Origin of the sequence: Haloplanus sp. GCM10025708, assembly GCF_042663985.1 — an archaeon.
GTDB classification, from domain to species: domain Archaea; phylum Halobacteriota; class Halobacteria; order Halobacteriales; family Haloferacaceae; genus Salinirarus; species Salinirarus marinus.
The window spans coordinates 1-223,747 of sequence record NZ_JBHSZA010000003.1 but is presented as its reverse complement, the minus strand read 5'-3'; the positions used below and the strand labels follow the sequence as shown (position 1 = coordinate 223,747).

Sequence of the window (223,747 nt, the reverse complement as noted above, 5' to 3'; positions counted from 1 at the left end):
AGCACGAGGTCGGTCGCCGTCGCGCCCTCGGGGAGTTCGCCGGTGAGTTTGACCCCGACGACCTCGGGGAGGTTCATCGTGATTGGCTGGCCGAGCATCGCGGCCTCGGCTTCGATGCCGCCGACGCCCCAGCCGACGACACCGATACCGCCAATCATCGGCGTGTGGCTGTCGGTTCCCACGAGCGTGTCCGGCAGTAGCCAGTTCTCGCCGTTCTGTTCGCGTTCGTGGACGACCCGTCCGAGGTGCTCCAGGTTCACCTGGTGGACGATACCCGTTCCGGGCGGCACGACGCTGAAGTCGTCGAAGGCCTGCTGCGCCCACTTCAGCGCCCGATACCGTTCGCTGTTGCGCTCGTATTCGAGTTCGACGTTCTTCTCGTAGGCGTCCTCGTTCCCGAAGTAGTCCACCTGGACGCTGTGGTCGATGACCAGGTCGATGGGGACTTCGGGTTCAACGAGACTCGGGTTTTGTCCCTTGCGTTCGACGGCCGACCGGAGTGCGGCGAGGTCCACGACGGCGGGGACGCCGGTGAGGTCCTGAAGGATGACCCGTGACGGCTGGAACGGAATGTCGGCGTTTGGCACGTCCGGTTGCCAGCCAGCGATGTCCCGGATGTCGTCCTCAGTGATGTCCTCCCCGTCTGCATTTCGGAGGACGGATTCGAGGAGGACACGGATGCTGACCGGGAGGTCGTCGAGGTCACAGAGGCCCTGCTCTTCGAGGACTGTGAGATCGGCCATCTTGTAGGTCGTTCCGCCGGCTTCGAACTCGCGGATCGCCCCGAATGGGTTCATTACTGGCAATTTCGGCGGATGGAGTATTATACCTGTGCCAGATATCCGAGAATGAGAATCGGGCGTGTCGATTTCGGTACTCAGTCCCGCCGGAGCTTTTCACGACGCTCCTCGAACTCTTCCTCAGTTATGTTCCCTCTTGCGTATTCGACGCGAAGTTCCTCAAGCGCTTGGTCAGACCCGACACCCTGATTTTTGGCCATCAGGCGATAGATGAGAATAGTTCCACCGGTGAGCACGAGGAGCCACACAACCATCATGATGAGACCCCAGATTGGAGCCATCCCATATCCACCGAAGTCGCCCATCATTCCCCCATAACCCATCATCCCGCCGAAACCCATCCCCATCGTAAGCAGCGGGAGCAGTACGATTGCACCGAGGATCAGGAGCAAGATCATCGTCGTATCGAACTGAGTTGATGACGACATTCGGAATCAAGCCTCTATACTCCGAACTTCTCCTGATCTGGACTTAACGATACGGGCCAGGGATGCTTTCCGAAATTCAGTAGATGATTCGGCGACGAAGTTTCATCTCTTCGGGGGTACAACTGCGAAGATATGCTTCGAAAGTTACTCACGTCGGTTTGTACCGTTGAGGTCCTCGCACCGGAAGCCCTCATTAACGCGGCAGAGCGAATCGCACTGGACAACCCCGATGACTGCGACCTCAAGTTCTGGGTCGCTCCCGGTGCCAGACTCGAGGGGCTACTCTTTCTTGGGCTGATGTGGCGAAGCGACGCGTCGTATTCATCGTTCAAGAAATTCCTGGGGATCATCGGCCTCCTCGCACTCCTCTACCCACGCACCTACGTGGACTACGGAACCAAATTCGCGTACACAGACGCCTCGACATGTGAATGGAAGCCATGGGTGTATATCGGGACGCGCTTGATCGGTCTGCTTTACGTGCTTATCGCTATCGGCGAACTTCGAGGCCAGTGATGGCAAAACAATTTCTAGGACTACCACTTACCGTTTGAGAGACCGGGATTCAATACCATTCGGGAGAAACTGGTCAGTATGACTCCCTCCCCGGCCGGCGGTAACGGGAACGATTTCGATTTAAAGAGGGCCGTGAACGAAGAGTTGGAAGCACGTGACGGTGTCAAAGACTACGAAATAACCGAATCAACTCCCGAACACGTTCTCGTCAAGGTCGCCGAAACAATGGAGGATGGTGGTTCACGAGGGGGTCTCTATCGGATTCAATATGAACCGGAGACCTGATGGAACAGACGACATTCACTGGAGGTATCTCGGCCCAGTCGTAGATGAGGAGTCGGAGTGAATCACGTTCAAGCCGCCCGCTTTTTTTATATCGCGTCTGATTGTATTCGGTATGGGCGATGAATCTCCGGATCGTGTAACCCAAGAGACGGAGAGTGAGGCTACTCAGGAGGGATCCGGCGAGGTCGAGACTGAACTCTCGCGGGACATGAGTCTTTTCGACATCACGTTCATCGGCGTCGGTGCGATGATCGGCGCCGGTGTCTTCGCGCTCACGGGCTTCGCTGCGGGGCTCGCTGGACCCGCGCTTATTCTTGCGTTCGCTCTCAATGGCTTCGTTGCGCTGTTCACAGCTGTCTCCTATGCCGAGCTCGGAGCGGCGTTCCCGGAGGCAGGTGGGGGGTATCTCTGGGTGAAAGAAGCGCTCGTCGATCCGAACGGCTTCTACGCGGGCTGGATGTCCTGGTTCGCCCACGCGGTCGCCTGTTCGCTGTACGCGGTGACGTTCGGCGTCTTCCTCTCCGAATTTCTGATCTACGGCGGTGTTCTCGCTGAAGGATTCCAGCTCTTGGGGTTCATCGGCCGTGGACTTCTGGATAAAATCCTGGCAGTCCTCATGGTTTCTCTGTTCGCGTACATCAACTATCGCGGAGCTGAGGAGACGGGCAAGGCGGGCGTTATCGTGACGTTCATCAAGGTCGCTATCCTCGGCGTCTTCGTCGCATTCGGCATTCTGGCGACGATTCAGACCCCGAACTGGCCCTCGAAATTCATCAATAGTCCCCGGTTTGCGCCCAACGGCATCGTCGGCATTCTCGGCGCGATGGGCTTCACGTACATCGCCTTCGAGGGCTACGAGATCATTGTCCAGTCCGGCGAGGAGGTCGTCGATCCGGGCAAGAATATCCCGAAAGCCGTCTTCTACTCGTTAGCTATCGTCGTGCCGATATATGTGCTCGTTGCGTTCGCCTCTCTTGGGGGCATCGAGACGATTCCCGAATTGGCCGAACAGGCGGGTGTCCCCGCTGGTGCGCCCACGTGGCAGTTGCTCGGGAACCTCGGTGAACTCGGCATTATCGAGGCGGCCGGCCAGTTTGTCCCGTACGGCATCCCGTTACTTTTGGTCGCTGGACTGACGGCGACGATGAGTGCGCTGAACGCGACCGTCTACTCCTCGTCACGCGTCTCGTTTGCAATGGGGCGTGACAGAGCCCTCCCTGGACTCTTCAGCAAGGTCCACCCCGAGAAGCGCACGCCCCACTTGGCGATTTTCCTCTCGGCGGTGCTCATCGCGCTGATGGCGGTCGCACTGCCTATCGAATCGGTTGCCGCGTCAGCGGACATCATGTTCATCCTCCTGTTCGTGCAGGTCAACTGGACGGTTATCAAGATGCGCAAGACCCACCCCGACCTGCCACGCACGTACGAAGTCCCCTATATGCCGTGGCCCCCGCTCATCGGGATCGTCCTCCAGTTCATGCTCACGCCGTTTCTCCTCTCGGCGCTGGGCATGGAGATCGGGTTGGGACACGACTCCCATGGGTTCATCGCGCTTGTGACAACTGCAATCTGGATGGGGCTGGGACTCCTCCTCTACTACGGATACTCGCAGCGGAAGGAGGAGGAAAAGATCGAAGAGGAAACGCCGACCGTCGCAGCCGAGAAAGCGCCCGCCGAAGAACGGCGGGAACACGAACAACGGATTCTCGTCCCGGTGGCAAATCCGAATACTGTCGAGCAGTTGATGCGGACGGCTCTCGACCTTGCCGAAGAGCGAGACGCCGAAATAGAAGTGGTGAGCGTCGCCACGGTTCCACAACAGACGCCGGTTTCGGAGGGGCGTAGGTTCGTCGATGAGGAACGGGCTGTCATCGACCAAGCACTCGAATTTGCGGGCAAAGAGCACCCGGACGTACCGGTGAGTGGCAAAATCCGCATCGGACACGACGTGTCCCAGGCGATCCTGAATACGATCGAACAGGACGACATAGACCTCGTGCTGATGGGCTGGCGGACTCGTCCCCGCCGTCGTGATTTCATCCTGGGTAGTAACGTTGACGAGGTAGTGACCAAAGCCCGCTGTGACGTACTGGTCGAACGTGTTGGTCCCGCTGCCGACAGCGAGTCCGTCGGGAGCGTGGACTCGATTCTCCTGCCGACTGCTGGCGGTCCGCACGCCGAATTCGCAACGGAGATTGCCCGTGCCATTGCCCGGCCCAACGATGCTCTCATCAAGGTGATGTACGTCCGTTCCGACGAATCGGACCGTGATGACGACGCGCAATCGATTCTTGATTCGACCGCTGCTGAACTAGAAGATCTCGAGACGATGACGGAAATCACAGATGACACGGATATCGCTGATGCTATCGTCGAGGAATCGGCCGACCACGATCTCACTGTCATCGGAGCGTCTCGTGAAGGGCTCCTCCAGCAGGTCGTGTTCGGGGCCATTCCCGAAGAGGTCGGCCAGCGAGCTCAGAGTACCGTCATCATGGCGAAGCGGGATCTCGGGGTTACGTCACGTGTAACTCGGTGGTTCAAAAGTCGACGCTCGTAGTCCGGCCGAACTCCTCTATTTAGAGGGCATATCAAATCGCACTACCAATTTGCTGAATATGTGTGTTGTGTCTTGCACGCATCACATCGATCTACCGCTATGTTGAGGGTGTCACAGAACATTCCACACACCTGCTATGTGGACCCTAAATTAACTCAAGCCAGTTCGTCCGTGACACACTTCCGAAGTGTTCCCATAGTGCTTGATTCTCACGAACGAGGGAAACCTCCTGTTCAGGAGTGTCATCTTTGAGGAACGCAATCTGCTGACTGTCTTCGTCGGAGTGTCAATCCTTCTGGATAGTTCGAGACGGATCGGCCAGGTACACTCGCATACGGGAATACAATGCCTGTCGCATTCATTCCTCGATATTTCCGAGGCATGAGAACCTCGGTTGGAGGAGGGATTCGAGGAGTTCTCAACTGGTGGGATTGACGGCTCGGTTTATCCAACTTCTCGATCTATATTCCTTCATGGGAGAACTCGAAACCGAAGAGCAGAAAACCCGAGCCGAAGTTGCCTCGTATCTCCGCCAATTAGCCGATCAGCTCGACGGAGGCGACGCTGTAACGCTCGAACTCGGAAACCAGCGAGTGAATCTTGATCCTGTCGATCCGATCACGTTCAAACTCGAAGGCGAGTCGGATTGGACCGAGGGCGATACGGAGGCCAAACAGAGCATCGAATTCGAGTTGGTGTGGTGGCGGGAAGCACAGACTGCCGAAGAAGGAGCCCTGAACATCGAACAGACGGAACCGTGAGCAGTTTTCAGTAATGTTTCTCGAACGATTTGATATTGCTTTATCGGAACCGTGCTCGAATATCACAAGAGGACAATCCTGAATGTACGACACCATCCTTGTTCCAACCGACGGTAGTGAAGGGGCCGAAGCCGCGGCGCGACACGGGCTGAATCTCGCGGCGGCGTTCGACAGTCAGATTCATTTCCTGAGTGTCGTCGACGAACGGTCGTACAGCAGCGCTCTGGCGGACCTTGACCCGACGGTTGGAGAGCAACGAGAGGTGTTCGAACAACAGGCCACCGGGGCCGTCGAGCGTCTCGAAGAACTTGCCACTGACCCGTCTCTCACGTGCCACACGGCGGTCGAACACGGGATCGCCCACGAGGCAATTCGTTCCTATGCCGCAGAACACGATATCGATCTCATTTCGATGGGAACCCACGGACGAACCGGTCTCGACCGATTGCTACTCGGGAGCGTGACAGAACGCGTCGTTCGGACGAGTGACGTGCCCGTTCTCACGGCCCGACTTGAGCCAGACGACAGCTTGAGCTACGATCAAATCCTGATCCCGACGGACGGCAGTGAGTCTGCGACCGCAGCGATTGACCACGGGATCGCTATCGCCGATCGATTCGATGCGACTGTCCACGCGCTCTCGGTCGTTGACGTCAGTGCCGTGGCAGGCGCCTACGATGTCGGACCCGGTCCAGATCTGTTCGATAGTCTAGAGGAGGGCTGCGAGCGGGCCGTCGCGGCAGTCGAAGACGAATGTGAGAACCGCGACGTTAATATCGTGACAGAAGTAACACGGGGAACTCCGTATCGTGGGATCCAAGAGTATGTCGACGACGAGAATATCGATCTCGTCACGATGGGGACGCATGGCCGGACCGGTCTCGAACGCTATCTCATCGGTAGCGTGACCGAACGAACCGTCCGAACGAGTGACGTTCCCGTACTCACCGTGAAGTAGAGAGCTTCCTATTTGGGGGAGTTGGAGTGACCGTTCATCTGATCAACTCTTTTCAGTTATCGAGAATCAGTTGAATGCTTTCCCCTCCTCGGCTCGCACTTCCGATATGGAGCTGGATGTTTCGCTTGACTATTATGACAAGATCCTGGCTGCTATTGCAGTGAGCCTCAGTGGGGGTGCTCTGGCTGGCACGATTACTAACCTTCGTCTGCGCGTCGGACTGCTCGCGGGGGCCCTCGTCGCGACGACGTTTGTCTACCATGCCATGTTCCGGAATCCACCCCGTCCGACCCCATCTCCACAAGCCAAAGCCGCAGCCATCGTCTGGCACGCCTTTATTGGGATCCTACTAGTCTCAGCATTCCTTTGAAAAGTAGATTTGTAGCCCGATTTCTGTTCAGAGGCTGATTTAGTATTCGGGACGTTGCGCCTGGATGACCGACGCCAGCTGCTGGTTTTCGTCGGCGAGGAGTTCGGTCAGGTCGTCGGCGGTGATGATTCCCACGAGTTCGTCGTTCTCGTCGCAGACGGGTAGGCGGCGCACGCCGTTCTCGCTCATCACCTGGGCGGCCTCGTAGAACCCTGCGTCGGGACCGACTGCACACAGGTCCCTCGACATAACGTCGTCGGCAGTCTGGTCGGCCGGAACGGTCTCTTCGGCGAGCACACGCGTCGTCAGATCCCGATCCGTGACGATCCCGGTCGGGCTATTGTCGTTCGTGACAACGACGCTCCCCACGTTTTCGTCTCGCATTTGTTGGGCGAGTTCGGGGACCAATGTTTCGGGACTGGCACTAACGATGTCTTTTCGGGCAAGGTCTTCGATTGGCATTGCTGTTGTCTCCGTCTAATTCATCGACGAGCGGTCACATATACCGAGAGGAACATTCCCATAGGTCTGGAATCTCCCGACCACTCATCGTGAGCCGTTAATCAGGTACATCAGTGGACTCTGGCGATTAAGCGAATAACGATACCAGAATGGCCTAAGGGGCTGAATCACCACGTGTTCTCGAGCTCGGCAGGAGCGTCTCGATGTCCTCTTGGGTGTTGAACACGTGGATGGACGCTCTAATTGCGTCTGGATCAGGAAGCGATCTGATAACGATGTTGGCCTCTTTGAGAAGGTCGACAGTCGTCGACGGATCGTCGACATCAATAGTGACGAGGCCGGATTCCGGGCTCGTCGGGCTCAAAAGCCGGTCATCCGGGACACCGTTGACGAGACGAGTTGTCAGTTGCTGGATTCGGGATTCGACTGTTCCGAGACCAATTTCATCGAGCGTTTCGATAGCTGTTTGTAATGCGACGTAGGGAGCTGGATTCGTCGTACCGATTTCGAATCGTCGTGCGCCGGGTTCGAATTCGTAGGTTTCGTCAGTCGGCGTTACGACGCCTCGGTACCCGATGGTTCGCGGATTGAGTGTGTCGATCACGTCATCGGACACGTACAGAAAACCAGCACCCCAGGTCCCGAGAAGCCATTTATGACCCGCGGCTGCGACGATGTCTGCGCCCCACTCGTGCACATCGACCGACGTCTGTCCCACGCTCTGGACCGCGTCAACCAACACGAGCGCACCGGCATCGTGTGCGATGTCGACCAACGTCTCGATCGGCAATCGAGTCCCGTAGTTCCACGTGAGCGAACTGACGCAGACGAGTTTCGCATCCTCGACTGCCGCCCGATAGGCGTCGATATCCAGCCGTCCCGCGTCGCTCCCGACAACCCGAACGTCGATCCCACGAGTGCGCTCGAGTCGTTGCCAGGGGAGGATTCCGGCGGGGTGCTCGAGGTCTGTCCGGACGACTACATCGTCCGTCGTCCACTCAAGCGCGCAGGCAACACGGTTGATCCCGTCCGTCGTACTTTGTGTCAGCGCGATTTCGCTGGGTTCGGCACCGAGAAATTCAGCGACGGTTGCTCGGACATCGTCGTAGGCATCGAATGCTGCCGTGTACATGCCTTCGGCGGTCGGCGCTTCGAATTCGTGGTGTTCGAGGAACGTCTCGGCGGCCGTGACGACTCGGCGCGGACTCGGACCACTCGCTCCGGTATTGAGATAGACAGCATCTTCGAGGGCGGGAATGTCGGCACGGAGATCGAGTGGTGTCACGCTGCATCCTCCAATGAGCCTGCGAGAACCTTCGCTGCGGTCGTGATTGGATCCCAGACGGGACTGAATGGGGGCGCATACGCTAAATCGAGATTCTCAACCTCTGTCACGGTCAGACCGGCATGGAGTGCGGTTGCGACCATGTCGATCCGCTTCACGCCTTCGCGTCCGACCACGCTTGCTCCGAGTACACGCTCCGACTCGCGGTCGGCAACGAGTGTGACCGTCAGCTCTTCCGCACCGGGATAGTAATGGGCACGCGACGGCGCCGTAATCTCGACGGAAACCGGATCGAATCCTGCGTCACGAGCACGCGCCTCGTCGATAATGCCCGTACGTGCTGTCCCGAGGTCGAACGCTTTCACGATCGCCGTGCCGGCGATTTCACCGACTTCCGTCGGCGTTCCCGTGACCGTCTGGCCGATCGCACGTCCTGAGCGGTTCGCAGTCAGTGCTAACGGGACATGGTCGGCTTCGCCGGTGACGACGTTCGTCGCCTCGGCACAATCCCCCGCTGCGAAGACGGTCTCGTAGTTCGTCCGACCGTACGCGTCAGTGGCGATAGCACCGGTCTCGCCGATTTCGATGCCAGCGTCTTCGGCGAGTTCGACGTTCGGTTCGACGCCGACACCGACGATGACGATATCTGCCGGTACCGTCCCCGGATCGAGTTCGACCGAGTCGACGGACTCCTCACCTCCGAATCCTTCCACCGGCGTGTCCAGGTGGAGTTCGATGTCTTGTTCCCGAAGATGGTCTTCGACCACTGTAGCGACTGACTCGCCGAATGGTTGGAGAACGTGCGGAAGCATCTCGAATAGGTTGACGTCCAGTCCGCGGCCGGCGAGTGCTTCGGCCATTTCGATTCCCACGTAGCCGCCGCCGACGATGGCTGCCGTCTCGGGGTCGGTCTCTGTTACGTACGTGTGAATCGCATCGGCCTCGTCCATGTCGTGGATGGTAAAGACGCCTTCGAGATCCATGCCGGCGAACGGCGGTTCGATCGCCCGAGCCCCTGTTGCGACGAGTAGCTGGTCGTACGGCTGCTCGAATCGGCCGTTATCTGTCGAAACCGTCACCGTCTTCCCCGGGCATCGATACCGACGACTTCGTGATTCGTCCGCAGATCGATGTCCCGCTCTGTTCGGAATGCGTCGGGAGTGACCTGGACGAGGTCGTCTAGCGAGTCGACGTCGCCTTTCACGTAATAGGGCATCCCACACGCGGCGTACGACACCCAGTCTCCCTTCTCGAAGGCAATAATTTCGAGATCAGGATTCTCGCGTCTGGCTTTGCTTGCGGCACTCATCCCGGCAGCGTCCCCGCCGATTACGACGAACGTTCCCGTCATAACTCGGATTACGTGACCGATCCGCTAAGAGGCGGGATATTATTCTCAGCAACGTGGAATTGCCAAGACCACAGAAACCAGCGGCAACAAAAATAGTACTATGGTAGCGGACTGCAAGACTGCTATTTGAGAGGATCTCGAGGCGAAAGACGACTACTTCGCTCTGTTGAAATCCTCTTCTTCAGATATACTCTCCCAAAACAGGTGTTCGCTAAAGACTGTGAACTGTTCGGTGAGGTAACTATGATTTAGACTAGTATCTGTGCTGGTATTCAAGATAGAAAGCGAGTATCTCGCACAGAATTATCTCTAAATTCGATCAGGTCAGATCGGTCAACACAGTCGTCAGTATCGTCTACAATCGGTTCACCGTCGCTTTCCTACTGATTCATCAAGAAACAGACCGTATCGTCGTGTATGAAGACAATTCACCGGTTCGGGTTGGCGGTTGGCTTCGTGGTATTATCGGGCCTCGTGAGCCTGCTCGCTGCTCCGTCGCTCCCTGCCGACCTCGTCACGCATTGGAACGCTTCCGGAGAACCGGATGGCACTATGTCTAAGCTACTCGCACTCTGGCTGTTCCCTGCTCTGACGGCAGGGCTGTTCGTTCTGTTCGCCGCGATTCCTCGGATCGGTCCACTCCGTGAGAACATCGCGGAGTTCCGGGCCTACTACGACTGGTTCGTCGTCATCTTCATGGGATATCTGTTCCTCGTCCACGCCGGGATCGTCGCGTTCAACCTCGGCTACGAGTTCGACTTCACGGCCCTCATCTTGGTCGGCGCAGCTGGCCTGTTCTACTACGTCGGTATCCTCCTCCCGCACGCTGAGCCGAACTGGTTCGCCGGTATCCGGACACCGTGGACGCTTAGCAGCGACGAGGTCTGGGATCGGACCCATTCCCTCGGCAGTCGCCTGTTCAAACTCACTGCCGTCCTCACACTGGTCGGGCTCTTCTTCGGCGACATAGCGATTTATTTTCTTCTCGTCCCGCTGCTCCTGACGGCCGGAGTTACTGCTGTGTACTCGTACTACCTGTACGAGCAAATCGAACGGGAATCGAATTCGGCCTCGGGGTCGGATCTGTAAGTCACTGGCCCGGAATTCCGGTTACGTCTCCCGACTGCGGTTTTTGACCTCGTTCAACGCAATCAGTAAATACAGCACGCCGAACCCGCGGATTACTGGAACGAGTCGGTCCTTCCATTCGACTGTCTCTGGGTTTTCGTACGCGATGTTCATACTGAACCGGAGTGCCTGCTTCGGAACGAAGAGTGCAATAGCACCGGCCAGTCCAAGAACGTACATCGACACACGATACACCGCTCCTCCCAGTACACTCACGACCACGAACATTACGCCTTCCGCTCTAATGGCTGGCGTAAAGGAGGGACGGGGGCTTACCTCATCAGACGTTTTAAGGGCGAGTTCCTCGAAGGCTTCCCGGACTCGTGCTGGAACTAGGGCCATAACGAGTCCCACTATGACGAACCCAAATCTGGCCATAACCGACAGTACGTCGGGGGAGACAATAACGGTATGTCTCCGTTGAGTCCACGTTCTTCGTCCCGTGATTGGCAGCAGCCCCGGCCCAGTAGTCAGATCTCATCTGTCTCGTGACGGTTCCTTCTATGTACGTCGACTGTAACCTCCGATACAACAAAAAGGAGTGGGTACAAGGGATGGGGTTATGGGAGCAATCGAACTTGACGGGTTGACCAAGGATTATGGAGACGTTCTCGCTAACGACGATGTCTCGTTTTCCGTCGAAACTGGCGAGATCTTCGGATATCTTGGCCCGAACGGTGCAGGGAAGACGACGACAATTCGGATGCTCCTCGGGTTCATTAATCCGACCGCAGGGACGGCACGGGTACTCGGTAATGATATTCGGGACCGTAAGGCCCTCATCGAAGCGAAACACCGGATCGGTCACCTCTCGGACGATCAGGCATTCGACGAACAAGCGACAGGTACTGAAATTCTCGACCTCCACGCCGCCGTGAAAGGCGACGAGCGACGGGCGGAACTTCTGGATCTGTTTGACCCGCCACTCGACCGGCAGGTTCGGGACTATTCCAGTGGGAACGTGCAGAAGTTGGGGTTGGTGACCACGTTCATGCACGATCCAGACCTCGTCATCCTTGACGAGCCGACAGGCGGACTCGACCCACTTGTGAAACATCGGTTCGCCGAGTTTCTTCGGGCAGAGCGTGAACGAGGTGTTACCGTGTTCTTCTCTTCGCACATCTTGAGCGAGGTCCGGCGGCTCTGTGACCGCGTTGGTATCATCCGCGACGGCCGGCTCGTCACTGTGGATCCGATTGAAACGCTCCTGAGCCGGAGCGGAAAAGTTGTCCGCATCAACAGTGCCGGCCCGATCCCCACTGAGTTCGTCGATATCGACGGCGTACATGACCTCGAAACGAGCGTTCCGGACGGTCACGTAGCCGATCCTGACACCGAATTCACTGAGTGTACGTTCACCTTCACCGGGGATATCAACGCGTTACTTGCCAGACTCCCTGACCACGAGATGGTGGATGTGTCGATCGAAGAAGCTCCGCTTGAAGATGTTTTCTTGCGGTTCTACGGGGGTGACGAGGATGCTTGAGTTTGCTCGGTACGACGCCGCCAAGCGAATCAAGGGGAGCGTGTACCTCGCTGTCGGGATGTCGTTGCTGGCTACCTTCGCCGTGTGGGCGTACCCCTCCTACAGTGAAGCGATGGACATGGAGCAGCTCCGCGAAGCGTTCCCTGAACCGATGATCCAAGCGTTCAATATCCAGACGATGGCTTCCCTCGAAGGATTTCTGGCGGTTGAGCTGTATATGTTCGGCTGGGTCATTCTTTTGGGGTTGTACATCGCGTACAGTGCGGCGAGCATCATTGCCGACGACATCGACCGCGGACGGATGGACACCTTACTGTCGATGCCGGTTTCTCGGCCGCGACTCGCGCTCGAACGATTCGCCGCCCTCGGCGTACCAATATTGGCGGTGAACGTCGTCACGCCAGTCGTGGTGCTAGTCAGCGCTGACCTCATCGGCGAGTCACTGGCCGTCGTTGATGTCGTCGCTCTCCATCTCTTGTCGATTCCGTACTTGTTTGCCTGTGGGGGGATCGGATTGGTTGCGTCGGTTCTTTTCGACCGTGCGAGTATCGCTCAACGCGTCGCGCTCGGCGTGACGTTCGGAATTTACCTCGTTGAATCGTTGTTAACGGGGACAGACTACGAGGGACTGGGAGCGATTGCACCAATGCGATACTTCAATCCGAACGAGGTTCTGATTAATGGGACGTACGATCTCGTTGGCGCAGCTATTCTTATTGGGATGATGTCGATCCTCATTATCGTTAGCCAGCTGTGGTTTGTCCAGAGAGATCTCTGACCAACGAGAGAGGAAGCCTGAGGTCAAATGTGACCTCCGATACAACAAAATCCAATGGATGCAAGGAATGGGGTTATGGGAGTACTCGACCTTGACGGGTTGACCAAGGATTATGGAGACGTGCTCGCTAACGATGATGTCACGCTCACGGTCGAAGCCTGACGGATCGACTCCAATGACGCCATTTGTCGGCAGTGGCGTCGATGAGAGTGTCAATTAACCACGCCACACAGCCATATCTAGCCGGTTGAATGCCTTATAGAACGTTGACGGCGCAAGAAGTTCAGCTAATCCAAGAGATTGGCGGATGCGTGGCATATCGATCAGTTCGTCACGTAGTCCACGGTAGGTTATGTTCTTCCGAACTTTGAGAGAGCAGAATACCGTGCTGCGGGAGTTTATACCGATGTTTGGAGAATTTCGAGGAGTATCGAGAGACTGCTCAGCGTGTCTGATGGGTCGCCTTCTCAGTAAAAACCGATAATCTGTGACTTCAGAGGGGCCTTCATCTCGTGGATTTACAGGACGTCACTGTCACCCTCTGACGGTTTCAACACAGCCGACTACTTCGGAACGAACCTCTCTTCTCCGATCCCGCCGGAGGACCGGGAGTCGTTCGATGGTCTGGAGTATTATCCGCTACGAAAGGAGTATCAATTCGAGCTGCCGCTACACGAGCACGAGGACAATGCAACGGTACCAGTCGGAACGAGTACCGGAGGAAAGCAGGACTATCTTCGATTGGGAAAGTTTCGATTCGAGATCGACGGAGAGACTGTTACGCTCCAAGCGTACAAGAGTGATCCAGAAGACGATCGATTGTGGGTGCCATTTCGGGATGTAACTAGTGGTGAGGAAACCTACGGTACAGGCCGGAATCTCGATCTCGAAGCAGACACCCATCAGACAGACGACGACATATGGATTCTCGATTTCACCGAGGCGTACAATCCCACCTGTACGTATTCAGACCATTACGAATGCCCGCTTCCGCCGACGGAGAATTGGCTTGGTGTAGCCATCAAAGCAGGCGAAAAAGCCCACAAGTAGCCCTCTGCCGTCAGGATCGTCCTTCGAGTGCCTTCTAGATCGCTACAGGATCCGTCTGATACTTGTCTGAGTCTGAGATCGGGAATGAACGAACTCAGTCCCCTGCAGCGGTGGCTACGGATCCGTGTTCGATTTGTGTCCCGAGGAGATCGAGGAACTGGGCGAGCCACTCCGGATGATCCGGCCAGGCCTGTGCCGTCACGAGATTGCCGTCGGTCGTGACCTCATCGACCCACGTACATCCGGCGGCTTCGACCTCGGGCCGGACGGCCGGGTAGGACGTCATCTCGTATCCGTCGAGAACGCCCGCAGCGGCGAGGATTTGCGGCCCGTGACAGAGGGTTGCGACCGGCTTCTCGGCGTCGAAGAAGTGCCGAACAGCGTCAAGCACGGTATCGTAGCCCCGGAGATACTCAGGTGCGCGTCCGCCGGGGACGACCAAGGCGTCGAAGTCCGTCGGATCAACACCGTCGAATCCGTGGGTCAATTCGAAGTCGTGGCCACGCTCTTCGAGGTAGGTCTGATCCCCGCGGAAGTCGTGAATCGCGGTTTTGACTGTCTCGCCACCCTCCTTCTCGGGACAGACGGCATGAACGTCGTGGCCGACGGCCTGGAGCGCCTGGAACGGCACCATAATTTCGTAGTCCTCGCCGAAGTCGCCGACGATCATCAAGATTTGCTTGCTGGACATGTTCACTTGCGATTGGGGCGTATTGGCATTACCTCACAGGGCGATTCCCGGGAACTGGAAACACCGGGTAGGCCTGGTCTCGTCGATCGCTGTTTCACAACATAGCGGTGGACTTTATTGACGCACTCCGGGTGAGCTAGTCCGACATCACATGTACGGAACAATTCTCGTCCCTGTCGACGGGAGCGATCCCTCGCGGACGGCCCTCGATCACGCAGTTGGCCTCGCAGACGAGGTGAACGCGACAGTCCACGTCTTTACTGTCGTGGAACCGTCGCGGAGTTCACTCACATTTGGCACGACGAGGTTGAAGATGTCAATCGAGCGATCACCGATCTCGTCGATACGATTGTGGACAGCAACAGTTGGATCGACGTCTCGATTCAGAGTGACGTGAGACGGGGACAACCGGCCTACGAGGTGATTTTGGACTACGCCAACGAGATCGATGCCGATCTCATCGTCCTGAGTCGACGGGGCGCATCGTTACTTCCAGATGTCGTGTTCGGAAGCACAGCTGATCGAGTGACACGATTCACCGATATTCCCGTCACTCTCGTCCCTGATTCCCAAACGGATTGATCAGAGCACAAATATCTCATTAACTAATCCGAATATAAGATCGATTCATCAGGAAGAGCCGTCCTTGCGCCTCAATCCAAAACAGATGAAAACGACATCGTCGTTCCAGTTTTTACTCGAAATCGATGAGCGGTTTGATGATGTTGTCTTCTTTCGACTCCATCAACTGGAAGGCGTCATCAATATCTTCAAACGTGAATTCATGAGTCGTCATGTGAGTTGGGTCAACGCGGTCCCGTTCGAGCAAGCGGAGTAACCGTTGCAGGCGGAGGCGACCACCGGGGCAGAGGCCGGTAGCGATATCCTTCTCGGCCATACCGACGCCCCAGTCTTCACGTGGGATATTGACGTGTTCGCCCTCGCCGTGGTAGCCCACGTTCGAGATCGTTCCTCCTGCCTTGGTGACCTTGATACACTGTTCGAATGTCCCGCTCGTCCCAAGTGCTTCGATAGCAGCGTCAACGCCTTCGCCGTCGGTGAGGTCCATGATCTGTTCGACGGGGTCTCCCTCTGCGAAGTCGACGATATCGTCGGCACCGTACGTCCGGGCGAGTTCTTGTCTGTTTTGAACCGTCTCCACGGCGATAATACGTCCGGCTCCCTGGAGGGCCGCTCCTTTCGTGGCCATCAGGCCGACTGGTCCCTGTGCGAACACTGCGACGGTTCCACCGAGTGGAATATCGGCATGTTCTGCGCCCATGAACCCCGTACTCATCATGTCGGTAACGTAGACCGCTTCCTCGTCGGTCACGTTCTCGGGGATTCGGGCCATGTTCGCGTCGGCCTCGTTCACGTGGGCGTATTCGGCGAAGGTCCCATCCTTCACGTTGGCGTACTTCCACCCGCCGAGGGCCTGTTTCGACTGCGAGGGATGACCATCTTGGGCAGCAAGCGAACCCCAATCTGGGGTGATCGCGCCGACGGCGACTCGGTCGCCCGTCTCAAACTCCTCCACGTCGTCTCCGACTGCGTCCACGACCCCGACCACTTCGTGCCCGAGCGTCAGATTCTCCCGCTCGCCGATGGCACCGTGAAGCGTATGCACGTCTGACGTGCACACGAGTCCTTTTGTCGGGCGAATGACGGCGTCCATTGGACCGGCTTCCGGTACGTCTTTATCCGCGAATCCGGTTTCACCGACCTCTTTCATGACAAATGCGTCCATTGTGAAGTGCCTCCCGTCTACCAACGGTGGGAGCTGGTATAGTGTAGAAGGTCAGTTCCCACGATACAGTAATACATGCAGATTCGCAATCCCGTCCACATAGAGCTGAGTCCGAAGCCTGTTCGTCTGAGAAACCGCCGAATCAAAGTGTCATGATAGCCGACGTCGAACGAGATAGACGAGGAGAAACCCGGCTGCGACGGCAAGGACAGGAAGCTCGTACGGACGATCGTGGAACGTCAGAATCGCTGCTGCCACGACGAGCGCTCCGGCAAGCACCGCGTATCCAAGATCATGATCACCCAGCCTGTGTCCATCAACGGGTTCCGTACGGACGACCAGTTCGCCCCGTTCGAGCCGGTACAAGGTTCGATCGAATCGGGCCGGGATTCGTGCCAGAGCGGGAAGCGATCGGCGAATGTCCGTCCACGTCTCTTCGATAATTGCATCGAGTTCGCTTTCGATGAGTCCCTGCTCGACGAGGAAGGAACGCACGACCGCGAGGAAGTCGAACTCGGGATCAAGCTGTCGACAGACGCCTTCACCGACGGTCCCGACCCGAATGAGTAGCATCACGTCCGGCGGAATGCGAAACGGAAAATCTCGGAGCATCGTTGTTAACTCCGTGATGATCATCCGCCAGGTGATCTCCGATCGGCCTTCGAGATTCTCGATGACGAGTTCGAGAACCCGGCTGACCTCGGCACGATTGACGTGTGGCTCGAGGACGTCGAGTGCGATGAGCGCGTCGACCAGGTCGTCGACATCGCGACGGACGAGCGCCCGATAGAGCCCGATGATGTCCTCCTGAACGGTGGCTGGAAGGCGTTCGCTCATCCCAAAGTCGAAGAGTAGCAGACAGCCGTCGTCTGTGACAGCGAGGTTACCCGGATGGGGATCAGCGTGGAACACCCCGTCGACGAGGCCCATCTCCAGATACACCTCAATGATCCGTGTCGCCATCTCGTGTGGCGTCACGTCGACATCGTCGAACGCGTCGTCGTCGGTTATTTTCCGGCCGGTCAGGTACTCCATCGCCAGTACCCGCTCTGATGACAGGTGTTCATAGACGTCAGGGATGACGACTCGATCGTCGTCGACGAAGTTCTCTCTGATGTCAGCCATGATCGCCCCTTCTCGGTCGAAATCCAGCTCGTTCAAGATGATGTCCTCGAAGTCGTCGGCGGCGTTTTCGATCGAATATTGCTGACGTTCACTCGCGAAGAGGCTCACCAGCGGAACCAGTCCGCGGACGACCCGAAGATCACGCTCGATCACGGGTTTCAGGCCAGGACGTCGCACTTTCAGTGCGATTCGCTCATCCCGATAGTCGGCAGTGTACACGTACGCAAGGGATCCACCCGCGATCGGTTCGAGCGTCGACCGATCGAGTTCGTCGCCAAGTTCTTCGTCAACGACCTGCTTCGGATCTCCCCCGCATCTTCGGGAACTTCATCTTGGAGGGTTCCGAAAACGTCGGCATAGACCGGTGGGACGATATCGGGGCGTGTCGAGAGAACCTGCCCGACTTTGATGAATGCCGGGCCGAGTTCGAGCATCGTATCGCAGATCTGCTCGGCTCGTTGGCGATGTTTCTCGTCAGCGACTTGCCTTCGTGATCCGAACAGAATGAACCGCCGCCTATCACGGATAAACGCCAGCGCGAAGGGCAGAAATCGGGAGAGTACGACCAGATACCGTCGGAACAATCCATTCATTTTATGGGGGTAAGTAATGATCAGGTGTAGTCAACTGGCAACACAAACCTCGTTTTCGAACGAACGGCATATATAAGTGAAGGAGTAGTTGTGTCGCCTCGTATAACCATCCACCTCTTTGGACCAGCCAAGCACTTACGGCTGTTCTTGGACTGTGAAAATAACCAAGAGAGATTGAATAGCTGGAGAAACTATTGATACATCAATCCCGCTGGGACGGACCCAGGATTACTCATCCGGTTCGAATTTTCGGGATTGACCCTCGATCACCGTTGCGGCGTCAGCAGCATTTTCCCGGCCGTGGCAACGACGTCGTCAAGCGTGGCGATCCCGACAAGCGTTCCCTCATCGTCGACGACTGGAATCCGCCGAACCCGACCTTCGGCCATCGTCGCGGGGAGGTCGACTGCCGTGGCGTCTTCGTGGGTTGTCACCGGATCCGGCGTCATGACGTCTTCGGCAGTCAGTTCGGACAGGTCGTCATATCGAGCCACCGCAAGGGCGATGTCGCGGTCGGTGACGATGCCGACCAGCTTGTCATCCTCGGCGATCACGAGGTCGCCGAGTTCTTCGTCTAGCATCGTCTGGGCGAGTTGACTGACGCGTCCGTGTTGGCCGTGATGACGTCTACCGCGAGATTCTTGACTGGCATGATCCACATAGAAGTATGTTGGTCGTTTACAAATAGCCGACCTGCTTCTACCAGCAGATGAGAATCTTGAGGCTCTTCATCTGGCTTCGCAGAGGGAGTGTCCTCGATAAATGTGAGTTTAGCGCATGTCTTCGAGGCTGATGAACGAGCCTTCTTTCGCGGTGATCCAGGTGGTCAGGCGTTCGAAACAAGTTGCGTCCGGGGGAAAGATCGTACATTGGGCGGGGCTGTTCTGAGAGACGATGATTTCGGCAGCTAACATCGGGGTCGAATCTTCGGGCATCGCTTTGATTGGGAGTTGGTCGTTATCGTCGTCCGTCGCGCGTTCGTTCATCGTGTTGAACCTCCGTGGGGAAGCCTCTGTGAAGGACTACGACCGATAATCGAAAAACTACCCTCTATACTTCCCATCCTCCGAGAAATTCTTATGGTCGACACTCTGCCATGAGGGGGTCCGTGGTGCGTCACATGTCTTCTTGAGAGTTCATTACTTCATCGGCGGACAGATAGCACCAACACCTGACAGAAACGGCGTGGGAGAGATAGAGGGTATATCCAGCATGACATCCGCGTTCCCATCGGCTAACCGGTGGTGGATCTGCTTCGACTTGGGATTCGGCCTGGGAGTTGACGAGAGAGCATCTCGAACGGAGAAGTCTCCGCTCCTGTTCGAGGAATAGCACTCCAAATATGTGAGAACCGGGCATGGGCTATATTGCCATAGCAATCGTAACTCGCGCTAGGGCAGTCTCGTGGAGGAACTACCGAATGACTCAAACTTTGCGGACGTTGCTCCCGTGGAGGGATCAAAAGGAGGTCTACTGGGAATGCCGCAGGTGTGGCAACACCGTCGACGGAACCACGGATGAGTGTCCGGCGTGTGGATCCGCACAAATCGCCCGGTACGAGATGGCTTGACAGCGAATCGTTCGATTCGATGGACGCGGAACCGGGGATGTCAAACCATGACCCGCCCGACCCTCTCCAAGCCGACATCGTGCTGCGTACCACTACAGTAGTGGTACGCGTCCTTCATCTTGTACTGTTTTAAATATATGAGTGGATTTGCTAGTCCCGGGACGGGATGATGTACTCTCCCCCAGTTCACAGTTGGAGCTACACTCTGTACCGTCCCAAGCGTGGACTGTTGAGTGGATCTGTATCCTGCGCTTCTTCTGTGTGTTCCCGACAAGATACGCTAGCCAGAGTAGAGTTAGGAGGGTACTCAAGGGGCTTGTTTTTAGCCACGGATGAGAGAGACTCCATGAGAACCCCTCTGAAATCCCTGGAGCGTGAGGTACATCATGGAGTCTCCCTCTATCACACAACAGTTCTCAGGGATGTTTATTTCGTATGCTTTGGGCAGATGAGCATCTGTGCTACCTGTTCGGAACTCTGACAGCGCTGTAGTGCAGACCAGTGTATGAACTCAAGGACGATCAGCGACGAGGGGTACGTAGACGGTATCAGAGATTGGGAACTCGGATGGCCAATTAATTAGTAGTATGGCAACATCTACATATGTCGAATCAGAGTCCCGGGCAAGTAGATGCGAGGGCACTGGGTAAAGCGATGGGATTGCTTTGGACCGGTGCTGTCGTCGTCCTGGGGGTGACGGCGCGATGGGGATGGGGCGACGAGTGGCGGGATCTGCTAGCGGACGTGTATCTGGGCTACGACTCGACGATCAAGGGGCTGGTAGTTGGTTCCCTCTGGGCGTTCGCAGATGCCTTTGTCGGCGCATATACGCTTGCGTGGCTGTATAATCGAATCCGTGCGGCAGAGAATTAACCAAACCAGCAATCATGGATGTGAACTCGCTCAAATCCTTGGTGACGCGTACTCGCGACGGAAAACTCGGTCTGGTAGAAGTCGTTGCCATGGGCGTCGGCGGGATGGTTTCGGGCGGCATCTACGCCGTCCTCGGTGTCGCGATGCAGCAGGCCGGCAACGCCGTCCCGCTGTCGTATCTCATCGCTGGTGTTATCACGTTGCTCACCGCGTACTCGTATCTCAAACTGACGTTTTACTTCGGCGAACACGCCGGGGCGTTCACGTTCGTCGAACACCTCGTTGACCACCCGAGCATTGCAGCATATACTGGGTGGGTGTTAGTCGTCGGCTACATCGGCGTCATGGCGATGTACGCCTTCGCGTTCGGCGCGTACACCCTCACCGCCGCACGGGCCATCGTCGGGATCGAACTTCCACAGATCCTTCGTCCCGTTATCTCGGTCGTGATTGTCGCGCTCCTCGTGGGGTTGAACCTCTCGGGCGTCCGCGAAACCGGCCTGTTCGAGGATATTGCCGTCTACATCAAGATCGCGATTCTGCTCTCACTCGCCGGGCTCGGAATCGCTTTCTTTCAGGGCGACCCCACCGCGGTCGATTTTTTCAACCAGGGACATATCAGCCCGATCACCGGGTTTGCGATCATCTTCGTCTCTTATGAGGGGTTTCAGCTACTAATCTACGACTATGAAGAAATCGCAGACGTCGAACGAACCCTTCCGATCGGGATGTACCTCGCCATCGTGATCGCGATTTTGATTTACGTCTCGGTGTCGTTCATGGCGACCCTCCAACTGACGCCAGAACAGCTTATTGCACACGAGGAGACGGCGCTTGCAGCAGCCGTCTCGAACATTCCGATCCTGGGTGCTGCTGGGTTCGTGCTCGTGATCCTCTCTGCGATGAAAAGCACTTCGTCGGGGATCAACGCGACGCTCTTCGGTGCCTCACGACTCGCCCACAAGATTGCAACCGAAGGCGCTATCCCGCGACTTTTCTCGTTTCGGAACCGAGAGGGCATTCCTCTCTACTCGCTCCTACTCATGGGCGGTCTGACCGCCACCTTCGCCGCGCTCGGGACGCTCAAGCAGATCACCGAATTCGGGTCAGTCGCGTTTCTAATTGCGGATGCTGTGACCAATTTCGTGAACCTCCGACTCGCGGACGAAACGGGGTCGAACCGTTTGTTCCCTGCACTCGGTCTTATCGGAACGGCCGTGGCGATTCCGATCGTTCTCTATCACCTCTATCGTACCGATATTGAGATCCTGCTGTGGATCGTCGGTATCTTTCTCACGCTCTTTCTGCTCGAATTCCTCTACTTGGAGCGCAGTCCCTTCGACCCCGATATCGACGACAAGGCATAATATCCGACACTCGGCACCCCCGTATTGAGCGACTGCGATCTGCCGTTGCTTGGACGTATGAAAAGTGTATGATGTTCTCACGGATAGTCTACGTACCCCTCGACGTCGTATGGAGACATCCGTATGTATGACAATATCCTCGTCCCGACCGATGGTAGTCCAGAGACTGAAAACGCGACCGCCCGTGCCTTCGACCACGCTCAAACCGGTGATGCGACGATCCACGTCCTTCACGCCATCGGCCCCGACCTGACCTCAATCGATCTGGATTCAACAGAGACTGAGGAATTCCGACGACAGTCCGAAAAGCGTGGACGCGAGGCGACCGTCCAGATCCAAGAACGGGCAACGGATCTCGGGCTTGATGCCGTCCGGGCCGTCCACGAGGGAATCCCGTATCGGGGGATACTCGAGTACATCGACGAAAATGATATTGATCTGGTAGTGATGGGAACGCATGGCCGGACCGTCGGCGAACTAGCGCGACTCGGCAGTACCACGGAACGGGTGATTACGTTCGCGAACGTACCGGTCATGGCAGTTCGTCTAGCAGAGGACGGGGTCGTTCCCAAATCGGGATACGGGATGTACGACCACGTTGTGATCCCCATTGACGGGAGCGGTGCCGCCGAACGTGCGGCCGACCACGCGCTGGGCATCGCCGAACGGTACGGCGCCGATATCCACGTGATCTATGTCGTCGACACGATAACCTACGGGTTCGAGGACGCTCCCCGGAGTATCGTCGGCCTCCTCAAACAGGGCGGGCAGAACGCGGTCGAGGAGATCGCGACCGATGCTCGCGTGCTGAATCTTCCGGTGACAACTGACATTCTCCGTGGTGTTCCCTACGAGGAGATCCTCGAGTACGCGTCAGGTGTTGACGCCGACGTGATTGCGATGGGGACTCGCGGTCGAACTGCGGACACAGACCGCCTTCTCGGGAGTGCGACTGCCCGCGTCGTCAGGCAAGCCGACGTCCCAGTGCTAACGACCGCGTGATTTCTATGAGCGTAGAAACTCTTTGTCAGATCTGCGAATCGGCACCTGCCGATTACCAGTGTCGGCGGTGCGGAGCGCTTGTGTGTAGTGCCCACTACGACGAAGATACCGGCTTATGTACCGACTGCGCGTCAAGTATCGACGACACATCGGCTGACGAGTGAGTAGGAAGTCGATCATACACAGACAAATAGGCGTGAAATCCACTCCGGATCTCAATTGATCTTCTTATATAAGGACGCGATGGAGAATGTGGGAGACCAAGCGGTGAGATTCTGAAAATGGGTAGTGGAGAGGTTATTCTGGAAGGTAGAAATCGGATTTCGGTTGTCTATGCGGGGACGTGTTCCTGAGCTTGGCGATCTTGGCGGGGCTCCGGTGTCGAACAATGACGACGTCGTAGGCTTCATCCGAGGCAATGGATCCTCCAACACTACTGACGGCCGTAACGATGTGTCCGGCGTTCTCGCTTCCGATGAATACCATCGAGGCGTCTTCTCTTTCAGCCATCTTCCGGACGGCCTTCGATATGGACCCCGATGGCGCGTATCGATCCACGACTGTATGTCGGAAATCCGCACTCGGACACAGGTTCGTTACCTGTTCGTGTAGTGTAGTGACGACTGCCTTCAGATCGAATTCTTCATCCGGTCGGATCCAGCCGTGTTCCCGGGCGTACGTGCTATTGTCTTTCGGGATGACACTGACGGCCAACACGCCCTCTTCGAATACGGTGCCGAATTCCGTCGCACGAACGAGCGCTGCCTCGGCCAATTCCGAGCCGTCAAATGGGACAACGAGCGTCATATGATAACTAGTCTGTCAATAGACAAGTAATACGTCATCCATTCCTACAATCCGAGAAGGTGATGTGATAATAATTCGACTAGAACGCGTAGATCACTGTTGGAGATGAGGAACTTGCTTAGCGGCTCAATCTCTCCCCGAGCGAATTAGGACATCTCTGGCTCCTCGATAACGTCATCGAATCCCTGAGCTGTCGCTGTCGTATCGAGATAGTCCGCGATGTCTGTCTCTTCGCTGTGTTCGTCGTATCGTACCGGAATTTCGATCTGCTGCTGTTCGGTGAGCGTCGACTGGCCAGTGATGGTTTCGAACAGCGTCGCGAAATGCGTGCTCCGATCAGGCTGATCTGCCATGTTCCTTAATCTCCCATCAGCGAAACGGACGATCGGGTCTGCCCAGGGCTCTTGTGCTGTGACACCCGCACTTCCGTCTCTCCCCTGCGGCCGAGTGAAATGACGACGTCGTCGACCAATCGAATATACTCACTGGCGTGTTTCCCGGACTGACGAATGCGGGTCCGTTCTTCGAGCAGACCGGCCTCGGTGAGGAGATCGAGTTTGCGATACGTCGTCGACAGCGGAAGGTGGTGAGCTTCGGAGACCTCGTTCGCCGTTAATGCCTCTTCACGTGTCGCATCGAGAATAGCACGGCAGTCAGCATCGTCAAGCACATCGAGGAGCTGTTGAATAGTACTTTCAGCAACGATGGTTTGCACGTCATTCGCGGGCTCTTCGGATGTACGGACAGTCGCAGACGCCATCGATGACTGGCTCATATAAAATTATGACAGCAGCCACACGGAGTAACGCAGAGCCACACTACCCGGGCAGGTTTATAACAAGGAGACGAACACCTTCGGATTCTTCCGGCTTGGACCAGGGGAAACCCGGCGACACCTGAGCGAACGGAACGAGGACAGGGCACACACCCTCTAGAGGAGGTCTTCCAGGATTTTCGATTCCGCCGCCGTGAGATGTTCCCTGAACGTGGAGGGATTGATATCGAGTTCCGCCGCGATTTCCGTCGCGTTGGACTGCCGTGGACGATCGAAGTATCCCTTCTCGTAGGCGGTTTCCAATATTTCGAGCTGTCGGTGAGTGAGTTTGCTTCGGTCTATGAACACACTATCTTGGGTTTGCTCTCCGGCCGGAGACTGGACAAATCGTTTGATATCTACATCGGGAAACTGGTCACGCAGTTCGCCAATTACCTCTTGTAGCTGGTCGTAATCGGCCGCGTGAAACACGATCGTCAATGTGCCATCCCGAGCAACGTACCGGGCAACGGGGCACCCGAATTGACCGAGGTATTCGCACGGACAGTCGACACCGTCATCGTGGGTAAGCCGATAGCGATCTGAGGACCCATGTGAGAAAATCGGGCTCATATCTACCTCGAATTCACCATCTGACTCCATCGAAAACTCGGTCACACTCTCCGTACAATCGGATGGGCAGACGTTCGTCGACACCGAATCAATCCTCGTCTCTGCCGCCGCCGAGAGTTCAACGATTGGACAGATACTTGGAGTGGCGAACTCCAGCTCGGCTTGAATCCCTGGCGACATGAAGGAATTCAAGATACATTACGAGGGCACTTAGTATATCGGTGCTTCCGCGGAGCTTCGGAGTCTCGTCAACGACAGCAGCCCCGTTAGAACAGCTGTCATATCGCATCAAGCATTAAGTAGTCCGGGCTGTCGTAGTGCGTAGCTGTGTGTCCCTCACGACACTGATTTCTCGTTCAAGAACCGTACGACGGATATGACGGAACCCCGGTTCCAGTACGATGCAATCGGATCAATCCGCACTCCCTTCGAATCCCCGGAAGAGATGCCGATTCAACCAATCGGTGCTGATGATGCAGTGGGGACTGTCGAGGTTGATCCGTCGTATGCGGAGGGATTAGAGGATCTGGACGGGTTTACGCACTGTATTTTGTTGTATCACTTTCATGTGACAGATGACACCGTCTCGCTACAGGTTGAGCCGTTTCTTGATGACACCAATAGAGGGCTCTTTGCGACACGGGCACCACAGCGTCCGAATCCAATTGGCCTCTCGGTTGTCGAGATCAATTCCGTCACAGATCACGAAGTGACTGTTGAGGGAATCGACGTGGTCGACGGGACACCGCTTCTGGACATCAAGCCGTTTGTCCCACAGTTCGACGTTCCAGATGCTGCTGAGACTGGGTGGCTCGATGCATCGAAATCCACAATTCAATCAAAGCGGGCCGATGACCGATTTCTCTGACAATCCCGTCTCTATATCCCGGAAACTAGTCTACCAACTGATGAGTGATTCGACAACCATTCAATTCAATCGAGTACCGGATGGTCGATTCGAGCGTGGCCGAGACAGATTAGGAGTCGGTATCGTCACGCTCGATTTCGATACGGCGACCACTCAACTCGTCCGGTTCGAGTTGGTACAGTTGGATATCTAGGTCTCGGCGAGATTCACCCCAGATCTCGAAGAGCGGGCGTTTTGCCTCGCCGTATTGCTCGATGTGGTCGACGGTCAAGGCATCCCGTGGAACTTCATTGAGTGTCCCGCTTGTGACGACGCTCCGGTAGATTGGATCGTCTTCCTCATACACCACAAGACGTGTATGTGGTGAGGATGCGAGGAACCGTCGTTTTTCGCTTTCGGGTGTCGAAACTAACCGGAGATAGAATCGTCGTTCTTCGGCGTCGTATCCATACGAGATTGGAATGGAGTACGGTTCGTCTTCCCGCGCCAGGGATAACACCCCCGTTTCGTGGCGACCGAGAATAGAATCAGTCTCCTCTCGTGAAAGTTGAGTTTCCCGATTGAGTGTCATCGTTCTTCGTATGGCTATCGACAGGAGGCGGCCTTTAATACCTGTCTCTGGTTTTGGACTCTCACGTTAGAGAGGAGGCGATAGTCAAGGTCAGACCCGATACCTCATTGAGATTCTTTGAGAAGATCGTACCGAAATGAGGTCAAGGCGAGTCGCCAGCGGGATTTTTCGTGAACGCCTTTAATGTCACAGAGGTGCCACAGATGACACATCCTCTATCGACAAGTGACTCTTTCATCGAGTCATTTACTTTCAGAGATTCGTCGCACTCTGGACAGAGGAACACGTATTCCTCGTCCTCTTCGCTACTCATCGTATTCGATGATATGTGGCCTCCTGATAAATGATGCTCTCCATTTCCGAACCTGTGAGAACCTGGTCTCTTCCGAGGTGTCAGTAGCCAGCGCGAGCTCTGGCTCCCGAGTCACTTGGCGAGCGATATCCTCAGGTGGCCGGAGTTGATTCGGTAGGGGTCTCCCCTTTATCCTCGTTCGTTTGTTCGTACCTGAGGGGATTCCGTTAACAGTTCTCGCAATTGCTCCGTCGGAGAACCACGGGAAAGCACTCACTTAACGGGAGGCTGATTACTCCTCACTACGGAGGGGTTCGATCCGCTGTTCGAGATCGTTGATCGCGTCTCGACGCTCTCACGTGCCTGATCTCTCAGTTCCTCGGCCTCGTCCACTGCCTCGTCAAAGGCGTCACGTACTCGCTGGACAGCGGTATCGACGTCGCCGGATTCGCTCATGATCCAGTCAGTTCTACTCGCGTTGACCGGTTAGACTCTACAGTTCCTAAACGGTGAGAATGATCGTTGTTTTTCATCTATCCTTGACGTCACCTCTGTAGTGGACTGATGACAACGCTACAGCTAACGAGTCCGGCGTTCGCAAACGATGATCCGATTCCAGACAAGTATGGATACACAACCGAAAACGTGAATCCGCCACTAGAAATCGACGGTGTACCCGAGGAGACCCAGTCATTAGTGCTGGTGTTGGATGACCCGGATGCTGTCGAGCCGGCTGGCAAAATCTGGGATCACTGGGTAGTCTGGAATATCGACCCGACCACGTCGACGATCACCGAAGACTGGAATGCCTCTGGAGCGGTACAAGGACGGAACGATTACGGCGAACGGGGGTACGGCGGCCCGAATCCGCCGGACCGCGAACACACGTATCGATTTCGGCTCTTCGCACTCAACCAGCGGCTCAATCTCGATGCGGATACGACGAAGGATCAACTCGAATCAGCGATGGATGGAAAGGTCATCGCCGAGACACAACTCGAAGGAACGTACGCCCCGTGACCACTGGTAGTAGCGAATAGACATCTTCTCCCGTGGTTCCGATGTCCTCCGTATATTGGAGGGCGGGCACGCCAGCGAGAACCTCTACCTGCAGGCCGAGTCGCTTGGGCTCGCGGCCGTTTCGATCGGCGCCTTCCGCGACGAGCGTGTGCGAGGCATCATGGGGGTACCGGCAAATCAGCGACCGCTGTACATCTTTCCGGTGGGTGGGCGCAAATGATCGAGAGATCGTCTTCAGTCACTGGGGGCTCGCAACGACGACCGTCGCCCACGCCGTATTGACCCTGGTGACTGGCATCGCGTCGCTCGCGGAGCGGTACGGCTATCTCCCGTGGGAACGCTGGCGGGGAATCCTCCGGGTTGCTCACACGGCCTTTGGAGTGCTACTGGTCGTATACCTCCTTGCAACGTATCTCATCGTTCCTATCTGATTGTCCGGAACCGTTCGGTGGTGTTCCATCGGCCACCGGTCGACGGACGATGATCGATTCGTCAGTGCTGTTTCCATTACTTGATCTCGACGTCGAAGGTCAACGTCTGGACCGACTGCTCCGGATCAAAGTCCACCGTCACGGTCTCGTCGTCCACAGCGACGACTTCACCCAGCAGACCAGTCTTTGCGTGAATTTCCTGCTCGAATTCGGCGGGCTATGAGTCAGTCCAGAGTGTTGTCCGATGAGGGGGTCGGCTAGTCCAAGGGTCAGGACGGTGATTCGAGGTACGCCATCGCCTCTTCGTCGGAGACCTGGTCGAAGCGCTCGTAGAACTGGCCGACCCCCATGAAGCTACTCGGCGTCTTGAGACAGATCACCTCGTCAGCCAACTCCTGTAACTCGTGAACGGTGTCGGGCGGTCCGACCGGGACCGCCAGTACTACGCGATGGGCGTCAGTCTTCCGAAGCATCTGAAGGCACGCCCTGACGGTCGAGCCTGTGGCAACGCCGTCGTCGACGACGGCGACGGTCTTCCCGGTCAGGTCGGGCTCAGATCGCCCGCCTCGGTATCGGTCGGCCTTCTGACGCGCGTTCTCGGCTTCCTTCTCGCGCTCCCGCTCGAAGTACTCTTCGTTTGAGCGCGTCCCACGAAATGCTTCTTCGTTGCGCCAGACGCTCCCGTCACTGGCGACGGCACCGATGGCCAGCTCAGGGTTGCCTGGCGCACCGATCTTCGACGCGACGACGATGTCGAGCGGGGCGTCAAGAACGTCGGCGACGGCTCGTCCGAGTGGGAGACCACCCCGAGGGATAGCAAGCACGATATCCACGTCGATTTCCCGCTCGCGGAGCGCTTCCCCGAGTTGTGTTCCCGCCTCAGTACGGTCTTTGAATCGGAGAGAGTCTGGCATGAGTCCTCGATGGAAAGAGATGCCACAGCGGCCTGTAGCATGTGACCGTTCTCACGAACTCGGAATGACCGTGTGAATGATGCCCACGGCGAGTGTCTAGGTCAGTATGTCCCAGACGACCGAGAATCTCGTCCATATCCCGGTCGACGACGTCGAACTTGAGGGAATCCTTAAAATTCCGGAAGGAGCAGGGGGCCTGGTGGTCTTCGCCCACGGGAACGGGTCAAGTCGGAAGAGCCCGCGCAACAACTTCGTTGCGGAGGTCATTCGCGACCGAGGGCTCGGAACGCTCCTGTTCGACCTGCTGACCGAGGAAGAAGACCAAATCCGTGAGAATCGCTTCGATATCCCGTTGCTGACGGACCGTCTCGTTGCCGTCACAGAATGGCTGTGGACGCGTGACGCCCCTCGTGACCTGAACGTGGGCTACTTCGGCTCCAGTACGGGTGCGGCATCTGCGCTCCGAGCAGCGGCTCGTCTGGAAGACGATATCGACGCGATAGTCTCGCGTGGGGGACGCGTCGACATGGCGTCCAAGGTCCTCGACGAGATCACGATGCCGACGCTGTTTATCGTCGGCGGCGGCGACACGCAGGTACTCGAACTCAATCGCGAGGCCTCCGACCAACTTTCCTGCGAGAAGGAACTGCACGTCGTCGAGGGAGCCGGACACCTCTTCGAGGGGAGAAGGTGAACTCGAAGAAGTCGCGGACGTAGCGGCCGACTGGTTTGCCGGGGCGCTACGGTGAGCGTACCTGTATGATATCAGTTACACTTACTGAATCAGAAAGCTCCGCGAATTCCAAGTGGCTGGGAAACTCCCTAATGGCATTATCTTTGCGCAATAATATGTGACCACGTATGGACAAGAACGTGGGCGGAATTGACCGGACTGGCCGTATCGTCATCGGTGTCGTGGTAGCGATAGCGGGTATTGCCGCTCTTACCGGCTATTGGGCCGCTGGAGCTGTAATCGGGGGAATCGCTCTCGTCATCGGAGCTATCCTTCTCGTAACCGGAACCACCCAGAAATGTCCGATCAACGAGGCCGTTGGTATCGACACCACTAAGAGAGAGAACTGACGCAACACTCAGTCAATTCGCAAGATGACGAACACAATGCTTCCCAGCGACCACACGCTGTTTACGTCACCAATCAACATGGAAGAATTTGACACCGAACAGGTACGCTCCGAAGGCTGAGGGGACACTCGAAAGAATGGATCATCAGCGCGCCATCACCACGCTCCCAACGTTCACTGCCTTGGACAGTTCCACGGTCCTCGCTGGCCACAGGCGAGGAACGAGCATCCAACTTGACGAAACATACTTTTCAGGGCAATTGCGAGCCACGGAAGCGTTCGACGACACTTCTGAGGCATCCGCAAACACGAGTCGCAAACAACGACTGCACGATCTCCGGGAATCACGAGATATTTACAGAGGTATCGAGGTCAATGTGGATTCATTCACCGAGGAAGGTCTCTGGAATGCGTCTACACAGTTTCGCCGAGAGTTACAGAGCATCCCGGAAATCAATCATCTCAAGCGCCAGTTCCCGGGACAGTGTTTCGTCGTTCCGGAATGGCTTCGAACTGAAGACCGCCTCCACTACGGGGCACGTGTCTATTTCTTCCAGGATGACGACTCCACGACTCCGAAGGACGTGATGCGGGAAAATATCGATGCGATTCTGCGTGACTCGTTCCCAAAATTCGAGCGATATCAAGGACGGTTGCATGGCTATCCGGACTGCTGTATCGACTTCTACCACGAGCGCTCGTCGAACGCTCCTTCGCCCGAATGGCGTTCGATCGAACCATTTGCTGACCGAATTAACGACGAGGCTCTCGGAAATGGTATCTCTGTATCAATCGACGATGTGCTGCCGCAGTTCTCAGGTTGGGATGATGGTTATGCGTTCTTCGCCCGGGAATTCTTTCCCGAGCCAGGATGCGAGACTGCGCTGACGAAAGGAGAAGCGATCTTCGACAGCCTATCCTCTGAGTATCCCCTCCCTCTCGTCGAAGACTACTTCCGACTCAACTTCGGCTATAACTTCCTGGTTGCTCGGGCAGTCCATACTGGTGGCACTCGCCGACCAGATCCCGGAGAACTCGGAGAGGAGCATCTCATGTTCTATCTACCGCTACGAGAATTATTGACCATCTCTCGATATTCATGATCCAGATATCAGAACATGCTTTGAGTGAGCGAAGACAGACAAATCGACAGCTGATGAGATGCTCCGTTGTTCCTCCGCTGATTCCCGACAGACGAGAAATTTGGAGGGGGTATATGTTCGGCCATGCTATTGTGATCCGAAGATGACCCGTTCACCTCTCACCGGGATGGATAGACGAACTGTTCTCAAAGCACTTGGTGCCCTTTCGACCGTCGGGATAACCGGACTGGCCGGATGTGCTGGCGATGGCAACGGAGACGGAGATGGAGACGATGCAGACACGATTCCGGGTAGTGACTATCCGGCCGTCGACGAGTGGATGACCGAGACGGATATCGGAGCTGCGGCCAATAATTACGATGGAGAGATCGTGGATCTCCGTGACGAGAGTGATGTGACGATTGATGTCGGAGCCGGGGACGACGGGTACGCGTACGGACCATCCGCGGTAGCTGTCTCGGCTGGAACCGAGGTCCTGTGGGACTGGACTGGTGAGGGCGGCCAACACAACGTCGAGGCGGAACCGGACGGCCAGATCGGCGAATCCGACTACGAGTTCAGTTCTGGCGATCCAGTCGAAGGGGCCGATAACGAGTACTCGTACACGTTCGACGAGTCCGGAATCGCCCTGTACCACTGTGAGCCACACCTGTCACTGGGCATGAAAGGATCCATCGTCGTGGACTGATACGGGTCGTTGTGACCATTTTCGGTATGGCCTGACAAACCCCCGTACCAACGGCTACAGAACAAAATCTCAACACCACGGTAATACTGAATCACGACGAGCCGTCTGAATCACCCAAACGATCGCCACGACGGACCGATCGACGGGCACGTGATTCAATCAGAGCGAGTCTACTCGTGACCGCGCGTAACCAGACAAATCACGCCGACAGCGCCTCGCCTAGTCGCGCCTCAAGGTCCCGTAGATCTTCACGCAGTTCCTCGCCCTCCTCACCACCTACCTCCTCAATTCGCTCGGCAAGGCCTTGCAATCGGGAATACTTCTCCTCCTCTTCGACCTCGGTCTTCTGGACGTAGGCCTGTTCCTCGACGTCGTATACCTCCTCTTCCTCGAGATCAGTCGCGGCCAAGACGATGTCGAGCTTGTCGGAATCAACCCCGAGCACCCACTCACGGGGAATACCATTCTCGCTCAAGACGTCGAAGATCGTCTCGTCGTCCTTTGGCCGCCGGCGCTCGCGTGTCGTCCGGCGTATAGTACCGAACCTGCCGTGTAGCTCCTGATCCGGACCGAGACGGCTCAGCAGCGACTCTCGAGCGGTCTGTCGGAGACGGTCCGCCTCGTGTTGCACGTCCGAAAGGAGGACGTACAGGTCGGTCAGCGTGCCTGTCTCGAGTGTCTCGGGATCGACGGGATCCATTGTATCGAGCAAATCTGCCAGCAGGATCGCATCGTCGTGGAGGCGCTCTGGACGAGTACGAGCGTCCGCCGGCGAGATCAGATATGGACTCCCCCGCCCATCTCCGGATCGGGGACGTAGGCGATTTCGTCGTCCTCGACGCCAAAGTCAGCCAACAGTGTCAAGATCGTCGCGTATGGTTCGACCCCGGGCGGGAGTTCAGCCACAGCGAGTCGATGCTCCGCCAGACGATCGGTGAGGACTTCGAACTGCTCCCGCCAGAGCGGACGCTTCTCGCCACTATCGTCGAAGCGGATCTGGAGCCGGTCGGTCGAAATTTCCCTGACTCGAAACGGTCGGTCCGAGAGCAGCGTCACCAGTTCGGTTCCCGGTTCCAGGGCTGTACACCGCTCTTGGATGGCGTTCCAAAGCTCTTCGTGACCGACACTCATACTGTGTGATTTATAATTGTGGGATAAAGAGCTGTTATTCCCTTTTCAAGCGGTGGGAAAGGACACGTCGATTGATGTCGGTCCCCAACCTATATCGACCGTATGAAATTCGACGAGTTCACCGGCGAAGTCCAGCACCGACTCGAGCTACCCGGTACCGGCGAGACGGTACGAGCAATCCGGGCAACACTATTGACGCTGGGCCAGCGTCTTCCCGAAGGCAACGCCGAGGATCTTGCCGCCTCGCTTCCGATGGAGATCAAGTGGTATTTGACCGGGGCCGTCCACGAACACGGCCAGCGCTTCGACTGGCAGGAGTTCGTCTCGCGTGTTAGCGAGATCGAAGAGACTGACCCGGCCGACGCAGCCTACCACGCTCGCGTCATCGTTGACCTGATCCATACGCTGGTTCCGGAGTCGGACTTCCAGCAACTGCGTGACTCCCTTCCCGAAAGCGAGGATGACGAGAACTGGCGCAACCTCTTCGAAATCGTCGATAACGGCGGATGGAGCGAAACCGAGGAGGCATAGACGGGAACGGTGCACAGCCCGAAGTGACGAGTCAAAACGAACGTGAAGATGAAGTTGGTCCATCCGAAGCGGTAGATAGACGCGTTTCTCTGGAGCCCTTGCGAATGGCTCTGATATATTATCTTTTGAGTGATATGAATAGCAACGCCCCTTACGCGCTCGCCCTCAACGAATGTTGTGAGTGGTGGGATGACAGAGTGGACTAACGTGCCTGCCTGGAAAGCAGGTGGCCGAGAGGCCTCGTGGGTTCGAATCCCACTCCCACCGTATCTGTTGTAGTACGAGTAGTGTTGGCGAATACGCTGTGATTTCCGATAGTACCCGTCGTTAGTATGTGTTCTAGAAGACTAGAAGGCGCTTATTCAGCAAATAACGTAGCAATACTTTGAAGGCGGATCGGCCGGAGGCAGCCTATCACGTGCAAGTTATCATGGAGTTCGTGAGTACGCTTGTTCCGCAGTCCGACCTACAACGTCGCCAGTTCCGGTGATGTGGGTCCGTGAGCCGGAATCGAGTGGGTGACAAACCATTTGGACGTGATTCCCGTAGTCGCGCATAGTAGAGATGTACGAAGACATACTGCTCCCGTTCGATGGAAGCGATGGGGCTGCGGAGGCACTGCATCACGCCGCCGAAATTGCACACTGGGCCGACGCTACCATCCACGTCCTCTTCGTCGCGGATACGACACGCGATAGCGTCACCGTCGTCGAAACCCAGGTCGTCGACGCACTCGTCCAGGAGGGCAAGGACATCGTCGAGGAAGCAGAGAAGACACTGCAGACGCTCGGAGCGAACTACGATTCCGACGTCGTCCAGGGGAATCCAGCGCCGACGATCGTCGAGTATGCCGAGCGTTACGATTACGACCTGATCGTGATGCCAACCCACGGCCGGAAGGGGTGTCACGATATCTTCTCGGAAGTGTCACCGAAAAGGTCGTCCGTCTGGCGTCCGTCCCCGTTCTTACGGTGCGGATGCAGCCCGACGAGCAACTGGCGTTCCCCTACGAGAACATCCTCATCCCGACCGACGGGAGTGCCGGTGCGGGCAACGCTGCCGAGCATGGTCTCTCACTTGCGGCGGCTCTCGATGCGACCGTTCACGCGCTATCCGTCGTGGATGATACGTCGCTCGGTCTGGATGTTCGCTCCACTGTATCGGGACGGGACGGAGAACAGGTGGCGACTGATGCCGTTGACGACCTCCTCTCCGAGGCAGAGACCCACGGTGTCACGAACATCGTCCGGCACATCGAACACGGGACGCCGATCGAGGGCATACTCGACACGATCGAGTCGAGTGACATCCACGCCGTGGTGATGGGGACGACGGGGCGACGCGGGACTGATCGAATTCTACTCGGGAGCGTCGCCGAAAAGACCGTTCGCTCTGCGCCCGTACCCGTTATCACGGTTGGGCACGGGGAGTAACGGTTCCGTCGGGTGTCGCGTGGCTATTACATCTCCTTGCTTATTTACTGCGAGACTCGGTAATAGGGCATAATGACTCCGCTCAAGCGTCGTCTCCGTCTTGTTGCTGGTCTCGCGCTCATTTCCAGCCAACAGGAGTTCATCGACCAAGCCGTGAGGGCGAACTCGAAGATCAACCTGATGACCGGACTATTGCCTTACCTACACTCTTTTTAAGAAATCGATATGATGTCTTGACGAAGGACGATCACTACTATCTCGAAAATGACTCGCACTCCCAGAAGATCCATGGACGGGATTTCCTGAGCGATGGTCGATCCTCTAACATCGCCCCTCAGTGAAGTCGTCTTACATCTCCTCCTCGCGGGTGGCCTCGGCGCGCTCATCGGTCTGGAACGCGAACAGAGCGAATCCGGGGGAACCTTCGCCGGGAGTCGGACGTTTCCGCTGATCGCACTCTATGGGGCGCTCGTTCAGGCGTTCTTCCCAGCTGTGCTTCCCCTCGCATTCGGGACGCTCGTCGTGCCACTCACCGTCGCGTACGTCGGAAAAATCTGGTACGAAGGCGATATCGGCCTGACGACGCTCGTGGCCGCCCTCGTTACCGTTGTCCTCGGTGCGATGACGATGCATTCCGACCGCGGCGCGATCATCGCGATCATCGTTGGAGGTGCCGTCACAGTCCTGCTCTCCGTGAAAGGACCCGTCCACGAATTCGCCGATCGGATCGAGGAGAATGAACGGCGGGCGTCCGTGAAGTTCATTCTCGTCGTCCTCGTCGTCTTGCCGACACTTCCCGACCGGTCGCTTGACGCCCTCTACGGCCTCAATCCGAGATTCATTTGGTTGATGGTCGTCTTCGTCACTGGCCTTGGATTCGTGGCATACGTCCTCGGACAAACGTTCGGTCCCGAACGCGGAATCGCCCTCACGGGGATCGTCGGAGGGTTCGTCTCGTCCACGGCAACGACCGTCTCGATGGCCGAGAAGACGACTCAGAACGCGACGCTCTATCACGTCTGTGCCTTCGCGGTCGTCATCGCCTCTATCGTGATGTTCCCCCGAGCACTCATCGAGATTGCAGTCGTCAACCCTGACTTGCTCCCGAGCGTCGCGTTCCCGTTAGGAGCGATGACTGTTGTCGGGGTGGCTGCTGCCGGGGTGTTGTACTGGCGAACCGCATCCGACGAGACAGTGGAACCGGAGGAACTCAAGAATCCGTTACGCCTGCAGCCTGCCCTCCTCTTCGGGGCAATATTCGCGGCCGTGTTGCTTGTCTCCGAGTATGCCAACGAGTGGTTCGGTGCGTCGGGGGTGTACGCGACCGCGTTCCTCTCCGGGCTCGCCGATGTCGATGCGATGACGATCACGTTGAGTCAACTCGCAGCCGAGGGGACAGTCTCGACGCAGGTCGCCACGACGGGAATCGTCATCGCGGCCATCGCAAACACCTTTGTGAAAGCCGCGTTAGCGTGGGTTCTCGGCACCACCAAGTTAGGGAAACTCGTATCTATCGTGCTTGGCGTCGTCGTCCTGAGTGGTCTCATTTTTCTTGGACTGTGAATCCTTGCTGCTGGCGAAGCCCGCCGCCTGTAATTTAGTATAGTTTATATCAATTATCTAATATTGAAGTCTGGAAAACCCTCGAATAGACGTTGGACGTGAGCACGTTCAGACCTAGCCCTTCCGGCCCGACGATGACGCCTGCAAGGAACAAAACACGACACTCGGGATCCGGAGCCGATCTGCAAGGACTTGCGCAGCGACGCCTAATCCCATGATCGTCACGACGATCTGGACGATGTCGATTGCGGCACTCATGTCGTGGAGCCACAGGGGGTGGGGAATAGCTGGTAACGAGAATACTGCGATCGCTCTATGAACTACAGAAACACCAGTCTACAAAGTGCCTTTCAAATCAAACGGTGGCGTCATCACTGAAAGAGTACGATCCTCACTCGCCTGCCGACGGAAGCCCGGAGAGTGATACGATCCTCCCACGAGCGGAAACGATCGGTCACCCTCGAGCATCCAGCCGAACCGCTTCTCCCAGAACTCCTCGCTCGGAGGTTTCTTGCTCTCACCGTACGTCTTGCGGTCACGAATCTGTCGCTCGAGCACGTCGCGTGCCTCGTTGAGTGCGTGACTCGCCCCATAACCTTCTCCGGAGGCGATGTACAGTCCTCGGTCAGTGTGTAGTCGGATGCGGGCGAGTAAGAGAGGCGTCCCCGGAGTTTCTCGTCGTGCTCGTGGAGGTGGATCTTCGCGTCCAGGATCCTCATCCCGTGGTCTCGGTCGTCGAACTTCTCGACCATTGCCACGACGTCCTCGTATTGCACGTCGCTCAGCAGGTCAGTGCCGTAGATCTGGACGGCCCGATTGCCGCCGGCCTCCCACGTCAGCGAATCGAGGACATCCGTTTTCGTGACGACCCCGTACGGCCGGCCGTTTTCAATGACGACGAGCGACGATCCGTCGATGGCGAACATCTCTTCGACAGCCGTTTCGAGTGTCGCCTCCGGATGAATGGTGTGTACCGGAGAGACCATGACGTCTCGGACCGGGAGATCGAGAATACGGGCGAGTTCCCCCTCCCGGGCACCGAAGCCACCGTGAGCCCGTCCGGTGCTGGTGGAGACGTCCCCGCCGAACGAATCCGTTCCGCCCGCATCGCCCCCTGGCTCTGCGTCGCGGAGCGAACCGTGAGAGCGGTCACGTCGTAGAGGCTCAGGATGCCGATCGCCGTCCCGTCCTCGACGACCGGGAGGTGGGTAATCCGGTTTTCCCGGAAGACGTGGAGCGCTTCACCGAAGGTCGACGCCGGATCGAGCGTGACGAGATCAGCAGTGTAGGCCTCAGCGACGGTCGCCGCGTCGAGGAACGGCTGGACCTTCTCGAGAATCGCGTCGACGGTGACGACGCCCACGAGCTCGCCCCCGTCGAAGACCGGAAGGAGCCGTGTATCGCTGTCGATCATGAGCTGGGCGACCTTGCGGACGTCCTCGTCGGGGACGAGTCGGGGAACGTGCCAGACCAGCGATCCGATCTTCTCGTTGGGCTGATGATGTGAGGTGGCGAGCTGTCTCCTGTGACGACTCCCTCGAACACGTCGCCGCGTACTACGACCCCTTTGACGGTGGGATCGTCGAATGTCCCGACGAGCTTCGAGACGGGTGTATCCGGGGGAATTCTACGTAATCTTCCGAGACGATGTCGGTAATGTCCATGGCTGGGAGTGTATGTCCGCTCTGGTTGGTCGTCGGTCAGTTCGTCCGCGAGTGCGCTGCCGATAGGTGATATTTCGGTATGAGTTCACAAGTGCTCGCTGGTCGTTCCCGATATCTGGAAAGCGACGTGCAGGGCTCGTCCCGCGACGAGCCACCCCAGAGATCATCCCTATCCCGTTCGACCCCCTCGATCGATATATTCGCCAGTGTATCGGCGTCATCCGGTTCCCTCCACGACGTGCGATCTTGCAGCGTCATGGGGACTCCTGTCCAGTTTCGTTCGAACGGTCGAGTCGCTAGCTGACTTCTTGCTTGAGTTGGTCGTCGTTGACGTTCACTTCGAAGACACACTCGGTACCGTTTTCCAATCTCGTCGTCTCTCGAATATTCGCACTCACGAGTTCGTTATCGAAGTAATACGGGATGAATCGAGTCATGACCTGCTCGTAGACCGCCGTCTCGATCGTGCGGATGGCCTTTCTGGTGGTCGTGTCGACCGCACGAAATCCATGTTCGAGGGCGTCTTCCCACTTCTCGAGGATGTCCTCGGGTCTATCTCCTCTGGCTTTCTCGATCGATTCGAGGGCCTGCTCGCTCGCCCGTTCGAGATCCTCCTGCTGCCTGTTCGGCCTGTCCGCCAGCACCGTCTTCGATGCGAGCCTGTTCGACGGTCTTCTCACTCACTTCCTCGCCGAGTTCTTCGTGAGCTTTCGGTCGCCAGTTGTCCCACTCAGCGAGTGCGTCCTCATCGACGTCGCTCTCTCGCAACGCTCGGGCGATCCGCTCACCGTGTGCGACGACGTCGTCCCACGAACCGCGAACACGAAAGCCGGAGACGCGTTCTTCCATAACAACGGTCACCTCGAACGGTGACTCACTCCGAATAGCCTTCTTGGAGGAATTCCCCTTCCGTCTCGTAGATGGAAACTAACTCCGTGATGAACTCCTCGTACGATTCGCCCTCCTCGAGATGGTCGTCCAGTCGGTCTTTGAGTTCGTCGCTGATTTCGAGCGTGTAGGTCATGATCGGGGGTGTTGCTGTTTCAACGCCTTCCCGAAAGTGGGCGACGTGGAAATACCCTCACAGCTATTCCCGCTCGATAGTAATTGTCGACCAGTACATCCAACTCCCATCATGATTATCAGGATATATCGATGGCTGCAGTGACTGTTGGGACGTTTCTCGTCTTTCTGATCATTCTCGTCGCTCTCGTTTTGTTCGTCACCGAACCCATCCCGATCGACGTCACAGCGATCGGGATCATGGTCACGCTGATGATACTCGGTCCGTGGACGGGCGTTTCGCCGCGCGAGGGGTCTCCGGCTTCTCGAACCCCGCAACGATCACGATTCTCGCGATGATGATCCTGAGCGAAGGCGTCCGTCGGACGGGTGCGATTCAGCGTCTCAAAAAGACAGTCGCCTCCTACACGGGCGAGAGCGAACACAAGCAACTCGGTGCAACGATCGGGCTCGTCGGTCCGCTCTCGGGAATCATCAACAACACCGCTGCCGTCGCCGTCTTGCTGCCGATGGTGAGCGACCTCGCTCACGAGAACGGGACGTCGCCGTCGAAACTGCTACTCCCGCTTTCCTACGCGTCGATGGCTGGAGGGATGCTCACGCTCATCGGCACGTCGACGAATCTTCTGGCCAGCGACGTGGCGAGTCGACTCGCCACCGACTATCCCTCCGTGCACGCATTCTCGATGTTCGAGTTCACCCACCTCGGTCTCGTGGTGTTTCTCGTCACCGGGGTGTACCTCCTTACGGTCGGGTACTGGCTTGCTCCGTCTCACGTGACGCCCCGCAGTAAGCTCGAAACGACCCAAAAGGAGGAGTTTCTCACCGAGGTGATCGTGGGCGACGAATCACCGTTCGTCGGCTCGACGATACGGGAAGCGCTCGAAGCGGTCGAATTCGAAGCGAACGTCACCCAGCTTATTCGTGATGGTGACTATCATCGAGAGCCGAGACTGTCAATGACGATACGGGAGGGAGATACCTTCACGATCCGGCTCACGGAAGACGCGTTACGGACGCTACATGAGGTAGAGGGGATCGAGTTCGTTCCGGAAGTCACGCCGCCAGGTGGTCTCGACGCGCTCGGCCCCGGGCAAACGCTCGTCGAAATCGTCGTTACCGCCGGGTCCGATCTCGTCGGCGAAACGGTCGAGTCGTCACGGGTTCAAGACCAGTATCAGACGGCTGTTCTGGCCATCCGCCGTGGCGGTGAGACCGCCTACGAACGCCTCACGGAGTATCGAATCCGTCCGGGCGACCTGCTCCTCATCGAGTCCGAACCGGACACCGTCGACCGTCTTGCTGACGATCCGAACGTGATCGTGGCTGGCGAACTCGCCGTCCAGCAGTTCCGGTCGTCGAAACTCCCGATCGCAGTCGGCATCGTGCTTTCGGTCGTCGGAGTAGCGGCACTCGGCATCCTGCCGGTCATGGTCGCAGCACTTGGCGGCGTCCTCATGATGATCGTGACTGGGATCGTCAAGCCAGCGGAGGCCTACGAAGCCGTCCAGTGGGACGTGATCTTCCTCCTGGCCGGCGTCATCCCGCTCGGCAGGGCGCTGTCGGAGACGGGCGGTGCCGACCTGCTCGGTACGCTCGTCGTCTCGACGGCTGACTTCCTGCCCACAATCGCCGTTCTCGGACTGTTCTATCTGCTAACCGCTACGGTGACCAACCTCATCAGCAACCAGGCCAGCGTCGTGTTGCTCATCCCCGTCGCCGTCGACGCCGCCGCCCGGTTGAACGCGAACGCATTCGCGTTCGTTCTCGCAGTCACGTTCGCGGCCAGTACCGCGTTTATGTCGCCGGTCGGGTATCAGACCAACCTCTTCGTCTATGGTCCCGGTGGATACGAGTTCAGCGACTACGCTCGCGTCGGCGGACCGCTTCAGGTGATCCTGGCCGTCGTAACGACCCTCGGGATCGCCGCATTCTGGGGGCTCTAACAAATAGTGTACGCTCTTCCGTAGGAGATTGTTGATACAGCTCGTTCGCTCACCTGATTGACTGAGTTCGGCGCGTAGAGCGGTTCCGCCTCGATTGGCCAGCTTGCAACATTCACCACGAAATCGCAAGACTGCGCTCTATCGACAATGTACTACACAAGAGCAAAAAGGCTTTGGCGCCATCTTCGTCGATCACCACGGCCGCTCAGAACACACAGAACGGATACTCGGCAGCGTCGCGAAGGAGATCGTCGAACGGGCACCCATCCCGGTGACTATCGTGCGCAGTAGAAACTCTGGAAAGCACCACTAGAGGAAGAAGACCAGTGGGAGAAAGCCGACGAATCCCACGATCGCACCTGTGGCGAGGTACGTCTTTGCGTTTTCGAGTTGTTCACCGGCTTCGAGACCCTCGGGGATGATGTCTTGGACGACGAGGTACAACATTGCCCCTGCCGCGAAGCCGTATCCGAACTCTAAAAATTGTTGAGCAAGTTGTAAGAAGTAATACGCGATCACTGCGCCGATGGGTTGGGGTAACGACGAGAGGGCTGCCGCCCCGAACATTTGCGCGTTACTGACGCTCCCTTCGTCAGCGAGTGGTACGCCGATCGCCACCCCCTCGGGAATGTTATGGATGCCGATCGTGACCGTCATCACGACCGCGAGCAACGGGATCGAGAATCCGATCACACTGATCGTCGTTGACGATTCGAGTTCCGCGAACGAGACGCCGACGGCAATCCCTTCGGGGAACGAGTGGACAGTGAGGACGAGCAACACGGAAAGAATGGTCTTGAGGTCGCTCTTCGCGATATCAGTCGCGCCGGCGTCGAAATCAAGCCAGTCGATTACGGTGTGCGTGAGGACGACGAGAAGCACTCCACTGACGAGCCCCGTGATTCCGATCCACGTGTCCCCGGAGTGACTGTACATCTTGTACCCCAGCCCGAAGATAGACGCCGATGTCATCAACCCAGCAGCAAGCCCCCAGAGTCCGACATTCCATTCGTCGCTCACGTCGCGAGCCCAGAAGAGTGGAATCGTTCCGACACCAGTAGTAAGTGCGCTCACGAGACCAGCGGTAAAGATCAGCCCATAAATCTGCCAGCTCATACGGGGATGCTACCAGCTTCGGGAGAGGTGTTTATGAATCCTCGACAATCGAGAGAACTGACTCCAGCAACGGGGATCCGACGATCCCAACTCAGCTTTGCACGTTGGGAGTGTGACATATTTATATCACAAACGGACACGAGAGACGGTCTGCTGGTGGATTCTCGAAGTTACCGGAACGGAAATCAGGCGTCGCCGGGGGTGCGTAACTGGGGATATGGCGTTGATCGTGACTCCAGGCGGAGAGTCACCAGTGATTCGATTGGCTGACTACTGGTTCAAAACCGCTTCTACCGTCTGTTTCGACCAAATAAATGTGAGATATCCAACGTGCAAAGCCGAGGATCCCAAGTGAGAGAACCTCGCCGTTGAGCATCTCGCCACCTTCTAGGCCGAGCGTATTCTTGTCAAAAGTGACCTCGTGCTCGTCCATCGGGGGAGAGGAGTTTCCCACGACGACTGCTCTACCAGACGCTGCAACATACGAACAGATGTCTCTATTCACTCGCTGCCACCCTCGGAAGTTCGATACGTTCGAACATCCTTGAGCGTCGGGATACCGCGTCGAGCACCCTTCTCGCGCGTGGAGAGTGACCCGGCGATCGTTCCACTTTCGATGGCTTCCTGCAATGATGCCCCGGCTGCGAGTTGGGCCGCCAAGAAGCCATTCAGGACGTCGCCGGCACCGGTCGTATCGATCGCTTTCACCGTCGGTGGCGTTACAGTGAACCGTCGCTCCGCTTCGACGATAACATCGTCGGCACCACGTTTGCGAATGAGGACTCCGTCGAACTCGTCAAGGGAGGAGTGGAGTGCCCGATACTCGTTTTCATTCGGGGTGAGGTAGTCGACCGCATCGCAACCAAGAAGATCTTCGATGCCATCTGCAGGCGCGGGGTCGAGGATGACGGTCGGTCGATCCCGTTCGGCAGCCAGATCCGAAAGCAGTGCCGCAACTGGCTCAATCGGGATCTCGTTTTGCAGGAGGAGACACTCGGCCGAGAGAATCGTGTCGTACTGCTCTCGGATGTAGGCACTATCGATAGCACTATTCGCCCCCGGCCGGACGATGATCCAGTTGTCGCCCTCCTGCCCGACGAACACGTAGGCCATTCCAGTTGGTTCTGACGCAGTTCCGATCTGAGTGACACCGACTCCAACTTCCGTGAGGTGACTGCGGACCCCGAATTCCCTGCCATCGGGGCCTACCTTGCCGAGCATTTCCGTCTCTGCTCCTGTCTTCGCCGCAGCTACAGCCTGGTTTGCGCCTTTCCCGCCATGACGAATACTATCGGCATCAGCTGGGAAACCCGTCGGAACCGCCTCGATCTGGACGGTCTGGCCGCGGTCCGGAAACCAGCTATATCGGTTTCTGAGATCGGTGATTTCGGCATCTGACACGTGGTGTATCTTGTCCACGTTGATGCTCCCGAGACTGACGACATCTCCCATATCGCGAATTCACTCGAGCACAGTTTCTCTCATCGGATGAGTGTCACAGGAACCGTTGCCCGCCGTGCGACCATTTCCGCGATGCTCCCGAATACGGGTCGTTCTTCCTCCGTGCGTCCGTGCGCTCCGAGGACGATGTGATCAATATCTTCCTCATCAGCGTAATCCACGATGATCCGCTTCGGGTCACCGATCTCGGACGTGGTGGAGACCTCGCGGTCGTGCTCATCAGCGAGTTCTCGAGCCTCGTCGAAGAGTTGCTCTGAGACTTCCTCAGCCCGGTCATACCACTCTTCGGATCCCATCAAGGGTTCATACGAGGTTTCGAAGTCAGGATAGGCACCGTAGCCGGGCTCGAAGAGATCAACCACGTGAAGCACGGTGATCGACGCATCCGGGAATTCTTCGAGTGCATGACGAAGTGCCCTTCGCGACAGCGGTGAGCCATCGAGCGGGACGAGAATATTATCCGTCACATCTCCACCCCCTGAACGATAACCGTCCGAACGGTTTCGAATCAATCTGGACTCGGGGTCTCTCTGTGATCAACGCCATTATCGATTTTTACTTGAAGCGAGGCAACATAGGAGTCGTCGGTGATTCCAGTCGAGTGAGAATCCACGAGTGAATTCCTGGATTACTGATACATACCCTTCATCGCCGGTTGCTGGTCCTGTTGTTGCTGATACTGCTGGAGTTGTTCCGCGATCTGTTGTTTCTGTTTCTGGATCTCCTCTGCCTGTTCGAGTAGTTCCTGCGTGTCGATGTCGAACTCGACGAGCGGTTCGAGAGCCTCTTCGATCACAGTACGGGCAGCCGCTGGATCCGGAATGTAGGGGTTCGAACGCACGATGAGCACCGCCGCCGGAACGTCGCTGTGGTAACAATCGGCCAGTAACGCACCGGTCACGCCACCGACGACGCCAGAGTCGGCCAAGGTGATTCCTGCATCGGCGAGAGCAGTCTCCAGATTATCTGTCGTGGCAACTCCGACGACCTCCCCGATCTCGTCTTCGGACTCCGCCGGAGCCCCCGCCAAGAAGATGGCCTGTTCGAATTCCTCGGCTAAGTCCTGCAGGACACACTGACTCAGAGAATCAACTGCGGCAGGTGGGACCGGGATATCGCTCTGGAGGGTCATTACAGCTGGATCCTCCCCTGCGTAGACACGTACTGCGTCACGAACCCGCCCCTCGTCGAATGCTGCAACCGATGGGAAATCGTCGGAAACGATGGTTCCGTGCTGATCCAGCTCGAGCTGCTTCGTGATTCGATCGACTGCGATCGAGGCGACCAATCCCAATCCGGGAAGCCCTTCGATGAGCGTTGGCGATTCGGCCCGTAGTTCTGTCGTCTTCTCGAAACTCGTCGATGAATCAGGAGTCATTACTCGACACCGAATCTACCATCGAATGTCACGGCTTTATCAGCACCTCTGATTCCTAATTCGTGAGACCGATGCTCCGTTTACTCACGAAGACTCATCAGAGGATTCGGCTGGCATACGAACCGTCAATACCGGAGCATCGGAGAGCCGGACGACTTTTTCGGTGACGCTGCCGAGGAGATATCGATCCAGCCCCGTACGGCCATGCGTCCCCATCACGACGAGATCGATGTCGTGTTCATCGGCGTAATCGAGAATAGCTCGGTGGGGTGCTCCCTGTGCAACGACGCCTTCGATCGTTTCCACGTCGGCTGCCTCTGCTTGCTGGATCACCTCATCGATCGCGTGCTCACCAGCCTCTTCGAGGGCATCGAGCGTTCCTGGAACTGAGGAATCGATACCGACGTTCGTATCGACGACATAGATCGTGTGGAGCGCGGCGTCGTAGGTCGTTGCGAGATCGTTCGCGTGTTCGGCGGCGGCATGTGACCCTTCACTGCCATCCGTCGGAACCAATATCTGGTCGTACACGTCGAACCTTTGGTGCCGGAGGGACAAAGAGCGACTGTCGATTACAAGAAGCCGAGAACTCCTCGGTCCGCGCTCTATGGGAGATTCAGGCTCGGACCCGTGTTCCGGTCTCGCCGGCCAGTGCATCCATCAGGTGCTCGGGCGAGGTGACCACGGCTCGCTCTCCGCCTTGTTCGATAAAGTGGAGACAGGCCTCTATCTTCGGTTGCATGCTCCCCTCGCCGAACTCACCCGCATCGAGATGCGCGCGCAACTCATCGGGTGAAGGCCGACAGAGCGGGCGCTGGTCGGGCGTATCGTAGTTCACGTACGCGAACTCGACGTCCGTCAGGATGACGAGAGTATCGGCGCCGAGTGCCGAGGCGAGCAGTTGCGAGGCCTTGTCCTTATCCACAACTGCTTCGATACCCCGGAGCCCGTCGTCACGAACGACGGGAATGCCCCCACCACCAACGGTGATCACGAGGTTCCCTCGCTCCACGAGACGAGCGATTTCCTCTCCTTCGACGAGTTCGACGGGCTCGGGAAATGGAACGACACGTCGGTACGGGCGGTCACCGGTCGCGACGCGCCGCGTCTCGAATGATTTCTCCGCTGCTTCCGCTTCCGTGTAGAACGGTCCGACGGGTTTCGTCGGATTTTGGAAGGCGGGATCGTCGGCGTCGACGACCACCTGCGTCACGACGGTGATGAAGTCGGGTGAGTCAGTAAGTTCGTTGTCGAGGGCCTGTTGGAGCAAATAGCCAATCTGGGCCTGGGTTTCGGCGACCAGCACGTCGAGGGGTAATTCAGGCGTCTCGCTGACGCGCTCCTGCTGTAAGAGGAGGTTGCCGACCTGCGGTCCATTCCCATGGGTCAACACCACGTCGTAGCCGGCCCGGATCGCATCCGCGATCTGTCGGGCTGTTCGCGCTATCACGTCAAGCTGTTCGTCGATCGTCCCAAGACCGTGCTCACCGAGTAGCGTGTTTCCGCCCAGCGCCACGACGATCGGAGCCGTTCCCGGCTCGTGAGAGGTGCCGCCCATACTAATTCCACTCTCCACACGTAGTTAGTACTATGAGTCAGACGCGAATCGTCATCATGGGTGCAGCGGGCCGCGACTTCCACGACTTCAATACCGTCTTTAGAGGCGACGAGCGCTTCGACGTCGTCGCGTTCACACACACCGGCACGCAGAACATCGGCGAGCTCGATGAACTCCCTAACCGCCGCTATCCCTCGGAGTTGGCCGGTGAGGGCTATCCAGAGGGCATCCCGATCCGCGCCGAATCGGACCTCGAGACGACCGTCGACGAGGAAGAAGTGGACACGGTCGTGTTCTCCTATTCCGACGTCTCGCACGAACACGTGATGCATCAGGCGTCGCGTGTACTCGCCGCCGGTGCCGACTTCCGGCTGATCGGCCCGGACCGGATGATGCTCCACGCGGAGGTCCCCGTCGTCGCTGTCGACGCGGTCCGAACCGGATGTGGAAAGTCACAGACTGCACGGAAATTCGCCGATCTGCTACTCGAACGTGGGAGGGACGTGGTCGTCGTCAGGGAGCCAATGCCGTACGGTGACCTCGTCGCCCAACGGGTCCAGCGGTTCGAGTCGATGGACGACCTCGACGAGAGTAACGTGACCATCGAGGAGCGAGAGGAGTACGAGAGTCACATCGAACGTGGCCACGTCGTGTACGCGGGTGTCGACTACGAGGCCATACTGGACCGTGCCCAAAACAAGGCCGGGATCATCGTCTGGGACGGCGGCAACAACGAGCTCCCATTTTACGTCCCCGACGTCCACGTCGTCGTGGCCGATCCCCACCGTGCCGGATCCGAACTGCGATACCATCCGGGTGAAACCAACCTCAGGATCGCGGATTACGTCCTCATCAACAAGGAGAACACCGCCGACGTGGCCGGGATTCGCGAGGTCGAAGCAAACGTTCGGCAAACGAATTCGGACGCGGAAATCATTCACGCGAACTCGACGATTACGGCCGATAGGAACGCCATCGCTGGAAACCGCGTGCTCGTCGTCGAAGACGGACCAACGCTCACACACGGTGACGCTTCCTCCGGCGCCGGCCTGATCGCTGCCCGGAAATACGGAGCTGGAGAAATCGTCGATCCGGTCCCCGCGGCCGTCGGCTCGCTCAAGCGCGTCTTCGAAGAATACAATCACCTCGATAGGGTGGTCCCGGCAATGGGCTATAGCGATGCACAGATCCGGGATCTCGAAGCGACGATTCAGAACGCAGCACCCGAGGTCGTGGTCTCGGGGACGCCCCACGACCTCGCGCGACTGATTGACATAGATATCCCTATAGTACGGGTTCGCTACGAACTCGAGGAGAAAGACGTCACGCTCGACACGGTACTCGATCGCCACGCTCAAACGTTGAACCTCTGAAATCTATCTAACGTCGATTCATCGGAATCTATGGATACCGCTCTCAGTCGCTTGCGTGCCCGGCTCGAAAACACCCGGGTCTTTGCCTCGTCTCGGAGCAGGCGGCGCTTCCTCGTGCATCTACTCGCGCTCGGACTCGCAGTTGTCGTCGTGACTGTTCTTATTCAACGTCACTTCGCGTTCTTAACCGATGCGCAGGCCTTGCGTGAGTACATTCGTGGGTACGGTATCTTGGCCCCCGTCGTGCTTATTGTTCTCCAAGCAGTCCAGGTCGTTGCCGCACCGATCCCGGGACAGGTCCTTGCTGTTGTCGCCGGCTATCTCTTCGGTGCATGGTGGGGAACGGTATACAACATGATCGGTATCACCATCGGAAGTACCATCGCATTCTGGATATCCCGGCGATACGGTCGTGCGTATGTGGAGAACATCGTCCATGAAGAGGTACTCACGCGATTCGATACCGTCACCGACGACTATGGCCAACCCGCGTTGTTTCTCATCTTTCTGGTTCCGGGACTCCCGGACGACGTCATCTGTTTTGCCGGCGGACTCACCGATATCCCACTGTGGCGACTCGTCGTTATCGCCGTAATCGGACGAGCACCGGCATTCTTCCTCGTCAACGTTGTCGGTGATCTGCTCGGCACTGACCATTTCTTGGCCGCTGCGGTGCTCGCCGTCATTCTTGTCGTGATTTCCGCGGTCGGATATCGATACCGTGACCTGCTTATTCGGCTTTTTGGAGGGAATTCGTAACGGGCGACCGCCGCATCAATTCCGTTGACAATTCGTCGTCGTTTTGTGGAACTTGTACCCGTTACGATAACACGTCCGCCACTCTACCGATAACATAGAGTGATTCCCTCGATCTCCTGGATAGACATTAAGATATACTCTCCGAATGGTTGGATCCCGATACCCTCTGTCCCGGCTCTTAGCTCGTGTCGAGATGGACCGTCAAAACTGGCACATCAACGGTACGGACGACCCGTTCCGTCGTACTGCCCAGAAGTGTATGCTCGAGGCCAGTCCGTCCATGCGTTCCCATCACCACAAGATCGACATCGGCTTCGTCGATGTATTCACGAATGATCTCGTGCGGAACGCCGAGCCGAATCGCCTCGGTCGCGGGAATGTCCTTCTCCTCAGCTTGGTCCAGTACCGGAGTTGTCGGCCTCTCACCAGATTGATCGAGCAACTGGATGACCTCGTCACGGTCCATCTCCGTGCTGATCGGACTCATTCGGACATCGACTACATAGAGCGCATGTAGCGTCGCGTCATATTTACTCGCGATATCAACTGCATGTTGGGCAGCCGCGTTCGCCCCCTCGCTACCATCCGTCGGCACGAGAATTGTTTCGTACATTTGTCTCGGTCTTGGCTACCGGTGGGCAATAGTCTATAAGGAATTCCCACACGGTGACAAACCAGTGACTTTGGGCTCATGTATCTCTCCACGAGTGATATGGGTCGGTCGAACGATTCCGGCAGTACACTGCTTGGTTTTTGAGCGAAAACACGCAGGTGTGATTCCCGGAGAATAGGAACTACCGATCTGACCTAACCCAACGTAGAGCGTAGTCTCTAGATATGAGCGAGGTCTTTGCTACGGATCGCACGACTCCAGAGGGGCCGGCGACGAGCGTCCGCGTCGGGGTATTGAGTTTCCATAATAGCAAAGAAACCAAAGCGATCTGCAACGCAGTTCGGGCACTCGGTCACCAACCAGTCTGGCTCCGCGAAGAAAATACCCGAACCTGGATGGAAAACGGGACGCTCCACTTCGATCCGGACGTCGATGTCGTCGCGAACCGACTCCTGACGACGAAGGCCTCGCAACCGCTCGATGATCTCGGCATCGCGACGAGCTATGCCGCCGCCCGTCCCGTTCTGAACGCGCCCGAAACCGTCATGCGGGCGATGCACAAATACGGCGCGGCGGCGACCCTGGCTGCAGCAGGCCTCCCGGTCCCGGACGCCTACATGGCCTTCGCTCATCAAACCATCAATAACGGCGACCACCCCGTCGATGGACAGACCGTTCACAAGCCCGCTATCGGGACGAACGGCGACCGGATGGAACTCGTGGACGTGAACGAGGCCGTCTCTCCGCAGATCGCCCGACGACGGGCGTTCCTCCAGCAGTTCCTCGACACCGACGCGGAACGACCGTTCGATGTCCGTGTCTACGTCGTCGACGATCACATCGTGGGCGCGATGAAACGGTACGCGCCAGCAGATGAATGGCGGACCAACGTCGCGCTCGGCGGCGACGTTGAGGGGATCTCGGACGACCTTCCCGAGGATGCCGCCCGCCTCGCGACAGAGGCGACGACCGTTCTCGATCTCGACTACGCGGGCGTCGATCTGCTGCGGCGTGACGACACGTGGTACGTCCTCGAAGTGAACGCGACAGCCGGGTTCAAGGGCTTTTTCGAAGCGACGGGTGGGAGTCCCGCACCCTACATCGCCCGGCTCGCGATCGAGCGGGTAGAGGGACGCGTCGAGTCAGAGCGGGTCGCGGAGCTCGCCACAACACTCGACGACTCCGTGCCCGACTGCAAACCCTCGATCGATTCGAAGCCAGAGAGTCCGAAGACGGTCGGCTACACCGAGCACGTGGCCGTGAGCGGGGGACGGGAGATCGAACACGCGGTCGCCAAGTCAGACACTGGCGCCCAGCGAACGAGCATCGACATCGATCTCGCCGCGGCCATTGGAGCGGGTCCGATCGTCGACACGACGCGCGTGAAATCCGGCACGCGGAACGGGAGACAGAAGCGCCCACTCGTCGACCTCGAGGTCAAACTCGGCAATCGGTGGCACTCCACGACGGCCAGTATCGAGGAGGACCTTCTCAAGAAAGCGCGAAACGCATCGAACGGCGAGAAGTTCGAGCGGCTCTGGAACGGGAATACGGTCGGCTACGACAGTCCGTCCGAGGCCGACATGGCGCTGTGCTGTTTGCTGGCGTTCTGGACCGGTGGTGACCGGACCCAAATGGAGCACCTGTTCCGCCAGTCGGGATTGATGCGGGAGAAGTGGGACGAGGTCCACTACGCTGACGGGTCGACGTACGGCGAGAAGACCATCGAGCGAGCGATTGCGACCACGTCGGAGTTCTACGACCCGGACGCCGGCGGCGATACCGAAGATTCTCACGGCCAACCTGACGGGGTCGCAACTGGCGGGACACCTGACGAGGCAGACCGGAGTCGTGCGTATCTGGCGGAGAAAAACCGCTTGTTGAGTAAGCGCGTCGACGAACTCGAGGCAACACTCGAACAGAAGACTGATCGGATCGAGACCCTCGAAACAGAGATCGAGCGCCTCACCGACGAACTCGCAGCCCGTGATCAGGAGACTGCGCAATCCCACGAGGAAGACCCCGGTACTGCGATCGAGACCGGTGATGACTCAGAGCCATCCTCTCTGTTGAGTCGATTCTTCGGTGGCCAATCTTAGTAGCGGCGCCGCTTCACCGCCATCCGAAAACCTCTCTCGAGCGTTCTGATTCTGCGAGCCGAGAAGATTAACCAACAAACTCGGTGTAACACGCTGTTTGTTGGTTAACTACGCTCAATCTCGCCGCAAAACGGTGACTACCAACGATACAGCAGTTCAGGAAACTATTCCTCGAAGTAAGAACTATATCCTTCGCTCTGCAAGCACAAGTATGTCCGAGACAGACGCCGCCGATGGGCCGCCCCCTTTGAGGATGCGTTCGCCAGCGACGACGTCGAACAGCGCATCTACGGCACCATCCTGCAGACCCGCGAGCCGACAACCGCGAGCGCGATCGCCGACAGCGCCGACTGTGACCCCAAGACCGCCCGGAAGTATCTGGGCTGGTTCGACGACCTCGGCATCGTCACCCGGCACGACGGCCATCCAGCCACCTACGAACGGAATGACGCGTATTTCGAGTGGCGGCGCATCAACCAGCTCGCAGCCGACCATTCCGTTGAGGAACTTCAGGAACGTGTTCGTGAGCTGACGACTCGAATCACCGAGTATGAAGAGGCGTACGACGCCGCGTCACCGGCCGCCGTCGACGCCGTCGCCGCCGCGGAGGGCAGCGACGAGCGAACCATCGACGACGTGTACGGTGACCTCGCCGACTGGGCGACCGCCCGCGAGGAGCGTGACCGCTACGAGCGCGCACGCCAGCAACGCACGGGTGGCGAGCGCGAACAGGCGTCCGGGTAGCCCGCTCGATGGTGCCACCGACAGGCGATGGCGGGAGCCCTGCCCCCATCGATCGTCCCATCCTCGAGTTCCTCCAGACGCGTCTCCAAGCGACGAGGCAGGTCTCCCACGCGGCCATCACGGATGCAAGCGGCCATCTCGAGCTTCAGGTCGTCTTTGCATCGTCATACTACCCAGCGTCCGTCGATGACGCAATCCTGACCGTCCGCTGGTACACGAACGAGGACTTCACAATCCACTATCGAGAGGTCCATTCGGAGCACACCTGGGAATGCCGATGGGATCGGCATCCGAACCCCCACAATACGCGCGACCACTTCCATCCCCCGCCCACCGCCCCGACGCCCGGTGACGATGACTCCTGGCCGACCGATCATCGTGATGTCCTGCGACTCGTCCTCGACGAGATCGAAGACCGGATCGCAGTACTGTGGGACGACTAGACGACTCCCCCGCAGTGGCGTTTATCGCGCCGACCAAGGGTGACGGCGCTCAGCCCGATAGGCACCACCAGGAGTGCCGTCGTGGTGTCCAGCCAGGTGTCAGCTGAGTGCAGTCACAGGTGAATCCATGTCTACGTTCAGTAACTCCGAGACAGCGAGTGCATCGCCGTCAGAAAACCACACGAGCCCTCGAGAGGCCGAGGACACAGAACCACAGACATCCTGGCCAGACGATACGAGCAGCGAGGATGGAACACCAATGCTCAGGATGGACCAATGTCCGGAGTGTGGGAACCGTCGATTCGTCTCGAAACTCCTCGTGTACGAGATCACAGGCTACGACGAGGGCGGCGAGCAAGAATTCCGCCGCCAGCATGTCCGTGCAGAGTTCGAATACACCTGCAGTGAGTGCCAGACGACACTTCGGACGCTTCCCGCAGAGCGCCGCGACTACTACGATGAAGTCGCGGTCCTCGAAACAGAACGGCGGGCAGCCCTCCGTGATCAACTCCGCCAGCTGGGGAGGCGGGTTTGGCAGCGCCTTGCAGCGCGGACGACGTGGCTGGCACTCGGACTCGTGACACTTGTGACCGGGTTCGTGATCGCACTCTAACAGACCGACAGGGACCGACAGCAAGGGGTGGCTTACAGTAGGTGTTGGAGTAGCGTCATGCTTCCTTCCAACCAGGAACGAGGCAGCTGAAGGCAGATCGCTGACGGAGGACATCGTGCCCGCACCGCAGGTGTGTCTATCGGCGCCAGGAGGCGTGAGGCGCGCTCGAAGCGCGTGCAGAAGCGTGATTCCTATGTCTGGTCAAGATATCATCGACGACACGACAGGCGACTACGACCGGCTCGAAACCGAACTCGTTGCACAGGACCGGGATGCGTCCCGGGTCGCGACGGCGGACATCGACGAGGCGACTGCCCGCCGTCTCGTTGGTGACCTCGTCGAGGACGATGTGGTGACGCCGATCCCTGACCACCGCATTCTCGTCCACGAGCCCAGTAGCAAGCCCTTCGAGTCGATCACCCAGCTCGCCGTGTTCCATCGTGGCTGGCAGGCCGCCACCGACGCCGACGCGGAGGACAACTGATGCAACAGACGCTTTCTGGGTGTGCGTTCTGCGATTCACCGCCCGGTGCAGAGATGGGCGAGGCGCATACGTGGGGGAAAGACGAACGGGTGACGCACCCGATCTGTGTCAACTGTGCCGTCCAAGAGCGGCCGGATCCTGACGAGCGCGACCACCACGCCTGCGACGGGTGCGGACTGGTCGTCGACGCCCTCGCGGCACTTACCCGGTTCCGTGTCGAACTCGGCCATCTCGAGGGGCCGCTCCAACTGTGTGCTCGCTGTAGCCCTGGTGGGCTCGCGAGGTACTGGACGCGTGACCTCGAGGAACACCTCGTGGCCGAGTGAGGCTTGGCCGCGTGAGGCTCACATCGTACACACGGAAACGGCTAAGTGCGTTGGCTCACAATGTACACATCATGAGCACCGATAAGAAGCGCGTGCAGTTTCGGGCCCCCGATCGGCTCATCGACCGGGCCGACGCACTGGCCGCAGTCCTCGGGGAAGACCGAACAGACGTCCTCGTGACCGCGCTTCGGGAGTACCTCCAAGACGCCGCTCACGACGACGCACTCACCCAGGAGATCGCTGCCGCCTATTACGACGATGAGATCACCTTCGAGCAACTCAAAGCGCTCGTCGGCGCCGAGGAGGCGGCAAACCTCCGAGTGTTGAAACAGCAGTTGGACGAGGACTTCATCGACGAGGTCGCCGACGCTTAGATGTCGCGGCTTATCGCAGACGCCTCCGCCCTCGTGAGTCTCGGGATCGTTACTGACGACGGTCCCGATCCACTCGCACTCTGTCTCTCCCGGTACGAGGTCGTCGTCCCAACGGCGGTCATCGATGAACTCCGAGAGATTGCCTCGTACGATGACGTCCATGGACACGCCGCGTCCGCCGTCCTCGACCAAACGGAGTCATTCACGACACAGTCGGTGGACCTCGATGCCGAGTTCCCCCTCGATGACGGTGAAAACGCGGCGGTCACGCTCGCGAATAATCTCAATGCTGCGCTTTTCCTCTGTGACGAGTTCAACCAACTTGGCTTGATCCACGCCTCACTCGCTGATACTCGGCTCGTCACGACACCGACGCTACTCTCAGTTCTCGTTCGAACTGAACACCTATCAGCTGCTGATGCACGGTTGCTCCTCGATGCGATCAGTGACGCCCGTAGCTGGGGCGCGAACAGTTACGTGCAGCGAGCTCGCTCGTTGCTCAAGGAGCCCTGACACCATGGAGGATCCTTCGAAGTGATTTGGAATGTCCGATAACGACGCCCTCTACGACGTTCGTGAACGAACGAAGAATCCCGAGCACGCATCAGTTGACGACATGGTCGAACTCATCCTCGAGCGCGCACAGCATCCCCGGACGGAGCACCGGGATGCACATCTCGACGAGATGATGGCGACTGTCGTCGACAGGTACGGGACCCGCCCCGTCCGAACTGTTATCCATCGCGTTCTCGTCGACCACCACCCCTTTCGGACTGCCACGCATGACCTCGAGATGCGTAACGTCGACGGTGTTCGTATCGGGACAGCAGCCGGCCAGTTCCTGACAGAATTGAACGCGCAGCCCGACGATTGAAATACAGTTTCTGAAAGCCCTCGGCCGCTCGGCATCCCGCGACCACCGCTGCGCGCCTCGTGCCTGCGGTGCTTGCGGGGTCGGGGGACGACCGAGGCGGCCTCGCCCTTCCTAAGTCCACCAGGACGGTAGCTGGATCGCCGAGTGTCGTGGCCGGCTGACAGGTGTGTCCGTTATGGCCCGCCCCGCTCGCCGCTGCCGCCCTCCGCGTCGCTCGCGACCGACCATTCCGGGCGTGCGGGCGCTCTCCGCACCGCCCGCGCCCGTTCCGGGCTAAAATGCATGTGCCCTCGGCGCCAGCGCTTCACCCGTTCGGGTCCTGCGGACCTCGGCGAAGCCGACCGCGACGGACGTGGTTGCGTCGCGGCGAACGGGGAATGCGCTGGCCGCTCGCTCCGGGCGGGTCGGCGCGCGGTGCTGGATGGGCGTCCGCCTCGGGCGCGCTCTCGCTCGCGCCCACAGGGCGCTCGCGAAGGCGCGAGCGAGAGCGCGCAGATGGTTCTGTCGGTCGTTGTCGTCGAGGAAATCCGCGATGTTGGAGCATCGCGGTGTCGGGCGCATGAGCGCCTTCAGGAACGTGTGAGTTCCAATGTCAAGTAAGAACGTCTCAAGTGAAGTAGTTTCGGTCGATGAACAGGCTTTCGAGAAACACGACGAAGCGGAGTTCGACGAGGATGGGTTCGAGGTCGTCGACGAGACCCCGGAGTTCCGGGCGACGGTCGACATGGAAGTGCAGGCGAAAGTCGATTCCAACCATCCGGACGCGCGGGTCAAGGAAGGTCCGGATCACCTGTTCGGGAAGACCCTCGAACAGGAAGAGCGCATCGAGGCCCGGGAAGCCGAGCTGGAGCACATCAGTGCCCAGGCGGAACTCAGTCAGCAGGAGGGACGCGCGAAGCGGACGCGGGAGGTCGCGGCGAAACGGAGTGCCGAGCGCCGGGCCGAATTCCAGAAGCGGGCGGCAAGCGTGAACCCAATGGCTGACCCGGAGCGAGACGATCCTCGTGCGGAACTCACGCAGGAGCAGTTGGCGGCGGTGAACAAGCAGTCGATGCGGCTGGCAGAGAAGCTGGATGGCTGGTCGCGAGCAGCGATTGGTCGGCGGCTGGGAACAGCCGTCGTCGGTGGGAAAGATCTGACGAGCGCGGTCGTCGGAGTGTTCGAGGAGTTGCAGACGGCGCCGGGGCAAGTGATTCCCATCGGGAAACTCGAGGACGTCAATCGCAAAGAGGTGAGCATCGAAGGTCGTGTGACGCAGCTGTGGGAGAGCGACTCCCCAGCAATTCAGCAAGTCGGACTCATCGAGGACGATAGTGGGAAAACGAAGCTGACGTCGTGGGTGGCAAGTGAGCAGCCCTGGATCGAAGAAGGTGAGCGTGTTCGGATTCACGGGGCGGCCAAGAACTGGTACAACGGGCGTGTCTCAGTGGCTCTGACCGGCTGGACCACGGTCCACTTCCCCGAGCGCGGTCGGTGGTGGGAAGAATAGCCAGCTGACGCAGCCTTCTTTTTTGCTGTATGCCGGACCGACCCTGACCCCGCCGCCCCACCCTCCGCTCCGTGCTCGCTTCGCTGCGCGCGCAGCCACGACCTTACTCACTGGATCAAAATTTGTCAGGTAAACCGGCAGAAAGGGTTCGCAGCCCGGACGAGTTTATCTGGCCCCCAGAGGGGTGCGGGCGCACGAGCGCTCCGGGCGAGACAGATGACGGGTGAACGTGACCTAACCTGCGATGTTTGTGGAAAGTCCTTCGAAACGACGGAAGCGCTGGGCGGCCACAACAGTAACCATAGCCGCCGGATCTCTGACACACAATTACTGGCCGAGATCAATCGTCTCGTAGACGATCTAGGCCGTTCCCCAACAACTACCGAGATGAATGAGTTGGGAGCGTATTCAGCTGGAACGTACAAAAACCGATTTGGCAGCTGGGCGAAGGCACTCCAAACGGCAGGATACGAACCGGTGAACCAGCACCGGGTATCCAAAGACGCACTCCTCGACGAAATCAGACGGCTAGCAACGGAGAACAGGACCCCGCCAACGGCGGCCGAAATGCGCTCAGAGGGCAACTTCACGGTCACAATCGCGCAGAATCGTTTTGGAAGCTGGAACGAGGCGTTAGAAGCGGCTGGGTACGATCCCAACAACCGGTATCGAATTTCGAATGAGGAATTACTCGAGGAGATTCACCGGCTTGTCGACGAATTAGGAAAGACCCCAACAGCGCAAGAGATGAAAAGCCACGGGGAGTTCTCACATCGACCCTATTTCAAGCGGTGGGACGGGTGGCAAGCTGCGATCCGAGCGGCCGGCTACGAACCGGTTGGTCGCCCGTCAGGGCCAGACAATAACAACTGGAAAGAGGAGCCAGCCTACAAGTGGCGCGAGTACGGTGACAACTGGGACGAACAGCGGCAGAAAGCACTGGAACGCGACAACTATATTTGTCAAACACCCGGATGTAAGCGGACTCAAGAGACTCACCGCGAGGAGTTCACGAGAGGGCTTCACGTACATCATATTCAGCCACTGAGTGCGTTTGACGCTGACGAGAGTGAGGTGAATTTTGATCAGGCCAACCGGCTAGACAACCTCATTACGGTGTGTGTCGAGCATCACCATCTCTGGGAACGGGCATCACCGCTTCGACTCGATACCCGATGAATCTCGCAGCCGGTGGCCATTCAAACGAGTAGCTGACTGAATGGCGATCGGACGAGCGGTAACCTGTTGATGTTCTACTGCCAGACCAGCCCAAGCCCCACCGCCCCACCCTCCGCTCCCGGCCTCCCTCCGGTCGGCCGGCAGCCACAACCGGAGTCACAGCTTTGGGAGTGGTGTACCCAGAGACAAGACCGCTGTCGCAACGCAGTCTGTTTATTTGCCCCTAGAGGGACGGAGGGCACACCAGAACGTGTCCCCGAGCACCAATGTCCGAGGAACGTACTCTCACGGCCCGAGAGCGGCTTCGAATTCACCTCCGCGAAGCCCGCCGCACGACCGAGTCGCCAATCGTGGAAGCACAGTTAGAGGCCGCGCTGGACGCCTGGAACGACCTGCCGCCGACACCCCTGCGGGAGTGTCCCGTCTGTGGGAAAGTCGGCCTTCCAGAGCGGATTCGCAATCACGAGTGTACGCAGTCGCTGCGGCAGGAGTACCGCTAACCAAGCAGTCCCAAACTCAAACACTATAAACGATGGCGCTACCAAACCAAGACAAGATGGCTGATTCAGCGGATCTTCGCGAGCATATTCCCGATTCCTGTCGTGACCTGCTCGAGCTGTCCGATCAAGAGCTCAAGTCGGAAATCCCGGCGTTGGCACGCGACAAAGGGCGGATGAGCGAGGTCGAAAAGGCGGTCAAATCGCTGCCGAGTCACCACGATCTCTATCACGGTGATGCGCGAGACCTCTCGATGATCGACGACGAGTCCGTGCATCTCGCGGTCACCTCGCCGCCGTATTTCAACCTAAAGGACTACAACATCGAGAACGGCGGTGGGTCGGAGGGGCAACTCGGAGACATCGACGATTACGAGGAGTTCAACGAACTCGTCGACGAGGTCTGGGAGCACATCTACGAGAAGCTCGTGCCCGGCGGGCGACTCTGTGTGGTCGTCGGAGACGTCCTCCGCTCCCGGAGCGACCACGGGCGGCATCGGGTCCTCCCGTTGCACGCGACGATTCAGGAACACGCCACCGACATCGGCTTCGACAACCTCGCGCCCGTCATCTGGTACAAGATCGGGAACGCGAGTCTCGAGGCTGGCGGGAACGCCCGGTTCCTCGGCAAACCCTACGAACCGGGGGCGGTCATCAAAAACGACATCGAGTACATTCTGCTGTTCCGCAAGCCCGGCGGCTACCGGAGTCCGGACATCGCCGAGCGGATCCTCTCGACCATCGAGGCCGACACCCACCAGAAGATGTTCCGGCAACTGTGGGACGACATCAAGGGTGAGCGCCAGACGGACCATCCAGCCCCGTATCCCGCTGAACTGGCCGAGCGACTGATTCGGATGTTCTCGTTCGTCGGCGATACGGTGCTCGATCCGTTCGCCGGGACCGGGAGCACCGCCGTCGCGGCGAGTCGCTGTGGCCGCAACTCGATCAACGTCGAACTCGAGTCAGAGTATGTCGACATCGCCGAAGCTCGTCTTAAAGAAGAACAAGGTACCCTAACGAACTACGAAAATCTCTCCCTTGCGGTCAATCGGTAGCTCAATCGAGGAGTCCGAGACTCTGTAAGCCCTTTCGAGTCAGCTCCTCAATTACTTCATCTCTCGGCTTCCCGTATTCCTTCATAATCCGCTCAATCTGATTTGCCTCCTCACCAGAGAAGCGCACATCTGTTTTAACAGTCGTTTCGCCCTCCTGTAGTTCTTCCGCGATATTGTCCAGCCTCTCCTCGAAGTCCGCCTCATTCTCGGCTCGGCGGGCCGCACGTTCTACTAATGCCTTCTTGATATTCTTCTCTTTAACAAACTTCACTAACTCTTCACGTTTCTCCTTGGAATTCGTATTCTCCCGGATGAGTTTCAGGCTCCCGAGTGGCACGTCCTCAGCATTCACTTCTCCGTCTTCATCTGGGTCAATAAGTGTCCCCGCCCAATCGGGATGTGCAGGTTCCATCCATCGACTGACGGTGGGTTGGCTAACATCGATTTCATCTGCGATTCTAGCTTGACTCCATCCCTCTTCCTCATACAGGCTCTTGATCGCTTTCGCGCGATCATCGATGGGAACGGATTTATCAAACGGCTCAGCGTTCTCTGTGATAGAGACAACGCGAGCTTCTGCGTCATCCATTTCCATCACTCGAGCGGGGATCTCATCACGGCCAGCAATTTGCGCAGCGAGAGTTCGCCGTTGTCCAGCAACCACGTAGAACTGGCCGTCCCGCTCTCTGACGACGATAGGCTGAATGACGCCTTTCTCTCTGACGCTATCGACGAGTGAGTTTTCGCCTTTCTGTGGATGGACGTTTGACTTCCGCTCGTTGACGGGGTCGATCTCTAAGTCATCAGGGTCAAGTTTCAGGTAGTCAATCTCCTTCATCGCCTACTGCTGGATCCATTCCTCATCCTCGACCCAGTTGAAGGTCTTAGGAGCCATATGCTCATCTGAGATCGTGTCGACCAGGCGGGTAGTTATCGCCGAATCATGAAGCATTCCGGCGTATCTGACATCCCGATTGAAGAAATTCATAAGTCGGTTTTCTACCTTTTCGGGCGTCCATTCCTCGGTCTGTCGTTCCGACCACGCCTGTAGCTCCGCATCCGTCGAGCTGGTCCAGTTCGCGAAAGATTGGACACTAGTCACATCGAGCGTCCGAGGTCGAAGGCCCAGTCCTTGTTCCCCATCAACCGTATTCGACCGAGGGTGGAAGTAGCGGTCATCATGAACTTCCTTAACGTGGTCTGCAATATCCGGATCGCCAGGATCCGCAGAAGTCATTTCTACAAAAAATGGTGGTTCAATCCAGCCGAGCGGGAAATTTGGATCCTCAATTGCGTCATCGATTTTCGAGCGCCAAAGGTCAGTAAAGTCGCCTTCCTCGTCTTCGAACCGAAGCACGAGTTTGCTAACTGGTAGGTCGTGGGCCGTCTCATTTTCATCGAGAACATCCTCTACGTCCTGCCACGGGAACTCATCGAGATAGTCGCCACGGTCAAAGTGTACGTCGATGCGTTTTCCTTCGGTATGAACAGCCTCCACGAAATCAGAGACCGGTGAATTTGCGACGAGATCGATGTCGTCTACGTCCCACTGTGGCTGTCGCATTGCTCGCACGAATTGGATGTTTTCGGGCGAAACCATCTCCAGAACAGCACGAAGACAGTACGCGGCTGAGTAAGGAACGTACTTGACACTAGCCTGTTCCCCCTGTTCTTCGATGAAACCATCTCGTACGATGGATTGGATATCAATATTGCTGGCGCTCATCTTACAGGAAGTGCGATTAGCAGCCACTTAACGGTTCAGCAGGAAGTGAAATTGAAAAAGGCCGTTACAGGTACTCTTCTTCTTCCAGGTACTGCTCAATAGCGCCCCGGACGACCCGTTCCTCGGAGGTTCCCATGTCACGAGCAGCTTCTCGAAGGGCTTCACCGTAATCGCCGGTGAATGTGACACTTACATTAACACGAATCTCACCCTGGCGTTCCTGTCGTTCTTGGGCGATCTCGTCAACTACCTGATCGAGATCCTCGCCACGACGGGCTCGCTTAGTCGCCTCCAAAACTTGCGATTGACTCAGATTGTTCTCGACAACTTTCTGGACCATTTGTTCGCCTTCTTCCCCACCACCGGTTACTCGACGAATGGCAGCTACCGATTTGTCATCAACCTCATCAAATTCGGTTTCAATCTCAGTAGAACCCTCGTTCGTTGATTCGACCTCGGTCTGAGTCTCAGTGGAATCTTCGTCCGTCTTGTCGACGTGGACGTTCGTTCCTTCCCATTCTTCCCTTGTCCGTTCTAACCAGTCGTCGATAGTCGCAGTACCAACTCCAAGATAGTCAGCGACTTCCGCAATCGTCCAGTCATTCATATCCATCAGGCGCTGGACGGCAGCGGCCCGATCGCTACGAGATACGGACTTCTTGAACGCGTCCACGTTTTCGGTTATACTCGCAGCGATTGCTTCCTGGTCATCGTAGTCCATTACAACTACGGGGATCCGGTCAATCCCTGCTGTCTGTGCGGCCAACGTTCGGCGCTGCCCCACGACCACTTTGAGTGTCCCATTATCCTCACGAACAACGGGCGGTTGAATCACTCCCTGCTCACGGATACTGTCCACTAGTGATTCATCTTCCTCTTCGGGATCGAAGTTTTCGGGACTGATGTTCTCCCGACGCTCATTAGTCGGGTCTATTTCGAGTTCATTAGGGCTGACTTCTTTAACGTCCATTTATTCTCCCCCATCAATCGGAGAGCGATATTCTGCCACGACATTTCAGCGACCGTCCAGTCCTCGTTCTCAACTGAAACCCGAACAACGTTCACGTCGTCCGTTTCGGGATCTACATCTTCAGCTCGGTCCCGGAGGTACTCGATTGCTTCATCTTCCGATTGGTGGAGCGTCTTTCCGTCGGGAAGTTGTACCATATAGAATGTGCCGTCTTGTACTTCGAGCGCCATTTAAATTGTTATGTGACGGTCGCCCTATTCAACCTTTTGTAGTCCCTGCCTGTCTCCGCTGGTCGGAGAGCTGACTTGTGATGTTTTCTGTGCCAGGGATGAACCCTATTAGAGCAGTAGAATTAATTAATACCCGCGAGACGCTCGCGGTAGATGTCGGATTCCCAAAACGGGCATCGGTTCGGTGACGAGCGAATCGTTGACTGGTTGAACCAATCTCGGGAATGGAAATACCCAAAAGACGCCCCCTATCACCCGAGGAGCGACAAGCACGGAGCTGCTCAGTGCCAGTACTTCGTTGAGGATTTGATGTATGAAAGCGATGCAATCGAAGAAGCGGCACAGGCGGGCGAGATCGTATTCGCGGAGGATTACGATGTCGGTGATCCCAGAGGGTTGGGATGGAACGTCGATCTTGTAATTGGTCCCCCTTCAGGTGATGTACAGGCACCATTAGAAGGTGGGATGACAAAGGACACCCTAGTGAGGTCTGGCTAGCGGCAGACGCGAAGAGCATTATTACGGAGCATCAGAAGGCCCGCAGGAATCGACAGCGGGACATCAACTCGTTTGCGGATATTATGCATACCCACCACGAGCAGGCGCTTACGTGTGGCATTCTCCTACTCAATATCGCAGACCAGTTTGACTCCCCTACTCGAGATCCAGATGATATCACTGACCACCCGCATATCGAGCGTATTATCGAAGAGATCGTTGATCTGTTCGATAGCATTGACCGTGCTGAGGGAGAAATGTCGGCAAACCTCGATGGGGCAGGCGTAATTGTTGTCGATCATACGAACCCAGTGGACGATATCGGCGAGACAGAGCTTGTTACTGACCCACCAGCTCCGCAAAAGGGGGACAGGGTTCACTACAGAACCTTTGTTTCGCAGATGGCGGATTGGTTCGACGACCGTTTCTTGTAGTATAGTGAATCGCCCAGCTACTGATTATTCGACTGGAAACGAGGTAGCGAGTCAAACCAGCTATAGGCGTCTGGATTCTGGCCGATCCACAGGCTAAGACCGATCAGGGCGACACCAAAAACAATTACCATTATAACTATATGTCGCTCAAAATAATCGTTCCCGACTGGTGAGTAATCAAACGGCAGCACAAGCGCAGTAAATAGCAATACAGATACGATGATCGAAAGGAAGTGAAGACTATCAACAGAGAAGGCTACTGCAGAGATAGCTGCTAAAATTGTCCAGAGGGCTAAAAGAACATAGAACGAAGTATCCACCCAATTCTGCGCCCTATCTCTCTGTTTCCTCGCGATCTCCTGATAGCTGTTAATACGAGATTCTAACTGGGAAAATTCGAAGAGTTCCTGATTGAATTGTCGAATACGGTCCCGGTAGAGTATGAAATCATTCTCGGATTCTCTGATAACCCGATCCAAGTCATCAATCTGCCCTTGAATCAGGGGGAGATAAAATGTCAGGATTAGAACCGTTACGAATATCGTGAACGGGATAACAAGACGATTTTCGCTCCACCGGAGCACCAAAAATATGTTCGCAATTATAGCACCGAGTAGAGTGAATCCTAATCCCTGAATTCTACGAGAACTTTCTGTGGCCGCATCCGACAGCCGGCTCGTGATATCAGCCATAAGAGCCTGGGTCTCGTCAAGGGCATCACTGAGACCTTCGAAATCTTCCTTTATAACTTGTCTTTCAAGCCGCTCTAATGTCTCAGTAATCTCATCCCGGTTCTCAACAATTAGTTCCAGCTTCTCTACTTCACCATCAATTTCATCTTGTCTGCCGGCAATAGTTTCAGCAAGAGCCCTCTGCCATAGCCCTCGAAAAGAAGGCTCAGTACTTTCAGGTGAGAAGTTGTCGAATAACTCTTCCAAACCAGATGCAACACTGTCAGAAAATCCCTCGTGAAGCTGGGCATCTTCCAGTCCGATTTCCAGCTCTGGATTCAGTTCAATACTAAATTTTGTGACGTCGTCTTCCCGTGATACTGATCTACAGAATAGACCAAGGTTGTAGTAAACGAGGAGATGAGAGAGTGAACCAGAGGCACAGTAGTCATATATTGTATTAACCGGCTTAGGATGGACCGGAGTCAAATGTTCATCCCAACTCACGTACTCTCTGACCTGGCTTTGCGACGCCCGATACTCAACTAAAGCCTGCTGGAGTGAATCAGCATCAAGCTGGTCTAAGGTATCAGTACCTGCTACGACAGATTGGTCAATCGTCAATTCAGATTTGTCGTCAAAAAAGAGTATGGGGAGACGGTTTGCGTCAAACATCACCTCACCGATTCGGGGAGGAAGTTCGTTTTCTACCCAGTCAAGAAAACTTCCCTCACTAAGCCAAAAGTGCGAATTCGTCTCGATGCCAGCAAAAGTCGGGGATGCATCGGATTCTATCTCATTAACTACTTGAGACTTATTGACTATAGCTGTAACAGACAGGCCAACTGTACTGTCAATATTAGCGCAAATTGTATCCAGATGTGAGCCTGCTCGTTCCCAATCACCCTCATCTCGTCGACGTTGAAAACTGGAAAGCTCAATTTCTTCGTAGTCTGCTTCTGGTTCATCCAGATCATCCAAACCTACGTTCCGAATCGTGTCTCCAGACAGCTCGAAAAATAGCCGAGGACCATCTCTCTCTTCTATTTCAAAAGATGTGAAAATGTGGCTGTTATCGGAAACTAGACCAATTATATCATCAAGAGAGGGATCAACCTCATTATAGCGTCCGCTAAGCTTTATTCTCTCCAAGACCTCATCTTTTCTTGGAAATAGATCAACTATGCTTCTCAAGGCTTGGACCTCTTCAGCGACCATAATTCAGAATAGGTCCTGAATCACAGGTAGATCGCTGATATCATCGAAAAGCGGATTTGTTGAGCCGGATGGACCGACCGGGAATTCAGGATCCGTATCTTTGAGAATCAGATAATATTCTTCACTGTCGTCCGATCTAGCTAATTGGACCCTGTCATCCGACTTTATTTTTTCAATAGATATCTTCAATCGCTCACCAGCAAATTGGATTGAAATATCCCCACTGTTGAGACTTCCATCGGTATCGAATTCATCTTCTAAATCCGTTTCGTCAAACTCACCAAATGTTGAAAACACAGCGTCATTGTCTCCTTCGGCTGCTCGCTCTTTGAATGTGCTTTCAACAAGCTCGTCAGGATACTCATTTTCCTCAAGATCAATAAACTCGTACCAGTAGTTAGCCCAATTGGAACTACCCCGTTTCTGAAACACTTGAACCTTCGAATCATCTATTTCTTCATCGATTCCATCATGTCGGGGGTAGAGGAGGCTTTTATCGGTTTGTTCTCGGATCACCTGTTCATTTTCAGTCAGGATCTCTTCAGTATCCGGGTTGATATTATATGCGTCATCTATATACGGAGTTTTAATAATTGTAATAAAGTCCTCGTCTCCCCTAGTGAATCTGCCAAATATTAACAAATCCAAGACAGCAATTTCATTAGGTACTTCACGTACCTGCTGGAGGAATAGTTCTGTGAGTTTTACCGAATTACTTTTAAAATCTCTCCCTTCCCTTAATTCTTCGAGGATATCGATTGGAGTACTATCGGAAGAATCCAGATCAACCGCCTCATATGCAGAACCTGCCCATTCATGATTACGCGCATTCGCTCTGTCTTCCCGCTCATATTTTTTGCGCCACACATCCTCGAATAGTCTGCGGCAGGTTTGATGCACTTCTGACTCTTCCTCTCCGTCCTGCAAATCATCCTCTAACAGAGTGCCTAAAACATCAAATTCCATGTCTTCACCGTTCTCAGACAGCTCACAGCCAACTAAGCAAATTGAGCGAACGGTCGTCATATAGCCTTATCCCACCCAATTAGCGCTATCAATATAAAACCGGTTATAAAATTAGGAATTAATGATAGCCCTCCATATGCGAACTCCGCCATATTGTGCTATCCTCAAGATATTCATCCGACATAGGTCTCATAAAGACACCAGCATCCCCTCGATTTTTTTACCCCTCAATGGGCGAGGGGCTCGCCGTACTGGCGAGTTCCCTGAACACGGTGAGAACCATGGCAATCAGAGACATCTACGAAACTGACTTCGACGAGGACGTCCAGACGGAGTCGAGCGCTAATCTGTGTCCCGAGTGCGACGGGCGGGTCACTACCAATGCAGTCGAAACTGTCTGCGAGGACTGCGGCCTCGTCATCGACGAGCAACGGATTGACCACGGGCCAGAGTGGCGAGGGTTCGACGACGAGCGCGAACGGACTGGCGCTCCGTTGACGGCGGCGCGGCACGATCGTGGGTTGTCGACGGAGATCGGCCGCGGGACCGATGCAAACGGGAACAGCCTCTCCGAGCAGAAGCGACGCCGGCTGTTCCGGATGCGCCGTGAACAGACGCGTGGGCGGTTTCAGTCGAAAGCCGAACGCAACCTTGCACACGGACTCAGTGAAGTTCGCCGGATCAGTAGTGCACTCGAACTGTCCGAGACGCTTCGTGACCAGGCCTGCCGGCTCTTCCGGAGCGCCCAGAACGAGGACCTCCTCCAGGGCCGCTCAATCGAGGCGATGGCCGCCGCGAGCGTCTACGGCGCGTGTCGGTGTAACGGGCGACCTCGAACGCTTGACGGCATCACCCATTCAGCGCGCGTCGAGCAATCGCGGGTGACGAACGCATACACGACGCTGAATACAGAACTCGGCCTACCAGCCCAGCCCGTGACGCCCAGTGCGTTCGTTCCGCGGTTGGCCTCGGAGCTCGACGTCTCCGATCAGATCCGGCAGCGGGCTCGGCAGTTGGCGGAAGCATCCGAATCAACCGAAGCAACCACGGGGGTTCGGCCGTCCGGGTTCGCTGCAGCCTGTCTGTACAAGGCCGGACGCGAAGACGGACGGTGGCTCACCCAGTCGGACGTCGCTGACGTTGCGAACGTCTCGGTGGTCACCGTGCGGACCCACCGCGACGCGCTGGACGAACTGGCTGTCTAACGCCCCCACTGCTGATTTTCGGTTGTATGTCTGTAGGCTGATTGATGTGAGAGCCATTGTTTAAACCCGAAGACGAAGCATGATACGGCCAGACCACTCTATGACCGACCAGTACGCCGACTACGAAGCCCTCCGACCGCTCGGCGAAGCGACTCACGCTCCCGACGACCAACTCGCCAGTAGTAGTGGCGAGCCCCGGCGGCAACGCTCTGGTGGCGTCGACGCGGGCTATCCAGACGACCCGACTGCAGATGAGACCGAGTGCGATTCCTGTGGAGCGTCGATCCCCGCTGGCCAGTCGAAGTGCCGGTTCTGTCTCACGAACCATCTCGAAACAGCCGACGATCAGGACACATCGACTGCCGAACGGACTCTCCTCCACGTCATCCAGCTGCTCGTCGAGGCGTCGACGTTCTACGGCGCCGTCGGGAAGGGATCTGCTGCGGCTACCCTCCTCGTGAAGGCAGACGATGACCCAGTAGTCGATGACTGCAAACTAATCTACGATCTCGACGAGGAACCGGCCCCACAGCTTGTCGATCAGTGGCCCTCGCTCCCCTCGGCGACACGGGTCACGTCTGAATGTGGTAATCAGCTGCTCGCGGCTGCTCGTGAGCGGACGGCGTGGATAGAGACGACGCAGTCCCGTCACGACGGCGAGCACGCGACGTTTCTCTACGACGAAACCGGGAGCGAGGTTCGCACCGAAGCTCGTCTTGCAAGCCTACGTGAGGACGCAGACGACGACCTCTGGCTGGTGCCAGCGATTGCGCTCCAGGAATCCGTTGACAAGACCGATACCGAACAGCCACGACGCGAGCGCCCAAACAGGACTCACCTCGAGTGTCGGGAATGTGATCGGGAGACTAAGCATCGATTCCGCGAACTCGAGGCTGTCCCCGATGACGAGTGGACCGGGCAGCCCATGTGGGAGTGTCAGCGGTGCGGGACACCTCGCTATGGACCCGAACCCGAAGCCGGTCAGTAGAGATGGTGTCAGTTTAACCAACAAATCCGGATATCGATTCGTTCTGTTGGTTAACTGGAGGTCAGTTCGTGATCACTCCCGAACCGCCCCGCTGACTGCCCGCCGGTGTTTTTTCGCGCCGTAAATTGGCGGAGGCGCACACATGGACCCACGAGACACCCCCGGCTATCGACTCCACCGCGCGCTCAGTAGCCTCACCAGTATCGACAGCGACCAATTGGAGCCCGCTGATCAAGAGCGAATTAGCACCGCGACGACGCTCCTCGGGCAGGTGGATGTTCTCACCCAACCGAATACGACGAGGGACGGTGACGTCAACAGAGAATCCTGACAGCTCGACGCGTCGGCAGCACAACGTCATGTGGCCGTCACAGCGTGAGCAGTTGCTCGCCCCCTGAAGGGGTGCGGGGGCGCGAGACAGCTCCCCGAGAACAATCCATGGCAACACTCCAAGCCGCAACGACATCGACCGGCGCGCTCGTATCAGATCCACAGGCAGTCCGCGAGCTCTGTGAGAACCACTGCTTCGGGACGCTCAACTGGGAGGTGGACGACGACGGCGAACTGATCATCTGGGGCTACGACAGCTTCGAAGTGTACGAGGCTCGTGAGAACGGGCTTCCTGACTACGACGGTGGCATCGTCACCCACGAGTTCCTCCGGTCGCTCGCGGAGTATCTCGAACCGAACGAAGAATTCGACATTCAGACAGCCGGATTTACCAAGTGCCGATTTCCCGTGCTGGCGAAACGGTACGTCGTCCGCGACAGCGAAGTCCTCCACGCGGACCTCAGTTCCCCCGACCCGATCGACGAGTAGCAGTAGTTGCCGATACGGTTTCTTTGTCCATGACGAGAGCTGGAACAGCCGGTCAGTACAGAATGCGTATTGGTCACCCAGAGCGGTGGGAATCCATGTTTTATATTGGGGCGAACCAAGCAGGGTGGTATGTCTTTACTGCCCTCCACCGGTGACGTGACGGGCGAGCAAGAAGGCGAGATACAGGTTCTCGGTGTTGGCGACGATGGTTCAGCGGACGTGTTTGAGGCTCTTTCATCGGATACGTCCCGGCGTATCCTGACTGCGATTTACGATGAGCCGGCTCCTCCATCAGAACTTGCTGACCGACTTGATATGTCCCTTCAGAACGTCTCCTATCATCTCGATAACCTCGAAGACGTTGGCGTGATTCAGGTAGCCGGCACACGGTATTCCGAGAAAGGAAAGGAGATGAACGTGTACGCGCCCGCCGATGACCCCGTCGTCATGTTCGTAGGCACCGAAGAACGTAAGACTGGCTTCCGTGACCTTCTCAAACGGCTTGTAGGGGCTACTGGACTTCTCTTTGTCATCTCGACTCTACTGTTTGCCTTCCAAGCGTTTGGCCAGCCCGGTGGTGCAAGTGACGACCTGACGCTTCTGGAACTACTATCATTCCCCGGATTGGAATTTCTCCTCGGCGGGTTATTCGTCCTTGGACTGGTCGTCCTTCTGTGGGTCTGGAACAGATAAGCGGAATACCCTCTCCTGTCAAAATCAATTTTGACCCAAACGCTGTTTTATGCACCACGATGGTCAATTGAGGAGCATGGCACGTACCTCAGAGCAGTCGATTTACACGAAATCTTCAATTATCGGTGGGTTAGTCGGTGGGGTGGCCCACACTGCTCTGGTTGTGTTTCTATGGGACAGTTGGTTTGATGACTTGTGGGATATGCTTATGGCTAAACCACTTAACGGAGCGTACATCCTTCTCGGGATGTTCCTCCTTGGATTCATTCCCGCTCTGTTTTACGTCGGTGAGAAGGTCATATCACCCGCTATCATCGTCGGTGTATTCCTACTCCTTTCAGGGCTCGGCTCGTGGCTGGCAGGCCCAGTTCGTCCACCGTCTGCTGTTCCGACACCATTCGCTCTGTATATTCTGTCTTGGGTCGGGGTCGTCGCTCTCGCGGGCGTGATAGGTGGATTTGAATACCGTCGTAAACAACGAGCCACAAGCTGACTAACACGTTCGATTTTGGGAAGAAACTCCTGAAGTCTCGTCCTCGGGTATGTGCGTGGCCTCCACTTACCGATTTAGCCGCCCCAATATCAGTACTCATCCCGAATAAAGAAGCCTCGCAGCAACTACTGGTAGCGTTGTTCGTCCCCCGGGAGGGGTGCGGGGCGATCCAGTCGTGGGTCGTCCTACGAGGTGATTGTTCAATGGGCCACCGCGCACTCGTTGCGTACGAACGAACTGACGGACAGTACACGCTCCACTACTCTCATTGGGGCGCAGCCAACCTGAAGCTCAAGCACCGAATCTCGGCTGAGTCGCCATTCGGTGGCGACGACCCCGACTCCAAGTGGGCGAAACAGCTGCTGGCGGAACTGGCCGACGGCCTCGAAGCAGATGCCGTCGACGGCTACCTCGCCGGCGAAGACCGCCCGTCGACGGTCGTCGAGCCGAAGCCCCGCGCCACCGGGCTTACCCTCGACGAGATCGTCGCGGACCACCTCGACTATCTCCACCACGAGGCGTTCTTCGTGGTGTCACCCACCTTCGAGGTGACCGCCTACCGGACGCTGTGGTTCGGCCTGCAGTACGACTCGGAGACAATCGACCACGGCGAGACGGTTGGGAACGGCGCGCTCGCGACCGTTCGGTGGCACGACGGCGAGCCGGTCGGCGATGGCCATCTGAAGGGGCAGTTCCGGGCACTGAAAGACGTCGTTGGCGATATGGTCGACAAGGGTGTGTTCACCCGGTCGACGGCTCGCCAGTACCTCAAGCAGAAGCTCGGCGAGTGGATCGGGAAGCGCCAAGAGTTGCGCATCCCGAGCGGTGAAGCACCGTCTCCGGACGCGACACTCAGCCGCTCGTAGGGCGATTTGCGTCGAAGCAGATGGTGGTTTTTCTGGGGCAGAAAGGACTGAGCCCCACCGTAGGCTCGTGATTTGATGCCCAAGAAACCAGACGACGATCCATTCCACGATTGCGAGTTAGATCCCGACGCAGTCCTCGGGACACGCACCTTCCACGATGTCCTGTTCACCGACGATACCGAGACGCCGGTAAACGTGCTCACCGGCGAGACGCCCGCACATTCGCAGGCGAGCGTCGAGGAAGCGAAGGCGTTCGCTGCGAGTATCGACACGGACACACCACAAATCGCGCTCCCGGCCTCTGTCGAGACGCAAGTCGAGACTCAGAGCAAGCCCTACACTGCAGCTGCGTTCTTCCACTTCAAGGCGACGGGGTCGCTCGAACGACACCGTGCCTACCACGCCGCGTACGACTCGGATGCGTTCACCGTCGACTTCGAGGCCGACTACGCGTCGGGCGATCTAACCATCACAGTCGAGCGAGCGAACGAGTCCTAAAAATCGACCGCTAGATCATGTTTTTCGAGTGCCGGCGATGGGTGCCGGCGCAGCAGGAGTGAGCGAGCAACGACTCCCGGTGCGTTGGCGCTTCGAGGTGTTCGAGATGCACATGGTGATTTACGCTCTGGTAGAAGAATCGACCCACGACGACGCACTGGCCACCGGAAAGACGGTGTTCGACCGCCTGGTCGGCGCGGACCCACATGCCGGCGCCGTCTTCGACTACCACGTGACGTTCGATGAGGAGGATACGTCCGTTGCGGGGAAGGCGCGATGGGGTGAATTGCCGACTGCAGCCCCCGTCGACTCCGATGCCGGCCAAGACCTGCTTGAGCGTGGCTGGGAGGCGACGAAAGAGGAGTTCGAGCGGAATCTCGAACGGGTGAGGGAGGCACTTGACGAATTTTCCGATGAAGAGATCATGCGCGACGAAGATCTCGCTCGGCACGCCTTCCACCAGGTCGGCGCCTACGACGGGCCAACGATCTTCCTGTACAACGAATATGCGAACGGTATCCGTCACCGTGAGCAGCTGGATCGAGTGCTGGAGGAGAGCGAGGAGCTCTGGATCGTGCCCGCCGACGTCCACTTCTAACAGATGGCTCGGATCACAAATTGGAAGCGCGAGAGCCGCACGCCCACACTCGCATACCGGAATACCGAGACCGGCGCTCGCGCTGTCCTACACCGAGCACCGGACTCGTACCGCTACAAGTGGCGTGGCACAATCCTCGTCGACGGCTACCCAGTGTGGTCGCGGGGGTACGAGACGAAAGACGCGAAATCGTTCCGTGACGAGCTCCGTGACCGGCCAGCGCCCGAACTGAGTTGTCCCGAGTGTCCGAACAGCGAGGTGGCAATCGGTGGAAAAACGGCTGACGGCGCGAAGGTTCAGCGCTGGTTCGAGTGTCGGAACTGTGGGTATGAATCCCCGTCACAGCTTGTCTATGGCGCTGAGCGCTAAGTTATCAATATACCCATAAAAGTCAGTCTCGGTCAATAAGATCTATCAAATCCTCAAATTTGGTGTTTTGAATCAATCGGCGATATTGAGTATCGTCACAGTATGAACAGAATGGACACTCATCATTATGCTGTTTGTCATATCGAGGCATACGGGTAGAGAAGTTAGTGAATGTTTCAATTTCAACAAACGAGGGAGGAAATGGATATTCTTCAATATTCGTTTTTACTAGCTCGCCGGCAAGCAAAATTCCAGCCAAGGTGGACACAAAGGGGAGAGCCGCATCTGGGCCTTCTTCCTCCTCATCCGGATCTGGAATTGAACCGTTATCCAGGGTAGCGCAGGCAGGAGTATATGAACTTTCGCCGGGAGGAAAGTGGCACAGGAGACAGGCATCCACGATCGGAATGTGCCGTGCCACGTTTACGGAGGATTCGTTTGTTGTGGTTTCGAGCATTAGCGGGGGCCGACTGTATTGTATATCCGCCCTCGCCTGATCGCTATCAACTTCTGGGAGAACGATATCCGGGACAACATCATCCTGTGCCCTGACGCGCCATACCGCTCTGGAAAGGTTCGAACGTCAACACTGTCGCATATGAAACGTTCCCCAGCGAGAGTTTTATTCCGTTCCTCAGCAGCATCTTTCACATTGAAAATCGGTGATCGATTGAGGTTCGAGTATTCAACAACATCTGGATCAGTGAGCGTGAATGTGCCCTCAATAGGGAGCATCGGGAGCATATACAAAAGTGAGGAACCGATTGACCCGACGCCAACCAGCTCAACGGTACCTAGTTCAATATTATCTGGAAAGGCAGGTGCGGTGGTATGCAATTCGCCCGGTTCCACCCGCAATGTGAGCGCATCAAATGTGAAATTCCCTGGTTGTTGTTCGGGAGGGCAGCCAATCAGAGACTTGAAGAGTTCAGCGATACCGAAGCAGGCGGCAGCAGCAGGGCCAATAGGATTTGGTGAAGTCTCATTGAAACCTCGAATTTGTTCATTTCGTGTGATGCGTGCGGCCCACCCACAGCTATCAATACGTATTATTTTTTCCGCTTGAACGGAAGGGTTCCCGATGGTCAGGGCACAAGAATAGTCGGTGTCACTATCTGCAATCTCTTCTCGATCAACCCCCGTGAACTCCCCAAAAGGATCACCCAGTTCCATCTCAGTAACTGCTCTCGTACGGAGTCTCTCAGGGAGTAACAGGTGTGAAACCTGACTTTCTAGTGGAATATCTGGATACGCGAGATCAACGTTCCGGTTGAATCGACTCGCAAGAACAGCAGAGGTAAGAGCCATTACTTGCCCAGAAAGATTCGTCGCCTTGTCTTGCTCAATCGCGAGCAAAATTGGCGCGTCTTGATAGTGGTCTGAATTCGTGACAAGATTTGTCCGGTCATCTCGCTTCTCGTAAAATCCCGTTTCTGAGATAGGAAGGGCACTCGGATCTGGAGGTTGTAAGGTCATTATCGAGTATCTATTTTAAGCGGTGCAGTCGGAGTAGTGAACGTCGAAGAGATCTCGGTGTCATTCAATTTACGGAATGTTTCTGTGCCTGCTTCATATCGATGAACACCACACTTCGTGAGTGGGAGCATACCCTCAGTGCCATAGTCCGGAACGATTACCGAATAATACCCATCATAAACAGTGAACGCCTCATCATCGTCCACTCCTGAATGGTGTGTCCCAGCACCCGGGTGACTGTGTACTGTACCAAGTACAGCAATGTCATTGTCGTGTACCGCCCGTGTTACTCTTACATTTGCTCCTGCGGAGACCTCGAAATGGCCAGGTCCAGTCTCAGCTTCAGGAACAATACACGTTGTAACGAATGTAACAGGAACGTCCTCAAGCGTGACGCCCGCCCAATACGCAACACCCTCATGGCTCTGGCCGACCGGAGCGTGGCTTCGAAGCGCTTCACAAGTGGTTTCACAGACTCTAGCTGGAACTACCACAGAAGGATACTGCTGTTCTATTCCTGCTCCCTCATCAAATTCTTGTGACTCCTCGTTTCTACGGAACTTCGCTATGAAATCTTGTATACGACGAGTTACTGGTATCATTAAGTCACCAACAGTAGTACGAGGGGATCCAAGTCATTCTGAGAGTCGCCCCTGGTAATGGTCGTTCGTAATCCGCTTATCAATAAGCATGAGAATACGCGTTAAGGTAGTATAGCTGCCGGCCTCATCTTTCCAGCGGGCAATGGAATGGCGATTCCATTCATCGTGGTGCGTATCGACATCCAGGTACATCTTCCGATTGAATCCGTGGCAAAGTGCCGGTGTTTGTTTGAGAAGGAGTGCCTGACCTGCTCCACGGTCGTCGAAGTAAGCCTTTGGAACCCCTCGCTCACCGGTATTTGGATGTATGAGTTCAACATACGGAGGAGCCTGATCATAATTACTACATTCGAATTCAATAATATATTCCTCATCATCGCTAGCCGTCATGCGAGTCGTGATAACAAGGTCATCAAGATCTGCGTCAACTTCCCAGCCTAACTGATCGGCACGATGATTGATACCCTCCAGCTCGTCCCGGATGAGCTGCTCACTCACCCGTCGCTTCATCTTCCGGCGCCTTTTCCTCGGTCCGTCCAGATCACGGTTTCGCCATCAAGGTCGTAGCTCACCAGCGTCCGGTTCGGCTTGAGTTCTTCCTGACCTTCATCGGTAATCCGAGCAAGTGTTGGATTATTCGTGTTCTGGATGCCAAACTCGTCGGCGGCTTTCTCAGCAGACTCGCTGACTTTAGTAGATTGGTCAAAGGAGAACTCGTCACTCTTTCCATTAGGAGCTTCAATCGTTATGGTGAGTTGAGGAGGCATATCTGTTACTAGCCGCGTTCGCCTTTTAAGTATTTGGTTGACATCTGAATAACAATAGGGCACTGACTGGCCGGACTAAATCAAAATACGCGGCTGAAGAATCGCTGATTTCAACCAATCATTAGCAAGAGACATTTGTATTTTTTCGGGCCGAGAGGGGTGGCCCGTTTCGATCGGGCCAAGTTCAAATATGGGTCTGGAAATTATCGACCGTCACAGTGAAGCACTGTTCGAGTTCCTCTGGTGTCCAGTCTGTGGGCACGAGGTATTCAGTCACATTCCCTTCGAAGGTGTGTTCTGCAAGAACTGCAACACACAGGTCGAACTCCAAGAATCCCGAGAGACACGCGGCTACGAGGAGGCCGTCCTCGCCTGCTTCGACACCCACTCAACGTGGAACCTCCATGTCGACGAGAAGTTCCGTCGCGACCTGCCCGATGGGTCGGCACGGGTGAAGCTCCTCGGCGCACCGGGTGCCTACAAGGTCGACTGGTGGAGTCCAGCACCCGGTGATGACTGGCAGCCGGTCGAACAAGGCGAGTTCGACGATGTCGACGAACCAGCCGATATCTCCCATCTCGCGTAGGGGAAAGCAGTTCCTGTGGCTGTTTTTCGCCCCCTGAGGGGTGCGGGGGTGCTCGAACGAGCAGCTCCCGAACAGACCGATGAGTAGACCAGCGACACACACTCGATTGAACAGACACGCCCAGCGAGCGACTGCGACATCGCCTACGTCGGGTATCGGCAGAGCGGGCAGGCTATCGTTGAGAAACGTCCCGGCCAAGAACGGCTCACACCAGAGCGGAGTCTCGCGCTGGTGAATCACAGTCCCTCGGGATTCGAATGGGGATATGGTGGTAGTGGTCCGGCGCAACTCGCGCTCGCACTCCTCCTCGACTACACGGGAGACGAGGCGTTCGCCCTCGACCACTACCAGGCGTTCAAAACCGAGGTCGTGAGCCAGCTGGACTGTGCAGGTCTGCTGGAAGCTGGCGACTCACCGGGCCCGAGATCGACGCAGTCCTTCACGAAACACCCGGCGAGCCGGCCGCACCGTCCATCTAAATACCAATCACCGAAAGTAACCCATGTCAGAACATACCCAACCATCTCGTACGGATGGCGAATCGGCTGAATCGAGCGAACAGACGACACGAACGGAGTACGTCGAACGCAGTGACGTCGGCGTCTCCCTCACCGTAAAGCTCAAGCGTGGAACCGGTACCAGAGATCAGGACGAGGTAATCGCGAAAGCGAAAGGCAAGACCCTCGAAGACGCTCGCGAGGACATGGAAACCCTCAGAGAATACATCCACGATCTCGCAGAGGACGCTCGCCAAATCCAACCCGAAGAAGACGGGTAACGACGAGGGCCGTTTTTTGTCGCCTCAGCAGTGGCGGAGGCGATTATCAGTGAGCAATCCAGACGGTCAAACAACAGACGCAAGCGAGCTTTCGCCAGAACAACGGCTCGAGCCCCGAATGCGCGACTCATCAACGCTGGTATCGTGACGATCAACGATATGGAGACGCTGCGAGCCTGCGTCGCCTACGAGAACGCGAATCAGCAACGGGTCCAAATCCTCCGCCGGCTTGAACAGCGGGCCAGCGAACTCCGCGCACAAGACGATTGACCCAACGCCCGGAGGTGTCTGTCGGAGCCTCGGTGGGTGGAGGCTCAATCCAGATGAGCGATCGACCAGAGATCGAGATTCAACGACAGACCGCATTCGGTGACGATGGCCAACTCGAAGTAACCGAAACAAGCGTCGAGACCTCCCTTGAGGACTTCGGCGCTGACGTGGATCATCGTGACCGGGATTCACGTCTTGATCAGCCCGAGGCGAGTGAGTTCGGCGTCGACGATCGACCCGAAGTTGAGCAAACATCCGAGAGAGATCAGTCAACACTCTTCGCTGATACGGACGAGGATCAACAGACCCTCACTGGCGACGATGCAGCCGCTCGCTGTCTCTTCGAAGAATAGACTTGCCTCTATCGATTGGTTATCTGATGAATTGTTATAGTCTGAACTATAATAGTCTGAATTCTAACTTTGAAGCGACGCTGAGGGGCTAATAGCCGGTGGTAGTTTTTCGACCCCCAGCAGGGGCGCGGGGAATCCGAACGCCCGCATGCAACCGATGGAGACGAATTCGACTACCGACCCACGAGCAGTCGTACAGGATGCGAGTGAGCGATGGCAGGCGAGTGCAGACTGCGTTGAGTACGTCGGAATGCGTGTCGACGGAACGCCAGTGGTCCTGAACCTCACCGCACACGAACGCCTCTCCCCAAATCGAAGTCTCGGTCTCGTGCGGCATAGCCCGGCGGAATTCGACTGGGGCTATACGGGAAGCGGACCGGCACAGCTCGCCTGTGCGCTCCTTCTCGATTACACCGACAACGAAACTGTCGCCCAGCAACACTACATCCAGTTCCACAACGACGTGGTCAGTCAGCTGGTGTGTGATGGCCCGGCCGACTGCTGGCACCTCACCGGGGAGGATATCGAGGCGGCACTCGCCGAATTCGAAGAGTACCGAGCACTCACGCCAGATGGTGGGGCGCCGTCATCGTCACTGCCGGCGAATTGGAGTGCGGTGAGCCGGACAGATCGGACAGTCTTCCAACGTCGAGATATCGACCACTACGTCGTCCTCGCCGAAGGGAGCGAAGAGTGGTTGATCATACTTTGTGCGCAGGGGGACCGGGCGTATCCCGCCCCGCTTGACCATCGAACACTTCCGGTCGAGAACGACCCTGCCTCAGCTGTTCAGGCACTCGTCGCTGAGAGTAACGACCTCGTCGAGCCAGAGGAGGCCAACTGATGGAGTACATCCGACTCTCGCGGGCCACGTACCAACTCATCGAATGCGCCATCACAGCGCTGGAATGCATCGGCCGAAAATTCGAGTGGTTGACTCTCCGATCGAGTCGACCGTAATTGTATTATGTCGGTTGCGGTGGTCGAAGAACAAGTGCACCTATTCCCGCGCAAACTGCTAAGATACCGCCAAGAAGGAACGTCGTAGACCAGCCCGTCATCGTGATCAGGACACCAGCGATCACGCCACCGAAGAGACCACCACCAACCTTCCCCAGATAAACCAGCGCGTAGTTCGTCGAAGACTGTGACTGTCCGTAGTAGTCGCCAACAATACTCGGGAACAAGGCAAACTGTGGACTCCAGAAGAACGTCGCGACGATAACTGCCGCCACGAATCCCCACTCTGACCCAAGTAAGCCAGCCCAGACGAGAATGAACATCCCGACACCACACAACATAGCAGTCACCGCAATAGTGAGCCGTCGGTCGACTCGATCGGAGAGTCCACCCACGAGAATACGGCTGAGCCCGCCTACGAGGGCAAGAACCATCGCAGACGCAGTTGCGATCGCCGCCGACAGCCCAAACTGCTGCGCCAGTGAAACGACCTTCGCTGTCAGCATCAACCCAGCAGTATTCACGAGTGTGAACATCACCAGGAGAAGCCAGAACTGCCAGGTCCGGACCATCTCTTGCCATCGATACTCACGCCGTCCTGGTGCTCCCGAGTGATCACTCGAATTCGTGCTCTCCGCAGTCTTCTTGGTCCAGTTTTCTGGCGGATCTCGAAGGATGAGTGCCCCTACAATGACGCCGACACCGATGAGGAGTCCCATGTTACGAAGAACGGTCGAATAGCCAGCGACCGTCGCATTGGCACGGACGTATGGAATGAATAGTGCACTCCCGGCCGCGAACGCCATCGTTCCGATCCCCGTCGTCAGCCCTCGCCGGTCAGGGAACCACTTGAGTGCCGTGTTGACTGCGACGGTGTAGACGATTCCGACGCCGATAGCCCCGAGTGAATAGAGCACGTACAGCTGCCAAACTTCGGTCGCGTATGCGAGGCCGACGTAGCCACCACCAGCAAGGATGCCTGCGGCAAAGCTGATCAAGCGAGGCCCATGGGTGTCCCGCCACCAGCCGATTGGAAACTGCGAAAGCGACTGAAACCCAACAAACAGTGTGAAAACCAGTCCGAGAGCCGGAAGCGGAATCGAGAGATCGGCCGCAGTGGGCCTTCGATCGATGACCAGACGTACTGATACGGACTCACGAGCGCCATCATGATCGCCGCAGCTGCCACCTGCCACCACCGTGACCTACCCAGTGTTTCTCGAGCTCGAACACTAATATCAGGGGTCGAGTTGGGGTGGGAGGACTCGCTACTCATTATCAAGTATTCCACAAACGTACGTACAACCACTAAGCCCCATTCATTTCTTTCGTGGTTTCTAAATAGACATTCTGCTGTTCATCAGCAAGTTGTCGTGCCCGAATTGAGCAGATCGACAAGGACCCCACCATTAGCGTAGTGTCATTCCAAACAGAACTTATCCCGTTTTAGAAAGGTTCAATCTTCACTTGGTCGCCAGTGACTGAATCCGAGAGCAGGTTCGACGATTAACATCCACGAAGACAAAGTGACCAAATACTGATAGTACATCAATCACTAGCAGTTTAGCACTACCTACGAGGAACTGAGATTGCAGAATTCGGGTTTTCAATAATTGACACTCAAAAAATAATTCGACAAAGACAAGGGGCCATCGGTGAGACAAAAACTGTACGAAGATGAGTTCAATACAGCCCTTACCTGTAGAGCGAAGACCACGCCGCATAGCCACTCACGTAGATGGATCTCTTCTCGAGTTTCGTAGACGACGGAACACCACTCCAGCCTAATGACTGAAGCAGAACAACTCGCAGATGAACACGGTGTTACCGGGACGCCCAAACGCGGGCTCATCATGTCCACGCTCGTCTTCTATGCGGGCCTGACCACCATCGTCTTCTACGGGGCGGCAGGGCCAGTCCTCGAAGAACATCTGGCGCTTGCCGGCGTCCTTCACGGCCTCTTGCTGAGCTCACCGCACCTCAGCAAGGCGATCCTCAGGATCCCCTTCGGTGCCTGGGTGGACGAAGTTGGCGGACGGAAACCGCTGCTCATCCTCATGGCCTCGACGATCATCGGAACAGCAGGGCTCGTTATCACGCTGTTCCTCACCTATCCGGAGAACTTCGACATGAGTCTGTACCCCATTCTGGTATTCTTCGGATTCCTTGCGGGTGCAGGAGGGGCGACGTTCTCCGCCGGAATCACACAGACCTCCTACTGGTATCCCAGCGATAAACAGGGGTTCGCGCTCGGCGCGTTCGCTGGCGTCGGCAACATCGGCCCGGGGATGGTCGTCTACGTCCTCCCCGTCCTCATTGGCATCTGGGGGCTGACAATGGCTTACTCGACCTGGCTCGTGTTCCTGCTGGTCGTCACCGCCGTCTACGCGGTGTACGCGGTCGATCCGTACTACTTCCAGCTCCGCAAGCAGGGTAAATCACCGGAGGAGTCACAAGAAATCGCTGACGAACTCGGCCAAGACATTTTCCCGTCGGGCGGGACGTGGGATTCTCTGCGGACATCCGCGAGAAACCGCCGGACATGGATCCTCGTCTTCCTCTACACGGTCTCCTTCGGCGGCGGGTTCACGTCCCTGTCAGCCTGGTTCCCCACCTACTGGGCAGAGTTCCACGAACTCACGCTCACGACAGCAGGCCTGCTGGCAGGCATCTTCATCGTCTACGGGTCACTCATTCGAGTGCCCGCCGGGAGTGTCAGTGACAGATTCGGCGGTGAATTAGTTGCCATCATTAGCTTCGGTGTGATGGCCCTCGGCGGTGCAATTATGACCTTCTTCACCGGGTTCTGGCCCGCCATCCTTGGCATGATGGTGCTCGGGACTGGAATGGGGTTCGCCAACGCGGCCGTGTTCGAACTGGTACCGAAGTTCGTCCCGGAGGCTGTCGGTGGGGCCTCCGGCTGGATCAGTGGGATCGGAGGTGGTGGAACCCTCGTTATCCTTCCGCTGATGGGCCTCTTTGTTGATATCTATGGGCACATCGGGTATGCGCGAGGGTTTGCCGTCTTCATCGTCTTAAGCGGGCTCTGTGTCATCGTCGCAGCCGCTCTCAAGTGGCTGATCTCGGAGCCTGAAGAGACCGCTGACGAGGGAGCTCTCCACTAAACCCTCATCACAACTCTACATCTACCGTGGAACGGAAACAGTGGTGACGTCAGTATCTTACTCCTCAGGGTCTCGGTGAACAGTTAACACCGGGATTTCGGAATGACGCACAACATTTTCGGTGACGCTTCCGAGGAGCGCACGTTTGACCCCAGTGCGTCCGTGCGTCCCCATGACGATGACGTCGATATCGTTGTCTTCTGCGTAGCTGAGAATATCGTCGTGGGGGTTTCCTCGACGGATCGCTGCTGTCGTCTCGATATCCCTCTCGCTGGCCTGTTCGACGACGGCTTTCGTTGCCTGTTGCCCCCGTTCTTCGAGCGCATCCAGAAGGTCATCGAGACCAGAGAATCCCTCACCCATGCCAGAGACGGACGTGGGCTGGTCAACGATATAGAGCACGTGGAGCGTTGCACCATGCGCTTCAGCAAGGTCGAGTGCCATCTCCACCGCGGGCTTCGATGGATCACTGCCGTCCGTCGGGATGAGTATTCGATCGAACATAAGCTGATTCGTACCTGTTGTCGATTGTTTTGCGATACAGATAATGGTGTTCACGTTTCTCCAAGAGGCCAACCACGGACAAGGTGATGGGGAAAATGACAGCTGGGCGGTACTGTACGGTTGGCACCACAACTGATACCTCATTCGAAGTGTTACCCAGACACATGTTCGACTCGCTCCTTCTCGCAACGGACGGGAGCGGAGATCGCCGAGCGGTGCAGAAGACGTTTGATCTTGCTGCCCATCACACTGCGACAGTTCACGTACTCTATGTGATCGATATTGTCCAAAGTGGCCCAGGGATTATTGGACGGACAAGGACCACATCCACGCGACCAAGTCTTCATGACGAAGGCCGTGAGGCCTTGGAATCTATCAGCCTCGCGGCACAGGACCGAGACCTGTCTATCGTCACGGAGATGCGAGAAGGGATGCCAGCCCAGGAAATCTGCACCTATGCGAACGAAGCAGAGATCGATTTACTCATTCTCAGCCCGCACGGACGGTCCGGATTTTCCCGACTCCTCCGGGGGAGCGTCACTGAGCAAACGCTTCGCCGGGCAGACCAGCCAGTTTTGACAATCCGAAAAGAGCCGGCATAGGGCGGAATTGAGACCCCCAGTACGGAGGCAAGTGCACTCCAGTCACACTATTTTTAACTTCCAAGCCGGAAATCCGATTTGATGACTCCAGATTCGTCCAGCTGGCGAGGACTCGTTACAGCTGGAACTACTCTTGGTTCCAAACTCAGAGCGGTCGCCGTGGAAGCCATTCATCGGTTGAGGACACATTTTGAGGAGTGGCCGGAACGATACATCGAACAGCAAGCCGCACTCTACGAGGACAATTACTAGCGATCCCACCCTGGTCCAGTGGGCTGAATTTGGCTCGTGGGGAGAGTTCTGCGCGGCTAGCTTTGATCCGATGGTGCTGAGAAACCGTCTGTAGTAACGGCTTCAGAAGTCGGGTCAGGCCCCACCTCTCGTCGAAGTGCCTGAAGACCAGCGACACAGAGGACAGCTACCCCGACGACGACGAGTGCCTGAATGGACGGGAACGCCCCAATTGCTGCGGTGAAGGCAGTAACGTAGGCCATTGGGTGTTCTATGTGGAGCGCGTAAAAGACAGCCGTGCTAGCCACAAAGGCGAGCAGGGCACTCCCAACGATTCGAAGCCCTGGCTCCGACATCGGTTCGATACTCGTCGGGGCGATCCCCTGAGCAAGTGCGGTATACGTCACCCACCCTGCGACTAGCGCGGTCAGATGGCTGACCACGACCGTCTTCGGGGAGTTATCCTCATCATGCGGAAAGAAGACGAGCAGATACGCCGCGGGTGCAAGAGCAATGAGGATACCCCAGAAGCCGGATGCGAATGCGAATCCTGCGAGTACAGCAAGGAGAACGACGCCGTGACCGCTCGCCCAGATCACTCGTTCATCCATCCTTGTTTACGAGGATGGGGTTTCGCCCTCAATGAGTGTTGCGTACTGGAATAGCACTACACGGACAATTCAGACCGATCATCGACCTATGTGATTGAAGTCTCTTTGTAACGATTTCGAGAACCGGCATTAGTGGCCACCGGAGACGAAGTGGAGACCAACGATCCCGAAGACGATCACGGAGATAAACAGGAGACGGAGACCAGCCGCCGGTTCATCGAATAAGACGATACCGAGTGTGGCGGTTCCCACGGCGCCGATCCCCGTCCAGACAGCATACGCAGTCCCGATCGGCAGATTCTGCACTGCTCTCGCGAGCAACACCATACTGATGATGAGCGCAGCGACTGTCCCCGCCGTCGGGATCGGTTCCGAGAGTCCGTCAGAATACTCCAAGCCGATTGCCCAGGCGATCTCGAACAAGCCAGCGACGAAGAGAATGAGCCACGACATTCCCCTGGATTTTGCTCCCAAATCGGACTATAGGTTACGATACCGCCTTAGATTGGCCATCTACGTATTCGAGAAATGACGACAGAGGCTGGTCGAAAACTCAATACTCGGGGGTACTGTCGGAGAAAGTCGATTAACTCCAGAAGCGTAAGGACGCACTTCTCTAGCGATTCCAGGAGGCAATGCCAAACTCCGCGTCGGTTACGTAGTCGTCTGTCCTGTTTTTCTCGCCCTCGAGAGGTGGAGGGCTACAGAGATGGAACAGTCCACGATCAGCGACGGGAGTGACGACGAATTCCCACCTGAGAAGCGTCTTGAAGCACCGAATTACCGATTGGTCAAGGCCGGTATCGCGACGATTCCCGATATGGAGACCCTGCAAGAGTGTGTTGCCTACGAGAACGCCCACCAGAATCGGACGCAGATTCTGCGCCGGCTCAAGTGGAAGGCCGAAGAGCTGCGTGAGAACGAAGAGTAAGCTCTGATCTTAACCAACACACTCCGCGTGATTTCCCTATTGTTGGTTAATCCGCTGTGCCTCGGTTTTTCGGGCCCCTGAATGGGTGCGGGGCAGCCAGCAGCGGCCTCGCGAGTCCAATCATGTCCCCCCATTTGAGTACAGACTCCAGCACGGCTAGCGACATCGCTGCCGCCAGACAAGCAGACCATATAGCGTTCCTTCATCGAGCTCCATTCGCCGCTGATGCTCTAGCTCTCGGATTTCTTCCCGGGTTTCGGGAAGACTGTAGATATCAAGCAGACCAGTACCTGAACCTCGAGATTCCTGTCGGGATGCTCGACAACGACTTCCGGAATCCAGACCTGGAGCGGTTCGTCGACCGCTTCTTCGAACACGAACCAGAGGTCGGTGTCATCGGCGACATCTACGAACCAGCTGACGTCGACGCCCACGTCGCTGCCGCTCGCGAGATCCGAGCGAGCTATCCCGAGGCCGAGCTCATCGTCGTTCCGAAGTCGCAGGCGGTGGTCGACTCGATACCCGAAACCCTTGTCCTCGGGTATTCACGGGGATACGCCGACCGCCTGGCCCACGAGTTCTCCGACCCAGCCGATTGGAGGGGGCGGCGCGTCCACATCCTCGGCGGGAGTCCGCCCAAGCAGCTCGACGCCATTCGACAGTTGACCCGACCGACACTCACGGACGAGCCACCAGCCGACATCGTCGGCGTCGACTGGAACGGGCTGCATCGCGGCGCGCAGTTCGGTGAGTTCTGGACGGCCGACGGCTGGGACGACAGCGGTCGCGACGCCGACCACGTCACCGTGCGAAAGACGGTGCGTCATAGCCTCGCTCGCGTCCGTGAGTTTTGGAGGGACCACGGAATCTGGCCCGAAACGACACCGCAAGACGAGGGGCTCGACGTCGAGTACGAGGGACCGAGTCCTGCCGATCTCGAGGACGCCGCCTGTACCGAGTGCGGGACGAACGTCTGGCGAACTCGCCGCGGCCCGTACGTCGCCGAATACGATACCGGCGCGATCTGTGGATACTGCAGCTACGAGTGCTACTTCAGCCACCGCCATCGAAATAACCTGGAGGAGATCGTCGGCGAGCAGAGCGTCTACCTCCCGCCGGCATGACTTCGCGACCTGTTTTTCGTGCCCCCGAGAGCGGGCGAGGCGTTCGCTGAATTGTAGCGAGGGCCGATTTCGGTCGGTGATATCATGGATACGACCAGACCGCATGTGGGTTTTCAATGATGTCGACAACTGGTTGGACAATATGCACAGCCAGCTCGAGGCGGGGGTCGAGGATTAGATCAACCTCGTCGACGAGGCCGCCGCGAGCGAGTAGGTCCAGGAGTGGCACGATGTCCAGAGTCCCTTTCACGATCACTCCCCCCCATGATTCACTTTTCCTGACATCTCTAGTGGCCTGAAGCGACGAAGGTCGTGGGCTACCGGACGTGGCAGAGGTCAATCAGTACGTCCGAGAAGGTGAGCAGGCGATCTAGATCCGGGCGCGGATCATCGCAAGGTAGCGTTCGGACTGTAGGGACTCTTTTTGTATCACTTCTCAGCTTTTCAGGATGTGTACTTCCCTTGTCGCGTACAACCTCCCAGATGAAACGTATCCGACAGACAAAATTGGACGCCGTACAGAGAACTTCAACAGCGTCGGTATTGTAGAAATTTGTGTGGCTGTGGATGTTAATCGTCGTCGAGATTAACATCCGCGTCGTCTTCGGCGAAGATACGCCGAGAGATGATCGTCCCGTCGGAGACGGTGTCGGGTTCCTCGCGGCGAACGAAGCGCTTCTTCAGGACGTCGTAGCCGAACAGGCTCGCGCCGACGATGATGAGGATATCGCCCGGCAGGCGCGCCCAGAACAGCCACTGCACGATGTCGCGGTTGTAGAACGCGAGTGAACGGGCGGCATCGTAGTTCTCTGTGAAGGCGGTTTCTAGCTGGAGGAAGCCGACGGGGATGTCGCCGATGAAGACCATCCACGCGAGCCCGGCGTTCAATATCCAAAACGCGCGCTTGAGGTTCGTCGGATCCCACTTTCCGGCTTTCGTAGTGAACTGAAGGGCGTAGACTGCCATGCCAAGCGCGAGGAAGCCGAATGCGCCGAACATCGCGCCGTGGGCATGGCCGACCGTGAGGAAGGTGCCGTGCTCGTAGTAGTTCACCAGCGGGAGGTTGATGAAGAACCCGAGCACGCCCCCGCCAACGAAGTTCCAGAACCCGCTGGCGATGATGAACATGAACGCCAGTCGATACGGGAAGTCCTTGCCCGCGCCCATCATCGCGCGATACTCGCCGAGCGCCTCATAGAGGATGAAGATCAGTGGGATGAACTCCAGCGTGGAGAACACGCTCCCGATGGGGATCCAGTAATCGGGCATCCCGACCCACCAGTAGTGGTGGGAGACGCCGATGACGCCTGCGCCCATCACGAACAGCGCCTCGAACATCACGGCCTTCTCCGCGCTTCGTCGCTTGAGGAGGTTCATGGAGACGAGCGAGATGCCGATGATGGCGACGACGAAGAACTCGAAGGCGCCCTCGACCCACATGTGGACGACCCACCAGCGCCAGAACTCCGTGACCGGCATCGTCGTCTTGGGCGTGTAGAGCATGCTCGCGGAGAAGAGCAACGCGATGGACCCGCCGGCATAGAGGATCATGTGGGCGAGTCCGTAGCGCTCCTCGCGGTCGAGTAAGGGTTTGAAGCCGCGGGCAACGAGGGCCGCCCAGAGGACGAACCCGGCGAGCAGGCCGGCCTGCCAGAGGCGGCCGACTTCGAGGTACTCGAGGCCCTCGTTGCCGAGGATCCACCAGAGGGCGCCGTCGATGTACCCCTGTGCGCCGAGCCAGATACCCAGTAAGCCGCCGACGACGACGACGACCAGGGCGCCCAACAGGACGTGGATGTACCGTTTCTGGTTGTTCGGCTCGTGGCCAGTGAGTAGGGGCGGGAGGAAGAGGCCGACGCCGAGCCAGAGAGTCGCGATCCAGAGCACCGCGAGGTCGATGTGCCAGGCTTTTGTGATCGCGAACGGCAGGGTCGCCATCGCATCGATACCGAGGGCTTCCGCAATGCCGTAGAACCCCTCGCGTTCGATGTAGTAGTGCGCCATCAATCCCCCGAGAAGCGTCTGGACGGCGAACAGCACGGCCGCCACGGGGACGAAGCGGATTGCCGCGAACTGACTTGGGAAGAGGTCGATATCGTTAGGATGGGGGACATCGACGCCCTCTGTGTCCGGTTCCGGGAGTTCCGCCGAATTATATAGCCAGATACCGGCACCACCCCCACCGACGAGGAGCACCATCGCGACGACGCTCCACGTCATCGAGGACACCGGCGGCGTGTTTCCGGCGCCGGGGTTGTACGGCCACTCGTTCGTCCACGAAACGTCGCTGTTCGGGCGGTCGATCGATGCAAATAGCGCGGTCCAGAGCGCGAAGTCCGCGAATCGCCGCGCGCTCTCGCGGGATTCGACAAACTGCGGCGGGACGCCGTGTTCGACGGCACCGCCGTAGTACCGCTCGACGTACGCTTGCTGGACCTGTTCGTAGGCGTATGCCTCCGCGGCGGTAAGCCGGATGGTAGTCCCTAAGTCACCTTCCTGGAGCTGGCGTGAGACGACAGAGTTCACGGCTGCTTGCTCCGGTTCAGGGAGTTCTGCGTACGGCGTATCGTAACGTTCCTGAGCGACGTACTCGCGCATATTCGACACCAACCGATCCTGTGCGTCGGCCGTGTAATCCGGACCGAAGTACGCGCCGTTTCCGAGAATCGACCCGTGGTTCATCAGGCCGTTCTGCTGGAACACGGCCTTCCCTTCGACGATCTGTTCGTTCGTCGTAATCACCTCGCCCTCGGGGCCGACGATGCGTTCCGGGCGGTCGGGCGTCTGCTGGTACGCGTAGTACGCGCCCGCCCCCATCACGATTAAGTTGAAAATGAACGCCACCACGAGCAACTTTGCCAGGGTTTTCCTGCGTACTTCCATGAGAGACACCCTCACATTCTCGCCCTATAATCGTGGTGCCATGGAGAAAGCCTACGAACGTAATCGGTGTCGCGATTACAGCGCAGCGAGGCGAAAGCCCACGCTTGAGCCCTTTCTCTTACCCACAAACCAAGCCGCTAGCATGGACCTCCCTCCGTGGAAATAAAGGACATATCTCCGGGATTCACCGGTTTCATCGGGTGTAGAACGGTGTTCCTGTGGTGAGGCCGAGGCAATTTGAACACCCCGTGGTCAGGAGGCGATCGCATTTCGTCCAATCAATATGTCTTTTTCAGTCATAGATCGCTTTCGACGGCGGCCGAAATACTACTCCGGAGCGCCCCGATCTTATGAGTAAGCGACAGCCCTTCAGGGGCAGGAGGAGGTCAATAACGAGGTTTCCGGTTTCGTAAAAAAACGTCGACCTATTGGACAAATTTATTTCAGACTTCCCTGGCACTCTAACCTACAGTCTACCGCTTTACTGGAGTGAGCGCCTACCGATTCCTCGGACGGTGCGATCGACTTCCACAAGCTGTCGAGTTGTGCGTCCTCTTTCGAGACGCCCCCGCGGTCACAACCGATCGACGCGCACTCGCGCATTATCGGATGCAAACTCGTCGTGAACCCACTTGGTTCGTACGTTCATCACGGGCCCCATCGGGTATCGGCCCCAACAGACGAGGGCCATAGCGATGGAGAACTCGTCTTTGGGAGCAACCGCCGTCCCAGTCTACGAGGATTATCTGCCCAAGACAAATTCCCTATGTTCAAAAGTACGTCAGACATCTCCGCCCGAATACGGACCGGTCATCTCGGTTCGTTTTTAGACGAGCGAACAGAGAGTTCGAGTACTAGCATGAATGATTCGAATTACCACCTCGACACTCTAGCCGCCCGGTTTGATCGAACTGATGCCAGTGTCAGCGACGCCGGTGATGTTGTTCCGCCAATTCACCTCTCGACAACTTATGAGATGCGCAGTCCCGGTGAGTCGGACCACGGGTACAAGTACACTCGGTTCGGCAATCCCACGCGTGACGTCCTTGAGGAGCGACTTGCCGACCTCAGCGGGGCTGAACGCGCCGTCGCAAGTGCCTCCGGAACCGCTGCGATGGCAGCGATCTGCCTGTCAGTCGTCGAGCCGGGCGATCACGTCGTCGCATTCGATGGCATCTACGGAGGAACCCGATTACTCTTCGACGATTTGCTCGTCGATTCGCTGGGCGCCACCGTCGAGTACGTCGACGCGACGGATATCGACGCTGTCGCCGAAGCAGTCACCAACGAGACCACGCTCGTCTGGATGGAATCGCCGACGAACCCGCTACTGCGGCTTTGTGACCTCTCGGTCGTGGCCAACGTCGCAGCAACAGTCGATGCAACCTACGTCGTCGACAACACGTTCGCGACGCCGTACTTCCAGCGCCCGCTCGAACACGGAGCCGACATCGTCGTCCACAGTACGACGAAATATCTTAACGGGCACAGCGACTCGATGGGTGGCGTCGTTCTGACCGACGACGAAGCCGTCGCGGACGGCGTAGCGCACACCCAGTCCTACGACATTGGTGGAACTCTCGCTCCCTTCGACTGCTATCTCACACTCCGTGGACTCCGAACGTTCCCCCTCCGGATGGGCCGTCACGAGACCAACGCCGGCGAACTCGCGCGGTATCTCGACGACCATCCGTCGGTAGCCCAGGTCAACTATCCCGGATTGGACCACCACCCACAACACGACCTCGCTCGTGAGCAGATGGACGGATTCGGCGGAATCGTCTCGTTCGAGCTGGACGCAACCGGTGCCGAGACCCGGGCCGTTCTCGAAGAATTCGATGTATTCACGCTGGCTGTGAGTCTCGGCGGGACCGAATCACTCGTCGACCATCCCGCCACGATGTCCGCATCTTACCTCACAGACGCCGAACGAGAGGCCGCCGGGATCTCGGATTCACTCGTCCGAATCGCCGTCGGCGTCGAACACGCGGACGATCTACTCGCCGACCTTGATCAAGCTCTCGAGAAGCTGTGAGTTAGTTCCTGAGGGTAGTAACCGTGAGTGGAAACCGGGAATTGTTCTGCCAGCAGCTGAAAACTACGCTGCTTCGACCGCCTCAATCAGTTCGCTGTAATCTGGTTCGTTCGTCGGATCATCGGCGACCCAGTCATAGGTGATCGTCCCGTCCTCGTCGATGACGAACACCGCCCGATTCGCGACCCCGTAGAGCCCGAGCGGTTCGATGTCGATCTCGAGGTCGTATGCCCGGATAGCGTCACCGGCCATGTCGCTGACGAGATCGAATTCGACCCCGTATTCCTCGCGGAACGCACCCTGAGAGAACGGGGAATCAGCGCTCACGCCGAGGACGGTTGCGCCAGCCTCCTCGAACTCGTCGATTCGCTCCTGGAGCGCGACCATCTCGTTCGTACACGGTGGTGTGAATGCCCCTGGGAAGAAGGCGAGAATGACTGGACCGTCATCGACGTGATCTTCGAAGTTGAACGGTTCGTGGTCGCTCGTGCCGAGCGTTGCAGTGAATGTCGGTGCGGTGTCTCCTTGTGAAACCATCGAGATTCGCTTCGAGCCGTCGATTGAAAAATGCCAGCCCGAATATACTCCGTACGAGTTCCTCTCAGGGAGTGCATCTGCTGCCAGCACGGTATCTGAAAAGCAGCTTCCCGGGAGGTTGCCGTTAGGCGGTCTGTCGGGCCGCAGTACGGTCTGATTCGGTTCCGCGTTCAAACGACTTGACGATTCGTTCCTCGGCGCGGTGCAGGATTTCCGAACACGTCGACTTCGCCATGTCCAGAGACGCCGCGAGTTCCTCCTGCGTACACTGTCGCGGAGAGTCGTAGTAACCACGTTTCAGGGCGGCTTCGATCAGTCGTTGCTGTTTGTCGGTCAGGATTCGGTCGAATTCGGGCTTGGCGTGGATGTGCTCGACGACGTATCCAACCTCCGACTCATCTAGCGCTGACCCAAGCGTCGATAATCTGTTTCGAGTCGTGGTCAGCTCCCATTCGACCTGGCCATTCTGGATCTCGAAGGGCATCTCCACCGGGACGCCCGCTTTGTCGAGAACGTCCAGGAGAATCGGTTTGTCCGCCTCGATCTGGAGGAGGGCTCGGTTCGGCTCTTGGTGGAACACCTCCACGGTACGAACAGGGCCAAACGATCGGATCGACTCGATGATCTTCGTTGGCTTCTCCGCCATTAGCTCGACGAATCCAACGCCGACGCTATCAGCAGACTGGGCAGATCGGACACGAAACGTCGCTACCGGATGATCTCGTGAGACAGTACCAATCCAGGTTCGCTTTGGGATCGTCAGGGTAAGTGAAGCACACACCATTTTAGGTGAACCTAAACACGACCAACTATTAAAAGCGTCTCCGAACATGTGCGGGTAATAGTGCGGCCGACGTGATTGGTACAAAGTAGCTCCCGGGGATTCCCCTGAACGAACGCTACTAACGCCAGATCACGGTGACGACCTGCCCGTCGCCTTCGATCGTCTCGTATGTGTAGCCACGGTCGTCCAGCTGTGGATAGAGGTGTTGGGGTGCGCGATCGTTCCGCTGGACGAGTACCACCTCGTCGTCAAGGTCAGCAAGCCGTTCGAGCGTGTTCTTCAGTGGTTGTGGTGGCGGTAGCTCTCTCGCATCGAGTGTTTCGATCGGTCGGTCAGTGGGTGCTCCGACTTCCTCGACGTATGAGTCAATCTCTGCCATATCTCCTAGTCGGAACGAGACGGTCAAACACATTGACCCGAATCTGTTCAAGGCGATAGATAGACGATGGAAGATTACGTCTTGGTCTTGTCCCGGGGAATCGGCCTGGTACTTATCGCATCTGCCCCCGTATATCTGAATGGAAACAATGTCTAGCACCCACGACGACCACGATCACGACCACGACGCAAAACCCGTCACTGACCGGGTCCACGACAACTCATGGTCGGCGAATCTCGAAAAACCGGAACACGCCGACGACCGCCAGCTGGTGGTCGACCAGGCTCTCTCGGCGATCGACCACACCGCTTCAGGCAACCACGTGAACCTCGTCACACACGCCAACCACGGTCATCCAGAAGACTACCTCTACGACGTTTTAGAGAGCGAGGGAGGTGACGATATTGATTGGGAATACATCGAACAGTGTGGGTGCGGGGGTCACGTCGTCAGAGTTCACGTTCCGTAGCATTCGTAAGCAGCGATTTTACCACCGGCTCAATTTCTCCGTATACCAAAGCTGAGTTACTTCCGACTTCCTCTCCGAAACTACACTCGTTTGGCTCTGTTAAATATCTCTTAATTAGACATGAACTGTGGTGAAACAACCGATAAGTGAGTTTGCGTATTTACCACTGAGAGTCCCACCATCTCAAAGGGCTGTTCCGATAGCCGTGTGAAACACAATTATATATTCAGCACGGGAACTCGTTTGACTGGAAGATGCCGGGTACGGAACGACACGTTTGCTCTACTCAGTGATGTTGGAGAAACTCTAAGAGCTGTGTGTTGACGGTGTCTGGGCAATCTTCCTGAACCCAGTGACTGGCATTCTCCAACCGATGGACCTCCACGTCGGGTATCCATTCTTCGAGGCCGGCTGCCATCGAAGGGACCACCGTAGAATCTTGTTCACCCCAGATGACCATCGTCGGTGTCTCGATCGTGGATGTCGTTCGTGGAAGCCCTGTGCCGACAAACGGAACAGATTCGACGAACAGACGCCGCGAGTACTGAGGGATGAGAGCCCTGTAGTAATTAACCGCTGCAGTAAGTGCACCTGGTTGGGAGAGTGCACGTTTGTAGCGTCGAATATCAGTTTTGGAGAACCGATCTGGATTCACCGGGTCATCTCGAAATAACTGATCGACGAATGCGTAGTTGTCACGTTTCAATACCGCCTCGGGGAGTCGCGGAAGCAGGAAGAACCCGACATACCACGAGCGTTTAAGCTGGCCCCATGTGAGCAGGTCGCGTTTGTACGGGCCTGGATGAGGGAAGTTCAAAACGACTTGGCGATCAAAAAGATCGGGCTGTCTGACGGCTGCCTCCCAAACGAAGGCACCACCCCAGTCGTGACCAACGACGGTTACCGAATCTGAATCGAAATGATTGACGAGTCCACGGAGGTCTGCCAGATGATGTTCCATACGATATGCCTCGACAGATTCGGGCCGATCCGAACGGTTGTACCCTCTGAGATCGGGTGCGACGACGTGATATCCCGCATCCGCTGGGGTTTCAACTGAAACCTCCACGCGTACCAGTACTGAGGGAACCCGTGGAGCAAAATTACTAACGGACGAGATGTCTCGTCTTCCTCGGAGTCACCAAGTTCCACGTAATGAAGATTAATCTCTCCGACATTCGCCCGCCCGTGTGAAATATCCTCATGGATGGATGACATGCGTCCAAGTGTCTTTCAAGCCATCATAATTATTTGGTCAGGACAATATCCGAACGGACAGAGTAGCTGTCAGAGTGTCTCTGCGCGAGACACCGGGACAAATTATGCTACGTTCATCCTCTGTACTTGCATGGTGTTGTTGACAGGTGCTGTATAATTCAACGGTGGATCGGTGCGTGAGTCCACTGTACTTAGCGAGTCGGGCACTATTCCTATTAGCTGATGAGGATTTCAACAAAGCCACTCAATTGAATATATTCGGAGAACTAACCAGGCCACTCGAGACCGTACGATATTCTATGCCCGGGTTCCCATCTCCGTTCGGAGGCGAGGACGACGAGCTCTTCGATCCCTACGACGAATTCGTCTCTGATAACATTCCAAGGTCAGGGCCGTTTCTCGACGGACACAATATCCTGGCTGGATCGGACCACGTCATTTTCCACAGATTGACGCGTGAACTCTTCGAGGAGCGGAAGGTATACGACATGACGTTCAACTACAACCTGGCACGGTTGAACCTCGATACGCGCCATCCCGGCGCAGGGTATCGGTATGCGGTGGAATCATCCGATGCCGATGATGCCATCGCTGCGGACGACATCGATACCGTCTTGCGAGCCGAATTCACCCCGACGACGCCATTCTGTCCGCAGACGCACACGCTGACGATCGGCTCGTTCAGAGCTTGGAACGGCCTGTCGGACCGTCACGAGTACGACCTCGTTCGTGTCCGGGCGGCCCCGATGCATCACCAGAGTGAAGCCATCAACGAACAGCTCGCAGAACTGGAAATGAAGTACCTCGATAACGGTGACGAGCACGTCGTGCCGACCGAGTCACGTGAAGTGGGGTCGAACCCAATGGAGCGCTCGATGAAAGAAGAAGGGACGAGTCGCGGTCCCCAGGCGCCATTCTGAGGTAAATTCGATTACTCGGTTGTCACTCCGGTTCCGGTTAGGTGGATATGTTCGTGTCGAGACTGACCTCTCCGCGTCACCAATGATCCAACATGGCAGTGGCGAAAACGCTCCCCAAGGGATGGAAACTTCGGAACAAACAGCAATATCACGATTCGTTCCTCGAACGCGAATACACGCGGATCGCGTATTCGGACGGCGATCGGACTGTCTACATCAACGATATCCAAGAACCCAATTCGTTCGAAGGCTGGCGATTTCTGGTTCGAGTCCAGGGTACCGACAACCAGCAACTCGGTATTGCCGAGGATCTCCCTGAAGCTGAGAAGATCGCTCGCGAGTACATGATGCGGTAAACGAATGCCACACCATTTCTCGAACACAACGGTGGCGAATACAGCGACGATAGACGACCGATAGAATCCTTCTCGCAGCAAAGCTACCGCTGGCGATAGTCCGTAGGATCGGCGATACTCAGTCGTTCCTGAATATATTCGGAGGCATTGACTCCCCCATCCATCACGAACGCATAGAGAATGAGTGTCGTTCCTGGGAACCTGGAGACGGAGAAGCAGCCTCCGATGACCGTCCCGCTCCGACACTTTGTCGTGGGTATCGGGTTCTTGCTCGTCGGAGGAATTGTTGGCGTGACGAACGCTTTTGGGATGGGGTCGGGCCTCCTCCCCTCGCTCACGTTCACCTGCTGCTGGCGGGGTGGATCTGTATCACGATCATGGGTGCGATGACCCAGTTTGTACCCGTTTGGTCCGGCGTCACGCTCCACAGTCGCCGGCTCGCGACCGTCCAACTGTGGGTCGTCGGTATCGGACTAACTGGTTTTGCAGTCGCACTGGCCGGTGGCTGGCTTCGACTCACGCCAATCTTCGGTATCCTGATGGCCATCGGTTTCTGGGTGTTCGTCTACAACATCGCCCGGACACTCGTCACCATCGAAGGTCGATATGACGAGACCGAACGACACTTCGCGTTCGCACTCGCATTCTTCGTGGCGCTCACGCTGCTCGGCGTCTCACTCGCAGTCGATTTCGTTCGACCGGTGTTCGTCCCCATTGGTCTCTCACGCGTCGATGTCGTCTCGGCCCACGCCACCCTCGCCATCTACGGCGCCGTCCTGACGACGGTCCTCGGCGCCCTCTATCAGCTGGGCACGATGTTCACTCAGACTGACCTCCACGGGATCGACACGTACCTCCAGCGCTTCGAGGAGGTCGGCTACCCGATCGGCGTGGTAACCCTGGCGATTGGTCGGCTGGTCGGTCAGGTTGCGCTCGCCCGCGTGGGCGGGCTCCTAATCCTCGGTGGTATCGGGTGTATGAGTATCATCCTTGCCCGTCGCCTCTACGAAACACAGGTCCCGTGGACGCCGATGCTCTCACGGTACACTGTTGCGGCAGTGGCGATGGCGGCGTGGGTCCTGGTGACTGTTCCCGTATGGATCGGCGACCCGGTCGCGCCGGCAACCCGATTTGGCGCGCCGGGAGCTACACACCTGCTCGGGCTCGGCGTGATTGGCTTCGTCGTCCTCGGAACGATCTACCACATCGTTCCCTTCATCGTGTGGGTACACCACTACAGCGATCTCCTCGGGTACGAGGCCGTGCCGATGATCGACGACCTCTACGACGACAGGCTGGCAGCCCTCGACCTCGGACTGTTCACGATCGGCGGCCTTGCGCTCGTTATCGCGGACTGGACGACCCTCTCGTCACTCCTCGCAGGGTTTGGCGGGCTCTTGATCGGTGCGGGCATTCTTGTGTTCGGCTGGAACATGGGTTCCGTGATTCGAACTCACAGTCCGAACGGGCTCGTGGGTGTACTCGTTCCTGGCGTGTCGCCGGGCTCGTCAACCGACACCACGTCGGAGGACCCGCGGTGAGCGGACCGGGGGAATCCATGGGATCACATTGACGTATCCAGCTGAAGCTCTTACATGATCGGACGGGATAACCGAGACAACGTTCGTCGGATTGCACCGCCCATCGTAGTCAGCATTCCGTCTCTTTCGGAGCATCGGGTTGAGCAGTCCGTTTGGCACTCATCTCACGTGGATACCAGCAAGACGTCTCGTCAGTACGTAGGCGTAGACACTCGTCCCCACGATACCGAGCGTGGCACCGGCGTCTCCTACCATCGGTGCGCGGAATAGTGGCTCTACCGCTCGCAGTACGACTCCGAACCCGAATATGCCGATCGTCGCGAGGCCGACACGCTCACTCGCACCAGTGAACTGGCCCGTTCCGATTGGGAAGAACTCGTATGCATAGCCGATGATCGTCAGCAGGAGAAAGCCGTCGAGTACGAGTGGGACGTGTGCTTCAATCAGCCAGGCGGCATCGCCATCGATTGCAACCGTCGCGGCGACGAGTACACCCCTACCCCTGCGAATGCGCCCGCCAGGACGCCGACGAGACCAATGCGTCGGCGGTCGGTCCGAAGTGCGACGACGGCCACCATCCCGAGATAGCACAGTATGCCGAACGCCAGAACGACGGCACCCACCTGGAACAGTGGCCACGACCAGAAACTACCGGCGATGAGGGCGGGGGCGACGGCACCACCACCGAGAGCACCCCACGTAAGCAGCCGTGGCGGGACAACGTGATAGAAGCCGACGAGGAGTCGCGCGCCCAGGCTCACAATCAACAGCGCTGCGAAGCCCACAGCGTAGTAGTGCACGACACTGGGAATCGTGGCACTGGGAATCACCTGTATGCCGGACATCCTCGTGAGGAGTGCGATGGTACCGACGGCTAGGTATAGAATCGCGAGAAGGACTGTCCCGGTAGCGGCACGCGTCGATCGTTGCGGGCGGTCCCTGCCGCGGATCACCACGCTCGGATCCGCCCGAAGGACAGGAACGATTGTCGCACCCAGTGCGGCCAGGAAACAAGCGACACCGATACTCCAGAGGGTGGCACCCGCTGTGACGAGTGCCCGGGAAAGCGTCGTCAGCTGTCCGGCCACGAGCACGGCAGCGCCGGCGTACGAGACGACGAGGTGGACGCCGGGGAGTCGGGGTGTCGCGAGGGTCGTTCCGACGTATGCCGGGAGCAACAGGTAGGCCATGCCGAAGGTCATCGGCAGAACAGCTCCCAACAGCCCGAACAATCCGATCACCCGGATCGGCCAATCGAGGAGATACGTCGCCTGAAGGCCGACCATCCCGAGTGCACTGGCGACGGCAAACGCGTGCGTCCAGCGACTGACGCCACCAGCTCGGTTCATGAACGTTGCCGATGAGATCGGTCACAATAAATTTCGTGTGCCGGCATGCCAGTGTTACGGCTGTGCGTCGCCCCCGTTCGAGACGAGACACTCCCGGCGAAGTCAGGAGCTATTACAATCCGTGTCCGATCCGACTCGGTACGGAACCCGAATCGGTCCATCCACGAGAGATAGCGATCAGGAATTTCGGGATTCGACACCGTCCGATAGTTTCGTCTCCGCTTCAACGAAGAGGACGTTGTTCTCCTTGTGGACGTGTTCGTGCGTATCTCGCTCGAGGGCATCGAGACGCTCGATCATGCTCTCGTAACTCGGACACGCGTCGGCCGGGACGGTGTACCCGTCCGTTAATTCCGCGATGAGATCTAGCAGTTCTGCCGTTTCCTCGTGGTCCGCCTCCATCTCCTCGATTACCTCCCGAAGTCGTCGGCGTTCCGCATCGGAGAGCGAATCCCCACGGTCGAGCTTCTCGATGATCGGGAAAACCTCCTCTTCTTCCTCCCGAATGTGTGCCTTCATCGCTGGCGCGAGGGCGAGATACGCTGCTCGGAGCGCCTCCAGTTCGGGATGGTTCTCTCCGTGGACGCGAGCGACCTTTCTGACGAGCCCCTCCAGTGCCGGCAGTTCCTCACGCAGGTACTGGTGGTGGGTTTCGACGACGTCGTCGATCAGGTCCGCGAGGTCGTCCCAGTCAATCGCTTGAGCGTCGTCTGTCTGGACGTCGGCGAGATCTTCGCGGACATCGTCCAGATTGACCCCGGCCTGATCACACGCCATCGCGAGGGAGGCATCCCCACCACAGCAGTAGTCGATACCCGCTGCCTCGAAAACACGGGTGTAGGCCGGTACCTCACGGGCGAGTTCCCCTACCGGTCGCTGGGGATCGATGGTCGCGTTGGACATCTCGGTTCTACGTGATGATCGCGTCCGTAGGTCCTTGAGGGTGAAGCCGAACATTGCCGGACTACGAGCCACCAGCGGTCCCAGGACGTCCATGAATACGGGGTCGGCGAATGGCTCCTCAAATTCGTGCGCATCCTCCTCGGTCAATCTACGCGTAATTCAAGATACTCGCGCAGGACGACGGCGTTATTGTGATCCCGGTCAGTAGCGGCGTACAGCAACGTCAGCCGATCGTCCTTGGCGACGTCGAGAACACGTTCGACGGCGTCATCCTCCTCTTCGAGTTCCGAGATGTACCGCTCTGTGAACTCCGTCCATCGGTCTGGGTCATGGTCGTACCACGTCCGGAGTCCGTCGGACGGCGCAACCTCCTTGATCCACGCATCGAGTTGTGCCTCCTCCTTCGAAACTCCCCGAGGCCAAAGCCGGTCAACGAGCACCCGCGTTGCATTGTTGTCAGGGTCGTCGTAGATCCGCTTCGTAGTGATTTTCACGGTACGCCTTCTCCGCCTAGAAACTTGATGGTCACGTCTATTTGGCCGTCTTCGGGGAGATGGCGTGATGCCACGTGAACGGATTCGGGAGAGGGACTTCATTTCCCGAGCGTCGACGAATACGTATGACGACCGAAGTCAGCTCAATGGCCACTGGACTCGCCGGGGCGAGTGTCGGTCGGCGTACGGGGCAGTATCTCCTAGCGATCGATTGGCTGTCCGAGGACGCCGACCGAGTGGCACCTGGTGAACTTGCGGCACGTCTGGGCGTCAGCGGAGCGAGCGTCACGGAAATGAGTTCGAAGCTAGAGGACGCAGGGCTGGTAACCGTGAAGAAATACACTGGCGTGAAACTGACCGATAAAGGCAGCGAGGTCGCCCGTGAACTCGCCTGGCGACTCTGCGTCGTCGAGAATTTTTCGAGGCGGAACTCTCCGCGGATCTCGACGATGAGCAGTCCTACGAGATCGGCTATACGCTTCCTCCTGAGGCTATCAAGCGATTGCGTGATCTGGTCGACCACCCTGCATCGATCGCTGCCCCCAGACGAGACAGGACTACGATGGTGTCGCATCGCGTAGCGGGTTCGTTCGAACATAGTCGGGGTCGTGTATTGGACGACCCGTCACCAATCTGGTTCCATGAGTGCCGACCTGACACAGACGCGGACGAAGTACTCGATGTCCGAGAGATAGACGGCCAGCCGTTCGATCCGATTATGACCGCCCTTGGCGAACTTCGCGAGGAGAGACGCTGTTGCTTGTCAACAGTTTCGAGCCTGAACCGCTGTATGAGGTCCTGACAGAGCGCGGTTTCGAGTACAAAACTGAGCAGCGTGGTCCGGGCCAGTGGCACGTCCGTATTGAACACGCCTGAGGGAATGATCAGACTCTTGCTGCATACGGTTCTATAGTGTCGGTCAACGGGGGGTAACAACGAGGTGGTCGTCATCGGTTCGTCCAATATCCGGGACTGACTCTCGACGTGGGTCGAAGGCCGTATACGCAAATGCCTGCCAGAGGACCCGCTCGGGATACGGACGCTCTTCGAGACTGACGCCCAGATCGGTAGCGAGAGCGGCGTGATCGAGCTCTTCATTCTGGAGGGGGACGGCGAGTGGATTCGACAGCGACGCGAGGTCGAGGTCGAACGAGGGGAACAACCGGTCGGAAGCGTTCGAAACTGGATGGTGTATCTTGCGGCGGCCAGGATAGCGAACCGACAGTTCGGGTGTGATCTCCTCGGGTTCGTCGTCGCTGATCAGCTCCACGGTTTGTGGTGACAGTTCGATCCGCTGTCGGCCACCTACTGCCACTTCAACGTCGTCACCGTCCACCGCGAGACGGATCAAGTCGGGAGTCACGTCGACGATGCGGAGATTGGGAGTTTCGTAGTCTCGAACGTGTACCATACTCGCATCGCCACCCGCTGTCCCGTCGACCACGATCGCGACGCCAGTCGCTGGTTCCGTCGTAAGGCCTCGAATTCCGACAACGGTTTCGGAACAACCGACGAGATCGTGAGTGGTCGCGTACACGAACGACCAGTCGGTAGCTGGCGGCGACGAATCACGGAGGGCAGACCGCCAATAGAAGACTCGCTCTCTCGAACCATCGGTATACGGAACGGCGTCGGGGAAGAATTCTGTATTAAGTGTCGTCGGATCCAAATCAGGGTGCTCGAGTACGAACTCGGCATAAGGAACCGTTCGAACGACCGGTTTCCGATCGTCGACATCCGGATGACGCCGCCAGCTGATCGAAGTCGTCGCCGTTCCAGCCTCTCCCTTCATATATGCGGCTTCACACTCCGTACAGGAAAACTTCGCCACGGATGTATTCGCCTGGTGGGAAAATGACGGGTTTTCAGTCATCAACTCGTGAGAATTCGGTCTTGCGGTGTTGTGCTGGGCCCGTATCGAATATATCCGGACGCAGGTTTAGTTTTGACAGGCCTAATGTCAAACACGAGGCGGCCCCACGATGTCAAACCCCACTCAATCCGCGTCTAGTCCCACCACGGAGGCACTCTTTGACCGGTACCTCCTTCCGAAGGTCGCACTCACGATCATCGTAGCTGCGTCCTTGCTCGGCAGCTGGGTCTCTACCACGTTGGCCGGCGACAGTGGCATCGTCTCTGCAGTCGCAACGTGGGCGTTTCTCGTCGCACTGGGGACGCTCGTGGGCGGACTGCTCTGGAAGCATCTGTTCGTTCGTCCGGCGGACCTCGGGACCGGTGCTCGCGATTACTGTGCAGCGATGTACGAGCGGTTCGATCGTATCGCCAGCCTTGCGGTGATCGTCACAGTTCTCGCGGGGAGCATCGTACTCTGGCGGTACGTCGGCCGATTTGGAACGACCATCGAAGTTGCTTCCCTCGCCATGCTCGGCTTGACTACTGTTGGCATCGTCGCCTGGACCATCCTCGCGGATCGGACAGTCGAATCCCAGTTCAGAAGTCGAGCGGGGCTGCTCGCACTGACGTTCGGTCTGCTCACACTGCTCACAACGGCTATTGCCGAAGTCGCGATGCGTGGTCTCGAACCGGCTGGTACCGCGGTTCGGATGCTCCATCTGCTGGCGTTTGCCGTCTGGATCGGTGGAGCCGTCTGGAATATTTTTGTGGCAGTCCCGTCGGGACAGGAGCGCCCGCGGGTCGACGTCGTCGCCGCTGCCGCCGAGCAACTGGAACGCTTCCGATGGGCTGTCCGCTTCGTCATTCCGACGATCTTCCTTACCGGAGCGTATCAGGCAGTCGATGCTATCGGCCTGAACGTCTCGGTGTACGTTACGTCGACGATCGGCCTCGCGATTCTCGCGAAGGCCGGATTCATCGGCGTACTCATCATCATTTTCAAACTGTGTCCTATGTGGCGGGCCTGTTCACCCATCGAGGGTGTTTGTGACCTCGAGGAGCTCGGAGCGTCGCGGGTGGAGACTGACAGCGAGGTGTCTACCGATGACTGAAGTCACGGATGCGACGACGGACCCGGACATCGCTCCCGACATGGTCGTAGACAATCGGGGTCGCGGTTGCGCGAGTGGTATCGTACGCGTTCAAAAAGCGCTCGAAGACCTCGACGACGGAACGGTCCTCGTCGTGAAGAGTACTGACAAACGTGCTCAAACGGAGTATCCACAGCTGGCTGAACAGACGCCCCACGAATTGATTGCAATCACGAAAGATCGAACCGGACTGCTCAGAACCGAGTACACTACGTACCTTCGCATCCACCAGACATAACCGGGCTTTCTGGCCGGTTGCACACATCGAAGCAGTCGAAATCAACGATCGCGATCAGCTGCTCGACCGTTCAGCGAGGACAATCAGTGCGACGCTCGGTTCGATTGCCCGTGGAGAGACTTCCCGGCGCCCGTCGAAACGAACGATGTCGCCCGCATTCAGGTCGTACTCCTCGTCGTCGAGGGTGAGTTCGATCGCTCCCTCGATCAGATAGAGGACAATCTCGCGGTCCGGGTGGTCGTGGGCCGCTACTGCTTCGCCCGCATCCAGCGTCAATCTGATTGTCTTCGGTTCGGCGTCGGGAAAGACGTTTGCGTGGGGCGCTCCGTCCAGATCCCCGATGGATTCGATCTCAACCATTGTCACGCACCCCTTGGGTCAAAATCTCCTCGTTTGATCCCCTCGCGAACGGGGTCGTGTTCGGCGTCCGTCGGCGGCGGAGCAGTAACCAGGAATGCTTCGAGCCGACCATCCTCGTCAGCCTTGATCCCGCGGTCGGTGTCGGCTTCGACGACGACCACGTCGCCGGGTTCGATGGCGTGTTCGTCGTCGCCGCTGCGGACGCGTCCGGTCCCCGAGTGAACGTGAATCGCGACGTCGCTCGATGGAGCATGAACGGGGATGAACTGACCGGGCTCGAAGTACCCACAGACGACCTTCATGCGCTCGCTTTTGAAGACCTCCACGGCGTTGAACTTCTGGTCGTCGTAGGCCCGTTCGGCGTCGAAGGTCGTTGCAGTCACAGCGACCACCTCGGCGGCCTCTCTGTTCGGCTCTCCGTCAAGCGAGATGAGACTGTATCGCGCATACGACTGGTGGTTGGCGTGTACGGATGAAGAGCTTTGGTCCGAATGTTTCCGACCGGCGACTCGTCGAGGCAGCGATCGACGGGATATGTTCGCCTCCATGCCCACGGAATTGGCCATCCAACGTCGATGCGTCTATGGCAAAACACTCCTTCCTGCTCCTGTCCTCACCGGAGACGCCGGGGAAATTCGCCAATCCACTTACCTACGCACGTCAGCTCCACGAGGCGGGCCACCAGGTTGCCGTGTACTTCGACGGCGCGGCGACCTACTGGTTCGACAGAATCGAGGACCACCCGGAACCAGCGGTTCGGGCCTACAAGGACGCCAAGAAACCAGGACTGATTGCTGGCGTCTGCGATCACTGTGCGACGTTCAAAGGGGTCGCTGACGCCGTCGAGGCCGAGGGCTTTGAAATCCAAGGGACCGAGCACGCCCCGGACGTTGCGGGGCTCGTCGACGACGGATACGAACTTCACATCGTTTGAGCGACGACGGTATGGTTATCGATCGATGTGCTGATGATCGAACGTCCCGACTCGCGGCGAAACGAGTCTGTAGTTCCGGGTTTGCCGCCATTCATCAAGGTACGGAACGTAGTGATCGAGGATCGCTCGAGCGATGAATTTCGTGAGACCAGCGTATATGTTCGAACCAACTATCACGAGGATTCGGTGATATCGACGACTATGTGGAAGTTTCGAGCGATTCCAGCCGAGTTGATCGCGATTCGATCCCTCTCGAAAGTGGGGTCATTCTGATGTCGGTAGATCCGGCTGACGGGCGCGAACCAGTCACCATCCGCGAGCACGACCAACCATGGGCTGCCGATCTTGAGTCGGATCGACACGCGAACGACACCCGTCTGGTCGTCGCGGAGGCTATCGACGCCATCGAAGGGACTCGTCTCGGCGTTCCCGTTGACCTCGTGACCCACGAGTGTCACGGCGATCCCATGGACTACCTTCTCGATCCTCTGCGATCAACAGTCCCCGACATCGCCGTGACCGGACATCGCCGGTGTACCTGTGGCGGCTACGTCATTACCGTCGTGCGTAGGATTTCGGAGTCCGAATAGCGGAGGGCAGATTTCACTCGGGTGCGTATCCCCACGTCTCGACGAGGCCGTGTAACTCTTCGTCGGTAGTAGTCTCGGGGTCGTATTCGATCACCAAGGCTCGATTATCCGTCTCAATGGTCACTCCATCGACCCCAGCGGTTCCTTCCAGGACGGTAATGATCGTATTCTCGCAGTTGTCGCACTCGAAGACAGTATCGGTGACCGGGACGGTAGCAATCGAGTCCATATCGTCTTGACAGTTGATGTCGGACCTTGGTAACTATTCACGCGAATGTATTCCGAGTATCATTGACCATCGAGGATATCCACCAGTTTATCGGAGAGCATTCTCACCCACTACGAGTGTATGGCCTGTCGCACGTTCAGATAGATCGGGCGGTTACTGGGTTCCGGCAGAAAACCGGTTAACTGTCTCGACCTCCCCAATACGTTCGATTGCCTCGGTCGGGATTTCAGTAACAGCCGTGATGATGAGACAGTTCTCACCTCCGTTTGGGTCTTTCTTCACGTTGATTAGTAACTCCCCGTAGTACTTCCGAATCGTGGCAACGACGTACTCGTTCCGACCCGGCCCCGTTCGAATCAGATACGAATACCGCTCCATGTCTTCTGTATCTCCCATTTCACTACAACCTAGCAATGGTTGATCGTTCCCAAATCACTGCTGCCCTGGACCATGTCGGCGCCAATAACGACTCTATTCCATAGCCGCGACCCATAGATACGTGTCATTGGATCTATAGACCGCTGACCGTCAGGAGGAGACTTTGAACCGTCTTTCCAGCAAAAAAGCCCACGACCGCACCGGCCAGAACTGAGTCGATTCCTTGGACGGCAACGACGGCGAGTGCACCTATGATTGCGAACCCGACACCGAACGTCCACCCTCGTCTCATCACGTCCATAGGTCGGATGATGTCGCCAAATCGAACCGACGCGGTGTTGTACCGATCATCAATTGGAGAGCGAATCCACTTTGGAGAACCGTATCGACTAACGGCCGTTTGGATCCGCGCTCCACAATTAGTGACACGGAATCCTCACTCCCCACTGACGTGTACTGGTGATTCTGTCGTCGATCGATCGACGGCGACTTCGTGAATCTCCACCTTATTCTTGTTCTTGAAGGCCCGTTCCGCGGATGCCTCCTGGTGTGCTGACTCGAAGGCGGTACTTTCTCGCCACGCTTCGTAGTCTTCTCTCGTCTCCCAGAACGTCATGGTGATGTGGCCCTCCGCGTCGACGGGTGCGAGGACGGTCATCCCGCGGAACCCCGGCCTGTCTTCGATGCCGTGACTCGTTCGGAGGCGCTCTTCAAACGTCTCTACCCGCTCGTCCGGAACGGTAACCCGGTTAGAAACGACTATCATTCCTGTGAGGTCGTTAGTACCGTCGTCTCCTAAATTCTCGTTCGGATATGTTCGCACCGAGGACGTTCGTTCGTGAGTTTATGGTTATAGCCGTGGTAATTTCGACAATGGCTGACACCCGCAGCAATCACGAGAACCACGGGACCGAACCGGTCACCGATCACGTCCACGGGAGCGCGTGGGCAGCAGACCTTGAGCGACCCGAACACGCGACAGACCGAGAGCTACTGGTCGAGGAGGCGATCACAGCGGTCGAGAATACCGTCGAGGGATCTCTCGTCCAGCTCGTCACTCACGAGGCACACGGACACCCATCAGAGTATCTCTACGAACCACTCGAGGAGACGTTCGGCGACGCGGTCTACTGGGTGTACGTCTGTCAGTGCAACTGTGGCGGCCACATCGTCCGCGTCGAGGTATGAGTGTGCGAACGACCAGCCGTGACTTGACGCCCGAAAGATGACGACCACCGTCAGTGACCTTCGGCTCGCTGCCGAGCGGTTGCAGAACGCCCTGGCAGACTATGAGTGGTTTCTCAATGGTTGGTGGGACGCAAGCAAGACACTCTCGAACGACGACCACGCTACACCGGCAGAACGGGACGCGGCGATGCAAGAAGTAACTCAGGAGTCAGGCGCCGAGATCGCAAACGACGTCCTTGATCGCTACCACGTAGCCAGCGACGCGGTGGCGAGGTACGTTCAGCGAGCGCGAGATCGGACGCATTCTGACTGGTCCGAAGTCGTCGCCGCAACCGAACCAGTACGGAAGGCGACACTGGCGGTTCATGCAGCCGGGTATGGAACCCACCCTGAGACGGGTGAACGCGACTACCTGCTCCCAGCCGAGCGGTGTCCCGCCCACCGGCTGTCTATGAACGCCGGTTCGTCGCCAGTCACCTTTGCAGACAGAATCGCCCAGTACCGAGCCGTCGCCAACCGGTTCGGTATCGACGCCGATGTCGTGTACCACCCTGGATCGGGTCACGATGTGAGCCCATCGGTTGCGTTTCCCGAGGCCGGGGTTACATACGTCGACGTCGACGTGGCGGCGATGGACGACCTGGCAGCAGCGGGGTATGCGGCCCGTTGGGGCGATGCTACAGATTATTCCGTGGCTGGCGGGGCCGACGTGATCATCCTTCGAAATGCAGGACTCGTCGAGGAGGCAATCGTAGAGCGGAACTTGCGAGCGGGCGGTTGGGTGCTCGCCAATGACCACCTCGAATCCGCTCACCACGTGGCAGGGATGGATCGAATTGAACTCGTGGGGGTCGTTCCGGACGATTGGCCAGGCGTCACACCACGGATCGAGACTACGGATTTAGACCCACCGTACAACGAAAGAGAAGCTAAGGTGGCCGCACAGGCCGGTTCCAACGACCGGACAGGGTCGCCGCTAGATCTCCACGTGTTTCGCGAGAGGACCCGTCGAGGACACGCCAGATCAAACAATAACGAGCCACCGTGACGAGCCGTCGGGCTACTGACCTGAACCGGAGAACGGACTGTGTGGTGGCCGCTGCGAAGTGTCAGTGGAAGTGTTCGCCCCAGTGCCTATCCACCCTGACCCTAAAGTCGATAGTATGGGTACGGAGATTGACCTGACCGGTGCGTCTCGTGACGCTATTCGAGATCGCCTTTACGAGCAGTTCGACGGTGGCGAAGCGGGGGATACGTTTCATCTGATCGCAGATCAGGTACCCGGCTTCACGTTGCTGCGGTATCAAATCGAACGTAACGTCCAACTCTCGTGGGACGTGACAAGGGGAGCAGACGAGGTTCGGGTGGCGATCGTGGTGGAGGGCGACCTCGCCGCCGACGCGCTCCCGGACTTCGACGTCCGCGTCATGCCGCCACAGCGACGCCACGAGGTGTTGCTCGAAGGCTTCGACGAACTCGTCCCCGAGGAAGGGTTCGTGCTCGTCAACGACCACGACCCGAAGCCACTGTACCACGAGCTCCAATCGACGCGCGGTGACACCTTCGAGTGGGAATATCTGGACGAAGGGGGACGTGAGTGGCGCGTCGCCATCGAGAAGACCGAGGAGTCGACTGCGCCGGACGACGACATCATCACCCGGTACGACGTTCGTCAGATCCCCAAATCCGAGCGGCACCCGTCGATTCACCACCGATACGGGATGATCCCCGAAGGTGAAGCGATGGAGATCGTTGCCCCGCACGAACCCCGGCCGCTGAAACAGGAGTTCCAGCAGCGATATGGCGACGCCTTCGAGTGGCGAATCGTTGAGCAGGAACCGGGGCGCGTCGCCGTCCGAATCACGAAGCGCGCGGACGTCGACGATGAAGACGCCGAGGCGAGCTCCTGTGCCGGTGAGGATGCCCATCACGTACACCACGCCGGCGAGGGGGTCGATGGAGACCAAGAAGCATCGTCCGGAGCTGACGAAGACCTCCCCGTCGAAGTCAGTCAGGAACTCGACGTCAGGGAGTATCCGCCAGCCCGTCGCCACGAGCTGATCTTCCAAGCGTACGACGACCTCGAACGGGGCGAAGCGTTCGTCCTCATCAACGACCACGATCCAAAGCCGCTCTACCACCAGTTCACCTCCGAGGAAGGGCCGGAATTCCACTGGCAGTACCGTCAGAAGGAACCCGGGGAGTTCCGGGTGCTCGTCGGCAAGGTCGAACCCAAAGATCAGGAGGCGTCGGATCCCGCAGAAGAGGGGACCCCATTCTGAACTGCGTCACCGGGAGCTGGGAACAGGCGGAATTGGTCGCTCGTCCGAACTCAAACTCAAGTCGATGTGGTGCCAACCCGATCGGTCGAGAACGTAGTTAGGGCGGGTCCAGACCGGGAAAGTTCCCACACGCACATTGTCAACACTGCCCAATGCTTATCGGAGTGGCGGGCGATGGTTGCGTATGGGACCGGTTGAAATTCAGCGTCTGTGTGAGCAAGAGGTCGATTTTCCGATTACACACGATGCGCTCCTCGACGAACTCGGTGAGGCAGAACTGAGGCCTCCCACTGGAGAACCCACGACGGTTGGGACTGTGCTAGATACCACCAATGAACGAAGCTACGAGTCCGTCGACGACGTGTATCAGACCATCCTCGGGAATCTAGACGAGTCGTTCGTCGGACGCAAGTTCTACGATGACCGGGGAGGTGTCTGGGATTTCGATCAACGAGACCGGACCTATTCCTTCTGATGTCTCGCCTCAGTGAGACGAGTATATTCCCGTGATACTACTTACAGTCACACCACGTATCCCGAATATGATGAGACAACCGATACTATGACAGAAAACGAACTCATTTGGCGACTCGCAGGAGGGTCTGGCGACGGCATCGACTCAACGAGCCAGAACTTCGCGAAAGTACTGATGCGGTCGGGCCTCCACGTATTCACCCATCGTCACTATCCATCACGGATACGTGGTGGCCACACGTACGCTGAGATTCGATCGAAGGCGACGCCAGTACGATCCAGAGGAGACGGATACAACTTTCTCCTGGCGCTGGGCGACTCGTTTGCACGGAGCCCGGACGAGGAGGCCTACTACGGAAACGAGGAAGTCAAGCCCCTCGTAGAAAACCTCGATGACCTCCGTGATGGCGGTATCATCGTCTACGACGAAGGGCTGATCGACATCGACGACGTCGATAGCGTGCTCGAGACGTCACTCGAAGCTCTCGCTGCAGAACACGATTGGCACGTCTATCCGCTCGATCTTCGGGACATCGCGACAGAACACGGTCGTGAGGTGATGCGAAACACGGCGGGCGTCGGTGCAACGGCGGCGCTCATATCGCTGGATCTCGATCCCATCGAAGCGTTGATGTCAGATTCGATGAGCGGCGATGCACTCGAGGCGAATCTGACGATCCTTCAAGCAGCGTACGATCAAGTGCGGGATGAACACGAAATCGACCACGACGTCGTCCTTCCGGAGGGAACGCACGAGGAGGCTCCGGTCCTCCTCTCCGGATCGCACGGCGTCGCGTACGGTGCGCTCGATGCCGGCTGCCGATTCATCTCTGGCTATCCCATGACGCCGTGGACAGAAGTGTTCACGATTCTGTCCCAGCATCTCCCCGAGTACGGTGGTGTTTCCGAACAGGTCGAAGACGAGATTGCCGCTGCCGGGATGGCGATCGGTGCGTCCCACGCAGGTGTAAAGGCGATGTCCGGCTCCTCAGGGGTGGGTTCGCACTCATGTCCGAGTTACTCGGAACGGCCGAAATGACTGAGACACCGGTCGTCTTCGTCGAGGCCATGAGGGGCGGCCCATCGACCGGAATGCCGACCAAACCAGAACAGGGCGACCTCGACCACGTTCTGTACTCCAGCCAGGGCGATTCCAACCGAATCGTCTTCGCACCGGGAACAATCGAGGAGTGTTACGAACAGACGCGTCGAGCGTTTGAACTGGCCTACGAGTACCAGCTCCCTGCGATCGTCGTCATCGACCAGAAGCTCTCGGGGAGTATCGGACAGTCCCGGACAGCGTCTTCACGGAATCAGCTCCCGACCCGGATCCAGGCACAGTTCTCACGGAGGAAGAAATCGAAGACGCCGCACACCACGCGTCCGGATCGTATCTCCGCTTCCAGTACGACGCTGACGATGGCGTCGTACCGCGAACACTTCCCGGCCAGAAAGGTGGCCGATTCCTGACGACCGGAAACGAGCACAACCCTGCGGGCCACATCAGCGAAGATCCCGAGAATCGCCGTCGACAGGTCGACCGACGGAGGGCAAAGCAGGAGGCAATTCGCGAGACACTCGACGAGACGGGGACTCACCAGACCCGATACGGGACAGAAGATGCCCGCTACGGAATCCCAGGTGGGGAAGTCAACAGAGTACTGTCTTCGAAGCGGTCGATCGACTCAACGAGACTGATGACTCCGTTTCGGCACCAGGGGTAAGCGAAATGATGCCGTTCCCGGAATCTGACGTCGCTGACTTCCTCGAGAGTGTCGAGGAAGCTGTCGTGGTCGAAATGAACTCCGGCGGTCAATTCCGGGGCTTAGTACAGCGCGAACTGGGAGCGTACGGTGATCGGCTGTATAGTCTGCTCAAGTACGACGGCAATCCCTTCGAACCTGCTGAGGTGGTCGACGGTGTCCGTGCCGTCATTACCGACGATCCGAGTGTGGCGCCACCGACGACGCGTCTCGAACCAACGAAAGCAACCAACTCGAGGTAACCACAATGAGTGCATTCAACGCAATCGGTGCAGATCAAGAGGTAGATACAGACGCGTTCACCCCCGGCGTCGAACCGCGGGCGACGTGGTGTCCTGGCTGTGGGGACTTCGCCGTCCTGAAGACACTAAAGCAAGCGATGGTGGAACGGGGCAAGAACCCCGACGAGGTGTTGCTCGTCACGGGAATCGGATGCTCGGGCAAACTCTCATCGTATTTCGAGAGCTACGGATTCCACTCGATTCACGGTCGGTCGCTCCCGGTCGCGCGGGCGGCGACGCTCGCGAACCCCGACCTGAGGTCGTCGCCGCGGGTGGCGATGGCGACGGCTACGGGATCGGTGGCAATCACTTCACGCACACAGCCCGCGAGAACCACGATATGACCTATATCGTGTTCAACAACGAGATTTTCGGATTGACCAAAGGACAGACGTCGCCGACGAGCCCGAAGGGACACAAATCCAAGACGCAACCATCCGGTTCGGCGAAGAACCCGATCCGGCCACTGGAGTGGGGCCTCAATGCAGGTGCGACGTATATTGCACGGACTGCAGCGGTTAATCCCCGGCAGGCGACGGAAATCCTCGTCGAAGCGATGGATCACGACGGCTTCGCCCACGTCGATTTCCTCACTCAGTGTCCGACGTGGAACAAGGACGCCAAGCAGTACGTGCCCTACATCGACGTTCAGGACTCCGAAGATTTCGAGTTCGACGTCCACGACCGTGACGACGCGGCGCAAATGATGCGAGAAGCCGACACGCGTCTCCACGAGGAGAAATTCTAACCGGCCGGTTCTTCGTGGAAGAGGGGCGACCGTCCTACAGCGAAGAGAAGCGTCAAACAGGCCAGATGCCCGACGAACCGATCGTCGAACAGTACTTTGACGAAAACGCCGAGTGGAAGCCGTCGTCTGACCTGCTTGATCGGCATCGGTGATCGAGCAACCCAAATTCACCACGTACCACTCGGTTTACCGGAATATTCCCCCGCAACAGTCACCAATGAATACTCGGACTGATGGTTTAAGTAATCCATGACAGGGCCTCAAAGCGGACGGAAGCAAGAATACGTCGCATTCATCGACCAGGATGAGGTCACCGACGAAGTACGAAATATCGCGGTCAAATACGATCCGCTGAATCGGTCTGGACACGAAGGGTTCCACGTCACTGAGAATGGTGAACTTCACATCGACGACGCCAACGTCCTAGCCGAGCACAAACTCATCGAAAAGAAGATCCCTAACGACGCGATCCAAATTATTCCACTTCCGGCGGAAACCGGACAGCTCGTCCACCAGTACGGTGAGAACGGATTCCGGTTGTACAATCTCCCCATCCCGGACGATGGTTCTGTAATCGGCCTTCTCGGCCGCAACGGCATCGGGAAAAGTACTGCGTTGGACATTCTGTCCGGTAACCAAGTGCCAAATTTTGGCGGGGACGATGAAGGGGCAGGCTGGAACCGGGCGATCGAATCGTTTCGGGGGACGACCCTGCAGACCCATCTCGAACGACTCCGAGACGAATCGGTCGACACCGCCTACAAGGACCAACGGGTCGACTCCCTCCACGAGACCGACGCTGAAACGGTACGCGAACTGCTCGCTTCCCGTTCTGACGATCCGGATCGATTCGTCAATGCACTCGGTCTCCGCTCGATCCTCGATCGGTCACTGTCTGATCTGTCCGGAGGTGAACGACAGCGGGTTGCTATCGGGGTGACTCTCTCGAGGGCGGCAGATCTCTATCTGTTCGACGAACCATCGTCGTTTCTGGACATCAAACAGCGGTTGTCAGTAGCACGGACGATCCGCAGTCACGTGCAGGAAACCGATGCCGCGGCTGTTGTCGTAGAACACGACCTTGCGACGCTCGACCTACTCTCTGACGCAATCCACGTCTTGTACGGTGAACCGGGGGATTCGGCGTCGTTGCCCAGCGGTCGGCAGTACGGACGGGCATCAACCAGTTCTTGGAGGGAAAACTATCGGAAGAAAACGTCCAAATTCGGCGTCATTCAATCGACTTCCCGTCGGCTGGCTCTCGCGACAGCGAAAACAACGAACCGGCCCTTGTATATCCGCAGCTTGAGAAATCGGTCGCGGACTTTTCACTCGTCGTCGAACCGGGTCAGATTCACGACGGGGAATCGGTAGGTATCGTCGGAGAGAACGCACTGGGCAAAACGACGTTCGTAAAAATGCTCGCTGGAAGTGTAACTCCCGATAGTGGCCGGGTTCCGGAAGATGTCCTCGTATCGTACAAACCCCAGTATATCTCGCCGGATAGCGACGTTACAGTCCGTGAACGCTTTGCATCAGTCACCGATATCCACGCCCAATCATTCAAAACACGAATTCAGAATCCATTCGACCTCGAATCGTTGTACGCTCGCTCACTTGACTCGCTTTCGGGCGGGGAGTTACAGCGTGTCGGGATTGCACTATGTCTCGCCCGTGATGCAGATCTCTATCTCCTGGACGAACCCTCAGCATTCCTCGACGTGAACCGTCGAGTGGTACTCGCTGATCGGATTCACCAATTCAGCAAACGAACGAATCGACCCGTGCTCGTCGTGGATCACGACCTCTTCGTCATCGATCGAGTTGCCGATCGGTTGATCGTTTTCGAGGGTGAGCCGAGTCAGAGTGGCTATGCAAATTCTCCGCAATCGATGCGGGATGGCATGAACGCGTTTCTATCTGCCCTCGGAATCACGTTTCGACGGGACGAACGAACCGGTAGGCCTCGAGTGAATAAGCCGGGCAGTCAACTCGACCGGAAACAAAAATCGAGCGGCGAATACTACTACTGGGACTGAACATCCATTCGAATGGGAGTGGAAACGACACCCTCGACAGAAAATCGTCGAAGCGTGATGCAAATGGTGTCCTTCCCTCGGAGTGAACGTAGGCTCGCACGTGGTCTGCAGGTTCAGATTATGCTTCCTTCCCCAACCGCTTGGAAATGAACGGGTGAACAAAGCTCCAATCGCGGAAACGGTTGTGATGTTTCTCGACATCTTCGTGGGAATCGCGAGGTAGTCTTATTGGGTGACGGGGTAAATTCCAGACAGAATGTACGACCGGATTCTACTCGCCACTGATGGAACCGTCTCATCGCGGAACGCCGAAAGGCACGCAATCGAACTTGCAAGGGAACACTCGGCCAACCTACACGTACTCTTCGTCGTCGATGAGAGCATCTACACGGCCTACAGCGGAGATGAGTACGTGAACGAAGCAGAAGGACCGGAACACGGACTCGAAGAACTCGGTAAAGAAACAATTGAGCAGGTCCGGTCGAGTGCGATGGATTTCGACGTGGAAACCAAGGAAGCGCTCAAACACGGCCACCCGGTTGAAACGATCCTTGATTATGGAGATCGCAACGATGTCGATATGGTTGTCCTCGGGACGAAGCATCGTCCAGCGGAATACCGGGCGCTACTTGGAAGTGTAACAGAGCGTGTTCTCAGGCTTACCAGTCGTCCGACAGTCGTTATAAAAACGGAAGTTGACGAATAAACGAGCCACTGGATAGATGGGGTAGAACCGCAGCTAGTGAGGATTTTAAGGGAATCAAGAAAGGTCAGCACTCCATCAGTCAAATAATCCAGCCCACATATGCCGTAACGGAGATACAGATGTGGATAACGTCCGAGGGAACCATCAGTGGATAGTTCATAACCAGGGTTATCCACCCAGAGACAGTAATCACCGATATGGCTTCTAACGATTCACATCCACCCCAAGATTCCGATGACTGGGCCAATCCAGATCTCTGTGCGTTCTGTGGCGAGAATTTACGGGACGGTGGCGCTGGATTCATGGAACACATCGAGACGGCGGTGTTCAGATAAGGATGAAGAGTGAGGCGGTGCGATTTTCGGCTGGTCTATGGCAGAAATCGCCCGCCTCGTCGGTGGTAGCGACTGCTTCGAGTTAGATTTTCTGGAGCGAGAGGCGACACCCGAGCCGGCGATGAAGCTCGGTATCCGACTCCATTTGGCTGGATTATCACTTTCGGATACCATTTCTATTCTCGATAGGTTGGGTGTCGATCGCTGTCGATCCACCGTTCATAACTGGGTACAGAAGGCCGATCTACAGCCGCTCGACGGTGCTGACCCGGATCACGTTGCGGTCGACGAAACCGTGATCCAGCTCAACGACGAGCAATACTGGCTGTACGCTGCCGTCGATCCCGCCACGAACCGCCTGCTCCACGTCCGCTTGTTTCCGACGAGAACACAGGCACTCACCGAGATGTTCCTCTCGGAACTCCGTGAGAAACATCTCGTCGACGACGCGATCTTCCTCGTCGATGGCGCACCGTGGCTGCAGGCCGCCTGCCACCGTCACGGCCTCCGATTCCACCATGAAACTCATGGGAATCGGAATGCTGTTGAACGTATCTTTAGAGAAGTAAAACGACGAACCAACCAGTTCTCAAACTGTTTCAGCCACGTTGAGCCGAGTACCGCCGAAAACTGGTTGCAAGCGTTCGCCTTCGCATGGAATCAGCTTATCTGAACACTACCCATCGAGACAGCCGAAACCTGTAAGGCGAGGTTCGAAGATTGGCTGGAGAACATCAGCGATGACATGGGGAGTACTTGGACCGGTTGAAACAGAATCCGCATGAGCTCGGATCGGCGGTGTTGAGTCGTAAAATGAAAATCGATTAGAAGACCACGACTCGGCTGCTCGTCTCTTCGTTGTCCCAGATGCAGTCTCCGAGCTTGGATTGGACAAGATCGTGTCCTCCCGTTGAAGAGGTACTCACGAAGGTCATCTGTCCATTCAATATCATGGGTCGGCCGGCCGGTGTGCCGTCCAGACCCATACGGTTCGAACGCCGTTACGCCGGGGATAGTATTCCAAATATGTTCTTGGAAACAGTACGCTGCAAATTCGGCTCTACAGCAGGTTGGTGAAACTCAACCTCAAGTAACCACCGTAAATCGGGCCGTACAGATGAATATAGCTACCGGCACAACAGACCATCATCTAAAAATCCGGCTCGATGGCGAGCCCGCTTTCGCTCTGCATCGGTCAATCGGTACGCTGGTAACTCATCTGCGAGTGACCCCAATTGCCTTCGGCGTTCTTGATGGCGTTCGAGGAAGTCGGCTATGTTTTCTGCTGCGATTTCCTTGAGTTCACCGCTCAACAACGATCCATCACGATACATCTGAGCGAGTCGTTCCAGCCGCTCGTCATCCGCTTCGAAGAAATACGAGAGAAACTGGAACGACGTGTCTCTCCCGGGATCTCCACCCTGTTCTCGATGTTCGTCGATGGTTGACTGACCGCCGGAATACGCGTGGGTCCGGATCTTCTCGAACACGGTCTCTCTGTCGTCGGAGAGAAGAATGCTGGGAGCGTCGTCTGAGGAGCTCATTTTGCCTGGCCCTGCGAGGCTCGGGAGGAATTTCGAGAGCAACGCGCTCGGTTTATCGACGTCATATCGCTGTTTATCCGCGATGTCCCGACAGATACGGATATGGGGGTCTTGATCGACTGCTATCGGAACGAGCGTCGGATGACGTCCCTCAACGAGTTGTGGCAAGAGGAGGTGTGTCGCCTGCACCGCGGGATAGAATGACAGGCCGATGTTCGCAGGTTCGCCGTACGTCGCCTCGACAGTCGATTGGGTCACCGCCTTTGCGAATGCAGCTGCGAGGGGATACACCACGTCTCCATCCGCTGTATCCACGATGATACGCGTCCGATCCGGATCGAAGCCTATTGCGAGCAGTTCGAGTATGTTCTCACGAGTGTGTCGCCCGATTGCTTCGAGGGACATATTTTTGAGAAAGTATTTCTCGTCGTCAGATATTGGAATGTAGACGAGAGCATTTGTCTGCTCTTGTAGGTGCTTGGCAAAGTAGAACGGAACGACGTGACCGATATGCATCGGCCCGGAAGGGCCCCGACCCGTAACAATTGAATGAGGTTTCCCTGCGTTAACAGCGGAGAGGAACCTGTCTATGTCGCGTTCTGCGTAGAATACATTTCGATGAACTAGCGGATGAACTGGGTCGGGGAAGGCTGTGATTTGGTCGTCTGAGAGCTGGTCAGCCCCGAACTGTTCGAGGAGTTTCTCGTAGTCGACTTCTCCGTCGACGCTGTAGGGCGTGACGGTGAATTCGCTTTTTGGTGACATTTGTGGGTGTGCGTTTGGAGGTCATGATGACGGCGATACAATCGAGAAAGTGAGTGAGCATCGTGGTTGGATCAATCGAGTGAGATCGACTGACCGTACTCCGCGATACTGTCCACTTCCGAACCCTAACTACCGCCAGCGCCGTTCGTCGGTTTCGCGGGAAGTGGACACTACGTATAGGAGTGGGTGCGGAGCGGGTATATGTGTTGCTGCTCCCCTCAATCTATTGAATACGAAGTACCGGCGTGCTGTACCTTCGAATTCGGATTAACCCGGCGACTTAGCAGAGATTCGACGGTCCGGTTTTCAATGCATATGCTTGGTCGATGAAGTGATTTCGTGTGATTCCTCGGAGACAGCTATTTGGATGTCCCCCCGTTACCTTTTCACATGGGCCTCCGCTACCCTCCTGAGCGAATCTCAGTACTGTGCCCACGAATATGAGCTCCCAACAAACACCCTCAGAGACAGAAGAGAAATCCAACACTGGCTCTTCACCACAACAGCAGCGTCTCGATAAGAAACACGAACGAGCAAAAGATCGGAAGGCACAAGCGGCCGCTGAAGCACAGTCTCCCGCCGATGAGGAGACAACTCTCCTGAAGGTCTTCCGGTACGACCCTGAAGTCGAAGCCAAGCAAGAACCCCGATTCGATGACTTCCATGTTCCCTACGAAAAGGGAATGACAGTCTTGGACGCGCTCATCTACGCTCGTGACCACTTCGACTCTAGTCTCACATTCCGTCACTCGTGCCGAATGGCGGTGTGCGGAAGTGACGGACTATTCATCAACGGGAGCCAACGACTCGGCTGTCAAACGCAAATCTCCGATCTCGAGGAACCAGTTCGCGTCGAGCCGCTCCCGCACGAACCAGTGATTAAGGACCTGGTGGTGGATATGGATCACTTCTTCGAACGGATGGAATCCGTTGAACCCTATTTCCAGCCCGACGAGTTGCCTGATGGAGAACTCGAAGAACAGCGCCAATCACCCGAGAACCGGGAGAAGATCAAGAAGGCCTCACGGTGTATTCAGTGTGGCTGTTGTACGTCGTCGTGTAATCCCTCACAGTTCGACGACGAGTACATCGGCCCCGCTGCCATCGTCAAGGGGTATCGGTTCTACATGGACGAACGCGAAGGGGAAGACGCGAAGGAACATCGGTTGGGGCTACTCGATAAAGAACACGGGGTCTGGCAGTGCCATACACAATTTTCGTGTACAACCGTCTGTCCAAAGGATATCCCAATCACAGAGGAGATCCAAGAGATGAAACGTGAGTCCGTCAAACAGAATCTGAAATTCTGGTGATCGAGAACATCGGGTTGCGGACCTACTACACAGCGTAGTGGTCAAATATTCCACTCACGCTACCTGAAACGACAGTCAACAACAGACTATGGAATCAACTGTTCCCCCTCCTCGTCGTAGATAGTGATTGCGTCTACCGGGCAGACACGAGCGGCCATTTTCGCGTCAAACTCCTCTCCCTCGGGAACGCCTCGTCTGTAGTGATCGGTCTCGAACTCCTCGCTTCCAACAAGCGTTGCTTTCCCCGCATCGCGATCTTCGACGAACTTCTCCCACTCGTGAACGCAGTTGAAGATTCCTGTGCAGGTATCGCGGTCGAATTCGACTTGCATTGTGTGAATATTGGTGTGTTGTGCTTTGAATCATCGGGTTCAATGGCTCATTCTGTTCCCCCGATGGATGTTGACTTTGGTCTTTTTTAGTAATTGCTTCCAGATTGCCGTAGTAGTTTGCGTTAGAATCCCCTCTCTCAGGTTGGTCACCGTCTGTTAGAGGGATCGAGCTTCGCTGTGCCTAATAACGTGAGATTTGTCCTGCTCTTTTTAAGTCTTCCTCGAATACAGTAGATTAACAGAACATCAACAGACATGGCAGACAAAAAACCAGAGATAGAGGTCACGTTCAACCCACAGGAATGGGTCGATGGACCGTACCATCTAGAGGACGGGGCAGATAAACAGCTGAATCCTGCCGAAAACCGAGACCCCGTAACCTTCGTCGTTGCATGGGAAGACGGCACTGACGAGGACGGTACCATCTTCCCGGACGAATCGTACGAAGCAAATCAGCTGCGCTCTCATCCAGCAGCTCCTGATTGGGTCCAAGATTGGGAGGGGCCGTACTATGTCCGGACGAAACTGGTTAACGACGAGTAACTGCCCCCGTCAGAGCAGGCCAAGTACCTGGAGATCTACAGGCTGAGACGAGAAATGTATCATCACTCCAAGACGGTGTGTATCTCGAATGATCGTCTCTATTGACGTCTTGGCTTTATCACCCGCAAAGTGCGTGCATATGAGTTGTTGAGAATTCGTCTCTCAGGTCTGCTGAAGTCGGTGTTCGCGTTCAATATCCCGCAATTGGGGGATCAATTCGGAATTTTCCGTGACGTGGATGATATAGCGGGGGACGTCCCTCGTTGTTCGCGCCATGAATGGTTCTCCCCAGAAACTTAAGAGCGCGTCAGTCTGCTCGTTTTCCGTCCCACGAAGAATGAACGAGACGTTATCGTCGAGGTCGCGCCAGATGGGTTCCTGTACCGTCTCGGCACCTCGACACTTCTTTACTTTGGGTTTGACCTGAGTGTTCCAGCGCTCCCGCTCACTCTCGTCGAGGACGAACTGGATCGAGGATACATTTGGATTCTCGATCGGTGGACGAAGCAACGCATCGAATAAATCTTGAGGGACAAACATGAGCAGACAAACGTTGAACCAGATCATTTCTCCACGGGCACCCTGGCCGAATTGCGTACTTCGCGACCTGAGTTCTCCAGGCCCGATGAGTTCGAGGTCGGAAGCATCCATACCGGCTCGAATTTCTTCGACAGCACGTTCGGTGTGAGCGAGGGACTCTGAGAGGTTCTCCGTTTCAGATTCACGCCGGATATGACTGATAAACAAGAACGCCATCAGAACAACCGTGATCTGAAGAAGTACGGCTTCATCCACGATATGTAGGAAATGGAGTACAAGCGCGAGAACTGCAGCAAGTATACCCGCAATAGCTTCCCATTCGACTTGCTTAAGATTCCATTTCATATCGAATTCATCCTTGAGATAGGCTTCTGAGTATAGGCTCATTACTCTGTTCAGTAAAGGAGTGGGATTCTCAGGTGACTTCTGATCAGTGACTTACGATTGAAATGGTGGGATCGTCAGTGGATTCTTCTACAGCCGAATTGACGGAGACGTAGAAATCCTGGTTCGAGTTCAGGATAATGAAAAGTGGGGGCTTCGACCGCAAGAGGCGACCAGAGTGAGCGACTAGGGTGGGGCAGTTTACGGACTCTCATCGGCCTCGCCGTCGGAGTTAGGCAGGACTCTGAAAGGGCGCATCATGTCGTGATCCTCGTGTTCCAGCATGTGGCAATGCCACATATACCAGCCGGTCTGATCGTTGAATAGCCCCTCAAATTCGCCGAAGTGAACGATCACGTGGGTCACCTCGCCCGGATTCGCCGTAACGACGTCGTTCCAGCCTGCTTCTACCGGTGCGGGGGTTCGAGCGACTCGACATCGATCGACTCCGCCTCGGGATCGTACTCACTGTACGGCTGTCGCCCAAGCACCTGGAAATGCACGAGATGCATATGCATCGGGTGGGACACGCCCGTCAGGTTGGCGAAGCTCCAGATTTCTGTGTCGTGGAGGTTGGGCTCCTCGGTGACCGGATCGTACAGTTTGTGGGGTGATGACTCCGCGTCCGAGCCCAGGAGGTGTAATGGTCGTCCATACTCATCTGAGCTCATAAGCATCGGAAGGTATCGCTCTTCATCTACCGAGTCGGCAGGGATTTCTGGCACTTCCGCCAACGTACCCGGTACCCGGCAGGATCGTCGACATCATCAGCGGCGACATCGATAAGCATCACATCGGGCAGCGGCTGTTGATCCCCGGTAGTAATGTCAGGTCCACGGTAGGGCGCGGCGGCGTCGTTGTGCATCAGAAGTGTCTGTCCCGCGTAGTCCGAGAAATCAACGACGACGTCGGCACGCTTGGCTGTGCCAATCTCTAGTCGCCCCTCGATCATGGCAGGTGAACGCAGTAGGCCACCATCAGTTCCGATAATAGTGAAGGGCGGCCCGCTCGTTCCGGTCGTTCCGGCTGACTCGTCATACTCGAGGAGTTTGAGGTTGTAATACCGACAGTTCGAACCGTTGAGAATTCGGAATCGGTACTTCCGAGGGTCGATCGAAAGTCGAGGCCAGGCTTTCCCGTTGACAACGGACGTGTCGCCGAAGAACTGCGGAACAATGCTCGGGCTGGGTTTCGGCGAGTCGGTGTCCGTGCCGTCGCCAGCAGTCGGGTAGAACAACGAACCGTCGTCGTTAAAGCTGCGGTCTTGGAGCACCAGTGGGATCTCGTACTCACCCGACGGCAGGCCAAGTGACTCCTCCCGGTCGTTTCGGAGGAGGTAGAGTCCGGCAAGACCAGCGTAGACATTCAGCCGAGTGACCCCGAGCGAGTGGTCGTGGTACCAGAGCGTAGCCGGAGGCTGATCGTTTACGTAGTAGTAGACTTTCTTCTCGAACTTCGGACCAGTTTGCTCGAAGTCATGCGTGAACCACGCTGTCGGCTTGCCGTCGCTCGAATGCTCGACGTTCCCTCCGTGAAGGTGGGGCACGACCCTCACACCAGTACTGTCGTAGGGAATCTTGCTACTGTGTATCGTCTCATCGACCGGCAGGAGATGCTCGTCTGGCAGCTTGTTCTCCCAGCGTACACGGACAGGTTCGCCCTGCTGTGCCTCAATCGTCGGCCCCGGGTACTGGGCGTCGTACCCCCAGACAGTCGTCGGTGGAAGGTCAGAGTGAATCTGCTGCTCAACTTCGCGCATTTCCATCTCATAATAAGGGCTCCCGTCCTTCTCTCCAGCTGGTTCCATGACACCTGGACGGGGGACCTCGTCGATCCACTTTTCAAGGTCAGGCGACGAAAACTCAGGAGAAAGTGACTCGGACGGAGTTTCAGTACGTCCAGTCGGGGCTGTACACCCTGCGAGACTCAGCGCGCCAGCACTGCCTGTCGCCGCTAAGAAGTCACGCCGCGATAGGTCAGTTCCAACCTCTCCAAGTTGGTCACTCATTCTCATATATAGATACTCGTGAGCAGTGACGGTCAGTTCACGGCGGAATCCCGAACGGTGGGAATCCGCCAAAGTGGTCTATCGGAGGCGTTCCAATACTGGGGCATGGAACGTCGACAAGTCTTGAAAGCAGGTGGAGTCGTCGCAACCGCAGGTCTCACGGGGCTCGCCGGCTGTAGCAGTTCGAACCCCGATGCAAGCGGTGAAACGAACACTCCATCGAACGGAGACACAACGACAGTCCTGATGGTTACAGAGGGGAGCGACTATTATTTTGACCCGATCGGGCTCTTCGTCGAATCCGGCGAAACAGTCACGTTCAAAATCGATAGCGGCAGCCACTCTGCGACAGCATACAAGAAAGGGAATGGGCAGGCGTCAGTCACGCGCATCCCGGACGGTGCGGAAGCCTTCGACAGTGGAATTCTCAGTGAACAGGGTGCGACGTTCGATCACACCTTCGAGGCAACGGGTACACACGACTACTACTGTACCCCACACAAGAGTCTCGGCATGGTCGGCCGTATCGTCGTAGGAGAGCCTGGCGGCCCCGCTGATGGGAGTATGCCGCCGGACGGAGACGTCCCTGAGAGCCAAACAATCGTCGACCAGGGAGCGGTTTCCTACAGCGACTTTTCCGGGTGATCATGCAACTTCGTGCACTGGCCAATTTTTTCTAAGAGCCGAGTCTACGATTCCGAAACCACGTCTTTTCGTTTGGTCATAGTAAAACAAATTGGCGGATTCTCACAATCCGGGATTCCGCCACGCATTCTTCGACCGTTGACCCCACCATTGCTAGAGAAGCCCATTCAGGGTTATCGAATGTAGCTATCGGCCCCCATCACCAATGACTAAAACACAGCTCGATCTCAAGGACAGCAACACGGGGACAAGTCAATCAACCACCGAGTCCCAGCCGCTCTCGTCGTGTCCAGAGTGTGACGGACAGATCGTCCACGACGATGAACACGGAGAAACCACCTGTAAAGAGTGTGGCTTGGTCCTCGACGAAGATTCCATCGACCGCGGCCCGGAGTGGCGAGCGTTCCATAATGATGAAAAGGACGAAAAAAGCCGCGTCGGGGCGCCGACCACGAGGCTCATGCACGACAAAGGGCTCAGCACGACGATCGGCTGGCAGGACAAGGACGCCTACGGGCAGTCGATATCTAACCGGAAGCGGACCCGCCTGCAGCGCCTCCGCACATGGGACGAACGGTTTCGGACGAAAGACGCTCACGAGCGGAATCTCAAGCAAGCACTCGGGGAGATCAGCCGGATGGCGTCTGCTCTCGATATTCCGGACCCGGTTCGAGAAACCGCCGGAACGATCTATCGACGGGCAGTCGAGGACGATCTCCTTCCGGGTCGATCTATCGAAGGGATGGCAACGGCCTCGCTATACGCAGCGGCTCGTCAACACGGAACACCGCGACCACTCTCGGAGTTCGCTGAGGTCAGTCGAGTGGAGAAAATCCGCATACAGCGAGCCTATCGATATGCATCCCGAGAGCTCGGGTTAGAAATCGAGCCTGCCGATCCACTAGAATATGTCCCCCAATTCGCCTCAGCATTAGACGTGAGTGATGAGGCGATACGACAGGCGCGAGACTTGCTCACGACAGCAATGGAAGTGGGCGCCCATAGCGGAAAGAGCCCTGCAGGGCTTGCGGCGGCCGCGATATATGCCGCGACGCACCTCACGAACGAACAACTGACACAGGAGACGGTCAGTGATGCCGCCCATGTGAGTATGGTCACGATTCGGAACCGCTACCAGGAACTGCTCGAGGTCTACGCCGAGGAGGGCTATGCATGATGACCGAGCAATCAAAATCGAGTCACAAAAAGAGGGTTGCCGCCGGCCGTGCAACGGCTGTGATGGGCGAGCTCGGTCGGGATACCGACCGAGAAATCCTTGCAATACTCGTCGCGGAGTCGCCCATCCATGTCATGGATATCGCCAGTACTGCAGATCGTCATCCGATTACGGTCGACCAAACGTGTGCCCGACTCCATGAGCTCGGCCAGATCCATCCAGTCGGTCGAGGACTCTACGAGATTACTGACGACGGAAAACAGCGGATTGGAGACGCCTCCGAGTCATAATCCCAAGGGATGACGGGAATCTCAGGCGGACTCCATCCCCCAATTGCTGAATCGTAATCGGATAGCATATCCCTGATACATTCCAAATACAGGTAATGGTGCGTGAGTCAGCGTCATCTGAGGACTCTCCATCGCTGCAGGCTGTCCTTGATGCGCTGGACGACGCCGATTGCCGGGCCATTCTCCGTGAAACAGCTGAACCCATGACCGCAACCGAACTCATCGATACCTGTGACATCCCCAAATCAACGGTGTACCGAAAACTGGAACTGCTCAGCAATGCCTCGCTGGTTCGCGAACAAGATACGATCAATCCCGGCGGCGGTCGAACCACGACATACGAGCGAGATTTCGATGATGTGATATTCTCCATGGACGCTGACGACGAGTTTTCGGTAACGGTCGAACGGCCGCCGCGGAACGCCGACGAAAGGCTCAAAGATATTTGGTCAAAGATGGGAGAGGAGCTATGATGTGGGTTGCACCAGCCATTGTGGTGGTGAAAACAGTGATCTTGCTGTTAGGGAGCGGGATCACGTATATCGCGTTTCGAGCCTATCGTCGAACCGGAACACCTTCGCTCCGAGTGCTCGGCATCGGATTTGGTATCATCACGCTTGGCGCGTTGCTCGCCGGTATCGCCCATCAAGTTCTCTCAGTGTCACTGGAGATGGGGATCCTGATCAATAGTATCCTCGTGGCGATCGGTCTAGCCATCATTATGTACTCGCTTTATCTCGAACGCGGATGAACCTCTATGAGAGAATTCGGATCGGTATCCTGCCGCATAGACCGATGTCGGGGGCTGCCATTAGGGTAAGTACGAAATTCGGAGCATACTCCCCGCAGGATGACGCCACGAGTAGTTTTTCGCGCCCCGGAGAGGGCGAGGGCTCCATCGAGGGTCCTCAGCCAGAGGTGAATTCCGTGAGTCAACAACAGAGCGCCGACAACGTCTCGATCGACGACATTCCAGTCGATATCGACAACACGCAATCAGCGGAGGTCGATCCGGCCGACGTCCCCGACGAAATCGAGTCTATCACCCGTGGGCTCGCCGGTGAGCAGCCGCCGACGAATCCCATAGTGGTTCTCAAAGCGGCTCGGTGGTGGTACATTCACGGCAAGGGCGGCACGGATCCCGCCTTCCAGTGGGCCATCGAGTGGGCGCGTCACCTTGCGACCGACACGCCCAGCGACGTCGAGCGGTTCGACGAGTTCCTCAAGTACCTCGTCTCGGTTGGCTTTGCGGACGAACGCCACGAGCTCCGCTGACCGACAGAGCGGTTTTTGAACGCCCCCTGAGGGGTGCGGCGCGGTCTGAACAGACGCAGTCGCCGTGAACTCGATTCGGTGATCACGATGTCTACGACCAGAGACTCGTCGGTCTCCTTCGACCAGACCGACACGCGATCCGACGAGATGAACAGTACGATCGAACAGTGGATCGACGACCTCGTCGCCGGCGTCGACGACGCGCAGGCCAGCGAAGAGTTCCAAGAGTGGCTCGATGTCCAGAGTCGTTTCCACGACTACTCCTACCGGAACACGCTCCTCATCAAGCGGCAGTGTCCCGAAGCAACCCGCGTGGCGGGCTACAATACGTGGAGGTCGGAGTTCGACCGGCACGTCCAAGAGGGCGAACAGGCGATCTGGATCTGGGCACCCATTATTACGAAGCAGTGCCCTGAGTGCGAGAATTCGCCGAGCTACCACGAGCAAAGCGACTGTGACTACGACGAGACACCGCCCGAGGAGTGGTCCAAAGGACTGGTTGGATTCAAACCAACGGCAGTCTTCGATGTGTCTCAAACCGAGGGCGAACCGCTCCCCGAGTTGGAAACCGAGGCCACTGGTAACGCCGACGACCTGGTGCCAGCGCTCCTTGATGCGGCAGCTACTCTCGATATCGACGTCCGTGTCGTCGACGCTGCTGAGTGGGAGCATGGCAACGCAAAAGGCGTCTGCAAACACCGGAACCTCCACGAATGCCAACCCGTCGTCGAAGCGAAAGATAGAGCGAATCAGGCCGACCTCGCGGTAACGCTGATTCACGAGTACGCCCACGCGCTGCTTCATTTCGATGGCGACGACGAGCCCGAGCGCGCAAAACGCGAGGTCGAAGCGGAAGCCGTTGCGTACATCGTCGGGCGGTATTTCGACCTGGATACGAGCGGTTCAGCGTTCTATCTTGCCGCGTGGCAGGACGACGATGCGGAGAGCATTCAGGAGCGTCTCGGCCGGATCAGTTCGACCGCTCAGGAGATCATCGACACAGTTGTAGAGGGCTGAAGACGCCTTCCTGAGCCGTTAACCAACATCTGGGGGGTGCTATCCCACTCTGTTGGTTAATTCGTTCGGCGTCCAACCCTGCGTGTTTCGATCGGTCCCAAGACATACCCCACCGACAGTCGATGTTATAGTTCAGAATCGAGTCGGCGCTGCTGGTCACGAAGGAACTCAACGACGGCATCGATATCCTGTTCGGGAACCGTTTGCTGTTCGAAGACTCCTTTGAATGCATCTGCGAAATCCTCCGACGTGAGGCGGTTGAGGACAGTCTCGATGCGACCAGTGAGCTTCTCGGACTCTCCGCGATGCAGATGGGTCGCGATGCGGTCGAAATCCGCGCCAGCAGCCAGCACCACCAGATCCCGAGAGTCTGCCTTGCGGCCACTGTGGAGTTTCACCGCGAACAGCAACTCCCGTTCCGGAATCCTGGCTGTTACCGGGCGCCCGGTTCGCAGTTCCTCGGTGACAGAGTGCTGGGCCAGATAGCGATACGACCATTCAGCTTCCGTCTGGCGACAGCCCAGCGCGTCCACCATCGCGTCGAACTGAACCGGATTCCCGATATCTTTCGTAAACCGGATAGTCCGGCCCTCGTAGAGTTCGTTTCGCTCGACATCGGCCGTTTTCTCGTAGCCGCGGTCGGTGAGAAGGTCCGTGTAGTCGTCGACCGCTTGGGCCGGAATGACGACGTCGACGTCCGTGGTGAAGCGCTGATTGAACGCCGCAATCGCCCACCCACCGACGAGGACGTATGGCAGGTCAGCGTCAATAACGGCCTCCAGCGTATCCAGCAGCTCGTCTTCGCGTTCACCGAGACTCATGCGTTCAAACGCGGATCCTCGTGGGACGCGTCGATATCGCGGTCGTACTCGTCGGCGATCATCTCCAACGCCGGTTCGTAGTTCACCCGGTACTCCAACATGTGCTCGATTGCCTCATCCAACGGAATAACCGGATTGCCGTCAACCCACTCGCGAGTGATCTCCCCACTCGTCGGGAACAACACGTACGAGACAGTCGCATCGTAGTCGGTCGCGTCCGGCCGCTCTTCGATCCGGCTCGGAATCCCGAACTCATCAAAGAACGCCGTCCACCGTTCGATATCCCGGTCGGCGACCTGGATGAAGATCGGATAATCGTCGTGGCCGCGAGCGATCTGATAGCCGCCGTGGGTCCAGACGTAGACGCCATCGATTTTCGTGTACGCAAAGGGCATCCCGGCGAAGTGTGGAATGACGTAGCCGTCGTCGATCGAGGGGGACAGCGCGAGAAATGGCCGCGACGAGGTCGTAGTAGCGATCCCTGACAACGTACTTCTCGATGTAGACGCCGTCTTCACGCCGGATGAAGCCTGCGTCCTCTAACCGCTCGATCCAGTCGTAGACCCACGAGTAGGAGCCGTCGATCTTCTGGGCGATTCGCCGGATCGAGTCACCCGGCCGGGCCGCGACCATGATCTTCGCCGCGGTCTCGTCGACGTACTCCATCATCGTTAGTTATCGGTATCGCATCTAGCGGTATTAGTCTTGTCCCTCGTATTTCCTATGGAGTTATCTCTATACAGATATACAATTCTTGGCTCCGGTAGTCCGATCCGGCTCAGCATTCGAGCAGAGAAGGGTTAACCAACAGAGGATACGACTGATCGCTATTTGTTGGTTAAGTCTATCAGCGCCCGCCGAGGGGCGGAGGCGCAGTCCCGTCTCCACGAACCATGACCGACCGATATCTAACGACCGTTCTCGACGATGCAGAGCGGGTCGCAGAGCACCACGAGCAGGTCGCCCAATCATCAGACAATCCGAATCACGAGTATCTTCGGTACGCCGTCCTTCGGCTACTCGAAGACGAGGCTGACGAAACATCGGTGGAGATACCGCAGATTGACGGCGTGACTGTCGGATACGGGGAGGACAAAGCGATGTACGAGAGCTGGGATGACGACGTCGAGTGGTGGGAGACGGTTCCGCCGCAGGCGGAGTGTACTCGCTTCCGGATGTTCTACCCCGACGAGTACGAGGCTGTTCCGCGAGTCATCGTCGACGTGATGGCAGCACTCGGGGCGTGGCGTGTCTGGACTGGGAGCGCTGCCGCCTGTGGCTCCTACGATCATCGCGAGCGCCGTGAGATCCACTACCTGTGGCTGGAAGGCCATCCGGTGGAGGAAGTGCTCCACGAGCGGCTCAGTGGCCCTGCGGAAGCCGTCGCTCCGGACGGGGGTCGAACGGGCGACGTTCGCGACCGACTGGTCGTCGACGAGAACACACAGTCGCAGGACGATCTCGAGCCCCGCACGGCGCGTGCCGTCGCTGAAGCGATGGACGTCTCGCTCCTCTCGAAAGGTGGCCGCTACGAAGTACAGTCCGCGTCCGGAAACCGGTACGAAGTTGACGTCGTCGACGAGTCGTGTTCCTGTCCCGACTGGCAGCAGCGCTCACCCGAAGGCGGCTGTAAGCATCTGCGTCGCGTCGATCACGAGATCAAACAGGGTCGTGTTCCACGTCCGGATGGTCGGCTCCCAACGACCTCAGGGTAAATCGCCATCTTTCTCGTCGGAATCGCTCTTATGCGACTGAGTAGTGTGGCGGCACACTGGACTTTTCACGGCCGGTCACCTACCGTGAGGTATGAGTAGCGACAGAATCGACGCCGAAAGCAAGGTGTCTGGAAACCAGGCAAACATCCCCGCCCGGATTCGGCGTGAACTTGATATCGACGATGGCGATCACCTCCGTTGGCGTCTCGAGGACGACGGGAGCATTCGGGTCCACGTCATCCAACAGCAAACCGGCACGTTCGCCGACTTCGACGGCTACGCTGGTGAGGAGGCGGCCGATGTGACGAGCGAGCACGACGCCTGGGGCGTCGACGTCGAGTAAATGCCGCGGGCACTCATCGATACGACAGTCCTCTTTGCCGCCGCATACCGGCGGGATGGATCCCACGACGTTGCGCTCCCAGTGCTCCGAGGCATCGACGATGGAGCGCTACCGGAGGCAGTCGTCCTCGACTACGTGCTCGCGGAAACGCTCAACGGCCTCACGACCCACGCCGGCCACGACGCAGCCGTCGATCTCCTCGATCGCATCGAAGAAAACGCCCGCTTCCACATCGACTCCCTCACCACCGATGCCCTCGCGACCGGGAAGGCCCTCTTTCGCCAACACGAACCCCTCTCCTTCGTCGATGCCTGCATTGTCGCGTATATGCAAACCGAAGGGCTCGGCTACCTGTATGCGTTTGACGACGATTTTGACGCCGTCGAGGATGTCTATCGGCTCGATACAGCAACGAATCCCTACGATCCGAACTGACGCTGGCAGACGACACGGCTGGTGGCGATGTTCACGCTCAGGCTAGTCGTACCTCGTAGTCAGCCGCCAGCTCCTGGAACTCGTCCCACTCCGGGAGCCGGTCGTCGTCGACCTCGCCGTGCGTCTCGAGGTAGCGGAGCAAGGCGTCGATTTCGTCTTCGAGACCATACTTCGCCGCCTGCTCTCGGAGGTCCGCCTCGTCGACGTCGACGTGGCTGAGCAGGAGGAGACAGTACGAGCGGTGGCGGCTGCCGTCGTCGATCAATAGCGTGTGACAGCAAAGTTCCGCCGGCGAGACTGCGTCGAGATCCTCGGAGTAGAAGTAGTAGCGATGGCCGGTGAGCAGGAACTGGAGGTCGAAGGCCGCGAACCGAGCGAGGCCGGTTTCGTGGAACGCCTCCGCGTCGATCTCCGTCTCGGCCTGCGCGAGGAATTCGTCGTAGTCCGCCCAGAGAATCGTGCCCTTCAGGGCGACGGCTTCGAGGTGCTGGCGATGCAGATGGTGTGCAAGTTCACGTGCGAACGCGTGGAGGCGGCCGAAGTCGGCGTTGAACTCGTAGTGGCCGTCGACGGTCCCGACGAGCCCGCGGTCACGAAACCGCTTGAGGACGCGGTTGACCGTGTTGCGGTAGTTGTCGCTCCGGTCGGCGATCTCGGAGACGGTCAGCGGCTGGTCAAGGTAGTACAGCACTTCGAGTGCCTTCCCGGTTAGCAGCTCGGGGAAGTCGATGTGGGAGTGCTGGCGAACGAGGTCCTGGTAGAGTTCGACGGCACGAGCATTCGATGGGACGACTCGTTTTCGGCGGCCGTCACGTTCCGTATAGACGAGCCCCTTCTCGACGAGGTCGCCGACGGCACGGGAGAGGTAGCTCTCGCTGTGGTCAAGCTTCGTCGCGAGCTCGGAGATCGTGTCGCCGCGGTCGACCGTGGCGAGGACCTCAAGCTCGATGCGCCGGAGCACGGCGTAACATAGTACGAAACTTATTTATAAAGAAGTTTCGAGTAGTGTTACAGACAGCCATTATGAGAACCGTCTCCATCGTATTAACCAACAAAACTATGGAGTCGCGGGTAGTGTTGGTTAACACGAGAGCAGCCGATGTCCTACGAACCCCCGACCCCACCGGCGAACCTCCCAACGGAGATCGTCAACACGCTCAACGAAGCCACATCGGCGCATCTTCGGGACGTTGCCAGCTACGCCGAGGCGTTGGCCAAATACAAGGAGCGTGAAGCTCGTCTCAAGGAGGAAGAGGCGGCCGCCGCCGACGTCGAGGAGCGCCCCGATGACCTCCCGGACGACGTGCCAGCGAAGGCGACGATCACGATCAAGGAAATCAACGACAACCGCTACTACTACTGGCAGTGGCGGGAAGGAGATTCAGTGACATCGAAGTACAAAGGACCGGTGAATCCCGACGAGTGAACTCAACTCGGGGCTCCCACCCTACGTTGCCGTCGTTTCCCCACGGTCTCCGTATCATCGATGGTATCGGCGACAAGAAAATCGTAGAACACACCCCCGTTTTCGAGTTGTAAATGGGAGAGGGCAAGGAGATACCACAGTACATCGACCGGCACGTCAAATCTCTTGACTCACCCACCCCCGTTTTCGAGTAGTAACGAGACATCCCGACGAAGGACACCCCCATTTTCGAGTAGTAAGTGTGGGGTGAATACAGGCGGGATTAGTTCTTACTCCGGAACTGCTTCAGCCGTTCGCGGACAACCGCGCTGATAGTCGCCTCTTCGTGAGCTAGATCTTCGAACCGGGAATCCTCACGGATCGTCTCCATGATCGTTTCCGGATCCTCGGAGAGGGAGAAATACATATGCACTCCTCTGCCTCGCCCCTTGCCCCGACGCTCGAAGTCCAACACACCGTACGTACTCTGTTCTGTGACGTGATTTACGAACGTCTCGCGACTGTACTGGTCTGCGTCCATCGTATCAGCAATGAATTGGTACGTCTTGAACGCAGGTCCAGCTGGGATCCACTCAGGATGTTCTCTTGCGTAGTTGGCCGTCGCCGCCACGGCGTAGATAGAGAGTTTCTTTTGAGTTGAAATGCCGCTGATATGGCGGAGCTTGCGGTTTTCGGTGTATTTCTCCTGGGCTTCACGGACATCAGTCTCGGTAACTGTGTCAGCTCCACGCCGCTCAGCTAATTCGCCAGCCCATCTGAGGAGATCAATCGCTTTCCGCGCATCCCCGTGCGTTTGGGAGCCGAACGCAGCAACAAGCGGAACAACGTCATCTGCAAGTGAGTCTGGCTTGAAGGCGTCCCGCCGGTTGCGGAGAATACTACGGAGTTGGTTCGCATCGTAATCGTCGAAGAAGATATCGTCAGGGTTGTAAGAACTCTGTGCGCGGCTGTTGAGGTCCTTCATAAAGTCGGCGTAGTTCGTGATCGTCGTGAGCGAGATGGGACCATCAAAGTCAGCGAGTTTGCGAGCCCGTGAAAGCTGGTAGATGAGAGAATTGTACTCTGCCTCCTGATACGGTCCTCGAGCATATCGATTTCATCGAGAATGAAGATGACACCGTCGTAATACTCTCGCATCAGTTCGTACAGTCGCTCCAGCTTCTGATCCGTTGAGACACCGGTTTGGGGAACACCAGGATCAACGCCAAGGTCGTCGGCAGCAGCTTTGACTAACCGATAGACAGCCCGATCTGCGGTCTTCGGCCCCTCGCAGTTGATTGAAATGACCCCGAAGGTCTTGCCTTGGGATTCACACAGTTCGACGATCTGTTTACAGACTGCATGAATGATGAGCGATTTCCCCGTTCCAGAGGGACCACTCAGAAGCATATCGGGGATCCCCTCATTCTGGAGGATCGGTTTTAGATTGTCGACGACACGGCCCAGCTGGTCGTCACGACCGACGATACGATCCTCGTCGATGATGGTATCTGACCGGACGAGGTCTTTGTTCGCGAATACCCCACCGGACGACTCGGTTTGGAGCCGATCACGAATTGAGATACCGCCACCGTCGCCGTTAGTTGCTTCTTGAGACGAATCGGCGGGATCTGATCCGTTTCCGAAGGTCGCTTGTGACGTGCCAGGAGACTCCACCTCCTCATCCATCGATTCGGGGTTTTCAGGATCAGCAGCAGAAGATTCACCACCCTCCTCACCTTCCGGATTATTCGATCCTGCTCTACGTCCCTCTCGTCCCATTATGAACCCCCTCGAACTCTGGGTATAAAAATATGGACCCTTGTGGAGTTGTAACCGGGCGAAAACAGGCTATCTAACGACTACAGACCCGTATCCTCTGGATGAGTCAGATACCGTCTTCGGAATCTATCACCCTCCGTTGTCGAGTTGTAACGGTTCGACGAAGCTCGCTATCGTCGAACTTCCTCGATGACCCGGACCCCCATTTTCGAGTTGTAAGATGTTGGGGGCGGTAACACACCTGGTTCGATGCTCCCACCCTCATGTTGTAAGGAGAAGTGAGTCGAGGTGGGTCTCGGAGCAAAATCCACATAATCCGGATTTTGTGAATGATGCTCAGGGTGATACGGTCTTTCTCACACTCCCCGTTTTCGAGTAGTAAGCGCCAGAATGATTGCGAACGAACGACGCTCGTAGAATCCGTTCACGAGTGAGAGGAATACCAGGTTTCGGATATGATTGCTGGTGAAGCCGCTTTGGTGATCTCGAATGTTTCACCCCCTCCCCCTTTTTCGAGTTGTAAACTCGTAGCCTCGGGGAGGGGGTGAACAGCAAGAGGGACTGCAAAGCAGCCGATAGTGGCGAATATGCACGATAGATAGGTTGAGTGTCTAATCTTCCAACTCACAACTAGATATGCGAAAGTTTATGTCACACCCTATCTTACCATAACCGTACTAGAGACGAATAGAATATATCGTCTAGCTGAGCTAGACGATTGATGTCTCGGGATGTAGATAACGACTCCATCTCGCTTGTGGTTCTCATCCCGCGTATTATCGCGTCTTACCACCTCTACACCAACTTTAGTTACCTCAACTCTCGCTACACTACGTCTTGGATAGCCTGTTCCCCGCGACTTACAACTCGAAAAAGGGGGAGGGGTTCGTCAGGTTCAGTCCGTGATACCGACTACATGTGTTCCACTGAGCTCACGCCGGATGTCGTTCTAGTTCCAGTCAAAGCGAGACAGTATACTCTCGACAGCTCGGACCAGCTGCGTATCGTAAGGAGATGCATCGAGGTGTCGATCTCTTTGTGAGCGAGGACAACGCGGTCCCGCGAGGATTTCTCGTCGTCGACGATCACGTACTCGATATCTTGTCCGGGATGGACGGCAAGGTCCTGAGTATTCTGTGTTTAGCTTTCTCGGTGTCAGCGGATATCCTGCTCTGCCCCGAACTTCTGGGACGTTCCGGAGGCTCTGCCCAGTTCTTGCTTTCTGTTCAGTAGGTCGTTGTCGTCTCAAGAAAACGATCCTCCCGAGACACTCGTTGAGGAGGACAAGGCTCGGGACGTGACTGTTGAGGAAACGATTAGGATGACGGCATCGCGAAGGCTGACCGCGGCTACGTTTTGATGGTTCCGGGGAGTAGCCCGGCGACGAGATTCGAACACGACGGGGACCATTACTCGAGTGAGGTACAGAAAACAGCTGAAACACGGGTGTTCGATTTTCGGTCAATCGTCTCTTGGAATCGCTTGTGGAGTATATCCCAACGCTCCTCTAACTGGTCAACCTTCAGGTGAAGCACGTTACTTCCATATTGATGGACTCTTCGAGTCGAGTAAAGCAATAGCTGATTATTTTTTCGGAGATGCGTACTCATGAACGCCCTCAAGGAGGAGGACGCGCATTCCGAAATTGGGGGAGAATGTCGTATTAAAAAAGCGAGTCGAGTTCGTCCGCATCATCTCCAAGAATCGATTCGAGATGGCGATCCGAGGACCCAGCCCTCTCCGAATTCGTGGTCTGTGCTTCACTTCCGACTGATCGCAATTCTCGAAGTCGATCAGCACCTGATATACCAGAAAACAGAACAACGACTGCGACCGTGTTCGACTCTGGAAGTGGGTAATCACCGCCACGTATCGAAAGACACCCGGTTTGCTCTTCTACCCATGTTCGCCCACGTTCGATTCCTTTACGGGTGAGACTGTCACTGGGACCGGCGACGATAACGAGGCCGCGGTCGATCGAGACGTTGGCGGGTTCGACTGGGAGGGTGAGACGGCCAAGGGTTGCACGGCGAACGAGACTTGTTATCCGATTCGTTCCCCCAGCTGAATCCGGGGAAGACCCACTCGTAAATCGGGAGAGGAGGCCTGCCGACTCAGCACCGTTCTCCTCGTCGAGTGGCTGGGAGGCATATCCGAGTGTGGAGACACCACCGCCCTTGAGAGTGTTTATGATTTCGCTTGCATCGACGACACTTTCTGGATTCGCGGTTCCCATGTCAATGTCACCCGCTCCGAAGAGGACGCCAAGGCGAGTCGCGAGCTCTCGATTGATCGCTGTGTATCCGCCCGTCAGTGACTCGTTTGCCTGTCGATGGGCGTCGTTATCGAAGACAAGGAGGTTGTCCAGTTCCCGGACAGCAGTCTGTGAGGAGCGAGCGGCATTGAGTGAATAGAGCCCGCCTTCATTGGTGCTCGGGAGAATGCCGAGCCCATAAACCGGCTCAGTATACAGCTGCTTGAGGTGCCGGCCGACGACGGGAAGGGCACCACTTCCCGTCCCTCCACCGAGGGCAGCGACGAGGAGAAACGCATCGATTTCATGGACAGGAATCGTGTCGATGACGTGCTGGATCTCGGTGATATCTTCGGTGGTGATTGTGGCACCAAGCTCATTATCGCCACCGACACCCTGCCCGCCGACCTGTGACTGCCCGATGAGTACCCGTGCGTCCGCTGGAACGTGCTCGAGTGCGTTGAGATCAGCCGTTGCTGTGTTGACCGCGAGTGCATCATGGACGATGTGGCTGTTCGTTCGCTGATCGTACTCAAGGAGGGCATCAACGATTTTCCCACCCGCTTGGCCGAGACCGACGACGCCGAGTTTCATATGGGACCACCCTACCTACCCGGTAACAGTTTGTAAAGCCAGTTTCCCGGTTTCGGGTAGTGAAGCGGTGTACATCTGGTCGGAGCGAATGCCCCGGGACGTGACCCCCGCGGCGATTCACTGGTCAGACATTCGATCATCGTCCCAGGATCTCCGAACCGTCGAAGGTAACCGGTTGATACAATTGTGGCAGTATCGATATCCGACGGGATTCCGTGCGCCACAGTTTTGGCAGACAACAACCCAGTCATCTGCTTTTGAGGTATCCTGTTGCACCTTCCGTGCTTTGACCGCGATAGCAGGATGGGAATGGCGGCGACGTCGTAGACGGGGAGTACGAAGAAATACCCGAAGACGAGCAGTACACCGATCGCAACAAGGGCGATTTTGGTTTCATCCGAGACCGTGATTGCGGACATCCATTGGCGAACAGAACGAACGAGTTCAGTCAGCATTTCGTCTAGAAGTGAAAGCTTCAATATGACATCCTGCACGGGCACTATTCGTGCAATCGTTCGCCAATGGTATCTCCGTTAAGCACGGTTTCGGATAGCGAATCCCAGAGTCCCATTAACAAGGAACGAACTCAAATCTCTGATTGGGTATCTATGATATCCGGAAACCCACGGTGAACGGAGATCACGATACCTCAAAAGCCGGTTGAAAACAGATTAGAGGTACCCTTCGATTCGTCGTGCCCACCCCTCGTCTGTAGCTCCCTTCCCCACCCCTGCCCCTTTCCACTACGGAACCCGACACTATTAGGAAAGATTGATACGACAACCGTAGCAAAAACTGAATACGAACGGTTGCGGGACGTCTTCGGACCGTGAAGCCAATCCCTCAATCGTACATACGCGGGGAAGCAACGCAGAGGTGGCATGGACTGTGAGCAAAGAATGGGAGCCAGAGAACGTGTTCGACGTCCTCGGGAGCGAGGTTGCTCGGCAAATTCTTGCGTTAGCCAGCCTCAAACCCCTGTCAGCCACCGAACTCGCCGAACACTGTGGGGTCTCGGAGCCAACGATTTATCGACGGATTCACGCGCTCCAGGAATACGATATGCTGGACGAACAGATGGAACTCGACGATGAGGGCCATCACTACAAACGATTCAGAACGAGTCTCAAGGAGGCACGGTTCCAGGTTGACGAAGGACAGTTCGATATCGATATCCAGCTCAAGAAAGACTACTCTGACAAGTTCACGGATTTCTGGAACGACCTCGAAAAGGGAGCGACAGAGGTCTCAAACGATACGAACGCAGACTCTCGTCACCGTGATAGTTCGTCGTCTGATCTCAGTGGTGGATAATCATGGCTGAGCCGCCGGAGTTCTGGAGTTTCCTCGTAGCCAATTCACTCCTGTTCATCGCCGGAGGAAGCTTGACCGTGCTCAGCTATCGAGCCTATCTTCGCATTCAACAACACAGCCTCCGCCTCGCAGCAGGAGGTTTCGCACTCATCACTCTCGGTGGCCTCCTCGACATCATCTATCAACTCGGTGTTCGGCAAGACTACAATCTTGGTGCCCGTGAATCGCTTGCGCTTCAAACGCTTGATAGCCTGGTTATTACTGCAGGACTTGTCGTTATTTTCTATGCCCTATCTCGGTACTGACTGTTTACGACGAAAGCCTGTTGGACGCTATATTCCGGACTTGGTTGATCATAATCCGTTGGATTAATCAGTTGTCGTAGGTGACGGTGAGTTCGGTGGTCGGTCTTCTTCATTTAGAGCATCCGGTTGTGGGGCTTCTCCAAACCCGCAACTAATAATGCGGATGAGGGCATCCTCAACGGATTCATCGAGTTCTGTTACGTCCTCCGTCTCAAGTTCAACGACAAACCCTGTTGTGATGTTCGGTGCCGTCGGAATGAACACTACATCACGTCCATCCGACGCACGATTTCCAGTCTTGAATCCAGTCATATACATCCCGGGCCACGTTTCAACTCGCACTGGCGTGCGTAGGTGGTCAGTGCCGTCAACAACCGTCTCGATTCCCATTTTCGAGGCGTTATAGACGATTCGCAATCCAGGGATACGATTCACGAGCGTATCCAGTGTGGCTTCAACGATTGTTCCAGTCGTCGTCCGCATTAATGAGCCGGTGACCAAGACGAGCCCAGCGAACCCGGCGAGAACGATTGCGACGCGAACGATTGGTGGCTGCACAGCATTCAATACCGGGAAACTAGCAAGCACACTGTATATCCATATGACAACATACGCTATGACGAGAAGCGGAGCAAGAACAACGAGACCACTCGCTGCATCTCCTCGCCACGTTGTGAATCGGCCAGGCATATAATTAATCCAGCCACCCCCAGCAGTCATCGCGTTTGGTAGAGATAAGAGTCATAACGTGAGACGGCAAAATATCCACATCGATTTCTTGGAGTGAATTGGCCCTGCTACCGGATCGAAAGCAGAGATGAGTCATAATTCCTCGTTCATAGTTTCATTCCCCGAAAGCTGGTACCACATAGCGACCAGCTTCTCGGAGACTTCCTACAGTTTCGTCATTTGTAACGCTCCATCTCCTTCCTTATCAGCACAACGTAAGGTCACACGTGGACGATGAACGGAAGAAAACTTGTTACTAGCCTCGTGGTCATAATGTTCTTGGTGGGCGCAACGCCAATGGGCGCCCTTGCGCAGGGAGCGTCAGATCCCCAGCCGGTACTGCTGGACCAAGACACGACCCATATTGCGGACATCACCGTTGACGGACAACAGTACAGCGTCTACGAACACAAGAACGTCTTCTCCTGGGCCAGTGGCATTGACATCTATACGAATGGTGAGCGTGTCACCTCGGAATCAACTGCTGAAGCGGTTCTTACAGCACTCGCACAACGACGGGCCGTTCAAGACCTCGGAGCGGAAGACATCAATCAACTCCGCACGACGTCACAGAACACCAGCACGGCAGCAACCAACGTCTCATCGACGGCCACTGCAATCAACGAGACGCTCGTGTACATGGAGCGGATGAAAGCGGTCCGTGAAAACGGGACGACGGTCTATAACGCGTCAGTCGAGGCAGCACCCCAGATCCCCGAATTCAACGAAACCGCACGCGAACTGCACCCGGAACTTCGCTCTTTCGAGAACGCTTCGACCGCGTACCGGTCGAATGCGACAGCTCTCATCGAACTGCTCGAACAGCGGGAGAACGGAACTGACGTCGACCCCCAACGGCTCTATGATCAGTACGCAGCGACGCTCGACGCGAAAGACGATCTCTCGGATCATCTCGGATACAGCAGTATTGCCGAGCCGCTCGGCGAGGTGGCCAGCACGAGCGAGACCATCGCGATGAACGTGTCGTCAGTTCCCGAACGCGGAAATGAGACGGCACAACACTTCTGGAGGGTCCATAACGAGTCGGCTGTCGCTGCAAACCAAACCGCAGCACTCGGCCTCGACGACTTCGAGTTCGACGACGTCCAAGACCGGGCCGAATCACTCGAAGAGGACTGGATGGAGGAGTGGAACTCGCGGCGGAGTCCCGCGTCCACAGTCTATCAGTCGATAGCTGCGATTGTGGTCGGTATTGCTGCGGTGGGTGGATACATCGCCTGGCGTCGGCGCTAATTTCGTCGCCCTCCCACTCGATCGATAGCTGTGTGAATCAGGGCGGAAGGACACAACTCACTTTGATTGAGTGAGTTCGGACTCATTGCGTCCACCATCGAAATCCCTGCCCAGAAACTCCTCGATATATACTTCCCAGGGGTCTGCACAGAGCCGTTCGAGACACGGCGGCTGGGGCGTATCGACGAGATCTCGCCGAACAATCTCTGTGTGTCGTGTTGTGATCGGAAAGGCTGTTCCACAGCGCGAACACGTGTGTTCATCTTTGGTTCCATGTTTCCACGTCCGAGTCCGTTGCAGTTAGTTGGGCGAGTTCTCTCCTTAGCGATCTGAAGCCACGAATGTTGGAATGATAAATTCCCACATTGTCCAAGAGAACGCACCAATAGTGATTAGCCAGAAGAGCAATCCGAGCAGTAAGAAAGGGAGACTCTCCTGGAGGCTCTCCGCGTACCATGACTGCGTATAGATGAGTAGAGCCGTACCACCACCAACACCACCACAGTGGACAAGCACTTTGGTCAACTGCTCGTCTACTGGGAGGGAATTCGTCTGTTCTTCAGTAGTCGCCATTTTGATTGACTGTGAGCTCTGTTGGCTTTAGATATGGAGGTCGCCTTCAGAAGGCGAAAAACAAGAGATTAGCCGTGTTCTTTATAGAGGAGAGATGGCTCCTCCTCGGACATCAGCGCGGGCTCTGTCCACGGACACTCTGGATGTTCCACTCCCAACAGAGCTTTAGAAACGAAGATGCACTGTATGCCGCCAAGAACAACCGACCCAACATCGCCCAGCAGTTCGACGGTTAGGCGTACGTCTGGTAGGTGATGAACGCAGCTATTGCGAGAGAGACGACACCAAGCCCACGGGCGACCCACGTCCACCGGGCAGAAATCGCTTCGTCAGTGCCGTAGTCCCCGCGGCGTCGACGGGTCGGGCCGACGAACACGGACATCCGGAGCATGGTTCGCGGCGCGGCGAGGAACGCGACGCCGAGCGCGGCGCCGAGGACGACCGCAAGGAGTTCGCGTATCCCGGGCATCTACGAGCGAAGCCGTTCGATGCGCTTCTCCATTGGCGGGTGCGTCGAGACGATCCGCTGGAGGAAGCCACGGTCGGGACTGGAGATACAGAGTGCGCTCACCTGCTGGTCGATGTTCGCGTCGCGGCGCCGGTCACCGCGGGCGCGGCCACGACTTCGCTGGGCATTCCGGGCTGACTCGCGGGCTTGCTGGTTACCCTGATCGATTTTCTCAAGGGCACGGGCGAGCGGGTCGCCGGAGCCGATGGCACGTCTCGCGTCGGCGTCGGCGACGTACTCGCGGTACCGAGAGATGGCGAGCACGAAGATCATCACAACGAACTGGACGATGTTGCCGACGACGATGGCGAGGAAGAAGTCTGCGAGGTCGTTGTCGCCCGTGAACAGGACAGCGAACTGCGCGACGATCGCCACGATCGAGGCGATGCCCTGTCCGAGTTGCATCGTGATGACGTCGCGGTTGTCGATGTGGGCGATTTCGTGGGCGATGACGCCCTCAGTTCGTCGCGGTCGAGCAGCTGGATGAGTTCCCGAGAGATGACGACGGTACCGTTGCCGCGACGGCCAACCGCAAACGCGTTCGGTACGCCCATGCTGGCGATCTTCAGCGACGGTTTCTTCATATTCTTGTCGCGGCAGACCTGCTCGACGAACTGGTGAATCTGCGAGTACTGGGTCTCGGAGAGGTCCTCGGCACCGACGCTTCGTAAGGCAGCCCACTTCCCGATTTTGTACTGGATGCCGATGAGGAGGAGACTGCCGACGATGGCGATCGGGAGGATTCCCTGGCCGAACACCACCATCGCGACAGCAACAGCGACGAGATAGAACGCTGCGAGGATAGCACCGACGAATGCCATCCGGATCTTGAGCCCGAAATGTCTCATACGGGTTGGTTACGAAGTCAGTCTTATAAACCCGGTTACTACATAACGATTAGATCATCTATTGCTACGTCAGTGAAGTTCCTCGGCGCACCGGGTGCCTACGAGGTCGACTGGTGGAGTCCAGCACCCAGAGAGGACTGGGAGCCGGTCGAGTGTGGCGAGTTTGACGACTTCGAGGAGCTGAAGACGTGTCACATCTGGCTTAGGGCGGCGGATTCCCTTTGCTAGATGAGAGGGCCACTTATCCGAGCAGGAAATGTAGAGCGTGGTGTATGCCCGAAGAAGTGCTGTTCAAATCCGAAAGCGCCCAGAGCCGGGACGAAATCGCGTCGTACCTCCGGAGCGTCGCCGAAAAGCTCGAACAGGGAGGTCCGATCACCCTGAAATCGGGGGCAGAGTCCGTCACGATGGATCCTCCAGCACGGCCGACATTCGAAGTGAAAGCCGAACGCGAAGGACCGACTGATGGCCCTGGAGAATTGAGCATCGAGTTCGAACTTGAATGGGACGAGAACAGTAAGGGCGGCGAGGGCAACTCTGGGAGTCTCGAGATCGAGTAGGTACGGCAAGGAGGTTCTAACGACCTTCACATCTCCGTTATATCAGTTCAGGTCGACACCTGCTGGTCGAGCGGGTCTTCGAGTTCGCCCATTACCGTTTCCAGAGCGTCGGTTGCGGTGAGGAGTCCCACGACGTCACCATCTTCGAGGACGAGCGCGAGTTCCTGGTCCTCGGCCTGGAACTGATCGAATGCATCGCTGACGTTCGTTTCCGCCGCGAGTGTCATTGGAGGGGCCGCGATCTCTTTGAAGGAGATGTCGCTGTCTACGAGATCCTCATAGTGGTCGATGATCGACGGTGCGTACACGATTCCGTGGAAGTCGGTCAGCTCCTCACCAACTGTGGAAATCGGGTGTGTGGCGTGTTTCGGATGCAATCAAAGTTCTCGTCGACTGAGCGGGTGGTTGAGAGGGAGATAATGTCGTCTGCTGGAACCATAATCTCGCTGATCGAGAGTTCGTCGATGTCGAGTGCGCCAAGGACTTCGTCGCGGCGCTCCTCCGGAAGTTCGCCCTCTTCGAGAAGCGAGTGCAGGCGATTGCGGAGCTGGGCTCGTGATTCGAGGACCTCTTCTTCGGTTTCGAGCCACGCACCGGTCATCTCGACGCCGAACAGCTTGAGCGTGGCCTTGGCGATCCAGTCGCCGAATGTAATGAGCGGAGAGATAAGCCAATTGAACCAGTACAGAGGTGTGGCCCCGTACCGACACACCATCCGGGAGCGTTCAACGCCGAGATACGTCGGTGTCTGCTCGCCGTGGGTGAGATGCAGGAGATTGATGATCGCAAAGGCGATGATCGCACCTGCACCGATGGACGCCAGTGCGGTATTGGCAAAGTACGGTTCGAAGAGCGCGGCGAGAGCCGGCTCGGCTACGATCCCGACTGCGATACTGGAGGCCGTAATACCAACCTGGCACGTGGTCAGATAGATCTCCAGATTATTCGTCATCTCCCAGGCCCGTTCGAGAGTCGGATTTCCGTCGACGAATTCCGCTTCACTAAATTGACGCGCTCGTGTCAACGCGAACTCGATCGCTACGAAAAAGCCGTTGGTCAGTATGAGGAGAACGCCAGCAACTAGGCGGAGCGTCAGCTCAAGCGGGGTCATTACCCCACGCTACTGGATCAGGTGGTATATAAGCACAGGAATCTCGGCGAAATTCGGTGATTGAAACTAATGGCACCCTCTCACGTTTGATCCATCAGAAGGGCTATACCAGCTTGTTAAACAATGAGCAACGTAGGTATATGGTAGCGTCACTCGACACAGCCCACTTCGATATTGGATTCTATGCTCTCCAGGCCACTTCCAGAAATCTCTACTCCGAGATGTCGATCACGCTCATTGGAAGTGTGGTTCTCTTCGTGCTCCTCGTCCTCTCTGCGTTCTTTTCGTCCTCGGAAATTGCGTTGTTCTCGCTTGCCAAGCACCGCATTGATGCACTGGTCGAAAAAGGCAGCCCTGGTGCCATCACGGTTGCCGATCTGAAGTCGAACCCCCACCGACTACTTGTGACAATTCTCGTGGGCAACAATCTGGTCAACATCGCGATGTCCTCGATATCGACCGCCATCGTCGGCTTCTACTTCGACCCGGGGCCTGCGGTGCTCATCTCAACGTTCGGGATTACGGCAATCGTCCTGCTTTTTGGCGAAAGCGCCCCGAAATCCTACGCTGTCGAGAACACCGAATCGTGGGCGCTCCGGATCGCACGCCCGCTCAAACTCGCCGAGTACATCTTGTTCCCACTCGTCATCGTGTTCGATTACCTCACACGGCTCGTCAATCGCGTGACGGGCGGACGAGCGGCAATCGAGGACTCGTACGTGACTCGCGATGAGATCCAGGAGATGATTCGGACGGGCGAGCGCGAGGGCGTCATCGACGAAGATGAACGAGAGATGTTTCAGCGTATCTTCCGCTTCCGAAACACGATTGCCAAGGAGGTCATGACTCCACGGTTGGACATCACTGGAATCGAGAAGACGGAGACGCTCCACGATGCGATCACCAAGTGTCTCGAAAGCGGGCACAGGCGACTCCCTGTCTACGCAGAAACGCTCGACAACATCGTCGGAACTGCAGACATACACGAACTGACCCGGGCACAGCAGCGTGGCACTCCCGGAGAGACGCTCGTTGGCGACCTCGAACTACTGGACCCGCCCCAGCATATGCCTGAGAGTAAGTCCGTCGACGAACTGCTCGAAGAGATGCAGACGTCGCGAACGCAGATGGCGGTGGTCATCGACGAGTTCGGGACGACGGAGGGACTCGTGACGGTCGAAGACCTCACGGAGGAGATTGTCGGTGAAATCCTCGAAGGCCGGGAACAAGCCCCGATTACGGAACTCGACGACACGACGGCGCTCGTGCGTGGAGACGTCGACATTGGCGAGGTCAACGAGACGCTCGAACTAGAACTGCCGGATGGGGAAGAGTTCGAGACGATCGCGGGACTCCTGTTTAATCGGGCGGGCAGGTTAGTCGAGCAGGGAGAAACGTTCGACTGTGATGAGGTTCGACTACGGGTCGAATCAGTTGACCAGACCCGCATAACGCAAGTTCGGATTCAAACGGGAGAGGTGGACACCCAATCGCGTGGCGGAACCGAATCCCGAGAAAAACTGTCCGTCGAGCGTTCGACCGGTGAGTAACCAGATGTATCCGTCACTCACCGTTGTGAACCGATTTTCCGCGAATCCGCGCCCACTCTACATCTCATTGAGTGAGGTTACAACCGTACTGCTGGAGTACGGCCACGCCGCCATTGATAGCGCGACGGGCTGGCCGGGATTGGGGATTATTTTCGTCTATTCGTTTTTGATTGCATTCGCGCTTCCCGGCCCAAGCGAGGTTGTGCTTGCGGCACCACTCGATCTCGGGCTACCCCTCTGGACTCGGTTGGGTGTCATCATGGGCGTAAGCGCGACGGGAAAGGCCGTTGGTAGTCTCGTTGCGTTTCACCTCGGTCAGGAGGTGAAACACGCGGGGCCCGTCGTTCGGTGGTTACGTCGCTCTCGGTTCGACATTCTCGAGTGGTCGGAACGGCGGACGATGACGCTCGCTCGGCAGTACGGATACGGTGGCTTAGCGCTCGCGCTGTGTGTACCCTTCTTCCCGGATACGCTGTCGATCTACGCGTTTTCGATCCTCGAAGAAGATTATGTGAAGTTCGCAATCGCGACGTTCGTCGGTAGTCTTGGCCGACTTGTCGTCACGATCGGCTTCTTTGGCGGAGTTATCACCATCATCTAAGACGGATCTTTACGCGAATCGTCACGACTGGGAGACGTGAGCGACTGACGGCTACACCAGGTGGGAGAATATGGTTCATCGGTAGCCGACGGGGTGAGAACGAGCTGGAGCCTTCCATCGAGTGACCCCCAACGAACAGGGCATACTATACAATTGCTCAGCTGTGGCTTTGGCGACGCAAAAAATCACGATCGCTGAGACGATGCCCGGTGACGACTATACAACTGAAGGCCGTGGGTTACGATTCCTAGCGACCGTAATGACAGGTACCGGTGCAGACCGCGCTGTCTTCTCCGCGACGCTGCCGAGGAGGATTCGATCCGTCCCACGTCGCCCAGTGGTCCCCATCACGACGGCGTCAATGTCATTCGAGTCGATGCATTCGAGGATTTCCTCCGCAGGATCCCCGTGTTCGATGTGCGTGACGGTGTTCCGGACACCATACGAGTCTGCTTCCGATACCAGGTCATCGACAGCGTCGGTCGCGGCCTGTTCACCGTCCGATTCAGAGGCTGCTGAGCGGACGTCTAACCCGAGTGAGGCATCGTCCACGACCGACAGTGCGTGAACGGTCGCATCAACCGCCGCCGCGAGCGAGAGCCCGTGTTCAGCGGCATGTACCGCCCCAGTGCTTCCGTCCGTTGGAATGAGGATATTCTCATACGGAAACGCCAGTCGTTCGTCGGGTTGCATCCGTGCCGTCAGGACCGGGATCGAAGACAGACGGATGACTTTCTCGGTGACACTGCCGATGATGTAGCGAGAGAGTCCCTCGCGACCGTGCGTTGGCATTACGATCAGGTCATAGTCGTATCGCTCTGCGTACTCGGCAATCGTCGGTGCTGGGTTCCCCTGGACGACGTCCGTGTCGTAGTCAACACCTCGGGCTGTTAGTGCATCCGCCGCTTCCTCGACCGTGGTTTCGCCTTGTTGTGCGAGTGCGTCGACGGTTCGTCCCTCAACGACAGTCACGGAGTCGCGCGTCGTGTCTGCGACGAAGAGGACGTGAACCGTGGCGTCTACCCAGTCTGCGATGTCAGCGGCGTGCTCAAGGATGGCTGATGCACCGTCGCTCCCATCGTACGGGAAGAGAATGTCCTCGTACATAGTCCAGTACCGAGGGCTATGATGGGACATCGCTAATGGTTTTGCATCAACTGACCCCCGAGACGTCATAGGGATCACCAGCTCCGAACGCGAGGTGATCGAGCGGATGGACGAGGACGACCAGGAGGTGGCTGTTGAGCCGGCCTCCGTCTATGTTGACGTGGGATCACATTCGATGCGGTTCCTGTACGTCCCATTGACGAGTGGCGAGGGGACGACCGTGTTCGCGACGAATCTCCGAGTTGGCCCCGACGAGGCCGAGACGTTCTGTCGGCGGTATAGTCGCCGCTGGCAGATCGAGAACGAGTACAAGTCCATCAAGGGTGATTTTTGACGAAGACGTCCTCGAAGGACTACCGCGTCCGCTTGTTCTACTTCGTGTTCGCGGTGGTGCTCTACAACATCTGGAGGCTTACCGACTTCCTGCTGAAAGCGGGCGTCGACGGCGAGGTGGACTACGCACCCGTCTTGACCGCGGGTGAGTGTGTGGAACTGATCGCGTCAGCGTTGATTCCGCCTGACTGAGGGCCTTTGATCCCGTCGGGAGTGCTTGCGCAAGAGTGGCGACGCTCTCCGAAACCACCAGATTCCCACGAAATTTTGTAAGAGTGGCAGATTCCGGAGGCGTCCGATGCTGGAATGACCCAGCTACCGCGACAGTCACGGAGGACAAGCCAAAATCTGGAAGAAAATAACGTATCCTCCGAAACTGTGGACCTTCCCACCAACGACCCGATCGTATAGTGAATGACGATTCATTTTGGCATTCAAAAGAACAGGAGAAGGTCGATTCTGAGATCCTCGTTCGAAGCCGGGGCCATCCTCATAACATTCCAGTTTCTGTGAATCAGTGATTCACTGATCGGCGTCTTCCTTGGCGAGTTCGCGAATCTTCTCCTTCGTTTCCTCCTGGTGCTCGCCAAACGCTACCTCGAAAACACCGCGGTAGAAGTGCTTGTTTTTCTCCAGCGTGATGTCCTCGCGTTTGAGCTGCTTTTTCAGGCGAGTGAACGTGATCTCGATGTCCTCGCTTTGCTCCGGTTCAACGTATATCGTGGCTGAATCCCAATCTTCGCGGATGTTCAGTGGTTCGTCATCTGTCTCTCCTGCCTCACTGGTCGACGAATCAGTATCGGTCGTGGATGCGGTTCTCTGCTGATCTGATCGATCCTCGGTTGCTGCCGCAGTTTCACGACCCTGTTCTTCCGATTCCTCCGACGTCTCTGTGGTCTCCTCGTCTGCGACCGCGTCCTCCTCATCCACCTCGTCTGAGGGATCCTCGAACCGCTCGTCCATTCCCCGGGGCATTCTTACGCCTCCACCTGCGTTTTGTCAAACGCTCGTTCCATCGTCTCCGCAACCTCCAGGAAGAGGTCTCGCTGGCCTTGTTGAAACCCTCTGGTGATGACAACTCAGCCCATTCTGCCGAGATCTATTCCCTTCTTATTGAAGACGACGCTCACTAAACCAACTGTAGAAGGTTACGGCCAGTCGGTTGGCAACTCGTCCTGATGGTCGTGCATCAATCTGAGAAGGGGCTCGATCTCCTCGAACTGTGGGCCGCGTGTGATAGTCCCGGTATCCCGATCCCAATCGACGAATCCTGCATCGGCCAGTTTTGGGAGATGGGCGTGATAGAGTTGCAGGTGTAGTGTGTCAGCGCGTCACCATCTTCCTCGTGCCCATCCGCGCTCAACTCCGATGCGATGTCGTCCTCATCCTGCGGGTTTTGCTCTGCAACAGCCATGAGAATGCGGCGGCGGTACTCGTGGCTGAGAATCTCGAACAGTTCACTCAGTGATCCGCCATTCCCCTCGATTTTTTTGCTGACATTTGCTGATCGCTCTTGTTGCGAAACGCGTCACCCAGTGATGCGTTCCGCGCAACCGATGCGCGAAGAGAAATGGATGACTGCGAACGGGTACTCCCGTTTCAAGCAGCGCCCACCGTTGGGGCTAAACGCACAGTGTGTGCTGGGCTCCGTACGGTGTCTTGGTTCCCGAGAGGGAAATGGTTGTGGGTGTTGTAGCATGATTGTCGAATTACTGCGACGTGGTTTCAGCAAAGCTACCACGTCTCTTCACCATCCGTCGGTATCGGCACTACGCCGATCCACAGTTGTTCTCGGCGACTGCGAACGCCCGCTCGATGTTATACACGACGCACTTGATGACGAGTTCGCGGAATTGCTTCCACCAGCGGCGCGACCGCACGAACGCGCCGAATTTCTGCTTAATCGCCGCGTTGACTGTCTCGTTCATGTTTCGTCGATTGTAGAGATCGCTGTCCAGCCGGGCATTCCACGCCTTGTGGAGGGGTGTGAACTCGCGGTGCTTGATGACCGGGCGAATATCGAGCTCCCGGGCGAGTTGCCGGAGCTTCTGGTCGTCGTAGCCCCTGTCACCGGTCAAGATCGAGATGTACTGTGCGTTCCGTTTCACTACCTGTGGTGCAATCTGCGTATCGTGCTTTCGCGTTGTCGTCACGTGAACATCGAGAATGGCGTTGGTCGCTGTATCGACCAACAGCGTCGTCTTCAATTGCTGTATGGTGAGGTTGGTTCGCTTCGTGTAGTGAGTTGATGCATGCGCCCGCTCGAATCCGGACGCATCAATGCCGATGACACCGTTCAGCGGCACGTCCGCAAGTGAACCGTTCAGCAGAACCCGCCAGACGGCCATCTCTAAGCGGTCGAAAGCCTTGCAAAGTGTCGAGGGCGCGGGGATCGAATCGAGATCAAGGGCGTCACGAATGCGAGGCATCTCGATGAGCTCATCAACGAGGTCGCGGTAGGTGGTCGTCTTCTTCACCTTGAGACAGAGCAGAACGACGTGCTGGCGGAGCGTGAATCGCTTCCGTGAATATCGAGTCGAAAACCGAGAAACGGTACGGCGAGCCAGCACTATAGCTCGTTCAACGAAACGGAGGAGACGTGACTTCGGAAGGGAAACCATCCTGTCTCAGACTACTCGTCCATCATGTTTGCCAGCAAGGGTTTCAACAAGGCCAAATGTATCAGTTTGAGAGCACAGTATCGTCTACTGAGTCACCGGAGCGTTCGTCGTCCCAACGACCAGCCTGATGTATCAGGTTTGCCTCCTCGAGAGCCCTGTCTGTGAGTCCGTCTCATCGGTCCCTGATGTTGATGACCGCGGCGCGCATCCTGTAGGATATGGACTGTCCTGCGTGCGGTGGCCCGGTCACGCTCGAGGTCGGGCCGGACCGACTGCCGTCGACGTCACTGTCCGACGCAGTGCTCGATGCTGCTGAAGACGAGCGTCTCGACGTCGTCCGGATATGCTGGGACTGTGGGTGGCAAGAGGAGCGTCGGCTCCGCGTGGAGGCAATCGAGACGACCGCCGGCGATGCAGACGCAATCGAGCGAGCCCGCCTTCTGGAAGAGATTACCGATGAACTCGAAGCCATCGAGTCTCTCGGGACGCTGGAGGACACGCTCGCGGAGGTTCGTAGACAGCGACGGCTGGAGCCAGCGGCGGAAGAGACGAGCGAGGACGTGACGGAGTAAGTATGATGACTGGCTCTGAGCCCCTCTATGACGTTCGTGAGCGCACCGGGAACCCCGAGCATCCACCGATCGATGACGTCGTCGACCTTGTTCTCGAGCGAGCAGAGAACCCACGTGTGGACCACCAAAACGCCCACCTGACGAAGCGATGGCGACTGTCGTCGACAGATATGGCTCGGAGACTATTCGGACCGTTATCTATCGGGTTCTCGTTGAGGAGTATCCGTTTCGAACTGCTACAGCGGACCTCGACGTCGACAACGTCGACGGCGTCCGAATCGGGACAGCAGCCACCCGGTTCCTGGCAGAGCTGCCCGCACAGAGTGACGATTGAGTTCGACATTCCCGATTCCTGACGCTCAGAGCGTGTACTGTACAGCCCCGAAACCGTTACCAGCGTCTGTCCGAAACGTACGCATCGTATGGACCCAAGCGACGAGTTGCAGCGAGTTCATTTTCACTCGCCGGCGTCGCTCGTCGAGCGCCTCGACGCTATTGCGGAGGTCTACGACACGAACCGATCTGCCCTGCTCATCGAGGCCCTCCGCAAGTATCTCGACAAGACCGCGGACAGTGAGCCGTTCCAGGAGCTCGTCGCGACGAAGTACTACGACGACCAACTCGACTTCGAGACGGTCACGCAGCTGGTCGGCGCCGAGACCGCTCAGCGGTTCCGCCTCCTCAAAGCGGATCTCGAAGACGAGCCACTCGATCTCGCTGCCCCCGACGACGTCGACGTCTACGATGGTGACGCGACGGCGGTTGATGCCGAGGTCTGCCAGCTATATGAGCGGTATCAGGCGGCCGAGAGCGACGCCGAACGTCGAAAGATTGCCCTCGAGATGGGGGCCCTCGACGGCCGGCGGCATGCGGATATCTACGCCGCACTCGAAGACGAGTAATGGGTTTCTGCCACATCAGCGACGGAGACATCTGTAACTGGCCGGCTCACCGACACCAGCGGGATCTCGACAGCTAACTCCCTTAGCCATCAGGGTCACGTCCGTCGAGTTTGCTCGTGAGATACTGCTCCCTGCTCGCGTGGCATCGGAGACAGCAAAGAAAGTCCTCGACCGCTCGACGCCCCGCGACCCACGCTGCGCGTCTCGTTGGACTCGGTGCTTGCGGGATCGGGGAACGGTCGAGACAGCCTCGCCCTTTCTGAGTCCGCCAGGCTGGCGCTCGGGATAGCGAACGACGACATCGGCTGTCCGGTGTTTCTCGAACGGCCCGCGCCGCTCGCCGCTGGCGCCCTCCGCGTCGCTCGCGACCGACCATTCCGGGCGGTCTGCCTGCAGTAGCGGGCGGACTGCCGGGCTAAAATGAATGTGCCCTCGACGCCAGCGGGAAAGCGCGGGGGTTGCGCGGCGTGGCTGCTCACCCCCACGCTTTCTCCGCTGGTCGCTCGCTCCGGGCGGGTCGGCGCGCGGCGCTGGTTGTGTCCCTCCGTGCGGGCGCGCTCTCGCTCGCGCCCGGTAGGGCGCTCGCGAAGGCGCGAGCGAGAGCGCGCAGACGGCTCTGTCGGTCGTGACGTCGAGGAAACCCCGTGCTGGAACACGGGGAGTCGGGCGCTGTGGTGAGCGCCTTCGGGAAACTGCAATGACGAGTAACAACGCGAGCGAAAAGACGGTTTCGGACGTACAGAGTACGACCACCGAGGAACGCGGTCACGAGTCGACGGTCGAACACGAACCGTCGGGGCGGTCGGCCTGTCCGGAGTGTGAGGGCCAGGTGATCACCGAAGACGAGCAGTCGTTCTGCACGGACTGCGGGCTGATTGTCGCCGACGAGTGGGTCGACCTGAGCCCGACGCTGAACGACTTGGGCTTGGTCGGAGACGCCGACCAGAGCATCGAGACGGTGGACCCGCTGCGGACGGACAAGGGCCTGCACACGAAGATCGGGCGGAGCACCGACGGTCGCGGTAATCCCCTGAGCAACGAGCAGTGGGAGAAGGTCCAGCGCCTCCGGAAGTGGCACAAGCGGATGCAGTTCGGCGAGAAGCGCAAGCGGACGAAGCGGCTCAACGAGGGGCTGCGAGACGTCGAGATGATCGGCGGCAACCTGAGCTTGCCGGACCACGTCGTCAAGATGGCAGCACAGTTCCTCCGAAGCGCCTCGGAAGCGCGGCTGCCGGGCGGGCGGATGGCCTGGGAGGCACTCGCCGGCGGCGCCGTCCTCCTGGCCGCGCGAGCCTCATCGGTCGACAGGGACGAGATCGACGTCGCGGTCGCGACGCACACCAAAGCGCCCCACGAGCGGGTGTGCGCTGCGGCGCGGAAGATCCGATGTGAATGCGGGTTCGACGCGCCGCTCATCAGGCCCAACGCCGTGATGGCGGTCGTCGACGCGCTCGATGAAGACGCCATCCCCGGGGCGCGAGCGGTGCGGACGTGGCGGCTGGCCCAACACCTGATGAAACTCGGCGATCAGGTGCCGGTCGGGCCGGGAACGCCACGGTGCACCGTCGCGGCGTCGGCGCTGTACGCGGCGGATCGGCTGCTCTCGCGCAAGCACCTCACCCAAGAGCAGGTCGCCGCGGCAGCGAGCACGATCGTGGCGACGTCCCGAAACCGGATCGCGCGGTACAGTCGGGAGCTCGTCGACGCCTACGAAGCCGAACACGGCACCGACGACCCGGGTGTCGGCCTCGAAGAGGAACGGGACACCCTGCGCTGAGCGGGGCGCTACCCCCGTTTTTAGTGGCGACCACCGCCCGTGGACGCCCCTCCACCCCACCCACCGCTCCGTGCTCGCTCCCTGCGGTCGCTGCGCGCGCAGCCACAACCTCGCTAACACCTGGATGGAGTCTCATCAACGGGGATAGGGACGGTGTGTGGTTTGTCGCATCCAAGAGGGGCGGAGTGAGAGACTAATGAACGCTGTTCCATCGTACACCGTCGATAGAGAGACCGCAGCGACGCTCCGAGAATGGTTGTTCGAGAACGCTGTCGAGAAACACGGGGAGTCCGAGATCTCCGAGCCACTCGCTGAACTGGCGGCCGCCATCGATGGCGTGCTCTACAAGCAGGCAGAGGCCGTCGAACTCGGTGTATGGGCACAGACGGATCCTCTGGGTCAGCGAGACACATCACACGTCGACGGGAGCTCAGTCGATGAGCCCCGATCAGATGACGCACGCGACCCAGCCGAGCCTGCTACTTTCGATGTGGGAATCAGCAAGCCAGATCGCATCTATGACACGCTTCCCTATTCGGCCTGGCAGCTCGATCACGAGCAATCCATGACGAACCAGGAGCGATCCCCGACAGCAGCGTCTCACGGTAGGGCGACACCGACAGCGACCTCCCACACACGACGGCAACAGCACCGTCCATCAGTCCGGTATCGCACCGCGTACGAGTGTTCCGTGTGCGGGAGCGTTCGTGAGTTAGAAACCTCGCTTCGAGTCTGTGCGTTCGTCGATGAGTGTCCCAGCTGCGGAGCAGTCGCTCGCTTTACTGCGGGTGGGATTCCCACACCGTTCAGGAAGAGCTGAAGACGCCTATTACAGTCTATTACAGTCTCTTTCAGTCAGTTCCCTTGACTGTCGGAGATAGCTACGGGAACACCTGATAGAAGCCGGTCAAGCCGGTTTGACGGATTCGATCACAGGTATCGATGAACGTCGCCCCCTGATCGTCCTCTCTGTGTTGCTCGATGAAATCCGGATAGCCGAGCAACTGGAGGTACGCATTAGCAAACTGGATGAGCGTCTTCACTGCGGCCTTCATGAAGTGGTATGGTTCGATGTAGCCCGCATCAGCCCAGCCTGCCTGATACAATCCCCACTCAGTGAGCGGATCATAGGGTAAGGGATCGTCATCTATCTCGCGGTAGTACCGCTCGAAGGCATCTCGATCTGCCTCATTGAACCGGTCAAGCGGAATGACTCCCGCTGTCCAATCCTGATCAGCATCCTCGAGGAGACTGTCCTGATATCCTCCGCGATGGACTACGAGCGGTCGGAGAACATAGACCAGATTGATGTACGCCATGTGGTCCGCGATGTGATCACGAAGATCGGTGTTTGCCTCCCGTACTTCATTCAGAAAGTCCCGTCCCCGGTTGTTCGAGAGCGAAATGAACTCTTTGCGAATGTCGTCGATAGCATACTTCTCCGCGGTCTTGAGGGCTAGTGTATCGAAAACGCCGGTGATCAGGGAGATCGCATTGTCGAAATGGTACTGGACGTTGAGCTGCGTCCGGTTATCTGGCTCCTGGAAATACTGATACCCGATCTCATCGACGGCGATAAGCAAGTTCTGAAATCGGATGCTAAATCCCCGTAGATAGTCGTCAGCCGCGTCGGCCTCCACGTGATACCGCGGAACCAACGCCCGGAAGAGATGCCAGTACCAGCCGAACATTCCGACGGTGAGGTTCGGACCAGCGTAGAACTGCTCCCGATACCGGATATAGAGCCCGAGATACTCGACTGCCTCGCCGAGGCTCATGATATTCAACTGCCCACCGGGGAAGTGCGCTTCGAACCACCGTCGGTTGGTGAGGAGGACCGTTCGGTTCGTGATGAACAGGTGTCCCTCATCACGATGGTTGAGCGCGGCGTGGACGAACACCTGCCGGACTGTCGCCAGCTCTCGTTCGGTGACGTCCTCTACTTCGGTCGCATACGCGTCGATGTCATCGGAGAAGACTCGTGCTGTAGTCCGCCGAATCGCCCGTTCCTGATATCCGAACAGATACGAGAATGACGTGGTTGTTTGCTGCCCATCATCATCGCTCCGGACAACTCGGCCCCGTTCTCTGCCGTCTCAATTGTATACGGTGGGATACACTCAAGCTCCTCATGCCGTGGCGTGTCTGGCGACCGAATGAATTCGAACTCGCGGTTCGCTGCATAGTCGAGTACCCGCTGGGCGGCATCGTTACCATCGGCGAGCTGCTCGTTCAGTGACGCGGTATCCACCAGTACGCGCAGCGGGTCCTCACCGTCACGTGAATCATGGTCTCGACGGATGATATCGCGTGGGTTCATACCTGTGTCTCGTAGTGCCGGCAAGTCAACGCTGTGGGCACGTCAACAAGCCCCTCCACCTTGTTTTTGAATACGATCGGGATTTTGTATCGAATGACTAATTCGAACTCGATCCAATGTCACATCAATAGCTGGACCAGCCAGAAGACGGGGTTGGAAGATACTGCCGACAGAATCTGCCACATCCGATTTGTTCATCCACAGTCTCCACGGTTCTTAACCAACACATATCTATTTGATGATTTTGTGTTGGTTAAGGAAGCTAAGAAGGATGAGGCAAGGCTAAAGCAGGTCTGAGACTATATTCTATGTAAGAAACGCAGGTATGGGTATCATAGAACAATCGCAAAATATACGCCAGGGTCTCTCGACTCGAGAAAGTCGACTCCTTGCACAACTCGCTGGCGCGGGGCACCAGATCATCTCCGTCGACGACATCGAGACGACCCTGGAGGTCCCCCCAAACACCGCCCGCGAGATCGCCTCCCGGCTCACCGAGAAGGGCTGGCTCGACCGGCTCTTCCCGGGCACGTATCTCATCATTCCACTCACTGCCGGCGAGGAGGCCGTGTACACCACCCACGAGTACCTCATCGCCGCCCACGTCGCCGAGCCGATGTACATCGGCTACTACAGCGCCCTCAGCCACCACGGGCTGACCGAACAGGTTCCCCGGACGGTGTACGTCGTCACGCCGACCCGAGCGCAAAGCAGGGAGATCCACGGCGTCCCGTACCGTGTCACGACAGTCACCGAGCAGAAATTCTTCGGCTTTGAGCCGACATCCATCGAGGGTACGACCGTTCAGGTCAGCGACCTGGAGAAGACACTGGTCGACTGTGCGGACCACCCCGAGTTCTGTGGTGGTCTTCGGAAACTTGCGACCGCGATGCGCACCGCCGACGAACGGGGTTGCAACTGGGACACCGTCGGCGAGTACCTCGAACGCCTCGACAACGGCGCTGCGACCAAGCGGATCGTCTATCTTGCCGACCAGCTCGGCATCGACCTCCCCGCCCGCGAGGAACTCGTTGCGTCGTTCACAAGTGGCTACTCGCTGCTGGACCCGACGCGGCCCGACACCGGATCGACCAACAGTACGTATCGCCTCCGAATCAACGTCGAGCCAGCCACGCTGGAGCCGACGGAGTCCTGACATAGGTACGAAGTCGGCGTACCTTCTCTGCAGCGTCGAGAACGGTGCTGTTCAACGACGAACTATGGGTTTGTGCCACCATCGACGGCGTCGAGATCGGGCTCGTCGAACTCGAGGGCTTCCGCGACGACATCCGGAAGCTCCGGGCGAGGGGCCGATTCGTGGCGCTCGATTTTCTCGGTCTTCCGCGTGTTTTCGTAGAGGGCACGTGCGACCGGAAGCCCACGGAGATACTTGTAGTCGTGAAGGACCTCGACCCCCGCTCGGTGAACCCGTAGAACTGTGAAGGGAGATCACGTTTCCCCTCGCTTGGTTCGTACGTGTGGCGTGCGAGGAGCCCGGCGTCGATCAACGTCTCCAACTGGTCTTTGATGGCCGCCTGGCTCTTCCCGGTCATATACTCGAGTTCGGCGAGCGACATCAGATGGGCGGGATGGCCCAGCAGCTCCTGAATGATGAGATGGCGCGTATCCTGGGACAACAGCTTGAACAGCCGCTGTTGTTCCGCGAACGGCCCCGCATCGGCCGCGCCAGTGTCGGTTTCGCTCATACGTGACGATACGAGGAGGGGCGCTATAACAGTTAGGGTCATCCAAGTTGGTTAAATCAGAAAAAATCAAAGTGATTCAGAAAGGATAAGGTGTTGTGGTTTGAATCGGCAGCTAATGACCGACCCAAGCCCGCCGCCGGACGCTGGGGAGATTATGGCCGTTGTTCACGAGGCCGTGGGGGCATCGAACTTGAGCCTGCAGAGAAACGGGAAATATGGCGGTTCACCCAGCGTGAATTGCCGTATCTTTGGAGTCAGCGGACATCGTATTTCATCCTGGGAAGCTATCGCGACCCCTATATCCGTCGGCTTCGCGCCGTCCAGAACGAACTGACAAAGCAGCTCGGTGCGTATCCGTTCATCATGGGCGATCTCCTCGAGCTTCCGACTGACCGGCTCAATACGTTCGATATCATGCTTTCGCTGCTCGCGACGTACAGCGACTACATCGTCGGTGTCTTCGAGAAGGAGAGTGGTGGGGAGGCGCCTGAATTGGGCGAGATCGATGACCCACCGTATTTCGACAAGTCGTACGTGTTCCCGCGTGATTACGCGTGGGTGACTGACGAGAACCTTGACTCGACACAGCACGTCATTCAGGCTGCTCTCGAGATAGTGTTCGCAGACGATTTGTCGGAGGAGGAAGTCCAATCAAAAGTCGAGTCGCTCATAGAGCGCGCACAGGAGAAGGGTCTTGACATCGACGAACAGGAGGTTTGGGATGTGATCGACGACCGGACAAATGAGGACGAAGAGCCGGCAACGTACAGTTGGGTTCATCTCAACAAGTTCCGCAAATTCGAACTCCACGAACGGTGCTTCCCGTGGACGACAGAGGACGAACTTCGAACTGAGGTTGACGAACTCCCATCCCCGACACCACGTCCGGAGTGGGAAGAGCGTGAGGGCCAGTGAATTATCCTGTCCTACTCGCTTGGCGGCACACTCATCATAGTGAGTCGGCTCGGTAGTTTACTCTCGGGTAAACTACTTTACTACGCCCGGTCGAATACATCGTCATGGAGGTTGGTTCGGGTGTCGGCGACGACACGACACCACGGGAAGTCATCCACTTCATTACACAGCAGACACGATTTTCGCTTATCAGCGATATTCTCGCTCACCCCCAACAGCTCCCATCAATGTATGAACTCGAGGAGCTCAACCCCAGCGTGAGTGATGCCACCGTCTACAAGTACATCCAGAAGCTGATCGACGCCGGCATCGTCACGGAGGTCGCCCTGGACGACGACCAGCGCCGGCAGGGGTATCCCTGGAAGTTCTACGGCCTCACCGAGGAGGGTCGGGAGTTCTTGGAGACGCACAATCTGCTTGCCGCGGAGGAGACACTTCAGCAGATCTACGACACCATCGCCGATAAGCCCGAGAAGATGGTCAAGTACGAGAACGCGCCCCGTCCAGATTAGGAGTGGTTGTCAGAGAATAGGGAGCGATAGTCTGCCGTTATTCCCGGAGGTTAGCCTGACTGACCGACTTCACGGACGTAGCCGCTCCGCTCAAGATCAAATTCTTCGGCTACGAGTCGAGGCTCATCGAGGACACCGCCGTGAGCGTCGCAGATGTGTAAAAGACGACCGTTGACTGTACCGACCATCCCGAACTCTGTGGTGGCATCCAAGAATTCGTACAGGCGATAGTCGTCGCGGAGGATCGAGACTATTCGTGGGCGACGGTCGTTGAGTGCCTCCAGCGACCCGACAACGGCGCTGCGACCAAACGAATCGTCACTCGCCGACCAGCTCGGCTTCGACCTCCCGGCGCGTGAGACGTTCCTCAAGTCATTCACGAGCGAGTGTCCGCTCCTCGACCCAATGCGATCCGAACAGGGAAGCTACGACAGTGAGTATCATCTCCGAATCAACGTCGACTGGGAGAGACTCGATTCGATGGAATCCCGATGCCAGGTCGGTCCGAAAGGTAGCGTGAATTAAGATGCTCCCCAAGTACAGCGAATCAGGTAGATGGGTCACGTCTATTATCACCATCCGGGCGACAATCAGTTCTCTCTTGATTTTGTCCACGAGGCTCCATCAGAGATCGTTGCCAGGATTGTCGAGTACGACGACGACGTGGCGGTGAAGGTTCGCAAGTACGATTTTGACAGCGAGTTTTTCAGTATCTATACCTCCCGCGTCGGTGGTGGGGACGTCGGCGATCTCGAATTCGATCTTGGCGAAGCACTCTCTGAGATGGGTGCTGATAACGGTACCATCGTTGCCCGGCTCCTTGAGATCTATCAAGCGCTCATAGCCCAGAATGAGGAAGAAGAAGGAGTTCCCGTTGAAGCGTACAAGAGCATCGACATCGATGCACTCCCAGATGCGCTCAACCGGGTGTCGTGGGAGGCAGCGCGACTGATGTTGCAGGCCGTCTCGCCTCAAATCTCATTCTCAAACACGCGCTTCCGAATGCGAACCATCGGACTGCTGTTGCCCTGGTTCAGTTCTACCTTCGTCGGATTGCTCCCGATTTCTCGATGCCAGAGACATCCGTGGAAATCGACTCAGAGACATACGACTGGCGGGAGTGGGTAAACGAGTATATTAACGAGTCAAAGCGTCTCTTGACGGTTCGTCGGAAGAATGTGCTACTCAAACATCTCTCTGACTTCGGAGCGACAACGCTTGAACGGAAACACGAGGTCCAGATCGACCTGACGGCATACGAGCTGGATATGTATCCCGCAGAAGCGAAAACAGTCTACGCAACAGCGCACGAGGAGCTCTGGATCGAATTCGTCGAAGAGGCGGTTGAGCGCACCGACAACCCCGAGCTAATGGAAACCCCTGGGCTATCCAAGGCGGAGTTCGCAGAGAAAATTCGGACTCTCGAGTAAGCGGCGTGCGCTAGTCTTGGAGCGTCGCGACCGTGCGGCCGGTTTCTTCGGCCTCTTCGCTCCGCGACATCCCGTATGTTGCGAGAGCTTCCTCAACCGCGTCGTCCAGACTCATTGGTCAGGCAAATCTTGGCTCTGCCGACGGATAAAGTCTCGCACGATTTGCGTTTATCATTGCATCGGCCAACTCGCCAACCGTGCAGGACCGATCCCGCAAACAGTAGATAACCCGTAGCACCGTCCACTCTCATAGATTCCCATCTCTCCGATGTATTCATAATCATATCGGGTAGAGTGGAATACAGACTCTTGGCGCACAGATCGAGTCGTCAAATAGTGAGACAGTTGTGCAACCGTATTTTGGAGAGGCAATTCGATCTGCGAGTCCGAACTACTCGGGAGGCGACGTGAACAGGCGCCGATACTCGTCAAGCCACTCGATCTCGTGGTATGCCACGTCGTTCTGAATGTCGTATTCAAGCGGGAGTGGATCCGAACGGTGGGCTGTAAACGTGAGGTTGATCTCGATACAGGGCCCGTGCTCGGAGACGCACTCGAAGCCATCGTCAACGGGGTATACAACGCTAAACCAGCGAATCTGGAACCCAAAGTGGTCACACACATCTCTGACGACTGCAGCATCGCAATAGGGCGTGTGGACCCACAGTTCCCCGCCAGCGTACGCCTGATCTTTGACACACCAGACTGCATCGAGGGAGCGGAGAAACTCCGCAGCGCGATTGTAGTGCACTTCAGTCAGGCGGTCCCACCAGTGGTACTCCTCGACATCGTCAACGAGGAGCTGGAGGCAATCACCACACACATCATATGCCCGTTCACCGAGAGAGACTTCGTGGAGTTTGTCGTACTGGGTGGTGTCACAAGCATCGCACGGCGGGGAAGCACCACTACCCTGGCATCCAGTGGATGATCGCTGTTCGGTGGGGTTGGAATACCCGCTGTTTGCACTCCCTGGCTTCTGAGATTCGTTTGAGTCGGTATTCTCGGTCATTGGTATCTAACCGAGAACCGTCAGTCACGCCGTGTGACTGGGCTCCCGGCTAGCACCGGACCGGCGATCGGCCACTCATCTATCGCCACAGAGAGCAGGTTGGTGTAAATAGTTTCTGTGGGTCCAACCGAGAACACCGGCCAGCGTCCGGCTATCGACGACAGCCAATGCTAGGACATTAAACGTCGTGTGCAACCGTATCTTGGAGTGTGACTGCCGTGTCTGTGGGTAACACACCCTAACTAATTTTAATACAATTGCCACGATATTCCAGGCTGACGTCCGATACACCCCTCAAACCGAGAGAGTTCAACACGATGATCATCACTCGCCTCACCCCGCGGCGTGCTCGTTCTCGCTTAGCCGCGGCTCCCGTGTTCGGCGAGTGTCTACAAGATCAGCGTGCGAAGTGCCCGGGCGCAAACCGCCGGATCCACGTCGACTTCGAATACGAGAGTTCGACGCAATCCGGCGACGGCCGGACACTCTCACCCGCATAACTCGGCCCCCATACGGACTACCCGTCACGGGTCGGGGAACACGGGATTGCCGCCTGCCTGTGCCCAGTACTCGCTCAGGACACAGCCTGATGCGAGTGCGGGGTGCCAGGCTCGCGGCTGCTTGGTTTCCGTTCGTTCCGATACAGGAGCGAGCGGACTCCGTCCGCGCTGAGCGTACGGAAGTCGTTAGCCAACAGCTCCGCAGCGAGAGCTGCGGCTACGTCGAGCCCCGGAGTCTCCGCTGGCGAGGGACGCCGGACTTTGAATCCGGAGGTCGCCGGTTCGATTCCGGCCGGGGCGACATGCCGACGTGGTGTAATCCGGCGAGCATACGGTCGTGTCACGGCCGTGATCCGGGTTCAAATCCCGGCGTCGGCGTGGATGCGTGGCGTGGCCACGTGGGGATACCCATCGAGGTAGGCAGCCCGTTGGTGCGATCAGCTGGATCGTTCCGACGATGCTGGGCCCAGCAGGGTCTGCAACCTACATGAGCCGGTGTGGTATTCCCGGGAACACCCGAAGTACGCCCGCGCGATGAGACGCGCAACCACGACTACTCGGTCGCGGTTGCGCAGTTGGAAAGTCGTACAGATAGATAATCAACTGCCGAACGCTCGGCAGTCCCGTGAGCCGATGGTCCAGCGGACGACGATCTGTGCCTTGGGCGCACAGGACCGAGGTTCGAATCCTCGTCGGCTCACTGTGCCGCGACTGGGTATTGGGGAACCCAGCGGCCTGCTATGCCGTGGCCGTCTGCTATCGGTCTCCCGGTTCGAATCCGGGTCGCGGCGTCATGACAACGAATGTCTGCCCTGCCTGCGAGGAGGAAGCGTTCCGTCACGTCCCACTCGGTGAAACAACGTCCATCGACACGATTGGAAGCGTGAAAATCTGCGTCACCGAGGACGGCGCATACTTCCACGGAACGAGGTGACTGCCATCCATCCACTGGCCGATGACCCGTTCCAGACGAGGCCAACCCGCTCCAGTGGAGTAGCGGCCAAACTCCGGCCCTCTCACGGCCGAGCCCCCGGTTCGAATCCGGGCTGGAGCATTCTCCAACAGTCCGAGACCTCTCACTTCCAGCCGACTAGACTGAGGGACGGACAGCTGTGGAGAACTGAGAGATGCCCATGAGTGAGTTCCGAATTGTGTGCTGCGGGATAGGATAATGGCAGTCCACGGGGCTCATATCCCCGAAGTCCAGGTTCGACTCCTGGTCCCGCAATGGAGGACAACAATGGGACTATTCGATACAGTCGAACTCTACGACGACGTCCACCTGCCAGAGTACCCCGAAGGGATTACTCCTGCCGAGGACGTCGACTGGCAGACGAAAGGCATCGATCGACCGACCATGACCACATTTCGGATTACGGCGGACGGTCGGCTCCTCGAAGAGGAGTGGCACACCGAAGCGGTCCCGCCGGAAGACCGGCCATACGCGAGCCGTGACGACGTCGACGAGGACGATTTTCGCTACATGGCCGGCAGTCGGAACCGAGTCCACGACGGCTGGATCGAACGAGACGACTACCACGGCCGCTTCAAGCTCAAACACTCCTTCGAGGGTCTCGAGACACTCGTCACGTATCAAGTAACGTTCACGCACGGACAACTCGAGGGCTTCGAACGGCTGCAGTGACCCGTGCGTGCCCACACCTCGGTGCTTGATTTACTCTCCAGCGCTCCCGGAGTCTCCGTTGGCGAGAGACGCCAGTTTTTCAAACTGGAGGCCAGGGGTTCGATTCCCCTCGGGAGCACTCGGGGGCTGGCCATGACAGCGCTTTCCCGTGTCTGACATAGCGGGCAGCCACGGATCCGTGACGCTGTCACGGTCAGCTTTCCCCAAGCGTGTGGTCGTCGAGGTGGTGCGTTTCTTCGCCCGCAAAGCACACCAACGGGAGTCATAGCCCGTCGCACCACCGGTTGCCCGACCGCACGTGGCGACCGTCGAGTCGGAGCGTTGCTTCGCAGGAACTCGCAGGTTCAAATCCTGTCGGTGGCGCAGTCCATCGAGAACATCCCGGACAAAGAGCGTACGAGAGGACGCTCGACACCGGTTCCGCTCCGACAGTTTTCCGGTCGCCGTGTCGCCAGTGGCCGTCGATCTGGAGCGCTACGTCGATGGCACGCTACGGGTTCGAATCCCGTCGTTCGCTCCAGGAATTGTCCGGCCACTCGTGTTCCCGTAGCTCAGTCAGGACAGAGCACCGGCCTTCGAAGCCGGGTGTCGCACGTTCGAATCGTGCCGGGAACGTCCAGCCGAGCGATGCGAGGCTGGTTCGGGACGTTTTGCTCCCGAGGCTCGCTGCTCACAGAGCGTGTGGGCAGCTGCGATCGGAGTCGCCTATTGCGGCTCCGGGTGATAGGATGGAATTCAACACCCCAAAGCAAACGGTCGCGGAGGCAACGCGGACCACCAACTACGAAGGTGGGGACGCGTTCGAGCCTGCCGACCCCCGACTCGCACTGTACAAGCGCACGATCAACCAACTGCTGGAGGGCTCGTTCTACGAGACCGATGACGAACAGCTCGCTGCTGTCGTTCGCCAGTTCGATGCCGCCGCAAACGAGGACCCGGAGTTCGTCCTGAAGCTCGCGGCCTATGCGCGCCAGGAGCTCTACTTGCGGGACATCCCACAAGTACTGCTCGTGCTGGCAGCCAACGACGACCGGTTCAAGGACGACTCCCCGAGTCGCTCATCCGCGAATGGGCGCCGGCGATCATCCAGCGGATGGACGAGACGGCCACCGCGCTCGCGGTCCACGATCAGCTCTTCGGCGTGACTGCGCCGTGGCCGCTTCGACGCGGGATCGAGGACGCGCTGGTGGAGATGGCCGACGCCTACACGCTGGGCAAGTACGACCTGTCGCGGCGCGAGGTGACGCTGCACGACGTCTTCAACCGCGTCCACCCCACGCCCGTCGACGCCGAGCAGGAAGCGCTCTTCGAACGGTTCATGCGCGGCGGCCTCGACGACTATCCCGACGTCGACCCGTTGCCGTCGCCCAACACGTGGGAGACGGTTATCTCCGAGCGCGGCAACACCCAAGCCGCCTGGGAACTGCTCATCGAGGACGACGAGTACACGCTGCCCATCTTCGCGTCGATCCGGAACCTCCGGAATATGCTCGAAGCCGGCGTTCCGGAGGACACCGTCGTGGATCACCTCGACCTGGAGGCAGTCCGACACGCGCCGCTGTACCCGTTCCGGTACTACCAGGCCTACACCGCGCTGCAAGACGCGGATGTCCAGGCACCAGCGGTCGAGCAGTGGCTCGAAGACGCAATTGATGTCGCGGTCGAGACGGTGCCGGGCGGATTCGGCGATACCTTTGTCGCGGTCGACCTGTCGGGATCGATGGATCAGCCGCTGTCCGCGAACAGCACGCTCCGATTGAAGGAGATCGGTACGTTGTTCGGTGCGATCCTGGCCGACCAGGGTGTCGACGTCGGCGGGTTCGGCGACGACTTCCAGACCGTTCCGATGCACGTCGACACGCCAGTCCTGCAGCGCCAAGCGGCGGTGTTGGCGATCGACGAAGACGTCGGGAACTCGACGAACGGCTGGAAGGTAATCGATTACCTCCGCGAGCGAGGTGAGCCCGTCGAACGCATCGTCGTCTTCACCGATATGCAGATCTGGGACAACACGCCGTTTACAGCCCGCGATTCCCAGACGGTCAAGGACGCGTTCGATGCGTATCGGGACGAGGTGTCTGCGGACACCGCGCTGTATCTCGTCGATCTCGCGGCCTACGGCGACCTGGTGACGCCAGAAGGCTACGAGAACGTCTACAACATCTCGGGGTGGTCGGAGAACGTCCTCTCGTTCATCGAACACGCCGAGAATCCGAAGCAGATCATCGATGAGATCGAGGCGTTCGAGCCGACCTGCCCTGTTCGGATCTTTTCTTTGAGGATGCGCGAGTGGTGGAGTTCGGAAACACGCGGTCGTGCCACGACCGAGACGGACGTTCGAATCGTCCCTCGTGCACTCGGAGTACAGTTGTCGAACATCTGGCCCGTGAGACGCGCCTCAACGGAGATGATAATATGGCAGTATCCAATACCACCGACCTGACTCGACGACAATTGCCGTCGTGACGATTCGAATCCCCTGCGGCGCGGATGGGGACCTCGTCACTGACACTGAGAAGCGTATCTCGCGGCCCGAAACTATCGATGACGTCACGATTGACGAATTGGATAGTATCGAGCCACAGCTGTCGGCAACACTCATTACCGTCGAAATTACGGTCCGGTGGGCTACGGCGATTGGCGAGGAGGAAGTCAGAGACAGACTGGCTGGTGTCTCGGGACTTGAGTCAGTCAGACGGATTGCATAGGCCGTTCAGAACGGCATAGCCGAAAGTGTAGTAATCTATTTGACTGTTACCAGGATATTGGTAATTATTAGATGTACGAACCGTTTGAGGAGACGGCTGTTAGAGTGTTGCTCGCGGTCAATCCTGGGGATTCGATCCGAACGGTAGCCCAACATCTCCACACCCCCTACGAAACGGTTCGACAAGCAGTCAATCAACTAGAGGATGCAGGGTATCTTCGATATGATGATGGACTGTTCGTGACCGACGATCGCGTCCGTAAGGCGGCACGAGACCTGCTGGCCACGAGTGCCGCCGTGAATCCACCGTCCATCGAAGAGGCGTACGTACTCCCACAGTTCGGTGACTGGCCCTTCGCCTTTACACAGGTGGACGCCGTCTACGTGTGGACCCAAGGGGGCTATCAGGTTGGTCGCGAGCCCGGAGACTACCCGCTCTTTCTTGCCGTCCTTGAGAATGACATCGACGCCTGGCAGCGTTTTTTCGAACGGTTTGGAATCCCAACAGGATTTGAGCGACAACCGGAGGAATCATTTGAAGGTCCTCTCCAAGTCGTCCTCAACGAGCGTTCGGTGCTCAACCCCGACCACGTCGAAGGATATCCAGTCATCTCTCGGCGCGAGACGATAGAGTTCATGCGGAAGCATTATGCGACGTTTCAGTCAGCACTCGCTATGCTCGATCGCATGTACGACGATCTCGATCTCGACGTTTCCTACCGTGAGTCAGAAAGAGAATGCTGGTGAGTTTCACAGCAGCAATTGAATTATCGACCTCCTCCACGGTGAGGTTTAATTGATTACCGTTGGTTTGACATCGACAGCGTTCCCGGGTTGCTATTTTTGAATAGTTTGCTATTCATACTCTTCAACCCGTGACGAGTCGATATCTGATTAACCAACAAATCTATGCCGATACGCACTTTGTTGGTTAACACGAGGCGACCGCTGATGTCCTACGAACCACCGACGCCGCCGGCGGAACTCCCGACAGACCTCGTCAATACGCTCAACGAGTCCTCTTCTGAACAGCTCCAGTACGTTGCCCGCTACGCTGAAGAGCAGCTGAGCACAAAGCTCGCGAGGCACGTCTCGAAGAGGACTCAGATGAAAGCGAAATCGAAGAACGCCCCGACGATTTGCCGGACGACGTCCCGGCGAAGGCCACGATCACGATCAAGGAGATTAACGACAACCGCTACTACTACTGGCAGTGGCGAGAAGGCGAAAAAGTGCGTTCCCAGTATAAAGGCCCCGTCAGTCCCGACGAGTAGACGATAGTGAACTGTAGCTGAGTGTTTGTTCAGCGCAATTAGTAGCAGAGGACACGCCCCAGAGTGTGAATGGATTCAACCCACCCCACACCCCTCAGTGTGAATGGGTCCGGTCAGTCCAAACAGGTAACACTCGGAGAGAAGATACCCACCCCACGTTTCCGTCGTAACTGGAGGTCGGTGGAGGGAACGCAGCCACGATCGAGGGGATCACACCCCCACGTTTCCGTCGTTTCGTCACCCGGCCAAAGTCGATTATTGGGAGTAGAAGACGACCTCGGATCACCCACCCCACGTTTCCGACGTATCGAGAGATACACTCGTGATCAGGGGTGTGGTCAGCGACCGAAACGGGAGCTGGCCAGGTCTTCCAGCCGGCTGTCCCGGAGGACAGATTTCAGCACGATGCCGGTATCCTGAACCAGCCGATGCTCAAGATAACTGCCTTCACCCCGGCCACCACCGGTCCGAGTTGATTCAACGACACCGAGGAACGCCTGCTCTTTCAACAGCTCATAGACGCGGTGCTCGCTGAGAGTCTTCGCATCAGCCTTCTCTGTCGTCGCTTGATAGCGCTCGTAAATTCGGTTGGTAGAGAATCCATCCTCGTTCGGATTTTCCTCGGTGAGCAGCGCGAGCGAATAGAGGATGAATTTGACCTGTGTCGTCGACCCGCGTAGCAGCTCCTCGAACCGATCGATTTCAGCCCACTCCTGAGCATCACGAACGTGTTCCTCGACGACCGTCTCGACGTTTTCTCGTTCGGCCAGTTCGCCGGCGTGACGAAGAATTTCGATTGCCTTTCTGGCGTCACCGTGTTCTTGAGCGGCAGTGCCGCCGTCAGCGGAATCACATCATCAGAGAGAACGCCATCGTGGAACGCGTCCCGTCGATGCTTCATAATCTCGCGAAGCTGATTCGCGTCGTAGGGTTGGAAGACGAACTCTTCCTCGCGAAGACTGGACTTGACGCGTTCGTTAAGCTGGTCACGATACTCAATCTTGTTGCTGACTGCGATGACGCCCAGGTGGCAATCTGCTTTCCCCGATTCGCGAGCCCGCGACAACTGCATAAGAATATCATCGTCATCGAGTCGGTCCACCTCGTCGAGAATGATGATGACTGACTCGTAGGCAGTATCCAGAATCTCCCAGAGATAGTCGTAGTATTCACCGCTGCCAATCCCTGCGCGCGGAATATCGAAGTCAGTCTCGTCCGTTTCGTTAAGTGAACGAGTTACCGTCCTGGCAACACGCGTCTGTGTGTTGTGCTGCGCGCAGTCGACGTAGACCGTGCCGACGGACACACCGTTCGACTCCGCGGCTCGTCGCGCTCGTTCGGTCACGTGACGAGCAACCAGTGACTTCCCCGTACCCGTTTTCCCGTAAATAATCACGTTGTTGGGCGGATCGCCACGAACGATCGGTCTGAGTTCAGCAGCAACGGCTTTGATCTCACCATCTCTGCCGACGATACGTCCGCTTTCAGGGACGTGGCCAACCTTCAGCAGCTCCTTTCGAGCGAAAATGTTGGCTCGGTCAGGGTCGTCTTCATCAAAGTCAAAGAGGGGATCGTCAGCGGGATCCTCGTAGCGGCCGTCGAAGTCAGAGAGTTGGGACGGTTCCTCAGCCATCAATATAAGACATCGCGGATGGGACCTACTTAATGATTTGGCTACCTCGACCAGAGTGTAAATCGGGCTATGGTCGTCTTCTGATGTTTTGTCGCTGCCGTATCATCCTCACAAAGGGTCGAGTCGGTCCCGAGTGAAATCGGATTCGGAGCGACAGTTACCGACGCAGACGGGCACCCCCAATCCAGAGTGAAAACGCCGGACTGGAGCGGGTTTGACACACCCCAGTCAAGAGTGAATAGCCCTCCAGCCGGAGAGCAGAGTACTTGGTTGAGGCAACACCCCTCGTCCAGAGTGAAAGCTCCGGTGTGACGAGTTGGAGTGGAGTGTGGACCCCGAGTGACAGTGACGAGCGTTTGTCGGCACCCCCAATCAAGAGTGAAGACGCAGGCCAGATCTCCAGCCGAAGCAAAGCAGGGTACAGTAGGAACTGTCGGGATTGGGTGTCTTGATTACGGTTGACGAGGGAGATACCAATCCCGATTTCGGCCTTTGATGCCGCTTAGCTGGTTGGCGAATAGTCAGAATGACGATTGTTCCTTCAACGTCTCATAATACACTGACGACGGAATCGAACCCCCACACCCCTCGTCCAGAGTGAAACGCTACGAGAGTCCCTCGGTTGACCGGGCGGAAACCACACGGCGAGTCGGCTGAGAAGTGCCGAAATCACAAGGCGTGAGACGTGTATCTCTCTAATAGCAGTCGTCACACAGCCGAGGATCCTCTAAACATACCAATCTACATAGTATTACCAGAAGTTTTATTACTACCTGCTCCTTACCATTCCCCAAGTGCATTCAGCACACAAAGGAGGACGAAGGCGGCATTCGTCCGGGTGGTTTCGAACCGCTACTTGTGTTCCCTGTTTCATTCCTTCCCTGTTTTCCCGTCTCAGGCTGTCTATCCGTGATTCTTGCTGACCACCTCTCACGAAAACCCCTATTTCCCGTGGACCTCACCCCACACCTCTGATTGGTTTTCACTCTGGACGAGGGGTGTGTGGGCGAGGTATTCTCTCCGGCTTCCAGTCCGTGTCTCCACTCAGTATTAACCAACATATCTCCTGACACATCGACAGTGTTGGTTAATCTCACTCAATCTCGGTGAAGGCGGCCAAGTTCGTTTCCTGGTTTCCGCGATCTCGCGTTGAATCTCCGTCCGATCCCAGCCAAGCGGTGACAGCACACTCTCAACAGCTCTGACGAGTTGCGTCTCGTAGTACGACGCATCGTACGACTCGACCTCCTCGTGAGTCAACGCGACCCGTTCTCGCGAGCTTTTCTTGTCGTCGACGACCACGTACTCGATGTCTTGGCCTGGATGAACAGCGAGATCCTGATCGCGAGCCCGCTTCAGCGCCGCCACGTTCTGGGTGTTTTGCGTGTATCCCTCCAGCGGCTTGGAGACACGATTCCGTTCGACGAGCTGCTCGACCGGCACCGTTCCAGCGTGGAGGCGCTTGATAGCATCCTGAAGACAGTCGAGTACGGCGTCCGGAGATCGAGTCGCGTCGAGCCGTTCGAGACAGTTCCGCTGGACGTCCTCGATGAACGGCGGGGTTGAGCGCTGCCGGGCTTCGATGCCTCTGATCTTAAAATCGTCGTCGCCGGCGACCTTCCCGAAATACTTCGTCAACGCGCCTGCGTTGCTCTCGCGCTGCGGGACGAACGCCACCCAGTCGTAGTGCGCCTCGTGTTCGAGCCGAATCTCGACGCGTTCCGTAATCTCCGTCGCGAGCGTCTCGAGGTCCTCGCGGTCCTCGTCGTCGACATCGGGGTCCGGGGTCACCCAGATGGAGTCGACGATGCCGTGGACGACGCGCCAGCTGCCGGCTTCCAGCCGCTGTTTCGCCGTTAGTAGGATCTCACGAGCGAACGCGTTGATTGCTTCGTGGCACTCGATGCGGCCGAACTTCGCGTTGCTGAACCCTTGATAGCCGAAGCAGGCGACGAGAATCCACTTCAGCGCTCCCGACCGCCCCTCGAGTTCCGCCAGTCGGTCCTCATCGAGGTCGTCCCGTTCCTTCTCGTGACGGATGGCCGCCTTGATCTCGTCACGTGCGTCGATGATCGGCTGTAGCACGTCGACGAGGTAGCCCCGGTCCTCGCAGATCGAGTACCCGAGGCCGGGGACGTCGTCGCGGTCGCGGTGGCAGCTACACCGGATGACGTCCGGCGAGACGTTCCGGGTGCAGATGATGTTCGGATACAACGAGGAGAAGTCGAGTTCGTGGACGTTCTCGTGGAGGCCGACTTCGGGCGCGAAGATGAAGCCGCCACGGTCGGCGTCGTGGAGCGTCCCCATCGGCTTGTAGAACTCGTGGCGCCAGGAGTTCCATGGAACGAGGACACCGCGGTCGTGGGCCTCGCAGATCTGGATCGCCGTGAGCACGTTCCCGATCGACGCCCACGCGAGCTCCTGGACGGGCTTTTTCGAGCGCGACACGAGGTCGAGGACGCCGTCGAGGTTCGTCTCTCCGTAGAAGAACGTGTTCGACTCATCAATGATCGCCCGACCGGGCACGTTGTATCGCGCCGGCGAGTGGCCGACGCGGCCGTAGCTCGAGTACGTCGACCAGCTCGCGAGCTGCTGGTAGTCGACGTCCGGCCACCGACTCAGCGAGAAGTCGTCGACGCCGGCAGCCGTCGCCATCTCGTACAGCGTCGGGATGATCTCGCTTGTCGAGCAGACCAGGACATCTGGATCGTGCGCTTCGAGCGCCCCTGGACAGCGGTCAGGATATCCGTCAGCGAGCCGGTGACGGTGTCGCCGGCGACGGATAGTTCCTCGTAGGCGTCGTTGCTCGTTTCGGTTACCGGGACGCTGAGCCGGAGCGTCGACAGTTCGCTCGCCGGCGTCGGATCGGCGCCGGTCTCCAGACAGTATCGGAACTCCCGCGAGAAGTCGACGTTGAAACAGCCGAGATCCCCGACTGGATAGGCCGACAGCTGGCGTGCTTGCCGGGCGAGTGGGGTGACGCGGTCGATGTGGGCAACGTCGACTGCGAGAACGGCCTCCTCGTCTCGTCGAAAGCCGGGGCGTCGCGCAACCATCTCGGTCGCGACGACATCCGGGTGCTGGTCGTACACCGATTGGAGTGTCGTGAGGTCGAGGTCGGACGCTGGGTCGCGAGGGGCGACGTAGAATCGCGGTGTGTAGTTATCCCGTTCTGTTGCGACGGCGCCGTCGGCGGTTGCCTCCCACTCCAGGACGCGCCCGTCGTCAAGGAAGTCGATTGTGAACGGCATTCCCTACAGAACCAACAGTGGGATTCCGGATAATCGATGGCGTGTCACTTCCGGATTTCAGGGAACGATGGTCTCTCTCGCAACCATCTCGGTCACGGCGGCGACGGATGCTCGTCGTACACCGACTGGAGGATCGTAGGGTCGAGGCCGGCCTCTGGGGAGTGAGGGAAGACGTAGAAGCGTGGAGTTTGACATCCTCCGCGCCTTCTGGGACGCGGTTTCCTCTGTGGAGTTTTCGGCTATGCCGATTCCCTGAGGGCAACATTCCCGTGGTGAACGGTACTCGGGTCTGTGCGCTGTTCTTTAGGACTTTCTTGAGAGCGTGGTGACTCCGACCAGGTGTGGTCGTCCCACTGGAACCGCACGGGCCGTGCCATCGGCCTGACTGCCTGTTTTGTGTGCCGCTCGAGAAACGTCTCTGACGCGGTTAGGTCGGCGTGCCCCTGGAACCCACACGGACAGGTGAGCGTGTCTTGATGCCGCGTCGTTCGGTCAGTCGATCCACACCGTGGACATTCCTGACTCGTCCACGCTTCCGATCGAACCTCGACCGAAATCCCGTATTCCTCTGCGGTACACGCTAATCGCTCTGTGAACTTCTTGAACGCCCAGAAGTTGTGGGTCTTGGCGTTGGTTTTGACCGACCAGTGTGTGTCCAGCACGTCGGTCAACCCGCCGATATACACCGTATCCACGCCCTCGGCGTACAGTCGGTCCAACAGGTCACGACACAGTGCTTCTTGAGCGTGGTCGCGGCGGCGGGTGCGTTTGCGGTACAGTCGCCGGATACGCTCGCTACTGTACCGGCCTTCCGGGAGCTTGGACTGCAACCGGGCAATCTCTCGTGTCGTCTCACGGAACCGCTGGAACAATTCGCGGCCTTCGTACAGGTATTGCTCGCCGGTCGTGGTGGTACAGGCGACGGGATTGTTCGCACCGATGTCCAGAGCGGCCGTTTCATCGGCCAGTGGAGTTGCCCGTGCACTATCAGACACAGTCACGGGTTGGGAAGCTCGGAAGGTGCTTTCAGTCTCGTCGTACCATAGCTCCAACCGGCCCTGTTTTTCGTAGTCGGGCCAATTCGGGTTACCAGCGATTTCGAGTCGGAGGCGGCCGGTGTGATCGTATCGGTCCTTCAGCTCGCTGCCGACCAGAATCTCAAGCCGAGACCGATCGCCCCACTCAGTCGTGTATGCGTCGTTACGAATGACGGTTCTGAGTTGGCGTCCGTCGTCCTCGTTGCCACGGAATCCCGGCGGGTTAGGATGTTCCGTAACCGACGTGTTCGACTCGTCGTGGTACTGGTCTTTCAGATGCGAGAAACTGCGCCACGCTTCGCTGTTTTTGCGTATCACCTGTTGAGCTGTAGACGCCCCGAGCACGCCTTTGTATCGGCCTTCGAGTCGGCCGGTATCGGCGTCCCATATGCCGCCTTCGAAGCCGTCCTCGTCGTTGTACCGCATAAGGCGTTGGTAGTTAACTTCGTTCCAGAGGGCGGCAGAAGCGTCCAACAGGTCCCGTAACAGTTGCTCTCCGGTCTCGGAGAGCGGTCGCACGGCGAACGTGTTGGTGCGCTTCATCTACCACCTATTGATCTGTTCCGTCGAAACGTAAACACTGTCCAGCCAGAGTGAAAGTAAAACTGGAGTCGCTACGTTGGAGGCTTCTGACCAGAAGGAATACGGCGGAATATCAGCGGATCGGCCGCGATTCCCGTCTACCCTCTTCGGACCTTGGTTCCGAGAGGCGACGGCGTGTCGCTTCTGAGCTCAGCAAATTAGTTCGAAAAGCGTTCTCAACGCTATGTTCTGGCTTATTGTTCGTCGTCGTGGGGCTTCAGGAACGATTTCCGGAATCGGTGAGCCGACGTTAACCAACGTATTCGGAGATCCGCACCGAATGTTGGTTAAGACGTAACAGTGACGTCTGGCCACATACCGCGAGTCCCTGTCGTTAAATGCTATCAGATGATTCAGACGAACGCATCCATCTCGCTTAGCAAGGTTCGCTCAGTCTGCTGGACCGATATCGAGACTGAGCTCGCCAATTCATCGTTGACCTGTGCTTCGAGATTTGACGGCGGTGCTCGCCCGTCCGTATTGAGAAAGATACGGGAGCCGATATCTGCGTCAAACCCGACGACCGTCAGTTGGTCGTCGACTGCGAAGCCGGTTGTCTCGATGTCGAACGCAACGGTATCGAGTCCCGTCATTTCGTGGCTCCATCCTGGTGGTGTTCCCGCTCGTGGCTCGCTTCCCGTTGTTCGAGTCCCCGTTCGAGCTCTTCGAGGCGTTCCTCGTGGTCCTCGAGGCGAGCCTCCTGTTCGAGATCGATGCTGAGCAGCGCCGGCAGCAGCGGGTTCTGGTGGTTCAACAGCCCGCTCGCGTCGGTATGCGCGCGGGCGTACTCGAACAGCCGGTCAAAGCGTGGCTGGTCGCGACGCCGCCGTCGGCAGCTTCCCACCCCAGGACGCGACCATCGTCCAGAAGTCGATAGTATACTACCCATCCTACTCGCTCACGCCTCCGTGGTTCGCTTTCCAGAACTCACCTGGTTGGATTCAGCCGGTGTACTCTCCATGAAGGAATATAGTATTTCACCAAAGAACTATGTTCCTCTGATCCGTGTGTTTCTATATGAACGACCGAAACCCACCAGATGAGTTTGCAGACGTCAACGAAGCGGTTGGTGAGGAATGGGAAGCAGAAACAACACCCTATGAGCGCATTCGACACGTCGTTGCGCATACGTACAGCCCCGTCTCAGCTGAGGCCGTAGCTGACGATGCACGGACGGCTCCAAAGACCGCTCGAAAGCACCTGAACACACTCGCAGACGAGGGGTTTGTCGAGACGACACCCGGCGAACAGGGTGGCACGCTCTATCGGCGCTCACCTGAATCACTCGTCGTCGAACAGGCTGCCGACATCCTTGAGCACGTCTCGACCGATGAACTCGTCACCCGAATTCAGGAGATGCGCGAGCAGCTCACCGAATATCGGTCCGAATTTGGTGTTGATTCCCCCGAAGAATTGGCGGTCAACCAGACGAATCAGGCCCTCAGCGAGACCGGGTCCCCACAGGACGAGATCGACCCAGAGACGATTCGTGAGTGGAAGACGCTCCGACGGAATCTCGCGTTCGCGAACGCTGCCCTCTCGATCGGCAACGCCGAGCAGTTCGTCGATAGTGACCGTCGCTCGACTGACGACAGCGTCCCTGCCTGAGCAATGCGGGATTCGCCTGACCAAGCAGAAACCCATACTCTCCGGGGAGCTACGGATCGGCCGGCGCTACTGACGATTCGTGATGTCGTCGAGGAGATGGAACCGCTCGCAACACCTGAACTCGACGACTACCTCCATCCATCAGTCCTCGAAGTCATGCTTGACGACGGACTATGTGCAGCCGATGAGGCCCGAATCGACATCCAGTGGACGACACGAGATGATTACAAGTTCCACTACACCGACACGGAAGAGGTGAATCTGCGCTGGGGAAAGCACCCACACGCAGGCGACTACATCCACGTCCCCGGATTAGAACACTACCACCCACCGCCGAATGCGAATTCTGACCCAGACGAGGTCGAAGAGTCTTGTATCACACAGTCTCCCGAAGAGTTAGTCACTCGCGCCGTTCTCAAACTCTGGCGAGTCGCCTACCATACAGAGTCATATGAACCACTCAACGCAGGTCGCAACCCGCCGTAGGAACCAATCCGAGTGCTTTCCCCCGCGAACCCTCACTGAGAAGCGATTTCTTCAAGCGATAGGCTCCAGCGACTTCATCGAGAAATCTGACTTTGAGCAATACCGTTCTGCAAGCTCCATCAACGCTCGAGTCCGTCGGATATCGGCGACGTTGTGAGTGATGAGTGGCTCGTAGGCGCCCTCCTTCCATGCGGTGACTGCCTCGCTACTGTCGGTGAATGGATCCAGCTTGTTCAATCCGGCGCCGATCAGTTCCTCGTAGACGCCACTCAGCGTATCTTCACTCGTATTGAAGCGTGTCTCGAAGACGTCCATCACGTCGACGTATGGCAGCGTGCCAAAAGGCCACTCGAGTCCATGCGTACAGAGCCGTGTGCGAAGAAACGGGAGGTCGAATCCTCCGTTCCACCGCTCCCCGTTGTACGCAACGAGCTTTGCATCACGTTGGGTGAGTGTCGACGTGACAAACGTCGCCAGTTCGTTCAGGAGTTCCTGTTCGCTGTCATGGAGTGAGAGCTGTACCGGTGCCTGGAGGGCGTCGTTGAGCCGATCTGCGAGGCTTGCTTGTGGTGCCGTTCCGGTATGGAGAAACACTCGCGACGAGACTGCCGAGTCGAACCCAACTACTGTGAGTTCATCATCGGCCTGAAATCCCGTCGTTTCAATATCGAATGCAATCGTCGTCAACTCCGTCATTCTACACCTCCAGTGGTACCATCGGAGGACGATTGCTGCTGTTCGCCCCCAGTTTCCGAAAGCCGTTGCTCAAGCTCTGTCAGGCGTTCCTCGTGGTCGTCGAGGCGGGCCTCCTGTTCGAGATCGATGCTGAGTAGCGCCGGCAGCAGCGGGTTCTGGTGGTTCAACAGCCCGCTCGCGTCGGCGTGCTCGCGGGCGTACTCGAACAGCCGGTCGAAGCGCGGCTGGTTGCGACGCCGCAGTGCCCGCCGGAACTCCGCCCAGCGCTCTTCGATGGCCCGCAGCGCATCTCGGTATGTCGGGTTTGTGCGTCCCATCGCTATCGCCCTCCTGTACCGCTCGCCGTCCACGCATCGAGCAGGGGATCCGCGGTGGCCGCGACCGTCTCACCGTCAGCGGTGACGCCCGTCCCGACACCCTCCGGGGTCGGCGTCGACGACGCCGGCGTCGTCGGTTCCACGCCGACCTGCGTGGCGCGTGCCGCGAGCAGCTGCCGCCAGTACGCGAACGTCGTCTGGTAGTACGCGCCGTCGTCGACAGGATAGACGAGCGTCTCGAAGTCCTCGCCGACGACCCGTGGCCCCATCCGGGTTTGCTCACACTCCAGGTGGTGGTCGGCGACTGTCGCGATTGATTCGGTGAATTCGTTTCGTTCGTTTCGCGTAACGAGCACCGGGATGTCGTACCCCTCGGCGTAGGTCGCTAACCGGGCAAGGGCACGGGCTTGGAGGGTTTTTGCATGGGTCTCGCCAAGGGTATCGTCGGCGCGGTACTGGGCGTCGACGGCCGGCGCGACGATGAGGGCAGGGGTGTGGGGCGACGTGTTCTCGTCACGACTTGGCGCCCCTCGACCGGCCGCCCCAGAACCGGCGGTGGACGACTGGATTACCTTATTCACCGCTGACGGGAGATCACAGACAGCGCCGTAGTGCTGGTAGGCGGTGAATCCGCGTGCCACGTGGATTCGGTTGAGCAACCGTTGACTGGGGGCTATCTGCGTCAGCGTCGCCGTCGTCGCATGGCCGTTTGCGTCAACCCAGAAAGCAGGCCCGCCGTGTAGGAGGAGATGGTCGAGTACTAATGACTGAAGGATCGGAACACCCCGATCACCTTCGACATCGAGGAGCGTGAGACCGTCCTCAAGGGAGGGAAGCAGCATTCCGTCCGTCGCGGGATCGGCTTGATTAGCCAGATTCTGGTTGCGGTCAGCGCTCCGTTTTGGCTGGTCTACCGCCAATCGGTTTGACGTCGATGTGGAGCGGTCGGGCATACTCCAGTAGATGGCCACGTACCAGATAAGCCGCGGCGTGTCGCTTCCGCATTTCCAAGGAATGACTGGGTAATGCGGTAAATCGGACTCAGGCGCTGGATTTTCGCGATCGTCCGAAGGTTTCCGAGAAGGCTTCCAGAATGACCTTGGTTCGGATGGTTCGTAGCGAGTGGCCCCAGCCTTTCAGGCTGGGTCTGAGCGACAACACGGCCCGACAATCCAGGTGCTACGGCTTGTCTGGATGTTCCACCGCCTCTAGACCGGCTTCGATAATCTCTTGATAGGCTTCTTCGAGGTCCTTGTCCTCTTGTTCGGCGTAGTCTTTCACCCGCCCATTCAGTGTGTGTGAGATGTCGATGTTCGGTCGCATCGTTTGTGTTCAAAAGACATTTAGACATTCAGGCACAAATGTCTGTTGTCGTGAGGCGAACCAATACGTTCGCGGTGCGACCACTCTCCGAGCAGGATGAGCAACTGCTCCGCGAGCTGTTGGACGCCTCCGCCAGCCTGTGGAACGAACTGAACTACGAGCGCCGCCAGAACTTCTTCGACGGCGACTCCGTATGGGATACTGCCGACTACCGCAAACAGTACGTCGGTGTCCTCGGGTCCGCTACTGCCCAACAAGTCATCCGTAAGAACAGCGAGGCGTGGCGGTCGTTCTTCGCCGCCTGCGAAGATGGCGAGGACACAGCCCCTCCCGGTTACTGGGGCAACGAGGAGGCCGGTAGAGAGTTGCGGACGTACATCCGTAATGACTCCTACACCATCCAAACTGGTGAACGGAGTCGCCTCGAAATCCCGGTCGGCCAAGACCTGAAAGATGAGTACGGACTTGGCTACTACGACCGCCTGCGGCTCGAAGTCTGCGGCGCTCCCAAGTGGGACGGCGAACAGGGCCGATTGGAACTGTACTTCGACGAGATCGACGACACGTTCAGAGCCATTCAGCCTGTCACGGTCCCGGATTCTCGACAGGATTCACCACTAGCCGACGAATCGGCTGCTCTGGATGTAGGCGCGAACAACCTCGTCGCCTGTACCACCACGACCGGCCAGCAGTATCTCTACGAGGGACGCGACCTGTTTGCCCGCTTTCGTGAAACCACTGAAGAAATCGCGAGGCTCCAATCGAAACTCCAAGAGGGCCGAAACAGCAGTCAGCGGATTCGATCCCTGTACCGCAAGCGAACGCGCCGCCGCGACCACGCCCAAAACGCTCTCGTGCGGGATTTGATCGAGCGACTATACGACGAGGGTGTCGATACGATGTACGTCGGCGACCTTACGGACGTGCTGGTGGACTACTGGAGCGCGGAAGTGAACGAGAAAACCCACCAGTTCTGGGCGTATCGATCGTTCATCGATCGTCTCGCCACGACCGCCGAGGAGTACGGTATCACGGTCGAAGTCCGCTCAGAAGCATACACGACGGCGGAATGTCCAGTGTGTGGCGAACGAGAGAAGACGGAGCGGGACGGCGACGTGTTCCGCTGTTCGTGTGGCTACGAGGGCACGCCGACCTCGGTGCGTCACGGACATTCCTCGAACGACAGGCTGGCGTAAATCTGGACGTTGGGTCGATGGCACGGCCTGTGCGCCTCAAGTGGGACGACCATATCTGGTCGGAGTTATCACGCTCTCCCGAGAGGGCCAGTCCCAACGAGGAGCGCACAAACCGGAGTACCCGCACGGGGAAACTTGCCTCCGTGGGTGCGGCATAGCCAATATCTCCACCGGAGGAATCCCATTCCCCTAAGGATGGGAGGATGTCAATGGGCGCGATCTGGGCGATCGTTGTCGTCGTCGCGTGACCATTTGCGTCGACCCAGAAGGCGGGCCCGTCGTGCAGGAGGAGATGGTCGAGTACGAGCGACTGCAGGATCGGGACGCCGCGGCCTCCCTCGACGTCGAGCAGCGTGATGCCGTCCTCGAGTGACGGCAACAGCATCTCGTCGGTAGCCGGATCGGCCTGGTCCGCAAGAGACCGATTGCGGTCTGCACCCCGAGTTGGCTGGTCCACCGCCAATCGGTTCGACGTTGAGTGTTCTCTCATACTCGACTAGTTGTCTACCTTCCCGATAAGCCGCAGCGTGGCGCTTCCGCGTTTCAGGAAAAGGCACGAGATAGATGGTAATCCTCCCTCAGTCGTCGTGTTTCTGCGGACGATTGACTGTTTCCGAGAACGTTTCCAGAACCAGACTAGTCGGACCCGCTCAGTTAACCAACATTCCCCGATTCTTCGTGGTTGTTTGTTGGTTAAAGACGTTGCTGCTGACAAGATTCCTGTGCGACCACGTTGAAGATGCCTCCCCCGAACTACTCGTTATGTGTGGCCGAAACTCCCTCTTCATCGACCAGGCTGACCTCGAGGCCCGCTTCGACGCCGAGGTCGTCGCGGACGGCGGGTACACACCCCGATACAACATCGCACCTGGTGACGACCTCCACATCATCACGAACGAGGCCTCCGACGAGATCGACGCCTACCACTGGGGGCTGATTCCGTTCTGGGCGGACGAACCCGAGGAGGGCATCATCAACGCTCGCTCCGAGACGGCCGACGAGAAACGCGTCTTCGAGCGGGCGTGGAAATCCCGTCCCTGCCTCGTCCCCTCGTCAGGATTCTACGAGTGGAAATCGCCGAACGGCGGATCGAAACAGCCCTACCGGATTTTTCGCGAGGACGACCCCGCGTTCGCGATGGCCGGCCTTTGGGACGTCTGGGAGGGCGACGACGAGACGATCTCGTGCGTCACGATTCTCACGACGGACCCGAACGACTTGATGAACTCAATCCACGATCGGATGCCGGTCGTCCTCCCACAGGACGCTGAGTCCGACTGGCTCACCGCAGACCCGGACACCCGCAAGGAACTGTGCCAGCCGTATCCAAAGGACGATCTGGACGCCTACGAGATCTCGACGCGGGTCAACACCCCCGGCAACGACGATCCCCAGGTCATCGAGCCGCTAGACCACGAGCAATCGGGCCTCGGTGAGTTCAGTTCGGGATAGCTGACGGCGCCACGGTCACTGCATCGGCGATGCAGCTGCCGAATCGACGAGCGAGTACTCTCGATCCCGGCTCGTGCCCTCCGCCTCGAGGAGGTTGTACTGCTCCATCTTCGAGAGATACGTGCGGATAGTCCGTTTCGTTCGGGGGTCATCGACGTCCTCGGTATAGCGCTCGTGGATTTCGCTCGGCCCGACCGGGCCGTGCTCGCGAACGATGTCGTAGACGACGCGCTGGTGCGGCGTGAGCGAGTCGAGGCTTTTCTGCTTGATTTGGGCCCGAGCATCCTCGGCAGCGTCCAGGAGAATGTCGTCGGTGATGCGCTCGTGGTTCTCGCGATCTGCTTTGCCGGCAGCCGTTCGGAGGATGCCGATTGCGAGGCGGGCGTCGCCGGCGGCCGCGTCGGCGATCCGGTAGAGCTGGTCGTCGGTGATGACGTCCTCGTCGAGCCCCCACTTCGCCCGCGCACTCAGAATGTCGTACAGCTGTTCGTCGTGGTACTTGTCCATCCGGACGTGTTCGCTGGAGCGCAGCCGGCTCACGAGCCGGTCGTCGACGCGACTGAACAGCTCCTCTTCCTTGTTCGCGATGCAGATGATCGCGAACTGCGGGAGGCTGTGGAGGTCGTAGATGACGCTGGGGTCTTCGAGCTGGTCGACCTCATCGAGGATGACGACGGTTCGCGGGCCGTCATGCTGTTGGAGGCGATCAACGAGTTCGTCGTGGGGGTCGACTGCCGGTGGATGTCGATGGTCGCGCCGAGGTCGTCGAGGATCTGGTAAAGCGTCCGAAATCGGGTGTAGTTACGCCAGCAGTTGACGTAGGTGGCCTCGACGTCGAGGACCTCCTCACGTAGGCGTTCGGTGACGAATTGCGATATGCACGTCTTGCCGGCGCCGCTGGGTCCGGTGACGATGGCCGTGTCGGCGGGTTCACCGTTCGTGATGGGCTCAAGAACGCAGAGAGGTGATTGACTTCGGCGTCGCGATGCTCAACTTCCCGAGGGACGAACCCGGCGCGGAGAACGCGAGCATCGCGGATCATCTTTGCTTGATAGAGTGGTTTTCTGGCTAGTACTAAAAACGTAACCGGGTTGCTTCCGGAATACCCCCATTTGATGGCCTCATTGCTACCTACATCACGGTGACGTCCGGCGGTTTTGTTTGTGGAAGATTTGCCCTTCCGGGAACTTCCGGAAAACCCTCTGCTTCTGGAAAGTGCCTCTACTCTGCAGTTTGAAGTCGGGATAACCAGGTCAGGACAGTTTGCTCAGCATCGTCGACATCTGAGATCGAGTTCGTCCCACCGAGGAGATTTTTCACACTCTCACTCGTTACAGCTGGTTCTACAACAGTCGCCTCTTTGGCTTCGGCGACCTGACTGCTTCGGGTAACAGACGATCCACTCTCTCCACGCTGACCACAGACGAACTCCACATTATCGACTTCTGCTGGGGCCGCTTCGCGGATGAGCACTTCGAATATCGGATCTCCAGGTAGGAGCAGCCGAATCGACGGGAACTGCTCAGAAATCTCTGGGTTGAACGTCACAACAACACCGCTACCCCCTCCAAGCTCTGCCTGAGCTGTCTCTCCGAGCGACTCCGGCATTGCTACTGCACCCTCCTCCGGCAGTTCCAGAACGTATGCATCGTCGACGATGTCTTCGAAGTCGTCGGCGCGGGCATGGTTCCGGAGGGCAGTAAACGACCATTCTGTCTCTTCGAGGCGGTCGCTTTGCGTAATCTGTGTCTCGATCGTCTCCAAGCTCACCAACGGTTCATACGACCGATCACCGGTCCCGATCCCATCGAATGCGGGATAGCAATAGGGTTCCCACCCGTCAAGTCCGGAACTCTCGATTATCGCCTCTTTCGTCGATACCTCTTCTGGCTCACCTGCTGCCCGGTCTCCTCGGCTTTCTCCTGGGCACGTTTTGCCCGCGAGTCTGCTTCTTCGACGACTTGCTCACTGGGCTCTCTGGTGGCATCCGGCCCGGAACTACCCATAACGGCGTCTTTGATGTCCTGCTCGATGCTGTTCAGTACCGGACGCATCGGCCCAACCACGTTCTCGAACAGCTGTAACCGTCCCTCCAGTTCCTCATAGATGTCGCCGTCGATGCTGTCCTTGTAGGCGTAGTTGATGATCTTCACGACCTCGTTTTTCTGGCCAATACGGTCGATTCGACCGATGCGTTGTTCAACCCGCATCGGATTCCACGGCAGATCGAAATTGATCAGCGCATCTGCAGTCTGGAGGTTCAGCCCCTCACTCGCGCTGTCTGTACAGATCAGGATATTGGTGTCCCCGTCAGTGAAATCGCGCTTGATCGCCTCTTTACCGACGTTCACCCACTCTCCGGATGTTTCGTCGTACTGCATCCCGCCACCACCACTGTACGTACCGACGTTCGGATGTGTGTCTGTCAGGGTCTCACGGATATGCTCGAGGGTATCGTGGTATTGTGTGAAGATGATGATGTTATCACGGGCGCTCTGACGGAGCGAGCGAATGTCGCGGCGCAACTGCGCTACCTTCGGGTCGGTATGGGCCTGCCTGAGATCGTCCACGAACTCTTGGAGGGCCGTCCGCTCCGCCTGAATCACGTCGGCGGCACCACGACTACTTGGCTGATAGGCGTCGAGGGATGCTTGGCCGATCGCCTCGTCGATGGTCGCCTCCGTCACTCCGGCGTCCCTACTAAGCTCGGAGACCTCCTCGGTCATGTCCTCAACCTTCTCGTCGAGCTTCTCCATCCGGCGCTGGAGGCTCTGCTTGATGGCGTGTAGACTGCTCGTCAGGCGCTGACGATACGTGGTCATCACGAAGCCCAACGCGAGTTTCTCCTTCCCTGTCAGGACTTTCTGCGACTGCTTATACGTCTCATCAATATACTGCTCTACCTGATCGTACAGCGGGGCTGCGTCACCCAGCTCGATACGTTTTGTCTCGACATCCCGAGTCGGAACCGTATCGTCGAGCAGCCCGAGATCCTGACACTGCTCCAATACCGCTCGAGTATTCCGGAAGATGCGGGACTGAACCGGTGTCGCCCACTGAGAAGCCTCCACTAGTGCGCTCCACTCCGTTGGCCCACAGTCGAAAATGAGCGAGCGCGGATCGTCAAATCGGGGTGAGGTTTCGCGCACGCCGACGAGTTTCTCGAGGGCTTTCCGCTGTTGAATCGACTCCGTGTCCGTCGCCTCGACTAGCGCCTTCGCCTGCTCGTCGTAGCCGGGATTCGACGTGAGATGTTCGTGAATGAGTTTCCCGAACCGTTCGATTCTTGGTCGGCCTTCGTCCTCCTCCAGATCGAGCTCTTTCTGGAACTGTTGGAGAACCTGTTGCTGTCCATCGGCTATATTCTGATAGCGAGAGCCGACGGTACTGAGGCTATCTTCGAGTGCTTGCCGTGTTTCGAAGAACTCGACGAATCGGTCCTTGTCGTCCCAACCCTCTGGGAGATCGCATAGTCGAAGGAGATCGTAGAGCTCGCCAACATTCAACTGCATAGGAGTCGCCGTGAGAGCGTAGAGACACCGGGAGGCTTCTTCGGCCTGTCCGAGCAGGTCGTAGAGTTTCGTCTCCTCGCGAGCACTGTGTGCCTCGTCGACGACTGTGAGATCCCACACGTTCTCGTCGATGCGTGGGGCGACGTGTGCCTGATTACCTTCGCGGCGGGCGGTATGCCACGACTCGATTACGACGGTTGGCTCATCTCTCTCCGTAACGAACGAACCAATCGGCGTGTTCTCCCACGCATCGGCGTCGACCGCTCCGGATGTGGGGATACGGTGATCCTCTGCGTCTCCGAGAGGACCGATCATGTAATCACCGTCGTAGGACCGTTCGTGATAGTAGGCGTGGATATTGAAGCGGTCGAGGAGTTCGTTCTGCCACTGCTGTACCAACCCTGCAGGAACCAGAAACAGCGCCTGCTCAGCCTCTCCGACCTCCATCAGCCGTGAGAGGGTCAGGCCTGCTTCGATGGTTTTGCCGAGCCCCACCTCGTCACAGAACAGGAGGTTGTTCGGGTAGATACTGACCGCGGTATCGGAGATCGTTCGCTGATGGGGCCAGGGCGTGACAGTACTGATCTCCTCTGCGAGGTGGATTCCTCCTGGTGTCCGTCCGGCGATCGAGACGACACCGGCGGTATCGTCTTCGGGCACCGTCGTCTGGGGGTCGTGATTCTTAACGCGCTCGACGTGTTCCTCGAGCGTTCCATCGGTGTCCTTCCAGTCAATGAGGTCCTGGCGTGCAGCTTCGTCGAGCTCGAAGACATCGACGGAGGGGTGGAAGCCGTTCCAGAGTGCGTTGAACGTCGAGACGTCTTCCTCGACATACTTCGCCTCGCCGCGGCTCCAGGAGCGATGAACTTTGAAGCGTTCGTAGTTGTACTGCCACGCACTGAGCGTCTCGTTGATACTCCCCTCGAAGCTGATCTTGTTGCCCTCGCGATCGACACCGATGCCGAGCTTCGGGTGGAAGAGCCCGTCACCGCCTTTGGGGTCACCGACCTTGATTTGGAGGTCGCCGCGGTCGAGGAGGGTAGCGATGATGGTGAGTTGGGACTCAACCCACGGTTCGAGGGGTTCATCTGCGTCAGGGAACATCGCTCCCTTCTCGCGCTTCTGGAGGTCGGCTCCAGCGATGACACGTACTGTTCCATCAGTCTCGAGGGAGTCAACCCCTTCGAGAGCGTGCGCCAGACTACGCAGACTCAGGTAGCCGGCGAGCCGGTCGTAGCGGATGACCTCGTTGAGGAATGGCCGGTAGAACGTCTCCATGAGCGTCCGGTTGGTCCGGAACTCGCTTTCGTACACCGGCTCCCACGAGACGTTCTGAAGACTCATTCGAATTCTTCAGTCAGGGATGATTGTCGGTCGTCCCCTGACAAGTCCAAGTGAGACAGCTCGATGTCAAGGTATTCCCCGGTGTCTCCTGAGATTAGGTTAATAAGTGTCTCTTTCATTGGTTCGTCACCCGGAAGAACCTCTAATAACGCAGCTACACCTATCTTAAATTCTTGATTAGATTTGAGGTTTCTGTCAGTAATCCACTTCCAGGCACCGTCTGGTCCCTTGTTGTCGTATACATGAACCACTGAATGTATGAGGTCAATTATGTATGTGAAACGCGTATCTGTTGGGTTAACCGGATATTTTCGAGTTGATGGATTCTCTGCACCATCCGCCTTGAGCTTTGTAATATCCTGCACACGATCCTTCGGAGACTGCAGAGTTACCTCACTACCACCTCTCCAGATCTTCGTAGGGCGTTTTAGATCTTCAATATCAACTCCAGCAGCCACGCCCAATTGGTTTGCTTCGTCATATGGCATAGTGTCATTCTCGTATATTAACCAAGCAAGAACATACCAACGTGTGAGGGAATCCAGTTGGTCAATGCCTGCCGTTTCAAGAAAAGTTTCAGCAATAACACTTGTTACTGCTTCTTGAGCTTTTGATAAAGCGGTCTTTGGTCTAACTTCCTCTCCTTTCTTATTAACTACTGGATATTCAGAAGCATACCGTTGAAGCGTCGGCCCGTAAGCGGAGATCGCCATATCTGTTTTAGAAATGGAATAATCGGATTGAATGATATCTTCTGCTTCCTCACGAGCAACATTTGCGATATCGGACTTCACATCTCCCCATAGCGTCTTTTCGTCGCTCTTCCTTTTTTGCTTCCTTCCAATCAACAGAATGGAGCTATCTGCGCTTGCTTTGTCCTGAGCTCCAATTCGATCACCCATCTCTGTTTTAATCGGATGAGTTGCTGTAATTGTAAATCCCGACTCTATGAGGGCAGACGTAAGAGTATCCCACGCATCAATCTCCCTATGGGTGAACATAATTGTCATAACTCCTCCGTCGCTAAGTGATTTGTATATCTCAGAGAATATTTCTCCCATCTTATCCTCATAGAAATTGTCAGCAAGCTCTTTCTTTGATTTAGAATCGTTATCGAATTCCTCAAATCGAGAAGGATTGGCTACAGCTTCATCTTTCTTATTAGTGAGCTTGGTGTCATATAGGTCTGGGAACACATCACCAAGGTATTCTTTGTGGAAGATGTAGAAGATATCTGCTAGTTCAGCATACTGGATGCTTTGGTAGTACGGAGGGTCGACGATAGCAATATCAACTGAACCTTCTGACCAATCGCTAGAGAGGCTGGCAGCATCACCGTATCGTACCTCTGCCGGTTCTGATTCGCGTACATACGAGGCAATTTTCTCGTAAGAGTCTATAACATGATCTGAGTTCTTCTCATACCCCCGTCTTGGAGCAGATATATTATTATCTGCCCCCATCTTTTGAGAACAAAATTATTCTGAGCAAACATCCCATGCGGAATACCCCGTTGGTCATACCACTTTGAGAGTCTTGAATTGAACATTACTACCCGGCTAGCACAAAGCGTTAAGACGGAAGCAATAGCCTCAGCCCTCTCTTGTTCATATTTTGCTTGTATTTCAGGAAGAGCATCTTGGAATGCCTGCAAGTATTCGTAATGTACCACTAGCTGTCTTGGCGTGAAGATGTCCCGCCATTCTTCAACCCCGTAATTTTTGACTCGGTCTGTGAACCCACCTGGATATGACTCGGTGAGGAAGTCGATCATTCCAAAGTCATTTTCTACCCTTTCAGCGGCTTTCTCCATCCCTTTTTGATCAACCTCATCTCCTCCGCGGAACTTACGATTCCCACGCGCATCCTCATAATTAACACCGTAGACACTATATTCGAATTCACCCTCAGCTATCTTCTCCCTTACTTGGTCATTTTCTGTAACTACATCGCAATGAGGACATTCTGCATCACCACCTTTCACTGGTCCATCATCTGGGTCGTAGTCATCAGTGTCTTGCACCTTTACATGTTCGTATGAGACTTCTCCATCGGTGTAAATTGGCTTTATTGCATCCCCTCCATTCGAGCTCTTGTTCAACCACCATTTCACGACAAGCGGAATCTGACCACCACAGGACTCACAGTTTATCAGATATGTGACGGCTGAATTTAGAATTGTGGACCCGTCTTCTTTTGTAGGATAGTATTGCCTAGTATTCTCTTGAGCGGATTCCTGAATCTCATCTCTCCACTCGTAAATTTCAGGAGTGAGAGATCCTACTTGAGGGGCGTATTCCAGTCCTACTCTCATTATCAAGTTGGGAACTGGATTTAGTTCATTAGCCTTCGTGGGGAATCCATATCTAATCGATTCAAACGGGATGATTCCACGGCCTGCTGTCGGATCCATTACAGTCGGTAAGCTACCACCCCACCCTTCTCGAATCTCCGCGTGCATTTCCTCCAGTTCTTTAGCAGTCGGTGTCTGTGTGCTCGGATTCGGATACTGGTAATGATCGTCTAGGGTTGCACCGTTCTTTGGCTCCGTGAACTTTCCTTCAACATATTCAGCAATCTCAGAATCCAGTTCTTTCGGCCCGATCTGCATCAACTTGAGAAGTTTATCCGAGTCGATCTCACCTGGGTATGCAGATGCGATTGTAGCGAGCCTCGCTACTGGAGTGGGTCGAGCAGCAAACCACTTGTGCAAGCTACGTAGTGGGTGATGGCGACCAGACGCCATGTCTTTTTGACTTTCAATGTCAATTGCTGTAAGCGGGAGCTTTGATTCAATTGCTACTTTATTCGGTGTATCGGATCCAACGGAATGGCCTTCTTGATTTTGTTCTGACATATTTAAATGTGGTCGGCGAGTAGGACGCGGAGTGCTTTCGTACCGCTGGGCGAGGACGGAGAGCGAGCCTTGGCGTGCCAGTAGTAGCATTCACCCAGGCTCATCTGGTCGATTCCCTTTGCGACTTCACGGAGACGGTCCCGGCGTCGCATCGGCTTCATCGCACGGAACGCAATCGAAAGCCGAACACCGGCCGCTTCGGGGAGACTCACGCTTGCTGGGTCTCCTGTACAGACGGTCTCGGGATCAAGACTCAGCTCCCGGAAAGTGGATTCGATGAGGAAACTCACCTCGTTGAACGCCCCACCGCGTAACGTTGCGATGCGAATCGCACACCAGTCATCCCAACCGTACGCCGCGTCATCCGCTCCGGGGAGTTCGGACGGGGAACGGTCGCCGGTAATGGCTTCCTCCAGTTCGCGTACTGAGACGCTCACTGCTTTTTGGGCTCTCTCGAACCGTTCTCGTCGAGCCGTTGCGATATCCCGGGGCGCCAGCTCGTAGAGCGTGATTTCGTGCTGGTCGTCGACCCGATCACGCGTCAACACGAACGTCGGTCGATTCCCGTACGCGCCAGTGGTGAAGGCGAACGAATTCCCCTCGGCGATGCCTTGGCTCATACTTGGGTCACCTCGCTGGATTCGATCACACGGATTTGCGTGTGCATCGTGACGGTGAATGCGTTGTCGACCGCAAGGAGCTCGTCAGGAGGTCGAACGTGTCGCCATAGAGGCGGTCATCGCCCTCGTCGAACTCAATCGAGAACTCGGCTTCAGCGGTACGACCGCCATCCGGATTCGCGAGATCTTCCGGCTCCATGTTGAATCTGAGATGGCTCGCGAAGACCTCCGGGCGTCCATTGAAATCGACTTCGAACTCCGATTTCGAGTCGGCTCCGTCGTTGGCCTCATAATCGAAGTCCATCGTCGTGTCCTCTGCGAAGTCCTCGTTATTGCTGAGTTTGTTCGCAGTGAACCACGCACCTTTCCACGCATCGGCCCCGTCCAGATGGATCCAGACGCCTTCGACGATGGGGGTCAGTTCGTCAGGGTGCCCGTCGTACTCCTCGCGAGCGCTGGTAAGCTCATCAGCGATGTCAGCCCGCATTTCCTGCAGGGCCCGAGAGACGTGTGCGGGTTCGGAGGTGCGAACTTCGATGAGTTTACTGAATGGCTCAGGTTCGTCATCGCCACCCGAACCGCCCCCGCTACTGCCGCCAGTCTCCTCCTCATCATCGTCGTCAGTAGTCTCGTCCTCCTGCTCTTCATCTTCGTCGGGTTCCTCCCAGTCGATCTCACTCCCGACGTCGTCGACCAGCTCATCGAGCGAGGTGTAGAGTGTGTGCGACTGCGAGAGCTTCACGTCCTGATAGCTGAGCCCCGCGTGCAGATTCTTCGCGTCGTCGAGTTCGTGATCGGTTGCCGTGAGCGTCGTCTCGGGCGTGTAGTACCCGGTCTTCTGCTCCTCGTCCCAGTAGGCGTACCCGTCTTCACGGACGAGCTGGGCGATCGTCTTTCGCAGTGGGATGGGTGACAGGAGAATCTCCGCATCCTGGCGCTTTCCGAACTGTTCTTCGATTGCTCTCGTCGTCATCGAGGCCGAGCCGACGTTCCAGATCGTCGCCTCGAACCAATCAACACCGTAGGCGTCCTCTCCTTCGGGGATAATCGCGCCTGCCTCATCGAGCTTCTCGATGACACTCTGATGGATGGTGCTGTCGGTGGTGACGTTCCGATGAGCCAGGCCATCTCCAGTCGGGAAGTAGAGGTGCGTATACGCCTTTTTGATGTCCTGATCGAGCGTGCCCTTCGCGCTATCGAGGCGTTCACCGAGCTTGTCCTGCTGTTCGGTGTTGAGCTCGTACTGGTCGCCGAGATTATTCTGGATGTGTTTGATGGCAGCGACGCGCTCTGCGGTCCGCTTCGCGTCAGTCACGTCGTTCGCGCTCGCTGCGAGGAAGACGACGTTGTTCTTGAACACCCGTGGCGTCTTCTGCCCGCCACTCGACGATGCTGTATTCTTGTACAGCGTTTGGATTGCCTCTGGGACGGTCTCGTAGTCCGTGATGGTGACCGTATCGAAGTCCATCACGCACAGGTGCGCTTCGTCAGCTGTATCTGGGATCTCGTGCGGCTCCTCCGGCCCGACAATCACATTCAGACTACCCTGACCGAGCGCCTCGTCGAGGGCTTCCTCGAGATGCCGTCGGGCGAGCCCGTCTTGCAGTTGCTCGACGACAGAATCGATGAGTTTCGTGAGGTTCGGCTCTGACTTGAACTGGATTTTCTCACCGTTGTCTCCGTGCAGGTAGAAACACGCAGACCGACGTCCCTCTCCAAGGAGGTTATTGAGAGCGTCGTCGTAGTGCGCTAGCTCGACTTCGGTGTTGGCAATTGCGTGTCGAAGAGGCCGGCGTGTAGTGCCGCGTCCGTCAGCCCCCTTCACGATACTTTTCCAGAGGATTGCCGTCGTCAGATGTGTTCCGAGTGGGGGTGTCCGTTCTTGACCCAGTTCCGGTCCTCTTCCTCTGCGTTCGCCGTGCCATCTTCCGAGAAGATGTCGGCTTTGATTGCGGCCTCGAAGTCCATGTCGACCGACGAGAACAGCCGGAGGAGCGTCGAACGAACGTCCCCATCGGAGGGATGCATGTCGAACAGACGGACGAAGTGGCGTTCTTGGTAGTCGCTCTGGTGCTGCCAAAGGCGGTAGACTGCGCGGGAGAGGAGCTTGAGTGCACCACGAGTGCGCTGGAACGACGGGAGGGAGTCCAGTTCCTCTGTGAGTGTATCGATGACCGTCGGATGAATCGGGTAGCTGTCTTCGAGGCGGTCTCGGTGTTCCGGGTTCGTCGCACTGTCGGGGAAGGAGTCACGATCACCCGTATAGAGGGACATATAGGCATCAACAGTCGCATCCCGCCCGTCTTCCGCGACGCTCTCGAACAAGCGGTGCCGCAGGACAGCGGCAATTTCGTTGTCCTCCGTCGGCGTGATGGACCCCTCGACACGGTCGCTGATACTGTTGAACTCAGAGATGGTCTCGGAGACGAGACCACGGACGTCTTCGGCTTGGTCGGCGAAGGCGGTGTCCGCGATACTGAGGACAACAGTGACCTTATCGTTATTCTGCGTCGCGGACAGCAGCGACATCAGGAAGGTATTCGTCTGCTTTGCGAGCGTCGAATCTCCGATTTCAACAGCGGCAGCTTGCTCGAGATATGCGGCGATCTCGTCGATGAGGATGAGCGACGGATTGTCGTTCCGCTCGAAGAGCCGCTCGAGTTTGGTTGTTCCTGGAGGCGTTCTGTTCTCGTCGTTTTCGCGCAGGAACTCGTAGCCTTCCCGCCCGAACAGCTGGTAGGCCATTTCGCCCCACATCGTCTTCGTTGCGGGGGCGTCAGGGTCGTCGTAGTTCGAGCGAGCGTCCTCGGCGTCGACGTGTGTGCCCACGAAGACGGCTGTGTTGACGTCGAGACCGAGTGCAGCGGTGTCAGTATACTCGTCGGCGATGTCCTGGTCGAGGATGAAGTCAGACAGATCGGGGACAGCACTTGGTGATTCTGCGAGGTGATACGCGGCGATCTGGTTGTGGGTTTTCCCACCACCGAAGCTGGTGTCGAGTCGGAGAATGCCGTTCGTGCCGGTGTAGTCGTCGTTATGTGCGCCGACGAAACGGGTTGCGAGACGTGTGAGAAGATCCTGCAGACCGCTGGTGGGGTAGGTTTTCTCGAAGAAAAGTCGAGGGTCAGCGTAGACATCAGGAGCGTCGTCGCTGTGGGCGACGTCCGCGAGGCTAGCCGCGAATTGGTCCTCGGCGAGTTCACCGGTGAGAACGTCTTGGCGAGGTTCGCAGGAGTCGAAAATACTCGGCGGGCGATTCGTCGTGCCGGTGGTTGTGGGCGTATCGCTCATTCGTTTGTTGAGGTGGTTTCGTTGGTGCGTTCTTTGAGGAGCGTCTTGATTACTGAATCAAGGGACGTGTGGTCTTCTTCGTCCTTGATCTCCTCTAGCTGTTCTTTCGTCCAGTCCTGTACCCGTATCATCGGCATAATTGTATCACGAAATGTCCGGTCCCCTGAGTTTCGCGCACAGTAGGTTATCACGATGTATACAGACAGTTGACTTAGTCATTTGGTATTTTAAAGGTGATTTCAGTCCAGCTGGCCTGCGGTTCGACCATGATACCGTCCTCTGGACAGTCTCCCATCTAATTCATGTTTTTTTAGCCAGCTCTTTGTAGCTCCTGGATAAGTCCCCATCTTCCTGATCAATTAGTATAAAAGTAGATTTTTGAATGGTTATCGAGAAGCAAAGGAGTATGAAGGCAGTCGTATTCACCGAATCCTCAAATACTGTTGATGAAAATGCACAGTCTCTGTTAAATTATTATAAGGGTCAGTTTCGACCAGTCGCTTCGCTTGTTGAGGAGCTCTCAAATTTCGCAGATACAGACCTCTATATCCTCTCTGACGAGTTTGGCGTTTCTCAGGCTTCCCAGTCAATCTCAGGACTCACTCCCGGTTCCGACCGGGCTCAGGTACATGAACATGCCCAGTCTCTATTACTCAAGGAAGTAGAAGATGCTGACATAATCATCCTCCTATTGACTAAATCAGTCTTCACAGAAATTCTAAAACCGATTTGGAGCGATCTTATAAAGAAATCCACGGAAGATTCAATTTGGGGATTAGCAGTCCCTCAGAGTGTCCTTGATGAACTTGATCTCAATTCTCTCAGAACTAAGGGGACCCTCTATATTTACCCACGAGTTGGCGTTGCCCGAATTGATACCGAAACACGAACAAGTATTCTTGATGCTGTAGAAGCAAGGACCAATAGTAATTGACCTTTTCAAGTGAGATCAATGTCCAAACCCGAAATAGTCGCCCTTGATGACGGCGAAGCCTATCCCTATTCGTCGCATATCAGCGTAGACGGTACCGAACTCCAGCTGGGCGATCTTCTCCTTGTGTTTGATTCTCCCGACGACAATGGTGTCAGCTTCTTTGAGCGCATCTATGGGTTCACTTGGCCGGGAATTATCACTCACGTCGTCGATGGGCCGGTTCCTGCTGAGTTCCACAATTTCGAGGACTTTGCTGCGGATCTCGAAGGCGGGAAGATCGCGGTCGCCAGCAAACGCGAACAAACGAGCTTCTTCGTCGACGAAGACACCGTTCGCACTATCACCCTCTACCGATACCAGTACCAGGGCGGGTGGCAGCCGATCGTGATTGATGAGCGACGAGATCCACTTGAGAACACCCCTTCAATGAATCAATTACTCTCTGTGAGGATGAAGAGCAGGTAATTGAAGAAATACTCGGGACGAGTTCCCCTGAGAAGAAGCAGGAGGTTGAGCTTATCCGCGAATTTCTGCGGTCTGCTGGTTATCAACTAAATCCGATCTCTGATTCAGACGAATAAGTCTCTCACTCACCGATTCACATATAGTAGAAATACTGTGGCTGAACCTCTGAAATGGACTCAGTATCTACTTCAGAGAGGATTGTGCCGACACGCTTTGCAACACTCACGGTTGCTGGCATCCGAATTGCGTAGTCCGATGTATTCCAGTCGAGTTTTGTGAAAAAGAGAATCTCCTTACAGATCTCTAACGAGGGTGTCTCACAAATCTCATCAGGTCGGATCTCAATCGGTGATGGTACTCCACTCCCCTGATAGGTCGTCTCTTCTGGGACATATCCAGATGTGTGGAGATAGTGGACGTCGTCATCAGGGACGCTCAGGAGGGTTCCCCGCATGGCGGGATAATCCGTAGGTGGGAACAACCTGATCTTTGGCCGCCTACGAACCCAGGCTAGATCTAAATCGCGAACACTGTCTGTGGCATCAAGCAACCCTTCACGTTCTTCTTCCCAGAAGACAGATGGCTTATGAAGGACGAACCGGCTGGGACGTGTCCCTTTCTGAGCTTCGTAGTATTCCAGAATCTGCTCACCTACCTGTCTAGCCGCCTCATATGAGAGGTGGGGAGATCCATTCTCGTCCTCGGTGATATCCGGGAGTGGATCGCTCTGAAGGATAATATGGTCCCGTCCGTGAAAGACGTGAGCAAGAGCAGCTCGAATTACATCATCTCCTTCGTCTCGCTCCCTGTAGAACGAGAGCCCTGCGTAGCAGTGCCCATCTTCGATTTGCCGAGTTTTCCAGGGATGCCCTCGTTGAGACTTGTATAGAAGTCCAACTGTGAGATTCCAGGCCCGAGATGCTCGCTGACGGTCAGTACGGATCGCAAGTGTGGATGGCTTAATCAGCTGTGTGGGGATTCGAGCCTCCATCCCGATCAGTTTGATTCGATTTCGCAGGTCAGAACCTTCCGGCTGGATTCGCGCATGGTCCTGGTTCTCTGGAGTACACGCGTCCATCACTTCTTGCGGAATACAGACGATGATTGCGTTCGGCTGAACGGAATCCCGTTCGATTATCTCGATGTCTTTCCGCAGCTTCAGGAATCGCTCCATCCGCTCTCTGGGGGTTGATTTACTCGTAACTGATTGGATGTCTCGTCGACGAATCTGGCGTCTCCAGCCCTTTTTTGCATTAATAGAGAGATTGAGCGCGGAACTCTTACCAGGCCGGGATACGGAACCTGCCACGGTTTATCACTTGTTCCTGGATGGATCCCGACCTCCATATCGTGAAGTAGTTCGGTCAACCGGCGAATCGAATCTCGATCGCCGATAATCCCGAGTTTGATTGTGTGGTGTCCTTCTTCATAGAGCCGTGGACCATATCTGATAAGGCCTCGTTTGGGAGAGGTTTCAGTACCCCCTTCAAACTGAATCTCTGGCTCCTCGAGGTGACGGAGCGTGAACGGGGAATCTTCAGGCGTCATTGTTCAATTCCACCTGTGTTTTCAAGATCAGACGCTGACTCGATGAGCTCATCACGTTCGTCTCCGTCTTTGGGTGGGCGGACATTGAGGGAAAGCGAGTCAACTCTGGTTACTTCGAGTTCCTTTATGACGGGTATCTTTTCGCCCATAAATCGATCAAGCTGGGTCTGATCGGACATCAGCAGCTCTTCCCAGACACGCAGCTGGCGGTCGTACTTACTATTCTGGGCGTGGAAGCGATTTGGTGAGAAGTCGTTTTGGAGCCGCGATTTACGCTCGCCTTTTACAGGCCGACGACCGTCAGAAGTGAAGACTTGTGTGGGTAGCAGAACGTAGTAGTACTCTTCCGCATAGCGCCGTACTCGTACTTTGACACCACGATGGATGACATCAGGGTAGGAGTCTAACTCCTTTGCAACCCAAGATCGACCTAGTTTTCGCTCGGAACCGTGCTGTTTGCGGTCGAGTTCTGGGTATACAGTTGTTCCTTTCTCACGGTCGATGAGACAATCGTTATCTCTCGCAACGAGAGTGAATATCCCTCTGAGAAGCGACCTTACGATGTTTTCGCGCTCTTCCTCTTGAGCACCCGTTCGAAGGAACTTCTCGAAATCCTGTGTTTCGAAACGGTCCTCGTGGAGGTAATGACGAGTAGACCCCGGAAGATGGTCCGGATGAACGAGAGAATATAATTTCCGCTCGTGAAGCTTGATGGGAAACGCCTCGTTGTTGTAATTATAGACGCGAGCTGACTCGGCTTCCTCCGTCGTATCTATGATGTACAGTGTCTCAGGATAGCGGGTTACCTGAAACAGATTTGTCGCATATTCTGTTTCCTCCGAAACTGGATCGTACGAGTGAAGATATGGTTCGTACTGGAACCGTTCTGTTTTCTCGAGTTGATGAGCTTGTTGACGGAGATCATCGTATGTACCTACGAAAACATGGGTATCGATAGCAAAATCTCGGAACTCATCTACATCAGTATCATCTAGCCGATCTACGACCTCATCGTTGACGCTGTCTTTGAGTTTTTTGTAGAAGTCGACCAGTTTCTGGTTATCGGTGACATCTCGATCGAATAGGGCTTTCCAGAGCTGGTCATTAGAGAGTGTCTCCGTAAAAATATAGAAATCAAAACGTTGGGGTTGGGGCTGTTTGATGTATTCGAGGAAATACCGGGCGAGTTCGTCTCTAAAATCGTTCGGGCTGAGGCCTGTGGAATACGCTTTCGCCTCGGCTACCACTTTATCGCCCGTAGCTTTGTTCACAAACTGAATATCGTCAAGCGTGGAGTGGAAAGCTGAATCCCGCTCAACCATGTAATTCAGCCCTTCCATGTACTCAATGACGACTTCCTTATAGTCCTCCCCGCGTCGCGCCGTCCCTTCCCGCTCTTTATATAGATTGTAGATGGGCACGTTGTATCTCGTTACAAGGAAGTCTCGTGTGAATTACTTTTCCCTCAGTCGTTGGATAGTCTACTGGGATCCGACGGTAGTTCTATAAAACGAGCGGTATATATTGGAGATAATGAATCGCGAGGACTTGGGAACGACTCTGCGCCTCCTCAATCATGAACGAGGGGCCGCGGATGCGCTGCCGAAAAAGTCGCTTCACAAGCTCCTCTATCGTATTGACGTCAAATCTGCCGAGCAAGATTTGGACATCGAGATTCCGTATTACTGGTATCTCTTTGGTACTGTCTCTCCAGCTACGCCCTCGACTGTCCCCTCGGCCAGTATTAATGAGCCCGGAGTTGAAGATCGCCTCCGTTCTATTGTCTCTGAGACTCTTTCTGAATATTACGAGCATGGGTTAGAATGGCTCACAGACAGAATGTATGATGATGCGCCGTATCAGGTTCAGCGGGATTTTCGGGAATTAGATAAGAAAATCCGGACGTTACATACGGGATATCACGATTTCTTTGAGGTTGACCCAAGTAGAGAATCGGTACTCAGTTCGGTTCACGAAACTTTTGAATCATTTCCAAACGACCGATTTCCGGAGTATGACCGACCGCTAATCAAGTGGTATAATGCGGTCACACGAGAACTCCATTCGCATTCTCCTGATCCCTCCAGATTGATGACGGTGAATGTAACGTTCTGGCGTATATTTGCCCTCGAACTTGCTGAACGGCATGCCCAGGGGATGTCTCAGGAAGAGGTCCGTGGGAACCTCGGTATAACTTCATTTGAGCAGGGTCGGAGTGCTGCGATCCAGAAACTTGACGAATTCGAAGAGCAAGACCTTGATGCAAAATTTTCTGGATTAGCAACCGAACTCGAATCTGAACGGAGCGCAGCTGACGAACTTGTTGCTCCGATTCTTGAACGCCGGGGAATTGCGCACGAAGATCTTCATCCGGGCCAATGACTAGATACTTCGTAGATACTAACGTCCTCATTGGACTCACGTTTTCTCACGACCGGTGGGCCGTAGAAGCAGAGCGTATTCTAGACGGCCATAACACGCTCTTCACGAGTGAGTTTGTGATCTACGAGTATTGCAGCCGCCCGCAAGGAGCGCCTCGGGTTGTGTCCGACCCTGATCAGCTACAGGTTGATCCTGACGATACAGGTGGCGTGTTCGGAACCGTTCTTGAAGACTTTCAAGAGAATGTGGAGGACAACATCCCGATGTACAATCGTGAAATCGATTTACAGAGCTACGATGGACTTTCGTTTGAGAGGATATTAGAGATTTTCTTCGAAAATATTGAGGTTCGAAGTCAGGCTAAGCCACACTTTGTTCGGCACTTCCAGAACTACTTTTCCTCGCGTGAAGTCACTCCGCGGAATGCAAAACGGTGTGTCGAAGATCTTCGAGATCGTGTTCTCCACGACGCAAAGGAGCGGAAAGACGCACTAATGGATGCTGTCCACGTTGTGTCCTCAACCTATGATGAACAGGATCGTGCCTGTGGTCTCGTTGATGAGCATATTGGAATTCGAGAGTCCAGAGTCCCTCCAGTAGACTCTCAGTGGCTTCTTGACGCAATAGGGCTTGCAGAACGCGGGGTGCTTCATCGGGTTGTGACTGGAGATAAGAAAGACGTCGTCCGATATCAGCAACAGTTGACCTCCTTATTTGACGTGTCTATCCTCTATATATTGGACGAATTCCATACTCACTCCCAAGTCGGCCAGGATACACACGAGATCTTTTGATTGCGTACCGACTGTTTAGAAGGATCACAGCCGGTTGACCTCTGCTGATTCTCCTATCGGTAGGACACTCCTAAGCTGTCAGTCTCGCCAAGAGTGAAGTGAGACCGATATCTTGGTAGGGAGTGTTCGATGGATTCAACGCTTCTCACCGGTCCGAAACACTCCCGTTTGGAACAACGGGCATTTCAGCGGGCTGATGACATCGCCACCGATTCGCTGGGGAGTATTCTCTACATAACGCGGAACGACGCTCGCCGGAGTACGGTTGAGGACAGCTGGGCCGCCTCATACGACCCACTCCGGCTCCGTGCCGAGACGCTCGATGCGGTCGTTCGAGAGTGGTACGAGGAACTCCAGGGCCCGGTCCAACCCCTCTCCGGGCAGCTGAACCGCCGGCTCGCGGAGTACGCGCTTGACCGAACAACAGTCGAGACAGACGGGGCTCTTGCCGGCGAACCCGCCTCGGCCGCCCTCGCTGATTCGTTCAGTAGCCGCTTCTCACTCTTCGACGACGCCGGCGTCGGGACCCCGACGCATTGGCAGCGGAGTTCGAGGGCTCCGCTCTCGATGACCGTATCGCGACAGCCACTGTCGACGCGTTCCGTCACTATCGCGATCTCCACGGCGACTACGTCGACGAGTGGGTCTGTACCCGGGGAGAAATGTTCGACGCCGTCGCGACGGCGGAGCAGTCACTATCGGCGTTCTCCCCGGAACTGGATGTGGTCATCCTTTCCGGGTATCACGAGTTCCGTCCTGTCGAACGCCGCCTCATCGAACGCCTCGTCGACGAACTTCCGATGATCGCACTGCTGCCACTCCACCAGGATGGCCGGAGCGGAGTCGACGCCGTTGCGGAGGACGCCTTGGAGGTCTACGAAGCGCTGGACTTTGAGACCGTAGAGCTCGAGTCCGTCGACGAGTCAGGGCGGGCCTTCGGAACGATCACCGAGGCGCTCTATCGCCCGGCCCCCGACACCGTCCCTGCTTCAGACGCGCTCCGGTGGCGTGAACTCCCGACGCCCGAGCGCGAGATTCGCTTCGTCGCTCGCGAGCTCCGAACCGAGTTGGCCGATGGCCGTGACCCCGACGACCTGGCCGTCGTCGTCCCGGGGACCGAGGCCTATTCGGGGTACGTCGAGGACACGTTCGATACGTTCGACATCCCGCACGTCACGACCGCCGCTTCACAGCTGAACCGGACGTTCACCGGGAGCGTCGTACACGATCTCTTGAACCTCGCCGAACCCGACCCGCGTGCCGAGGATCTCACGTCCTTGCTGGCGAATCCACTGGTCGACGTCGTCGATACTGACCAAGCCAACGCCGTCACGGCATCTGCTCGCCGGCGTGACACCGTTTCTGTATCACCCCTGCTCGATGACGTCGACGACGACGCGGAGGCACTGATCGAGGATCTACTGTCCACATTGGAAACGGTCCGAACGGGGAACGTCGAAGATGCGACCGAGACGCTCCGCCGGCTGCTGGACGGTCAGTTTGACGTAGAGGCAGCAACAGAGGACTACGCCAGCGGCGCCGAGCAAGCTGTCGAACAGCGGGCCTACGATCTCGTGGACGAGGTCCTTTCTTCGTTCGAGTCGCTGGCGACGGTCAATAGCGACCTTTCCCCGTTGGCACTGTTCACCCGTGCGTTCGATGGTGTACCGATTAGAGTCCCGCAGAGCGCTGCTGGCGGCCACGTCGAAGTGATGGGGTTGCTCGACGCGCGGATGCGATCCTTCGAGAAGGTGTTCTTTGTGGGACTGACGAGCGAGCACTTCCCCGTGACGCCGGAACGCCCGGCCTTCTTCGAGGAGATGACCGACGCCCATCCGCGGTTCGACACCGGCGACGAGCGCCTCCGGGGGCGCTATCTCTTCGCGACGCTCCTCGCGAACGTCGACGAACTCACGATCACCACACCAGAGACGGGCGACGACGAATCCGCCGTCGTCCGGTCGCCGGTCCTCGACGAACTCCAGCGCGTGACCGGCATCGACCCCGAAGACGGCGTCGACGACCGCGTAGGCTCCCGCGAAGACCTCCAGCGCCACGTCGCTGCAACGGCCGACCGGCGTGCGGCAGTCAGCCGCGCCGGCGACCGAGGTGACCTCTCCCCGAGCAGACCAAGCGCACGGATCGAGGACTCCACTGTGCGGACAACAAGAGAACGGCTGCCCTCTCCGAACACGATGGCGTGTTGAATCCCGAGACAGTCGATGAGGTATACCCTCCGTCGGAGCGGGAACCCTACAGCGCGAGTCGAATCGAACGATACGTCGAGTGTGGGTTCAAGTTCTACGCCGACGAAGTGCTCGGAATCGAGGATCCCGATGATGTCGAAGTCGTCCCTACTCCCCTCGAAACCGGGTCGTACGTTCACGATGTCCTCGAACGGTTTTTCGCGGATCTACAGGACGAGACCGAGGATGGTGTCGATCTCACTGACTTTAACCGGGACGACCTGGCGACGCACCTTCGCGAGATCGCCGTTGAGGAACTCCGGGATGCTGACTTCGAGTACGACGGCTTGTTCTACGAACGGTGGAAGGCGGAGCTGTTCGCGGGCCTGGGTTGGGGCGAGAGCGCTCCGTACCAGGCCGGGAGCAAACCCCACGACGCACCGGAACAGGGGTTGTTCGCTACCTTCCTCGACAACGAACTCTCGCGTGACGGCGCCGCTCGCCCACATCTGTTCGAGGCTCCGTTCGGCGAGGGGCTTCTCGACTCGGATGTTGGGCCGTTCACAGTTGAGCGACCGGACGGCTCGACTGTCTCGATTCGGGGATACATCGACCGCGTTGACGTGGATCGGGATGGCGAACAACCGACGCTCACGCTCTACGACTACAAAACTGGTCGAGCACCGTATATGACGAAGACGACCGGCGGCACGAAGTTCCAACTCCCCATCTATCTGCTCGCTGCCGCCGAGGTCGTCGACGGTGACCTGTTCGCGGAGGGCTCGCTCTCGGCGACGTACTATCAGGTGCGACCGCCAAACGACCTCAAGGTTCCACGCGGCGTCGAATCGAAGTTCGATTCAGAGGCCGAACTCCGCCGGTTCCTGAACGATGTCGTTCCGGAGTGGTTGGGCCAGATCGACGAGGCAATCGGCAACGGACGGTTCCACACGACGCTTCTGTCGGCCAGCGGAGCGAACTGCCGATACTGTGACTACCGTCGGGCGTGCGATGTCCGCCATCACCGCAAGCGGGAGTTCGTCGACGAGGTTCACAAGGACGACGCAGCGTACGTTCCGCTCCGTGTTCGCGACGACGAAGACATCGAGGCGGTGATGAGCGATGACTGAGGAACCCGAGGAGATTCAGCTCACAGAGGAACAGGAGGACGCGCTCGTCCAGGGCCGGAACGTCGCGATCACTGCCGGCGCCGGGACAGGGAAGACGACAACGCTCACCGAGCGGTACGTGACGATACTGGCCGAGAACCCGTCACTCACGCCGGAGAACATCGTCACGATCACCTTCACGCGAAAGGCTGCTGCCGAACTGACCGAGCGCGTTCGAGAGGAGGTGTACGATCGGCTCGAGGCTGTCGACTCACCAGAGGCCTACCACCGTTGGCGAAACGTCCTCGACGACTTGGAGGACGGCTACGTCCACACCATTCACGCGTTCTGTACGCGGCTCTTACGAGAACGGGCCGTTGAGGCTCCGGTTCCACTTGGGTTCGACGTGCTCGATGAAGACGGCGCTGCGACACTCCAACGCGAAGTCGTGACGGAGTTCCTCGAACGCAACCAGGACGATGACGACGTCGCGCTCCTCGCTCATCTTTGGGGTCGTGACCAGCTGGTCGATGTACTCGCTGGATTACTCGATGAGCGCCCACAGAGCGAGGCGGTCCTCGAGGAGTGGCGTGATGCGGAGGTCGACGACTACGTCGATATCTGCTGGGAGGTCGTTTGTGATCTCGACGTCGCCGACGCCCGACAGACGCTGTATGCGGACGGACTCCTTGAGCAGCTTCGCACGGTCGCGAACCGCGTCGACCGCGAGGACACTATCGCCGACGAGGACGGCCTTCGAGCTTACCGGACCTTCACCGAGTTCGCGACGACACTCTCGGACGACCCGGAGGAAAGCGATCCTCGCGACTGTCAGCGGGCAATTCTCGAGCTCTACGAGGCCTGTGAGAAGAAGAACGGCGGCCTGTACAGCAGTTCGGGGTACGTCGTCGGTGACCGGGACGATTGGGGTGAGTACGGTGACGTCTACGACGACCTGAAAGACGCCATCGACACGGTCATCGATGCCGTCGAACCGCACGCGGATGCAGTCGAGACGACGCCGGGAGAATTGGAAGCGAATAGCGCTCACTACGCGCTCGCCCTGATGCGGGTCTTCGACGACGTCCTCACAGCCTACACAGCAGAGAAGGACCGCCGCGATACCCTCGACTTTCCCGACGTGATCGAGACGACCCTCGCGTTCCTGCGAGCCAACGATGCGGTCACGGATCGGCTACGAGAGCAGTTTGCGGCCGTGATGGTCGACGAGTTCCAAGACACGGACCCGCGCCAGTGGGAGTTGGTCAAGCTCCTCACGGGCGTCGACGAGCAGACTGCGTCGAACGTCTTCCTGGTCGGCGACGAGAAACAGAGCATCTACGGATTCCGTGGGGCCGACGTGACGACGTTCGGGGCGGCGAGAGCGGAACTCCAGGCCGTCAACGAAGCCCGTGGGGTCGACGACGTCCCCGACAGCGACGCCGAGAGTCCGACCGCGCTCGAACTCTCCGGGAACTTCCGGACGTTGGACGAGCCGCTGTCGTTCCTAAACGAGCTCTTTGAACATCTCTTCCAGCCGGAAGGTGACACCCACGAACCGTACGAAGCGCCACCGCAGGAACTGAGTACGCAACGCGACCGCGTCGAAGATATCGAGGGACTCACCGGGAGTGTCGAGTATCTCGCTGTCCCCGACGACGCCGATACGGCGGCGGAGCTCTTCGGCGACGACCATCCGGTCGCCGGAGGCGCGCTCGATCACACCATCGAAGCAGAGGCGCAAGCGCTTGCTGCTCGACTGACACACCTGTTCGACGATCCGCCGCAAGTCCAAGACCCCGATACGGGTGTCCATCGTGACGCCACTCCTGACGACACGGCAATCCTCCTTCGCCGGCGAACCCATCTGGATCGGTATCAGCGCGCCCTTGAGGAGTACAATATTCCCTACACTGTCGTCGGTGGCGTCGGGTTCTACGATACGCCTGAGGTCCAGGCGCTCACGAACCTGCTTCGAGTACTCGGTGATCCACAGGACGATGTCTCCCTCTACGGGGTGCTTCGGTCGCCGCTGTTCGGATTCACCGATGATCGCCTCGCACCGGCTGTCGCAGTGGCTGATTCAGTGTGGGACGCGCTCGCCGAGACGGACGACCCGCAGCTGTCGGACGCGTTCGATCTTCTTACGACGTGGCGGACCCTCAGCGGCTGTGCGACGCCGTCCGAAGATGGCGTCCTCCCGTGGAACCGCCTGCTGTCCCGGGTGATCGACGACACAGGGTATCTGGCGAGTGTGAGTGCCGACGAACGCGGTCGACAGGCCGTCGCGAACGTCGAAAAGTTCCGCGACCAGGTCCGTACCTGGAGCGAGAACGGTGTTCACACCGCTGCCGGGTTGCTCCATCGGATCGACCGCCAGGCCGAAATCGATCCCCGTGAGGGGAGGCAGATATTCCGGGTGACGCCGAGGGCGTCCGGATTATGACGATCCATTCCGCGAAGGGACTCGAGTTCCCGATCGTCACCGTCCCCGATCTCGGGAGTGACCTCAACTTGGGTCGCTCTGTGGACGACCATGGGTACGTTCGACTCGTGGATGGAACTGATGACGCGCCGCCGGTGCCGGCGGTCGGTGGGCCGAATCCGGGCGATGCGTTCTCCATCGAGAAGACGGCCGTCCACGAGTACGCCGACCGACGGTCGCGTCCTCAGGAGCGGGCGGAGTCGAAACGGCTCCTCTACGTTGCGTGTACACGAACGCGGGATCACCTCCTTCTCTGCGGCACGCACGACATCGACGTCGACGAGTCTGGCGCCATCGAACTCGGCGAGCCTGCAGCCTTCGACGACGCAGACCGGTGGCGTGATTGGTTACAGCCAGCCCTTCTCGACGGAGCCCTCGTTGCCGAGGCGGTTCGGGATGGACAGGCCCGTGGCGAGATGGATGGGGCCAGCTATACCGTTCGCAGGCCGCCGCGCCCAGTAGGCTGGCACACCGACGACCACGCTGTTGATTCAGCGCCGGAGATCTCGATTCCTTCACCGCCGTCGCTCGCGCCGGCGAAACGGATCGCGGCCACGACGCTCGTGAATGCGGTTGCGGATGCGTCTACAGACGGCCACAGTTACTCTCAACGTGAGGAGTCGGCGGGCCTGAGTCCAACGACGTTCGGGACGGTCGTCCACCGGATCAATGAACTCCGGCCACCGAGAGACCAGTGGACCACCCTGATCCGCCGTCTGAGTCGGATGTCCGGTGAGGAGCCGACAGAACCTGACCTCCGCGAAGCTGTCGATCATGCCGCTGATGCGGTCGAATTTGTGGACCAGGTTGAGGCTGATTCCCAGCTCCAAGCGGTTTACGACGAGTATTCTGTTGTCGCCCGAATTGATGAGTCGCGGATTGTCGGTGATATCGACCGGCTGCTCGTCACACCGGATGCCTTCCACATTATCGACTACAAGACCAACGACCTCTCAGCTACGACGTCGGATGAACTCGCAGAACACTATCGACCGCAGATGCTCGCGTACGCTCTCGCACTCCTCCAACATGACCGAAATCGCGACGTACGATCTTCACTCCGGTTTACTGATGCGGGCGTAGAGGAACGGTTCAATTGGGTATCGGATCAGATGCCGGAAATTGAATCTGAACTTCGACCGATGATGGACCTAGTCAAGTAGTCACACGGCTATTCGACAACCAGCTGTTCGCAGAATGGTTTGTAGCCACGACTGATTCTCAATCCAACCTATTTACCTGCTCTGTCAGATACTCTTGGAGGGCGGAGACTGTCTCTTCTGAGACAGCTGAGGCCCCGAAGTCACTCCGATACCCGTGCTTGAGTTCGTCGCTCTCCAAGATCTCCAGTCCATGCTCTAGCTGCTCCCGTAGCGCATCGTCGTCCCCTCGCCGCAGGTGGGGCGTGACAGCGTCAAGGTCGATCTCTTCCGCCACTGCCAGGACGTCCCGAAGGTCTGTTTCCCGGCCGCTGTGGAGTTTTGCTGCCACGAGGACGGCTCCATCGATGACTCTGGCTGTCGTCGTTACTGTGCCCCCGCTCACCTCCTGCTGGTGGCTATGGTCGTACAGGTAGTCGAACGACCACTGTGCCTCGGTCTGGCGGCAGCCGAGTCCGTTCACCAGCAGATCGAAGCCGATCGGCTGCTGCGGTGTGAGCCGCTTCTCGTACTCGATCACCTCGGTGTCGTAGAACCATTCCTTTGCGTGGCTGTCCGTTTCCTCGAAATCCCGCCGTTCGAGGAACTCGACGAAGTCAGCCTTGGAGTCCGGTGCGACGACGATATCGAGGTCCGTTGAGAAGCGAGCATTAAACGCTGAGACAGCGTAGCCGCCGACAAGGACGTACTCGTGCCCCTCCTGAGTGAGGTCCTCGAGCAGTTCGATGAGTGCGTCACTTCGGTTGTGGAAGCTCATGTCTGTGCCCGCTCCGTCTCCCGGTACGTGACGCCGAGGTCGATGTCCTCGTACATCCGGTCGAGCATCGCGAGCGCCGACTGGAACTGGGCGTAGTTCTCACGCATATACTCGATCGTCTCTGCTCTCGGGATAACCGGGTACCCCTCGATGTGCTCAATGTCGAGTGAAGGGCGTGGCTCGAGGATGATGTGCAGCGCCCCGTCCAGCTCGTCTTGGGGCTGCCGCTCGAATGCGGTTGGGAGGTCAAACGACTCGAAAAACGCCTCCCAGTCGTCGACGTCCCGCTCACGGACGGCGAGGAACAGCGGATAGTCGTCGGGCTCGCGACCAACTTGGTAGCCACCCTGTGTCCACACATAGACGGCATCGATCCTTGTGAATGCGAACGGCCAGTCACCGAACTGCGGGATGACGTAGGTCTCCTTGATGGATGGTGGACTGACGCCGGCGCTGGCAGCGACGAGCTCTCGTGCTGCGTCTCTCACGCGGTCATCGACGACTGAGAGGCCGTCATCATAGCGGACGTAGCCTGCGTCTTCGAGACGGTTGACGGCCTGTCTCACCGTCTCGTACGGCGTGTGGAGGTGTTGGGCGACACGACGGATGGAGTCACCACTCTCGATAGCGAGGATGATCTGCGCCGCCGTGTCGTCGAGCACCTCATACATCTTGTAGTTACCAATAATCCGGTAACAGTTAAAAGTCTTACCCGATTGGTCATGAAGCTACGATATCTCCATTCGTCTCGAAGGTAGCCGGGAACCCTGTCGGAACACTAGAAACGAGCATAATGATGTAAACGAACGAAACGAGCACAACGAGCAAAACGAAGGTACTGAACGAAATCTTCGGAACGAATTGATTGAGGAAAAATCAGTGGAATCTGTTCTCGTTGAACGAAACGATAGAAACGAACGTAACGAACGGAGTGATGGCAACGAGTGTGTTTGCTTCAACGAGTGGAACGAACAGTTGGTTTTAACATCGTCGTAATCCTCTCACCGAGTGAAACACCCTCACCGAACGAAACGAACAGAACAAGGACAACGAACGAAACGAACACAACGAGAGAAACGAAGGAAATGACCGACACCAACACTGCACGAATCACCGTGGCGAATCAGAAGGGGGCGCGGGGAAGACAACCGACGTCATTCATACTGGCGGTGCGCTTTCCGCTCGCGGGCACGACGTCCTCCTCGTCGATATCGACTACCACGGGGGACTCACCTGCTCGCTTGGCTACAACGATCTGTACTACGACACCGACCGCACAACGCTGTTCGACGTCCTCGACTTCGACCAGATGGAGTCGGTGAACGACATCATCGTCGAGCACGAGGAATTCGACATCCTTCCCGCCAGCGAGAAGCTCGCGAACAACAAGAACATCCAGACGTTGCTTGAGGCGCCGAAGAGTCGCGAGCGGTTGGAGATGACTCTCGACGAACTCGACAAGGACTACGACTATATCATCGTCGACACGCCGCCCTCCCTGAACGTCCTCACCGACAACGCCCTCGTCGCGACCGGCAACGTCGTCATCCCCGTCATTCCAGAGAAGCTCAACGCCAACAGCCTCCAGATTTTCGCAAAGCAGCTGAGTTCCCTCGAACAGGCGTACGGAGACATCAATCGGCTCGCGATTGTCTGTAACCGTGTCGAGCAGAACGCCGAACACCGCGACACCATCGAGGAGATCAAGTCGGCGTACTCCCTCCCAGTGTACGAGATCCCGAAGCGGACTGACCTCTCTCAGTCAATTGGCGAGGGAGTGTCCGTCTTCGGCTTTGGCAAGGAGAACCAGCGCGTCGAGGATGCACGCGACCTGTTCAACGAGATCGCCGACCTGTTCGACGAGACGTTCGAGAAGACTGCGCCTGAGGAGGTGGAAGCATGACCGACGGCTGGGGCGATGCATCCGGCATCGAGGGCAACTACGAAGAGGAGGACGATGAGTCCGATTCCGGCGAAACGAGTGAGGTGAGTGAAACGGTGGAAACCAGTTCATCGACCGAAACGACCGAATCGACTTCAACGAGTGAAACGAACGAAACGAGCAAAACGAAGACGAACATCAAGGACGAGTGGAACGGTAGGACGATCTACATTCCCGACGATGTCCTCGACGAGATGGAGGATACCTACCTCGAGTCCCAGCTGAAACTCCGCAAGGCGGGCCAGGACGAGTTCAAGAAGAACCGCCACTTCTACCCGCTACTCGTCCAGTTCGGTGTTGAGGCGCTCTCTGAGGCGGATGCCGAGGAAATTCAGGCTCGGCTTTCGGAACTCGGCGACGAATGACCAGCGCAGAGCGAGGCCCGGGATTTTGTATAGCGATATACGATATACATTTTCCTGTAGTACGGAATTCCAACGTTAAGGGGCTCCAGATGCCGGAATTCTTCAGATGGGGCGAATACAGCTAGTGGTCCTGATTATCCCCGTAATCACGACCACTTTGAAGTACCACGCCGCCGTCGGTGAAGCACGAATGCTGCAACCGCCTCACGACGACGCTTCCCCCGGGGTAGAGGCACCAAGACCGGCCCCACAGGACGGTGGAGGGCCGGTGGATGCCTGACCGAACGCTTTCGACGCCGCTCGACGACAGCTTCGAGCGCTACCTCCAAGACAAGGGGAAAGGCCGCGGTGGCGACGGCGGGAACTATCGACGAAACGCTGCACGCGAGCTCGAGCGGTTCGCCGAGTGGGCCGCCGGCGACCGCGGCGCCGACGACTGGACCGGGATCGTCCCCGACGACGTCGACCGGGAGCCGGCCTTCGACGATCTCGACGAACGCGTGTTTCGGGAGTACGCCCGGCATCTCGGTGGAGATCGGGGACTCAAGCAGAACACGGTACAAACCTATTACCGCTATATCTCTGCGTGGTGTGGCTGGTGTGTCAACGAGGGGTATCTCGAAGCGCATTACGCGCAGCGGGCGAGTGCGATGGCGCCGCTACCGGAGGACGACGGTCGCAAGCCCGGTGACCAGCAGGCCTGGACGTCCGAACAGCGCCACGCTCTCACCCGTCACGTCGACGAACGGGCCCGCGAGGTCATCGAGGCGTATACGACACTCCCAGAGGATACTGACCCCATCGATAAGCAGCGAGCGCGCTACACAGCGCTGAAGGCGGCTCGTGACCGGGCGCTGGTGTTCGTTCTCGCGTACACAGCTGTCCGCGTCGGGGAACTGCTCCGGGATCCGAACGACCCGCGCCGGCGCGGCGTCCGCTGGGAGGACCTCTCCCTCGACGACGGGAGTATGGACGTCTACCGAAAGAAACAGCAGTGGGACGCCGCCAGTCTCCCCGACCCGGTGATCTCGCCGCTACGGAGTTACCGCCAGCTGATGGACCCACCGACGGAGCGCTGGCCGGTGTTTCCCACGTTTGACCAACGGACGCTCGCAGGGCTCGTCCAGGATGAGTTTGCCGACCGAGGGGAACGCCCAGAGGCAATTGCTGAGCGGCGTAATGAGTACGCTCGCGACCTCCTGCTGGCGCTCGATGAGGATATGCGGCCACCGTCAATCACGACGGACGGCGCACGGTCGATTCTCCAACGGCTCTCGGAGGCCGCCGAAATCGACATTCCCCATCCGAAACACGATTATCTTGCCCCGCACGGTGGTCGCCGAGGGATGGGGGAGGTACTTGTCCGCGCGTTTGGATACACGGTGGCGGCCCGGTATCTCGATAACTCCGAAGAGATGGTCCGAGAGCGCTACTCGCATATCGAAGCCGGCGAACTCGGTGACGTTGCAACAGAGGCGCTCTCAGAGATTGATGGGTAATTAACGGTTTCCTAGGCACCGAGCTTTCGGCACTACACTCTTCTCAGCTCCTCTCGAACTCTATCGTATGCCTGACAACGTTCTCGTCGCCTTGGACGGCTCCCCGCTTGCCGAGCGTGCCTCACGTACGCACTCGAGACCTTTCCGAACGCCACGATTACCACAATTTACGTCATCAACCCGATCGACTCGGTAATCGATGTAGAGGCCGGTGGCTTGCCAGTCGCAGAGGGCTGGTACGATACGGCCCAGGAGCGGGGGACCGAGATTCACACGACTGCGACGGATCTCGCGGCGGAACACGATATTGTGATCGATACTGTCACTGAAGTTGGGAAACCAGCGCGTGAGATTCTCGACTACGCTGCCGACAACGGCATCGACCAGATCGTTATGGGGAGCCACGGTCGGGCAGGCCTAGACCGGACGTTCCTCGGGAGTGTCGCCGAGACAGTCAATCGCCGAGCACAGATCCCGGTAACCATCATTGGATGAAATCCTCGGCTCGTGTGCCGAGATTAGGATTGGATGAATGCTCGTAGGCTCACCTCAAACGTGAAATCAAACCAAATCATAGGTACCGAGAACGTGGCTGTTACTGAATCACCATCTCTCTCGACGTGTACTATCCACATTGAACGACGAGGTGGTCGTGGCGACGCGGGAGCACGGGCGCTTGAACGACATCTTAGGCGTCTCTCCGGCGTCCACGATGTCGACGTCTCGTTTCGAACAGGGGACGCCCAGATCACCTACGACGGGAGCATCACCTCAGAAGAAACGATTCGAGACGCTATCCGCGACCGCCACGTGTCGATTCAGGACGAATCTGAGACAGCAACGGATGACGTAAGTACCCGCTCGGAACTCAGGCAGGAGGCCGTGTTCGTCGGTCTGACGCTCCTCGGGATGGCAGTCGGCCTTGTGACGGGGTGGCTCGAAGGACCACCGCTCCTCATGTGGGCGGGGTACGGCGTCGCATACGTCTTCGGCGGGTGGTACGGGCTCAAAGGCGCGATCGAGACGCTCCGCCACCGTGCGGTCGATATCGACCTCTTGATGATCGTTGCCGCACTCGGCGCCCTCTCGATTGGCGCACCATTCGAGGGCGCGATGCTGCTGTTCCTGTTCTCACTATCGAACACTCTCCAGCACTACGCGATTGGCCGCTCGCGACGGGCGATCAAGTCACTCGTCGAGATGCGGCCGGACGAGGCACAGGTCTTCCGCGACGGTGAGGAGGTCACTGTGCCCATCGACGAGGTCGCCGTGGGTGACGTGTTCGTCGTCCGTCCCGGCGACAGGATTCCGCTCGACGGCGTCGTCGCGTCTGGCGAGGGAACGGTCGATCAGGCGTCACTCACTGGCGAATCAGTGCCCGTGCCGAAAGAGCCCGGAGATGAGGTGTTCGGCGGGACGATCAATGAGAGCGGCAGCCTGGAGATCGAGGTCACGCGGCAAGCCCACGAGTCGGCGATCAGCCGTCTCATCCACATGGTCGAGCGCGCCCAGAGCGAGAAGGCGCCGACACAGCGGCTCATCGACCGCCTTGAGCAGCCGTACGTCCTCGGTGTGTTCGGGCTCACAATTGCGGCGATCGCCATCCCGCTCGCGCTCGGAAGCGAGTTCACCAGCACGTTCTACCGCGCGATGACCCTGATGGTCGCTGCCTCGCCGTGTGCGGTCATCATCTCCACGCCGGCGGCGGTGCTGTCGGCGATCGCCTCCGGCGGGAGGCAGGGCGTCCTGTTCAAGGGCGGTGAACACGTCGAGACGGCCGCGAACATCGACGCGGTCGCGTTCGACAAGACGGGAACACTCACGCGGGGCGAGACGCAGCTGACCGACGTGTTTGTCCGGGACGGTCTTGGGGACGAGTCACCGACTGCTGACGAACTGCTCTCGCTCGTGGCCGCTGTGCAGGCCCGCTCGGAGCATCACTTGGCTCGTGCGACCGTCTCGGAAGCCGAAGACCGCGCACTCGACGTTCCCGACGCGCGACGGTTTTAATCAGAGGCCGGAAAAGGCGTCCGCGCCGATGTCGACGACGGAATCATCCACATCGGGAATCGGAGTTACGTCGAAACGGTTCTCGAAGACGCTGCAATCGAGGGGCTCGAACCTGGTCTCGATCGGCTCCAGTCCCTGGAGGCGGAGGGGAAAACGAGCGTCCTCGTCGCCCGTGAGCACGGCGACAGTGTCACGGTACTGGGATGGCTTGCGTTCACCGACACGGTCCGGCCGGGGGCTGCAGAGATGATCGAGAACCTCCGCTCGCTCGGCGTGGAGCACATCGTTATGCTGACCGGCGACAACGAACGCGTCGCCCAGCAGATCGCCGACGAAGTCGGTATCGACGAAGTGCAGGCGGAACTGCTGCCGGAAGAGAAAGTGGCAACCATCGACGATCTGGTTGAGCGATACGAGAACGTGGCGATGGTGGGTGACGGTGTGAACGACGCACCCGCGCTGGCGACGGCGACGCTCGGGATCGCCATGGGTGGCGCCGGGACCGACGTTGCCCTCGAAACGGCTGACGTCGTCCTGATGGGCGACGACATCGGGAAGATTCCGTACGTGCTGGGACTCGGTCGCAGGACGCGCCGGACGCTGACAGTCAACCTCGCAATCGCCTTTGGTGCGATTGCGCTGATGGTTGGCACGATTCTGTTACGTGGTATCCCCTTACCGCTGGCCGTGGTCGGCCACGAGGGTTCGACGGTCCTCGTGTCCCTGAACGGGCTTCGATTACTCGGATTCCACGAATAACGATCACTAAAGGCGACGAATGAACCGATGGCGCCGATCAGCAACAGCTAGTGTCGTCGGGAGTCCACTCGCATGCATTCCCGGTAGTGAGGTCGTTCTCGTCGATATATGCGGACAGACAGGCGTAGTTACAGAAATACGTGGGTGAGCCACACTCGTCATCGCAATCGCGGACGCAGATTGGATCGTGGTCGAAAATCCGGGATTCACAGTACGCACATGTCTCGTCTGTTTCGGGTGTTGGACAGTCGTCGACATACTCGTGCTGAGGAGATGCCCACAGAAAACGTTTCTTCGGGCTGTGATCGGTGAAGGAGTCTCGATCACCCCTCCTCCTCGAATTAGCAGTCTTCCCACCACCTTTTCGAACAGCGTTGAAGACAGTCTCCTGTTACAAATCCTCAGGTTTTGGTTCGCGTCGTCCGTCGATACCCTTCGTACAGGGCCGGTAATCCGAGAGGAAGTGCGAGGATTCCAAACCCGAGAAGGGCATATCGGTCTCTATCCTGATGTCGCACGACGAGGATAGTCGTGACGATGCCGAATAGCGCAATGACGTATGCGGTGTTGCTCCAGAGCACGTTGTAGGTCGAACAGTACAGCCAGCAAACGAACGTGTAGGCCGGGGCGTTCCAGGTTGGTGGATTGAGTTTCGGCCAGAAGAACCGACAGTACGTGGTCCAGCCCAGCATCGCGACGGTCGGCAACCCGACGAGCCACACCGCAGCCTCACGGTTCCCGTCGCCGTATCGCCGGTATCCAGCGAGGAAGAGCGCGGGAAAGCAGAAGACCCACAGCCAGATGCCGATCGTGTAGGTGACTGGCCAGTGTTCGATTCTCGGCTGTTGTATCGGAAGTCGCAGCGACGGAGGAAGTGTAGCCCAGGGGAACGATGGGTCCGGGACGGGATTGGTGAAGAGGGCGACGAGACAGAAGACTGTCCCAAGTAGAAGCCCGAAGAGCCCAGCTGTCGTGTACTTCTCTAACCACAAGGGAAGCAACGAAGATGGTGTCGTTTTTCCAGTGGTTTCCATCGTTGAGGGGTTCTGATTCAGGTCTCGCGTTCGAGGAGGTCTTTCCGCTGTTCGTATTCCTCATCCGTGAGATCGCCGCGAGCGTACGCTACACGGAGTTCCTCGAGTGCTCTATCGCCGGTCAACGACGACCCAGCACCGCCGACGAGACCGCGATAGAGAAGGTATCCGATGCCGATGAGGACGACGAGCCAGACGAGCATCATCCCGATGCCCCACAGTGGGGAGAGGCCGCCAGCTATTCCGCCGCCCCACCACCAGCCCATCATCCCCATCATCGGCATCGCAAATACCATCATTAGCAGCGGGAACAGGACGATTACTGCGAGGACTATCAGTACGATGCGGAGCAAACCGTCGGACGTGCGCTCTGTCGACATGTGAACCACTAGTGGGGTTCGTCGACTGCGTTCATAAAGTTGGTCAGCCGCCAGTACTGCTCCAGTAATAGTCTTTGATTTGAGGGCAACCGATACGTTGCTCCGTGTCTTTAGGATGAGTCCCCCAGCAGTAGGGCACGACGTCAGGCGACTATTGTACGTCGGCGATCCACAGTCGTCAGAATCTCCCCACGCACAGGCCCTGACAGGCATCAGTTCTCTTGATTCTGTACCAATCGTTCACGGCGTCGTTGGAACTCCGTTTCGTCGATCTCGCCGCGGGCATATCGACGTTTGAGGGTTTCCATCGCGGAATCGTCACTCTCTGGAGGTGCATCACCTCGCCCGAGTGCCCAGTAGAGGAATCCGCCGACCAGCCCCAGCATTCCGAGTGCCCCGCCGACGAACGGCAGCCCGCCGAACCGGCCACCGTTCCGCCCATTCATCATTCCAGGACCAGACCCCATCCCAGGGCCCATCATTCCGCCACCGGAGGTCCCACCATCTCCGGTGCTGGACCCATACGCTATCGCGCCCTGTTCGACGATCGCGTCGCTTTCGGGCACGTCGCCGTCCAGAATCGGACTCTCCTCGGCTGGACCGCCGGGGCTGCCGACGACGATGCGACCGACCATCCCGATTGACTTGTGTGGGACGCAGTAGTAGTCGTACGTGCCTGGCTCTTCGAACGTGTACTCGAAGGCTCCCGACGAGATGGTTCCACTGTCGAATGCGTTGGTGTCGGCCGGAATCCGGTTCTCGTAGGCGGTTGCCGAGTGGGCTCCGGCCGCTAGCTCGAAGCGAACTGTCGTGCCGGGTTCGACGTGGAGTCCGATCGGGTCGAAGTAGTTGTTCCCCATCTCGACGACGGGCGTCTCCTGTGCGGCGACTGGCTGGGTGAATCCCGCACTTGCGACTGTGCCGGCACCGAGCGCTCCTAGGAACTGGCGTCTACTGTAGTCCGTCATTGTATTGTTTTGACTTCTGTTATCTGCGGATGATGCTGGTGAGTCGGTGCGCGAGGCCGGGCGATTGCTGGCCGGCGCTCTCGATAGCTGCCTCTAGGTCGTCACGGTCGACGATTCCGATGAACTCGGCTGTCTGTTCCCCGTTCGCGTACACAAGCGTCGTTGGCGTCTTTCGAACACCGTACTCCTCGGCCGTCTCCAGATCGGTCTGGATGTCGACCTCGCGAAATTCGACATCCGGATACGCATCTTCGATGCCTTCGTTTTTCTCTCGTTGCGTTGCGCACGCCCCGCACGTCTCCTGTGTGAACAGGATTACTTCCGTCATAGTAGCTAGTAGGGCCTTGTTTCTTTAGCACATTTCTGTTCACATCCGAAAGCTGTGAGGGTCACAGATTTCGGAATACAAGGAAGCGGATGTGAGTAACGCCGGAGTTGGTGGTCAGGGCGTCACTCCGAACGTTCGAGCTTGTTCCGACGCGTCTCAAACTCTTCCTCGGTGAGATCACCGCGGGCGTATGCCATACGCAACTCCTCCATTGCAGGATTCCGCGACGACTGCGATTCGGTCACGCGACGGAAGACGAGATATCCTCCACCGAGCAGGAGGAGGAGGAAGACCAACTGAACGAGCATCCCGACGAGTGGCCACCAGCCGCTGGTCGTCCCGTATCCGCCCATCATTCCACCGTAGCCCATCATCCCGCCGAAGCCCATCCCCATTGTGAGCAACGGGAGCAAGATGATCGCTCCGAGGATCAGGAGAACGATGGTCGTGGTGTCGAGTTGGTTCGATGAAGACATCGAGATCAGGCCTCCGACGTAGATCCAGGTTCGTCGGTAACGCCCGAGAGAACACGCTCGAAACGCTCGTTGACCTCGGTCGCGATGGAGTCGAGCGCATCGTTGTCCACGATACCGACCAATTGCTTTGGATCAACGGCACTCACAACGATATCGCCGTCATCGGTTTCGTAGACGATGACGTTACACGGGAGGAGTGCGCCGAGTTCGATTTCTTCGGTCAGTCCTTCGTATGCCAGCGGTGGATTGCATGCGCCGAGAATGCGATACTGGCGGAATTCTTCGCCGAGTTTCTCCTTGAGCGTCGCCTGGATATCGATGTCACAGAGGACGCCGAATCCTTCGTCTTTGAGCGCAGCACTCGTCGTGTCGACGACATCGTCGAACTCGCCAGTGGCTGAAGTCTGTATTGTGTATTCCATGTAATATTATGCCCCGTCCACGGGGTTAACGGTTGGGTGCCGTAACGGCGGGCGTTGGGAGTGTGATGTATCGGCTGGACAGCAGCTGTTCCAGTCATCCGGTGCGTTCGAGCTGTTTTCGCCGTCGATCGAATTCATCGTCCGAGAGCTCCCCGCGGGCGTAGCGCTCACGGAGAACCGACAACGACTGCTCGTCATTCCCACCGGATCCTCGATTGAGGAGCGCATAGACGAGGTAGAGCGGAACGGCGATGAGGAGCCCCATCCAGAGGAGTCCCCAGAGCCCCATCGCTCCGCCGAAGAGGCCCCAGCCGCCGCCCATCATGCCCCCGACGTAGCTCCCACCACCATGGGCAGCAGCCGTTCCAGTCGCCGCGACCAGCAGCGGGACGGCGAGCATCGCGAGTTGACGAGCAGTGCGTCCGATGTGAGTGGTGGGTTGCGTCATTATCTTGCGTTGGTGAATCGCGGTGTTCAGTTGGAGCGATCGAAACGGTCAGGGCCGTCAGCAGTGGCCCTGCCCGTACATCCCGCCGTCGTGGTCGTCGTCATCCCCGTCGTGGTGTTCCTCGTCAGCCATGTCCTGGGCCATCTCGTTGACGGTCACACCCATGTGCGACTCCATCCACTCGACGCTACCAGGGCCCATGTGTTCGGTCATCTGTGCCTCCATCCAAGTGGCCCATTCATCTGCGGTGGTATTGTCCGTGGGCGCGTCGTCTGCGGTCGTGTCGTTGCCGTGTGCGCTAACCACGGGGGCGGCGAACGCGAGTCCGACAATCGCGAGCGCCACGAGCAGCCAGCGGCCAAGTTTGAAGTTGGTCATTGTCTTTCTCCTCGGTTACTCGTAGGACTGCTCGGGAGTTATCGACGTGGGTATGAATCCGCACAGGAGAACGTTCGAGAACGTGTATAGAGCGCCCTAACCGTTTTTCAGGAAACGGAACGTTCATCCGGCTCGAATTCGCTGGAATAGCACTCGATCCTTCTCACGGGACAGGACCACGACCACACGGACGGCAGCCTGAACGATCCGAAACCGAGGCTTCAACCGAGTCACTCGACGTATCTCACGATACGTGCCATCCCTGGATCGAGATGGTACAGGTTGTGACAGTGGAACAACCACCGGCCGGGATTGTCGGCGTGGAAGTCGATCGTCACCTGCCCTCTATGCCCGGGGACGATGACTGTGTCTTTGATCGCGTTGCCGACCTGAAGAAGTGGCCGTGGAGGTGCATCGGGTGAACGACCGGGCTCTGGTTGGTCATCCGAATCCGGACGTGTTCGTCGGGCCGAATCTGGAGTGGGTCGGCGTCCGGGTAGGCCTGTCCGTCTATCGTCCACGTATAGGACTCGCCGGGAGCGACCGGGTCTTGCGTCACGTTTGGCACGCCGTCGACCGGGTTCGGAACGGGGACTCCGTGCCAGTGAATCGTCGTCTCTGCCTGGAGGTCGTTAGTCAGTTCGACGCTGAGCACGTCACGCTCCTAGACGCGTAGCTCCGGTCCTGGGAATTCACCCTCGTACATCCCGTTGGTCGTCGATGTCTCAGGAGCTGGTCGAATCGTCCCTGACGCTGCAGTGGGGCTGACGGATCTATCTGGGTCGGACGTGACTGTCGAGCGTGGCGTCACCTCACGACCCCCACCATCGTCGGTGCCCGGGAGTTGGCCGGCACAACCCGCGAGCGCTCCGAGGGTGGTTGCCCCCGTCAGTTGGAGGAGCCTGCGGCGCGAGAGCGACCGTTGTTCTCTATGCGGCACAGTTGTTTGGACCCAGTTCAAGTTCTGTCGCCTCGCCCTCGTCGTCGACGGTCTCTTTGCCGGTGTTGATGGCGATGACCCGCTCGTAGTTCGGGGGCTTCTCCGGGGCATCCTCGGTCAATCGCTCGATGAACGCTTCGCGATCGAGCTCGAGGAATCTAGTTCCTCGCGCAGATCGCCAAGTTGGGCCTCGAGGGTTCGCCCGGTGAGCCGTTCTCGTAGCGCCCGTCACTCGTGACGGTGAGGTGACCCGGCAGGATCGTCGTGTCGTCCGGGAGGTCGAGGATGGTCTCGTGGAGTGAGTCGTACAGCAGTTCGGCCCCCGGGAGGCGTCGTCATCACCGAACTGGAGTTCCGTCCGCCCGACGGAGTCGACGAATAGCGTATCGCCCGTCAACAGGAGTTCGCCGTCGACGAGGTAGTTCATCATCTCGGAGGTGTGACCCGGCGTGTGCAATGCCTCGATTTCGACGTCGCCGACCTCAATGACGTCTCCATCCGATAGCGGTTCGTATTCGTACTCGACGCCGCGCTCGCTGGCCCCTTCGCTGAGGTAGTAAGGCACGCCGACCTCGGCGGCGAGTGTCGAACTGCCCGAGATGTGGTCGGCGTGGACGTGCGTATCGAGCACGCGTGGTGGAGAGTCCAGCGTCCTGGGCGGCGACCTTGAACTGGTCGGTCTGTCTGGTCGCATCGACCACGACGGCCGCGTCCGCCCCTTTGGAGCCGACGACGTAGCCGAGACAGCCCTTCGCTCGGCGCTGAACCTGCCGAACGACGAGGTCGTCGCTGGCTGTCTCGATAGGGACGACCTCGTAGAGTTTGCTCCACTCCTCCATGCCGCCAGTGACGACCGAGAGATCGTCGTAGCCGTGGTCGTCGAGGTCGAACGCGAACGGCGTCGACGTCAACCCCTTCCCGCAGATAGCGACCACCGGCTGGCCGTCGACCAGTGCGTTCACCTCGTTCAGTTGGTCCTCGCTCAAGCCCTCGTCAGGGTCGTACGGAACGTTCTCCGCGTCGCGTACGTGCCAGGCCTCGAAGCTGTCTTCAGGACGCACATCGATGAGCGTGAACTGTTCGTCGGCGTCGATCCTGTCCGCGAGCTGTTCCGCAGTGATGTTCTTGACCATCGTATCTCACCTGTGTCGTGTGGTGTCCTTCGAGTTCGCCGCTCGACGTAGCTTTCGCGTACGCTGTCGCCATCAGCGCTTTCGGTTACGTCCTTCTTCAGGGAAGGAGTTCCCACGAGGAATCAAGGACGTCTCGCAGTATGCATCACCACCCTGATAGTCGACGCCCGGTTGGATGAACGGATACGGCCCGTCCGCGGGCGTGTTTGGGCTCGACCGCCGTCGTCCGCGGTCTCGACCAGCCCCATCACCTCGTAGTCGACGGGCGAGTGTTCCTCGAGATACTCGACGATGACGTCGACCGGTATCGTCCCGCTGTCGACCTCGACGTCCTGGAACGGGAATCCACAGTTTCCGAGGTCGCGTTCGGGATCACCGGGCCGACGGAACGTCGCCACCGAGTACGTCTCCTCGGAGTCGACCGGCTCGCCGTCGATCCGCATCTCGACAAGGCGACGGCCACGCTTCGCGGTCGGATCGACGGTCACCTCGACGTTCGAGGAGAAGTTGCGGACGCGGCCGTCCTCCTGGTCGTAGGGGTACGGCGTGAAGTTGTCTTCGAGGAACTCCTCCATGTGGTTCGTGAGTTGCTGGCCGTAGGCGACACCACGGGCGACGGGCGTCGCCATCGGGAAGAACGTGTACAGTTCGCCGAGCGTGATCTCTCCGGGCGGGATCGCAGTCCCGTACCGGAACCCGTGCGAGACGGCGAGATCCGTGTCGAAGTGTGCCTGCAGTGCGTCGTTGAACAGCGTGTTCCACGCGCTCGAGGAACGACTGCCGGTAGAGTGGTTCTTCTGTCCGGCCGACGACCGTATCGAGGGCTTCTCGAGCGTGCCGGCTCCACGTTCGAACCCGGGGCCGTCCTCAAGGAACGGTGCACGCACGGCTTCGACTGTCTCCTGCGCATCGGCGTCTGGTTCCGGCGTCTGCTCGCCGTTCTCGGTCAGACAGTAGAGATGATGACGGAACTGTATCTCCCCGTTTCGAACTCGGAGATCCACACGGCCGAGCGCCTCGCCCATCCCGGACTCGACGACGACCGTCTCGGTCTCCTCGACGACGATCGGGTCGTAGGTGTACTCGTGGGTGTGCGCGCTGAACATGACGTCCACGCTCGGGCAGTCCTTGGCGGCCTGGACCATCCACGAGAGGCCGATCTCGGTGACCGCGACCACGACGTCGGCACCGTCCTCGCGGGCGGCCTGTGCGGACTCTTCGAGGAGCGCGGGATGCTTGCCGAAGCGGTACTTTCCCTCGGAGAATGCGGGTGCCATCCGGTCGACGTAGACGTTCGTCATCCCGACGACGCCCACGGGGAGTCCGCCGACATCGAGGATGCTGTATGCGTCGTACAATCGCTCGTCGGTCTCCCAATCGTAGAGGTTGTTCGCGAGAATCGGGGCGTCAAGGTCGCCCATCAGTTCTACGAAGTTGTCATCCTCAGCGGCTTCGTTCGAGTAGTCCCAGTTGCCGGGGACGTAGATGTCGGGCGCGACGTGGTCGTTGATGGGGTCGAGCATTGCTCGCCCGTCCGTGTAGGTGGTCACGGCAGAGCCGTGGAACGTGTCTCCACTCATGAGCGTACAGACGTCGTGGTGCTCGCGGAGCTCGTCGAGTTTCGCTGCGAGCAGGGGATCCCGCCGCCCCGCTCGATGACGCGGTCGTCGTCTCCGAAGTCGAAGTTCGGCTTCGACGTTGGATTGTCGTAGTAGACCTGGTGGCGCGGCGTTAGCTGCCCGTGGAGGTCGCTGACGTGAGCGAAGACGGCGTCGGGGGCGCCCGCACCGTCGCTGGCAGGGTCGCCACCGAGGGACGTCCACTCTCCGAGTGCCGTGGTATCGTTCATCGTGACGGGAGTACAGCTATGTGCTCCTACTGTTCATGATTTGGGGTTGATATTTGAAAATCAGACATGTATTCGCCAACATTGCATCGCAGAAGACCGGACTCCATATCCGAGAAGTACACTCCCGAGTTGGACACACAAACTTGGCCTCGATCTGAGAGCGATTGCGAACTATGGCCGGGGACGTCTCCCTTCGGCTCACCGGGGTGATTATTAAAGTAGGAAGCCGTGCCACCCTCCACACAGATGCGCCCACTGCCTCGTTCGTGGAGGCGGTATCGATGACGACTAACTGGGTAACGACGGGGATGTCTGCAGTCGTCATCCTCTTCGCGGCCGCCGTTCACGGTATTGCCGGGTTCGGCTTCGCGCAGGTGTCGATGGGCATCATGCCGCTGTTTCGGTCGCCCTCGAGCGCGTCGATCATCTTCACGGCGACGGCGGTGGTGGCCAACGCCCGCGTCTGGTGGAGCGTCCGGGACGCGTTCGACTGGGAGAAGTGGATCGTCCCTGTCGCTGGGCTCGTCGTCGGGATGCCGCTCGGTATCTACGTGTTCAGTGGGTTCGACGCGGCACAGATGCGCGTCGCTATCGGAGGGGTTCTCGTGTTAGCGGTTATCGTCGTCGGCGCGACCCAGCAACTCGATGTCGTTACGGACTGGATCGAGGAGAAGGACTACCGACCGGGGAAGATAATTGGCGCGACGGCCGGGCTGCTCGCCGGAGTCTTCGGCGGCGCCGTCGCCGTTCCCGGCCCGCCGATGATCGTCTACGGGGCCTTCATGTCGGCGAGCGGGTTCTGGAGCGACGAGGAGATGAAGGCCACGTTCACCGCCTTCTTCGGAACGCTCATGCTGTATCGCCTCGGGAGTCTCACCTACACAGGAGACGTGACGATGCCGCTGATGATCGAGGCTGCCGTCGCCATTCCGATGGTGTTCGTCGGCTCTTGGATCGGCGTGTACATCTTCGACAACATCCCCGAACGCATCTTCCAGTGGGTCGTACTGGGGCTACTGACCGTGAACGCGGTCGTCCTCCTATATACGGCAGTTCCGGAGCTCTAACCGCATTCAGCTGCTCTCTGTACGAGGATTCCGGTACCCCCGCTACACTGGTTGTCGCAAAAAACATCATCGCAACAGTGCTGATTCGCGTGCTATTCGTGCGTCGGTCAGGCGCTCATCATGTTCCGACAGCTCTCGGCGCATTCCTTGAGGACCTCGGCACAGACCTGGCAGTGCTGGGCATCGTGACGCTCACATTCTTCGGCACACTCCTCGCAGACGCCGGCGCAGGCTTCAGCCAATTGCGCGCTGTAGTTGGAGTTGCGAGCCATGAATCGGGCATGCAGCGACGCGATATCCGCGACATCGCGACAGAGCCGAGCACACTCTTCCATCTCCTCGTCGCCGAGGCACTCGTCGGCACACCACTCACAGACCTCAGTGGCTTCATTGCAGATCTCGATGCACTCGCGCTCTTCCTCGCTCAGGTGATCGATCTTGGAGACTGTTTCTGCAAGTGACATTGTACGTCACCGTACGAGGCCCTTCAGTTCATCGGCCTGCTTGCCCTTGCGGGGCCATACCATATCTGGTCGCCAGTAGCCGTCGAAGAGTGTGGGCACACCGCGCGGGAACGCGAGGTTCTGATGGCCTGGGCTCGGACAGCCTGAGAAGCCAACGGGCGCGATGGAACTCGATCCCAGTATACGGTGGCGGGAGAGCGTTGTGGGGGTCATAGCTCTCCTTTTCTGGGAGCCGAGGATCGGCTCTCTGTGAAGACGGTGATACACGAATGTCGCTTGTCTCGGGTGCAAGCACCCACGACCACGGTTCCGAACAGTTCTGGATCTGCAGTAGCGATTGCTAGTTCGCCTGTTTCTGTTCTAAGTCGTCGCTCGGATAGATGCGATACGTCCGCCCTTGGCGCTCGCGGTACAGGAGGCCGCGCTTCTCGAGAGCGCTCACCGTCTGACTTACTTTGCTCTTCGAGAAGTCCGAGCGATCCCTGAGTTCGATCTGTGTGATGCCAGGTGAGGCGATGACTGGTTCGAGGATACGGCGTTCATCATCCGGCAGGAGGTCTAACACACGAGCCTGTGGCTGAGACTCCGGACTGATGGATCCATTCGATTGGAGAGCTACCTCTGGCGATTCGGCACTCTCTGGATCGGTCGGATTCGCCGTCTCATTCTGTGGGCGGTCGTTTACGTCTATACTTGTGACCTCATCCCGAATCACGAGATACCCCCCACCGATG

218 protein-coding genes, 10 tRNA genes and 45 pseudogenes (1 of these 273 cut by a window edge) are annotated in these 223,747 nt (G+C 57.5%); 152 read left to right on the top strand and 121 right to left on the bottom strand.

What is annotated here, in order from left to right; genetic code table 11:
* Positions 1-797 (bottom strand): annotated as a pseudogene (gene acnA / locus ACFQJD_RS01675) (aconitate hydratase AcnA); it reaches 1,992 nt to the left of the window's first position.
* 80 nt (positions 798-877) lie between these two features.
* Positions 878-1,228, bottom strand: a complete 351-nt coding sequence (locus ACFQJD_RS01670) for an SHOCT domain-containing protein (RefSeq protein ID WP_379795712.1) — start codon at positions 1,226-1,228, stop codon at positions 878-880.
* Between the two features lie 132 nt (positions 1,229-1,360).
* On the opposite strand from ACFQJD_RS01670, the gene ACFQJD_RS01665 reads away from it, so the two are divergent.
* The 6 genes from ACFQJD_RS01665 to ACFQJD_RS01640 all read left to right on the top strand — a co-directional run bounded on the left by ACFQJD_RS01665 (position 1,361) and on the right by ACFQJD_RS01640 (position 6,678).
* Complete coding sequence (locus ACFQJD_RS01665; protein ID WP_379795710.1) at positions 1,361-1,744, top strand: hypothetical protein; 384 nt, start codon at positions 1,361-1,363, stop codon at positions 1,742-1,744.
* Positions 1,745-1,822: 78 nt separating this feature from the next.
* Positions 1,823-2,029: a hypothetical protein gene (locus ACFQJD_RS01660; RefSeq protein WP_379795709.1), complete on the top strand. Its 207-nt coding sequence runs from the start codon at positions 1,823-1,825 to the stop codon at positions 2,027-2,029.
* 208 nt (positions 2,030-2,237) lie between these two features.
* Positions 2,238-4,589, top strand: coding sequence for an amino acid permease (locus tag ACFQJD_RS01655; RefSeq protein WP_379795886.1), 2,352 nt, complete (start codon positions 2,238-2,240; stop codon positions 4,587-4,589).
* A gap of 473 nt (positions 4,590-5,062) precedes the next feature.
* Positions 5,063-5,350, top strand: coding sequence for an amphi-Trp domain-containing protein (locus ACFQJD_RS01650; protein WP_379795707.1), 288 nt, complete (start codon positions 5,063-5,065; stop codon positions 5,348-5,350).
* Positions 5,351-5,432: 82 nt separating this feature from the next.
* Positions 5,433-6,308 carry a universal stress protein gene (locus ACFQJD_RS01645; protein ID WP_379795706.1) on the top strand — a complete coding sequence of 292 codons (876 nt, stop codon included), beginning with the start codon at positions 5,433-5,435 and terminating at the stop codon, positions 6,306-6,308.
* 106 nt (positions 6,309-6,414) lie between these two features.
* Positions 6,415-6,678: a hypothetical protein gene (locus ACFQJD_RS01640; protein WP_379795704.1), complete on the top strand. Its 264-nt coding sequence runs from the start codon at positions 6,415-6,417 to the stop codon at positions 6,676-6,678.
* 39 nt (positions 6,679-6,717) lie between these two features.
* Here ACFQJD_RS01640 and ACFQJD_RS01635 read toward each other — a convergent pair whose 3' ends face one another.
* From ACFQJD_RS01635 to ACFQJD_RS01625, 3 genes and pseudogenes are all read right to left on the bottom strand, one after another.
* The gene (locus ACFQJD_RS01635) at positions 6,718-7,140 is read right to left on the bottom strand and encodes a CBS domain-containing protein (RefSeq protein ID WP_379795702.1); all 423 of its coding nucleotides are present in this window, start codon (positions 7,138-7,140) and stop codon (positions 6,718-6,720) included.
* Between the two features lie 154 nt (positions 7,141-7,294).
* On the bottom strand, positions 7,295-8,425 hold the full coding sequence (locus tag ACFQJD_RS01630) for an aminotransferase class V-fold PLP-dependent enzyme (protein WP_379795701.1): 1,131 nt from the start codon (positions 8,423-8,425) through the stop codon (positions 7,295-7,297).
* Positions 8,422-9,776, bottom strand: a pseudogene (locus ACFQJD_RS01625) (FAD-dependent oxidoreductase). The gene ACFQJD_RS01630 and the pseudogene ACFQJD_RS01625 overlap by 4 nt, the downstream one beginning before the upstream one ends.
* Positions 9,777-10,193: 417 nt before the next feature.
* Between ACFQJD_RS01625 and ACFQJD_RS01620 the strand changes: the two are divergent.
* Positions 10,194-10,865 (top strand): SdpI family protein, encoded by a 672-nt coding sequence (locus tag ACFQJD_RS01620; RefSeq protein WP_379795699.1) that lies wholly within the window; start codon positions 10,194-10,196, stop codon positions 10,863-10,865.
* Between the two features lie 21 nt (positions 10,866-10,886).
* Here ACFQJD_RS01620 and ACFQJD_RS01615 read toward each other — a convergent pair whose 3' ends face one another.
* A complete protein-coding gene (locus ACFQJD_RS01615) occupies positions 10,887-11,282 on the bottom strand; it encodes a hypothetical protein (RefSeq protein ID WP_379795697.1) in 396 nt (131 codons plus the stop codon).
* A 184-nt stretch (positions 11,283-11,466) separates the two neighbouring features.
* Here ACFQJD_RS01615 and ACFQJD_RS01610 point away from each other — a divergent pair, with 184 nt between their 5' ends.
* On the top strand, positions 11,467-12,390 hold the full coding sequence (locus ACFQJD_RS01610; RefSeq protein ID WP_379795695.1) for an ABC transporter ATP-binding protein: 924 nt from the start codon (positions 11,467-11,469) through the stop codon (positions 12,388-12,390).
* Positions 12,383-13,168: an ABC transporter permease subunit gene (locus tag ACFQJD_RS01605; protein WP_379795693.1), complete on the top strand. Its 786-nt coding sequence runs from the start codon at positions 12,383-12,385 to the stop codon at positions 13,166-13,168. Before ACFQJD_RS01610 ends, ACFQJD_RS01605 begins: the two co-directional genes overlap by 8 nt.
* A 147-nt stretch (positions 13,169-13,315) precedes the next feature.
* Here ACFQJD_RS01605 and ACFQJD_RS01600 read toward each other — a convergent pair.
* A pseudogene (locus tag ACFQJD_RS01600) lies at positions 13,316-13,677 on the bottom strand (IS5/IS1182 family transposase); the annotation flags it as partial.
* A 7-nt stretch (positions 13,678-13,684) separates the two neighbouring features.
* Between ACFQJD_RS01600 and ACFQJD_RS01595 the strand changes: the two are divergent.
* Entirely contained in the window at positions 13,685-14,218 is a 534-nt protein-coding gene (locus tag ACFQJD_RS01595) for a DUF1684 domain-containing protein (protein ID WP_379795884.1), read from the top strand.
* 94 nt (positions 14,219-14,312) lie between these two features.
* Here ACFQJD_RS01595 and ACFQJD_RS01590 read toward each other — a convergent pair whose 3' ends face one another.
* On the bottom strand, positions 14,313-14,909 hold the full coding sequence (locus ACFQJD_RS01590) for a DJ-1/PfpI family protein (RefSeq protein ID WP_379795691.1): 597 nt from the start codon (positions 14,907-14,909) through the stop codon (positions 14,313-14,315).
* 151 nt (positions 14,910-15,060) lie between these two features.
* Here ACFQJD_RS01590 and ACFQJD_RS01585 point away from each other — a divergent pair, with 151 nt between their 5' ends.
* A complete protein-coding gene (locus ACFQJD_RS01585) occupies positions 15,061-15,306 on the top strand; it encodes a universal stress protein (protein ID WP_379795689.1) in 246 nt (81 codons plus the stop codon).
* A complete protein-coding gene (locus tag ACFQJD_RS01580; RefSeq protein WP_379795687.1) occupies positions 15,261-15,491 on the top strand; it encodes a universal stress protein in 231 nt (76 codons plus the stop codon). Before ACFQJD_RS01585 ends, ACFQJD_RS01580 begins: the two co-directional genes overlap by 46 nt.
* 112 nt (positions 15,492-15,603) lie before the next feature.
* On the opposite strand, the gene ACFQJD_RS01575 is transcribed toward ACFQJD_RS01580, so the two are convergent.
* From ACFQJD_RS01575 to ACFQJD_RS01560, 4 genes and pseudogenes are all read right to left on the bottom strand, one after another.
* A complete protein-coding gene (locus ACFQJD_RS01575; protein WP_379795685.1) occupies positions 15,604-16,656 on the bottom strand; it encodes an NAD(P)-dependent alcohol dehydrogenase in 1,053 nt (350 codons plus the stop codon).
* Between the two features lie 150 nt (positions 16,657-16,806).
* Positions 16,807-18,374: pseudogene (locus ACFQJD_RS01570) on the bottom strand (ABC1 kinase family protein).
* A gap of 266 nt (positions 18,375-18,640) precedes the next feature.
* Entirely contained in the window at positions 18,641-18,955 is a 315-nt protein-coding gene (locus ACFQJD_RS01565; protein ID WP_379795683.1) for a CBS domain-containing protein, read from the bottom strand.
* A 189-nt stretch (positions 18,956-19,144) separates the two neighbouring features.
* Positions 19,145-19,360, bottom strand: coding sequence for a DUF7511 domain-containing protein (locus tag ACFQJD_RS01560; protein ID WP_379795681.1), 216 nt, complete (start codon positions 19,358-19,360; stop codon positions 19,145-19,147).
* A gap of 1,187 nt (positions 19,361-20,547) precedes the next feature.
* Between ACFQJD_RS01560 and ACFQJD_RS01555 the strand changes: the two genes are divergently transcribed.
* The 3 genes from ACFQJD_RS01555 (at position 20,548) to ACFQJD_RS01545 (ending at position 23,186) form a co-directional block, all read left to right on the top strand.
* The gene (locus tag ACFQJD_RS01555) at positions 20,548-20,817 is read left to right on the top strand and encodes a bacteriophage holin (protein WP_379795679.1); all 270 of its coding nucleotides are present in this window, start codon (positions 20,548-20,550) and stop codon (positions 20,815-20,817) included.
* 41 nt (positions 20,818-20,858) lie between these two features.
* On the top strand, positions 20,859-22,184 hold the full coding sequence (locus ACFQJD_RS01550; RefSeq protein ID WP_379795677.1) for an APC family permease: 1,326 nt from the start codon (positions 20,859-20,861) through the stop codon (positions 22,182-22,184).
* Positions 22,185-22,307: 123 nt separating this feature from the next.
* Positions 22,308-23,186 carry a universal stress protein gene (locus ACFQJD_RS01545; protein ID WP_379795675.1) on the top strand — a complete coding sequence of 293 codons (879 nt, stop codon included), beginning with the start codon at positions 22,308-22,310 and terminating at the stop codon, positions 23,184-23,186.
* A 297-nt stretch (positions 23,187-23,483) separates the two neighbouring features.
* On the opposite strand, the gene ACFQJD_RS01540 is transcribed toward ACFQJD_RS01545, so the two are convergent.
* The 4 genes from ACFQJD_RS01540 to ACFQJD_RS01525 form a co-directional block, all read right to left on the bottom strand.
* A complete protein-coding gene (locus ACFQJD_RS01540; RefSeq protein WP_379795673.1) occupies positions 23,484-23,993 on the bottom strand; it encodes a universal stress protein in 510 nt (169 codons plus the stop codon).
* A gap of 146 nt (positions 23,994-24,139) precedes the next feature.
* The gene (locus tag ACFQJD_RS01535) at positions 24,140-24,346 is read right to left on the bottom strand and encodes a hypothetical protein (protein ID WP_379795671.1); all 207 of its coding nucleotides are present in this window, start codon (positions 24,344-24,346) and stop codon (positions 24,140-24,142) included.
* A 5-nt stretch (positions 24,347-24,351) separates the two neighbouring features.
* A complete protein-coding gene (locus tag ACFQJD_RS01530; RefSeq protein ID WP_379795669.1) occupies positions 24,352-24,708 on the bottom strand; it encodes a helix-turn-helix domain-containing protein in 357 nt (118 codons plus the stop codon).
* Between the two features lie 216 nt (positions 24,709-24,924).
* Entirely contained in the window at positions 24,925-25,560 is a 636-nt protein-coding gene (locus tag ACFQJD_RS01525; RefSeq protein WP_379795882.1) for a helix-turn-helix domain-containing protein, read from the bottom strand.
* Between the two features lie 196 nt (positions 25,561-25,756).
* Here ACFQJD_RS01525 and tsaA point away from each other — a divergent pair, with 196 nt between their 5' ends.
* Positions 25,757-26,248, top strand: coding sequence for a tRNA (N6-threonylcarbamoyladenosine(37)-N6)-methyltransferase TrmO (gene tsaA / locus ACFQJD_RS01520; protein ID WP_379795667.1), 492 nt, complete (start codon positions 25,757-25,759; stop codon positions 26,246-26,248).
* A 109-nt stretch (positions 26,249-26,357) separates the two neighbouring features.
* Here the strand turns inward: tsaA and ACFQJD_RS01515 are convergent, their stop codons facing one another.
* The 3 genes from ACFQJD_RS01515 to ACFQJD_RS01505 form a co-directional block, all read right to left on the bottom strand.
* A complete protein-coding gene (locus ACFQJD_RS01515; RefSeq protein WP_379795665.1) occupies positions 26,358-26,819 on the bottom strand; it encodes a pyridoxamine 5'-phosphate oxidase family protein in 462 nt (153 codons plus the stop codon).
* 142 nt (positions 26,820-26,961) lie between these two features.
* Positions 26,962-27,132 (bottom strand): DUF7560 family zinc ribbon protein, encoded by a 171-nt coding sequence (locus ACFQJD_RS01510; RefSeq protein ID WP_379795663.1) that lies wholly within the window; start codon positions 27,130-27,132, stop codon positions 26,962-26,964.
* A gap of 252 nt (positions 27,133-27,384) precedes the next feature.
* Complete coding sequence (locus ACFQJD_RS01505; protein ID WP_379795661.1) at positions 27,385-27,567, bottom strand: hypothetical protein; 183 nt, start codon at positions 27,565-27,567, stop codon at positions 27,385-27,387.
* Between the two features lie 108 nt (positions 27,568-27,675).
* Between ACFQJD_RS01505 and ACFQJD_RS01500 the strand changes: the two genes are divergently transcribed.
* Genes ACFQJD_RS01500 through ACFQJD_RS01485 form a run of 4 tightly spaced genes read left to right on the top strand, consistent with a single transcriptional unit; the run spans position 27,676 to position 28,785 of the window.
* Entirely contained in the window at positions 27,676-28,131 is a 456-nt protein-coding gene (locus ACFQJD_RS01500; RefSeq protein ID WP_379795659.1) for a YbhB/YbcL family Raf kinase inhibitor-like protein, read from the top strand.
* A gap of 55 nt (positions 28,132-28,186) precedes the next feature.
* Positions 28,187-28,351 (top strand): nitroreductase family protein, encoded by a 165-nt coding sequence (locus tag ACFQJD_RS01495; RefSeq protein ID WP_379795657.1) that lies wholly within the window; start codon positions 28,187-28,189, stop codon positions 28,349-28,351.
* Complete coding sequence (locus tag ACFQJD_RS01490; RefSeq protein ID WP_379795655.1) at positions 28,338-28,562, top strand: hypothetical protein; 225 nt, start codon at positions 28,338-28,340, stop codon at positions 28,560-28,562. The genes ACFQJD_RS01495 and ACFQJD_RS01490 overlap by 14 nt, the downstream gene beginning before the upstream one ends.
* Before the next feature lie 49 nt (positions 28,563-28,611).
* Complete coding sequence (locus ACFQJD_RS01485; protein WP_379795653.1) at positions 28,612-28,785, top strand: hypothetical protein; 174 nt, start codon at positions 28,612-28,614, stop codon at positions 28,783-28,785.
* 46 nt (positions 28,786-28,831) lie between these two features.
* Here ACFQJD_RS01485 and ACFQJD_RS01480 read toward each other — a convergent pair whose 3' ends face one another.
* Positions 28,832-29,476 (bottom strand): phosphoribosyltransferase, encoded by a 645-nt coding sequence (locus ACFQJD_RS01480; protein ID WP_379795651.1) that lies wholly within the window; start codon positions 29,474-29,476, stop codon positions 28,832-28,834.
* Positions 29,477-29,582: 106 nt separating this feature from the next.
* On the opposite strand from ACFQJD_RS01480, the pseudogene ACFQJD_RS01475 reads away from it, so the two are divergent.
* From ACFQJD_RS01475 to ACFQJD_RS01460, 4 genes and pseudogenes are all read left to right on the top strand, one after another.
* Positions 29,583-30,225: pseudogene (locus tag ACFQJD_RS01475) on the top strand (dienelactone hydrolase family protein).
* Positions 30,226-30,337: 112 nt separating this feature from the next.
* Positions 30,338-30,559 (top strand): YgaP family membrane protein, encoded by a 222-nt coding sequence (locus ACFQJD_RS01470; protein ID WP_379795649.1) that lies wholly within the window; start codon positions 30,338-30,340, stop codon positions 30,557-30,559.
* Between the two features lie 136 nt (positions 30,560-30,695).
* Positions 30,696-31,661 carry a hypothetical protein gene (locus tag ACFQJD_RS01465; RefSeq protein ID WP_379795647.1) on the top strand — a complete coding sequence of 322 codons (966 nt, stop codon included), beginning with the start codon at positions 30,696-30,698 and terminating at the stop codon, positions 31,659-31,661.
* A 142-nt stretch (positions 31,662-31,803) separates the two neighbouring features.
* Positions 31,804-32,349 (top strand): halocyanin domain-containing protein, encoded by a 546-nt coding sequence (locus tag ACFQJD_RS01460; protein WP_379795645.1) that lies wholly within the window; start codon positions 31,804-31,806, stop codon positions 32,347-32,349.
* Positions 32,350-32,548: 199 nt separating this feature from the next.
* On the opposite strand, the pseudogene ACFQJD_RS01455 reads toward ACFQJD_RS01460, so the two are convergent.
* Positions 32,549-33,480 (bottom strand): annotated as a pseudogene (locus ACFQJD_RS01455) (hypothetical protein).
* A 102-nt stretch (positions 33,481-33,582) separates the two neighbouring features.
* Between ACFQJD_RS01455 and ACFQJD_RS01450 the strand changes: the two are divergent.
* From ACFQJD_RS01450 to ACFQJD_RS01435, 4 genes and pseudogenes are all read left to right on the top strand, one after another.
* Positions 33,583-34,011 carry a DUF2267 domain-containing protein gene (locus tag ACFQJD_RS01450; protein WP_379795643.1) on the top strand — a complete coding sequence of 143 codons (429 nt, stop codon included), beginning with the start codon at positions 33,583-33,585 and terminating at the stop codon, positions 34,009-34,011.
* A gap of 183 nt (positions 34,012-34,194) precedes the next feature.
* Positions 34,195-34,278 (top strand) — tRNA-Ser (locus ACFQJD_RS01445).
* Positions 34,279-34,575: 297 nt separating this feature from the next.
* Positions 34,576-35,444 (top strand): annotated as a pseudogene (locus ACFQJD_RS01440) (universal stress protein).
* A 309-nt stretch (positions 35,445-35,753) separates the two neighbouring features.
* Complete coding sequence (locus ACFQJD_RS01435; protein ID WP_379795641.1) at positions 35,754-37,007, top strand: MgtC/SapB family protein; 1,254 nt, start codon at positions 35,754-35,756, stop codon at positions 37,005-37,007.
* Positions 37,008-37,466: 459 nt separating this feature from the next.
* Here the strand turns inward: ACFQJD_RS01435 and ACFQJD_RS01430 are convergent.
* The 3 genes and pseudogenes from ACFQJD_RS01430 to ACFQJD_RS01420 all read right to left on the bottom strand — a co-directional run.
* A pseudogene (locus ACFQJD_RS01430) lies at positions 37,467-38,671 on the bottom strand (CBS domain-containing protein); the annotation flags it as partial.
* Positions 38,672-38,967: 296 nt separating this feature from the next.
* Positions 38,968-39,520: pseudogene (locus tag ACFQJD_RS01425) on the bottom strand (DUF5828 family protein).
* A 25-nt stretch (positions 39,521-39,545) separates the two neighbouring features.
* Positions 39,546-39,695, bottom strand: coding sequence for a DUF7557 family protein (locus ACFQJD_RS01420; protein WP_310908279.1), 150 nt, complete (start codon positions 39,693-39,695; stop codon positions 39,546-39,548).
* Between the two features lie 131 nt (positions 39,696-39,826).
* Here ACFQJD_RS01420 and ACFQJD_RS01415 point away from each other — a divergent pair.
* Together ACFQJD_RS01415 and ACFQJD_RS01410 are read left to right on the top strand one after the other, a co-directional pair.
* Positions 39,827-41,640: pseudogene (locus ACFQJD_RS01415) on the top strand (SLC13 family permease).
* Positions 41,641-41,800: 160 nt separating this feature from the next.
* Positions 41,801-41,953, top strand: a pseudogene (locus ACFQJD_RS01410) (universal stress protein); the annotation flags it as partial.
* On the opposite strand, the gene ACFQJD_RS01405 reads toward ACFQJD_RS01410, so the two are convergent.
* The 8 genes from ACFQJD_RS01405 to ACFQJD_RS01370 form a co-directional block, all read right to left on the bottom strand.
* Positions 41,950-42,756: a ZIP family metal transporter gene (locus ACFQJD_RS01405; protein ID WP_379795639.1), complete on the bottom strand. Its 807-nt coding sequence runs from the start codon at positions 42,754-42,756 to the stop codon at positions 41,950-41,952. The pseudogene ACFQJD_RS01410 and the gene ACFQJD_RS01405 overlap by 4 nt on opposite strands.
* Before the next feature lie 247 nt (positions 42,757-43,003).
* Positions 43,004-43,189, bottom strand: a complete 186-nt coding sequence (locus ACFQJD_RS01400) for a hypothetical protein (protein WP_379795637.1) — start codon at positions 43,187-43,189, stop codon at positions 43,004-43,006.
* A gap of 68 nt (positions 43,190-43,257) precedes the next feature.
* Entirely contained in the window at positions 43,258-44,208 is a 951-nt protein-coding gene (locus tag ACFQJD_RS01395) for a ribokinase (protein ID WP_379795635.1), read from the bottom strand.
* Between the two features lie 29 nt (positions 44,209-44,237).
* Positions 44,238-44,684 carry a universal stress protein gene (locus ACFQJD_RS01390; protein WP_379795633.1) on the bottom strand — a complete coding sequence of 149 codons (447 nt, stop codon included), beginning with the start codon at positions 44,682-44,684 and terminating at the stop codon, positions 44,238-44,240.
* A gap of 161 nt (positions 44,685-44,845) precedes the next feature.
* Positions 44,846-45,595 carry a proteasome assembly chaperone family protein gene (locus tag ACFQJD_RS01385; protein WP_379795631.1) on the bottom strand — a complete coding sequence of 250 codons (750 nt, stop codon included), beginning with the start codon at positions 45,593-45,595 and terminating at the stop codon, positions 44,846-44,848.
* Between the two features lie 84 nt (positions 45,596-45,679).
* Positions 45,680-46,126, bottom strand: a complete 447-nt coding sequence (locus ACFQJD_RS01380; RefSeq protein WP_379795629.1) for a universal stress protein — start codon at positions 46,124-46,126, stop codon at positions 45,680-45,682.
* 85 nt (positions 46,127-46,211) lie between these two features.
* Complete coding sequence (gene arcC / locus ACFQJD_RS01375) at positions 46,212-47,153, bottom strand: carbamate kinase (RefSeq protein ID WP_379795627.1); 942 nt, start codon at positions 47,151-47,153, stop codon at positions 46,212-46,214.
* Entirely contained in the window at positions 47,042-47,554 is a 513-nt protein-coding gene (locus ACFQJD_RS01370) for a hypothetical protein (RefSeq protein WP_379795625.1), read from the bottom strand. Before ACFQJD_RS01370 ends, arcC begins: the two co-directional genes overlap by 112 nt.
* A 171-nt stretch (positions 47,555-47,725) precedes the next feature.
* On the opposite strand from ACFQJD_RS01370, the gene ACFQJD_RS01365 reads away from it, so the two are divergent.
* Complete coding sequence (locus ACFQJD_RS01365) at positions 47,726-48,526, top strand: hypothetical protein (protein WP_379795623.1); 801 nt, start codon at positions 47,726-47,728, stop codon at positions 48,524-48,526.
* A gap of 114 nt (positions 48,527-48,640) precedes the next feature.
* A complete protein-coding gene (locus ACFQJD_RS01360; protein ID WP_379795621.1) occupies positions 48,641-49,285 on the top strand; it encodes a TVP38/TMEM64 family protein in 645 nt (214 codons plus the stop codon).
* A 178-nt stretch (positions 49,286-49,463) separates the two neighbouring features.
* Here the strand turns inward: ACFQJD_RS01360 and ACFQJD_RS01355 are convergent, their stop codons facing one another.
* Positions 49,464-49,898, bottom strand: a complete 435-nt coding sequence (locus ACFQJD_RS01355; protein ID WP_379795619.1) for a universal stress protein — start codon at positions 49,896-49,898, stop codon at positions 49,464-49,466.
* A 395-nt stretch (positions 49,899-50,293) separates the two neighbouring features.
* Here ACFQJD_RS01355 and ACFQJD_RS01350 point away from each other — a divergent pair, with 395 nt between their 5' ends.
* The 9 genes and pseudogenes from ACFQJD_RS01350 to ACFQJD_RS01310 all read left to right on the top strand — a co-directional run bounded on the left by ACFQJD_RS01350 (position 50,294) and on the right by ACFQJD_RS01310 (position 55,855).
* On the top strand, positions 50,294-51,997 hold the full coding sequence (locus ACFQJD_RS01350; protein ID WP_379795617.1) for an ATP-grasp domain-containing protein: 1,704 nt from the start codon (positions 50,294-50,296) through the stop codon (positions 51,995-51,997).
* A 211-nt stretch (positions 51,998-52,208) separates the two neighbouring features.
* Positions 52,209-52,741, top strand: a pseudogene (locus tag ACFQJD_RS01345) (sugar-specific transcriptional regulator TrmB).
* Positions 52,742-52,749: 8 nt separating this feature from the next.
* A complete protein-coding gene (locus tag ACFQJD_RS01340; RefSeq protein ID WP_379795615.1) occupies positions 52,750-53,184 on the top strand; it encodes a hypothetical protein in 435 nt (144 codons plus the stop codon).
* A gap of 259 nt (positions 53,185-53,443) precedes the next feature.
* Positions 53,444-53,797, top strand: coding sequence for a hypothetical protein (locus ACFQJD_RS01335; protein ID WP_379795613.1), 354 nt, complete (start codon positions 53,444-53,446; stop codon positions 53,795-53,797).
* 193 nt (positions 53,798-53,990) lie between these two features.
* A complete protein-coding gene (locus ACFQJD_RS01330; protein ID WP_363463445.1) occupies positions 53,991-54,281 on the top strand; it encodes a hypothetical protein in 291 nt (96 codons plus the stop codon).
* Positions 54,281-54,607: a DUF7558 family protein gene (locus ACFQJD_RS01325; RefSeq protein WP_379795611.1), complete on the top strand. Its 327-nt coding sequence runs from the start codon at positions 54,281-54,283 to the stop codon at positions 54,605-54,607. Before ACFQJD_RS01330 ends, ACFQJD_RS01325 begins: the two co-directional genes overlap by 1 nt.
* 71 nt (positions 54,608-54,678) lie before the next feature.
* A complete protein-coding gene (locus tag ACFQJD_RS01320) occupies positions 54,679-54,981 on the top strand; it encodes a hypothetical protein (RefSeq protein ID WP_092893815.1) in 303 nt (100 codons plus the stop codon).
* Positions 54,982-55,494 carry a hypothetical protein gene (locus tag ACFQJD_RS01315; RefSeq protein WP_379795609.1) on the top strand — a complete coding sequence of 171 codons (513 nt, stop codon included), beginning with the start codon at positions 54,982-54,984 and terminating at the stop codon, positions 55,492-55,494.
* 31 nt (positions 55,495-55,525) lie between these two features.
* On the top strand, positions 55,526-55,855 hold the full coding sequence (locus ACFQJD_RS01310; RefSeq protein WP_379795607.1) for a hypothetical protein: 330 nt from the start codon (positions 55,526-55,528) through the stop codon (positions 55,853-55,855).
* 273 nt (positions 55,856-56,128) lie between these two features.
* Here ACFQJD_RS01310 and ACFQJD_RS01305 read toward each other — a convergent pair whose 3' ends face one another.
* Positions 56,129-56,416 (bottom strand): hypothetical protein, encoded by a 288-nt coding sequence (locus ACFQJD_RS01305; RefSeq protein WP_379795605.1) that lies wholly within the window; start codon positions 56,414-56,416, stop codon positions 56,129-56,131.
* A gap of 28 nt (positions 56,417-56,444) precedes the next feature.
* On the opposite strand from ACFQJD_RS01305, the gene ACFQJD_RS01300 reads away from it, so the two are divergent.
* The 4 genes from ACFQJD_RS01300 to ACFQJD_RS01285 all read left to right on the top strand — a co-directional run bounded on the left by ACFQJD_RS01300 (position 56,445) and on the right by ACFQJD_RS01285 (position 60,078).
* Positions 56,445-57,344 carry a DNA-binding protein gene (locus tag ACFQJD_RS01300; RefSeq protein ID WP_379795603.1) on the top strand — a complete coding sequence of 300 codons (900 nt, stop codon included), beginning with the start codon at positions 56,445-56,447 and terminating at the stop codon, positions 57,342-57,344.
* Between the two features lie 216 nt (positions 57,345-57,560).
* On the top strand, positions 57,561-58,523 hold the full coding sequence (locus ACFQJD_RS01295; RefSeq protein WP_379795601.1) for a homing endonuclease associated repeat-containing protein: 963 nt from the start codon (positions 57,561-57,563) through the stop codon (positions 58,521-58,523).
* A gap of 350 nt (positions 58,524-58,873) precedes the next feature.
* On the top strand, positions 58,874-59,023 hold the full coding sequence (locus tag ACFQJD_RS01290; protein WP_379795599.1) for a hypothetical protein: 150 nt from the start codon (positions 58,874-58,876) through the stop codon (positions 59,021-59,023).
* A gap of 173 nt (positions 59,024-59,196) precedes the next feature.
* Positions 59,197-60,078, top strand: coding sequence for a DNA-methyltransferase (locus ACFQJD_RS01285; protein WP_379795597.1), 882 nt, complete (start codon positions 59,197-59,199; stop codon positions 60,076-60,078).
* Between the two features lies 1 nt (position 60,079).
* On the opposite strand, the gene ACFQJD_RS01280 is transcribed toward ACFQJD_RS01285, so the two are convergent.
* The 4 genes from ACFQJD_RS01280 to ACFQJD_RS01265 all read right to left on the bottom strand — a co-directional run bounded on the left by ACFQJD_RS01280 (position 60,080) and on the right by ACFQJD_RS01265 (position 63,004).
* Complete coding sequence (locus ACFQJD_RS01280; RefSeq protein WP_379795595.1) at positions 60,080-60,916, bottom strand: ParB/RepB/Spo0J family partition protein; 837 nt, start codon at positions 60,914-60,916, stop codon at positions 60,080-60,082.
* Positions 60,917-60,919: 3 nt separating this feature from the next.
* Positions 60,920-61,804 (bottom strand): hypothetical protein, encoded by an 885-nt coding sequence (locus tag ACFQJD_RS01275; RefSeq protein ID WP_379795593.1) that lies wholly within the window; start codon positions 61,802-61,804, stop codon positions 60,920-60,922.
* 64 nt (positions 61,805-61,868) lie between these two features.
* The gene (locus ACFQJD_RS01270) at positions 61,869-62,774 is read right to left on the bottom strand and encodes a ParB/RepB/Spo0J family partition protein (RefSeq protein WP_379795591.1); all 906 of its coding nucleotides are present in this window, start codon (positions 62,772-62,774) and stop codon (positions 61,869-61,871) included.
* Complete coding sequence (locus ACFQJD_RS01265) at positions 62,735-63,004, bottom strand: hypothetical protein (RefSeq protein WP_379795589.1); 270 nt, start codon at positions 63,002-63,004, stop codon at positions 62,735-62,737. The genes ACFQJD_RS01270 and ACFQJD_RS01265 overlap by 40 nt, the downstream gene beginning before the upstream one ends.
* 153 nt (positions 63,005-63,157) lie before the next feature.
* Between ACFQJD_RS01265 and ACFQJD_RS01260 the strand changes: the two genes are divergently transcribed.
* Together ACFQJD_RS01260 and ACFQJD_RS01255 are read left to right on the top strand one after the other, a co-directional pair.
* On the top strand, positions 63,158-63,502 hold the full coding sequence (locus ACFQJD_RS01260) for a hypothetical protein (protein ID WP_379795587.1): 345 nt from the start codon (positions 63,158-63,160) through the stop codon (positions 63,500-63,502).
* Between the two features lie 83 nt (positions 63,503-63,585).
* A complete protein-coding gene (locus ACFQJD_RS01255; protein ID WP_379795585.1) occupies positions 63,586-63,936 on the top strand; it encodes a hypothetical protein in 351 nt (116 codons plus the stop codon).
* A 17-nt stretch (positions 63,937-63,953) separates the two neighbouring features.
* On the opposite strand, the gene ACFQJD_RS01250 is transcribed toward ACFQJD_RS01255, so the two are convergent.
* Positions 63,954-65,825, bottom strand: coding sequence for a hypothetical protein (locus ACFQJD_RS01250; RefSeq protein WP_379795583.1), 1,872 nt, complete (start codon positions 65,823-65,825; stop codon positions 63,954-63,956).
* 3 nt (positions 65,826-65,828) lie between these two features.
* Complete coding sequence (locus ACFQJD_RS01245; protein WP_379795581.1) at positions 65,829-66,791, bottom strand: hypothetical protein; 963 nt, start codon at positions 66,789-66,791, stop codon at positions 65,829-65,831.
* 281 nt (positions 66,792-67,072) lie between these two features.
* Between ACFQJD_RS01245 and ACFQJD_RS01240 the strand changes: the two genes are divergently transcribed.
* From ACFQJD_RS01240 to ACFQJD_RS01195, 10 genes are all read left to right on the top strand, one after another.
* The gene (locus ACFQJD_RS01240; protein WP_379795579.1) at positions 67,073-67,996 is read left to right on the top strand and encodes a transcription initiation factor IIB; all 924 of its coding nucleotides are present in this window, start codon (positions 67,073-67,075) and stop codon (positions 67,994-67,996) included.
* 100 nt (positions 67,997-68,096) lie between these two features.
* Entirely contained in the window at positions 68,097-68,984 is an 888-nt protein-coding gene (locus ACFQJD_RS01235; RefSeq protein WP_379795577.1) for a hypothetical protein, read from the top strand.
* Between the two features lie 142 nt (positions 68,985-69,126).
* Positions 69,127-69,315: a hypothetical protein gene (locus tag ACFQJD_RS01230; RefSeq protein ID WP_379795575.1), complete on the top strand. Its 189-nt coding sequence runs from the start codon at positions 69,127-69,129 to the stop codon at positions 69,313-69,315.
* Between the two features lie 107 nt (positions 69,316-69,422).
* The gene (locus tag ACFQJD_RS01225) at positions 69,423-69,803 is read left to right on the top strand and encodes a hypothetical protein (protein ID WP_379795573.1); all 381 of its coding nucleotides are present in this window, start codon (positions 69,423-69,425) and stop codon (positions 69,801-69,803) included.
* A gap of 129 nt (positions 69,804-69,932) precedes the next feature.
* A complete protein-coding gene (locus ACFQJD_RS01220; RefSeq protein WP_379795571.1) occupies positions 69,933-70,496 on the top strand; it encodes an ArsR/SmtB family transcription factor in 564 nt (187 codons plus the stop codon).
* Between the two features lie 76 nt (positions 70,497-70,572).
* On the top strand, positions 70,573-70,989 hold the full coding sequence (locus ACFQJD_RS01215; RefSeq protein WP_379795569.1) for a hypothetical protein: 417 nt from the start codon (positions 70,573-70,575) through the stop codon (positions 70,987-70,989).
* A 203-nt stretch (positions 70,990-71,192) separates the two neighbouring features.
* Positions 71,193-71,855, top strand: a complete 663-nt coding sequence (locus ACFQJD_RS01210; RefSeq protein ID WP_379795567.1) for a DUF6735 family protein — start codon at positions 71,193-71,195, stop codon at positions 71,853-71,855.
* Positions 71,856-71,930: 75 nt separating this feature from the next.
* Complete coding sequence (locus tag ACFQJD_RS01205) at positions 71,931-72,353, top strand: hypothetical protein (RefSeq protein ID WP_379795565.1); 423 nt, start codon at positions 71,931-71,933, stop codon at positions 72,351-72,353.
* A gap of 106 nt (positions 72,354-72,459) precedes the next feature.
* On the top strand, positions 72,460-72,951 hold the full coding sequence (locus ACFQJD_RS01200) for a hypothetical protein (RefSeq protein WP_379795880.1): 492 nt from the start codon (positions 72,460-72,462) through the stop codon (positions 72,949-72,951).
* A gap of 3 nt (positions 72,952-72,954) precedes the next feature.
* Positions 72,955-73,320, top strand: a complete 366-nt coding sequence (locus ACFQJD_RS01195) for a DUF7568 family protein (RefSeq protein WP_379795564.1) — start codon at positions 72,955-72,957, stop codon at positions 73,318-73,320.
* 22 nt (positions 73,321-73,342) lie between these two features.
* Here ACFQJD_RS01195 and ACFQJD_RS01190 read toward each other — a convergent pair whose 3' ends face one another.
* From ACFQJD_RS01190 to ACFQJD_RS01170, 5 genes are read right to left on the bottom strand one after another with little or no spacing between them, the layout of a single operon-like run.
* A complete protein-coding gene (locus ACFQJD_RS01190) occupies positions 73,343-73,777 on the bottom strand; it encodes a hypothetical protein (RefSeq protein ID WP_379795562.1) in 435 nt (144 codons plus the stop codon).
* Positions 73,777-74,796: a ThiF family adenylyltransferase gene (locus ACFQJD_RS01185; protein ID WP_379795560.1), complete on the bottom strand. Its 1,020-nt coding sequence runs from the start codon at positions 74,794-74,796 to the stop codon at positions 73,777-73,779. The genes ACFQJD_RS01190 and ACFQJD_RS01185 overlap by 1 nt, the downstream gene beginning before the upstream one ends.
* A complete protein-coding gene (locus ACFQJD_RS01180; RefSeq protein ID WP_379795558.1) occupies positions 74,796-75,398 on the bottom strand; it encodes a Mov34/MPN/PAD-1 family protein in 603 nt (200 codons plus the stop codon). Before ACFQJD_RS01180 ends, ACFQJD_RS01185 begins: the two co-directional genes overlap by 1 nt.
* 33 nt (positions 75,399-75,431) lie before the next feature.
* Positions 75,432-75,896, bottom strand: coding sequence for a hypothetical protein (locus tag ACFQJD_RS01175; protein ID WP_262181238.1), 465 nt, complete (start codon positions 75,894-75,896; stop codon positions 75,432-75,434).
* A gap of 8 nt (positions 75,897-75,904) precedes the next feature.
* The gene (locus ACFQJD_RS01170; RefSeq protein WP_262181234.1) at positions 75,905-76,165 is read right to left on the bottom strand and encodes a ubiquitin family protein; all 261 of its coding nucleotides are present in this window, start codon (positions 76,163-76,165) and stop codon (positions 75,905-75,907) included.
* 190 nt (positions 76,166-76,355) lie between these two features.
* Between ACFQJD_RS01170 and ACFQJD_RS01165 the strand changes: the two genes are divergently transcribed.
* The 6 genes and pseudogenes from ACFQJD_RS01165 to ACFQJD_RS01140 all read left to right on the top strand — a co-directional run bounded on the left by ACFQJD_RS01165 (position 76,356) and on the right by ACFQJD_RS01140 (position 78,996).
* A complete protein-coding gene (locus ACFQJD_RS01165; RefSeq protein ID WP_379795555.1) occupies positions 76,356-76,751 on the top strand; it encodes a DUF7567 family protein in 396 nt (131 codons plus the stop codon).
* A gap of 105 nt (positions 76,752-76,856) precedes the next feature.
* A pseudogene (locus ACFQJD_RS01160) lies at positions 76,857-77,230 on the top strand (DUF6166 domain-containing protein).
* A gap of 23 nt (positions 77,231-77,253) precedes the next feature.
* On the top strand, positions 77,254-77,529 hold the full coding sequence (locus ACFQJD_RS01155) for a DUF7389 domain-containing protein (protein WP_379795553.1): 276 nt from the start codon (positions 77,254-77,256) through the stop codon (positions 77,527-77,529).
* A 49-nt stretch (positions 77,530-77,578) separates the two neighbouring features.
* Positions 77,579-77,799, top strand: a pseudogene (locus ACFQJD_RS01150) (hypothetical protein).
* Between the two features lie 53 nt (positions 77,800-77,852).
* Positions 77,853-78,152 carry a hypothetical protein gene (locus ACFQJD_RS01145; RefSeq protein WP_379795551.1) on the top strand — a complete coding sequence of 100 codons (300 nt, stop codon included), beginning with the start codon at positions 77,853-77,855 and terminating at the stop codon, positions 78,150-78,152.
* A 157-nt stretch (positions 78,153-78,309) separates the two neighbouring features.
* Entirely contained in the window at positions 78,310-78,996 is a 687-nt protein-coding gene (locus ACFQJD_RS01140) for a DUF6166 domain-containing protein (protein ID WP_379795549.1), read from the top strand.
* A gap of 121 nt (positions 78,997-79,117) precedes the next feature.
* On the opposite strand, the pseudogene ACFQJD_RS01135 reads toward ACFQJD_RS01140, so the two are convergent.
* Positions 79,118-80,388, bottom strand: a pseudogene (locus ACFQJD_RS01135) (OFA family MFS transporter).
* A gap of 511 nt (positions 80,389-80,899) precedes the next feature.
* On the opposite strand from ACFQJD_RS01135, the gene ACFQJD_RS01130 reads away from it, so the two are divergent.
* On the top strand, positions 80,900-82,237 hold the full coding sequence (locus tag ACFQJD_RS01130) for an MFS transporter (RefSeq protein ID WP_379795547.1): 1,338 nt from the start codon (positions 80,900-80,902) through the stop codon (positions 82,235-82,237).
* Positions 82,238-82,294: 57 nt separating this feature from the next.
* Here the strand turns inward: ACFQJD_RS01130 and ACFQJD_RS01125 are convergent, their stop codons facing one another.
* Positions 82,295-82,741: a universal stress protein gene (locus ACFQJD_RS01125; RefSeq protein ID WP_379795878.1), complete on the bottom strand. Its 447-nt coding sequence runs from the start codon at positions 82,739-82,741 to the stop codon at positions 82,295-82,297.
* Positions 82,742-82,827: 86 nt separating this feature from the next.
* Here ACFQJD_RS01125 and ACFQJD_RS01120 point away from each other — a divergent pair, with 86 nt between their 5' ends.
* On the top strand, positions 82,828-83,343 hold the full coding sequence (locus ACFQJD_RS01120; protein WP_379795876.1) for a universal stress protein: 516 nt from the start codon (positions 82,828-82,830) through the stop codon (positions 83,341-83,343).
* A gap of 308 nt (positions 83,344-83,651) precedes the next feature.
* Here ACFQJD_RS01120 and ACFQJD_RS01115 read toward each other — a convergent pair whose 3' ends face one another.
* Entirely contained in the window at positions 83,652-84,185 is a 534-nt protein-coding gene (locus ACFQJD_RS01115; RefSeq protein WP_379795545.1) for an HPP family protein, read from the bottom strand.
* A 129-nt stretch (positions 84,186-84,314) separates the two neighbouring features.
* Positions 84,315-84,638 carry a DMT family transporter gene (locus tag ACFQJD_RS01110; RefSeq protein ID WP_379795543.1) on the bottom strand — a complete coding sequence of 108 codons (324 nt, stop codon included), beginning with the start codon at positions 84,636-84,638 and terminating at the stop codon, positions 84,315-84,317.
* Between the two features lie 256 nt (positions 84,639-84,894).
* On the opposite strand from ACFQJD_RS01110, the gene ACFQJD_RS01105 reads away from it, so the two are divergent.
* Positions 84,895-85,116 carry a hypothetical protein gene (locus tag ACFQJD_RS01105; RefSeq protein WP_379795541.1) on the top strand — a complete coding sequence of 74 codons (222 nt, stop codon included), beginning with the start codon at positions 84,895-84,897 and terminating at the stop codon, positions 85,114-85,116.
* Positions 85,117-85,238: 122 nt separating this feature from the next.
* Positions 85,239-86,240, top strand: coding sequence for a DUF6610 family protein (locus ACFQJD_RS01100; protein ID WP_379795539.1), 1,002 nt, complete (start codon positions 85,239-85,241; stop codon positions 86,238-86,240).
* A gap of 82 nt (positions 86,241-86,322) precedes the next feature.
* Here ACFQJD_RS01100 and ACFQJD_RS01095 read toward each other — a convergent pair whose 3' ends face one another.
* Both ACFQJD_RS01095 and ACFQJD_RS01090 read right to left on the bottom strand, forming a co-directional pair.
* Positions 86,323-86,469 carry a hypothetical protein gene (locus ACFQJD_RS01095; RefSeq protein WP_379795537.1) on the bottom strand — a complete coding sequence of 49 codons (147 nt, stop codon included), beginning with the start codon at positions 86,467-86,469 and terminating at the stop codon, positions 86,323-86,325.
* Between the two features lie 341 nt (positions 86,470-86,810).
* Positions 86,811-89,123 carry a nitric-oxide reductase large subunit gene (locus ACFQJD_RS01090; RefSeq protein ID WP_379795535.1) on the bottom strand — a complete coding sequence of 771 codons (2,313 nt, stop codon included), beginning with the start codon at positions 89,121-89,123 and terminating at the stop codon, positions 86,811-86,813.
* Between the two features lie 859 nt (positions 89,124-89,982).
* On the opposite strand from ACFQJD_RS01090, the gene ACFQJD_RS01085 reads away from it, so the two are divergent.
* Entirely contained in the window at positions 89,983-91,158 is a 1,176-nt protein-coding gene (locus ACFQJD_RS01085; RefSeq protein WP_379795533.1) for a trans-sulfuration enzyme family protein, read from the top strand.
* A gap of 63 nt (positions 91,159-91,221) precedes the next feature.
* Here the strand turns inward: ACFQJD_RS01085 and ACFQJD_RS01080 are convergent, their stop codons facing one another.
* From ACFQJD_RS01080 to ACFQJD_RS01070, 3 genes are all read right to left on the bottom strand, one after another.
* Positions 91,222-91,695 (bottom strand): redoxin domain-containing protein, encoded by a 474-nt coding sequence (locus tag ACFQJD_RS01080; RefSeq protein WP_379795874.1) that lies wholly within the window; start codon positions 91,693-91,695, stop codon positions 91,222-91,224.
* A gap of 124 nt (positions 91,696-91,819) precedes the next feature.
* Complete coding sequence (locus tag ACFQJD_RS01075) at positions 91,820-92,479, bottom strand: helix-turn-helix domain-containing protein (protein ID WP_379795531.1); 660 nt, start codon at positions 92,477-92,479, stop codon at positions 91,820-91,822.
* A gap of 118 nt (positions 92,480-92,597) precedes the next feature.
* Entirely contained in the window at positions 92,598-92,858 is a 261-nt protein-coding gene (locus tag ACFQJD_RS01070) for a DUF2249 domain-containing protein (protein WP_379795529.1), read from the bottom strand.
* A gap of 148 nt (positions 92,859-93,006) precedes the next feature.
* Between ACFQJD_RS01070 and ACFQJD_RS01065 the strand changes: the two genes are divergently transcribed.
* Complete coding sequence (locus tag ACFQJD_RS01065) at positions 93,007-93,327, top strand: CGCGG family rSAM-modified RiPP protein (RefSeq protein ID WP_379795527.1); 321 nt, start codon at positions 93,007-93,009, stop codon at positions 93,325-93,327.
* A gap of 286 nt (positions 93,328-93,613) precedes the next feature.
* Here the strand turns inward: ACFQJD_RS01065 and ACFQJD_RS01060 are convergent, their stop codons facing one another.
* Positions 93,614-94,396 (bottom strand): alpha/beta fold hydrolase, encoded by a 783-nt coding sequence (locus tag ACFQJD_RS01060; protein WP_379795525.1) that lies wholly within the window; start codon positions 94,394-94,396, stop codon positions 93,614-93,616.
* Between the two features lie 448 nt (positions 94,397-94,844).
* Between ACFQJD_RS01060 and ACFQJD_RS01055 the strand changes: the two genes are divergently transcribed.
* The 3 genes and pseudogenes from ACFQJD_RS01055 (at position 94,845) to ACFQJD_RS01045 (ending at position 97,362) form a co-directional block, all read left to right on the top strand.
* Positions 94,845-95,465, top strand: a complete 621-nt coding sequence (locus ACFQJD_RS01055; protein ID WP_379795523.1) for a hypothetical protein — start codon at positions 94,845-94,847, stop codon at positions 95,463-95,465.
* A 92-nt stretch (positions 95,466-95,557) separates the two neighbouring features.
* Positions 95,558-95,821, top strand: a complete 264-nt coding sequence (locus tag ACFQJD_RS01050; protein WP_379795521.1) for a hypothetical protein — start codon at positions 95,558-95,560, stop codon at positions 95,819-95,821.
* A gap of 180 nt (positions 95,822-96,001) precedes the next feature.
* A pseudogene (locus ACFQJD_RS01045) lies at positions 96,002-97,362 on the top strand (hypothetical protein).
* A gap of 443 nt (positions 97,363-97,805) precedes the next feature.
* Here the strand turns inward: ACFQJD_RS01045 and ACFQJD_RS01040 are convergent.
* The 3 genes from ACFQJD_RS01040 to ACFQJD_RS01030 all read right to left on the bottom strand — a co-directional run bounded on the left by ACFQJD_RS01040 (position 97,806) and on the right by ACFQJD_RS01030 (position 100,108).
* Positions 97,806-98,648, bottom strand: a complete 843-nt coding sequence (locus ACFQJD_RS01040) for a hypothetical protein (RefSeq protein ID WP_379795519.1) — start codon at positions 98,646-98,648, stop codon at positions 97,806-97,808.
* 240 nt (positions 98,649-98,888) lie between these two features.
* On the bottom strand, positions 98,889-99,707 hold the full coding sequence (gene ric / locus ACFQJD_RS01035) for an iron-sulfur cluster repair di-iron protein (RefSeq protein ID WP_379795517.1): 819 nt from the start codon (positions 99,705-99,707) through the stop codon (positions 98,889-98,891).
* 50 nt (positions 99,708-99,757) lie between these two features.
* Entirely contained in the window at positions 99,758-100,108 is a 351-nt protein-coding gene (locus ACFQJD_RS01030; protein WP_379795515.1) for a DUF488 domain-containing protein, read from the bottom strand.
* A gap of 125 nt (positions 100,109-100,233) precedes the next feature.
* On the opposite strand from ACFQJD_RS01030, the gene ACFQJD_RS01025 reads away from it, so the two are divergent.
* Both ACFQJD_RS01025 and ACFQJD_RS01020 read left to right on the top strand, forming a co-directional pair.
* The gene (locus tag ACFQJD_RS01025; protein WP_379795513.1) at positions 100,234-100,689 is read left to right on the top strand and encodes a metal-dependent transcriptional regulator; all 456 of its coding nucleotides are present in this window, start codon (positions 100,234-100,236) and stop codon (positions 100,687-100,689) included.
* Between the two features lie 50 nt (positions 100,690-100,739).
* Positions 100,740-100,984 (top strand): annotated as a pseudogene (locus ACFQJD_RS01020) (DUF2249 domain-containing protein).
* 43 nt (positions 100,985-101,027) lie between these two features.
* Here the strand turns inward: ACFQJD_RS01020 and ACFQJD_RS01015 are convergent.
* Positions 101,028-101,900: a hypothetical protein gene (locus tag ACFQJD_RS01015; RefSeq protein WP_379795511.1), complete on the bottom strand. Its 873-nt coding sequence runs from the start codon at positions 101,898-101,900 to the stop codon at positions 101,028-101,030.
* 190 nt (positions 101,901-102,090) lie between these two features.
* Between ACFQJD_RS01015 and ACFQJD_RS01010 the strand changes: the two genes are divergently transcribed.
* Together ACFQJD_RS01010 and ACFQJD_RS01005 are read left to right on the top strand one after the other, a co-directional pair.
* Positions 102,091-103,074 carry a hypothetical protein gene (locus ACFQJD_RS01010; RefSeq protein WP_379795509.1) on the top strand — a complete coding sequence of 328 codons (984 nt, stop codon included), beginning with the start codon at positions 102,091-102,093 and terminating at the stop codon, positions 103,072-103,074.
* Positions 103,067-103,351, top strand: a complete 285-nt coding sequence (locus tag ACFQJD_RS01005; RefSeq protein ID WP_379795508.1) for a sulfurtransferase TusA family protein — start codon at positions 103,067-103,069, stop codon at positions 103,349-103,351. Before ACFQJD_RS01010 ends, ACFQJD_RS01005 begins: the two co-directional genes overlap by 8 nt.
* 54 nt (positions 103,352-103,405) lie before the next feature.
* Here the strand turns inward: ACFQJD_RS01005 and ACFQJD_RS01000 are convergent, their stop codons facing one another.
* Positions 103,406-103,711 (bottom strand): cupin domain-containing protein, encoded by a 306-nt coding sequence (locus tag ACFQJD_RS01000; protein WP_379795506.1) that lies wholly within the window; start codon positions 103,709-103,711, stop codon positions 103,406-103,408.
* 2 nt (positions 103,712-103,713) lie between these two features.
* On the bottom strand, positions 103,714-104,094 hold the full coding sequence (locus ACFQJD_RS00995) for a cupin domain-containing protein (RefSeq protein ID WP_379795504.1): 381 nt from the start codon (positions 104,092-104,094) through the stop codon (positions 103,714-103,716).
* A 200-nt stretch (positions 104,095-104,294) separates the two neighbouring features.
* Between ACFQJD_RS00995 and ACFQJD_RS00990 the strand changes: the two genes are divergently transcribed.
* Complete coding sequence (locus ACFQJD_RS00990) at positions 104,295-104,645, top strand: DsrE family protein (protein ID WP_379795502.1); 351 nt, start codon at positions 104,295-104,297, stop codon at positions 104,643-104,645.
* Positions 104,646-104,818: 173 nt separating this feature from the next.
* Here ACFQJD_RS00990 and ACFQJD_RS00985 read toward each other — a convergent pair whose 3' ends face one another.
* The 4 genes from ACFQJD_RS00985 to ACFQJD_RS00970 form a co-directional block, all read right to left on the bottom strand.
* Positions 104,819-105,094: a hypothetical protein gene (locus ACFQJD_RS00985; protein ID WP_379795500.1), complete on the bottom strand. Its 276-nt coding sequence runs from the start codon at positions 105,092-105,094 to the stop codon at positions 104,819-104,821.
* Positions 105,095-105,248: 154 nt separating this feature from the next.
* Positions 105,249-105,464: a heavy-metal-associated domain-containing protein gene (locus tag ACFQJD_RS00980; protein ID WP_379795498.1), complete on the bottom strand. Its 216-nt coding sequence runs from the start codon at positions 105,462-105,464 to the stop codon at positions 105,249-105,251.
* 153 nt (positions 105,465-105,617) lie between these two features.
* On the bottom strand, positions 105,618-105,860 hold the full coding sequence (locus ACFQJD_RS00975) for a hypothetical protein (protein ID WP_379795496.1): 243 nt from the start codon (positions 105,858-105,860) through the stop codon (positions 105,618-105,620).
* Positions 105,861-106,278: 418 nt separating this feature from the next.
* Positions 106,279-106,608 (bottom strand): antibiotic biosynthesis monooxygenase family protein, encoded by a 330-nt coding sequence (locus tag ACFQJD_RS00970; RefSeq protein WP_304450004.1) that lies wholly within the window; start codon positions 106,606-106,608, stop codon positions 106,279-106,281.
* A 107-nt stretch (positions 106,609-106,715) separates the two neighbouring features.
* Here ACFQJD_RS00970 and ACFQJD_RS00965 point away from each other — a divergent pair, with 107 nt between their 5' ends.
* From ACFQJD_RS00965 to ACFQJD_RS00915, 11 genes and pseudogenes are all read left to right on the top strand, one after another.
* On the top strand, positions 106,716-107,030 hold the full coding sequence (locus tag ACFQJD_RS00965; RefSeq protein ID WP_379795495.1) for a CGCGG family rSAM-modified RiPP protein: 315 nt from the start codon (positions 106,716-106,718) through the stop codon (positions 107,028-107,030).
* A 37-nt stretch (positions 107,031-107,067) separates the two neighbouring features.
* Positions 107,068-108,078 (top strand): hypothetical protein, encoded by a 1,011-nt coding sequence (locus ACFQJD_RS00960; protein WP_379795493.1) that lies wholly within the window; start codon positions 107,068-107,070, stop codon positions 108,076-108,078.
* 115 nt (positions 108,079-108,193) lie between these two features.
* The gene (locus ACFQJD_RS00955; RefSeq protein WP_379795491.1) at positions 108,194-109,312 is read left to right on the top strand and encodes a DUF2249 domain-containing protein; all 1,119 of its coding nucleotides are present in this window, start codon (positions 108,194-108,196) and stop codon (positions 109,310-109,312) included.
* 184 nt (positions 109,313-109,496) lie between these two features.
* Entirely contained in the window at positions 109,497-109,787 is a 291-nt protein-coding gene (locus ACFQJD_RS00950; RefSeq protein ID WP_379795489.1) for a hypothetical protein, read from the top strand.
* Between the two features lie 87 nt (positions 109,788-109,874).
* A pseudogene (locus ACFQJD_RS00945) lies at positions 109,875-111,256 on the top strand (2-oxoacid:acceptor oxidoreductase family protein).
* Positions 111,257-111,515: 259 nt separating this feature from the next.
* Positions 111,516-111,791 carry a hypothetical protein gene (locus tag ACFQJD_RS00940; protein ID WP_379795487.1) on the top strand — a complete coding sequence of 92 codons (276 nt, stop codon included), beginning with the start codon at positions 111,516-111,518 and terminating at the stop codon, positions 111,789-111,791.
* Between the two features lie 5 nt (positions 111,792-111,796).
* Positions 111,797-112,730: pseudogene (locus ACFQJD_RS00935) on the top strand (thiamine pyrophosphate-dependent enzyme).
* A 97-nt stretch (positions 112,731-112,827) separates the two neighbouring features.
* Positions 112,828-113,952: an ATP-binding cassette domain-containing protein gene (locus ACFQJD_RS00930; RefSeq protein ID WP_379795485.1), complete on the top strand. Its 1,125-nt coding sequence runs from the start codon at positions 112,828-112,830 to the stop codon at positions 113,950-113,952.
* Positions 113,931-114,617 (top strand): ATP-binding cassette domain-containing protein, encoded by a 687-nt coding sequence (locus ACFQJD_RS00925; RefSeq protein WP_379795872.1) that lies wholly within the window; start codon positions 113,931-113,933, stop codon positions 114,615-114,617. Before ACFQJD_RS00930 ends, ACFQJD_RS00925 begins: the two co-directional genes overlap by 22 nt.
* 256 nt (positions 114,618-114,873) lie before the next feature.
* Positions 114,874-115,323 carry a universal stress protein gene (locus ACFQJD_RS00920; protein ID WP_379795483.1) on the top strand — a complete coding sequence of 150 codons (450 nt, stop codon included), beginning with the start codon at positions 114,874-114,876 and terminating at the stop codon, positions 115,321-115,323.
* 372 nt (positions 115,324-115,695) lie between these two features.
* The gene (locus tag ACFQJD_RS00915; protein ID WP_379795481.1) at positions 115,696-116,331 is read left to right on the top strand and encodes an IS6 family transposase; all 636 of its coding nucleotides are present in this window, start codon (positions 115,696-115,698) and stop codon (positions 116,329-116,331) included.
* Between the two features lie 454 nt (positions 116,332-116,785).
* Here the strand turns inward: ACFQJD_RS00915 and ACFQJD_RS00910 are convergent, their stop codons facing one another.
* The gene (locus ACFQJD_RS00910) at positions 116,786-117,967 is read right to left on the bottom strand and encodes a tryptophan--tRNA ligase (RefSeq protein WP_379795479.1); all 1,182 of its coding nucleotides are present in this window, start codon (positions 117,965-117,967) and stop codon (positions 116,786-116,788) included.
* A gap of 440 nt (positions 117,968-118,407) precedes the next feature.
* Between ACFQJD_RS00910 and ACFQJD_RS00905 the strand changes: the two genes are divergently transcribed.
* Positions 118,408-119,280 carry a succinate dehydrogenase/fumarate reductase iron-sulfur subunit gene (locus tag ACFQJD_RS00905; RefSeq protein ID WP_379795477.1) on the top strand — a complete coding sequence of 291 codons (873 nt, stop codon included), beginning with the start codon at positions 118,408-118,410 and terminating at the stop codon, positions 119,278-119,280.
* 86 nt (positions 119,281-119,366) lie between these two features.
* Here the strand turns inward: ACFQJD_RS00905 and ACFQJD_RS00900 are convergent, their stop codons facing one another.
* Positions 119,367-119,612 carry a ferredoxin gene (locus tag ACFQJD_RS00900; protein ID WP_379795475.1) on the bottom strand — a complete coding sequence of 82 codons (246 nt, stop codon included), beginning with the start codon at positions 119,610-119,612 and terminating at the stop codon, positions 119,367-119,369.
* A 255-nt stretch (positions 119,613-119,867) separates the two neighbouring features.
* Here ACFQJD_RS00900 and ACFQJD_RS00895 point away from each other — a divergent pair, with 255 nt between their 5' ends.
* Positions 119,868-120,155, top strand: coding sequence for a hypothetical protein (locus ACFQJD_RS00895; protein ID WP_379795473.1), 288 nt, complete (start codon positions 119,868-119,870; stop codon positions 120,153-120,155).
* 162 nt (positions 120,156-120,317) lie between these two features.
* On the opposite strand, the gene ACFQJD_RS00890 is transcribed toward ACFQJD_RS00895, so the two are convergent.
* Together ACFQJD_RS00890 and ACFQJD_RS00885 are read right to left on the bottom strand one after the other, a co-directional pair.
* The gene (locus tag ACFQJD_RS00890; protein ID WP_379795471.1) at positions 120,318-121,082 is read right to left on the bottom strand and encodes a hypothetical protein; all 765 of its coding nucleotides are present in this window, start codon (positions 121,080-121,082) and stop codon (positions 120,318-120,320) included.
* Positions 121,083-121,280: 198 nt separating this feature from the next.
* Positions 121,281-123,087, bottom strand: a pseudogene (locus ACFQJD_RS00885) (multicopper oxidase domain-containing protein).
* A 105-nt stretch (positions 123,088-123,192) separates the two neighbouring features.
* On the opposite strand from ACFQJD_RS00885, the gene ACFQJD_RS00880 reads away from it, so the two are divergent.
* The 7 genes from ACFQJD_RS00880 to ACFQJD_RS00850 all read left to right on the top strand — a co-directional run bounded on the left by ACFQJD_RS00880 (position 123,193) and on the right by ACFQJD_RS00850 (position 127,491).
* Positions 123,193-123,732 carry a plastocyanin/azurin family copper-binding protein gene (locus tag ACFQJD_RS00880; protein WP_379795469.1) on the top strand — a complete coding sequence of 180 codons (540 nt, stop codon included), beginning with the start codon at positions 123,193-123,195 and terminating at the stop codon, positions 123,730-123,732.
* A gap of 205 nt (positions 123,733-123,937) precedes the next feature.
* Positions 123,938-124,909 carry a transcription initiation factor IIB gene (locus ACFQJD_RS00875; RefSeq protein WP_379795468.1) on the top strand — a complete coding sequence of 324 codons (972 nt, stop codon included), beginning with the start codon at positions 123,938-123,940 and terminating at the stop codon, positions 124,907-124,909.
* Positions 124,906-125,199, top strand: a complete 294-nt coding sequence (locus tag ACFQJD_RS00870) for a transcriptional regulator (RefSeq protein ID WP_379795466.1) — start codon at positions 124,906-124,908, stop codon at positions 125,197-125,199. The genes ACFQJD_RS00875 and ACFQJD_RS00870 overlap by 4 nt, the downstream gene beginning before the upstream one ends.
* Before the next feature lie 95 nt (positions 125,200-125,294).
* Complete coding sequence (locus ACFQJD_RS00865; RefSeq protein ID WP_379795464.1) at positions 125,295-125,672, top strand: helix-turn-helix domain-containing protein; 378 nt, start codon at positions 125,295-125,297, stop codon at positions 125,670-125,672.
* Positions 125,669-125,950 carry a DUF7521 family protein gene (locus tag ACFQJD_RS00860; RefSeq protein ID WP_379795462.1) on the top strand — a complete coding sequence of 94 codons (282 nt, stop codon included), beginning with the start codon at positions 125,669-125,671 and terminating at the stop codon, positions 125,948-125,950. Before ACFQJD_RS00865 ends, ACFQJD_RS00860 begins: the two co-directional genes overlap by 4 nt.
* Positions 125,951-126,126: 176 nt before the next feature.
* Positions 126,127-126,474: a hypothetical protein gene (locus ACFQJD_RS00855; protein ID WP_379795870.1), complete on the top strand. Its 348-nt coding sequence runs from the start codon at positions 126,127-126,129 to the stop codon at positions 126,472-126,474.
* Between the two features lie 87 nt (positions 126,475-126,561).
* Positions 126,562-127,491, top strand: coding sequence for an ImmA/IrrE family metallo-endopeptidase (locus tag ACFQJD_RS00850; protein ID WP_379795460.1), 930 nt, complete (start codon positions 126,562-126,564; stop codon positions 127,489-127,491).
* A gap of 125 nt (positions 127,492-127,616) precedes the next feature.
* Here the strand turns inward: ACFQJD_RS00850 and ACFQJD_RS00845 are convergent, their stop codons facing one another.
* Complete coding sequence (locus ACFQJD_RS00845; RefSeq protein ID WP_379795458.1) at positions 127,617-128,312, bottom strand: nucleotidyltransferase domain-containing protein; 696 nt, start codon at positions 128,310-128,312, stop codon at positions 127,617-127,619.
* Positions 128,309-128,978 (bottom strand): annotated as a pseudogene (locus tag ACFQJD_RS00840) (helix-turn-helix domain-containing protein). Before ACFQJD_RS00840 ends, ACFQJD_RS00845 begins: the two are co-directional and overlap by 4 nt.
* 227 nt (positions 128,979-129,205) lie before the next feature.
* Here ACFQJD_RS00840 and ACFQJD_RS00835 point away from each other — a divergent pair.
* The 3 genes from ACFQJD_RS00835 to ACFQJD_RS00825 all read left to right on the top strand — a co-directional run bounded on the left by ACFQJD_RS00835 (position 129,206) and on the right by ACFQJD_RS00825 (position 130,805).
* Positions 129,206-130,027, top strand: coding sequence for a hypothetical protein (locus tag ACFQJD_RS00835; protein WP_379795456.1), 822 nt, complete (start codon positions 129,206-129,208; stop codon positions 130,025-130,027).
* Positions 130,028-130,118: 91 nt separating this feature from the next.
* Positions 130,119-130,370, top strand: a complete 252-nt coding sequence (locus tag ACFQJD_RS00830; RefSeq protein ID WP_165896087.1) for an AbrB/MazE/SpoVT family DNA-binding domain-containing protein — start codon at positions 130,119-130,121, stop codon at positions 130,368-130,370.
* Positions 130,371-130,805 (top strand): PIN domain-containing protein, encoded by a 435-nt coding sequence (locus ACFQJD_RS00825; RefSeq protein ID WP_165896086.1) that lies wholly within the window; start codon positions 130,371-130,373, stop codon positions 130,803-130,805.
* Positions 130,806-130,842: 37 nt separating this feature from the next.
* On the opposite strand, the gene ACFQJD_RS00820 is transcribed toward ACFQJD_RS00825, so the two are convergent.
* Positions 130,843-131,766: a MarR family transcriptional regulator gene (locus ACFQJD_RS00820; RefSeq protein ID WP_049987285.1), complete on the bottom strand. Its 924-nt coding sequence runs from the start codon at positions 131,764-131,766 to the stop codon at positions 130,843-130,845.
* 138 nt (positions 131,767-131,904) lie between these two features.
* Here ACFQJD_RS00820 and ACFQJD_RS00815 point away from each other — a divergent pair, with 138 nt between their 5' ends.
* On the top strand, positions 131,905-132,231 hold the full coding sequence (locus ACFQJD_RS00815; protein WP_165896085.1) for a hypothetical protein: 327 nt from the start codon (positions 131,905-131,907) through the stop codon (positions 132,229-132,231).
* Between the two features lie 262 nt (positions 132,232-132,493).
* Here ACFQJD_RS00815 and ACFQJD_RS00810 read toward each other — a convergent pair.
* The 4 genes and pseudogenes from ACFQJD_RS00810 to ACFQJD_RS00795 all read right to left on the bottom strand — a co-directional run bounded on the left by ACFQJD_RS00810 (position 132,494) and on the right by ACFQJD_RS00795 (position 137,340).
* Positions 132,494-133,899: pseudogene (locus ACFQJD_RS00810) on the bottom strand (Cdc6/Cdc18 family protein).
* Positions 133,900-134,944: 1,045 nt separating this feature from the next.
* Positions 134,945-135,120: pseudogene (locus ACFQJD_RS00805) on the bottom strand (DNA polymerase I); the annotation flags it as partial.
* 535 nt (positions 135,121-135,655) lie between these two features.
* Positions 135,656-136,840, bottom strand: a complete 1,185-nt coding sequence (locus ACFQJD_RS00800; RefSeq protein WP_165896084.1) for a tubulin/FtsZ family protein — start codon at positions 136,838-136,840, stop codon at positions 135,656-135,658.
* An 11-nt stretch (positions 136,841-136,851) separates the two neighbouring features.
* Positions 136,852-137,340, bottom strand: a complete 489-nt coding sequence (locus tag ACFQJD_RS00795; RefSeq protein ID WP_379795453.1) for a hypothetical protein — start codon at positions 137,338-137,340, stop codon at positions 136,852-136,854.
* A 415-nt stretch (positions 137,341-137,755) separates the two neighbouring features.
* Here ACFQJD_RS00795 and ACFQJD_RS00790 point away from each other — a divergent pair, with 415 nt between their 5' ends.
* Together ACFQJD_RS00790 and ACFQJD_RS00785 are read left to right on the top strand one after the other, a co-directional pair.
* Positions 137,756-138,154, top strand: a complete 399-nt coding sequence (locus ACFQJD_RS00790; RefSeq protein WP_379795451.1) for an ArsR/SmtB family transcription factor — start codon at positions 137,756-137,758, stop codon at positions 138,152-138,154.
* 2 nt (positions 138,155-138,156) lie between these two features.
* Complete coding sequence (locus tag ACFQJD_RS00785) at positions 138,157-138,459, top strand: DUF7521 family protein (protein ID WP_165896083.1); 303 nt, start codon at positions 138,157-138,159, stop codon at positions 138,457-138,459.
* 63 nt (positions 138,460-138,522) lie between these two features.
* Here ACFQJD_RS00785 and ACFQJD_RS00780 read toward each other — a convergent pair whose 3' ends face one another.
* Entirely contained in the window at positions 138,523-139,149 is a 627-nt protein-coding gene (locus ACFQJD_RS00780) for a DUF502 domain-containing protein (protein ID WP_248898243.1), read from the bottom strand.
* A 273-nt stretch (positions 139,150-139,422) separates the two neighbouring features.
* Here ACFQJD_RS00780 and ACFQJD_RS00775 point away from each other — a divergent pair, with 273 nt between their 5' ends.
* Positions 139,423-140,442: a hypothetical protein gene (locus ACFQJD_RS00775; protein ID WP_248898244.1), complete on the top strand. Its 1,020-nt coding sequence runs from the start codon at positions 139,423-139,425 to the stop codon at positions 140,440-140,442.
* 805 nt (positions 140,443-141,247) lie between these two features.
* Here ACFQJD_RS00775 and ACFQJD_RS00770 read toward each other — a convergent pair.
* Both ACFQJD_RS00770 and ACFQJD_RS00765 read right to left on the bottom strand, forming a co-directional pair.
* Positions 141,248-141,484 (bottom strand): hypothetical protein, encoded by a 237-nt coding sequence (locus ACFQJD_RS00770; RefSeq protein WP_049987701.1) that lies wholly within the window; start codon positions 141,482-141,484, stop codon positions 141,248-141,250.
* A pseudogene (locus tag ACFQJD_RS00765) lies at positions 141,485-142,344 on the bottom strand (M48 family metallopeptidase).
* Between the two features lie 99 nt (positions 142,345-142,443).
* On the opposite strand from ACFQJD_RS00765, the gene ACFQJD_RS00760 reads away from it, so the two are divergent.
* Together ACFQJD_RS00760 and ACFQJD_RS00755 are read left to right on the top strand one after the other, a co-directional pair.
* Positions 142,444-142,599, top strand: a complete 156-nt coding sequence (locus ACFQJD_RS00760; protein WP_379795894.1) for a DUF7567 family protein — start codon at positions 142,444-142,446, stop codon at positions 142,597-142,599.
* A 44-nt stretch (positions 142,600-142,643) separates the two neighbouring features.
* Positions 142,644-142,931, top strand: a complete 288-nt coding sequence (locus ACFQJD_RS00755; RefSeq protein WP_049987556.1) for an amphi-Trp domain-containing protein — start codon at positions 142,644-142,646, stop codon at positions 142,929-142,931.
* A 47-nt stretch (positions 142,932-142,978) separates the two neighbouring features.
* On the opposite strand, the pseudogene ACFQJD_RS00750 reads toward ACFQJD_RS00755, so the two are convergent.
* Positions 142,979-144,042, bottom strand: a pseudogene (locus ACFQJD_RS00750) (CNNM domain-containing protein).
* Between the two features lie 221 nt (positions 144,043-144,263).
* On the opposite strand from ACFQJD_RS00750, the gene ACFQJD_RS00745 reads away from it, so the two are divergent.
* Positions 144,264-145,592, top strand: coding sequence for a hemolysin family protein (locus ACFQJD_RS00745; protein ID WP_231554321.1), 1,329 nt, complete (start codon positions 144,264-144,266; stop codon positions 145,590-145,592).
* A 4-nt stretch (positions 145,593-145,596) separates the two neighbouring features.
* Positions 145,597-146,193, top strand: coding sequence for a YqaA family protein (locus ACFQJD_RS00740; protein WP_081927538.1), 597 nt, complete (start codon positions 145,597-145,599; stop codon positions 146,191-146,193).
* A gap of 216 nt (positions 146,194-146,409) precedes the next feature.
* On the opposite strand, the gene ACFQJD_RS00735 is transcribed toward ACFQJD_RS00740, so the two are convergent.
* Positions 146,410-147,300 (bottom strand): universal stress protein, encoded by an 891-nt coding sequence (locus ACFQJD_RS00735; protein WP_379795447.1) that lies wholly within the window; start codon positions 147,298-147,300, stop codon positions 146,410-146,412.
* 73 nt (positions 147,301-147,373) lie between these two features.
* Between ACFQJD_RS00735 and ACFQJD_RS00730 the strand changes: the two are divergent.
* Positions 147,374-147,825: pseudogene (locus ACFQJD_RS00730) on the top strand (transposase); the annotation flags it as partial.
* A gap of 330 nt (positions 147,826-148,155) precedes the next feature.
* Here the strand turns inward: ACFQJD_RS00730 and ACFQJD_RS00725 are convergent.
* From ACFQJD_RS00725 to ACFQJD_RS00715, 3 genes and pseudogenes are all read right to left on the bottom strand, one after another.
* Positions 148,156-148,596 (bottom strand): hypothetical protein, encoded by a 441-nt coding sequence (locus tag ACFQJD_RS00725; protein WP_193569536.1) that lies wholly within the window; start codon positions 148,594-148,596, stop codon positions 148,156-148,158.
* A gap of 14 nt (positions 148,597-148,610) precedes the next feature.
* Positions 148,611-148,691, bottom strand: a pseudogene (locus tag ACFQJD_RS00720) (ParA family protein); the annotation flags it as partial.
* A gap of 711 nt (positions 148,692-149,402) precedes the next feature.
* Positions 149,403-150,254, bottom strand: coding sequence for an IS5 family transposase (locus tag ACFQJD_RS00715; protein ID WP_379795445.1), 852 nt, complete (start codon positions 150,252-150,254; stop codon positions 149,403-149,405).
* A 218-nt stretch (positions 150,255-150,472) separates the two neighbouring features.
* Here ACFQJD_RS00715 and ACFQJD_RS00710 point away from each other — a divergent pair, with 218 nt between their 5' ends.
* From ACFQJD_RS00710 to ACFQJD_RS00695, 4 genes and pseudogenes are all read left to right on the top strand, one after another.
* Positions 150,473-150,826, top strand: coding sequence for a hypothetical protein (locus ACFQJD_RS00710; protein WP_379795443.1), 354 nt, complete (start codon positions 150,473-150,475; stop codon positions 150,824-150,826).
* 5 nt (positions 150,827-150,831) lie between these two features.
* A pseudogene (locus ACFQJD_RS00705) lies at positions 150,832-151,160 on the top strand (hypothetical protein).
* 88 nt (positions 151,161-151,248) lie between these two features.
* Positions 151,249-151,593 (top strand): annotated as a pseudogene (locus tag ACFQJD_RS00700) (ribbon-helix-helix domain-containing protein); the annotation flags it as partial.
* Between the two features lie 832 nt (positions 151,594-152,425).
* On the top strand, positions 152,426-153,505 hold the full coding sequence (locus tag ACFQJD_RS00695) for a transcription initiation factor IIB (RefSeq protein WP_049987551.1): 1,080 nt from the start codon (positions 152,426-152,428) through the stop codon (positions 153,503-153,505).
* An 881-nt stretch (positions 153,506-154,386) separates the two neighbouring features.
* Here ACFQJD_RS00695 and ACFQJD_RS00690 read toward each other — a convergent pair.
* Positions 154,387-155,406, bottom strand: coding sequence for a hypothetical protein (locus ACFQJD_RS00690; RefSeq protein ID WP_379795441.1), 1,020 nt, complete (start codon positions 155,404-155,406; stop codon positions 154,387-154,389).
* Positions 155,407-156,150: 744 nt separating this feature from the next.
* Here ACFQJD_RS00690 and ACFQJD_RS00685 point away from each other — a divergent pair.
* From ACFQJD_RS00685 to ACFQJD_RS00580, 22 genes and pseudogenes are all read left to right on the top strand, one after another.
* On the top strand, positions 156,151-156,981 hold the full coding sequence (locus ACFQJD_RS00685; RefSeq protein WP_049987549.1) for a type IV toxin-antitoxin system AbiEi family antitoxin domain-containing protein: 831 nt from the start codon (positions 156,151-156,153) through the stop codon (positions 156,979-156,981).
* Between the two features lie 44 nt (positions 156,982-157,025).
* The gene (locus ACFQJD_RS00680; RefSeq protein WP_379795439.1) at positions 157,026-157,259 is read left to right on the top strand and encodes a hypothetical protein; all 234 of its coding nucleotides are present in this window, start codon (positions 157,026-157,028) and stop codon (positions 157,257-157,259) included.
* Between the two features lie 44 nt (positions 157,260-157,303).
* Positions 157,304-157,537 (top strand): hypothetical protein, encoded by a 234-nt coding sequence (locus ACFQJD_RS00675; RefSeq protein WP_379795437.1) that lies wholly within the window; start codon positions 157,304-157,306, stop codon positions 157,535-157,537.
* Between the two features lie 357 nt (positions 157,538-157,894).
* The gene (locus tag ACFQJD_RS00670; protein WP_379795435.1) at positions 157,895-158,446 is read left to right on the top strand and encodes a hypothetical protein; all 552 of its coding nucleotides are present in this window, start codon (positions 157,895-157,897) and stop codon (positions 158,444-158,446) included.
* 104 nt (positions 158,447-158,550) lie between these two features.
* Entirely contained in the window at positions 158,551-158,958 is a 408-nt protein-coding gene (locus tag ACFQJD_RS00665; RefSeq protein WP_222923657.1) for a MarR family transcriptional regulator, read from the top strand.
* Positions 158,959-159,513: 555 nt separating this feature from the next.
* Positions 159,514-160,086 carry a hypothetical protein gene (locus tag ACFQJD_RS00660; protein WP_379795432.1) on the top strand — a complete coding sequence of 191 codons (573 nt, stop codon included), beginning with the start codon at positions 159,514-159,516 and terminating at the stop codon, positions 160,084-160,086.
* Between the two features lie 50 nt (positions 160,087-160,136).
* Positions 160,137-160,388 (top strand): hypothetical protein, encoded by a 252-nt coding sequence (locus ACFQJD_RS00655; RefSeq protein WP_379795430.1) that lies wholly within the window; start codon positions 160,137-160,139, stop codon positions 160,386-160,388.
* A 445-nt stretch (positions 160,389-160,833) separates the two neighbouring features.
* Entirely contained in the window at positions 160,834-161,319 is a 486-nt protein-coding gene (locus tag ACFQJD_RS00650) for a hypothetical protein (RefSeq protein WP_379795428.1), read from the top strand.
* An 806-nt stretch (positions 161,320-162,125) separates the two neighbouring features.
* A tRNA-Gln gene (locus ACFQJD_RS00645) sits at positions 162,126-162,201 on the top strand.
* 3 nt (positions 162,202-162,204) lie between these two features.
* Positions 162,205-162,278, top strand: a tRNA-Asp gene (locus ACFQJD_RS00640).
* 249 nt (positions 162,279-162,527) lie between these two features.
* Positions 162,528-162,600: transfer RNA gene (locus tag ACFQJD_RS00635), tRNA-Pro, on the top strand.
* Between the two features lie 4 nt (positions 162,601-162,604).
* Positions 162,605-162,691: transfer RNA gene (locus tag ACFQJD_RS00630), tRNA-Ser, on the top strand.
* 191 nt (positions 162,692-162,882) lie between these two features.
* Positions 162,883-162,954, top strand: a tRNA-Glu gene (locus ACFQJD_RS00625).
* Between the two features lie 103 nt (positions 162,955-163,057).
* A tRNA-Met gene (locus ACFQJD_RS00620) sits at positions 163,058-163,128 on the top strand.
* A 12-nt stretch (positions 163,129-163,140) separates the two neighbouring features.
* Entirely contained in the window at positions 163,141-163,545 is a 405-nt protein-coding gene (locus tag ACFQJD_RS00615) for a hypothetical protein (RefSeq protein ID WP_141463192.1), read from the top strand.
* 42 nt (positions 163,546-163,587) lie between these two features.
* A tRNA-Glu gene (locus tag ACFQJD_RS00610) sits at positions 163,588-163,663 on the top strand.
* 422 nt (positions 163,664-164,085) lie between these two features.
* Positions 164,086-164,160, top strand: a tRNA-Arg gene (locus tag ACFQJD_RS00605).
* Between the two features lie 478 nt (positions 164,161-164,638).
* Positions 164,639-165,103: pseudogene (locus ACFQJD_RS00600) on the top strand (TROVE domain-containing protein); the annotation flags it as partial.
* Positions 165,104-165,828: 725 nt separating this feature from the next.
* Positions 165,829-165,901 (top strand) — tRNA-Gly (locus ACFQJD_RS00595).
* A gap of 106 nt (positions 165,902-166,007) precedes the next feature.
* Positions 166,008-166,253, top strand: a complete 246-nt coding sequence (locus ACFQJD_RS00590) for a hypothetical protein (protein WP_379795426.1) — start codon at positions 166,008-166,010, stop codon at positions 166,251-166,253.
* Positions 166,254-166,324: 71 nt separating this feature from the next.
* The gene (locus ACFQJD_RS00585) at positions 166,325-166,999 is read left to right on the top strand and encodes a MarR family transcriptional regulator (protein ID WP_379795424.1); all 675 of its coding nucleotides are present in this window, start codon (positions 166,325-166,327) and stop codon (positions 166,997-166,999) included.
* Positions 167,000-167,203: 204 nt separating this feature from the next.
* Positions 167,204-167,526, top strand: a pseudogene (locus ACFQJD_RS00580) (hypothetical protein).
* 338 nt (positions 167,527-167,864) lie between these two features.
* On the opposite strand, the pseudogene ACFQJD_RS00575 reads toward ACFQJD_RS00580, so the two are convergent.
* The 5 genes and pseudogenes from ACFQJD_RS00575 to ACFQJD_RS00555 all read right to left on the bottom strand — a co-directional run bounded on the left by ACFQJD_RS00575 (position 167,865) and on the right by ACFQJD_RS00555 (position 174,873).
* Positions 167,865-169,159: pseudogene (locus ACFQJD_RS00575) on the bottom strand (Cdc6/Cdc18 family protein).
* A gap of 1,050 nt (positions 169,160-170,209) precedes the next feature.
* A pseudogene (locus tag ACFQJD_RS00570) lies at positions 170,210-172,410 on the bottom strand (type B DNA-directed DNA polymerase).
* 239 nt (positions 172,411-172,649) lie between these two features.
* Entirely contained in the window at positions 172,650-173,990 is a 1,341-nt protein-coding gene (locus ACFQJD_RS00565; protein WP_379795422.1) for an RNA-guided endonuclease InsQ/TnpB family protein, read from the bottom strand.
* 392 nt (positions 173,991-174,382) lie between these two features.
* Positions 174,383-174,622, bottom strand: a complete 240-nt coding sequence (locus ACFQJD_RS00560) for a hypothetical protein (protein WP_379795420.1) — start codon at positions 174,620-174,622, stop codon at positions 174,383-174,385.
* On the bottom strand, positions 174,619-174,873 hold the full coding sequence (locus ACFQJD_RS00555) for a hypothetical protein (protein WP_379795418.1): 255 nt from the start codon (positions 174,871-174,873) through the stop codon (positions 174,619-174,621). The genes ACFQJD_RS00560 and ACFQJD_RS00555 overlap by 4 nt, the downstream gene beginning before the upstream one ends.
* Before the next feature lie 173 nt (positions 174,874-175,046).
* Here ACFQJD_RS00555 and ACFQJD_RS00550 point away from each other — a divergent pair, with 173 nt between their 5' ends.
* Positions 175,047-175,637, top strand: a complete 591-nt coding sequence (locus ACFQJD_RS00550) for a DUF7342 family protein (protein ID WP_379795416.1) — start codon at positions 175,047-175,049, stop codon at positions 175,635-175,637.
* Positions 175,638-175,640: 3 nt separating this feature from the next.
* Positions 175,641-176,123, top strand: a complete 483-nt coding sequence (locus tag ACFQJD_RS00545) for a hypothetical protein (RefSeq protein WP_379795414.1) — start codon at positions 175,641-175,643, stop codon at positions 176,121-176,123.
* A gap of 51 nt (positions 176,124-176,174) precedes the next feature.
* Here ACFQJD_RS00545 and ACFQJD_RS00540 read toward each other — a convergent pair whose 3' ends face one another.
* The 3 genes from ACFQJD_RS00540 to ACFQJD_RS00530 are packed head-to-tail and all read right to left on the bottom strand — an operon-like array spanning position 176,175 to position 177,978.
* A complete protein-coding gene (locus tag ACFQJD_RS00540; protein WP_379795412.1) occupies positions 176,175-176,819 on the bottom strand; it encodes a ribonuclease H-like domain-containing protein in 645 nt (214 codons plus the stop codon).
* Positions 176,816-177,136 carry a hypothetical protein gene (locus tag ACFQJD_RS00535; protein ID WP_379795410.1) on the bottom strand — a complete coding sequence of 107 codons (321 nt, stop codon included), beginning with the start codon at positions 177,134-177,136 and terminating at the stop codon, positions 176,816-176,818. Before ACFQJD_RS00535 ends, ACFQJD_RS00540 begins: the two co-directional genes overlap by 4 nt.
* 2 nt (positions 177,137-177,138) lie before the next feature.
* Positions 177,139-177,978 (bottom strand): hypothetical protein, encoded by an 840-nt coding sequence (locus ACFQJD_RS00530; protein ID WP_379795409.1) that lies wholly within the window; start codon positions 177,976-177,978, stop codon positions 177,139-177,141.
* A gap of 519 nt (positions 177,979-178,497) precedes the next feature.
* Here ACFQJD_RS00530 and ACFQJD_RS00525 point away from each other — a divergent pair.
* Positions 178,498-179,813: pseudogene (locus ACFQJD_RS00525) on the top strand (RNA-guided endonuclease InsQ/TnpB family protein).
* Between the two features lie 53 nt (positions 179,814-179,866).
* Here the strand turns inward: ACFQJD_RS00525 and ACFQJD_RS00520 are convergent.
* Positions 179,867-180,145 (bottom strand): annotated as a pseudogene (locus ACFQJD_RS00520) (hypothetical protein); the annotation flags it as partial.
* Between the two features lie 272 nt (positions 180,146-180,417).
* Between ACFQJD_RS00520 and ACFQJD_RS00515 the strand changes: the two are divergent.
* Positions 180,418-181,107 (top strand): SOS response-associated peptidase, encoded by a 690-nt coding sequence (locus ACFQJD_RS00515; RefSeq protein ID WP_379795407.1) that lies wholly within the window; start codon positions 180,418-180,420, stop codon positions 181,105-181,107.
* A gap of 15 nt (positions 181,108-181,122) precedes the next feature.
* Here ACFQJD_RS00515 and ACFQJD_RS00510 read toward each other — a convergent pair.
* The 7 genes and pseudogenes from ACFQJD_RS00510 to ACFQJD_RS00480 form a co-directional block, all read right to left on the bottom strand.
* Positions 181,123-182,149, bottom strand: a pseudogene (locus ACFQJD_RS00510) (Cdc6/Cdc18 family protein).
* A 179-nt stretch (positions 182,150-182,328) separates the two neighbouring features.
* Positions 182,329-182,871 (bottom strand): hypothetical protein, encoded by a 543-nt coding sequence (locus ACFQJD_RS00505; protein ID WP_379795405.1) that lies wholly within the window; start codon positions 182,869-182,871, stop codon positions 182,329-182,331.
* 95 nt (positions 182,872-182,966) lie between these two features.
* A complete protein-coding gene (locus ACFQJD_RS00500; RefSeq protein ID WP_379795403.1) occupies positions 182,967-185,963 on the bottom strand; it encodes a DEAD/DEAH box helicase in 2,997 nt (998 codons plus the stop codon).
* Positions 185,960-187,426, bottom strand: a complete 1,467-nt coding sequence (locus ACFQJD_RS00495) for a hypothetical protein (protein WP_379795401.1) — start codon at positions 187,424-187,426, stop codon at positions 185,960-185,962. The genes ACFQJD_RS00500 and ACFQJD_RS00495 overlap by 4 nt, the downstream gene beginning before the upstream one ends.
* The gene (locus tag ACFQJD_RS00490; protein ID WP_379795400.1) at positions 187,360-188,820 is read right to left on the bottom strand and encodes a hypothetical protein; all 1,461 of its coding nucleotides are present in this window, start codon (positions 188,818-188,820) and stop codon (positions 187,360-187,362) included. Before ACFQJD_RS00490 ends, ACFQJD_RS00495 begins: the two co-directional genes overlap by 67 nt.
* 2 nt (positions 188,821-188,822) lie before the next feature.
* Positions 188,823-189,440, bottom strand: a complete 618-nt coding sequence (locus ACFQJD_RS00485; RefSeq protein ID WP_379795398.1) for a DUF7680 family protein — start codon at positions 189,438-189,440, stop codon at positions 188,823-188,825.
* 25 nt (positions 189,441-189,465) lie between these two features.
* Positions 189,466-190,908 carry a hypothetical protein gene (locus ACFQJD_RS00480; RefSeq protein ID WP_379795396.1) on the bottom strand — a complete coding sequence of 481 codons (1,443 nt, stop codon included), beginning with the start codon at positions 190,906-190,908 and terminating at the stop codon, positions 189,466-189,468.
* A 9-nt stretch (positions 190,909-190,917) separates the two neighbouring features.
* Between ACFQJD_RS00480 and ACFQJD_RS00475 the strand changes: the two genes are divergently transcribed.
* A complete protein-coding gene (locus ACFQJD_RS00475) occupies positions 190,918-191,091 on the top strand; it encodes a hypothetical protein (protein ID WP_379795394.1) in 174 nt (57 codons plus the stop codon).
* Positions 191,092-191,291: 200 nt separating this feature from the next.
* On the opposite strand, the gene ACFQJD_RS00470 is transcribed toward ACFQJD_RS00475, so the two are convergent.
* Together ACFQJD_RS00470 and ACFQJD_RS00465 are read right to left on the bottom strand one after the other, a co-directional pair.
* Complete coding sequence (locus tag ACFQJD_RS00470; protein ID WP_379795392.1) at positions 191,292-192,731, bottom strand: DUF499 domain-containing protein; 1,440 nt, start codon at positions 192,729-192,731, stop codon at positions 191,292-191,294.
* Positions 192,728-192,862, bottom strand: a complete 135-nt coding sequence (locus ACFQJD_RS00465) for a hypothetical protein (protein WP_268895834.1) — start codon at positions 192,860-192,862, stop codon at positions 192,728-192,730. The genes ACFQJD_RS00470 and ACFQJD_RS00465 overlap by 4 nt, the downstream gene beginning before the upstream one ends.
* Positions 192,863-193,137: 275 nt before the next feature.
* Here ACFQJD_RS00465 and ACFQJD_RS00460 point away from each other — a divergent pair, with 275 nt between their 5' ends.
* Both ACFQJD_RS00460 and ACFQJD_RS00455 read left to right on the top strand, forming a co-directional pair.
* Positions 193,138-193,665, top strand: a complete 528-nt coding sequence (locus ACFQJD_RS00460; protein ID WP_379795390.1) for a hypothetical protein — start codon at positions 193,138-193,140, stop codon at positions 193,663-193,665.
* A gap of 18 nt (positions 193,666-193,683) precedes the next feature.
* The gene (locus ACFQJD_RS00455) at positions 193,684-194,130 is read left to right on the top strand and encodes a hypothetical protein (protein WP_379795389.1); all 447 of its coding nucleotides are present in this window, start codon (positions 193,684-193,686) and stop codon (positions 194,128-194,130) included.
* Between the two features lie 133 nt (positions 194,131-194,263).
* On the opposite strand, the gene ACFQJD_RS00450 is transcribed toward ACFQJD_RS00455, so the two are convergent.
* Positions 194,264-195,304, bottom strand: a complete 1,041-nt coding sequence (locus tag ACFQJD_RS00450) for an argonaute/piwi family protein (protein WP_379795387.1) — start codon at positions 195,302-195,304, stop codon at positions 194,264-194,266.
* Between the two features lie 370 nt (positions 195,305-195,674).
* Positions 195,675-197,099, bottom strand: a complete 1,425-nt coding sequence (locus ACFQJD_RS00445) for a hypothetical protein (RefSeq protein ID WP_379795385.1) — start codon at positions 197,097-197,099, stop codon at positions 195,675-195,677.
* 112 nt (positions 197,100-197,211) lie between these two features.
* Here ACFQJD_RS00445 and ACFQJD_RS00440 point away from each other — a divergent pair, with 112 nt between their 5' ends.
* From ACFQJD_RS00440 to ACFQJD_RS00425, 4 genes and pseudogenes are all read left to right on the top strand, one after another.
* Positions 197,212-198,060 (top strand): hypothetical protein, encoded by an 849-nt coding sequence (locus ACFQJD_RS00440; RefSeq protein ID WP_379795383.1) that lies wholly within the window; start codon positions 197,212-197,214, stop codon positions 198,058-198,060.
* The gene (locus ACFQJD_RS00435) at positions 198,057-198,854 is read left to right on the top strand and encodes a hypothetical protein (protein WP_379795381.1); all 798 of its coding nucleotides are present in this window, start codon (positions 198,057-198,059) and stop codon (positions 198,852-198,854) included. Before ACFQJD_RS00440 ends, ACFQJD_RS00435 begins: the two co-directional genes overlap by 4 nt.
* Before the next feature lie 129 nt (positions 198,855-198,983).
* A pseudogene (locus tag ACFQJD_RS00430) lies at positions 198,984-202,170 on the top strand (PD-(D/E)XK nuclease family protein).
* A pseudogene (locus tag ACFQJD_RS00425) lies at positions 202,163-205,797 on the top strand (UvrD-helicase domain-containing protein). Before ACFQJD_RS00430 ends, ACFQJD_RS00425 begins: the two co-directional pseudogenes overlap by 8 nt.
* A gap of 58 nt (positions 205,798-205,855) precedes the next feature.
* On the opposite strand, the gene ACFQJD_RS00420 reads toward ACFQJD_RS00425, so the two are convergent.
* Positions 205,856-206,551 carry a hypothetical protein gene (locus ACFQJD_RS00420; protein ID WP_379795379.1) on the bottom strand — a complete coding sequence of 232 codons (696 nt, stop codon included), beginning with the start codon at positions 206,549-206,551 and terminating at the stop codon, positions 205,856-205,858.
* Complete coding sequence (locus ACFQJD_RS00415) at positions 206,548-207,222, bottom strand: helix-turn-helix domain-containing protein (protein WP_379795378.1); 675 nt, start codon at positions 207,220-207,222, stop codon at positions 206,548-206,550. The genes ACFQJD_RS00420 and ACFQJD_RS00415 overlap by 4 nt, the downstream gene beginning before the upstream one ends.
* 414 nt (positions 207,223-207,636) lie before the next feature.
* On the opposite strand from ACFQJD_RS00415, the pseudogene ACFQJD_RS00410 reads away from it, so the two are divergent.
* From ACFQJD_RS00410 to ACFQJD_RS00390, 5 genes and pseudogenes are all read left to right on the top strand, one after another.
* Positions 207,637-208,454 (top strand): annotated as a pseudogene (locus ACFQJD_RS00410) (ParA family protein).
* Positions 208,451-208,858, top strand: coding sequence for a hypothetical protein (locus tag ACFQJD_RS00405; protein ID WP_379795376.1), 408 nt, complete (start codon positions 208,451-208,453; stop codon positions 208,856-208,858). The pseudogene ACFQJD_RS00410 and the gene ACFQJD_RS00405 overlap by 4 nt, the downstream one beginning before the upstream one ends.
* A gap of 272 nt (positions 208,859-209,130) precedes the next feature.
* Positions 209,131-210,357, top strand: coding sequence for a tyrosine-type recombinase/integrase (locus ACFQJD_RS00400; RefSeq protein WP_379795375.1), 1,227 nt, complete (start codon positions 209,131-209,133; stop codon positions 210,355-210,357).
* A 67-nt stretch (positions 210,358-210,424) separates the two neighbouring features.
* Positions 210,425-210,852: pseudogene (locus tag ACFQJD_RS00395) on the top strand (universal stress protein).
* Positions 210,853-210,945: 93 nt separating this feature from the next.
* Positions 210,946-213,126 (top strand): annotated as a pseudogene (locus tag ACFQJD_RS00390) (heavy metal translocating P-type ATPase).
* Between the two features lie 37 nt (positions 213,127-213,163).
* Here ACFQJD_RS00390 and ACFQJD_RS00385 read toward each other — a convergent pair.
* From ACFQJD_RS00385 to ACFQJD_RS00330, 12 genes and pseudogenes are all read right to left on the bottom strand, one after another.
* A pseudogene (locus ACFQJD_RS00385) lies at positions 213,164-213,384 on the bottom strand (hypothetical protein).
* Positions 213,385-213,527: 143 nt separating this feature from the next.
* Complete coding sequence (locus tag ACFQJD_RS00380; protein ID WP_379795373.1) at positions 213,528-214,160, bottom strand: hypothetical protein; 633 nt, start codon at positions 214,158-214,160, stop codon at positions 213,528-213,530.
* Between the two features lie 17 nt (positions 214,161-214,177).
* Entirely contained in the window at positions 214,178-214,540 is a 363-nt protein-coding gene (locus tag ACFQJD_RS00375; RefSeq protein WP_379795371.1) for an SHOCT domain-containing protein, read from the bottom strand.
* A gap of 212 nt (positions 214,541-214,752) precedes the next feature.
* Entirely contained in the window at positions 214,753-215,508 is a 756-nt protein-coding gene (locus tag ACFQJD_RS00370) for a plastocyanin/azurin family copper-binding protein (protein WP_379795369.1), read from the bottom strand.
* Positions 215,509-215,527: 19 nt separating this feature from the next.
* On the bottom strand, positions 215,528-215,836 hold the full coding sequence (locus tag ACFQJD_RS00365; RefSeq protein WP_379795367.1) for a thioredoxin family protein: 309 nt from the start codon (positions 215,834-215,836) through the stop codon (positions 215,528-215,530).
* Positions 215,837-215,958: 122 nt separating this feature from the next.
* Entirely contained in the window at positions 215,959-216,312 is a 354-nt protein-coding gene (locus ACFQJD_RS00360; protein WP_379795365.1) for an SHOCT domain-containing protein, read from the bottom strand.
* Between the two features lie 5 nt (positions 216,313-216,317).
* Positions 216,318-216,734: a DUF302 domain-containing protein gene (locus ACFQJD_RS00355; RefSeq protein WP_379795363.1), complete on the bottom strand. Its 417-nt coding sequence runs from the start codon at positions 216,732-216,734 to the stop codon at positions 216,318-216,320.
* Positions 216,735-216,828: 94 nt separating this feature from the next.
* Complete coding sequence (locus ACFQJD_RS00350) at positions 216,829-217,182, bottom strand: SHOCT domain-containing protein (protein WP_379795361.1); 354 nt, start codon at positions 217,180-217,182, stop codon at positions 216,829-216,831.
* 57 nt (positions 217,183-217,239) lie between these two features.
* Positions 217,240-217,560, bottom strand: coding sequence for a hypothetical protein (locus ACFQJD_RS00345; protein WP_379795359.1), 321 nt, complete (start codon positions 217,558-217,560; stop codon positions 217,240-217,242).
* A gap of 230 nt (positions 217,561-217,790) precedes the next feature.
* Positions 217,791-218,215 (bottom strand): annotated as a pseudogene (locus tag ACFQJD_RS00340) (multicopper oxidase domain-containing protein).
* Between the two features lie 274 nt (positions 218,216-218,489).
* A pseudogene (locus tag ACFQJD_RS00335) lies at positions 218,490-219,633 on the bottom strand (MBL fold metallo-hydrolase).
* 72 nt (positions 219,634-219,705) lie between these two features.
* Positions 219,706-221,482: pseudogene (locus ACFQJD_RS00330) on the bottom strand (5'-nucleotidase C-terminal domain-containing protein).
* Between the two features lie 308 nt (positions 221,483-221,790).
* Between ACFQJD_RS00330 and ACFQJD_RS00325 the strand changes: the two are divergent.
* Entirely contained in the window at positions 221,791-222,549 is a 759-nt protein-coding gene (locus tag ACFQJD_RS00325) for a sulfite exporter TauE/SafE family protein (protein ID WP_379795357.1), read from the top strand.
* A gap of 107 nt (positions 222,550-222,656) precedes the next feature.
* Here ACFQJD_RS00325 and ACFQJD_RS00320 read toward each other — a convergent pair whose 3' ends face one another.
* Both ACFQJD_RS00320 and ACFQJD_RS00315 read right to left on the bottom strand, forming a co-directional pair.
* Complete coding sequence (locus tag ACFQJD_RS00320; protein WP_379795355.1) at positions 222,657-223,013, bottom strand: four-helix bundle copper-binding protein; 357 nt, start codon at positions 223,011-223,013, stop codon at positions 222,657-222,659.
* 340 nt (positions 223,014-223,353) lie between these two features.
* A partial coding sequence (locus ACFQJD_RS00315; protein WP_379795353.1) for a helix-turn-helix transcriptional regulator occupies positions 223,354-223,747 on the bottom strand: 394 nt, incomplete at its 5' end.

What these genes read in the sequence shown, in the direction of transcription:
- ACFQJD_RS00960 (WP_379795493.1), top strand. Translation starts at nt 107,068, where the DNA reads ATGACGACCACCGTCAGTGACCTTCGGCTCGCTGCCGAGCGGTTGCAG.
- ACFQJD_RS01000 (WP_379795506.1), bottom strand. Translation starts at nt 103,711, where the DNA reads ATGGTTGAGATCGAATCCATCGGGGATCTGGACGGAGCGCCCCACGCA.
- ACFQJD_RS01025 (WP_379795513.1), top strand. Translation starts at nt 100,234, where the DNA reads ATGACGACCGAAGTCAGCTCAATGGCCACTGGACTCGCCGGGGCGAGT.
- ACFQJD_RS01485 (WP_379795653.1), top strand. Translation starts at nt 28,612, where the DNA reads ATGATCGATTCGTCAGTGCTGTTTCCATTACTTGATCTCGACGTCGAA.
- ACFQJD_RS00415 (WP_379795378.1), bottom strand. Translation starts at nt 207,222, where the DNA reads ATGTATGAGGTGCTCGACGACACGGCGGCGCAGATCATCCTCGCTATC.
- ACFQJD_RS00955 (WP_379795491.1), top strand. Translation starts at nt 108,194, where the DNA reads ATGGGTACGGAGATTGACCTGACCGGTGCGTCTCGTGACGCTATTCGA.
- ACFQJD_RS00755 (WP_049987556.1), top strand. Translation starts at nt 142,644, where the DNA reads ATGCCCGAAGAAGTGCTGTTCAAATCCGAAAGCGCCCAGAGCCGGGAC.
- ACFQJD_RS01535 (WP_379795671.1), bottom strand. Translation starts at nt 24,346, where the DNA reads ATGGCAGATCAGCCTGATCGGAGCACGCATTTCGCGACGCTGTTCGAA.
- ACFQJD_RS01080 (WP_379795874.1), bottom strand. Translation starts at nt 91,695, where the DNA reads ATGGTTTCACAAGGAGACACCGCACCGACATTCACTGCAACGCTCGGC.
- ACFQJD_RS00870 (WP_379795466.1), top strand. Translation starts at nt 124,906, where the DNA reads ATGATGACCGAGCAATCAAAATCGAGTCACAAAAAGAGGGTTGCCGCC.
- ACFQJD_RS00900 (WP_379795475.1), bottom strand. Translation starts at nt 119,612, where the DNA reads ATGCAAGTCGAATTCGACCGCGATACCTGCACAGGAATCTTCAACTGC.
- ACFQJD_RS01435 (WP_379795641.1), top strand. Translation starts at nt 35,754, where the DNA reads ATGGTCGATCCTCTAACATCGCCCCTCAGTGAAGTCGTCTTACATCTC.
- ACFQJD_RS00835 (WP_379795456.1), top strand. Translation starts at nt 129,206, where the DNA reads ATGACCGACCGATATCTAACGACCGTTCTCGACGATGCAGAGCGGGTC.
- ACFQJD_RS00660 (WP_379795432.1), top strand. Translation starts at nt 159,514, where the DNA reads ATGGGTCACGTCTATTATCACCATCCGGGCGACAATCAGTTCTCTCTT.
- ACFQJD_RS00380 (WP_379795373.1), bottom strand. Translation starts at nt 214,160, where the DNA reads ATGGAAACCACTGGAAAAACGACACCATCTTCGTTGCTTCCCTTGTGG.
- ACFQJD_RS01210 (WP_379795567.1), top strand. Translation starts at nt 71,193, where the DNA reads ATGGGCCACCGCGCACTCGTTGCGTACGAACGAACTGACGGACAGTAC.
- ACFQJD_RS01185 (WP_379795560.1), bottom strand. Translation starts at nt 74,796, where the DNA reads ATGACCTTACAACCTCCAGATCCGAGTGCCCTTCCTATCTCAGAAACG.
- ACFQJD_RS01355 (WP_379795619.1), bottom strand. Translation starts at nt 49,898, where the DNA reads ATGTACGAAACAATTCTCGTGCCGACGGATGGTAGCGAGGGGGCGAAC.
- ACFQJD_RS00370 (WP_379795369.1), bottom strand. Translation starts at nt 215,508, where the DNA reads ATGACGGACTACAGTAGACGCCAGTTCCTAGGAGCGCTCGGTGCCGGC.
- ACFQJD_RS01350 (WP_379795617.1), top strand. Translation starts at nt 50,294, where the DNA reads ATGGAAAACGGGACGCTCCACTTCGATCCGGACGTCGATGTCGTCGCG.
- ACFQJD_RS00485 (WP_379795398.1), bottom strand. Translation starts at nt 189,440, where the DNA reads ATGAGCCAAGGCATCGCCGAGGGGAATTCGTTCGCCTTCACCACTGGC.
- ACFQJD_RS01655 (WP_379795886.1), top strand. Translation starts at nt 2,238, where the DNA reads ATGAGTCTTTTCGACATCACGTTCATCGGCGTCGGTGCGATGATCGGC.
- ACFQJD_RS01565 (WP_379795683.1), bottom strand. Translation starts at nt 18,955, where the DNA reads ATGCTAGACGAAGAACTCGGCGACCTCGTGATCGCCGAGGATGACAAG.
- ACFQJD_RS00770 (WP_049987701.1), bottom strand. Translation starts at nt 141,484, where the DNA reads ATGCCCGGGATACGCGAACTCCTTGCGGTCGTCCTCGGCGCCGCGCTC.
- ACFQJD_RS01325 (WP_379795611.1), top strand. Translation starts at nt 54,281, where the DNA reads ATGCAACAGACGCTTTCTGGGTGTGCGTTCTGCGATTCACCGCCCGGT.
- ACFQJD_RS01040 (WP_379795519.1), bottom strand. Translation starts at nt 98,648, where the DNA reads ATGGTCGGCCTTCAGGCGACGTATCTCCTCGATTGGCCGATCCGGGTG.
- ACFQJD_RS01665 (WP_379795710.1), top strand. Translation starts at nt 1,361, where the DNA reads ATGCTTCGAAAGTTACTCACGTCGGTTTGTACCGTTGAGGTCCTCGCA.
- ACFQJD_RS00865 (WP_379795464.1), top strand. Translation starts at nt 125,295, where the DNA reads ATGGTGCGTGAGTCAGCGTCATCTGAGGACTCTCCATCGCTGCAGGCT.
- ACFQJD_RS01650 (WP_379795707.1), top strand. Translation starts at nt 5,063, where the DNA reads ATGGGAGAACTCGAAACCGAAGAGCAGAAAACCCGAGCCGAAGTTGCC.
- ACFQJD_RS00910 (WP_379795479.1), bottom strand. Translation starts at nt 117,967, where the DNA reads ATGTCACCAAAAAGCGAATTCACCGTCACGCCCTACAGCGTCGACGGA.
- ACFQJD_RS00930 (WP_379795485.1), top strand. Translation starts at nt 112,828, where the DNA reads ATGACAGGGCCTCAAAGCGGACGGAAGCAAGAATACGTCGCATTCATC.
- ACFQJD_RS01635 (WP_379795702.1), bottom strand. Translation starts at nt 7,140, where the DNA reads ATGCCAATCGAAGACCTTGCCCGAAAAGACATCGTTAGTGCCAGTCCC.
- ACFQJD_RS00550 (WP_379795416.1), top strand. Translation starts at nt 175,047, where the DNA reads ATGAACGACCGAAACCCACCAGATGAGTTTGCAGACGTCAACGAAGCG.
- ACFQJD_RS01515 (WP_379795665.1), bottom strand. Translation starts at nt 26,819, where the DNA reads ATGACACTCAATCGGGAAACTCAACTTTCACGAGAGGAGACTGATTCT.
- ACFQJD_RS01420 (WP_310908279.1), bottom strand. Translation starts at nt 39,695, where the DNA reads ATGACCTACACGCTCGAAATCAGCGACGAACTCAAAGACCGACTGGAC.
- ACFQJD_RS01215 (WP_379795569.1), top strand. Translation starts at nt 70,573, where the DNA reads ATGGCACGTACCTCAGAGCAGTCGATTTACACGAAATCTTCAATTATC.
- ACFQJD_RS01645 (WP_379795706.1), top strand. Translation starts at nt 5,433, where the DNA reads ATGTACGACACCATCCTTGTTCCAACCGACGGTAGTGAAGGGGCCGAA.
- ACFQJD_RS00615 (WP_141463192.1), top strand. Translation starts at nt 163,141, where the DNA reads ATGGGACTATTCGATACAGTCGAACTCTACGACGACGTCCACCTGCCA.
- ACFQJD_RS00780 (WP_248898243.1), bottom strand. Translation starts at nt 139,149, where the DNA reads ATGCCTGGCCGATTCACAACGTGGCGAGGAGATGCAGCGAGTGGTCTC.
- ACFQJD_RS01610 (WP_379795695.1), top strand. Translation starts at nt 11,467, where the DNA reads ATGGGAGCAATCGAACTTGACGGGTTGACCAAGGATTATGGAGACGTT.
- ACFQJD_RS01180 (WP_379795558.1), bottom strand. Translation starts at nt 75,398, where the DNA reads ATGATACCAGTAACTCGTCGTATACAAGATTTCATAGCGAAGTTCCGT.
- ACFQJD_RS01225 (WP_379795573.1), top strand. Translation starts at nt 69,423, where the DNA reads ATGGCAACACTCCAAGCCGCAACGACATCGACCGGCGCGCTCGTATCA.
- ACFQJD_RS01125 (WP_379795878.1), bottom strand. Translation starts at nt 82,741, where the DNA reads ATGTTCGATCGAATACTCATCCCGACGGACGGCAGTGATCCATCGAAG.
- ACFQJD_RS01405 (WP_379795639.1), bottom strand. Translation starts at nt 42,756, where the DNA reads ATGAGCTGGCAGATTTATGGGCTGATCTTTACCGCTGGTCTCGTGAGC.
- ACFQJD_RS01660 (WP_379795709.1), top strand. Translation starts at nt 1,823, where the DNA reads ATGACTCCCTCCCCGGCCGGCGGTAACGGGAACGATTTCGATTTAAAG.
- ACFQJD_RS01110 (WP_379795543.1), bottom strand. Translation starts at nt 84,638, where the DNA reads ATGTCGTGGCTCATTCTCTTCGTCGCTGGCTTGTTCGAGATCGCCTGG.
- ACFQJD_RS01315 (WP_379795609.1), top strand. Translation starts at nt 54,982, where the DNA reads ATGTCGCGGCTTATCGCAGACGCCTCCGCCCTCGTGAGTCTCGGGATC.
- ACFQJD_RS01280 (WP_379795595.1), bottom strand. Translation starts at nt 60,916, where the DNA reads ATGAAGGAGATTGACTACCTGAAACTTGACCCTGATGACTTAGAGATC.
- ACFQJD_RS01200 (WP_379795880.1), top strand. Translation starts at nt 72,460, where the DNA reads ATGCACATGGTGATTTACGCTCTGGTAGAAGAATCGACCCACGACGAC.
- ACFQJD_RS00685 (WP_049987549.1), top strand. Translation starts at nt 156,151, where the DNA reads ATGGGTATCATAGAACAATCGCAAAATATACGCCAGGGTCTCTCGACT.
- ACFQJD_RS01585 (WP_379795689.1), top strand. Translation starts at nt 15,061, where the DNA reads ATGTACGGAACAATTCTCGTCCCTGTCGACGGGAGCGATCCCTCGCGG.
- ACFQJD_RS01265 (WP_379795589.1), bottom strand. Translation starts at nt 63,004, where the DNA reads ATGGCGCTCGAAGTACAAGACGGCACATTCTATATGGTACAACTTCCC.
- ACFQJD_RS00725 (WP_193569536.1), bottom strand. Translation starts at nt 148,596, where the DNA reads ATGGACGAGCGGTTCGAGGATCCCTCAGACGAGGTGGATGAGGAGGAC.
- ACFQJD_RS00345 (WP_379795359.1), bottom strand. Translation starts at nt 217,560, where the DNA reads ATGACCAACTTCAAACTTGGCCGCTGGCTGCTCGTGGCGCTCGCGATT.
- ACFQJD_RS00535 (WP_379795410.1), bottom strand. Translation starts at nt 177,136, where the DNA reads ATGGGACGCACAAACCCGACATACCGAGATGCGCTGCGGGCCATCGAA.
- ACFQJD_RS01545 (WP_379795675.1), top strand. Translation starts at nt 22,308, where the DNA reads ATGTATGACAATATCCTCGTCCCGACCGATGGTAGTCCAGAGACTGAA.
- ACFQJD_RS00875 (WP_379795468.1), top strand. Translation starts at nt 123,938, where the DNA reads ATGACTAAAACACAGCTCGATCTCAAGGACAGCAACACGGGGACAAGT.
- ACFQJD_RS00350 (WP_379795361.1), bottom strand. Translation starts at nt 217,182, where the DNA reads ATGACGCAACCCACCACTCACATCGGACGCACTGCTCGTCAACTCGCG.
- ACFQJD_RS01065 (WP_379795527.1), top strand. Translation starts at nt 93,007, where the DNA reads ATGTCTAGCACCCACGACGACCACGATCACGACCACGACGCAAAACCC.
- ACFQJD_RS00455 (WP_379795389.1), top strand. Translation starts at nt 193,684, where the DNA reads ATGTCCAAACCCGAAATAGTCGCCCTTGATGACGGCGAAGCCTATCCC.
- ACFQJD_RS00815 (WP_165896085.1), top strand. Translation starts at nt 131,905, where the DNA reads ATGTCCTACGAACCCCCGACCCCACCGGCGAACCTCCCAACGGAGATC.
- ACFQJD_RS00775 (WP_248898244.1), top strand. Translation starts at nt 139,423, where the DNA reads ATGAACGGAAGAAAACTTGTTACTAGCCTCGTGGTCATAATGTTCTTG.
- ACFQJD_RS00420 (WP_379795379.1), bottom strand. Translation starts at nt 206,551, where the DNA reads ATGAGCTTCCACAACCGAAGTGACGCACTCATCGAACTGCTCGAGGAC.
- ACFQJD_RS01460 (WP_379795645.1), top strand. Translation starts at nt 31,804, where the DNA reads ATGACCCGTTCACCTCTCACCGGGATGGATAGACGAACTGTTCTCAAA.
- ACFQJD_RS01230 (WP_379795575.1), top strand. Translation starts at nt 69,127, where the DNA reads ATGGACCCACGAGACACCCCCGGCTATCGACTCCACCGCGCGCTCAGT.
- ACFQJD_RS01205 (WP_379795565.1), top strand. Translation starts at nt 71,931, where the DNA reads ATGCCCAAGAAACCAGACGACGATCCATTCCACGATTGCGAGTTAGAT.
- ACFQJD_RS01100 (WP_379795539.1), top strand. Translation starts at nt 85,239, where the DNA reads ATGTCCCCCCATTTGAGTACAGACTCCAGCACGGCTAGCGACATCGCT.
- ACFQJD_RS00460 (WP_379795390.1), top strand. Translation starts at nt 193,138, where the DNA reads ATGAAGGCAGTCGTATTCACCGAATCCTCAAATACTGTTGATGAAAAT.
- ACFQJD_RS01295 (WP_379795601.1), top strand. Translation starts at nt 57,561, where the DNA reads ATGACGGGTGAACGTGACCTAACCTGCGATGTTTGTGGAAAGTCCTTC.
- ACFQJD_RS01155 (WP_379795553.1), top strand. Translation starts at nt 77,254, where the DNA reads ATGTCAGAACATACCCAACCATCTCGTACGGATGGCGAATCGGCTGAA.
- ACFQJD_RS01470 (WP_379795649.1), top strand. Translation starts at nt 30,338, where the DNA reads ATGGACAAGAACGTGGGCGGAATTGACCGGACTGGCCGTATCGTCATC.
- ACFQJD_RS00740 (WP_081927538.1), top strand. Translation starts at nt 145,597, where the DNA reads ATGTATCCGTCACTCACCGTTGTGAACCGATTTTCCGCGAATCCGCGC.
- ACFQJD_RS00785 (WP_165896083.1), top strand. Translation starts at nt 138,157, where the DNA reads ATGGCTGAGCCGCCGGAGTTCTGGAGTTTCCTCGTAGCCAATTCACTC.
- ACFQJD_RS00440 (WP_379795383.1), top strand. Translation starts at nt 197,212, where the DNA reads ATGAATCGCGAGGACTTGGGAACGACTCTGCGCCTCCTCAATCATGAA.
- ACFQJD_RS00970 (WP_304450004.1), bottom strand. Translation starts at nt 106,608, where the DNA reads ATGATAGTCGTTTCTAACCGGGTTACCGTTCCGGACGAGCGGGTAGAG.
- ACFQJD_RS01050 (WP_379795521.1), top strand. Translation starts at nt 95,558, where the DNA reads ATGGCAGTGGCGAAAACGCTCCCCAAGGGATGGAAACTTCGGAACAAA.
- ACFQJD_RS00715 (WP_379795445.1), bottom strand. Translation starts at nt 150,254, where the DNA reads ATGGTTTCCCTTCCGAAGTCACGTCTCCTCCGTTTCGTTGAACGAGCT.
- ACFQJD_RS01395 (WP_379795635.1), bottom strand. Translation starts at nt 44,208, where the DNA reads ATGGGAGATGTCGTCAGTCTCGGGAGCATCAACGTGGACAAGATACAC.
- ACFQJD_RS01310 (WP_379795607.1), top strand. Translation starts at nt 55,526, where the DNA reads ATGTCCGATAACGACGCCCTCTACGACGTTCGTGAACGAACGAAGAAT.
- ACFQJD_RS01575 (WP_379795685.1), bottom strand. Translation starts at nt 16,656, where the DNA reads ATGGACGCATTTGTCATGAAAGAGGTCGGTGAAACCGGATTCGCGGAT.
- ACFQJD_RS01615 (WP_379795697.1), bottom strand. Translation starts at nt 11,282, where the DNA reads ATGGCCAGATTTGGGTTCGTCATAGTGGGACTCGTTATGGCCCTAGTT.
- ACFQJD_RS00470 (WP_379795392.1), bottom strand. Translation starts at nt 192,731, where the DNA reads ATGAGCGATACGCCCACAACCACCGGCACGACGAATCGCCCGCCGAGT.
- ACFQJD_RS00905 (WP_379795477.1), top strand. Translation starts at nt 118,408, where the DNA reads ATGAGCTCCCAACAAACACCCTCAGAGACAGAAGAGAAATCCAACACT.
- ACFQJD_RS01260 (WP_379795587.1), top strand. Translation starts at nt 63,158, where the DNA reads ATGTCGGATTCCCAAAACGGGCATCGGTTCGGTGACGAGCGAATCGTT.
- ACFQJD_RS01090 (WP_379795535.1), bottom strand. Translation starts at nt 89,123, where the DNA reads ATGGAAGTACGCAGGAAAACCCTGGCAAAGTTGCTCGTGGTGGCGTTC.
- ACFQJD_RS00670 (WP_379795435.1), top strand. Translation starts at nt 157,895, where the DNA reads ATGGGCGATCTCCTCGAGCTTCCGACTGACCGGCTCAATACGTTCGAT.
- ACFQJD_RS00375 (WP_379795371.1), bottom strand. Translation starts at nt 214,540, where the DNA reads ATGTCGACAGAGCGCACGTCCGACGGTTTGCTCCGCATCGTACTGATA.
- ACFQJD_RS00480 (WP_379795396.1), bottom strand. Translation starts at nt 190,908, where the DNA reads ATGGACTTCGATACGGTCACCATCACGGACTACGAGACCGTCCCAGAG.
- ACFQJD_RS00920 (WP_379795483.1), top strand. Translation starts at nt 114,874, where the DNA reads ATGTACGACCGGATTCTACTCGCCACTGATGGAACCGTCTCATCGCGG.
- ACFQJD_RS00745 (WP_231554321.1), top strand. Translation starts at nt 144,264, where the DNA reads ATGTCGATCACGCTCATTGGAAGTGTGGTTCTCTTCGTGCTCCTCGTC.
- ACFQJD_RS01245 (WP_379795581.1), bottom strand. Translation starts at nt 66,791, where the DNA reads ATGGAATTTGATGTTTTAGGCACTCTGTTAGAGGATGATTTGCAGGAC.
- ACFQJD_RS00325 (WP_379795357.1), top strand. Translation starts at nt 221,791, where the DNA reads ATGTCTGCAGTCGTCATCCTCTTCGCGGCCGCCGTTCACGGTATTGCC.
- ACFQJD_RS01540 (WP_379795673.1), bottom strand. Translation starts at nt 23,993, where the DNA reads ATGACGCTCGTTGTCCCATTTGACGGCTCGGAATTGGCCGAGGCAGCG.
- ACFQJD_RS00695 (WP_049987551.1), top strand. Translation starts at nt 152,426, where the DNA reads ATGACGAGTAACAACGCGAGCGAAAAGACGGTTTCGGACGTACAGAGT.
- ACFQJD_RS00860 (WP_379795462.1), top strand. Translation starts at nt 125,669, where the DNA reads ATGATGTGGGTTGCACCAGCCATTGTGGTGGTGAAAACAGTGATCTTG.
- ACFQJD_RS00965 (WP_379795495.1), top strand. Translation starts at nt 106,716, where the DNA reads ATGGCTGACACCCGCAGCAATCACGAGAACCACGGGACCGAACCGGTC.
- ACFQJD_RS01170 (WP_262181234.1), bottom strand. Translation starts at nt 76,165, where the DNA reads ATGCCTCCTCAACTCACCATAACGATTGAAGCTCCTAATGGAAAGAGT.
- ACFQJD_RS01640 (WP_379795704.1), top strand. Translation starts at nt 6,415, where the DNA reads ATGGAGCTGGATGTTTCGCTTGACTATTATGACAAGATCCTGGCTGCT.
- ACFQJD_RS00585 (WP_379795424.1), top strand. Translation starts at nt 166,325, where the DNA reads ATGTACGAACCGTTTGAGGAGACGGCTGTTAGAGTGTTGCTCGCGGTC.
- ACFQJD_RS01285 (WP_379795597.1), top strand. Translation starts at nt 59,197, where the DNA reads ATGAGCGAGGTCGAAAAGGCGGTCAAATCGCTGCCGAGTCACCACGAT.
- ACFQJD_RS00850 (WP_379795460.1), top strand. Translation starts at nt 126,562, where the DNA reads ATGTCTACGACCAGAGACTCGTCGGTCTCCTTCGACCAGACCGACACG.
- ACFQJD_RS00435 (WP_379795381.1), top strand. Translation starts at nt 198,057, where the DNA reads ATGACTAGATACTTCGTAGATACTAACGTCCTCATTGGACTCACGTTT.
- ACFQJD_RS00495 (WP_379795401.1), bottom strand. Translation starts at nt 187,426, where the DNA reads ATGGGGGCAGATAATAATATATCTGCTCCAAGACGGGGGTATGAGAAG.
- ACFQJD_RS01085 (WP_379795533.1), top strand. Translation starts at nt 89,983, where the DNA reads ATGAATGATTCGAATTACCACCTCGACACTCTAGCCGCCCGGTTTGAT.
- ACFQJD_RS00735 (WP_379795447.1), bottom strand. Translation starts at nt 147,300, where the DNA reads ATGTACGAGGACATTCTCTTCCCGTACGATGGGAGCGACGGTGCATCA.
- ACFQJD_RS00490 (WP_379795400.1), bottom strand. Translation starts at nt 188,820, where the DNA reads ATGTCAGAACAAAATCAAGAAGGCCATTCCGTTGGATCCGATACACCG.
- ACFQJD_RS01335 (WP_379795613.1), top strand. Translation starts at nt 53,444, where the DNA reads ATGCTCAGGATGGACCAATGTCCGGAGTGTGGGAACCGTCGATTCGTC.
- ACFQJD_RS00980 (WP_379795498.1), bottom strand. Translation starts at nt 105,464, where the DNA reads ATGGACTCGATTGCTACCGTCCCGGTCACCGATACTGTCTTCGAGTGC.
- ACFQJD_RS01250 (WP_379795583.1), bottom strand. Translation starts at nt 65,825, where the DNA reads ATGGTCGCTGAAGAGGTCCAAGCCTTGAGAAGCATAGTTGATCTATTT.
- ACFQJD_RS01590 (WP_379795691.1), bottom strand. Translation starts at nt 14,909, where the DNA reads ATGTCCAGCAAGCAAATCTTGATGATCGTCGGCGACTTCGGCGAGGAC.
- ACFQJD_RS00400 (WP_379795375.1), top strand. Translation starts at nt 209,131, where the DNA reads ATGCCTGACCGAACGCTTTCGACGCCGCTCGACGACAGCTTCGAGCGC.
- ACFQJD_RS01075 (WP_379795531.1), bottom strand. Translation starts at nt 92,479, where the DNA reads ATGGTGTGTGCTTCACTTACCCTGACGATCCCAAAGCGAACCTGGATT.
- ACFQJD_RS00915 (WP_379795481.1), top strand. Translation starts at nt 115,696, where the DNA reads ATGGCAGAAATCGCCCGCCTCGTCGGTGGTAGCGACTGCTTCGAGTTA.
- ACFQJD_RS00975 (WP_379795496.1), bottom strand. Translation starts at nt 105,860, where the DNA reads ATGGGAGATACAGAAGACATGGAGCGGTATTCGTATCTGATTCGAACG.
- ACFQJD_RS01500 (WP_379795659.1), top strand. Translation starts at nt 27,676, where the DNA reads ATGACAACGCTACAGCTAACGAGTCCGGCGTTCGCAAACGATGATCCG.
- ACFQJD_RS00360 (WP_379795365.1), bottom strand. Translation starts at nt 216,312, where the DNA reads ATGTCTTCATCGAACCAACTCGACACCACGACCATCGTTCTCCTGATC.
- ACFQJD_RS00845 (WP_379795458.1), bottom strand. Translation starts at nt 128,312, where the DNA reads ATGAGTCTCGGTGAACGCGAAGACGAGCTGCTGGATACGCTGGAGGCC.
- ACFQJD_RS01505 (WP_379795661.1), bottom strand. Translation starts at nt 27,567, where the DNA reads ATGAGCGAATCCGGCGACGTCGATACCGCTGTCCAGCGAGTACGTGAC.
- ACFQJD_RS01105 (WP_379795541.1), top strand. Translation starts at nt 84,895, where the DNA reads ATGGAACAGTCCACGATCAGCGACGGGAGTGACGACGAATTCCCACCT.
- ACFQJD_RS01525 (WP_379795882.1), bottom strand. Translation starts at nt 25,560, where the DNA reads ATGTCGCCAGGGATTCAAGCCGAGCTGGAGTTCGCCACTCCAAGTATC.
- ACFQJD_RS01270 (WP_379795591.1), bottom strand. Translation starts at nt 62,774, where the DNA reads ATGGACGTTAAAGAAGTCAGCCCTAATGAACTCGAAATAGACCCGACT.
- ACFQJD_RS01300 (WP_379795603.1), top strand. Translation starts at nt 56,445, where the DNA reads ATGTCAAGTAAGAACGTCTCAAGTGAAGTAGTTTCGGTCGATGAACAG.
- ACFQJD_RS00560 (WP_379795420.1), bottom strand. Translation starts at nt 174,622, where the DNA reads ATGACGGGACTCGATACCGTTGCGTTCGACATCGAGACAACCGGCTTC.
- ACFQJD_RS01115 (WP_379795545.1), bottom strand. Translation starts at nt 84,185, where the DNA reads ATGGATGAACGAGTGATCTGGGCGAGCGGTCACGGCGTCGTTCTCCTT.
- ACFQJD_RS01255 (WP_379795585.1), top strand. Translation starts at nt 63,586, where the DNA reads ATGCATACCCACCACGAGCAGGCGCTTACGTGTGGCATTCTCCTACTC.
- ACFQJD_RS01145 (WP_379795551.1), top strand. Translation starts at nt 77,853, where the DNA reads ATGAGCGATCGACCAGAGATCGAGATTCAACGACAGACCGCATTCGGT.
- ACFQJD_RS01365 (WP_379795623.1), top strand. Translation starts at nt 47,726, where the DNA reads ATGGACGACCTCGACGAGAGTAACGTGACCATCGAGGAGCGAGAGGAG.
- ACFQJD_RS01620 (WP_379795699.1), top strand. Translation starts at nt 10,194, where the DNA reads ATGAAGACAATTCACCGGTTCGGGTTGGCGGTTGGCTTCGTGGTATTA.
- ACFQJD_RS01275 (WP_379795593.1), bottom strand. Translation starts at nt 61,804, where the DNA reads ATGAGCGCCAGCAATATTGATATCCAATCCATCGTACGAGATGGTTTC.
- ACFQJD_RS01400 (WP_379795637.1), bottom strand. Translation starts at nt 43,189, where the DNA reads ATGGACGAGCACGAGGTCACTTTTGACAAGAATACGCTCGGCCTAGAA.
- ACFQJD_RS01070 (WP_379795529.1), bottom strand. Translation starts at nt 92,858, where the DNA reads ATGGCAGAGATTGACTCATACGTCGAGGAAGTCGGAGCACCCACTGAC.
- ACFQJD_RS01055 (WP_379795523.1), top strand. Translation starts at nt 94,845, where the DNA reads ATGCCCGGGTTCCCATCTCCGTTCGGAGGCGAGGACGACGAGCTCTTC.
- ACFQJD_RS00800 (WP_165896084.1), bottom strand. Translation starts at nt 136,840, where the DNA reads ATGAAACTCGGCGTCGTCGGTCTCGGCCAAGCGGGTGGGAAAATCGTT.
- ACFQJD_RS01670 (WP_379795712.1), bottom strand. Translation starts at nt 1,228, where the DNA reads ATGTCGTCATCAACTCAGTTCGATACGACGATGATCTTGCTCCTGATC.
- ACFQJD_RS01560 (WP_379795681.1), bottom strand. Translation starts at nt 19,360, where the DNA reads ATGAACGAACGCGCGACGGACGACGATAACGACCAACTCCCAATCAAA.
- ACFQJD_RS01240 (WP_379795579.1), top strand. Translation starts at nt 67,073, where the DNA reads ATGGCAATCAGAGACATCTACGAAACTGACTTCGACGAGGACGTCCAG.
- ACFQJD_RS01195 (WP_379795564.1), top strand. Translation starts at nt 72,955, where the DNA reads ATGGCTCGGATCACAAATTGGAAGCGCGAGAGCCGCACGCCCACACTC.
- ACFQJD_RS01010 (WP_379795509.1), top strand. Translation starts at nt 102,091, where the DNA reads ATGTCAAACCCCACTCAATCCGCGTCTAGTCCCACCACGGAGGCACTC.
- ACFQJD_RS01480 (WP_379795651.1), bottom strand. Translation starts at nt 29,476, where the DNA reads ATGCCAGACTCTCTCCGATTCAAAGACCGTACTGAGGCGGGAACACAA.
- ACFQJD_RS00665 (WP_222923657.1), top strand. Translation starts at nt 158,551, where the DNA reads ATGGAGGTTGGTTCGGGTGTCGGCGACGACACGACACCACGGGAAGTC.
- ACFQJD_RS01320 (WP_092893815.1), top strand. Translation starts at nt 54,679, where the DNA reads ATGAGCACCGATAAGAAGCGCGTGCAGTTTCGGGCCCCCGATCGGCTC.
- ACFQJD_RS01120 (WP_379795876.1), top strand. Translation starts at nt 82,828, where the DNA reads ATGGGGAAAATGACAGCTGGGCGGTACTGTACGGTTGGCACCACAACT.
- ACFQJD_RS00465 (WP_268895834.1), bottom strand. Translation starts at nt 192,862, where the DNA reads ATGATACGGGTACAGGACTGGACGAAAGAACAGCTAGAGGAGATCAAG.
- ACFQJD_RS00365 (WP_379795367.1), bottom strand. Translation starts at nt 215,836, where the DNA reads ATGACGGAAGTAATCCTGTTCACACAGGAGACGTGCGGGGCGTGCGCA.
- ACFQJD_RS00940 (WP_379795487.1), top strand. Translation starts at nt 111,516, where the DNA reads ATGATGCCGTTCCCGGAATCTGACGTCGCTGACTTCCTCGAGAGTGTC.
- ACFQJD_RS01015 (WP_379795511.1), bottom strand. Translation starts at nt 101,900, where the DNA reads ATGAAGGGAGAGGCTGGAACGGCGACGACTTCGATCAGCTGGCGGCGT.
- ACFQJD_RS00950 (WP_379795489.1), top strand. Translation starts at nt 109,497, where the DNA reads ATGGGACCGGTTGAAATTCAGCGTCTGTGTGAGCAAGAGGTCGATTTT.
- ACFQJD_RS01450 (WP_379795643.1), top strand. Translation starts at nt 33,583, where the DNA reads ATGAAATTCGACGAGTTCACCGGCGAAGTCCAGCACCGACTCGAGCTA.
- ACFQJD_RS01465 (WP_379795647.1), top strand. Translation starts at nt 30,696, where the DNA reads ATGGATCATCAGCGCGCCATCACCACGCTCCCAACGTTCACTGCCTTG.
- ACFQJD_RS01190 (WP_379795562.1), bottom strand. Translation starts at nt 73,777, where the DNA reads ATGCTCGAAACCACAACAAACGAATCCTCCGTAAACGTGGCACGGCAC.
- ACFQJD_RS00355 (WP_379795363.1), bottom strand. Translation starts at nt 216,734, where the DNA reads ATGGAATACACAATACAGACTTCAGCCACTGGCGAGTTCGACGATGTC.
- ACFQJD_RS01305 (WP_379795605.1), bottom strand. Translation starts at nt 56,416, where the DNA reads ATGCGCCCGACACCGCGATGCTCCAACATCGCGGATTTCCTCGACGAC.
- ACFQJD_RS01130 (WP_379795547.1), top strand. Translation starts at nt 80,900, where the DNA reads ATGACTGAAGCAGAACAACTCGCAGATGAACACGGTGTTACCGGGACG.
- ACFQJD_RS01340 (WP_379795615.1), top strand. Translation starts at nt 52,750, where the DNA reads ATGGTGCCACCGACAGGCGATGGCGGGAGCCCTGCCCCCATCGATCGT.
- ACFQJD_RS00545 (WP_379795414.1), top strand. Translation starts at nt 175,641, where the DNA reads ATGCGGGATTCGCCTGACCAAGCAGAAACCCATACTCTCCGGGGAGCT.
- ACFQJD_RS00540 (WP_379795412.1), bottom strand. Translation starts at nt 176,819, where the DNA reads ATGACGGAGTTGACGACGATTGCATTCGATATTGAAACGACGGGATTT.
- ACFQJD_RS01330 (WP_363463445.1), top strand. Translation starts at nt 53,991, where the DNA reads ATGTCTGGTCAAGATATCATCGACGACACGACAGGCGACTACGACCGG.
- tsaA (WP_379795667.1), top strand. Translation starts at nt 25,757, where the DNA reads ATGACGGAACCCCGGTTCCAGTACGATGCAATCGGATCAATCCGCACT.
- ACFQJD_RS01510 (WP_379795663.1), bottom strand. Translation starts at nt 27,132, where the DNA reads ATGAGTAGCGAAGAGGACGAGGAATACGTGTTCCTCTGTCCAGAGTGC.
- ACFQJD_RS00515 (WP_379795407.1), top strand. Translation starts at nt 180,418, where the DNA reads ATGTGTGGCCGAAACTCCCTCTTCATCGACCAGGCTGACCTCGAGGCC.
- ACFQJD_RS00830 (WP_165896087.1), top strand. Translation starts at nt 130,119, where the DNA reads ATGAGTAGCGACAGAATCGACGCCGAAAGCAAGGTGTCTGGAAACCAG.
- ACFQJD_RS00450 (WP_379795387.1), bottom strand. Translation starts at nt 195,304, where the DNA reads ATGGAGCGATTCCTGAAGCTGCGGAAAGACATCGAGATAATCGAACGG.
- ACFQJD_RS01385 (WP_379795631.1), bottom strand. Translation starts at nt 45,595, where the DNA reads ATGACTCCTGATTCATCGACGAGTTTCGAGAAGACGACAGAACTACGG.
- ric (WP_379795517.1), bottom strand. Translation starts at nt 99,707, where the DNA reads ATGGACGTCCTGGGACCGCTGGTGGCTCGTAGTCCGGCAATGTTCGGC.
- ACFQJD_RS00405 (WP_379795376.1), top strand. Translation starts at nt 208,451, where the DNA reads ATGACCGACGGCTGGGGCGATGCATCCGGCATCGAGGGCAACTACGAA.
- ACFQJD_RS00890 (WP_379795471.1), bottom strand. Translation starts at nt 121,082, where the DNA reads ATGAGCCTATACTCAGAAGCCTATCTCAAGGATGAATTCGATATGAAA.
- ACFQJD_RS01235 (WP_379795577.1), top strand. Translation starts at nt 68,097, where the DNA reads ATGACCGACCAGTACGCCGACTACGAAGCCCTCCGACCGCTCGGCGAA.
- ACFQJD_RS00710 (WP_379795443.1), top strand. Translation starts at nt 150,473, where the DNA reads ATGGACTGTCCTGCGTGCGGTGGCCCGGTCACGCTCGAGGTCGGGCCG.
- ACFQJD_RS00825 (WP_165896086.1), top strand. Translation starts at nt 130,371, where the DNA reads ATGCCGCGGGCACTCATCGATACGACAGTCCTCTTTGCCGCCGCATAC.
- ACFQJD_RS01220 (WP_379795571.1), top strand. Translation starts at nt 69,933, where the DNA reads ATGTCTTTACTGCCCTCCACCGGTGACGTGACGGGCGAGCAAGAAGGC.
- ACFQJD_RS01165 (WP_379795555.1), top strand. Translation starts at nt 76,356, where the DNA reads ATGGGTCTGGAAATTATCGACCGTCACAGTGAAGCACTGTTCGAGTTC.
- ACFQJD_RS00320 (WP_379795355.1), bottom strand. Translation starts at nt 223,013, where the DNA reads ATGTCACTTGCAGAAACAGTCTCCAAGATCGATCACCTGAGCGAGGAA.
- ACFQJD_RS01005 (WP_379795508.1), top strand. Translation starts at nt 103,067, where the DNA reads ATGACTGAAGTCACGGATGCGACGACGGACCCGGACATCGCTCCCGAC.
- ACFQJD_RS01140 (WP_379795549.1), top strand. Translation starts at nt 78,310, where the DNA reads ATGGAGACGAATTCGACTACCGACCCACGAGCAGTCGTACAGGATGCG.
- ACFQJD_RS00500 (WP_379795403.1), bottom strand. Translation starts at nt 185,963, where the DNA reads ATGAGTCTTCAGAACGTCTCGTGGGAGCCGGTGTACGAAAGCGAGTTC.
- ACFQJD_RS00530 (WP_379795409.1), bottom strand. Translation starts at nt 177,978, where the DNA reads ATGCTGCTTCCCTCCCTTGAGGACGGTCTCACGCTCCTCGATGTCGAA.
- ACFQJD_RS00990 (WP_379795502.1), top strand. Translation starts at nt 104,295, where the DNA reads ATGGCAAAACACTCCTTCCTGCTCCTGTCCTCACCGGAGACGCCGGGG.
- ACFQJD_RS01555 (WP_379795679.1), top strand. Translation starts at nt 20,548, where the DNA reads ATGTCGAATCAGAGTCCCGGGCAAGTAGATGCGAGGGCACTGGGTAAA.
- arcC (WP_379795627.1), bottom strand. Translation starts at nt 47,153, where the DNA reads ATGGGCGGCACCTCTCACGAGCCGGGAACGGCTCCGATCGTCGTGGCG.
- ACFQJD_RS00880 (WP_379795469.1), top strand. Translation starts at nt 123,193, where the DNA reads ATGGAACGTCGACAAGTCTTGAAAGCAGGTGGAGTCGTCGCAACCGCA.
- ACFQJD_RS00565 (WP_379795422.1), bottom strand. Translation starts at nt 173,990, where the DNA reads ATGAAGCGCACCAACACGTTCGCCGTGCGACCGCTCTCCGAGACCGGA.
- ACFQJD_RS01605 (WP_379795693.1), top strand. Translation starts at nt 12,383, where the DNA reads ATGCTTGAGTTTGCTCGGTACGACGCCGCCAAGCGAATCAAGGGGAGC.
- ACFQJD_RS00895 (WP_379795473.1), top strand. Translation starts at nt 119,868, where the DNA reads ATGGCAGACAAAAAACCAGAGATAGAGGTCACGTTCAACCCACAGGAA.